This is a genomic window from Streptomyces sp. NPDC058664 (assembly GCF_042716635.1).
Lineage (GTDB): Bacteria > Actinomycetota > Actinomycetes > Streptomycetales > Streptomycetaceae > Streptomyces.
This window is the reverse complement of record NZ_JBHXRW010000001.1, coordinates 110718-341403: the sequence shown is the minus strand read 5'-3', so window position 1 is coordinate 341403 and position 230686 is coordinate 110718. Positions and strand designations below refer to the sequence as shown.

Genomic DNA, 230686 nt, shown 5'->3' with positions numbered 1-230686 from the left:
GCGACACCGTCCGGGAGGACCTCGCCGTCGACCTTGGCCTCGAGGTCGATGGTGACGACGTCGCCGTCCTGGGCGGCGCGCTCGACCGGGGAGGTCGACGCGAAGCGCTCGCGGAGCTGCTCCACGGACTTCTCGACGTCCTCGTCGGTGACCTCGACCGCGTCGACGGTGACCTCGATGCCGGAGTAGTCCGGGATCTCGATCGTCGGGCGGATGTCGACCTCGGCGGTGAAGGCCAGCAGCTCGCCGTCCTTCAGCTCGGTGATGTCGACCTCGGGCTGGCCGAGCGGGTTGACCGAGGCCTCGTTGACGGCCTCGGTGTAGAACTTCGGGAGCGCGTCGTTGACGGCCTCTTCCAGCACGGCGCCGCGGCCGAACCGCTGGTCGATCACGCGAGCAGGGATCTTGCCCTTACGGAAGCCCTTGACCGTGACCTGCTGGTTGATCTTCTTGTACGCCGCGTCGAGGCTGTCCTTGAGCTCCTCGAAGGGCACCTCGACAGTGAGCCGAACCCGAGTCGGGTTCAGGGTCTCCACGGCGCTCTTCACGGTTCGGTCTCCTTGTGGCTGATTCCTGGAATCCACCGGCACCGCGTGAGGCGGTTCCGGTGGGTCGGCCCGGTCAGAAAGACACACGGGCACACAGCTTGCATAGTAACCGCAAGCGGGATGACGCCCACAACGTGATCAAGAGCGCGTGAGTGGGCACGTGATCGTCATGGTCGGGGTGGCGGGATTTGAACCCACGGCCTTCCGCTCCCAAAGCGGACGCGCTACCAAGCTGCGCCACACCCCGTCGGTGCGACACGTAGGGTACATGGACGGGGACTGTACGGCGCCCTCAGTTTTACCGGTGTGCGCGAACGGCCTTCGAACCGCTACCATGCTCTTCGTGCCGCGGTCCCCGTGACCTGCGGCGCGACGCTGCGCGGGTGTAGCTCAATGGTAGAGCACTAGTCTTCCAAACTAGCTACGCGGGTTCGATTCCCGTCACCCGCTCCACAGGTCCACGGCCCGGTTCGCCTCGCGCGATCCGGGCCGTGGCCGTTTCCCGGCCGTGCGCCGGCTCCGACCCGCCGGTCCGCGTTAATCGCGCGCGCTCCCGCCCGGGCAGTGGCTACGTTCCCCCTTGTCGATCAACCGTTGACCGACGGATCCGGGGAGGGGACCTCATGGAGAAGAGAACGAGAAGATCCACCGTGGTGGCCGCGCTCGCGCTGGCCTGCGCGGCGGGGCTGCTGGGCGGGGGGACCGCGCTCGCGGCGGAGTTTCCGTACACGGTGGCCGAGCCGACGGCGCAGCCGGGCGGGTGCGTGACGGGCGGCGAGCTGCCCTGGGTGGGGAACACCGACGTCAGCCTGTCCGTCCGGACCGTGGGCGAGGAGCCCGACGGGAATTCCCTGGACGCCCGGTTCCGGGTCTGGAAGGAGGGCGCCGCGGAGACTCCCGTCGTCGACGTCGTCGTTCCCACGTCGCTCGGATCGGTGGCCACCCTGGTGGTTCCCAAGGACCGGATCCCGGCGGAGGGCCCGTACTGGTGGCAGGCCCGGGTGGAGCGCGCGGACGGCGCCTCCGCATGGACGGCGCCGTGCGGGTTCGGCACGGACCAGACCCGGCCCGCCGCTCCCACGGTCGAGTTCCTCGACACGGCGTCGTACCCGAACGGGGCACCTTCCGGGACCGTCCGGACGGTGCGCATCAGCCTGCCGGCGGGGACGGAGGCCGCGTACTTCTGCCTCGACCCGCTCGCCGCCACGGGCACCTACGGCTGCGCCGCCGACCGCCGCGTCCCGGTCGGCGCGGACGGCACCACCACCACGACGTTCGTGACCCCGGAGCGCACCGGGCCCGCGAGCGTGTGGGTGCGGGCCTTCGACCGGGCGGGCAACCTCTCCGACACCGCGAACGCCGACTACTGGGTCACCTACCCGTTCATCGAGCCGTTCGGCGACTACGACAGTGACGGCCGTCCCGATCTGCTCGGCGTCGACGCGGCGGGCCGGCTGACGCTGCTCGCGGGTCTGGAGGGCGGCGGTTTCACGTCCCCGGCCGTGGCCGACACCCGGGACTGGACGGGCACGCGGGTGGCACGGGCCGGCCGGCTGATCAACCGGTACGGGCCGCAGGAGGCGAACGACGTGCGCAACGACCTCGTGGCGCTGCGGAACGGCCGGCTGTACGCGTACCCGGGCGACGGCGAGGGCGGTTTCGGCGAGCCGGTGGAGATCACCGGGTTCGACTGGTCCGGTGTCACCCGGTTCGCGCTCGGCCGCCAGGACTACGGGACTCCGGGCCTGGTCGCCGTGAAGAACGGGCAGTTGCTCCACTTCGACGTGTACGCGAGCTGGAACGGCATCCGTGTCGCGGAGCCGACGGTTCTCGCCGCGAGCGGCTGGGACACCAAGGAGCTCGTCGCCTCGGACACGAACCCGGGCGCCGTCCCGGGGACGTTCTGGGCGCGTGACACCCGCAGCGGCACGCTGGAGTTCTTCGGCGTCGACTACGGGACGGAGGCCCCGTACACGCTGGTCGCGCCGGTGACGGTCGCCGCCTCCGGGTTCAGCGTCCGGCAGGTGCCGTCGCTGGTCGCCGTCGGGGATCTGACCGGGGACGAGCGCGGCGACCTGATCACCGCTGACCGGCAGGGCGGGCTCGCCCTGCGTCCGGTGCGGGCGGACGGGACTCCGGCCGCCCCTGAGACGGTCCAGGGCGCGGTGCCGGCCGGGACGCGGCTGTTCTGAGCCGACCGGTCCCACGCGAAGGGCCCCTGCCGGTCTCGGCGGGGCCCTTCGTCGTACGCGCGACGCGTCCGCTCAGAACTTGATCGACGCGACCGTCTGCGTTATCGAGTCCAGGAAGCGCTGGATGTCGTCCGCCATGCCGGTGGAGGCGAGGAAGAAGCCGAAGAGGACCGCGACCACCGCCGGGCCGCCCTTGAGGTTCCCCCCGCGGATCAGCACCACCAGGATGATTGCCAACAGCAACACCACAGACAGTGAAATGGCCACAACTGATCACACCCTCGGTCGGTCCCGCCTTGCCCACCAGGGAGCCCGTGTCCCGGAACACCCCCCGCTGCCTCCATGGTGCCACCAACCCCCCTGCCCTGGCTGCCGGGTGACGAATCGTCGCGAAGAAGATCACATCAGGACGGGGCCGTCGCGGGCGTTCAGGCGGGGCGGGAGATGAGCAGCAGGGCGCGGTCGTCGTTGACGTCCTTGGCGACGGCCTCGATCAGGTGCCAGGCGACGCCGTCGAAGCCTTCGGCGACGCAGCGGTCGGCCTCGCCGGTGAGGCGGTCGATGCCCTCGGCGATGTCCCGGTCCGCGGCCTCGACCAGGCCGTCGGTGAAGAGCATGAGGACGTCACCGGGGCGCAGGGAGCCCTTGACCGGGTGGAAGTCGGCGCCGTCGTAGACGCCGAGCAGCGGCCCTTCGGCGGCCTTCTCCTCCCAGCGGCCGCTGCCCGCGTGGAGCTGGAGGGCCGGGAGGTGGCCGGCGGAGAAGAGCTCGTAGTCCCCGGAGTCCAGGTCGAGGACGAGGTGGATGGAGGTGGCGAAGCCCTCGTCCCAGTTCTGGCGCAGCAGATAGCCGTTGGCCGCGGGCAGGAAGCCGTGCGGCGGGAGCGAGCCGAGGAGTCCGCCGAAGGCGCCGGAGAGCAGCAGGGAGCGGGAGGCGGCGTCCATGCCCTTGCCGGAGACGTCGGTGAGGACGACCTCCAGGGTGCGGCCGCCGTGGGTGCGGGCGGCGACGACGAAGTCGCCGGAGAAGGACTGGCCGCCGGCCGGGCGCAGCGCCATCTCACGGTGCCAGCCCTGCGGGAGGCGGGGCAGGGCGCTCTGGACGCGGATGCGTTCGCGGAGGTCGAAGAGCATGGTGCCGCCGCGCCGCCAGGGCACGCCGACCCGGGCCCTGAACTGGGCGATGAGCAGTCCGAAGAGGCCGCAGGCGGCGACGACGAGGACGGTGCCGGGGGTGACCCGGGCGGGGCCCTGGGTGTACGGGCCGAGGACGACGGACTCCACGATGAGGGCGCCCGCGGCGGTCGCGTACAGACCGAGCAGGCTGGCGGGGCGCAGCAGCAGGCCGCCGGCCACGATGGGCAGGACGAGCGCGGCCGGTGAGCACCAGACGGGGTCGAGGAGGGTTCCGACGGCGATGGCCGGAATCATCAGGAAGAGTCCGGCGAAGGCGAGCCAGTCGGAGCCGTCTCCCCGGAAGTAGTCGACGCCGGATCTGCGCAGCGCGGTGCGGGCCCGGCGGGCGCGCCTGCGCAGCCGGGCCGCGTACGTGTTCACTCCGGCGCGGTGTCCCATTGGCCTGGACCCTATCCATCCCGTCCGACATCGCGCAGGGGTACCCCGGTGACAATGTGCGTGAAATCGGGTCGCCCCGGGCGGGTGCCGCTGATATCGATGGCATATGACGACTGAACTGCGGGTCCTGGACCCGAGTGAGTGGGATCGCTGGTACGCGGTTCTCGAACTCGCCTTCGGGGGCGTGCCCGAGGCACCGGAGGAGCGACAGCTGTGGCGCGACCTGACCGAGTTCGACCGTTTCGTTGGCGTTTGGGACGGTGGCCTGTGCGTGGGGACGGCGGGCGCGTTCACGTTCCGGCTCACGGTGCCGGGCGGGGCGTCGGTCCCGGCCGGCGGCGTGACGATGGTGAGCGTGGCCGGCACGCACCGGCGGCGCGGGATCCTGACCTCGATGATGCGGCGGCAGCTCGACGATCTGCGGGCCGCGGGCGAGCCGCTCGCGGTGCTCACGGCATCGGAGCCGGAGATCTACGGGCGGTTCGGTTACGGCGTCGCCGCGTACGAGGCGCGGGCGACGATCGACACGACGCGGGTGCGGCTCTCGGTGCCGGAGGGCACGGACGGGGTGGCACTGCGGCAGGCCGGCCTGACGGAGTCCTCGGCGGTGTGCGAGGCCGTGTACGCGCGCCTCGTGCCGAAGCGGCCGGGGATGCCGGCCCGGCGGCCGGGGTGGGAGCGGCTGCCGCTGATCGATCCGCCGGGCGACCGGGAGGGCACCTCGCCCCGGTTGTGCGTGCTGGCGGAGCGGGACGGGGAGGCCGTGGGGTTCGCGCACTACGCGATCAAGCCGGACTGGTCGTCCACGGGGGCCGAAGGGGCGGTGCACGTGCACCAGCTGATGGGGCTCGACCCGGTGGCCGAGGCGGCGCTGTGGCGGTTCCTCTGCTCGGTGGACCTGGCCTCGGAGGTACAGGTCCGGAGCCGGCCGGTGGACGACGGCTGGCAGCACCTGGTGAGCGACGTGCGGCGGTGCGCGCCGACCTTGCGCGACGCGCTGCACGTACGGCTCGTGGAGGTGGGCGCGGCCCTGGAGGCGCGGACGTACCAGGCGCCGGTGGACGTGGTGTTCGAGGTGGAGGACGCGTTCTGTCCGTGGAACACGGGGCGGTGGCGGCTCACCGGGGACCAGAAGGGTGCGAACTGTGTCCGTACGGGGGACGCGCCGGATCTGGCGCTTTCCGTACGGGAGTTGGGGGCGGCGTACCTCGGGGGGATCTCGCTGGTGTCCCTGGCGGGGGCCGGGCGCGTGCGCGAGCTGCGGGAGGGGGCGCTGGTCGAGGCGTCGGTGGCGTTCGGGTCACCCGTGGCGCCCTGGTTGCCGCACCGGTTCTAGGCCGCCGCTAGGACCGCTGGCAGCGCGGGCACCAGAAGAGGTTGCGGTTGGCCAGGTCCGCCGTGCGGATCTCCGTGGCGCAGATGTGGCAGGGCTGGTTCGCGCGGCGGTAGACGTAGACCTCGCCGCCGTGGTCGTCGACGCGCGGCGGGCGGCCCATCGCCTCGGGGGTGTGCTCGGGGCGGACCGTGTCGATGCGGTTCAGGCGGACGCCCTCGCGCATCAGCGCCGCCAGGTCGGCCCAGATCGCGTCCCACTCCCCCGCCGTGAGGTCCCTGCCCGCGCGGTACGGGTCGATGCCGTGCCGGAAGAGGACCTCGGCGCGGTAGACGTTGCCGACGCCGGCGACGACCTTCTGGTCCATGAGCAGGGCGGCGACGGTGCTGCGGGACTTCGAGATCCGGGCCCAGGCCCTGCCGGGGTCGTCGCCGTCGCGGAGCGGGTCCGGACCCAGGCGCTCGTGTATCGCCCGCTTCTCCGCGCTCGTGATGTACGCGCAGGTGGTGGGGCCGCGGAGGTCGACGTACCCGTCCGTGTCGGCGATCCGCATGCGGACGGTGTCCGTGGGCGGCGGGACGGGCGCGCCGCCGAAGTTCACCTTGCCGAAGAGGCCGAGGTGGACGTGGACCCACTCCCTGTCCTCGAAGGCGAGGAAGAGGTGTTTGCCGTGGGCCTCGGCGGTCTCCAGGACGGCGCCGTCGAGCAGCGCCGCCGAGTCGGCGAACCTGCCCTGCGGGCTGGTCACCCGCACGGACCGGCCGCCGAACCGTTCCCGGTGGTCGGCGGCCAGTCGGTGGATCGTGTGCCCCTCGGGCATCAGGCGGTCGGCTCCTGCGGGTGGTGGGCCGGGATCGGGGGGAGCTCGCCGGTGGTCTCGTACGCGGTGAGCATGTCGATCCGGCGGGTGTGACGCTCGTCACCGGAGTACGGGGTGTTCAGGAAGATCTCGACGAACTTGGTCGCCTCTTCCCGGGTGTGCATCCGGCCGCCGACGGAGATCACGTTGGCGTTGTTGTGCTCGCGGCCGAGGGCGGCGGTCTGCTCGCTCCAGGCGAGGGCGGCGCGCACCCCCTTCACCTTGTTCGCGGCGATCTGCTCGCCGTTGCCGGAGCCGCCGATGACGATGCCCAGGGCGTCCGGGTCCGCGGCCGTCTTCTCGGCGGCGCGCAGGCAGAACGGCGGGTAGTCGTCCAGGGCGTCGTAGATGTGGGGACCGCAGTCGACGGGCTCGTGGCCGTGAGCGGTGAGCCACTCGACGAGGTGGTTCTTGAGTTCGTATCCGGCGTGGTCGGAACCGATGTAGACGCGCATGGTGCCGAGTGTGGCATGTCAGGGCCCGGGTAGCAGGCATCGGGGTCGGGACCTTCACCCGGTCCGGTACGGACCTTCGACTCTCGCGCGGTCGCCCGCACAACGATCCGGAATGAGGTCTTCCGTTCCTCCCCGTTCACAGTGTTCAATGCTCAGGCTCGCGACCCGAGCGCCCCCACACAGACACGAGGAAGCGTTCATGAACACGCAACCGACCCTGACGAAGGACGGCGAGGAGACCGGTAACCCCGGGACACCGCACTCCTCCGACGGCCTCAAGGCCGGACTCAAGAACCGTCACCTGTCGATGATCGCCATCGGCGGCGTCATCGGCGCCGGCCTGTTCGTCGGCTCCGGCTCCGGCATCGCCGCGGCCGGCCCCGCGATCCTGCTCTCGTACGCACTCGTCGGCACCATGGTCGTCTTCGTGATGCGGATGCTCGGCGAGATGGCCGCCGCCCGGCCCTCCTCCGGCTCCTTCTCCGCCTACGCCGACCAGGCCCTCGGCCGCTGGGCCGGTTTCAGCATCGGCTGGCTCTACTGGTTCTTCTGGGTCGTCGTCCTCGCCGTCGAGGCGACCGCCGGCGCGGTCATCCTGGAGAGCTGGATACCGGCCGTCCCGCAGTGGGCCTGGGCGCTCATCGTGATGGTGGTGCTCACCGCGACCAACCTCGGCTCCGTCGCCTCGTACGGCGAGTTCGAGTTCTGGTTCGCCGGCATCAAGGTCGTCGCCATCGGCGCCTTCGTCGTCATCGGCATGCTCGCGGTCTTCGGCGTGCTCCCCGGCTCCGACAACCCGGGCGCGGGATTCGCGCACCTCAGCGACACCGGGGGCTTCTTCCCGATGGGCGCGGGGGCGATCCTCACCGGTGTGCTGATGGTCGTCTTCTCCTTCATGGGCAGCGAGATCGTCACCCTCGCCGCCGGCGAGTCCGAGGACCCGCAGAAGGCGGTCACCAAGGCCACCAACAGCGTGATCTGGCGGATCGGCGTCTTCTACCTGGGCTCGATCTTCGTCGTCCTCACCCTGCTGCCGTGGAACGACAAGTCGATCGTCGACAAGGGCTCGTACGTCGCCGCCCTCGACTCCATCGGCATCCCGCACGCCGGCCAGGTCATGAACGTGATCGTCCTGACGGCCGTCCTTTCCTGCCTGAACTCGGGCCTCTACACGGCCTCCCGCATGGCCTTCTCGCTCGGCCGGCGCGGTGACGCGCCGAAGGCCTTCGCCAAGGTCAACAAGCGGGGCGTACCGGTGGCCGCGATCCTCGGCTCGGTCGTCTTCGGCTTCGTCGCGGTCTTCTTCAACTACAAGTGGCCGGACACCGTCTTCGCCTTCCTGCTGAACTCCTCCGGCGCGGTCGCGCTCTTCGTCTGGCTGGTCATCTGCGTGACCCAGCTGAGGATGCGCGGCATCATCCTGCGCGAGACGCCGGAGAAGCTCGTCGTGAGGATGTGGCTCTTCCCGTACCTGACCTGGGCGACGATCGCCATGATCGTCTTCGTCCTCGGCTACATGCTGTACGACGGCGGCAGCGCCCGTGAGCAGGTCGTGCTCTCGCTCCTGGTGGCCGCGCTCGTGATCGTGATCGCGCTGGTCAAGGAGCGCGTCACGAAGTCCGCCCGGCAGTAGACCCGGATGCGAGAGGGCCCGCCGTTCCCCGGGGAACGGCGGGCCCTCTCGCGCGTGTACGGGCGTACGGGGCTCAGCCCTTGCGTCCGACCAGCTTCCAGGCGGCCGGCAGGGCGCCCATGGCGAGGGCCGCCTTGAGGGCGTCACCGATGAGGAACGGGGTGAGACCGGCGGCGACGGCCTGGCCGAGGGTCATGCCGGTGGCGAGCGCCAGGTAGGGCACGCCGACCGCGTAGATGACCGCGGAGCCGAGCACCATCACGCCGGCCGTGCGGAGCACCGAGCGGTCGGCGCCGCGTCGGGCGAGGGCGCCGACGACGGTCGCGGCGAGCAGCATGCCGAGGATGTAGCCGAAGGACGGCATGCCGTAGCCGGAGGTGGCCTGGGCGAACCACGGGACGCCCGCCATGCCGGCCACCGCGTAGAGGGCCAGGGCGAGGAAGCCGCGGCGGGCGCCGAGCGCGGTGCCGACGAGGAGGGCGGCGAAGGTCTGGCCGGAGACCGGGACCGGGGAGCCCGGGACCGGGACGGAGAGCTGCGCGGCGAGGCCGGTGAGGGCGGCGCCGCCGACGACGAGGGCGATGTCGCGGGTGCGGCTCGCGGGGAGGAGGTCGGCGAGGACGGTGCCCGCACGGAGGGTACGGGCGGGGGCGGCGACGGTGCTCATCTGTACTCCGCGAGGGTGAGGGTGGGCGGGACAGGTTGACGGTATGCCAGGAGTGAACGCTCGATCACCGTCAGCCGTCGACAAAGCGTGAGCCGACTGCTTCATGGGGTTTCGACAAAGGAACGCTTCATGCCGGATTCCGTACGGCGCGCCACGTGACCCTTGTCACTGGCAGCTCTCCGGAAGAAGCCCCTTTTGCGCCGGAGGGAGGTCAGCGGAGAGACTGTGGGGTCTCCATAAAGTGTCAACTCCCCGAGAGCGCGAGTCCCCCACCATGCGCGACGCCCCGCCGTCCCCTCCGGCCACCGGCCCCCTCACCGAACCGGAGCCCCTCTCCCACGGTCTGAAGCAGCGTCACCTGACGATGCTGGGGCTCGGCGGCGTGATCGGCGCCGGACTCTTCGTCGGCTCGGGCGCGGGCATCGCCGTCGCCGGACCCGGCATCGTGGTCTCGTACCTGCTGGCGGGCACGCTCGCGATGCTGGTCATGCGGATGCTGGGCGAGATGTCGGCGGCCATGCCGGCCTCGGGGGCCTTCTCGGTCCACGCCGAGCGGGCGCTCGGCCGGTGGGCGGGCTTCTCGGTGGGCTGGCTGTACTGGTTCCTGCTCGTGGTCGTCCTCGCCGTGGAGGCGACGGGCGCGGCACGGATCGCGCACGGCTGGGTGCCGGAGGTCCCGCAGTGGGGCTGGGTGCTGATCTTCATGATCGTGTTCACCCTCGCCAACCTGGCGGCCGTGAAGAACTTCGGCGAGTTCGAGTTCTGGTTCGCGGCGCTCAAGGTCGGCGCGATCGTCCTCTTCCTGGTTCTCGGCACGCTCGCGATCGCCGGTTGGCTCCCGGACACGGACCCCGTGGGGCTCACGAACCTGACCGGGCAGGGCGGTTTCCTGCCGAACGGCTGGGCGGGTGTCGTCTCCGGCGTCCTCGCCGTCGTCTTCGCCTTCGGCGGCCTCGAAGTCGTCACGATCGCGGCGGCCGAGTCGGACGACCCGGCGCGGAACGTGGCGCGGGCGGTGCGCAGCGCGGTCTGGCGGATCCTCCTCTTCTACGTGGGCTCGATGCTGGTCATCGTGACGCTGCTGCCGTGGACCTCGATGAAGCCGGGCGAGTCGCCGTACGTGGCGGTCCTGGACTCGATCGGGGTGCCGGCGGCGGGACAGATCATGAACGTGGTGGTGTTCGTGGCGTTGCTTTCGGCGCTCAACGCCAATCTGTACGGCTCGTCCCGGATGGTGTTCTCGCTCGCCGAGCGCGGGGAGGCGCCGAAGGGGCTGCTGAAGGTGTCGGGCGGCGGAGTGCCGCGTCGGGCGGTGCTCGCCTCGGTGGCCTTCGGCTTCGTCTCCGTACTGCTCAATCTGAAGTGGCCGGATTCCGTCTTCCTCTACATGCTCAACGCGGTCGGCGCGGTGCTGCTCTTCGTCTGGGCGCTGATCGCGGTCTCGCAGCTGCGGCTGCGGCGCCGGATCGAGCGGGAGGCGCCCCAGACGCTGACGCTGCGGATGTGGGGCTTTCCGTGGCTGACCTGGGTGGCGCTCGCGGCGATGGGGGCGGTGCTCGTCCTGATGCTCGGGGACGACGCGGCGCGGCCGCAGGTGCTGTGGTCGGGGGCGGCGGCCGGGACGGTGCTCCTGGTGGCCTGGGTGCGGGAACTGCGCACGAACCGGAAGTAGTCCTTCACGATGTGTGAGGCTCGTGACCGTATAGCGGACTCCGGTTCCCCCTGAGCGGTGCGCCCGCCCAGACTGTGGGCTGCCTCCGTCTCAGCTAGTGAACAGGGTTCGCCCATGTCCCGGACCACCGCGCCCGCGCCGGCCGACCGCAAGGACGGCGCGACCGCACCTGCCGAGGGCCTCTCCCACGGTCTCAAGCAGCGCCATCTCTCGATGATCGCCCTCGGCGGTGTCATCGGTGCCGGTCTCTTCGTCGGTTCCGGCGCCGGCATCGCCGCCGCCGGTCCCTCGATCGTCATCGCCTACGCGATATCGGGCGTCCTCGTGATGCTCGTGATGCGCATGCTCGGCGAGATGTCCGCCGCGAACCCGGCCTCCGGCTCCTTCTCCGTCCACGCCGAGCGGGCCCTCGGCCCCTGGGCGGGCTTCACCGCCGGGTGGGCCTTCTGGTTCCTGCTCTGCGTCGCCGTCGGTCTCGAGGGGATCGGTGCCGCGAAGATCATGACCGGCTGGTTCCCGGGCAGTCCCGAATGGGCCTGGGTCGCGCTCTTCATGCTGGTCTTCTGCGCCACCAACCTGGCGGCCGTGAAGAACTTCGGCGAGTTCGAGTTCTGGTTCGCGGCGCTCAAGGTCGGCGCGATCGTCCTCTTCCTCGGGATCGGCGTGCTCGCGATCGTCGGCGTCCTGCCCGGCACGGACGCGCCCGGCACCGCGAACCTCACCGGCGAGGGCGGCTTCTTCCCGCACGGCTCCGAGGGCCTGATCGTCGGCCTGCTCGCCTCCGTCTTCGCGTACGGCGGTCTGGAGACGGTCACCATCGCCGCCGCCGAGTCGGAGCACCCGGTGCAGGGCGTCGCCAAGGCCGTGCGCACGGCCATGTGGCGGATCGCGCTCTTCTACATCGGCTCGATGGCGGTCATCGTCACGCTCGTCCCGTGGGGCGACGCGGCGGTCGTCGAGAAGGGCCCGTACGTGGCCACCCTCGACCACCTGGGCATCCCGGCGGCCGGCCAGATCATGAACGTGGTCGTGCTCGTCGCCCTGCTGTCGGCGATGAACGCCAACATCTACGGCGCCTCCCGGATGGCCGGTTCGCTGGTCTCGCGCGGTCAGGGCCCGAAGGCGCTCGGCCGCACCTTCGGCGGGGTCCCCCGCCCGGCGGTGCTCGTCTCCTCCGTCTTCGGCTTCGCCTGCGTGCTGCTCAGCTACTGGCGCCCCGACGACGTCTTCATCTGGCTGCTCAACACGATCGGCGCGATCATCCTCGTCGTCTGGTTCTTCATCGCCGCCTCCCAGCTGGTGCTGCGCCGCCGCACCGAACGCGAGGAGCCCGAGAAGCTGGTCGTGCGGATGTGGGCCTTCCCGGTGCTGACCTGGGTGGCGCTCGCCGGCATGGCGGCGATCTTCGTCCTGATGGCCCGCGAGGAGGGCACCCGGGTGCAGCTCTACTTCACGGGCGGTCTGACGCTGCTGCTCGCCGTCGCCGGTTTCGTGCGCCAGAAGGCCGCGGAGGACCGGACTTCCTGATCCCCGCCGTTCCCCGCCGTCTCCTCCGAAACCCCCGGACCGCCGCTCGGTCCGGGGGTTTCGCCGTGCCGGTCCCGTCGGCCCGCGGGACCTGGGACGAAGGACTGATCAACTGCGTACGCACCTGCTGCTAGCCTGCACTTGCATATAGTTTGCAATAAGCAGGAGCAGTCGAAGGGGCCGGGCACATGGCGATCTACACACTTCCGGAGCTGCCGTACGACTACGCGGCGCTGGAGCCGGTGATCAATCCGCAGATCATCGAGCTGCACCACGACAAGCACCACGCCGCGTACGTCAAGGGAGCCAACGACACCCTGGAGCAGCTGGAGGAGGCCCGCGACAAGGGCCAGTGGGGCGCGATCAACGGCCTGGAGAAGAACCTCGCCTTCCACCTCTCCGGCCACATCCTCCACTCCATCTACTGGAACAACATGGACAGCCCGAAGAACGGGGGCGGCGGCGAGCCGCTGGCCGCCGACGGCGTCGGCGACCTCGCGGACGCCCTCACCGAGTCCTTCGGCTCCTTCGCCAAGTTCAAGGCCCAGCTGACCAAGGCCTCCGCGACCACCCAGGGCTCCGGCTGGGGCGTCCTCGCGTACGAGCCGATCAGCGGCCGGCTCATCGTCGAGCAGGTCTACGACCACCAGGGCAACGTCGGCCAGGGCTCGGTCCCGATCCTGGTCTTCGACGCCTGGGAGCACGCCTTCTACCTGCAGTACAAGAACCAGAAGGTGGACTTCATCGAGGCCATGTGGCAGGTCGTCAACTGGCAGGACGTGAACAGGCGCTACCACGCCGCCAAGGCCTCGGTCCCGCTGATCTCCTTCTGACCGGCGGCGCCACCCCGTCGTCCTGCTCGTGATCGTCTTCTCCACCATCACCGGCGGGCGGAATGACGGAAGAACCCCCGTGATGACGTGAATCACGGGGGTTCTTCCGTACCTGCGGGCAGGGTCACTCGAAGCTGGGCGCCGCCGTCCGGGTGCGCTTGATCTCGTAGAAGCCCGGCGTCGACGCCACGAGCAGCGTGCCGTCCCACAGCCGGGCCGCCGCCTCGCCGCGCGGGGTCGGGGTGACCACGGGACCGAAGAAGGCGACCTCGTCGCCCTCGGGGCCCGGGACCGCGATGACCGGGGTGCCGACGTCCTGGCCGACCTTGTCGATGCCCTCCTTGTGGGAGGCGCGCAGCTCGGCGTCGTACGTGTCCTTGTCGGCGTAGTCCGCCAGGTCCCCGGGCAGGCCGACGTCCGTCAGGGCGCCGACGATCGCCTCGCGGGTGATGCCCTCGCCGTTGTTGTGGAAGCGGGTGCCGAGCGCGGTGTAGAGCTTGCCGACGACCTCGTCGCCGTGCAGCTGCTGGGCGGCTACGACGACCCGGACCGGACCCCACGCCTGGGTCTCCAGCATCTCCCGGTACTTGTCCGGGAGCTCGTCGAGCCGGTTCTCGTTCAGCACGGCCAGGCTCATGACCTTCCAGCTGACGTCCACCGGCCGCACCTTCTCGACCTCCAGCATCCAGCGGGACGTCATCCAGGCCCACGGGCACAGCGGGTCGAAGAAGAACTCGGCGGTGGTCCTGCTTTCGGACATGTCACTCCTCGGTACGGCCGTCGGGAAGGTGGTGCGCCGAAAGGAGGCAACACCACGGGCGGGCGACGGCATTCCCGTGCGCGGGGGTGACAGTGGCACATGGGAGGATCGGTGCTGTTTCGAACGCGCCACGAAGGAGTGACCGTGCCCGGTGAGAACCTGTCCCGCGACGAGGCCCACGAGCGGGCGGCCCTGCTGTCCGTCGACGGGTACGAGGTCGATCTCGACCTGAGGTCGGCGGTCGGCGACTGTGCCGAGGCGGTGCGCACCTTCCGCTCGCGGACGACGATCCGCTTCCGTCGCACCGGCGAGGGCACGAGCACGTTCGTGGACCTGATCGCCCCGTCCGTGTCCTCGGTCACGCTCAACGGACGCTCCCTCGACCCGGCGGTCGTCTTCGACGGCTCGCGGATCGCGCTCGACGGCCTCGCCGAGGAGAACACGCTCGTGGTGGACGCGCGGTGCGCCTACAGCAGGACCGGCGAGGGCATGCACCGCTTCGTCGACCCGGAGGACGGCGAGGTCTACCTCTACACGCAGTACGAGCCGGCCGACGCCCGCCGGGTGTACGCCAACTTCGAGCAGCCCGACCTCAAGGCCCCGTACCGCTTCTCGGTGACCGCGCCCGAGGACTGGACGGTCTGGTCGAACGGCGCGGGCGAGCGGGACGCCGAGGGCGTGTGGCGGTTCGCGGAGACGAAGCCGATCTCCACGTACATCACGTGTGTCGTCGCCGGCCCGTACCACTACGTCACCGACACGTACGAGCGGACGCTGGCCGACGGGACCGAGCTGGAGATCCCGCTCGGCGCGATGTGCCGCAAGGGGCTCGCCAAGCACTTCGACGCGGACGACGTCTTCCTGATCACCAAGCAGGGCTTCGACTTCTTCCACGACAACTTCGACTACCCGTACCCCTTCGGGAAGTACGACCAGGCCTTCGTCCCCGAGTACAACCTCGGCGCGATGGAGAACCCGGGCATGGTGACCTTCCGCGAGGAGCTCGTCTTCCGGGGCAAGGTCACGCAGGCCGCGTACGAGGCCCGGGCCAACGTCATCCTGCACGAGATGGCGCACATGTGGTTCGGCGACCTGGTCACCATGGTGTGGTGGGACGACCTGTGGCTGAAGGAGTCCTTCGCCGACTTCATGGGCTCCTTCGTGAACGCGGAGGCGACCCGCTTCGCCGACAGCTGGGTGACCTTCGCCAACAACCGCAAGTCCTGGGCGTACCGCGCGGACCAGCTGCCGTCCACGCACCCGATCACGGCCGACATCCGTGACCTGGAGGACGCCAAGCTCAACTTCGACGGCATCACGTACGCCAAGGGCGCGTCGGTGCTCAAGCAGCTCGTCGCGTACGCCGGCCGGGACGCGTTCCTGGAGGGTGCGCGCCGCTACTTCAAGCGCCACGCCTACGGGAACACCCGGCTCGCCGACCTCCTCACGATCCTGGAGGAGACCTCCGGCCGTGACATGAGGAGCTGGGCGAAGTCCTGGCTCCAGACCTCCGGCGTGAACACCCTGACGCCCGCCGTCACCTACGACGCGGAGGGCCGGATCACCGAGCTCGCCGTCGTCCAGGAGGGCGGCGAGCTGCGACCGCACCGGGCCGCCGTCGGCCTCTACCGGCTCACCGGCGGGGAGCTCGTCCGGTACGCGCGGGCCGAGACCGACCTCACCGGCGCCCGGACGGTCGTCACCGACCTGGCGGGCGCGGAGAAGCCCGACCTGGTCCTCGTCAACGACGACGACCTCACCTACTGCAAGATCCGCTTCGACGAGGGCTCCCTCGCCACCCTCCGGGCGCACCTCGGTGACATCACCGACCCCCTGGCCCGCGCCCTGTGCTGGTCGGCCCTGTGGAACCTGACCCGTGACGGGCTGATGCCCGCCCGCGACTTCGTCGCCGTCGCGCTCGCCTTCGCGGGCCGCGAGACCGGCATCGGCGTCCTCCAGATGGTGCACACCTGGGCGAAGTCGGCCGTCACCCTCTACGCGGCCCCCGAGTGGCGCGAGCGGGGCGGGCGGCTGCTCGCCGAGGGCGCGCTGCGCGAGCTGCGCGTGGCCGAGCCGGGCAGCGAACACCAGCTGACCTGGGCGCGGTTCCTCGCGGCGACGGCCTCCACCGAGGCCGACTTCCAGCTCCTCGAGGGGCTGCTCGACGGCACGGCGAAGATCGACGGGCTCGACGTCGACCAGGAGCTGCGCTGGGCGCTGCTCTCCCCGCTCGCCGCGCACGGCCGGGCGGACGAGGCCCGGATCGGCGAGGAGCTGGTCCGGGACGACACGGCGACGGGCAAGCGGCACCAGGTCCGGCTGCTCGCCTCGCGGCCCTCGGCCGCCGTCAAGGCGCAGGCCTGGGCGCAGGTCGTCGAGTCCGACACCCTGTCGAACGCGCTGGTGGAGGCGACGATCGCGGGCTTCGCCCAGCCCTCGCAGCGTGAGCTGATCGCGCCGTACGCGGAGAAGTACTTCGCGGCGATCGAGCGGGTGTGGGCCGAGCGGTCGATCCAGATCGGCATCCACGTGGTCCGGGGCCTGTTCCCGGGGCTCCAGGACGACGAGGCGACGCTGGCCGCGACGGACGCCTGGCTGTCGGCCCACGAGTCGGCGGCGCCGGCGCTGCGCCGCCTGGTCCTGGAGGCACGGGACGACCTGGCGCGGGCGCTGCGGGCGCAGGCCTGCGACGGACGCCTGACGGTCTAGCCGCGGTCGGTCTAGTCGGCCGGTCTAGTCGGCCGGTCTAGTCGGCCGGTCCCGAGGAGCGGCGCCCCGGAGAGGGCGCCGCTCCTCGGTGCGCCGGGCGACGGGCGCCGGGTGACGAGCGACGGACGCGGGAGACGGCGCCCGCCGTCGGGGCGTGGTGCCCACCACGCGGCAGCTCTCATCGGCACTCGAACGTGCGTACTTTAGGGCGAGCTTGTCCCTAATTGTCGACGAGCGTGTAACAGGGGTTAGGGGAGCCTTCGGGAGCGGAAGACCCCCGGCATGAACCACAACACCCCCATCACCCCCCGCCCCCTCCCCCTCGCCTCCCGCACCGGGCGCCCCGAACGTCTCGCCTCCGCCGCCGAGTTGAGGGCCCAGGGCCTTCCCGCCTCCGAGGTCGCCGCCCGCTGCCGGCCCGGCGGCTGGCAGCAGCTGCTGCCCGGCGTCTTCCTGCTCCACCCCGGGCCGCCCACCAGCGAGGACCGGCTGCGCGCCGCCCTCCTCTACGCCCGCGGGACCGGAGCCGTCCCCCCGCAGGGGCCCGAGGCGATGATCACCGGGCTCGCCGCGCTGACCCTGCACCGCTTCTCCGCCGCGCCCCCGCTCACCGCCCTGGACCGGATCGACATCCTGGTGCCCCGCACCCGGCGGCTGCGCTCGACCGGCTGGGTGCGGGTGGTGCGCGCCCCCGCGTCCCCCGAGCCGGTGGAGCTGACCGGGATCCCCGTCGCCCCCGTCGCCCGCGCCGTCGCCGACGCGGTGTCCGGGCTCTCGGACGCGGAGACGGTACGCCGGCTGCTCACCGAGGCGGTCAGCGGCGGCCACTGCGAACCCGGCGCGGTGGTGCGCGAGTTGAGCCGCGCCCGGCTGCTCACCCGGCCGCACGTGGTGGACGCGGTGGACGCGCTGCTCGCCGAGGGACGGTCGCTCTCCGAGCAGCGCCTGTACGAGATGGTGCGGGAGTTCGCGCTGCCGGACCCGCTGTGGAACGTGGACCTGCGGCTGCCGGGCGGACCGCACCTGGGCGGGGTGGACGCCTACTGGCCCGACCAGGCCGTCGCCGTCGAGCTCGACACCCGGGCGCCGCGGCAGGACGACGACGCGCTCTGGTCCGAGTACACCCGCAAGCGGGAGCACCTGGAGCGGCTCGGCATCACGGTCGTCCACCTCACCCCGCGCAAGCTGCGCGAGGCGATGGACCAGCAGGCCACCGTGGTGCGTACGGCCCTGATGGCCGCGCCCGACCGGCAGCCCGCCGCGTACGTCGTCGTCCTGCCGCGGTGAACGGCCGGAGGCGGGAGGTCAGTTCATGGGGACCAGGCCGGACAGGGTCGCCGCGGGCCTCGCGGACTTCGCGGACTCCCCGGACTTCGCGGTGAGGCCCTTGGGGTCGGCGCCCTTCGGGGTCGTACCGCAGAACTCGGCGTCGATGACGCTCTGGGTGTCGCCCGTCCAGTCCGCGTTGAAGTTGGCGGCGAGGGTGTGCCGCCCGTCACGGGTGGTGTACGCCTCCGAGATCGAGCCGTGGATGCCGCCGCCGTGGCCCCATATCTCCGTGCCGCAGCCCAGCTTCTGCCACGAGATCCCGAGGCCGTAACGGAACTGGGGGTACTCGGGGCTGACCGGCACCGTGGCGGTCAGCTCGCTCATCCCGGACTTCGGGAGCAGCCGGCCCTTCAGGAGGGCGCGGTAGAAGGTCTGGAGGTCCGCCGAGTCGGAGATCATCTCTCCCGCGGCGAGGGCGAGGGTGGGGTTGAGCTCGGTGACGTCGTGGACGGGGCCGCCCGGCACGTAGAGGGGGGAGTAAGCGCGGCTGCTGGGCTGCGGCACGGTCACCCGGGTGCCGGGGACGCTGGTGGCGCGCAGTTTCAGCGGCTTGATGATCCGGTTCTCGACGGCCTTGCCGTACGGGCGCCCGGTGACCTTCTCGATGACCATCCCGGCGAGGACGTAGTTGGTGTTGGAGTAGCTCCAGCCGGCGCCGGGGGCGAACTCCGGCTGATGGGTCATGGCGACGCCGACGAGCTGCCGGGGCGTCCAGGTGTCGTAGCGGTGCTCCAGGAAGCCGGGGCCGAACACCCGCTCCTGGAAGGCGGGGTCCTCGGTGTAGCTGTAGATGCCGCTGGTGTGGTTGAGCAGCTGGCGGACGGTGATGTTCCGGCCGTCGTGGCCGTTGCCCCTGACCACGCCGGGCAGCCACTTCTCGACCCGGTCGTCGAGGTCGAGACGGCCCTCCGCCTGGAGCTGGAGGAGGACGGTGGCGGCGAAGGTCTTGGTGATGGATCCGACGCGGTAGTGGTCGTCGCCCCCGCGGTCGCCCGCGGTGCCGGTCCACCGGTCGCCTCCCTCGCGGGCCTGGGCGACGGCACCGGGCACCCCTGCGTCGACCGCGGCCTGCAGCGCCTGCTGGGTGGCCGTGTGGTCGCGCCGCTCCGGCGCGGGTGCCGCGAGGGCGGGGGTGGCGAGCGCGGTGGCGGTGAGCCCCGCGACCAGGGCGGTGGCGAGGACGGTGCGGGTGGTGCGTACGGCTGACATGCAGGCTCCCCTGTGACTCTGCTGTGCGTGTGCTGCGGTCGGCGGGGAGGACCACGGGGTGGGCGGGACGGTTGAGCCGGGTGGCGATGGTTGAGCGTCTTTCAGCCTTTTGACAGAGGGGTCAGCCGTTCGCCGGATCGGTGAGCCGGGAGCGGCCGACCGGGGGCCGCTCGCGCCACAGGTCGAGGCCGATGTCGACGAGTTCGACCCGGGTCAGGCCGGGGACGGCGTCGAGCGGATGCCAGGCGGCGAGGTCGGTGGAGCCGCCGGTCTCGTTGCGCAGCGCACCGCCGGTGACCTGGGCCTCGTAGATGATCCGCAGCCCCTGGAAGTCACCGGGGCTCGCGAGGCGGCGCAGCCAACCGCGCCGGATGGAGTCGATCCCGAGGAGGGCCGTGGGCTCGGTGAGGTAGCCGGTCTCCTCCTCCACCTCGCGGACGACGGTCTGGACGGGCTCCTCGCCGTGGTCCATGCCGCCGCCCGGCAGGGTCCACCGCTTGGTGCCGTCCTTCGCCACCCACCGGGCGAGGAGCACCTCACCGTCCCGTACGCACACGGCGTAGGCCGCCACCCTCAACTCCTGCTTCATGAGCAGAGGTTAGAACCAGTAGACGGGATACGTCCGGCCCGAGACGCGGGCCGTCCCGAGGCCGACGGCGACCAGGAGGAGGGAGGCGAGGGCGAGAAGGCCGAGAAACGACCAGAACGGCGGGGCCTGGAGGGCGACGATCACGGCGGTGGCGGCGGCGGGCGAGTGCGGGGTACGGGCCGTCGTCATCACGCCGAGGGCGAGGCCGCCGGCGACGGCGGCGCCCCAGAGGCCGGGGCCCGCCACGGCCAGGACGGCGAAGCCGGTGAGGGCGGAGAACAGTTGACCGCCGACGACGGAACGCGGCTGGGACAGCGGGAGGTCGGGGGCGCCCGCCACGAGCGCCATGCTCGCCGCGAGCGGCGGGACGAGCAGGGGCTGGTCGAGCACGGTGCCGACGGCGACCAGGAGGAGGAGCGCGGCGACGCCGCCGGCGGTGGAGGCGAGCAGGATCCGGGGCCGGGGGCGCGGGGGCGGGCCGGGGCGGGCGGGGGCGGCCCGGGTCCTCGTCGGGGTGGTTCCGGCGGTCGCGGTTCCGTCGGCGGGCAGGGCGGCGTCGGGGGCCGGGGTGGTGGTCACGGGCGGTCCTCGGGTGTCGGTGGGCGGGACGGGGGCGCCCACGGGGATCAGGGCTCGGTCGGATTGGCCGGGGAGTACTCCGGGGGCGACCAGCGCAGGGGGCTGCCCGCCGGGGTCTCGACCGTGCGCTCGACACGGAAGCGGACGAACCGGCCGTCGGGCCCGTACTCCGTGTGCGCGCGGCCGCTGAGCTGGAGGGTGGTGCCGGTCTCCCAGTCGAGGAAGAGCAGACCGGCGCGGCCGTCGGCCTCCAGGTTGCCCAGGGTCAGGAACATGGCGTTGCCCGGGTAGTCGCGCCAGCCGAGTTCCCTGGGCGTGTCGGCCCGGACGAACCCGGGGGTCCCCCCGCGATGGCTGACGTCGACGCCGTCAGGAGCGGCGGTGGCCATGAAGAAGGTGTCCGCCGCCCGGACGTGGCGCATCTGGGCGGGGGTGAGCGCCTCGCCGTGCCGGACGGTTCCGGTCCCGGGGCGGTCGGGATCGGAGCCGTACCACTCTCTCTTCTGGAGGTACTTCGGGCAGTTGGAGAAGACCTGTTCGGCTTCGATCGTGAAGCCGCGCGCGCTGGGCCGGGCGGTGCCGTTGAGGCGCATGCGGCGGCGGGTGCGGGGGTCGAGGGCAATGGTGCCGACGGGCGTGCCGGCGGGGGTGACCGCGTCGGCGAGCGGGTCGCGGGCGGGGACGCCGCCGGCGACGGAGACGGTGTGCGGGCCGGTGGCGCGGGCGAAGCCGGGCGCGCCGGTGAGCAGGCTCGACCAGACGCGGCCCGCGCCGTCCGCCGCGCCGATCATCAGCATCGGCTGGGCTTCCAGGAAGGCGGCGGCGACGGGGCGGATGCCGGGGGTGATGGAGCGGGCCACGTGTTCTGCGAGGTCGCGGACGCCCACGCGGTTCTGGACGGCGAGGGAGCCGGGGTTGTACGGGTCCATGGCGGGCCTCACTGGGGTGCGGGGTCGTGGTGGTGCGGGTGCGGGTGCGGCCCTGGCGCGGGGACGCGTTCATGGCTGTGCCCACCCTCCCCCGGACTCCGTCCGGGGGGACCCCCACGCCCTGCGGAACGATTGCCCACAACCCGGCGGATCCGCTAGAAGAAACCGCAGGCCGGGGCCGTTTCCGAGGGGGCTTCCGCGCCTTCCGCGCCCTTCGGGACCGAGATTTCCAGGCGGGTGCCGTCCGGGTCGTGGAAGAAGATGCCGCCGGAGGCCGCGCCCTCGCGGTGGGCGACGACGCCCTCGTACGCGAAGGAGGTGCCGCGGGCGGTGAGCGCGGCCTCGGCGGCGCGGACGTGGTCGAGGGACTCGGCCTCGAAGGCGAGGTGGTGGAGGCCGGCCCGGCCGGGGGCGTAGGTGTCGTCGGCCTGCTGCCAGAGGGTGAGGACGAGGCGGCCGTCCTGGCCGAGGAAGGCGAAGCGGCTGCCTCCCTCCGCACCCGTGCCGAGGGTCTCGAAGCCGAGGACCTCTCCGTAGAAGGCGAGCGAGCGGTCGAGGTCGGTGACGTTGAGGCCGACGTGGTGGGTGGCGAGTGTGCCGATCGCGGTCATGGCGTAGCTCTCCCTCGGATGGTCGGCCAGCCTCTCGAGCTAACCTCTTAATTTGACTTTAGAGGTTAGAAATGAGCGGCGTCAACCGCTCACGTACCCTTGAGGGGTTAGCTCACCGAGGAGGGTGCCGCCATGACCGCCGTCGACCCCAGGCCGCTCACCGGCGAGCCCGTCTCCCTGGACCTCCTCAACACCCGCTGGAACGAGGAGGGCGTCCGCCAGGACCTGCTCACCGGGGTCGAGGGGCTCGCCGTCTGGCTCGCCGCCAACGGCCTCGACGGGCGGTTCGCCGCCGACGCCGACACCCTGCGCCACACCCTCGCCGCCAGGGACGCGCTCGCCGCGCTCGTCGACCACCCCGGCGACCCCGCCGCCACCGCCCACGTCGACGCCGTCCTCGACCACGGCCGCATCCGGGCCACGCTCACCGCCGAGGGCCCCGGCGAGCGGGCCGAGTTCGCCGACCCGGCCCGGGGCCCCGGCTGGACCGCCGCCCGCGACTACCTCGACCTCCTCCGCGCCGCGCCCGACCGCATCCGGGCCTGCGCCCACGAGGCCTGCATCCTGCACTTCTTCGACACCTCACGGAACGGCACCCGCCGCTGGTGCTCGATGGCGGCCTGCGGCAACCGGGCCAAGGCCTCGCGCCACTACGCGCGCACGAAGGACAACTGACACCCCGCCCACTCGTGACACCCCGCCCACTCGCCCCGGTTGAGGGTGATTCATCCCTGATGGCGTGTCGTCCGCAGTGGCGGATGTACGCCATCGACGCATTCCGCCACCTGCCAACCCTCCACAAATCCCTGTCGTTTACGAAAGGCTGAGCGGTCATCCGGTACCGAAATCCGGACCCTCTCTTTCACAACCAGGGATGTACATGACCCCCCAGAGCTCCATACCCGGGCGCTCGCCCTCCGGGAGACGCGCAGCCCGCATCGCGGCCGCCGCAGGACTCGTCGCCGCGCTCGTCGCGGCCGGTGCCGCCCCGGTCCTGGCCGTCGACGACCCGGCGGCCACTCCCCCGGTGAAGGCGACCAAGCCCTCCGACGAGACCGACAAGCTCGGTGCCACCGACGCCCAGCGCCTCACCGAGGCCGAGGTGAGCGGCGACAGGAACGTCACGATCCTCGTCGCCACCGCCCCCGGCGCCACCGAGCAGGTCGCCGACCAGCTCGACGCCGTCGCGGGCGCCTCCGTCGGCAAGCAGCAGGACGCGCTCGGCTACGTCCGCGCGACCCTGCCGACCGCCAAGGCCGAGGCGGCCATCAAGGCCGCGGCGAAGCTCTCCTCCGTCCAGTCGATCGACCTCCAGGCCGAGATCAAGCTGGACGACCCGACCCCGGACGCCGGCGCGACGACGGGCGCCGTCGAGGGCACGACCGTCACCACGACGTACCCGGCCCCGAGCCGGAACACCCCGGCGAAGAACCCGTACAACCCGTCCCACGAGACGGGCGCGGTCGAGTTCGTCGAGGACCACCCGCGGGCCGACGGCCGCGGCGTGACCATCGGCGTCCTCGACTCCGGTGTCGACCTGGGCCACCCGGCGCTGCGGAAGACCACCACCGGCGAGCGCAAGATCGTCGACTGGGTCACCGCCACCGACCCGCTGACCGAGGGCGACGCCACCTGGCGCGCCCAGATCACCCCGGTCACGGGCCCCGTCTTCACCGCGGCCACCCAGAGCTGGAAGGCGCCCGAGGGCTCCTACCAGTGGAGCCGCTTCAGCGAGTCGATCACCGCGGGCGGCGACCCGGCCGGTGACATCAACCGCGACGGCGACACCACCGACGTCTTCGGCATGCTGTACGACCCGGCCGCCGGGACCGTCCGCGTGGACACCGACCAGAACAACGACTTCACGGACAACGCGCCGATGAAGCCGTACAAGGACGGGTACCAGGTCGGCTACTTCGGTACCGACGACCCGGCCACCGAGGTCGTCGAGAAGACGCCGTTCGTCGTCGAGATCCGCAAGGACGTCGCGATGGACCCCCTGGGCGGGACCTGGGTCGGCCAGAAGCGCGACTTCGTCAACGTCGGCCTCGTCGAGTCCTCCCACGGCACCCACGTCGCCGGCATCACCGCCGCCCACGGCCTCTTCGGCGGCCGGATGAACGGCGCGGCGCCCGGCGCGAAGATCGTCTCCTCGCGCGCGTGCACCTGGACCGGCGGCTGCACCAACACCGCCCTCACCGAGGGCATGACGGACCTCGTCGTCAACCGCGGCGTCGACATCGTCAACATGTCGATCGGCGGTCTGCCCGCGCAGAACGACGGCGACAACGTCCGCTCGCGCCTCTACACCCGTCTGATCGACCAGTACGGCGTGCAGCTGATCATCTCGGCCGGCAACTCCGGCCCCGGCATCAACACGATCGGCGACCCCGGCCTGGCCGACAAGGTCGTCTCGGTCGGCGCGGCGATCTCGAAGTCGACCTGGGCCGCCAACTACGGCTCGGCCGTCACCAAGTCGTACGCCATGTTCCCCTTCTCCTCGCGCGGCCCGCGTGAGGACGGCGGCTTCACCCCGACCATCACCGGTCCGGGCTCGGCCGTGAACACCATCCCGACCTGGCTGGCCGGCGCCGGCGTCGCCGAGTCCGGCTACGCGCTGCCCGCCGGTTACGGGATGCTCAACGGCACCTCGATGTCCTCCCCGCAGGTCGCGGGCGCGAGCGCGCTGCTGCTCTCCGCCGCGAAGCAGAAGGGCATCGCGCTCTCCCCGCTCACCCTGCGCACCGCGCTCACCTCGACCGCCAAGCCGATCTACGGTGTCAAGGCGCACGAGCAGGGCTCGGGTCTGATCGACATCAACGACGCCTGGGACTCGATCAAGGACGGCGCGACCGCCCACGACTACAAGGTCGAGGCCCCGGTCGACACCGCGATCTTCCCGGCCCCGCACACCGGCACCGGTGTGTACGACCGTGAGGGCGGCCTCAAGGTCGGCCAGAAGAAGGTCTACGACGTCACCGTCACGCGCACGAGCGGCCCGGACCGTGCCATCGAGCACGAGCTGGACCTCAAGTACAACGACGGCACCTTCCGCATCCTCGGCGACGACGAGATCGACCTGCCGCTGAACAAGCCGGTCACCGTCAAGGTCCAGGCCCGGCCGACCACCGCCGGTGTGCACAGCGTGATCCTGGAGGCCGACGACGAGCGCACCGAGGGCGTGGACAAGCAGATCCTCGCCACCTCGGTCGTCGCGAGCGACCTGGTCGCGCCCGGCTACGGCTTCTCCGCCGCCGGCACCGTCCAGCGCAACAGCCACAAGTCGTACTTCGTGACCGTGCCGGAGGGCGCCAAGACCCTCGAGGTCGCCATCGGCGGTCTGAAGGAGAAGAGCCAGACCCGGTTCATCGCGATCCACCCGTACGGCGTGGCCATCGAGTCCACCGCGTCCACCGCGTGCTACCCGCACTACAACCCGGCGAACACCTGCCGTCCGGACCTGCGTTCGTACGCCGCCCCGACGCCGGGCGTCTGGGAGATCGAGGTCGAGTCGCGCCGCACCTCGCCCGACCTGGACAACCCGTTCACGCTGGACGCCAAGGTGCTCGGCGCCGACTTCGACCCGGCCGTCCAGACCGTGGCCGAGGCGAAGGTCGGCACCCCGGCCGCCGTCGAGTGGACCGTCACCAACAAGTTCGCCGGCATCGACGGCAAGCTGAAGGGCGGCTCGCTGGGCTCGCAGAAGGCCGAGACCCCGACCATCCAGCACCACGAGCAGCAGACGAAGACCGTCACCGTCGGTGAGGGCGTCGAGCGGCTCGACATCGCGATCGGCAACACGTCCGACAAGGCCGCCGACCTCGACCTCACCGTCCTCCTGAACGGCAAGCAGGTCGGCCAGGCGGCGGACGGCGACTCGGAGGAGTCCGTCTCCCTCCTGAAGCCGGCCGCGGGCACGTACACCGTCGTCATCGACGGCTACGCGGTCCACGCCGAGGGCGGCACGACCTACGACTACAAGGACGTGTACTACTCCGCCGCGCTCGGCAGCGTCCAGGTCGACGACGCCACGACCTACCCGCTGGCCCACGGTGCGAGCGCCAAGGTCACGGCCCAGGTCCTGGTCGCCGGCGCGGCCCCCGAGGGCCGCCAGTTCTTCGGCGAGGTCCAGCTGCTCAACGCCCGCGGCACCGTCGCGGGCTCCGGCAGCGTCCTGATCGGCAGCGTCACCCCGTAACACCGCGAGACAGTGGGGGGCGGGCACCGGAACCGGTGTCCGCCCCTCTCCCGTTCTCCCGCGTGCCGGTCAGCCGGGGTGCGGGCAGTCGACTCCGGCGGACCCCGGAAGCGCCTTCTCCACCCATGCGCGCCCGTACTCCAGATCGTCACGCACCGCTCCGACGTCCTCGCCGAGATCGCCGGGCGGGCGGTCCCCCTCCCGGTGGGTGATCGGCCCCTCTCCGGGGAACCGCGAGACGATGACGAGCATGCGCGTGCCCACCCGGAAGTAGGGATCGGCGGACTCCTCGGCGGGGACGTCCCCGGCCGTGAAGACGAGGCGGGGCTCGCCGGCCGCCGTCCCCGCCGTCCTGGCCTCCTTCTCGGCCCCCTCCTTCTCGGCCTCCTCCTTCTTGTACCTGCGCTCCACGCTCAGGGTGACGCGGACCCCCTGGTCCCCGCCCAGCCGCTCGACCCGGGTCACGGTTCCCTCGGCGATGTCCGTGGCGCACGCGACCAAGCCCTCGGCGGTGAGCTTCGCGTCCTCTGTTCCCCCGTCCAGCTCCCCGTTGTGAGCCACGAGGTACGCCCCTCCGGTCCCCAGAAGGCCCAGCGCGGCCACCGCCGCGACCGCGGCGAGCACCCGCCGCGGAGCACGCCGGCGGCGGGGGCGCGGCGCCGCGGGCGGGGGCGGGGACGCCTCGGGGGCGGGTCCTGCCACCGCCGTGGCGATGAGGGCCAGCTGCTCGCGCAGGGTCTCCACGTCGGCCAGCGCCGCCCGCACGTCGGGGTCCCCCTCGGCCCACTCGGGCAGCGGCCCGTCGGACACCGCCAGCCGTACCGGGTCCCGCTCGTCCCTCTCCACCCTCACACCACCTCGTCCGTGTGCAGCCGGGCGCGCAGCGCGCGCACGGCGGCGTGCAGTCGGCTCTTGACCGTCCCCTCGGGGATCTCCAGCGCCTCCGCGATCTCGGCCACCGGCAGATCGGCGTAGAAGCGCAGCACCACGACCTGCCGCTGCGGCAGGGGCAGCGCGTCGAGCCCCTGCGCGACCGACAGCGTCAGGACCCGGGCCTCCTCGACGCCCGGCTGCTCCGTGCCCCACGGCCGCAGCGCGGTCAGCCGCTCGTCGAGCCGCTCCCGGCGGCGCCGGTCCCGGTGCCAGTCCACCGCGATGTTCGAGGCCACCACCGCGCACCAGGCGGCGGTGGACCGCAGGGGCTCCCGTCCCCTCGCCCGGGACTCCAGGAGCTTCAGCCGCACCTGCTGCACGCCGTCCTGGAGCTCCGCGTGCGGCACCCCGCCCAGTGCCAGGACCGCCCTCACCCGGTCCACGAGGGCCGCGTCCAGCGGATCGTCCGCCGCATCGTCCGCCGCCGGGCGCCGGGCCTTCCTCACTACCGCCACCGTGCCTCCTTCCCTTCCGCGTCCCCCCCTGTGACGCGGAAGCGGCACGAAACGTTCGATCCGGCCCCCGGTCCCACGTCCCGACCTGTGGACAATGGATTGGACAAGGCGCCCCGGGACATACGCATCATGGACCGGCAGCACCCTGCACATACGTACGGAGGAGTCCCCGTGAAGGTCGGAATCGTCGGAGCCACCGGTCAGGTCGGCACAGTCATGCGCAGCATCCTGGCCGAGCGGAAGTTCCCCCTCGACGAGCTGCGGCTCTTCGCCTCCGCCCGTTCCGCCGGCACCGTCGTGGACGGCGTCACGGTCGAGGACGCCTCCACCGCCGACTACACGGGTCTGGACATCGTCCTGTTCTCCGCCGGTGGCGCCACCTCCAAGGCCCTCGCCGAGAAGGTCGCCTCCCAGGGCGCCGTCGTGATCGACAACTCCTCCGCCTGGCGCCGCGACCCCGAGGTCCCGCTGGTGGTCTCCGAGGTCAACCCGCACGCGATCAAGGACCGCCCCAAGGGCATCATCGCCAACCCGAACTGCACCACGATGGCCGCCATGCCGGTCCTCAAGCCGCTCCACCAGGAGGCCGGCCTCACCGCGCTCGTCGCGACCACCTACCAGGCCGTCTCCGGCTCGGGCGTGGCCGGTGTCGCCGAGCTGCGCACCCAGGCGTGTGCCGTGGCGGAGACCGCCGACCAGCTGGCGTTCGACGGCGAGGCCGTCGAGTTCCCCGAGCCCGCCGTCTACAAGCGTCCGATCGCGTTCAACGTGGTCCCGCTGGCCGGCTCGATCGTCGACGACGGCTCCTTCGAGACCGACGAGGAGCAGAAGCTCCGCAACGAGTCCCGCAAGATCCTGGAGATCCCCGGGCTCAAGGTCTCCGGCACCTGTGTGCGCGTGCCGGTCTTCTCCGGTCACTCCCTCCAGGTGAACGTCCGCTTCGAGCGTCCGATCAGCGTCGAGCGCGCCTACGAGCTGCTGAAGGACGCCGAGGGCGTCGTGCTCTCCGAGATCCCGACCCCGCTCCAGGCGGCCGGCAAGGACGCCTCGTACGTGGGTCGCATCCGCGTGGACGAGACCGTCGACAACGGTCTGGCGCTCTTCCTCTCCAACGACAACCTGCGCAAGGGCGCGGCGCTGAACGCCGTGCAGATCGCGGAGCTGGTCGCCGCCGAGCTCAAGGGCTGAGACCGGCCGGTCCGTACGACTCCCCGGAGGGGCGGCACCCGTTCGGGGTGCCGCCCCTCCGGCGTTCGGGCAGGCTGCGGAAATGTGCCGTGCGCCACTGAGGCGGCCCGTGGAAGGATGGGCCAAACGTCACGAAACCGAGGAGTTGACCGGGTGCCTGGCACGAACCTGACCCGTGAAGAGGCTCAGCAGCGGGCGGCGCTGCTGACCGTGGACGCGTACGAGGTCGAACTCGACCTCTCCGGTGCGCAGGAGGGCGGCACCTACCGGTCCGTCACCACCGTCCGCTTCGATTCCGCCGAGGCCGGTGCCTCGACCTTCATCGACCTCGTCGCGCCCGCCGTCCACGAGGTCGTCCTGAACGGCCGGTCGCTGGACGTCGCCGCCGTCTTCCGCGACTCGCGGATCGCGCTCGCCCATCTCGCCGAGGGCCGCAACGAGCTGAAGGTCGTCGCCGACTGCGCGTACACCAACACTGGTGAGGGCCTGCACCGCTTCGTCGACCCGGTCGACGACCAGGCCTATCTGTACACGCAGTTCGAGGTCCCGGACGCGCGCCGCGTCTTCGCCTCGTTCGAGCAGCCCGACCTGAAGGCGACCTTCCAGTTCACCGTGAAGGCGCCGAGCGGCTGGTCGGTGATCTCCAACTCGCCGACGCCCGAGACGCCGAAGGACGACATCTGGGTCTTCGAGCCGACCCCGCGGATCTCCACGTACATCACCGCGCTGATCGTCGGCCCGTACCACTCGGTGCACTCGACGTACGAGAAGGACGGGCAGTCGGTCCCGCTGGGCATCTACTGCCGTCCGTCGCTCGCCGAGTTCCTGGACGCGGACCACATCTTCGACGTCACGCGGCAGGGCTTCGACTGGTTCCAGGAGAAGTTCGCGTACGACTACCCGTTCGCGAAGTACGACCAGCTCTTCGTGCCGGAGTTCAACGCGGGCGCGATGGAGAACGCGGGCGCGGTCACCATCCGCGACCAGTACGTCTTCCGCTCGAAGGTGACGGACGCGGCGTACGAGCGGCGCGCCGAGACGATCCTGCACGAGCTCGCCCACATGTGGTTCGGCGACCTCGTCACCATGGAGTGGTGGAACGACCTGTGGCTGAACGAGTCGTTCGCCACCTACACCTCCGTCGCCTGCCAGGCCTCGGTGGCGGGCACCCGCTGGCCGAACGCCTGGACGACCTTCGCCAACGCGGAGAAGACCTGGGCCTACCGCCAGGACCAGCTGCCGTCGACGCACCCGATCATGGCCGAGATCAACGACCTGGAGGACGTGCTCGTCAACTTCGACGGGATCACGTACGCCAAGGGCGCGAGCGTCCTGAAGCAGCTCGTCGCCTACGTCGGCCAGGACGAGTTCTTCAAGGGCGTGCAGGCCTACTTCCAGGCGCACGCCTTCGGCAACACGCGCCTGTCCGACCTGCTCGGCGCCCTGGAGGAGACCTCCGGGCGTGACCTCAGGACCTGGTCGAAGGCGTGGCTGGAGACGGCCGGCATCAACGTCCTCCGCCCGGAGATCGAGACCGACGAGAACGGTGTCATCACCTCCTTCGCCGTCCGGCAGGAGGCCCCCGCGCTGCCCGCCGGCGCCAAGGGCGAGGCCGTCCTGCGTCCGCACCGGATCGCGATCGGCTTCTACGAGCTGAACGCGACCGGCAAGCTGGTCCGCACCGAGCGTCTCGAGCTCGACGTCGAGGCGGCCGGCCTGACCGCCGTACCGCAGCTCGCGGGCAAGGCCCGCCCCGCGGTCGTCCTGCTCAACGACGACGACCTGTCGTACGCGAAGGTCCGCCTCGACGAGGTGTCCCTGAAGAACGTCACCGCGCACCTCGGCGACTTCGCCGAGTCACTGCCGCGCGCCCTGTGCTGGGCCTCGGCCTGGGACATGACCCGCGACGGCGAACTGGCCACCCGCGACTACCTGGAGCTCGTGCTCTCCGGTATCGCCAAGGAGACCGACATCGGCGTGGTCCAGTCGCTCCAGGGCCAGGTCAAGGCGGCCCTCGACCTGTACGCGGCGCCGGAGTGGCGGGAGGCCGGGCTGACCCGCTGGACCGAGGCGACGCTCGCACACCTCCAGGCGTCCGAGCCGGGCAGCGACCACCAGCTGGCGTGGGCGCGCGCCTTCGCCGCGACCGCCCGCACGCCGCAGCAGCTCGACCTGCTCGCCGCGCTCCTGGAGGGCCGCGAGTCGATCGAGGGTCTGGCCGTCGACACCGAGCTGCGCTGGACGTTCGTCCAGCGGCTCGCGGCGACCGGTGTCTACGACGAGCCGGAGATCGCCGGCGAGCTCGAGCGCGACCGCACGGCGGCGGGCGAGCGGCACGCGGCGACCGCGCGCGCGGCCCGTCCGAGCGAGGCCGCGAAGGCGGAGGCCTGGGCCTCGGTCGTCGAGGACGACAAGCTGGCGAACGCCGTGCAGGAGGCCGTCATCGGCGGCTTCGTGCAGTCCGACCAGCGTGAGCTGCTCGCCCCGTACACGGCGAAGTACTTCGCGTCGATCAAGGGCGTCTCGGAGACCCGCAGCCACGAGATGATCCAGCAGATCGTGGTCGGCCTGTACCCGACGCTCCAGGTCTCACAGGAGACGCTCGACGCGACGGACGCGTGGATCGCCGAGAACGACCCGGCCCCGGCGCTGCGGCGACTGGTGACGGAGTGCCGCGCGGGCGTCGAGCGCGCGCTCAGGGCGCGGGCGGCGGACGCGGCGGCGGCCTGACCGTGCCTGAGAGGTGAGGAAGGGCCCCCGGACCGATGGTCCGGGGGCCCTTCCGGTGTGCGGGGGATCAGCCGAGGGAGTCGATCCACTGCCAGCCGCCGGTGCCGACGGTCGCGGCGGGCGCGAAGCCGGTGGACGTGCCCGGCAGGAACTCCAGGTTCTCCGCGGTGCCCGCGGTACGGGTCGACCACAGGTCGGGGACCTTGTCGCCGTTCGCGTCGCCGGCCGTCAGCAGCAGGCGGCGGTCGGCGACGGCCGCCGCTCCGGCGCCGCCGAGGACGGTCGGGGAGATGCCGAGGTACTGGGTTCCCCGGCTCGGGTACTGCTCGATCTCACCGGTCGCGCGGTCCCGGGCCCACACGTCGGCCTTCTTGTCGCCGTTGACGTCGCCCGGCGTCAGCACGTCGTAGCCGGCCCACTCCTCGTACCCGATCCGGACGGCGGCCCTGGGCGCGAAGGTGGGCTGCCCGGCCGTGGGCCCACCACCGCGGTGCAGCCACAGGCCGGTGACGCTGCGGACGAGGACGTCGGGCAGGCCGTCGCCGTCGACATCGCCCGCCGCGAGCGGCGTGAGACCGCTCCAGCCGGTGGGTCGGCCGCCCATGGCGACGCGCGGGCCGAGCTCGCCGCCGCCGGTATTGGGATAGACCCACAGGTCGTCGCCGATGCGGGCCAGCACGTCCGGATGGCCGTCGCCGGTCCAGTCGCCGCGGTGACTGACGACGGCGCCGGCCCAGCCGCCGGTGCCGATCAGACGCTGGCTGCCGAGGATGCCGTCGCCCGTGCCCGGGTACAGCCGCAGATTGCCGTCGTCCTTCACCGCGAGGAGGTCGGGGCGGCCGTCGCCGGTCAGATCGGTGTCGGCGCCGGAGCCCAGGCGGGCGGCGACGCGGAGCAGCTTGTGGTCGGAGAGCGGCTTGACGCCGGGCGACTCGGGTTCGAAGGCGTCGGCCCGCACGGTGTGGAAGTCGCGCGCGCTGAGGAAGACGTGGTCGAACTTCCTGCCGCTCGCGACGGTCGGCTCACCGGTGTGGCAGGAGGTGGCGCCGCTCGTGAGGCACGGCTCGGTGAAGAAGTCGCGGTCGTTCTCGTCGGCCTCGGCGAACGGTCCGGTGCCGGGCGTGCCGGTGCGGATCGGGTTCAGGGCGGGGTCGTAGACCGCTTCCGTGCCCGCGTTGAGGTCGGTACCGAGGATCACCGGGGCTCCGGCGGCCCAGGTGTCGATGTGCGCCATCACCTGCGCGGAGCCGTTGTCCGGCTTGATGTACTGGGCGAGGTGGGTGGTGCAGGCGAGCGTGGTGCGGCCGTCGACCGGGCCGCGCGCGCAGAGCACCGAGCGGGCCTCCTCGTTCGTCGGCACGGTCAGGTTCGCCGTGTACCGCTCCACGGCCGGTGCCTTGACGAAGACGCCGAGGCCGAACCGGGTGTCGGTCGCGGACCACTTGGCGCAGTCGGAGTCGGTCGTGGTGGAGGTCCACACGCCGCTGTAGCCGGGGAGGGCGCCGCGCAGGGCGGCCCACTGGCCGAAGCACAGCTCCTGGAGCATGAGGGCGTCGGTGTTCCAGGCCAGAGTCTGCTCGACGAGCTCGGCCGTCCAGGCCGTCAGGTCGAGGTCGGTCTGACAGGTGTGCGCGCCGCAGACGTTGTACGTGATCACGCGGACGGGCGGCGCGGTGGCCGGGTCGACGACGTCCTCGGCGAAGGCCGGGGCCATGAGGCCGGAGAGCAGCGCCGCGGCGAGGGCGAGCGCGGCCGCCGACCGGGCCACGCCTCTTCTCGCTGCCGAGCTCACCGCCGAACTCACCGCCGATCGGAAACGTTTCATCGGTCCCCCAGATGCTCGATGGTCGCGCCCAGCCGGATGATCTTCGCAGGCGTTCGACGCGACGACGAAGGGGCGCCCTCCCCCGCGGAGGTGCCCCTTCGCCGCGTCTGGAGTCCGCCCGGCGGGCGGGCGTCGGCGCGCTGCCGCTGCCGCCGGACGGAGGTTCTCGGGGTGTCAGCCGCCGAGCCGCGCGAACCGGGCGCGCAGATCGGCCGCGCCCTGCTCCGTGAGGGCGCCGTGCAGTCGCATCCGGGCGACGCCGCCGTCGGGGAAGGCGTCGAGGCGGACGTGGGTGACGACGGCCCGGGCGGGCAGTTTGAAGCGGTGGAGGGTGTCGGGCTGGAGCTTGGTCCGGGGGATGATCTCGAACCATTCGCCCGACTCGCCGTTGCGGCCCTGGAGGGCGATCCAGCCGGCCGAGTTGCCCTTGAGGTAGGCGGTGTCGATCTCGACGGCGCGGACGGCGCCCTGCGCGGCGAGCCGGAAGCGCACCCAGTCGTTGGTGCCGCGCACCCGGCGGCGGCGGTTCTCCCAGCCGTCGTCCATCTTGCGGGAGGTGCCGGGCAGGATGATCTGGGTGGGCGAGGAGTAGAACTTGTCCGAGGCGTCCTCGTACGACCCTCCGTTGAGTACGGAGATCAGGTCGAGGGTGCCGAGCAGCTCCAGCCACTCGGGGTCGGGCACGACCTCGCCGTGGACGCGGAGGCGGGCGATGCCGCCGTCGGGGTGCTGGCAGAGCCGGAGGTGGGTGAAGCGGCGCTCGGCGGTGATCGTGAAGCCGTTGGCGGCGTGGCCGCGGACGGGGGTCGGCGGGACGAGCTCCTCCCACTTGGCGTCGAGCAGTTCCTCGGGACCGGGCGTGCCCTCCACGGAGGTGGCCTGGATGCTCACCCGCTGCGGGTAGTTGCCCCGGAAGTGGGCGGTGTCGACGACGATCCCCCGGATGACGCCGGGGGCGCCGAGCCGGACGATCGCCCAGTCGTGGTCCTCGGGGGCGGGGAAGACGTTCTCCGCGTCGGCGCCACGGCGGCGGCGGGTCTCCCAGCCGTCCATGATCTTGCCCTTGTGGCCGAAGTGCTCCGGGTCGAAGACGGCCCGCTCGCGGACGAGGAGGTTCTCCCGCTCGGCGAAGAACTCGTCGTTGGCGGCGACGACGCCGGCGCCGAGGCGGCGGTCGGCGAGGTCGACGAGCTCGGTGAAGGGGAAGTCACCGGTGCGGTAGTCGGCGTACGGGTCTCCGCCGGAGTAGGGGGCGGCGTCGTTGGCGTGCGGGTCCTGGTGCGCGTCGAGGCTGCTCATGTCCCCGACTCTCCTCCCCCGCCGGTCCCCGGTCCATCGAATGTTTTCGACGGTCCTTTTCAGTTCTGCTGAAAGGTCGAGGGGGGCGGGTTCACTGAAAGGTCGAAGGAGTCGGGAAGGTTTCCCTGGCCGCGGCCGCCTGCCTCAGCGCGGCGAGCACCCGGGCCACCGCGGGACCTTCCTCCGCCCCGCGCCGCACCGCCGCGACGACATGGCGGCGCGGCTGGTCGGCGGAGAGGACGCGCATGACGACCCCGGCGCCGCCCCGGCGTTCCGCCGAGGCCATCCGGGGCACCAGGGCGATCCCCATCCCGGCCTCGACCATGGCGAGGATCGTCGTCCAGCCGGAGGCGCTGTGGGCCTGCTCCGGCACGAATCCGGCGGCCTCGCAGGCGGCGGTGGTGATCTCCGACCAGGGCCCTGAACCGCCGAAGATCCACGGCTCGGCCGCCAGGTCCGCGAGCCGCAGCCCGGGGGCGTCGGCGCACGGGTGCCCGGCGGGCAGGGCGACGTCGAGCGGATCGGCGAGCAGCGGCACCCGGCTGAACTTGGGGTCGCGGGCGGAGGGCGCGTGGGCGGCGAGCGAGAGGGCCAGATCGACCTCGCCGGCCGAGAGCAGCTCGTACGCCTCCGCCGCCTCGGCCTCCCGGACGCGGACGTCGAGTCCGGGGTGCGCGGTCCGCAACTGCCGTACGGCGGGCACGAGGAGCGCGGGCACGGAGGTCGAGAAGGCCGCCACCCGCACCTGTCCGGCCTCGCCCCGCAGATAGCCGTCGAGCTCGGCGTCGGCACGTTCCAGCTGCGCGAAGACCACCTCCGCGTGCCGCAGCACCAGATGGGCGGCGTCGGTGAGCCGGACCCGGCGGCCCTGCGACTCCAGGAGCCGTACGCCGAGCTGCTTGGCGAGGTTGGTGAGCTGCTGGGACACGGCCGAGGGGGTCATGAGCAGGGCCTCGGCGGTGGCGGTGACGGTGCCGCGGTCGCGGAGGGTGCGGAGGATCTGGAGCTTCTTGACGTCCCACTCGGTCATGGGGCGCAACCTACCGGGCCTTTCGCGTCCCGGTCGCGGAGGCCGGCGCCACCCCGCCGAGGATGAGCGCCATGCAGGCGCCCCCGAGGAGGCCGAGCCGCTCGCCGAGCAGCGCGTACGACAGGAGGGCGACGCAGACGGGCTGGAGGTAGTAGACGGCGCCCGCGCGTGCCGCGCCGATGAGGGCGATCGCCTTGTTCCAGGCGAAGAAGGCGACGGCGGAGGAGAAGACGCCGACGTACAGCAGGGGGCCGACGGTCGCGGCGCCGACGGTAAACCCGCCCTGGACGGCGAGGGAGACGGCGTAGGCGGGGGCGAGCATCAGGGCGCCGAGCAGGAAGGTGGTGAAGAGGAAGGCGAGTCCGTCGATCTCGGCGGGCTTGCGCTTGAGCAGGGCGCTGTACGAGGCGAAGGAGAGGGCCGCGGCGAACATCCACAGGTCGCCGGCGGTGAACTCCACGGCGAGCGAGCCCTTTCCGACGAGCAGGAGCACTCCGAGGGCGGCGGTCAGCATCCCGAGGACCCGCCTGGCGCCGAGGCGTTCGCCGCCGAGCCGGGCGTAGACCGCCATGATCACCGGGGAGGCGGCCATGATCATGCCCATGTTGGAGGCGGAGGTGGTCAGCCCGGCCTGGTGGACGAGGGTGTTGTAGAGGGCGACGCCGAACAGCGAGGCGAGGGTGACGAAGCCGAGGTGGCGGCGGATCGTCCGCCACTGGCGCAGGAACGGGCGGGCGGCGAACGGGGCGACGGCGGTCAGCGCGATGATCCAGCGCCAGAAGACGGCCTGGACGGGCGGGACGGTGTCGGCCATGTCCCGGGTGGCGACGAAGCTGCCGGACCAGACGGCGGTGGCGAGCAGGGCGAGGAGTACGCCGAGGCCGGCGCCCCGTGCGAGCTTCCTCGCGGGCGCCGGCCTCTCGGTGGCAAGGGTTTCGGTGGCAGGGGTTTCGGTGCCAGGGGTTTCGGTGACGGTCGGGTGGCGGGCGGCGATCAGGCTCATGCGGGCTACCGTCGCACCCCCGAAACCTCCAGGTCCATCGAATCTTTCCGACTATTCCGTTCAGTTGTGCTGAACGATTCGGTGTTGACCTGCGTGCCGGCCTTCGGCCCCTTGGAGGCACGGGGGCTCAACTGGCCCGCCAGGGTGGCGCCGAAGGCGATCGCCATGCCGAGCAGCTGCACCGGGCCGAGGGCCTGGCCGAGCGCCGCCCAGCCGATGATCGCGGCGGTGATCGGCGAGAGCGGACCGAGCAGGGTGACCGAGGAGGCGCTGAGCCGCTCGATGCCGCGGAACCAGAGGAAGTACGAGACCGCGGTGTTGCCGAGGGCGAGGTAGGCGTAACCGGCCAGGTGGGTGCCGGTGAGGGCGGGCGGGGCGCCCTCGACCAGGAAGGCGACCGGCAGGATGACCAGACCGCCCGCGGTGAGCTGCCAGCCGGTGAGCGCGAGGGCGCCGACGCCCTCGGGGCGGCCCCAGCGCTTGGTGAGGACGACACCCATCGACATCGAGAGGGCGGAGAGCAGTCCGGCGGCCACCCCGACGAGGTCGAGCGCGGCTCCGGCCTTGAGGACCACGAGACTGACGCCGAAGGCGGCGGCGACGGCGGTCAGCAGGGACTTCACGGTGGGCCTGTCGCCCAGGAAGAGGGCGGCGAGGCCGACGACGAAGAGCGGGCCGACGGAGCCGACGACGGCGGCGACACCGCCGGGGAGCCGGTAGGCGGCGAGGAAGAGCAGCGGGAAGAAGGCGCCGATGTTGAGCGCGCCGAGGACGGCGGACTTCCACCACCAGGCGCCCCGGGGGAGCTTGCGGGTGAGCGCCAGGAGCAGCAGTCCGGCGGGCAGGGCCCGCATGAGACCGGTGAAGAGCGGCCGGTCGGGCGGCAGGAACTCCGTGGTGACGAAGTAGGTGGAGCCCCAGGAGATCGGGGCGAGGGCGGTGAGCGCGACGACGGCGGCCTTGCGGGACATGACGGGTTCCCCCCTGCTGTGGAGCGGCGGCCGATGCGGACCACCGGACTGGCTTGGCATTAATTAACTTACCACTAAGCTACTTACTTGCAAGTGGGTTAGTCGGAAGTCGGTTAGTCGCAAGTGGCTTAGTTGCCATCGAAGAGGAGGGAGGGGAACACTGGGGCCATGAAGACGCAGCCCCCCGGACACGACGCCGTCGACGCCATCACCGACCAGTGGGCGGCCGTCCGCCCGGACCTGGACACCGTCCCCATGGCGGTCTTCGGGCGGATCTACCGGCTCGCCAACGCCATGCGCGGCAGGGTGGACAAGGCGTACGCGCCCTACGGCATGGCGCTCGGGGAGTTCGACGTGCTCGCGACGCTGCGCAGGTCCGGAGCGCCGTACACGCTCTCACCGCGCGAGCTGACCGCCACGCTGATGATCACCACCGGCGGGATGACAGGCCGGCTCGACAAGCTGGAGAAGGCCGGACTGCTCACCCGCAGCCCCGACCCGAACGACCGGCGCGCACTGCGGGTCACCCTCAGCGAACGCGGCAAGGAGCTGGTGGACCAGGCCGTCGGAGCCGGCCTGGGAGAGCAGCGGGCCGCCCTGGAGGCCGCGCTCACCGAGGAGGAGGCCGACCAGCTGGCCGGCCTGCTGCGCAAGCTCCTCGCCACCACGGTGTGACGCGCCACCGCCGTGCGAGGAGCGCCGACGCACGCGAGGGCGCCGCACGGTACGTCGTACCGTGCGGCGCCCTCGGCGAAGAAGGAGAAGGAGGCGGTCAGGCCTTCTTGGACTTGTCGAGCACCATCACCAGACCGGCGATCACCAGGAACAGCACCAGCGGTGCGGCCACGAACAGGCCGAGGGTCTCGACGACCTCCAGCTTGGGGGCCGGGTCGTCGCCGTCGTCGCGGGTGAGCGCGAGCGCGGGGGACGACATGAGCAGCATCATCAGCGTCGTACCGGCCGCGAGCGAGCCGGCGCGCAGAGCGTTCTTCTTGTCCACGGTGCAAACGTAGCGAACTCCTAAACCGGTCGCGCGCCCGGGGGTGCCGTACGGGCGCCGGCGGCCCCCGTGTCGCCCTCCGGGAGTGCCGTACGGGCGCGCAGCTCGCGCAGCAGCGCGTGCGCGCGGGGCGAGGCGGCCAGCTGCTCCAGGGTGAGCGGCTGCCCGTCCGGGCCGGCGAGCGGCAGCCGCCAGTTGGGGTACTGGTCCCAGGTGCCCGGCAGGTTCTGCGGTCTGCGGTCCCCCACCGCGTCCGGCAGCCACACCCCCACCATGCGGGCGGGGGTGCCGAGCAGGAACCGGTGGACGGCCCTGATCTCGGCCACCTCGTCACCCGGGCCCTCCGGCAGCAGCCCGAGCCGCTGGAACAGGCCGAGCCACTCGGCGGTCTCGGCCGCGTCCCCCGCCCGCTCGCGCTCCAGGTCGCCGGAGAGCAGGCCGAGGCGGTGCCGCAGGACGACGTGGTCGCCGGAGAGCCGGGCGGCCGTCGACGGCAGGTCGTGGGTGGTGGCCGTGGCCACGCACTCGGCGCGCCACCCGTCCTGCGGCAGCGGGCGGCCCGTGCCCGCCCAGTCCCGCTCGAACCAGAGCACGGAGGTGCCGAACACCCCGCGCCCGGCCAGCTCCTCCCGCACGCCGGGTTCGACCGTGCCGAGGTCCTCGCCGATCACCAGGGCCCCCGCGCGATGGGCTTCGAGGACGAGGACCGCGAGCATCGCCTCCGCGTCGTACCGGACGTACGTGCCCTCGGTGGGCTCACGCCCCTCCGGCACCCACCAGAGCCGGAACAGGCCCATCACATGGTCGATGCGCAGCGCGCCCGCGTGGCGCAGGAGTTCCCGGAGGAGCCCCCGGTACGGGGCGTAGCCCGCGGCGGCGAGGGCGTCGGGGCGCCACGGCGGCAGGCCCCAGTCCTGGCCCCGGGAGTTGAAGGCGTCGGGCGGCGCGCCGACCGACATGCCGGCCGCGAAGGCCTCCTGCTGCGCCCAGGCGTCCGAGCCCTCCGGGTGGACGCCGACCGCCAGGTCGTGGACGATCCCGACCTCCATCCCGGCCTCGCGGGCGGCCGCCGCGGCGGCGGCCAGCTGCCGGTCCGTCAGCCAGGCGAGACGGCAGTGGAAGTCGACCCGGGCGGCCAGGTCGGGGTCGTCGCTCACGACGGTCTCGGCGGCGCGCGGGTCGCGCAGCTCCTCGGGCCAGTCGCGCCAGTGGTGGCCGTACCGCTCGGCGAGGGCCTGGTAGGTGGCGTGGTCCTCCAGGGCGCGGCCCCGCGCGGCGAGGAAGTCGTGGAAGTCGGCGCGCCGTCCGGGGCCCAGCTCCACGCTCTCGACGACGAGTTCGAGGGCCCGCCGCTTGACCTCCCAGACCGCGTCCCGGTCGATCACCGCGCCCTTGCCGAGGACCCGCTCGCGCAGCTCGGCCGCCTCGGCGAGGATCCGGTCGAGCTCCTCGCGGCGCTCGGGGCCGATCAGGGCGTACTCGGGGACCTCTTCGATCCGCAGGTGGACGGGGTCGGGGAAGCGTCGCGAGGAGGGGCGGTACGGGGACGGGTCGCTGGGCGCCCCGGGCACGCCCGCGTGGAGCGGGTTGACCTGGACGAAACCGGCGCCGTGCGTGCGGCCCGCCCAGGTGGCGAGCTCCCGCAGGTCCCCGAGGTCGCCCATGCCCCAGGAGCGCTGGGAGAGCAGCGAGTAGAGCTGGACGAGGAGGCCGTACGAGCGCCGCCCGGGGCCGGGCACGCGCGCGGGGCTCACGATCAGGGTGCCGGTGGCCGTACGCCCGTCGGGGGCCTCGGCCTCCACCGTGTGGACGCCGAGGGGCAGCCCCTCCCAGTCCTGGCCAGTGACGACGGCGCCGTCCTCGGTGGTGACCCGGAGCCGGGTGCCGGCCGGCAGGCCGTCCGGCGGGCGCACGGGCTCCCCGTCCCGCCGCCGGACGAGCGTCGGGGGCAGCAGGCGCTCCCGGTCGGCCCGTTCCGCCGCGGCGAGGGCGGCGGTGACCGCCTCCGGCGTGGCGGCGTCGACGCCGAGGGCGCCGAGGACGGCCACCACGGTCGCCTCCGGCACGGGCACGGTGACACCTTCGGAGGGGCTGTAGGCGGTGGCGACGCCGTGACGGGCGGCGAGACGGGCCAGGGTCACTTCACACTCCGGGGGACTCCGTGCCGCCCGCGCTGCCGGGGGCGGTGGGTTCGCTGGTGAGGGGGGCCGCCTCGGTCAGGGGCGGTTCGCTGGTGAGGGGCTCGGCGTCGGGCAGCGGCGGTTCGCTGGTCAGCGGTTCGCCGATGCCGGCCGGCTGCTGCGGCAGCCGTATCCGTCCGATGTGCTGGGCGGTCGTGGTCACGGGGGTCTCCCGGTTTCGTTTCGACTGGTGGGACCAGGGGCAATGACTGAGCCCTACCCACCGCACCACGTTTTACCGGCGGAAAGTGGCGAAGTGACGTCACCTCGCCGACGGCTCGCCGGGCAAAGGCGACACATCGGCCACGTGCATTGACACTTCAGTGCGACGGGTGGTGGGCTCGTGACCCACTCGTGACCAACCGGCGGAGCGGCCGGCCCTTCCGAAGGGAGACCCCGTGCACCTCGGGCGCAGGAAGCGCACCGCGACGGCCGTGGCCGCCGCCGTCATCGGCGGCCTCCTCGGCGGCGTGGTGCCGGGCTCGGCACAGGCGATCCCGACGGCCCCGCGCTTCCCGGCGACACCGCTCGCCCCGACGGCCCCGCGCTTCCCCACGGCACCGCTCGCCCCGACCGCCCCGCTCTTCCCGGCGGCCCCTGCGACACCGGCGCCGCCCGCCGCTTCGTCGGCCACCTCGACCGGCTCCCCCGCGTCGGCCGCCTCCCTCCCCTCCGTCTGGCCCCGGCCGCAGTCCCTGACCGCCGCCGGTTCCTCCGTACGCCTCGGGGACGAGGTGACGCTGCTCGCGGACGACGACGCCGATCCGTACGCCCTCGCCGCCCTGCGTGAGCTGCTGCGGACCGCCGGGGTACGGACCGTCCACACCGGACTCCCTGGCCGGGGGCCCGTCCTGCGCGCCTCGGGCCCCTCCGGCGAGGCCGCGGAGGAGGCGCTGACCGCCCTGCGCGTGCCCGACCGTCTCGATCTGCCGCGCGGTGGCTACCGGCTCGCCACCGGCCGCCTCCAGGGGCGGGACACGGTCGTCCTGGATGGGGTGGGCGAGGACGGCCTGTTCCACGCCGTACAGACGCTGCGTCAGCTCGTCGGCGCCGGCGGGGAGATCCCGGGGGTCGTCGTGCGCGACTGGCCGGGCACGGCCGAGCGCGGGATCATCGAGGGCTTCTACGGCCGCCCCTGGAGCGCCGAGCAGCGGCTCGCCCAGATCGACTTCCTCGGCCGGACCAAGCAGAACCGCTATCTGTACGCGCCCGGCGACGACCCGTACCGGGGGGCGCAGTGGCGCGAGCCCTACCCGGCCGCGCAGCAGGACGAGTTCCGCGCGCTCGCCGAGCGGGCCCGCGCCAACCACGTGACGCTCGGCTGGGCCGTGGCGCCCGCCCAGTCCATGTGCCTGTCGTCGGCCGGCGACGTGGCGGCGCTGACCGGGAAGCTCGACGCGATGTGGGAGCTCGGGGTGCGCTCCTTCCAGCTCCAGTTCCAGGACGCCTCGTACGACGAGTGGCACTGCGACCGGGACGCCGACGCCTTCGGGCGCGGTCCCGGTTCCGCCGCCGCCGCCCACGCGCGCGTGGCGAACACGGTCGCCCGCCACCTCGCCGAACGGCACCCGGACGCCGAGCCGCTGACGGTGATGCCGACGGAGTACTACCAGGACGGCGCGACCGAGTACCGCACGAAGCTCGCCGAGGACCTCGACACGGACGTGCGGGTGGCGTGGACGGGCGTCGGGGTCGTACCGCGCACGATCACCGGCGGCGAACTGGCCGGGGCGCGCGGCGCCCTGCGCCACCCGCTGGTCACCATGGACAACTACCCGGTCAACGACTACGCGCAGGACCGGCTGTTCCTCGGTCCCGCCACCGGCCGGGAGCCGGCCGTGGCCGCCGGTTCCGCGGCCTTCCTCGCCCACGCCATGGAGCAGCCCGCGGCCTCCCGCGTCCCGCTCTTCACCACCGCCGACTACGCCTGGAACCCGCGCGGCTACCGGCCCCGGGAGTCCTGGCCCGCGGCCGTCGACGACCTCGCGGGACCGGAGCCCGCCGCCCGCGAGGCGCTGCGGGCGCTCGCGGGGAACGGCGCCTCCTCGATCCTCGACCCGGCGGGCGAGTCGGCCTATCTGAGGCCGCTCCTGGCGGCCTTCTGGGCCTCCCGCACGAGCGGTGACGGCGCGGGCCGGGAGAAGACGGCGCGCGAGCTGCGGGCCGCGTTCACCGTGATGCGCGAGGCCCCCGGGCGGCTCGCGGACACCGCGGGCGGCACCCTCGACGACGAGACCGGCCCCTGGCTGGAGCAGCTCTCCCGGTACGGCGAGGCGGGCGAGGCGGCGGTCGACATGCTGCTCGCCCAGGCGGCCGGTGACGGCGCGGCGGCCTGGAAGGCGCAGCTGCGCCTCGAAGCGCTGCGCGAGGAACTGAAGGCGAGCCGGGTGACGGTCGGCGCGGGGGTGCTCGACCCGTTCCTCACGCGCGCGGTGGACCGGGCGGCGGCCTGGACGGGCGCCGACCGGCCCCCGGTGGCCCCCGCCGACCGCGCCACCGGCTCGTACACCGTGCGGCTCGACCGGGCGCGGCCCGTGGAGGCCCTGACGGTGATGACCGATCCGGGCGCGACGGGTCCGGCGGGCGCCGGGAGCGCGGACGCGCGCGTGGAGGCGTACGTCCCGGGTGAGGGCTGGCGGCCGCTCGGCCCGCTGTCGGCGTCCGGCTGGACGCAGACCGAGCTCAAGGGGCTGCGGGCCGAGGCGCTGCGGGTCGTGTGGAACGGCGAGGGTCCTGCCCCCGAGGTGCGCTCCCTCGTGCCGTGGTTCGCGGACGGCCCCCGGGCGGGGCTCGACCTGGCCCGTACGGAGACGGACGCGGAGATCGGCGGCCCGGCCCAGCGGGTGGACGTGGAACTGTCGGGCCTGCGTGCCGGCGAGGTGCGCGGGCCGCTGACGGCGAAGGCCCCGAAGGGCGTCACGGTCCGGCTGCCGAAGCAGGCGGTGGTGGAGCGCGGCGCGCGGACGACCGTTCCCCTGGAGGTGTCGGTGGCGCCGGACGCCCCCGCGGGCGCGTACCGGGTGCCGGTGTCCTTCGCGGGCGAGGAGCGGGTCCTGACGGTGCGGGCGTTCCCGCGTACCGCGGGCCCGGACCTGGCGCGGACGGCGACGGCCTCCTCGTCGGGCGACGAGACGGCGGACTTCCCGGCGTCCTCGGCGGCGGACGGCGACCCGGCCACCCGCTGGTCGTCCCCTGCGGAGGACGGCGCCTGGTGGCAGGTGGAGCTGTCCGAGCCGGCCCGGATAGGGCAGGTGGTGCTGCACTGGCAGGACGCGTACGCCTCCCGCTACCGGGTCCAGGTGTCGGCCGACGGGCGTGTCTGGCGCACGGCGGCGACGGTCACGGACGGCCGGGGCGGCCGCGAGTCGGTCCGGATGGACGCGGCGGACACGCGCTTCCTGCGGGTGCAGGGGGAGACGCGGGCGACCCGGTACGGCTACTCGCTCTGGTCGGTGGAGACATACGCGGTGGCCCCGCAGGACCCGCCGAAGGAGCCGGAGACGCGGGAGCCGGGGACGCGGGAGCCGGGGACGCAGGCCGGGGGCACGCATGAAGGACCGGGGGCACCGACCGGGACACCGACCGGGGACACGCCGGAGGAGCGGCCCACCCCCTGACGGGTGCGCCGCTCCGTCACCGCAACCCCCCGCGTACGCAAAAGGCCCGGCTCAACCCGTCGTCAGCGCCCTCACGGGGGCGTCGGCGACGGCGTCGATCCGGGCCATCACGTCCTCGGCGCCGTACGGCTGGAGGTACGGCAGCCAGCGGGGGTCCCGGTGGCCGGTCCCGATGATCCGCCAGGCCAGGCCGGTCGGCGGGGCCGGTTGGTGGCGCAGCCGCCAGCCGATCTCGCGCAGGTGCCGGTCGGCCTTGACGTGGTTGCAGCGGCGGCAGGCCGCCACCACGTTCTCCCAGGCGTGCGTGCCCCCGCGGCTGCGGGGGACGACGTGGTCGACGCTGGTCGCGACGGCCCCGCAGTACATGCAGCGTCCGCCGTCACGGGCGAAGAGGGCTCTGCGGGTCAAGGGGACGGGCCCCCGGTAGGGGACCCGCACGAAGCGCTTCAGTCGCACCACGCTGGGCGCGGGGACGACTTGGGTCTCGCTGTGCAGGAAGGCGCCGGATTCCTCGAGGCAGAGAGCCTTGTTCTCCAGTACGAGGACGAGTGCGCGGCGGAGCGGTACGACGCCGAGTGGCTCGTACGACGCGTTGAGGACCAGGACATGCGGCACGGATGCCTCCTATGACGCCGGCGGCGCGTGGCTCGCGCCGGGACGAACTGCTCTCAGTTTCTCCTTATGCCTGGTCGGAACGCCACCACGTACCGGGATCGGGGTGACGGACCCGGCGTGTTCTCGACCACATCGGCATGTCTGTCTTCTCTTCTGTCTTCTTCTCTGCCCGGGTGAGGTCCGTCTCTCCCTCGAACAGGACAACAGGAGCATGCCCGGCACCCCGTTACTGTGGATGGCCTGCGTACGCGATGCCTGGAGGTCTTCCGTGTCCTGGTCCGCCCTGGCGGCTGCCACCGAGCCCGAACCCCTTCCGACGACCCTGGACGAGGCGGCGGAGAAGGCGACGAGCGCGGCGAGCTGGGTGGAGCAGAACTGGTCCACCTGGCTGAACACCGGGTTGCGCATCCTGCTGATCCTGGTCGTCGCGCTGCTTCTCCGGATGGCCGTCCGCCGTGCCCTGACGAAGCTGATCGAGCGGATGAACCGTTCGGCGCAGGCCGTGGAGGGCACGGCCCTCGGCGGTCTCCTCGTCAACACCGAGCGGCGGCGGCAGCGCTCGGAGGCGATCGGCTCGGTGCTGCGTTCGGTGGCGTCCTTCCTGATCCTGGGCACGGCCGGGCTGATGATCCTCGGCGCGTTCAAGATCGATCTCGCGCCGCTGCTCGCCTCGGCCGGTGTCGCCGGTGTGGCGATCGGTTTCGGTGCCCGGAACCTGGTGACGGACTTCCTGTCGGGCGTCTTCATGATCCTGGAGGACCAGTACGGCGTCGGTGACTCGGTCGACGCGGGCGTCGCCTCCGGCGAGGTCGTCGAGGTGGGTCTGCGGGTGACCAAGCTGCGCGGTGTGGACGGCGAGATCTGGTACGTGCGCAACGGCGAGATCAAGCGGATAGGGAACCTCAGCCAGGGCTGGGCGACGGCGGCCGTCGACGTGACGGTCCGGCCGACGGAGGACCTGGAGCGGGTGCGGTCCGTGATCACCGAGGCGGCGGAGTCCATGGCGAAGGACGAACCGTGGAACGAGCGCCTCTGGGGGCCGGTGGAGGTGCTCGGTCTGAACGAGGTGCTGCTCGACTCGATGACCGTGCGGGTCTCGGCGAAGACCATGCCGGGCAAGGCGCTGAGTGTGGAGCGCGAGCTGCGCTGGCGCATCAAGCAGGGCCTGGACGCGGCGGGCATCCGCATCGTGGGCGGGCTCCCGGCGCAGGCGGAGGAGGCGGCCGCCGATCCGACGGCGGGCATGGCGGCCCCGTCGGCGTTCGCCTCGGCGACCTCGCCGCAGTCGGCGGCGGCGACCCCGCTGCCGAGGTCGGACCTCAACAAGTAGGGGATCCGGAAGACGACGAGCAGGGCATCCGGAAGACAGGGACGACGCCCCCGCGGGTAACGCTTTGGTTGCCTTCGGGGGCGTCTCGCGTTCCCGGGTATTGACGGCCGCGTGACGGCCGCCTTATTTTCCTTCCACCGAATAGGAAACTTTCCTAACAGTGGACTCCCCGCAGCGCCACGGGGAACGGGCCGCCGCCAGGCAGCAGAATGGCCCGACCAGAGCGGAAGGGCAGGTGCGACCCATGGCCGGTACGACCCCGGGAACCCCCGGTACACCGCGCGTGCTGCGCGCCATGAACGACCGCGCCGCCCTGGACCTGCTCCTGGAGCACGGCCCGCTCTCGCGCACCCGGATCGGCAAGCTCACCGGCCTGTCCAAGCCGACCGCCTCCCAGCTGCTCGCCCGCCTCGAAGCGGCCGGGCTCGTCGTCGCCACCGGCACCACCGAAGGCCGGCCGGGACCCAACGCCCAGCTCTACGCGGTGAACGCGCGGGCCGCGTACGCCGCCGGACTCGACGTCAACCAGTTCCGCATCCACGCCGCCGTCGCCGACGTCACGGGCGGGATCGTCGGCGAGTACGAGCTCCGCACCCCCGGCCGCGGGGCCTCCGGCGTCGTCCGCCAGGTCACCGACGCCCTCGACGGGGCCGTCAAGGCGGCCGGCATCACCCACGAGGACGTCCGGCGCCTGGTCATCGGCACCCCCGGCGCCTTCGACCCGGCCACCGGGCGCCTGCGGTACGCCTCACACCTGCCCGGCTGGCACTCCCCCACGCTCCTGGAGGAGCTGGCCGCCGCCCTTCCCATGCCGTTCGAGTACGAGAACGACGTCAACCTGGTCGCCGTCGCCGAGCAGCGGGTGGGCGCCGCCCGCGGCCACGCGGACTTCGTGCTCCTGTGGAACGAGGCGGGCATGGGCGCCGCTCTCGTCCTCGGCGGCCGGCTGCACCGCGGATTCACCGGCGGCGCCGGTGAGGTCGGCTTCCTGCCCGTGCCCGGCACCCCGCTCGTACGGCAGGTCACCAAGGCCAACTCCGGCGGCTTCCAGGAACTCGCGGGCGTCCAGTCCGTGCCCCGGATCGCCCGCGCCGCCGGGATCGAGACACCCGAGCAGCCGTACGTCCCCGTCGCGTCCCGGCTGCTCGCCCACGCCGCCGAGGCGCACGGCGAGGACCCCCGGTACGCGGAGCTGCTCGACCGGTACGCCGAGCGCCTCGCCATCGGGCTCTCCTCGATCGTCGCCGTCCTCGACCCCGAACTGATCGTGCTGTCGGGAGACGCCCTCGTCTCCGGCGGCGAACCCCTCCGCGCGCGCGTGCAGTCCGAACTCGCCGACCTCGCCGCCTCCCGGCCCCGGCTCGTCCTCGCCGCCGTCCCCCGACACCCCGTGCTGCGCGGCGCCCTCGAAACCGCCCTCGCCACCACCCGCGACGAGGTCTTCGACACCTCGCGCTGACCCACCGACCCGCGACACCCTTCCCCTCCAGCCCTCGCCCCAGGGAGACACCGTCATGCCCGTACGCCCGCGCAGAGCAGCCGCCGCGCTCGCCGCCACCGCCTCGATCGCCCTCTTCGCCTCCGCCTGTACCGGCTCCGCGAACAACGCGGCCTCCGACGACCCCAAGGCAGAGACGACCATCACCTTCTGGCACGGCTGGTCGGCGCCCGCCGAGGTCAAGGCGATCAAGGACAACGTCGCCCGCTTCGAGAAGGCCCACCCGAACATCAAGGTGAAGCTCGTCGGCGACATCAACGACGCCAAGCTGGGGCAGGCGCTGCGCGCGGGCGGTTCGAACGGGCCGGACGTCGTCTCCTCCTTCACCACCTCGAACGTCGGCAAGTTCTGCGCCTCGGGCGCCCTCGCGGACCTCAAGCCCTTCATCGAGAAGGACAAGCTCGACCTCGACAAGACCTTTCCGAAGGTCCTCCAGGAGTACACGCAGTTCGAGGGCAAGCGCTGCGCCCTGCCGCTGCTCTCCGACGCGTACGGCCTCTACTACAACAAGGACGCCTTCGAGAAGGCCGGCGTCAAGGAGGCCCCGAAGACCTGGTCCGAGTTCACCGAGGTCGCCAAGAAGCTCACCAAGTCCAAGGGCGACTCGTACGAGCAGCTCGGCTTCATGCCGAACTACCTCGGCTACGAGACCGTCGTCGAGCACTACATGTCGCAGTGGGACCACACGTACTTCGACGAGAACGGGAAGTCGAACGTCGCCAAGGACCCGGCCTTCGCCGAGATGATGACCTACCAGAAGTCCCTGGTGGACGCCCTGGGCGGCTTCAAGAAGCTCGACAAGTACCGCACGACCTTCGGTGACGAGTGGGGCGCCAAACACCCCTTCCACACCGGCCAGGTCGCCATGCAGCTGGACGGCGAGTGGCGGCTGAACTTCCTCAAGGAGGCCAAGGTCGGCTTCGAGGTCGGCGTCGCGCCGCTGCCCGTCGCCGACGACGAGGTCGCCGAGTACGGCAAGGGCTACCTCTCCGGCACGATCATGGGCATCGCGCCGCAGAGCAAGAAGCAGAACGCGGCCTGGGAACTGGTCAAGTACATGACCACGGACACCGAGGCCGTGGTGAACTTCGCCAACGGCATCGGCAACGTCCCCTCCACCCTGGAGGCGCTGAAGTCGCCGAACCTGAAGCTCGACGACCGCTTCAAGGTCTTCCTGGGCATCGCCCAGCACCCCGAGTCCACCACCATGGCCGGCGCGGTGAACGGCGCCTCCTACCAGGAGACCCTCTCCGACCTCGCCCACAAGTACGAGAAGGGCCAGGTCACCGACCTGAAGAAGGGTCTCGCCGACACCGCGGCCCAGATCGACCGCGACATCGCCGCGGCGAAGTGACGGCCGGGACAACACACCCATGAGCACGGACACCCTGCCCGCGAAGGAGGCGACGGCCCCGGCCGCCGCCTCCCCGGAGGGACGGAACACCCTGCGGTCGAAGCGCCGGCGCAACGCGCTGCGCACCGCGCTGTTCATGTCGCCCTGGCTGATCGGATTCGGCTTCTTCTTCGTCTATCCGCTGATCTCCACGCTGTACTTCTCGTTCATGCGGTACGACGGCCTCAACGCGCCGACCTGGCGGGGCGTGGAGAACTGGACGTACGTCTTCTCCGACCTGCCGAAGTTCTGGCCGGCGATGCAGAACACCCTCTGGCTCGCCGTCGTGATGGTCTCCTGCCGGGTGCTCTTCGGCCTCGGCATCGGCCTCCTCATCACCAAGGTCAAGACGGGCGCCGGAGTCTTCCGCACCCTCTTCTACCTGCCGTACCTGGCGCCGCCGGTGGCCGCCACGCTCGCGTTCGTGTTCCTTCTCAACCCCGGGACCGGGCCGGTCAACTCGCTCCTGGAGGCGGTCGGCATCCCCGCGCCGTCCTGGTTCAACGACGCGGACTGGGCCAAGCCGGCCCTCACCGTCCTCGCCGTGTGGGGCGTCGGCGACCTCATGGTCATCTTCATGGCCGCGCTCCTCGACGTACCGAAGGAGCAGTACGAGGCGGCCGAGCTGGACGGCGCGTCCGGCTGGCAGCGGTTCCGGTACATCACCCTGCCGAACATCTCGCCGATCGTGCTCTTCGCGGTCGTCACCGGGATCATCGGCGCGATGCAGTACTACACCCAGCCGATCGTGGCCGCCAAGGTCGCCTCGGGGAAGATGGGCGGCTCCGGAGCGGCCTTCCAGCCCGGCTACCCGGACGACTCCACGCTCACCCTGCCGCAGCTCGTCTACAGCCTCGGCTTCAGCCAGTTCAACTACGGCGCGGCGTGCGTGGTGGCCCTCGTGCTCTTCGCCCTCTCCATGGCCTTCACCGCGCTCCTCATGCGCCGGCGCGGCGGCCTGATCGGCTCGGGTGACTGAACCATGACGACCACATCCGTACTCGACCGTCCCGCCGGGACCGCGCCGAGCCCCGCCGAGAAGACCGCCCGCCGCAAGGCGCTGCTGCACTGGATCGCCGTGCACTCGCTCGGCATCGCCGCGGCCCTCTTCTTCGTGCTGCCGTTCGTCTTCGTCCTCCTCACCTCCCTGATGAGCGACCAGCAGGCGCTCACCCGGGATCTGACCCCGAACTCCTGGCACTGGGACAACTACGTCGAGGTCTTCCGGACGGAGGGCTTCCTCACCTGGTGGCGGAACTCGCTGCTGTACGCGGGGCTCGGCACCGTCCTCGTCGTGGTGTCCTCGGTCCCCGTGGCGTACGCGCTGGCCAAGTTCCGCTTCCGCGGCCGGCACCTGTCGCTGCTGCTCGTGATCTCGATGATGATGCTGCCGCCGCAGGTCGTCATCATCCCGATGTACCTGTTCTGGGCGAAGCAGATGGACCTCTCCGGCACGCTGTGGCCGCTGATCATCCCGATGGCCTTCGGCGACGCCTTCGCGATCTTCCTGCTGCGCCAGTTCCTGCTGACCATCCCGAACGAGTACATCGAGTCCGCGCGGATCGACGGCTGCGGCGAGTTCCGCACCCTGATCCGGATCGTCCTCCCGATGGCGAAGCCCGGCATCGCCGCCGTGGCCCTGTTCCAGTTCTTCTACTGCTGGAACGACTACTTCGGGCCGCAGGTCTACGCCTCCGAGAACCCGGGCGCCTGGACGCTCAGTTACGGCCTGGAGTCCTTCAAGGGCGCGCACCACACCGACTGGAATCTGACCATGGCCGCGACCGTCCTGGTCATGGCCCCCGTGATCCTCGTGTTCTTCTTCGCCCAGAAGGCGTTCGTCGAGGGAGTCACACTGACCGGAGTGAAGGGCTGACTCGACCATGAAGCTCACTGTCGTGGGGGGCGGTTCCACCTACACCCCCGAACTCATCGACGGATTCGCGCGCCTGCGCGACACCCTGCCCATCACCGAGCTCGTCCTCGTCGACCCGGCCGCCGAGCGGCTCGAACTCGTCGGCGGGCTCGCCCGGCGCATCTTCGCCAAGCAGGACCACGCGGGGAGGATCGTCACCACCACCGACCTCGACGCCGGGGTCGAGGGCGCCGACGCCGTCCTGCTCCAGCTGCGGATCGGCGGACAGGCCGCCCGTCTGCAGGACGAGACCTGGCCGCTGGAGTGCGGCTGCGTCGGCCAGGAGACCACCGGCGCCGGCGGCCTCGCCAAGGCGCTGCGCACGGTCCCGGTGGTCCTGGACATCGCCGAGCGGGTCCGGCGCACCAACCCGGACGCCTGGATCATCGACTTCACCAACCCCGTCGGCATCGTCACGCGCGCGCTGCTCCAGGCCGGGCACAAGGCCGTCGGCCTGTGCAACGTCGCCATCGGCTTCCAGCGGAAGTTCGCGAAGCTCCTCGGCGTGGCCCCGTCCGAGGTCCACCTGGACCACGTCGGGCTCAACCACCTGACCTGGGAGCGGGCGGTACGGATCGGGGGCCCCGAGGGCGAGAACGTGCTGCCCCGGCTGCTCGCCGAGCACGGCGACGCCGTCGCCGACGACCTCCGTCTGCCGCGCCCGGTCCTGGACCGGCTCGGCGTCGTCCCCTCGTACTACCTGCGCTACTTCTACGCGCACGACGAAGTGGTGCGGGAGCTCGGCACGAAGCCCTCGCGGGCCGCCGAGGTCGCCGCGATGGAGAAGGAACTCCTGGAGATGTACGGGGACCCGGCGCTCGACGAGAAGCCGGCCCTGCTCGCCAAGCGCGGCGGCGCGTTCTACTCGGAGGCGGCCGTGGACCTGGCCGCTTCCCTGCTGGGCGGCGGGGGTTCGCCGTACCAGGTGGTGAACACGTACAACAACGGCACGCTGCCGTTCCTGCCGGACGACGCCGTGATCGAGACGCAGGCCGCGGTCGGCGCGCACGGCGCCTCCCCGCTGCCGGTCGCGCCGGTGGACCCGCTGTACGCCGGTCTGATCGCGAACGTCACGGCCTACGAGGACCTGGCCCTCGAAGCGGCGCTGCGCGGTGGCCGCGACCGGGTGTTCAAGGCGCTCCTCGCGCACCCGCTCGTGGGGCAGTACGCGTACGCCGACGGGCTCACCGACCGGCTGATCGCGCACAACCGGGAGCACCTCGCGTGGGCCTGACCGGAACCGTGCTCGCCGTCGACGCGGGCAACAGCAAGACCGACGTCGCCGTCCTCGGCGTGGACGGCACCGTCCTCGGCGCGGCGCGCGGCGGCGGGTTCCAGCCGCCCGTGGTGGGGGTGACGGCGGCGGTCGACGCGCTGGCGGAGATCGTCGGCCGGGCGTGCGACGAGGCGGGGGCGCCGGCCGCGTTCGCCCATGTCGCGGCCTGTCTCGCCAACGCCGACCTGCCCGTCGAGGAGACCGCGCTGCGGGCCGAACTCCTCGGCAGGGGCTGGAGCCGGTCGGTACGGGTCCACAACGACACCTTCGCGATACTGCGGGCCGGGCTCGACGAGCCGCGCGGTGTGGCGGTGGTGTGCGGGGCGGGGATCAACTGCGTCGGGATGACCCCGGACGGGCGGACCGCGCGTTTCCCCGCGATCGGGAAGATCTCCGGGGACTGGGGCGGCGGCAGCGGTCTCGCCGAGGAGGCGCTCTGGTTCGCGGCGCGCGCCGAGGACGGGCGCGGTGAGCCGACCGCGCTCGCGCACGCGCTGCCCGCGCACTTCGGTCTGGAGACGATGTACGCGCTGATCGAGGCGCTGCACCTGGGCCGGGTGCCGTTCGAGCGGCGGCACGAGCTGACGCCCGTGCTGTTCCGGGTGAGCGCGGCGGGCGACCCGGTCGCCCTGTCGCTCGTGCACCGGCTCGCCGAGGAGGTCGTCGCCCTGTCGGCGGTGGCCCTCGGGCGGCTCGGGCTCCTCGACGAGGAGGCTCCGGTGATGCTGGGCGGCAGCGTGCTCGCCGCCCGGCACCCGCAGCTGGAGGAGCGGATCCGCGCGCTCCTCGCCGAGCGGGCGCCGAAGGCCGTCGTCGGATTCGTGACGGCGCCGCCGGTCCTCGGGGCGGGGCTGCTCGCCCTGGACGCGGTGGCGGCGGACCCGGAGGCGGCGACCCGGCTGCGGGGGCACTACGGGGCCTGAACAGAGCCTGGACGGGCGGGTCGTGGGGCGTCTCCTCTCTTCGGAGGGACGCCCCGCGGCCATGTTCACCTGTTCGAGCGACACCCGCCACGGAACCGATCACCGCCCGCGGACGTATTCAGAGTGAGGGGGTTCGCCTGCGGATGTGCCGGAGGCATACGGCACGATAAGAACAAGATCGAGTCAATACCGGTGTGCGGACGGCCCCCTGCGGCCATACTGCTGGCCGGGTGGTCGTCCACCGGACCGGTGATCACCGGAGCGCCGGCCGGACGGACCGACGTCAGCGACCGAGGGGGAGGTCAAGTGACACACCCGCCGAACGCGCCCGCGGCCTCGGCGGCGCGGGGCACGGCACCCGCGCCCGCACGCCCGGCCGGCGTGCCCGCGCAGCCGTCGCCCGCGCCCGGCGCCGCCCCGCCCGCGGGACGCGGAGCCCTGGCCGTGGGCCGGGAGAAGCTGCGGGTCGCCACGACGACGGAGCCCGGCCGGCTCCAGATCCTCGGGGCCGTACTCGCGCTGCTCGTCGTCGCGTTCGGAGCCGTCACCGCCCTCCAGGTCGACGACCGGGTGACCGCCGCCGACGACGTCGTCAGCCGCAGCCAGCCGCTGTCCGCCGACGCCGCCGCGATCTACCGCTTCCTCGCCGACGCCGACACCACCGCCGCCAGCGGCTTCCTCGCGGGCACCCTGGAGCCCGCCGAGTCACGCGCGCGGTACGACCGGGACATCGCGACCGCCGCCCGGCTCCTCGTCAAGGCCGCCGCGAGCACCGGCGGTTCCAGCGAGTCGGCCCACGAGATCACCACCCTCAACCAGCAGCTCCCCCGCTACACGGGCCTGATCGAGCGGGCGCGGGCCGCCAACCGGCAGGGCCTTCCGCTGGGCGGCGCCTATCTGCGGTACGCCAACCAGCAGATGACCAGCACGCTGCTCCCCGCCGCCGAGCGGCTGTACGCGGCGGAGACGGCACGACTCCAGAAGGACGAGGAGTCGGCCCGCACCTGGCCGTTCCTCTCCCTCGGCCTCGGCCTGCTCGCCCTCGCCGTCCTCGTCTGGGCCCAGCGCCGCAACTACGCCAGGACGCACCGGGTCTTCAACCACGGGCTGCTGGCCGCCACCGCCGCCACCGTGACCGTCGTGCTCTGGCTCCTCGCCGCCCACACGGTCGCCCGCGCCGGGCTCGACAGCGCGCGGACCCACGGGCAGGAGTCCCTCCAGGTCCTCAACACCGCCCGGATCAGCTCGCTCACGGCCCGCGCCAACGAGAACCTGACCCTGATCGCCCGGGGCGCCGTCCTCACCGAGGACGGCAAGAACGACATGTACGAGGCCGAGTACGCGGCGAGCATGAGCGCCCTGACGACCGCGCTCGCCACGGCGCGCGAGCTGGCCGACGACGACGACGGCCGCACCCCGGTCGACGAGGCCGCCACCCGCACCGGCGAGTGGCAGAAGCGCCACAAGGACGCCCGTGCGAAGGACGAGGCCGGCGACTTCGACGGCGCCCTCGGCCGGATCGTCGGCCCGAAGGGGACGACCGGCCAGTCCTTCGACCAGGTCGACGGGGCCCTGGAGCAGGCCCTCGACTACGAGCAGGGCGAGTTCACCCGCTCCGCCGAGAACGCCAGGGACGCGCTGACGGCGCTGCCCCTGGGCGCGGCGGCCCTCGCGATCCTGGGCGCGGCGGGCGCCGTGCTCGGCATCAACCGCAGACTGTCGGAGTACCGGTGAGAGGGGGCGGGATGCCGAACGGCACGTACCCGCTGGTGCGGCGGACGGCTCGGCGGTTCCGGGGCTGGGGCGGGGTGGCCGCCATGGCCGTGGCCTGCGGGCTCACCGCCTCGCTCACCCTGCTTCCGCTGACCCACGACGGCGGCGACGCGGCGGCCACGCCCGGCGTGCCCGGCCCGGGACCCGGCGTCGGCACCGGCGTCCAGGTCAAGGCGGACACCTGCGAGAACCCGGAGGCGTCCCTGCGGCCCTCGACGGCCGACGGCCCGTCGATCCGGGCCATCAAGGACCGCGAGAAGCTGGTCGTCGGCGTCGACCAGTCCAGCTTCCGCTGGGGCTACCGGAACCCGGAGAAGGGCACCCTGGAGGGCTTCGACATCGATCTGGCGCGGGCGATAGCCAAGGACATCCTGGGCGACGAGAACGCCGTCATCTTCCGGGCGATCCCCACCAACCAGCGGATCCCCCTCCTGAACAGCGGCAAGATCGACCTCGTCGTGCGCACCATGACGATCAACTGCAAGCGGATCCAGCAGGCCGCCTTCTCCACCGCCTACTTCCAGGCCGGGCAGCAGGTCCTGGCGCCCAAGCGCGCCAAGGACATCACCGGTTACGACTCCTCGCTGCGCGGCAAGCGGGTCTGCACCGCCGAGGGCTCCACCGCCTACGAGGCCTTGGAGGAGAACTCCTTCGGCGCGCTCTTCAAGGACAAGGGCGACGGCACCAAGGACGACGAGGACCTGCTGACCGTCCCCAACCAGCTGGACTGTCTGGCCAGACTCCAGCTGGGCGAGGTCGACGCCGTCGTCACCGACAACGCCCTCGCGGCCGGGCAGGCCGCCCAGGACCCCGCGGTCGAGCTGAAGGGCCGGCCGTTCACCACCGAGTTCTACGGGGTGGCCGCGAAGCTCGGCAACGACGACCTGGTCCGCCGGGTCAACCAGGTCCTGGTGGAGTACCGGAAGAAACCGTGGCAGGACGCGTACGCGTACTGGCTCGAGGCGGACCTGCCCGGGATAACCGGGCCACCCGCCCCCCTGTACAAGTGACCCGGCCGGAGAAACCGGCATGCAGCCCCTGGACACGCGGCGGAAGAGGTGATCGATGGGCGTCACGGGACCCCCTGGGCCGGTGATGGACCGGGACGAGGTGGACCGTGCGCTGGGGCGGCTCGGCGCCGAGCACAAGGCGATCGAGGACTCGCTCCTCGCGCTCCAGGACCACGCGGGCCGCAGGCTGCTCGAAGGGGCCGAGCTGACCGGCACGACCCGGGACCGCTGGGCGGCGGCCGAGCGGACCATCACCCTGCTCTGGACCTGCTTCGACGTGTACACGGCCGCCCTGCGGGAGGCCCGCGAGCTGCGCGCCCGGCGCCGCTGGCCCGGCCGTGAGGAACTCGTGGAGCTGACCGACCGGCTGCGCGGCGAGAGCGTGCTCGTCGCGGGCGGGGCGGGCGAGCAGGGGCTGCTCTCCGAGCAGTTCACGCTCGAGGGCCTGGTCCGGCGGATGAACGAGCTGTACGCGTCCTCGCTCGACCTGGTGGTCACCGCCGACGCCGTCTGGTCGGCGCTGCCCGCCCGGATAGACCTGCTCGCCGCCGAGCTGGGCCGTACGCGCTCGCTCGCCCACTCCGTCGGCGTACGGCCAGGGGAGCACCCGGCCGGGGACGAGCTGGAGGCGATCACCGCCGAGCTGACGAGGCTGCGTTCCCAGGTGGTGACCGATCCGCTGGCGTTCTGGCGTCCCGCGGCGGGCAGTTCGGCGCCCGGCGGGGGCCGTCCCGACACCGGGCGGTACGACCGGGCGGCCCTGGCCCTCGAGGACGTCCGGCGCGAGATCGAGGCGGTGCTCGCGGTCCGGAAGGACTCCGAGGACCGTCTCCTCCGGCTGCGGGACGTGCTCTCGCGGGCGGACCGTACGCTCGCCGAGGCGCGGTCCGCGCGCGGCGAGGTCCTCGCGAAGATCGCCGCCTCCGAGGTGCCGGCCGTCAGCGGGCCGCCGACCGTGCTCCAGGAGCGGCTCGCCACCGCCGCCGAGTACCGCAGGCACGCCCAGTGGCACCGGCTCTCCCCGCTCCTGGAGTCCCTGGAGCGGGAGGCCGAGGACGAACTGCTGCGGGCCCGCGAGTCGCTGACCGCGGTCACGGCGCCGCTCGCGGTCCGGGCCGAGCTGCGCGGCCGGCTCGACGCGTACAAGGCGAAGGTGGCGCGCCTCGGCGCGGCGGAGGACCCGCTGCTCGTGGAGCGGTACGACGCGGCCCGCAGGATGCTGTGGAGCGCGCCCTGCGATCTGCGGGTGGCGGAACAGGCCGTGCTGCGCTACCAGCAGGCGGCGGCGGACGTACTGTCCGGCCCGAGAGACGCGGGAGGACGACAGTGGTGAGCGGGGAGACGGGCGTGGGGAGCTGTCAGCGTCCTTCGTGCGAGGGTTCGTACGAGGACATGGGGGGCGGTGAGCTGTACTGCGACACCTGTGGGCTCGCCCCGGTGGTGGCGCCCGGAGGGCTCATCGGCTCGACGCCGACGGGGATGGCCGTGCCCGGCAGGGGGGCCGGCGCGAGCGGTGTCGGCGGTCCGGACTCCAGCTCCTCGCGGAGCGGTTCGCGGGCGTCCTCGCGGGCCTCGTCGCGGTCGTCGACCTCCCGGCGTTCGGTCTCCGGGCGGCTCTCGCGTTCGCTCTCCGGGGCCTCCACGTCCCGCTCGGTCTCGGTGCGCAGCTCGGGTTCGTCGACCGGCCAGTCCGCCAGGAACCGGCTGGGCGCGGGTCTGGTGTCGATCCCGGAGGTGCCGCGCCCCGATCCGCGGGGCGCGGTGATGGAGAACCCCGAGGTTCCCGAGCGGAAGCGATTCTGCTCCCGCTCCGACTGCGGGGCGCCCGTGGGGCGTTCGCGGGGTGAGCGGCCGGGCCGTACGGAGGGCTTCTGCACCAAGTGCGGGCACCCGTACTCCTTCGTGCCGAAGCTGCGCGGCGGGGACATCGTCCACGGCCAGTACGAGGTCGCGGGCTGCCTCGCGCACGGCGGTCTCGGCTGGATCTACCTCGCCGTCGACCGGGCCGTCTCCGACCGGTGGGTCGTCCTCAAGGGCCTCCTCGACACCGGTGACCAGGACGCCATGGCCGCCGCGATCTCCGAGCGCCGCTTCCTCGCCGAGATCGAGCACTCCAACATCGTCCGCATCTACAACTTCGTCGAGCACCTCGACCAGCGCACCGGCTCCATGGACGGCTACATCGTCATGGAGTACGTCGGCGGCAAGTCGCTCAAGGAGATCGCCAACGACCGGCGCACCCCGGACGGCCGGCGCGACCCGCTGCCGGTCGAGCAGGCCTGCGCGTACGGCATCGAGGCCCTGGAGGCGCTCGGGCACCTGCACAGCCGGAACCTGCTGTACTGCGACTTCAAGGTCGACAACGCCATCCAGTCCGAGGACCAGCTGAAGCTCATCGACATGGGCGCGGTCCGGCGGATGGACGACGACGAGTCCGCGATCTACGGCACGGTCGGCTACCAGGCGCCGGAGGTGGCCGAGGTCGGCCCCTCGGTGGCGAGCGACCTGTACACGGTGGCGCGCACGCTCGCCGTGATGACCTTCGACTTCCAGGGCTACACGAACGTCTTCGTGGACTCGCTGCCCGACCCGGACAACATCGCGGTCTTCCGGACGTACGAGTCGTTCTACCGTTTCCTGGTCCGCGCCACCGACCCCGACCCGGCGCGCCGGTTCGCCTCCGCGCAGGAGATGGCCGAGCAGCTGACGGGTGTGCTGCGGGAGGTGGTGGCGCTCCAGTCGGGGCGACCGCGGCCGGCGCTCTCGACGCTGTTCGGCACGGAGGTCCGTGTCACGGACACGACGCTCTTCGCCGAGCTGACGGAGGACGTGTCGCTGCTCGGGGCGCGGAGGGGACGCAAGCAGCAGGCACCGGCGCTGCCCGGGGCCGCTCCGGGTGCGGTGCCGCCCGTCGCGCCCGGTGCGGTGCCGCCCGTCGCGCCGGGCGCCGGGCCGGGTGTCGCGCCCGGTGCCGGGCCGGGTGTCGGCGCGGCCGGGCTCGGGGAGTTGCTCGCGCCGCTCGACGCGCCCGCCACCGCGCTCGCGCTGCCCGTGCCGCGGGTCGACCCCGGCGACCCCAACGCCGGCTTCCTCGCCGGTCTGGCCGCCGCCGCTCCGGGCGAGCTGCTCGCCGCGCTCCACGCCGCGCCCGTGCCCTCCGCCGAGCTGTGGCTGCGCACCCTGCGGGCCCAGCTGGAGCTGGGCGACCTGCCCGCCGCCGTACGGACCCTCGCCGGGATCGAGGAGCGTGACCCGGACGACTGGCGGGTCGTCTGGTACCGGGGCGTCACCTCCCTGGTGACCGGGAGCCACGAGCACGCGGCGCTCGCCTTCGACGCGATCTACGACGCCTTCCCCGGGGAACCGGCACCGAAGCTGGCCCTCGGGATCTGCGCCGAGGTGCTCGGTCAGCTGGACAACGCGGCCGAGTACTACCGCCTGGTGTGGGCCACCGACCCCAGCTTCGTCAGCGCGGCCTTCGGGCTCGCCCGGGTGCGGCTCGCGGCGGGCGACCGTACCGGAGCCGTACAGGCCCTGGAATCCGTACCGGAGGCCTCCATCCACTACACGGCGGCCCGGGTGGCGACCGTGCGGGCGCGGCTGCGGCGGCGCCCGGCGTGGGAGCCGCTCGGCGCCGATCTGACGGCTGCGGCGGCGCAGGTCTCCGCGCTCCAGGGCTTCGGTCTGGACGCGGTGCGCCGGGAGCAGTTGTCGACGGAGGTCTTCGGAGCGGCCCTGGACTGGGTACTCTCCGGAAGTCCCGGTGCGGAACCGGGCGGCGGCACGCTGCTGCTCGGGAGTGAACTGGACGAGCGCGGACTGCGCTTCGGCCTCGAACGCTCGTACCGGGTGCTGGCCCGGCTCGCCCAGCGCGGCGAGGAGAGGATCGAACTGGTGGAGCGGGCCAACCGCTTCCGCCCCCGGACGTGGGTGTGAGGATGTCCCAGAAGCCGAAGCCGTCGCACGGACTCGTGGTCTGCCCGGACTGCGCGGAGCCGCTGGAGTCGGGTGACCGGTTCTGCGGGGCGTGCGGTCACGACCTGACGGCCGTGCCGGCCGCCGGGGTGGAGCCGGACCGCCCGACCGTGGTCATCGGCACCCCCGTGGCCTGGCCGGACGCCCCGCCCCGGGAGCCCGGTTCGCTGTCGACCATGACCCAGCACCCGGGCGACCTCCCGGGCACCGACTCCGGCGGCCGTGACCTGCCGACGATGCCGGTCCGCACGGACGGCCCGGTGCCGCCCGGCGGGAACACCACGGCGGGCACCGGGGACTTCGAACTGGCGGCGCCGGACCCGCGTACGGCGGTACGGGCGACCCCGGCCGCTCCTCCCCCGGCACCGGCCGCTCCCCCTGCGGCTCCGCCCCCTCCGGCACCGGCTCCGGCCGCTCCCGCCCACGCCGCTCCGGCGCCCGCCGCCCACGCCGCCGCCGTGTGCGTGGCCTGCCGGGCCGGGCGCGTGGACACCGACGGCTACTGCGAGAACTGCGGTCACGCGCAGCCACGCGAGCGCGACCACATGGAGCGGGAGCTGACCGGGGTCGCCGCCGTCAGCGACCGGGGGCTGCGCCACCACCGCAACGAGGACGCGTTCGCCGTCTCCGCGACCACGCTCCCCGACGGTTCCCCCGCCACCGTCGCGATCGTCTGCGACGGCGTGTCCTCCGCGACCCGGCCCGACGAGGCCTCCGCCGCCGCCGCGGAGGCGGCCGGCGCCTCGCTGCTCGCGGCGCTGCCCCGGGGCACCCACCCGCAGCAGGCGATGCACGAGGCGATCGTGGCCGCGTCCGAGGCCGTCAACTCCCTCGCGGAGGAGCCCGGCCAGGACGGGGCGGAGCACGACCCGCACCGCCACCGCAACGCGCCCGCCTGCACCATCGTGGGCTCGGTCGTCGCCGACGGCCTGCTCGTCGTGGGCTGGGTCGGCGACAGCCGCGTCTACTGGGTGCCGGACGACCGCGCCACCCCGCCCGCCCGGCTCACCGAGGACGACTCGTGGGCCGCCCAGATGGTCGCGGCGGGCCTGATGAACGAGGCCGAGGCGTACGCGGACGAGCGCGCCCACGCGATCACCGGCTGGCTCGGCGCCGACGCGTACGAACTGGAACCGCACACGGCCGCGTTCAAGCCGGACCGGTCCGGTGTGGTGGTGGTCTGCACGGACGGCCTGTGGAACTACGCGGAGGGCGCCGAGGACATGGCCCGGGTCGTCCCGGCCGACGCGGCGGACCGCCCGCTGCACAGTGCCCAGGTCCTCGTCGGCCACGCCCTGGACGGCGGAGGCCACGACAACATCACGGTCGCCCTCGTGCCGTTCACCGTCTCTCCCCCAGGGGCAGGATCCGCCTGAGCGGTCGCCGATCCCCTGCCCTGTCCCTGTTGTTGTCCGAGGAGCCGTAACCGATGGCGAACTTCTCCAAGCCGACCACGCCCCAGTTCTCGGTGGACGTCTACCAGAACGAGTTCCTGCCCGAGGGCGGCCGTGACGTCAGCGCGATCGTCACGGTCACGTCGACCGGGGGCGGCACGAGCGGGCAGCGGCTGTTCGACCCGGCCGGCGGCGGCACGGCCGGAGTCGTGATCATGGTCGACTGCTCCGGCTCGATGGACTACCCCGCGACCAAGATGCGCGGCGCCCGTGAGGCGACCGCCGCCGCCGTCGACACCCTGCGCGACGGCACGTCCTTCGCCGTCGTCGCCGGGACGCACGTGGCGAAGGAGGTCTACCCGGGGAACGGCGGCCTCGCCGTCGCCGACGCCAGGACCCGGGCCGAGGCCAAGGAGTCGCTGCGCCGGCTCAGCGCGGGCGGCGGCACGGCGATCGGCACCTGGTTGCGGCTCGCGGACCGGCTGCTCTCCTCCGCCGAGCTCACCATCCGGCACGGCATCCTGCTCACCGACGGCCGTAACGAGCACGAGTCGCCGGAGGAGCTGCGGGCCGCGCTCGACGCCTGCTCGGGCCGCTTCACCTGCGACGCGCGCGGGGTGGGCACCGACTGGGAGGTCAAGGAGGTCACCGGGATCGCCTCGGCGCTCCTCGGCACCGCCGACATCGTCGCCGACCCGTCCGCCCTCGCCGCCGACTTCACGGCGATGATGGAGCAGGCGATGGGCAAGGGCGTCGCGGACGTCGCGCTGCGGCTGTGGACACCGGTCGGGGTGGAGATCGCCTTCGTGAAGCAGGTGGCGCCGACGGTCGAGGACCTGACCGGGCGGCGTACGGAGGCCGGACCGCGCGCCGGGGACTATCCGACGGGCTCCTGGGGCGACGAGTCCCGCGACTACCACGTGAGCGTGCGGGTCCCGCGGGCCGCGGTCGGTCAGGAGATGCTCGCCGCCCGGGTCTCCCTGATCGCCCCGGACCCGGCGGGCGGCGATCCGCGCCCGTTGTCTCAAGGACTGGTACGGGCCGTGTGGACGGACGACCTGGCGATGTCGACGTCGATCAACCCGCAGGTCGCGCACTACACGGGCCAGGCCGAGCTGGCGGACGTCATCCAACAGGGTCTCGATGCCCGCAAATCGGGCGATCACGACGGCGCGACGGCCAAACTGGGCCGTGCCGTCCAGCTCGCGGCGGCCTCCGGGAACGCGGATACGGCGAAACTGCTTTCGAAGGTGGTCGACGTCGTCGACGCGGCGACCGGTACTGTGCGTTTGAAGGCGAAGGTCGCGGATGCGGACGAGATGACGCTCGAAACCCGCTCCACCAAGACCGTTCGCGTCAAGAGGTAGCCCGGCCACCGGGCCGGACGACGAGAGGGGGAAGCACCGACATGCCGACCTGCCCGAACGGACACCAGTCGGTCTCCGACGACTGGTGCGAGGTCTGCGGCCATCGCATGGCCGGGGCGGGTGCGCCGACGGGTGCCGTACCGCCGCCTCCCCCCGCGTACGGATATCCCGACCCCGGCGGCCCCGGCCGGCCCCCGATGGGTCCGCCGCCCGGCGCGCCCGGTGGCCCCGGCGCGCCCGGCCCCGGCGGTCATGGTGGTCCGGCCGCTCCCGGTGGCTTCGGCCCCGGTGGCGACCCGAACGCGACGGCCCAGGCGGAGCTCTGCCCGCAGTGCCGTACGCCGCGCGAGTACATGGCGCCGTTCTGCGAGGAGTGCCGCTGGAACTTCCTCACGAACACGGCGACCTCGTACACTCCGGTGGCCCCGCAGAACGCCCCGGCCCCGCCGCAGCAGCAGCCCGGGCCGCCGCCCGGCCTCAACCTGCCGCCGGGTTTCCAGTCCCCGCCGTCCGCGCCGCCGCAGCAGCAGCAGCCGCAGGACCCGTTCGGGTACCAGGGCTCGCGGCCCTCGCAGGTGAACCGCCCGGCCGAGCCGCTGGGGAGCGACCCCACGCACCACCAGGCCCCGCCGCAGCGCCCGCCGCAGCAGCAGCCGGCTCAGCAGCAGCCGCCTGCCCCGCCCGCGTACCTCCAGGCCCAGGCCCCGGCTCCGCCCGCGCCGCCGCAGCCGCGCGCGGACGACGACTGGGTCCTGTCCCCGCCGTCGCAGCACCAGGCCCCGCAGGCACCGCCGCACCAGGCACCGCCGCCGCCTCCGCAGCACCAGGCCCCGCAGGCACCGCCGCAGCACCAGGGCCCTCCGCGGCATCAGCCCCCTCAGGGACCGCCCCCGCACCAGGGCCCCCCGCAGCACCAGGGGCAGCACCAAGGACAGCAGCCCCCGCCGCATCAGGGGCAGCACCAGGGACAGCAGCCCCCGCAGCAGTTCCAGCCGCCGCGGCAGCCCCTGTCCTGGACCGCGGTCATCGGCCCGGACCGCGACTACTTCATGGCGATGATGCAGCGCAGCGGCCCGGAGGCCACGGGCCTGAACCTGCCCGCGTACTCCCCGGCCAAGCACCTGCCGCTGCAGGGCAACCAGATCTCCATCGGCCGCCGCCGGCACTCCACCGGCGAGTCCCCCGACATCGACCTGTCGGTGCCGCCGGAGGACCCGGGCGTCTCGCACCAGCACGCCGTGCTGGTGCAGCAGCCGGACGGCTCGTGGGCCGTGGTGGACCAGAACTCCACCAACGGCACCACGGTCAACGGCGGCGAGGAGCCGATCCAGCCCTACGTCCCCGTCCAGCTCCAGGACGGCGACCGGGTGCACGTCGGCGCCTGGACGACGATCACGATCCGCCTGGGCTGACCCGCGCGTTCACGCGTCCGGCAGGGGCCAGGCGTACGGCCCTCCGGGGTCGTCGAGCCAGGCCCACTGCCGGTCGCCGCTGACCGTCACCCCGAAGCGCTCCCGCTCCGGCCGCCGCTCGCGCAGCCAGAGCGAGAGCGCTTCGCGCCTGTCGAGGGTCCCGCCGACCAGCTGCCACAGGAAGCGGAAGCGCTCGTCCCCGGCCGGGTCGGGACGGGGGACGCGGCCGGCGGCGCCCCGGAGCGCCACGAAGTACGCGGAGGTCGCGAGGAACCGTCCCTCCGCGTGCGTCCCGTCGCGCACCCGCAGCAGGAGCAGGCCGGTGGAGAGCGGAGTGAGGACGAGGGCGCCGGGCCGGCACTGGGCGAGCCAGGGGTACGGGACCGAGGGCACCGCGCAGGTCGCGACGATCCGGTCGTAGGGGGCGCGCTCGGGACAGCCCCGGGCGCCGTCGACGGTGACCACCGCCGGGCGGTACCCGGCGGCGGCCAGATGGGTCCTGGCGGACTCGGTGATCTCCTCGTCCAGGTCGACGGTGGTGACGTGCTCCTCGCCGAGGCGGTGGCAGAGCAGGGCCGCGTGGTAGCCGGTCCCGGCGCCGATCTCCAGGACGTCGTTCCCGTCGCGTACGTCCAGGGCCTGGAGCATCAGCGCCATCAGGGAGGGCTGGCTGGCGGACGAGAGCAGTTCCCCGTCCCGCACCCGGGTGGCGATCGCCGTGTCCTCGTAGGCCCCGCTCAGCCAGCGGCCCTGCCGCTCGGGATCGGGGTCGCCGGACCAGAGCCGCTCGTAGCCGCCGGGCCCGGGGGCGTAGTAGTACGGGACGAAGAGGTGGCGCGGGACGTCGGCGAAGGCGGCCCGCCAGGCGGGGTCGGTCAGTACGCCCTCCGCCTCGATCTCCCGCACGAGCGCCCGTCGCGCCCGCGCGCCGGCCTCGGCGAACTCGTCCCGCCGTTCGTCCATGCCTCCACTCTCCCGCCGTCGGGGGTCCCCGGCGAGCGGTCCTGGGCCCCAAGTCCTAGGGCCGGGCATCTGAGACGATGGAACGGTGAACGAGATTCCCGGGGAAACGACGCAGGAGCAGACCTTCTACGAGCAGGTCGGCGGCGAGGAGACCTTCCGCCGCCTGGTCCGCCGCTTCTACGAGGGCGTCGCGGCGGACCCGCTGCTGCGCCCGATGTACCCCGAGGAGGACCTCGGCCCGGCGGAGGAGCGCCTCGTGCTCTTCCTGATGCAGTACTGGGGCGGCCCCCGCACCTACAGCGACCACCGCGGCCACCCCCGCCTCCGGATGCGGCACGCCCCGTTCACCGTGGACCAGGCGGCCCACGACGCCTGGCTCCGCCACATGCGCGCGGCCCTGGACGAGCTGTCCCTCGCCCCGGAACACGAGCGTGAGCTCTGGCGCTATCTGACCTACGCGGCGGCCTCGATGGTGAACACGGCCGGCTGACGCCCCCTCACCCGACCGTCCTCGCCCACCCGTCCTCGTCCCATCGGACACAACCCCTATCGCCGTCCCACCGGCCATGGACGGACACATTCCGGAGTCGGAACGCCGATTAACGGTCACGATCCCATCAAGGTCGGTCCGTAAGCGGTTTCCAGCGGCACATGCGCTCTGAAAGCATCCGGGGGAAGTTCCGGGAGCGTTCGGAAGATGTCCGGCGTGCGCACCGTGATCAGGGTGGCCAGGGGGATGGGTGACGGGGTTCGTATTTCTGCGTGTCAGGGCGCACCGGCTGCTGCTCTCCGCGGCGCTGCTCGCCGTGCTCCTGACCACCTCGGTGCTCGCCACCCTCGCCTCGTTCTCCGGGGCGATCGGGGACGCCGCGCTCCAGGCGGGGCTGCGCGGCCGGTCCGCGGCCGCCGCCTCGCTGCTCGTGAGGGGGCAGATACCGGCGGCCGAGCGGGCCGGTGCCGAGGAGGCCGTCCGGGAGGGGATGCGGAGGACCTTCGACGGGCTGCCCGTGACCGTACGGCGGCTCGAACGCTCCGGACCGTACGCGCTGCCCCGGAGTCTCCAGCCTCCGGCCGCCCGCAAGGGCGACCCCGACCTCACCCACTTCGCCGCGCTCGACCGCGCGAAGCTCTCCCTCGTCCGGGGCGCCTGGCCCTCGGCCGCCCGGACGGCCGGCGTGGTCGAGACGGCGCTGCCCGAGGAGGCGGCCCGGCGGCTGCGGGTCGGCCCCGGGACCGTGCTCGACCTGGGCGACCGGCTCGACGGCCGACGGGTGAAGACCCGGATCACCGGCGTCTACCGGCCCGTCGACACCGGTGACCTGTACTGGCAGCTCGACCACGCCGGCGGTCGGGGCGTGCGGACGGTCGCCTTCACGACGTACGGCCCGCTCCTCGTCGACCCGGCGGTCCTCGCCTCCGGGACGCTGAGCTCCGGCGACACGTCCTGGCTCGGCTCCGCCGACTTCACCGGCTTCACCACCGACCGCATCGACGCCCTGCGCGCCGCGGCGACCGAGGGCCCGAAGGCACTCGCCGAGGCCCCGGACCGGTTCGGCACGACGGTCTCCGCGTCCACCGCGCTCCCCACCGTCCTGGAGCAGACCCAGCGGTCCCTGCTCGTCTCCCGTTCCACCCTGCTGATCGTCGCCGTCCAGCTCGTGCTCCTCGCCGCCTACGCGCTGCTGCTCGTCGCCCGGCTGCTCAGCACCGAGCGCTCCGGCGAGACGGCGCTGCTGCGGGCCCGCGGCGGTTCGCGGCGCCGGATCGCCGGCCTCGCCGCCGTCGAGGCGCTGCTGCTCGCCCTGCCCGCGACGATCGCCGCCCCGCTCCTGTCGGGACCGCTGACCCGGCTCTTCGCCGAGCGGTCCGCGCTCTCCTCGCTCGGGGTGGAGCTCGACACGACCGCCTCGCTCCAGGTGTGGCTGGTCGCCGCCGCCGTGGCCCTGTGCTGCGCGGTGGCCGTCGTCGCCCCCGCGCTCGCCGCGGGGGACGGCTCCGTCGTCTCGCTGCGCAAGGCCCGCTCGGCTTCGCTGCCCGGTCCCGTACGGGCCGGGGCCGACCTCGCGCTCCTCGCCGTCGCCGCCGTCGCGTACTGGCAGTTGCAGCGCCCGGCGGCGGCGGGCGGCACCCTCGGCTCCGGGGACTCCGGCGGGGACTCCGTCGACCCGGTGCTCATCGCCGCGCCCGCCCTCGCCCTGCTCGCCGGCACCGTCCTGACCCTGCGTCTGCTGCCGCCCGCCGCCCGACTGGCCGAGCGGCGCGCGGCGGGCGGGCGCGGTCTCTCCGCGGCCCTGGCGGGCTGGCAGTTCAGCCGTCGGCCGCTGCGCGGCGCGGGTCCCGTCCTCCTCCTCGTCCTCGCCGTGGCGATGGGCATGCTCGCCATCGGGCAGAGCGGGTCGTGGGAGCGTTCGCAGCGCGACCAGGCAGACTTCCGCACCGGTACGGCCGTCCGGGTGTTGAGCGCCGGTCCCGGGGAGCCGACGCAGACCGAGCGGCTGGGTGCCGTGCCCGGTGTCCGCGCGGTGGCCCCGGTGCACCGCACCAGCATGGACGTGGCCGGGAAGAACGCGACCGTCCTCGCCGTCGACACCCGCAACGCCGCCGACGGTCTGCTGCTGCGCCCCGACCTCGCCGACGTTCCCGTCCGTTCCCTCCTCTCACCGCTCGCTCCCCGGGCGACCACCCGCCCCGGCCTGGCGCTGCCCGCCGGCACCCGGACGCTCACCGCCGACCTGCGGCTCGCAGGACCGACCGGTGCCACCCGGGTCACGGCCGTCCTGGAGGATCCGAGCGGCGTCCCGTACCGGCAGGCCATGGGATCGGTGCCCTCCGACGGCCGGACGCACCGGCTGACCCTGGACCTCGGCGGCCTGACCGCCGTACCGGGCACCGACGCGAACCGCGGCTCCGGCGGCCGGCTCACCCTGACCGGCCTGGAGTCCGCCGCCCCGATCGACGACGGCGTGAAGGACACGCAGACCCTGCGCGTCGAGCGGTTCGGCGTGGTCGGCGGCGACGGCGGCGAGCGGGTCCACGCCCCGGGGCAGGTCCTCGCCGCCTGGACACACCTCTACGAGCAGGCAGGGGAGGATACGAAGGGCGGCAGTCCCACGTCCGGCGTCCCCGGCGCCCCCGGCCCCGGGGGCCGGCCCGCCCCGTACGCCGTCTCCTTCGCGGTCACCGGCGCGGCCCCCGGGAAGGAGTACCGGGGGCCCGAGGAGTACCTCCTGCGGATGACCTCCCCCGGGCCCAGGGCGCCCGAACGGCTGTCGGCCGTGGCCACCGGGGCCTTCATGACGGCGACCGGAGCCGAGCCCGGCGAACCGGTCGAGGTCTCCATCGGCGGCCGCAGCGTCGACGTCACCGTCGACCACGTCGTCGAGGAGCTGCCCACCACCGGCCCCGGTGCCCGGGCGGCCTCCGCGACCAGTCCCGTCGCCACCCCCGAGGACGGCGGCGCGGTCCTCCTCGACCTGGCCTCGGTCAACCAGTACCTGTCCACCGGCGAGGCCTCGACCGTGCCGGCCACCGAGTGGTGGCTGACCGTCGCCCCCGGCCGGGCGGACGAGGTCGCCGCGGCCCTGCGCGCCCGGCCCGACGCGAACCCCGCCCAGGTGCTCGTACGCGACGAGATCGCCGCCGAGCTGCTCGGCGACCCGCTCGGCGCGGGCCCCAACGCCGCCCTGATGGCGGTCGCCGCCGCCGGGGCCGCGCTCGCCGCCGTCGGCTTCGCGGTCGGCTCGGCCGGCGCGATGCGGGAACGGTCCGCCGAGTTCGGGGTGCTGCGGGCGCTCGGCGCGCCGCGCCGCCGCCTGGCCCGGCTGATCGCCGCCGAACAGGGGCTGCTCATCGGCATCGGCCTGCTCGTCGGCATCGGCCTCGGCACCGTCCTGGCCCGGGCCGTCGTCCCGCTCGTCGTCCTCACCGGCCAGGCCGCCCGCCCCGTGCCCCCGGTCCTGGTCGAGCTGCCCGTCGGCCAGGTGGCGCTGCTGCTCGCCGGCGTCGCCGCGCTGCCGCTCGTCATGGTCGCCGTGATCGCCCTGCGCCCCACGGACCCGGTCGTGACCCTGCGCCACCAGGGGGAGAACTGATGGAGCCGACCACCCCGTACGACGGCGACGGCGGCGAGCACGGCCGCAACGGCCACAGCGACAACCATGGCGACCGCGGCGACCGCGGCGACCGCCGGGACAACCACCGCAACGGCCACAGCGGCGGCGACGGCCACCGCGAGGGCCGCGACAGCCACCGCGACGGCGACCACGACCGCACCGACATGCCCGCCGTACGCAGGAAGGCCTCCGACATGCCCCGGTCCCGGTCGTCCCGGTCCGACAAGCCCGCCCGCGCCGTGGCGCCCTGGGTGCGGACCCGGCTGCGGACCGCGCCCCTGGCCGCCGCCTCCCTCGCCCTCCTCGTCCTGGTCACCGCCTACCTCGCGGCCGCGCTGCCGCGCGCGGTGGACGCGTACGAGACGGAGGGCCTGCGGCACGACATCCGGACCGCCGCCCCCCGCAACGCCGTCCTCGAACTCACCGCCCCGCTCGGCGTGACCCCGGAGGAGTCGAGCCTGCGCCCGAAGGCCCTCCAGGAGCAGCACGACGCGGTGAGCGCCCTGTTCCCGGAACCGATCCGGACCGACCCGGGGCAGAACGTCCACGGGATCCGCACGGTCAAGCGCGCCGAGGGCCTCGATCCCTGGCTGCCCCGGCCCAACGGGATGTCCCCCGAGTTCGTGCTCTCCTCGCCGTCCGGTCTCACCGAACACGCGACGCTGCGGAAGGGCCGGCTCGCCGCGGGCACGGCCCGCGCGCCGGAAGCGGTCGTGACCGTGAAGACCGCCGCGGCCCTGCGCCTGAAGCCCGGCTCCGTCGTGCACGTGCCGAGCAAGGTCGGCACGGAGTCGCTCGCCGTGACGGTCACCGGGATCGTGGAGCCGCGCGGCCCGGAGTCGGCGTACTGGTCGGTGGAACCGCTGCTCCGCACCCCCGCGCTCGCCCCGCTGATCGCGAACGGCGAGGTGAAGTACTACTGGCAGGGCGCGCTGCTCCTCTCCCCCGCCTCGGCACCCGCCGTGGTCTCCGTCTTCGGTGACCAGGAGGTCTTCTTCCGGTTCATGCCCACGGTCGACCACCTCACCGGCCGGGACACCGACCGGCTCACCGCCGCGCTCGACTCGGCGGCCGGCGGCCCCGACCTGCTCAGGATGCGGAAGGTGGTGGGGCCCACCGGCGCGCTCACCACCGAACTCGACGCGATCGTGGACTCGTACCGTTCGATGCGCGACGCGATCGCCCCGGTCGTCGCCGTCGCCGTCTTCGGGATCGGCGCGGTCGCCGCGGTCGTCCTCGCCATGACCGGCGGTCTCTTCGTCGCCCGCCGGGACCGCGAACTGTCCCTGCTCCGCTCCCGTGGCGCCTCGCTCACCGGCATCGGCCTGCGGCTGCTCGGCGAGACCTCGGCGGTCGCCGTACCGGCCGCGGCGCTCGCCCTGGCCCTCGCGGTGGTGACCGTACGGGCACCCGGCGGGTCCGGCGGCATCCCCCTCGGGCCCTCCCTCCTCGCCGCCTCGGCCGTCGCCCTGCTCGCGTTGCTCGTCCTGCCGGTACGGGCGGTCGTCCTGCACCGGCGGCCACGCCTGCACGGCGGCCGGGACGACCTGCTCACCGCGCGCCCCTCCCGGCGCCGTACGGTCGTCGAGCTCACCGTGCTCGTCCTCGCCGTGGGCGCGGTCGCATCTCTGCGGCTGCGCGGCACCGGCGACTCGGGGGACCACCTGGTGAGCGCCGCCCCGGTGCTCGTCGGCCTGATCGCCGCCTCGGTCCTCGTACGGATCTATCCGCTGCCGCTGCGATGGCTCGGCCGGCCCGCCCGCCGGCTGCGCGGGGCGGTCGGCCCGCTGGCCCTGGCCCGCGCCGGACGCTCCTCCTCGGCCGGCACGCTCCCGCTGCTCGCGCTCGTCCTCGCGCTGACCACGGCCGCCTTCGGCGGCTCCGTCCTGGCCGGGGTCGCCGACGCCCGCGACCGGGCCGCCCTCCTGGCGACCGGCGCGGACGCCAGGATCGACGGCTCGGTGGAGTGGACCCCGCTGCCGGCCGGTCTCACCGAGTCGGTGCGCGGGACGGCGGGGGTACGGGACCTGGCGCCGCTGCAGATCGAGTACGGGGTGGCGCTGCCGTCCCGGCTCGGCACCTCCGCCCAGCCGATGAGCGGCACCCTCGTGGGCGTCGAACCGGGCTCGTACACCCGGCTCGCCCAGCGCACGGGCTTCGGCCCGTTCCCGGCGGGGCTGCTCGCGTCGACCGGCAAGGGCGGCAAGGAGGCCGCGGCCGACACCGAGCGGGTGCTGCCCGCGATCGCCTCGCCATCGGTCGCCGAACGGCTCGGCGACGCGCCGCAGGAGATCGTGTCGGCGGCCGGCGTGTTCCACGTCAGGGTGGTCGCCGTCCGGCCGGCCACCCCGGCCCTGCCCGGCGCCGACTTCCTCCTCGTCAACGCCGCCGACCTCACCCACCGGACCCCCACGGTGCTGCTCGTCACGGGCCCGAAGGACGGTGCCGCGCTGCGGGCCGTCGTGAAGGCGAAGACCGGCGCCCTCCTCGTGTCGACGCGCGCCGAGGCGCGGGCCGGCTACGTGGACTCGCCGCTCCAGTCGGGCGCCGAGCGGATCTACCTGGGGGCGATCGGCGTGGGCGCCGGCTTCGCCGTGGTGGCGGTGCTGCTCTCCCTGCTGCAGAACGCGCCGGAGCGGACGACGCTCCTCGCCCGGCTGCGGACGATGGGGCTGACCCGGAAGCAGGGGCGGCGGCTGCTCGGCCTCGAAGCGGTGCCGCAGGCGGTGCTCGCGGCGCTCGGCGGGACGCTGGTCGGCTGGGCGACGGTGCCGCTGCTCGCCCCCGGCATCGACCTGTTCCGGCTCGCGCTCGCGACGACACCGGGGCTCGCCCCGTCGGCCGGCGCGCCGCTGCGGGCGGACCCGTGGTCGCTGGTGGTGCCGGCGCTCGCGGTCGTCCTCCTGACGGCGACGGCGGCGGCAGGACAGGCGTGGTGGGCGGGACGCAAGGGCTCGATCAAGGAACTCAGGGCAGGAGACGCACGATGACGAAGACCGACATCGAGACCCGGGGCGCCGGTGCGACGGGCTCCGCCGCGGACCCCACCACCCTGGAGGAGCTGGAGCGGCGGGCGACCGCGCGGCGCGACCGGCCCTCGTACGGCCATGACGCGCTCATCGCCTGCGACCGGCTGGTCCGGATCTTCACCACCGACGGGGTGGAGGTGCAGGCCCTCCAGGGGCTCGACCTCCTCGTCAAGGAGGGCGAGCTGATGGCCCTGGTCGGCGCCTCCGGCTCCGGCAAGTCGACGCTCATGAACATCCTCGCGGGTCTGGACGTACCGACCGCGGGCGCCGCCCGGGTCGCCGGGTGCGACCTGCTCGCCATGGACGGCAAGGCGCGGCTGCGCTACCGCCGCGAGGTCGTCGGCTTCGTCTGGCAGCAGACCGCCCGCAACCTCCTGCCCTACCTGACGGCCGCCCAGAACGTGGCGCTGCCCATGCAGTTGCGGGGCCGGTCCGGGCAGAAGGCGCGGCGGGCCGAGGAACTCCTCGCGATGCTGGGCATCGCGGAGGCCCGGGACCGGCGGCCGCACCAGCTGTCCGGCGGCCAGCAGCAGCGGGTGGCCATCGCGGTCGCCCTCGCCAACAACCCGGCCGTGCTCCTCGCCGACGAGCCCACGGGCGAGCTGGACTCGGCCACCGGCGAGCAGGTCTTCGCGGCCTTCCGCCGCGCCAACGCCGAACTGGGCACGACGATCGTGATCGTCACCCACGACCAGGCGGTCGCCTCCGAGGTGCGCCGGACGGTCGCCATCCGCGACGGCCACACCTCCTCGGAGGTACTGCGGCGCACGGAGGTCGACGAGCAGGGCCAGGAGTCGCTGGTGGCACGGGAGTACGCGATGCTCGACCGCGCGGGCCGGCTCCAGCTCCCGGCGGAGTACACGCAGGCCCTCGGCATGGAGCACCGGGTGGCGCTCGAGCTCGAACAGGACCACATCGGGGTCTGGCCGGACGACGCGGAAGGCTGAGCGGGCGGAAGGCCGAGGAGACGGAGGCCTGAACGGGCGGAGGGCCGAGCGGGAGGGCCGAGGAAACCGGCGTCGGCCTGTGGAGCGTCCCTCCCTACGGGGGGTGATGTCCATGTCGTCGAGAAAGGCACGCCGGGCCCGCGCGGCCGTGTTCCTGCCCGCGGCCTGCGCGGTCGCGCTGGCCGTGTGGGCGGCCTGGTGCTTCGGGGGCGCGTCGGCGCCGTCCACGACGGTCGCCGTCTCGGTCGGCGGGGCCGCGATCCTCGTCGCGGGGGTCGCGTACTTCCTGCTGGTCACCGGGAACCCGGGGTTCTTCGGCGCGCTCGCGCTGGCCTGCGGGCTGCTCCTGACGGCGGCGGCCGTGGACCAGGCGGCCGCGCGCGGGGAGGTCGCCGAGTGCGTCGTCGTGAAGGTCACCGGGGAGCACCACGAGGCGATCGTCGACGGCGGTCTCGACACGACCCTCTACCACCACACCCTGCGCTGTCCCGGCGGCTATCCGTCGACGCTCGCGGAGGACCGCCGGGTCGCCCCGGACGGCGGGACGGTCCGGGTGGCCTTCGATCCGCGGCGGCGGGTGGACCCGGCGTTGGAGGGGTCGAACTCGCCGTGGCTCCCGGCGTTCCTGGCCGTGCTCGCGCTGGCCGCCGCGACGGCGGGGGCGAGGCACGTCAGCCGGTGGGAGAGCCGCCCGGACCCCCGGCCGAAAGGCCGGCCGGGCCGTACGACGGGCCGCCGAAGGCCTTGAGCCGGGCCGCCGAGGACCCGACGGGCCGACCCCGATGAGCCCCGATGAGCCCCGATGAGCCCCGATGAGAGGCATACCCGCCGGTCAGCGGGGGGCGACGGCCAGGGACATCGGTACGGTGCGCAGCGCGATCGAGCCGTACGGGGTACGCAGCCGCAGCCACGGCCCGGAGGCGAACAGCGCGACGGGCGCCTCCTCCGGCGTGGGCGGCAGGAAGCCAAGCGACTGGGCGGCGTGCACGGCCCGCAGGGGCAGACCGGTGGACCCGAGGGTCCTGGACCAGATCTCGCGGCCGATGCGGTCGCGCTCGGCCCTGGTCCGCCGCTCCTCCGGCAGCTCCTCGTCCCGCGCCCGGAACTCGGCGACGGCGGCGGCGACCGCGCCACGCATCTCCACGGCGCCCGGCAGCCCGGCGACCGGCGTCCAGCCGGTGCGCGGCGGGAGCACGCCCGCCCAGGACGGTCCGGTCACGGAGTCCGGGACGACCGCCTTGCCCGCCGCCTCCTCGATGCCTTCGAGGAGTTCACCGGCGGAGACGGTGACGTCGAGTTCCACGGCGTCGACGAGCCGGGCCGTACGGATCGCGAGCACCTCGAAGGACGCCGGACGGCCGAAGACGGCCAGCGCCCCGCCGCCTGCCTGGAGGCGGACGGCGGCGGCCCGGTCGTAGTGGACCAGCCGGCCCAGGAAGGCGGCGAGGGCCGCCGCCTCCCGGGCGTCGGCGAAGTGCAGCGGAGCGAGCACGGTCATGCGGCGGACGTCATCCCGTCGTCGACGTACTCCTGGAGGAACTCGCGCTCCTCGGAGGAGATCCGTCGCGGTCGCTGCGCCGCCAGGTCGAAGGGCACGACGACCGTGGACGCCCGTACGTACGTGACGTCGGGGTCCTTGATCTCGTACGCGATCGTCAGCGACGCCGCGCCTATCTTCGTGACCCAGGACTCGATGGTCACCGGCTCGTGCCGGTGGACCAGCGGCCGCACGTAGTCGATCTCGTGCCGGGCCACGACGGACCCGCCGGAGAACGAGGGGGAACCGTCCCCCGGCGCCAGCCGGAACATGAAGTCGATCCGCGCCTCTTCCAGGTACCGCAGGAAGACGACGTTGTTGACGTGCCCGAAGGCGTCCATGTCCGACCAGCGCAGGGGACAGCTGTAGATGTGCCTGGTCACTGACCTCAGCCTCGGGTCAGCTTCTTGTACGTGGCGCGGTGCGGACGGGCCGCGTCGGGGCCCAGGCGCTCGACCTTGTTCTTCTCGTACGACTCGAAGTTGCCCTCGAACCAGTACCACTTCGACTCACCCTCGTACGCGAGGATGTGCGTCGCGACCCTGTCCAGGAACCAACGGTCGTGGGAGATGACCACGGCCGCACCGGGGAACTCCAGGAGCGCGTTCTCGAGCGACGACAGGGTCTCGACGTCGAGGTCGTTGGTCGGCTCGTCGAGGAGCAGCAGGTTGCCGCCCTCCTTGAGCGTGAGCGCCAGGTTCAGGCGGTTGCGCTCACCGCCGGAGAGGACACCGGCGGGCTTCTGCTGGTCCGGTCCCTTGAAACCGAAGGCGCTGACGTACGCGCGCGACGGCATCTCGACCTGACCGACGTTGATGTAGTCCAGCTCGTCCGACACGACGGCCCAGAGGGTCTTCTTGGGGTCGATGTTGGAGCGGGTCTGGTCGACGTAGCTGATCTTGACCGTGTCGCCGATCTTGACCGTGCCCGAGTCCGGGGCCTCGAGGCCCTGGATCATCTTGAACAGCGTGGTCTTGCCGGCGCCGTTCGGGCCGATGATGCCGACGATGCCGTTGCGGGGCAGGGTGAAGGACAGGTCGTCGACGAGGACCTTGTCACCGAACGCCTTGGAGAGGTTGTTGACCTCGACGACGATGGAGCCCAGACGCGGGCCCGGCGGGATCTGGATCTCCTCGAAGTCCAGCTTCCGCATCTTGTCGGCCTCGGCCGCCATCTCCTCGTAGCGGGCGAGGCGCGCCTTGGACTTGGTCTGCCGGCCCTTGGCGTTGGAGCGGACCCACTCCAGCTCTTCCTTGAGGCGCTTGGCGCGCTTCTCGTCCTTGCGGCCCTCGACCTTGAGGCGGGTGGCCTTCTTCTCCAGGTACGTGGAGTAGTTGCCCTCGTAGGGGATCGCGCGGCCGCGGTCGAGCTCGAGGATCCACTCGGCGACGTTGTTCAGGAAGTACCGGTCGTGCGTGACGGCGACGACGGCGCCCGCGTACTTCGAGAGGTGCTGCTCCAGCCAGTTCACCGACTCGGCGTCGAGGTGGTTGGTGGGCTCGTCGAGGAGGAGCAGGTCCGGGGCCTCGATCAGCAGCTTGCAGAGCGCGACGCGGCGCTTCTCGCCACCGGAGAGGTTGGTGACCGGCCAGTCGCCGGGCGGGCAGCCCAGCGCGTCCATGGCCTGCTCCAGCTGCGCGTCGAGGTCCCAGGCGTTGGCGTGGTCCAGGTCCTCCTGGAGCTTGCCCATCTCGTCCATCAGCGCGTCCGAGTAGTCGGTCGCCATGAGCTCGGCGACCTCGTTGAAGCGCTTGAGCTTCCCCATGATCTCGGCGGCGCCGTCCTGGACGTTCTCCAGGACCGTCTTGGCCTCGTCCAGCTTCGGCTCCTGCATGAGGATGCCGACGCTGTAGCCGGGCGACAGGAAGGCGTCACCGTTGGACGGCTGCTCGAGGCCCGCCATGATCTTCAGAACGGTGGACTTACCGGCACCGTTCGGGCCGACCACACCGATCTTCGCACCCGGCAGGAAGCTCAGCGTCACGTCATCGAGGATGACCTTGTCGCCGTGCGCCTTGCGCGTCTTGCGCATCGTGTAGATGTACTCAGCCAAGAGAAACCGTCCGGCTAGGAGTGAGTGGGCAGATACACCCCATCTTGCCTGACCGCCACCCTCAGGCGGAAACCGGTAAGGCGGGAGCCGAGGACTCCGGGGGGACTCGCGGGGGCTTGCGGGGGCGTTCGGGGCGGGAGCGGGGCCCGGACGTGCGACGGCCCCGGGCGCGATGAGCGGTCCGGGGCCGTGCGGGGTTCACGGGGTGATTCCGATGTGACGCAGATCACTCCATGGGGTCAGGCTCCGTCCCGGTGCCGACGGGGCCGGCACCGGGGCCTGGGGTCAGTTGCCGGCGGTCTTCTTCTTGCGGAGGAAGAACACCGCGCCGCCGCCGATCACGACGAGCGCGGCGGCGATGCCCGCGATCATCGGGGTGGCGTTGGAGCTGCCGGTCTCGGCGAGGTCGCCGCCACCGGTCGTGGTGGTGGTGCCGGTGGAGCCGCCCGTGGTGTCACCGGTGGTGCCGGTGGAGGTGGACGGGGTGACCGACGGGGTGGGCTCGGCCGAGGGCTCCGTGGTGGGGGTCTCGGACGGCTTCGGGCCGGGGGTGGCCGTCTTGCAGTCCAGGACGCCCTCGAAGGTCTCCTCGAAGCCGTTCGGGCCGGTGATCGTGAACTTGTACGCCTCGTCCTCGGCGAGCGGGACCGCGATGGTCTTGCTCTCGCCCGGGGCGACCGTGTGCGAGGTGCCCTTCAGGTCGAAGGTCCAGGCCTCGTCGCCCTCGTTGGAGGCGATGACCTCGAGGCCGCCCTTGGCGCAGTCCTTGGCGACCGTGACGGCCGGGACGGCGCCCGTCTTCGCCCAGGTCGCGGAGGCCTTGCCGGTGACCGTGGACTCGCTGGAGCCGGCCAGGATCAGGGTCTGCGAGGGGCCGTCGACGGAGACGAAGGCGCGACCGAGGGAGACCTTGGTGGTGGCCTCGGCGGTCAGCTCGGCGGAACCGTCGGCGGTGCCGGCGGGAACGTCGAAGAAGAGCTCCGTCGTGCCCTTCGGAACCTCGGTGACGGCCTTGCCGTCCTTGCCGACGACCGTGACGCCCGCGGGGGCGCCCGGGGCGACAGAGATCTTGGCGGTCTCGGCGTTGGTGTCGACGGTGATCGGGCCGAGCTTCTCGCCGGCCTTGCCCGCGACGGAGGACGGCGAGACGCTCAGGGAGGCGGTCGGCTCGTCGAGCTGGACGGCCTTCTCGAGCAGGTACGCCGTCAGCTTCTCGGCGTCCGCGTCCTTCGGCGTCGCCTTGACGTCGTCGGAGAGGGTCCAGATCGCGGCCTGGGTGCCGGCCGCGGCCTCCTTCTTGTCGAGGTCGACGCCCACCTTGGCACCGAGGGCCTCGGCGGAGAACTTCGGGTAGGCGTTCTCCAGGATCCAGAGGATCTTGCCCGCGTTCTCGTTGTTGTGCAGCGAGGACTCCTCCCAGCCGACTTCCTTGTAGTTGAAGTCGGTCTTCGCACCGGTACGGAGGTCGATGCAGTAGGTGAAGAGAGTGCCCCCGTCGTCGACCTCCATCTTGAAGAGACCACCGTCGACCGACCACTTGTCACCGTTCTTCTCGGTGATCTCGACGTCGGCGATGTCCTCGGTCAGGCCGTTGAGCTTGGCCATGACACCGCCGGAACCCGAGGCGGGGTCATCGGCGAGCGCCGGACCGGCGGTCGCTATCGTCCCGACCGCGACGAGGCCGGAGACCAGGGTCGCGGCGGCAAGGCGGGCAGCGCCGCGCCCACGAACTGAAAACATTGCATTCCCCTCCGGGCGAGTCGCTCCGCAAACTTGGTCAATTCGCGTGGGGGGAGCGCACGCCAGCAGATTTACAGACCCGATGGGCTCATGTGCCACATGAGTACCCGGGAATCCTAGGGATGCGGAACCCCCCGGTGCCCTGCCATACGTTCAGATAACCATTCCGTCTCGAAATCGTTATCACGCACGGTGAGTTGGTCGACAAATCCCCACGACGCAAGGTCAGGGGACGGTCACCAGCCGCGTTGTCGCCTCCGCCGCGGCGTCCGCCGCCGCCTCCGCCCACGGGTCCCGCCCGGATAGCGGAACAAGTGATTCCGCCGGTTCCGGCCGCGCCGCGGGCTCCGTGTGCGGCGCGGAATCCGGCCGTACCGAGCGCCGGAAGGCCGCCGTGCCCCGCGTCAGATCGTGCCCCACGGCCAGTGCGGCCACGTCCACGAAGGTCTTGCGCTGCCCTTCGCGCTCGTCCTCACGGACCCTCAGGCGACCGTGCACCACGAGGGGTTCCCCGACGGACACCGAGGCCGCGAGGTTGGCCCCGAGCGACCGCCAGGCGGACACCGTGTAGAAACTGGTGTGCCCGTCGGCCCAGAGCCCCCGCTCCCGGTCCCAGCGGCGCGAGGTCACCGCGAAGCGGAACCTGGCTACCCCGCCCGTCGCCGTGTCCCGGTACTCCACAGCCGTCGCCACATTGCCGACGAGCGTCACGGTCGTGTCGTTCATGGTCCCGCCCCCAACCTCTGCGTTTCTCTTCTCCCGGTCGCCACCATGCTGGGGCGAACCGGGAGTTCCCGCCCGCGCCTGTGGACGGCCGAGCGGATGGGGGCAACTCCCTCACCCGGGAGGGGGAACGGAAGCCCGGACGGAAGGAGGCGGAAGCCCGGGTGAAGCGGGCGCCGCTATCTCCCCCGCACTCCCGCGCGCGTCGCGCCCAGCCGGGTCGTACCGGACCGGATCCCGCCGACGATCCGCGCGGAGGACCGTGTGCCCACGACGGTCGCGTACTGCTCGCGCACCTCCCGGTACCGCATCAGCTCCGCCGCCACCGGGTCGAGCACACGGGCCCGGCCGCAGGCCGCCGCCGCCTCGCGCAGGCGCCGTTCGGCCTCCTGCCCGTACCGCTTGGCCGGGCCCTTCACCGCGCCCTCGCAGGCCCATTCGACGAGCGGTCCGCCGATGATGCCGCCGAGCATCACGAGGACCGGCGGGAGCAGGCCCGGTTCCACGAGGCCCGCGATCTGACCCACCAGCCACAGCGCGCCGAAGACCTGCAGGAGCGTCATCACGACCTGGGCGAGGACGGCGGCGGGCCACCAGGCGGGCCGCGGCGGGCGGGCCGCCGGGTCGCCGAGGGTGACCGCCAGCTCGTCCAGGGCCTCGGGCAGCCCCTCCGCGCCACGGGCCGCCGCCTCGCGCACCGCCTGCGCCCAGGGCGTCGGAAGCCCGCGCGAGGCCTCACCGGCGACGATCCGTACCGCCTGCTCCACGCGCTGGCGTGCCGTCAGCTCCTCCTCGACCGGGGAGGAGAGGCGCGGGTCCGTGGAGCCGTGGGCGCGGATCCGCTCGTACCAGCGGTAGAGCCGCAGCCAGGGCGTGCCGCAGGCGCGGATGGCGCCCCGCCGCCAGACCCGCTCGGCGGCCTCGCCCGCGGCGTGGGCGCCGACGGCGGCCGCGAGCCGGTCCGTGAAGGCGTCCCTGGCCCGCTCGTCGAGGCCGGGCCGCCCGTCGGCGAGGTAGACGGGGCGCAGTTTGGCCGCGGCGGCGTCCACGTCGGCGGCGAGCCGGCGCTCCGGAGCCGTACGTTCCTGGACGAACCGGGCGATCGTCTCGCGCAGTTCGGGTACGCCGTCACCGGTCAGCGCGGAGACGGCGAGGACGGTGGCGCCGGGTTCGCCGTGCTCGCCGAGCGCCACGCCGTCCTCGTCGAGGAGCCGGCGCAGGTCGTCGAGGACGAGGTCGGCGGCCTCCGTACCGAGCCGGTCGATCTGGTTGAGGACGACGAAGGTGACCTCGGCGTGTCCGGCGAGCGGCCGGAGGTAGCGCTCGTGGAGGGCGGCGTCCGCGTACTTCTCGGGGTCGACGACCCAGACGACGGCGTCGACGAGGCCGAGGACCCGGTCGACCTGGTCGCGGTGGGCGGTGACCGCCGAGTCGTGGTCGGGCAGGTCGATGAGGACGAGCCCCTGGAGCTCGGTGTCGGCCGCGCCGCCCGCGAGGGGCCTGCGGCGCAGCCGGCCGGGGACGGCGAGCCGGTCGAGGAGTCCGGCGGCGCCGTCGGACCAGCTGAGCGCGATGGGCGCGGAGGTGGTGGGGCGGCGCAGACCGGTCTCCGAGACGGGCACGCCGGCGAGGGCGTTGAAGAGCGTGGACTTGCCGCTGCCGGTGGCGCCGGCGATCGCGATCACCGTGTGCCGGGAGGAGAGCCGCTGCCGGGCGGCGGCCTCGTCGAGCACGCGCCCGGCCTCGGCGAGGGCCTCGCCCTCGACCCGCGTACGGGAGAGCCCGACGAGTTCGTGGAGGGCGTCGAGGCGGGTGCGGAGGGGGCCGCCGTAGTTCCCGCCGAGGGGCGGAAGCGTGTCCTCCTCCCGCTGGGCCTTCTCCTGCGCCTCCTGGTCCCCGGGGCGGGCGGCGGCCGCCCGCTCGGCGGCGCGGCGGGCGATCAGCCCGTCGTCCCAGCGGCGGCGGTCGGAGTCGGAGTGGGGTTCGTGATTCCGGTGACGGTCGCGCTGCGGGTCACGCTGGTCTCCGTGGCCCCCGTGTTCCCGCCGGTCCCGGTCCCGTTCCCCGCCCGGCTCGTGGTCGTGGTCGTGGTTCCGGTGGTCGCGGTCGCGGTCGTCCGCCACGTCATTTCTCCTTCTGCAGTACGGAGAGCGCGGCGATCAGCTCCGCCTGCGGCTCGGGGGTCACGTCGAGCGCTTCGAGGGGCGCGAGGCGCCGGTCGCGTTCGGCGTGCAGGACACGGTCGACGTACGAGAGGACCAGTTCGCCGCCCTTGTCGCGCAGGCGCAGGGCGGCCTGGGCGCCGAGGAGTTCGGCGAGGCGTTCGCCCGCGGGCCGGGTGCGGCGGCCGCCGAGGAGGGCGGCGGCGAGGAGGGCGGCGACGGTGTCGGCCTCGGGGGCGGCCGTACGGGAGGTGGAGGGGCGCTCCACGCGCCGCGCCTCCTCCTCGGCGAGTTCTTCGAGCACTCGGCGCCAGCGCCGCACCTCTACGCCGATCCGCTCCCCCGCTTCACGGGTGCCGCCGGTCCGGAGCGGGCCGAGGGCGCCGGAGGCGGGTTCGCGGCGCCAGACGTCGCAGACGCGCTCCTCGGCGGCGGAGACGGCGCAGTGGAGGAGGGCGGCGAGGGATTCGGTGAGGGCGTCGAGGAGTTCGTCGGCGGTGCTGTCGCGGGGGTAGCCGCGCCAGCGGGTGCGGGCGTCCCCGGCGAGGACGGCGCCGCGGCCCAGCTGTTGGCGGACGCGTTTGCGCTGCTCGGCGTACGCGGCTCCGACGGCGTCGCCGAGGCGGACGGCGGCGGCGTACTGCGCGGCGACGGCGCCGGCCAGCTCGGGGAGCCGGGTGTCGAGGGAGTCGATGACGCCGGAGGCGGTCCGGTCCGCGGCCTGCTGCCGGGCGGCCGGGTCCTCGGCGCGGTGGGCGAGCCAGCCGCGCAGGGCGGCGACGGCGCTGTCGGGCAGGAGGCCGCTGCCGCCGTCGGCGGACTCGGGGAGCTCGGGAATGGTGAAACGGGGTACGCCGCCGAGGCCGGCCTTGTCGAGCAGGGCCTCGTACTGCCGGGAGACCTCGCCGATGACCTGGTGGGGGACGCGGTCGAGGACGGTGACGAGGGTGACGTCGTACTCCTTGGCGGTACGGAGCAGGTGCCAGGGCACGGCGTCGGCGTACCGGGAGGCGGTGGTGACCAGCACCCAGATGTCGGCGGCGCAGATCAACTCGGCGGCGAGGAGCCGGTTCTCTACGACGAGGGAGTCGATGTCGGGCGCGTCGAGGAGGGCGAGCCCCCGGGGTACGGAGGCGGCCGTCTCGACGCGGAGGGCGTTCTCCTCGGGGACGGCCTCGTCGGCGGGGTGGTCCTCGTCGGCCTGGGGCAGCCAGACGCGGGTGAGCTGCGGGAGGACCCGCATCCCGGCGAACCAGTGGTGGTCCTCGGGGTGGCAGACGAGCACGGGCGTCCGGGTGGTGGGTCTGAGCACGCCCGACTCGCTGACGCGCCTTCCGACAAGGGAGTTGACGAGCGTGGACTTCCCGGCCCCGGTGGACCCGCCGACGACGGCGAGGAGCGGGGCGTCGGGATCTTTCAGCCGGGGCACCAGATAGTCGTCGAGCTGGGCGAGCAGTTCTGCCCGGGTCTGCCGGGCGCGTGGCGTGTCGGGGAGAGGCAGGGGGAGACGCACGGCGGCGACACGGTCGCGCAGGGCGGAGAGTGCGTCGATCAGCTGAGGCCGTTCGTCCAAGGTCACCACATGCGAAGAATGCCCAATTTATGAGTGTTTTTGAAGCCTATTACGGCCCTGCGCGCCGAAGAGAAGGGTGGTGGCCGGAACCCCAGGCATAACGAGTGCACAACACCCGCCCCGAGCGACGCTAAAAGCGCTGCGCGAATCGCACCTGCCTGCGATTATCGTTCCGCTTCACCGAACCTCCACATCGTGCCACGCAGGTGAAGCAACCGGGCCAAGGCGATCGGAGCCCTATCCTTGTCCCGGCAGGCCACACCCCACCCACAAGGGGCTCCTGGCCACACGGCCACCACCCGGCCCCCGTAGCTCAGTGGATAGAGCAGGTGCCTTCTAAGCACTTGGCCGCAGGTTCGAGTCCTGCCGGGGGCGCAAGATCGGGACCCTCCTTCGGGAGGGTCCTTTTTGCTGGCCAGGGGTGGTTTTCGGCCGGGGGCGAGAATGCCGGGAGAGGGCTGCGGGTGGCTTGATCTATCCGGTTGAAACCGGCCAGGGGCGGCCTCTGGCGGCTGTTCTTCCCACAACTTCCCGAAGTTTTGGGACTGTCCTCCGCCCCGGCTCACCCGGGGCCCGCCCGCCCTTCCGTGTCGGTCGGTTCCCTGCGGCGCGCCGGCGCTGAAGCCGGCGCACCGGAAGCAAGGGGTGTCGATGGCGAGATCCGCCCACGTCTGCCGGCCGAACAGGCCGGGTCGCGGATCGCCGTCGAGGACGATCGGCGGGACCTCCTCCAGGGAGACGCCGGCGGAAAAGCCGGGGGCGGAGGCGGTGCCGGTGGCGCCAGGGCGATCGATGTCACGAATCCGGCCCTGCGCAGCGACCGCCACGAGGGCCGTCTCAGGTTCGCCCGAGCGGGAGGCGGGCTCGTGGCGCGCGCGGAGCACCGTCAGGAACTCGGTGAGTGCCGCGACGAGTCCTGCCGCCCCTTCCCGTCTCCCTGCGGCGAACCGGGACAACGGGACTACCCGTACCCCCCATATCCGTATCCCGTATCCCGTATCCCCGACCGTGCCCCCCTGACGGAACGCATACGGCATGATCGGCCGACGTGGAGCCTGAAGCGACAGCAGCTTGGACATCCGCCTTCGGCGCGCTCGGCGGCGTCGCCTTCGGCACCGATACCGCCATCGCCGGAGCCCGCGTCCGGGCGCGGCCGGCTCGTCGGGCAGCCGAAACAGCTCTCGCGGCGGGGGGTGGGTCATGCGGCACGTGGTGAAGACGGTGGCGATATGCCTGGCGGCGGCGCTGACTGCGGCAGTCGCGGTGCTGGCTTCACTCGCGGCCAACGCCGCGACCTCGCACGACCGTTGGCCGGGCGTCCTCGATGCTGTCCGGTCCGACCCCTGGCCTTGGGTGGGCTGGCTCGGGGCCGGGGCGGTGACATTGGCCGTGGTCGCGGTTCTGATCAGTGGCGGTCCCTCGGTGTCCGCCCAGGATCCGCCCCCACCCGGCGCGCCCGTCGTCCCCGCCTGGGTGGTGGACCGTGCGGAGATCCGCACGGCCGTGGCCGCCGTGTGCGGACGTAAGGCCGAGGCGGTGGGCATCACCACCGCTCTGGAAGGTGCGGGCGGCTTCGGCAAGACCACCCTCGCCACGCTCGTCTGCGCGCACCGGCGGGTGCGGCGCCGGTTCAGGGGACGGGTCTACACGATCACCATCGGCCGGGACGTAAGAGGCAGGTCGGCCATCGCCGCCAAGGTGGCGGAAGCGACAGCCTTCATCACCGGGGACACCACCGCCTTCGAGGATCCCGACCGGGCCGGTGAACACCTGGGGCGGCTGCTGGAACGGCGGCCACGGACCCTGATCGTGCTGGACGACGTATGGGAGCGGGAGCAGCTGGCGCCTTTCCTGCGAGGCGGCGAGAACTGCGTGCGGCTGGTGACCACACGGGTACCGGCCATCCTCCCGGAAGGAGCGGAGCGGCTCCAGGTGGATGAGATGTCCCCTGAGCAGGCCCGGTCGGTCCTCACCTGGGAGCTGCCCGAGCTGCCGGACGAGACCGTGGCCGGTCTGCTGCGGGCCACCGGCCGATGGGCGCTGCTGCTGCGGCTGACGAACCGCCTCATCGCCCGACAGGTCGCGACCGGAGCCGACGCGGCGGCAGCTGCCCAGGGGGCGTTGGAGGGACTGCGGGCAGGTGGCCCGGCCGCCGGGGAGGCCCCGCCCCAGCCACTGGACCTGGACGACCCCGCCCGCCGTTCCCGCGCCGTCCGGGCGACCATCGAGGCGAGCACCACCCTCCTCCCGGACGGCGGCGCCCGGCGTCTGGCCGAGCTGGCCGTGTTCGTGGAGGACGAGTCCATCCCCGTACCGATCGTCGTACACCTGTGGAGGGCCACGGGCGGCCTCACGGAGCCGCAGGCACGCGACCTGTGCGCCCAGCTGGACCGGTTCTCCCTCGTCGCCCTCAGCCCGGAGAACGGCGGGCGGCTCACGCTCCACGACGTACTCCGCGACTACCTGCGCGAGGAGCTGGGAGCGGCCGAGCTGCAACGCCTGAACGCCGTCCTGGTGGGCGCCGCCCTCCCGGCCGACTGGCCCGCGATCCAGGAGGGCTACCTGCTGGACCACGCGATCGAACATCTGCTGGCCGCGGGACAGACCGGCCGGGCCGAGCAGCTCGCGGGCGATATCCGCTGGGTCGAGACACGTCTCCATCAGCGCGGCCCCACCGCCCCCGTGAGCGACCTCGCCCGCATCCCGACGACCACGGCGGCCGCGCTGGCCCGCGACCTCACCCGTGTCTCCCATCTGCTCACCCCCATGGAATCCGACAGGATCCTGACCGCCGTCCTGCACAGCCGTCTGGCCGAACTCCCCCACTGGGACCGGCAGATCGCCGCCCGCCAGGCCGCGGACCCGGACCTCCGCCCACTGCTGGCCGGCCAGTGGCCGCTCCCCGACCTGCTGGACCCCGCACTGCTGCACACCCTCACCGCTCCGGACAGCGTGCTGTCGGTGGCGATCGGGCCGGACGGGGCGTGGGTGGCCACCGGCGACGCCAGTGGCGAAGTGGTGATCCGGGACCCCAGGACAGGCTCCGTGCTCGCGCGGGAGCGGCCTGGTACGGGAGGGATCCGGGCCATGACGCGCGGTCCTGACGGCAGTTCGCTGATCGTCGGCATCGGCCGCTCGGTCTTTCGCACCGACCCGCTCGGCGGACACCCGGCCGAGACGCTGTTCACCTCGCGCGACGAGATACGGAACCTGGCAACCGCACCGGACGGGAGCTGGTGCGCGGCGGCGGACAGGGCGTTCGCGCATTTCGTGCACGTGGAGAACGGCGCATCCGTCTCCCCCTCGGGCCGAGGGGGTGGCGACATCCACAGCGTGCGGGTCTCACTGCCTCCCACGCCTGGCGGTCGCCCGCCGGACGCCCGGGACGACCCGTGGAAATCGGCGGCTTCGCCACCGCTGGCCGTCGCACCCGACGGTCGCCGGCTGGCGGCCGCCGCGCCCGGCAAGCGGGTTCGCCTGTGGGACATGGCTTCGCGCGCAACGCCGGCGGAGACCCTCGACAGCCCGGTTGCCATCTGCGCCGTGGCCTTCTCCCCGGGCGGAAACTTCCTTCTCACCGCGGACGCCCAGGGCGACGTCCGCCGGTGGGACCTCGGTCACGAGCCGATGAGGACGAGACTCCAGGAGTCCTCCACGCTCCTCACCCGCAATCCCGGCTCCGTCACGGCGCTGGCCGTCGCGCCCTGCGGCACCTGGTACGCCGTGGGCGACGCGGACGGGCTCGTGCGCTTGTGGGACCTGTCCGACGGGCGCTGCCGTGCGGTGCTGACAGGGCACACGGACGCCGTCGTGGACGTCGTCGTCGCCCCGGACAGCTCCTGGCTGGCCACTACCGGTCTCGACGGCGTGGCAAGGGTGTGGGAGACCCCGCCCGAACCGCAGGCCGCGCCGATCGAATCCCGGACCCGGCCCGTGGTGGCCGTCGCGTACACCCCGGACGGATCGCACGTGGCCACGGTGGAAGAGGACGCCATGCGGTTCTACGAGGCGGAGGGCGGTGCCGCCTCACTGACGCTCGACAGCCCGTTGCGCACGGACTCCAGGTCGCCGAAGGGCGGGCAACTGCTGGCTTTCGCTCCCGACGGATCCTGGCTGGCCGGCCCGAGCTATGTCATTCGTGTCTGGGACCTCGTCACCCAGCGCGTCAAGGCCCAACCGGCCCACAGCGGACAGTTCATGAGCGTGATGGTGGCTGCTCCCGACGGATCCTGGCTGGCCGACGCGGGCTATCACGGCGTGATACGGCTCTGGGACCCCGAATCGGGAGAGCTGCGGGCCGCGCTGACGTGCGACGGCCCGGTGCGCTCAGTGGCGGTCTCCCCGGACACGACCTGGCTGGCGAGCGGCGGGAACGACGGCGTGGTAACCGTCTGGGACCTGGCCACCCACACCCGCACAACCCAGCTGACCGGCGGGAACGGCGCGGTCCTCGCACTGTCGGTCTCGCCGGACGGCGACTGCCTGTTCGGCGCGGGCGAAGACGGGACCCTACGCCTGTGGAACCTGCGGACCGGGGACCACCGGGGCCTGCGCACCGGCAGCGGCCAACCGCTGCACGCGGTGGCCGCCTCCCCGGACGGACGCTGGATCGCCACGGCGGGCGAGGACGCCACGGTACGGGTGTGGGACCGCGCCGGCGGAGAGGTGGTGGCCGCCCAGCGCACCGAGGGCGCCCTGCGGTCCTGCGGCTGGCGGCCGGACGGCAAGGCCCTCGCCGTCGGGGGCGACCGCGGTCTGTACGTCTACCTCTTCCGGTCCGCAGCCTCACACTGATCCAGGAGCCTGAGCACTTGGCCGCAGGTTCGAGTCCTGCGGGGCGCGCAGATCATGACCCTCCTTCGGGAGAGGATCTTGGGTGGCTTGACGTATCCGGCCGAAACTATCCAGAAGTGCCCGTTCGGCGCGAAAGCAGTCCGGAGTTCCGGGACGACCTCGCGAGAGAAGCGAGGGGAGTGAGCGGACAAATCGGCATTCGGGTTGAAGTCGCGATCACGTCCGGATCATCCTTGCTGCTGGCGCTTCCGCGCCGTCGGCCAAGGCCACGACCACGGCCTGGAGGCCCTCGTCCGTGGATACGGCGTCGACGTGAAGCAACCCTCGCCTCGCGCACGTGAGAGGAACGCCGGAGCGCGACCGGGCAGAGATCCGCCGGCCCGCGGAGGCGGGGGCCGCTCCCACCTGGTCGGCGGGAGTGGCGTCATCACCTGCCACCCGCAGCCGCGACCTCTGGTGGGGTGCCTACCGGCGGCTCGGCACCGGCTGGCTGGAGACACCCGGCAGGTTCCGCACGACCGGCGCGTCCGGCACCTGAGACACCGGGCGCCTTCCTCCGTCACTTCCTCCAAGCGGGCTCTCATCCGCCACGGACAGTCCCACAGACTTGTTGCAGATGAGAGCCGGATCGCCCTAGCGTGGCGCACATGCAGTCCTACACCATCGGTCAGGCCGCGCGTCTCCTCGGTGTCAGCCCCGACACCGCACGCCGCTGGGCGGACGCGGGCCGGGTCGCGACCCACCGCGACGAGAGCGGGCGCCGGCTCATCGAAGGCCGGGCCCTGGCCGCGTTCTCCGTGGAGCTCGCGCAGGGCGGCAACGCCGACGACGACACGCCGTACACCTCGGCGCGCAACGCCTTCCCGGGCATCGTCACCGCGATCAAGCTCGGCGACGTCGCCGCCCAGGTCGACATCCAGGCCGGGCCGCACCGCCTCGTGTCCCTCCTCACCAGGGAGGCCGTGGAGGAACTGGGACTGGAAGTCGGCATGCAGGCCACCGCCCGCGTGAAGTCGACCAGCGTGCACATCGACCGCACCTGAGCACGACCCTCATGCGGTACCGGGTGGGAGCGGCCGTCGGCGCGGCCGGCACCCCGTGCCACGCATCTTCCGTACGCCCCAAGGAGCCCGCACCCTCATGTCCCTCTCCCGTACCCCGCGTACCTCTCGTGCCCCTCGCATTCCGAACAGGCGCCGTACCGCCGCCGCCGTCCTCACCGTCGCCCTGCTCGCACCGCTCGCCGCCTGCGGCGACGACGGCGCGAGGAAGGACACCGGCGGGTCCCCGGCATCCGGCTCCTCCTCTGCCGGCGCCCCCGCGGCGGACCTCACCGTGCTCGCCGCCGCGTCCCTCACCGACGTCTTCAGGACGGCCGGGGCCGCGTACGAGAAGTCCCACCCCGGCACGAAGATCGCCTTCTCCTTCGCCGGCTCCCAGGAGCTCGTCGCCCAGGTCGCCCAGGGGTCCCCCGCCGACGCCCTGGTCACCGCCGACACCAAGAGCATGGACAAGGTGAGCGCCGACACCGGCACCCCGGCGGTCATCGCGAAGAACCGGCTCGTCATCGCCACCGGTGAGGGCAACCCGTACAAGGTCGACGAGCTCAAGGACCTCGCGGACACCAAGCTCAAGGTCGTGCTCGCCGCGCCCGAGGTCCCCGCCGGCAAGTACAGCCAGAAGATCCTCGACGCCCAGAAGATCACGGTGAAGCCGGTCTCCCAGGAGCCGAACGTCCGCGCCGTCCTCAGCAAGGTCGAACTCGGCGAGGCCGACGCCGGACTCGTCTACCGGACGGACGCCGAGAGCGCGAAGGGCAAGGTCGACGCCGTCGCGATCCCCGACGCCCAGAACGCGATCGCGTCCTACCCGGCCGCCACGCTCAAGCAGTCGAAGAACATCGAGGCCGCCGCCGCGTTCGTCGCCTGGCTCTCCTCGCCCGAGGCCCAGAAGATCCTCCGGGACGCCGGCTTCCAGAAGCCGTGAGCGACCCGGACCACCCAGCTCGCGAGGGGCTGCCCGGCCACGACGTCCAGGGGAACGGGCAGCCCCTCCCTCCCTCTCACCCACGCAGTCGGGATCAACCGTGAAACGAGCAGGCGTACGTACGCCCGGCGCCCGCGCGCCCCTCGCCCTGGCCGTCCCCGCCCTCCTGGGCATCGCCCTCCTGACACTGCCCCTGGTGGGCGTCCTCGTACGGACCGAGTGGGGCGACCTCGCCGGCCACCTCGGTTCCCCGGGCACGCTCCGCGCCCTGAAACTGTCCCTGGTCGTGTCCTTCTGGGCGCTCGGCATCTCCCTGCTCCTCGGCGTCCCCCTGGCCTGGCTGCTGGCCCGGGTCCCGTTCCGCGGCAAGGCGATCGTCCGCTCCCTGGTCCTGCTGCCCATGGTCCTGCCGCCCACGGTCGGCGGCGTCGCGCTGCTCCTCGCCTTCGGCCGGCGCGGTCTCCTCGGGCCCTGGCTGGAGGGCACCTTCGGCATCACGCTGCCCTTCCACACCTCGGGTGCCGTCCTCGCCGCGACCTTCGTCTCCATGCCCTTCCTCGTCATCAGCCTGGAAGGCGCGCTCGGCGGACTCCGGCCGCGGTACGAGGAGACCGCCGCCTCCCTGGGGGCCTCCCCCCTCCGGGTCTTCCTCACCGTCACCCTGCCGATGGTCGCCCCCGGCCTGATCGCGGGCGCGGCACTCACCTGGGCGCGGGCGCTCGGCGAGTTCGGCGCCACGATCACCTTCGCCGGCAACCTCCCCGGGACCACCCAGACCCTGCCGCTGCAGGTCTACCTCCTCCTCCAGGACGAGCCGGAGGCCGCCACCTCGGTCTCCCTGCTGCTGCTCGTCATCGCCATGGGCGTACTCATCGCCCTGCGCGGCCGCTGGACGGGGACACCGGCCGACCGCGCACGCCGGGCCGCCGCACCGGCGGAAACCGAGCGGTCCGAGAGCAGCCCGGTGGAAACCGCCCCGTCCGCGATCAGCCCAGCGGGAACCGCCCCGACGGAAACCGGCTCGTCCGCGACCGGCCCCGCGGAAACCGTCCCGGCGGAACGCCCCTCCCCGCTCCCCGGCGGCGCCCCGTCCGGCGACCGCTGGTCCCTGCGCGCCGAGGTCACCGGCTTCACCCGGCTCACCCTGGACGCCGGGCCGGGCACCACCATCGCCGTCGTCGGCCCCAACGGCGCCGGCAAGACCACCCTGCTGCGCGCCCTGCTCGGCCTCACCCACCGCGCCCACGCCACGCTCCGTCTCGGCGAGACCGAGGCCACCGGCCTCCCCCCGCACCGCCGCCGCGTCGCCTGGGTCCCCCAGGACGGTGCCCTGTTCCCGCACATGACGGCGCTCGCCAACACCGCGTACGGCCTCCGCGTCCAAGGCGTCCCCCGGGCGGAGGCCCGCCGCGCCGCGCAGGAATGGCTCGACCGGCTCGGCGTCGGCCGGCTCGCCCGGCGGCGCCCGGCCCAGCTGTCGGGCGGTCAGGCCCAACGGGTCGCCCTGGCGCGGGCGCTCGCCGCCCGGCCCCGGCTCCTCGTCCTCGACGAGCCGCTCGCCGCGCTCGACCAGACCACCCGCGCCCACGTCCGCCACACCCTGCGCACCCACCTCCAGGGCTTCGGCGGCGTCTGCCTCATCGTCACCCACGACCCCGTCGAGGCCGTCTCCCTCGCCGACCGCGTCCTCGTCCTCGACGAGGGCCGCGCGGTCCAGGACGACTCCCCCACCGAGGTCACCCGCCATCCGCGCTCCCCGTGGGTGGCCCGGATGCTCGGCCGCAACGCCTGGCCCGGCACCGCCACCGCCGACGGTCTCGCGCTCGCCGACGGGGGCACCCTCGTCACCGCCGACCCGCTTCCGCCGGGCACGGAGGCCCTCGCGGTCATCGCCCCCGAGGCCGTCTCCGTCCACCGCGAACGGCCGACCGGCAGCCCGCGCAACGTCTGGCCCGGCACCGTACGCGAGATCACCGCGAGCGGCAGTCGCCTGCGCGTCCTCGTCACCTCCGCGCACATGCTCGACCTCGTCGCCGAGATCACCCCGCAGGCCGCGGCCGAACTCGGCCTCGCGGACGGGGTGCCCGTCTGGACCAGCGTCAAGGCGACCGAGGCGACGATCGTGGCCTTGTGACCGGCATGCCGGGAGCCCGGCCCGGCGCGGTGGGTGACCGGGCGCCTTCCGGGTAGCCGCCCGGGGGACAGGGGGCGATGCCCTTCGGGCCCGTTCCCGCCACCGCGAGACGGCGAAGGAGCGTTCCGTGGACACCGCCGAGACGATCGACCGGCTGTTGCGGGAGTACGGGCGGACCTACGCCGACGAGGCCGGGATCGTCCTGCGGGACAAGCCCGCCCCGCTCTACCGGCTCCTGGTGCTCACCGTTCTCTGTTCCGTCCGGATCAAGGCGGACATCGCCACCGCCGCCGCCCGCGAACTCTTCGCCGCCGGGCTGCGGACGCCGCGGGCCATGGCCGGCTCCTCCTGGCAGGAGCGCGTGGACGCGCTCGGGCGGGCGCATTACGTCCGGTACGACGAGAGCACCGCGACCGCGCTGGGCGAGGGCGCGGAGCTGGTCCTCGACCGGTACCGCGGTGATCTGCGCCTCCTCCGCAAGCGGGCGGGCGGCACCGCGGAGGAGGTGGGACGGCTGTTGCGGGAGGTGCCCCGGATCGGCCCGGTGGGCGCCGGCATCTTCTGCCGGGAGGCCCAGGCCGTCTGGCCGGAGCTGCGGCCGTTCTTCGACGAGCGCTCCCGTGCGACCGCCGCCGCCCTCGGCCTCCCCGGCACCGCGGCCGGGCTCGCCCGGCACGTGCCGCCCGAGGACACGGCCCGGCTCGCCGCCGCCCTCGTGCGCGTCAGCCTGTCGAAGGACGCGGCGCGGGAGCTGCGGACCGCGTGAGACGGACCGCACCCTTCGGCTCACGGACCCGCGCCCTTCGGCTCACGGACCGCACCCCTCGGCTCAGCGGACCGGGTGCGGGAGCCGTACGCGGACCAGGGTGGTGTCCACGCCGCTGTCGACCAGGCGGCCGTTCGCGTCGAAGGCCTCCGGGCCGTCCGTCATGCCGAAGTCGTTGTCGTTGAGGAGGACGAGGGTCGAGGAGCCTTCGACGGCGATGCCCTCGATCTTGCCGGGGACGCCCTTGACGGTGTTCAGGTCGATCACGAGGCGCTTGCCGAGGACCGGTGCCCCGGCGGCCGCCTCGTCGTCGAGCTGCTCCAGGGTCGGGACGGCGGACGTGTCCCAGGGGGAGCCGAGGATGCCGGAGCCGCGCCGGAGGCGTACCTCGTACAGGCGGGAGGCCTTGTCGGTGCGTTCCTGGACGAGGAGGCGGTCGCCGCCGAGCGCGACCACGGAGGAGATCTTCAGCTCGGACGTCTTCGTCTGGCCGGGCTCGACGACACCGACCGGGTCGAAGCGGTACGCGTACTCCGCCGTGACCCGGTTCTGGCGGGTCGAGAAGCGCAGCAGCCTGGTCGTACGGGAGTTCTCGCCCGAGGCCTTGTCGGGGTGGAGCAGCGGGCTCTGCAGGGCCATGACCAGGTCGCCGTCGGGCAGCAGCGCGAGGCCCTCGAAGCCGCGGTTGGTCCTGCGCGTGAGGAAGACCGACGGCAGGGACTCGACCACGGGATAGTCGGCGCCGGTGAGGTCCAGGCCCTCGGGCACGTGCCGGACGAGGACGCGGCCCTTCGCGGAGACGTGCACGAGCGAGGGCCCGTACTCGTCGACCAGCCAGAAGCTGCCGTCCCGGTCGCGCACGAGGCCCTCGGTGTCGAGGCCGTTCGGGTCGTACGGGAGCGGGGTCGAGGCGTCGTAGGTGTACGGGGCCTCGTCGCGGCCCTCCTGGTTGGGCAGGCCGGTGACGGGGGCGCCGGAGGTGGTGGTGAGCGGGATGGACCTCAGGACCTCGATGCGACCGCCGACGGCGCGGACCTTGACGACGGCCGGGTCGAAGCCGGGCACGGGGAACGTGCGCCGCTTGTCCTTGCCGACGGATATCTGGCCGTTGGGACCGCGGTCGGTGACGGTCCAGTACTCGCCGCGCCGTTCGGCCGGGTACAGGTCGCTGCCGATGCCGCCGAGGTCGACGTCCCGGTCGTCGTCGACGCTGCCGGGCAGCAGGGCGTTGCTGAAGGCGGCCAGCGGGATGTCGGGCAGGGTCGAGGTGGAGACGACCCGGGCGGGCGCGCCGTGCCGCACGGGCTCCGCCTCGGCCGTGCCCATGACCACCGAGAGCGCGAGCGCGGTGGTCAGCGGCAGTACCACGACGGCGGGCCTGCGGAGCTTGTGCGGATTCATCCGGACTCCCTTGAACACACGGGACGAACACACGGGACGTCACCCGTGGAAGTGGCCTCATGGTCCTTTTCCGGCCACAACGGCGAGCGTCGTGCCCGCGACGCCGGGGCGAGCCCTGGGTGAACGCGGGGCTCCGGGCCAGGAGGAGAATCAGGTCATGGTGATCACCGCGCGCGCCCTCAACCGCTCCACCCTGGCACGGCAGTTGCTCCTCGACCGCGCTCCGATCGGCGTCGAGGAGGCCGTACGGCGGGTGGTGGCGCTCCAGGCGCAGCAACCGGGCTCGCCGTACGTCGCGTTGTGGAACCGGGTCGCGGGCTTCGACCCGGCGCGGCTCGACCGGGCCGTGGGCGGCTACGAGCTGGTCAGGTCGACCCTGATGCGGCTCACGCTGCACCTGGTGCACGTCGAGGACTGGCGGGCCTTCCGGGAGGGCATGGAGCCGACGCTGCGCGGTTCGCGGCTGGGCGATCCGCGGTTCAGGGCGGCGGGGTTCACGGCCGCCGACGCCGACGAACTGCTGCCGGACCTGCTGGCGTACGCCGGGGAGGCGCGGACCGGTGCCCAGCTGCGGTCCCGTCTCGAGCAGGCGCGGGGCGGGCCGGTGGAGGCCGTGGTCTGGCGGATGCTGCGCCAGTACGCGCCGCTGTGGCACGCGCCGACGGGGCCGCCGTGGTCGTTCGGGACGGCGCAGTCCTTCGTGACGGCGAGCACGCCGCCGGTGCTCGCCGACCCGGAGGCGGCGGCCGCGGGGCTCGCCACCCTGCTCCTGCGCTATCTGGAGGGCTTCGGCCCTGCGTCCGTACTCGACATGGCGCAGTTCACGATGGCCCCTCGGGGCAAGGTCCGCGAGGCGGTGCGGGCGCTTGACGGGCGGCTCGACCAGCTGGCGGGGCCCGACGGGACGGTGCTGTACGACGTGCCCGGCGCGCCCCGGCCCGCCGAGGACGTCCACGCGCCGCCCCGCCTCATGGCCATGTGGGACAGCGTCCTGCTGGCGTACGCGGACCGGGGCCGCGTCATCCCGCCCGCGTACCGCAAGCACGTGATCCGCGTGAACGGTGACACGCTGCCGACGCTCCTCGTCGACGGGTACGTCGCCGGGGTCTGGCGGCCGGTCGGCGGCGGCATCGAGGCCTCGGCCTTCCACCCGCTGCCCGCCGCCGTCTGGGAGGGCCTCGCGGCCGAGGCCGGGGCCCTCGGCGCCTTCCTCGCCGCCCGGGACCCGGGGGTCTACCGCCGCTACGACCACTGGTGGGCCAAGGGCCTGCCGGCCGTGGAGACCCGGGTGCTGCCGACCGCCTGACGACCACCGCTCAGTCGGAGGCCCCGGCCGGCGCGATCAGCTCCCTCAGCGCGACGTTCAGCCGGAGCACGTTCACACGCGGCTCGCCGACGAAGCCGAGGATACGGGCGTCCGTGTGGGTGGCGATCAGCTTGTCCACCTCCGCGACGGGCAGGTGGTTCCTCGCCGCGACCCGGTGGGCCTGGAGTTTCGCGTACTCCGGGGAGACGTGCGGGTCCAGGCCGGAGCCGGACGAGGTGATCGCGTCGGCGGGCACGTCCGAGGCGGTGACCGTGTGGCCGGGCACCGAGTTGTCCTTGACGACCGTCGCCTTGGCGTCCCTCACCCACTGGATCAGGTCGGCGTTGTCACCCGAGCGGTTGGTGGCGCCGGAGAGGATCAGCTCGTACCGGGTGTTGACGGTGTTGGCGCCGAGGCCGTGGGACGGGCGTGGCTGGAACCAGCGCTTGTCCTCGTAGGTCTGGCCGATGAGTTCGGAGCCGACGACCCGCCCGCTTCCGTCCTTGATCCCGGAGCCGTTCTCCCGGCCCGGGAAGGCCACTTGGGCGATGCCGGTCACGGCGAGCGGGTAGAGCACGCCGCACACGGCCGTCAGGACGAGGAGGGCACGCAGTCCCGCCCACAGCACTCGGCCCGTGTTCGCCGCTGAGTTGTTGGTCATGGTCAGCACGCTTTCTGAATCAGTGCGGCCCGGGGATCGTGGAGAGGAGCAGGTCGATGAGCTTGATGCCGACGAACGGGGCGATCAGGCCGCCGAGTCCGTAGATCGCGAGGTTCCGGCGGAGCATCGAGTCGGCGCTGGACGGCCGGTAGCGCACGCCCTTCAGGGCGAGCGGCACGAGGGCGACGATGATCAGCGCGTTGAAGACGACCGCGGAGAGGATCGCGGTCTCGGGCGAGGTCAGGCCCATGATGGTGAGCTTGTCCAGCGACGGGTGGGCGGCGGCGAACATCGCGGGGATGATCGCGAAGTACTTCGCGACGTCGTCGGCGATCGAGAAGGTCGTCAACGCGCCTCGGGTGATGAGGAGTTGCTTGCCGATTCCGACGATCTCGATGAGCTTGGTCGGGTCGGATTCGAGGTCGACCATGTTGCCGGCCTCCTTCGCGGCCGACGTCCCCGTGTTCATCGCCACGCCGACGTCCGCCTGGGCGAGCGCCGGGGCGTCGTTCGTGCCGTCGCCGGTCATGGCGACGAGCTTCCCGCCCGCCTGTTCCCGCTTGATGAGGGCCATCTCGTCCTCGGGGGGGGTGGCCTCGGCGAGGAAGTCGTCGACGCCGGCCTCCTCGGCGATGGCCTTCGCGGTCAGCGGGTTGTCGCCGGTGATCATGACCGTACGGATGCCCATGCGCCGCAGCTCGTCGAACCGCTGCCGCATGCCGTCCTTGACGACGTCCTTGAGGTGGACGACCCCGAGGACGCGCGCGCCCCTGTCGTCCTCCAGGGCCACGAGGGGCGGTGTGCCGCCCTCCAGGTCCTCTCGGGCCTGAAGGAGCTGACGGTGATGAACTCGACCAACTTCCGAGTTCCACGGCTTCGCCAAGGACCGGTACACGACGCTCAAGGAGGCGTACGACCGGATCCTCGCCACCAAGGTGACCGCCCGCTGGGCGAACTCCGCCCCGGCGGCGGCGGATCCGGAGCACGACTGGGACCGCTCGTACCAGAAGGTGCGCCGTCACATGCTGGAGGCGTTCGCGGAGACGTACAGCTACTCGCTCCAGCAGACGCTGCACGCGATGGCCGACCGGGTCCTGGACAACGTGTCCACGGTCAACGAGGTCCGGCTCAACCTGCCGAACAAGCACCACTTCCTGGTGGACCTGGAGCCCTTCGGCCTGAAGAGCGACAACGAGGTGTACTTCGCGGCCGACCGGATGTACGGCCTCATCGAGGGCACGGTCCACCGGGACGGCGTCCGGCCGGTCATCGCGACCAGCGACTGGATCACCGCCTGAGCCGTCTCCGGCTCACAGCGGCCCGGCCGTCCGGACTCCCAGCCAGACGGCTCCGAGTCCGGCGGCCAGGCTGCCGGCGACGTTGAGCACGGCGTACCCCCTCGCCCCGTCCTCGTACAGCTTCAGGGTCTCGTACGAGAAGGTGGAGTACGTGGTCAGCGCCCCGCACAGACCCGTGCCGAGCAGCAGGTACGCCCGGCCGGACGCGGCCCCGGTGAGCAGCCCGAGGACGAACGAGCCGACGACGTTCACCGTGAACGTGCCCCAGGGGAAGCCGGGGCCGAACCGGGCCCGTGCCGCACGGTCCGTGAGGTAGCGCAGGGGCGCGCCGACGGCGGCTCCCACGACGACGAGCAGCCAGTTCACGCGCGCCCCACCCGCCCCCGGCCGGTCCGCGCGCGTACGGCCCTGGCGGCGGTGACCCCGGCCAGGACGGCGGCGAGCGCGGTGACCACGGTCCCGCCCAGGTAGAGCAGACCCCGTGTCGGGTCACCCGCGCTCAACAGCCGCTCCGTCTCGAGGCCGTACGTCGAGAAGGTGGTGAACCCGCCGCAGAAACCGGTGCCGAGGAACGGGCGGAGAAGCGGGTGCGGGACGGCCGTCGACCACTCGGTCGACCGCTCCGTGAGAAGGACCATCAGCACACCGAGCAGTGCGCACCCGGCCACGTTCACCGTGAACGTCGTCCACGGGAAGGCGCCTGCCGGGGTCGGCAGGAGCAGCCCCGCGCCGTAGCGGGCGGTCGCGCCGAGGGCGCCGCCGGCGGCCACCACCCCGACGACCGGCAGTTCGACGCGCCATCGCATCCCCACAGATTACGAGGCGCGGACAAGGCGAGGCGCACGGACGCGGCTCCCGGCCTGGGGCATTAACCGGGGTCCGGCCCGTGCGGCCTCGCTCTGCGATGGTCCGGCCACTCGCTGCTACGGGTCAAAGCGGGGCCGGTGAGTCTGTCAGATCCCCCGGGGGGCGTTCCGGAGGGACGCGACCGGGGCCCGCACGAGAAGTGTGGAGAGGCCTGGAGACCCCTCCGACCTGCGACGACACGGCGGTAGGTGGTCCGGCCACCATCGGGCGGCCGATTCGGGTGCCGGGTACACCTCGTCCCGGGGGGCGGGGACGGGCGACGGTGGTGGGGCAGCGGGAGGGAGCTGCGCAACCTTCGGGCAGGAGTGTCGTGAGTACATCCGTCGCAATCAAGCGCAGGGCCGTCGCCGGGGCCGTTCCGCCGGCCGCTCCCCTGGGCGTCGTCAGTTCCGTCGGCGCGGCCGGCTCGCGCGATGACGTCTACGCCGAGCTGTGTGCCGCGCTGTTCTCCGGCTTCCCGCGCCGCGACCAGCGCCTGAAGGCCGAGCAGTACCTGCACGGCCTGCTGACCGCGCAGGGCCGCAAGTCCATCCGTAACATCGCCGCCCAGATAGGCGGGCCCGCGGCCGAGCAGAGCCTGCACCACTTCGTGTCCAGCTCGACCTGGGACTGGCAGCCCATGCGGGCCGCGCTCGCCCGGTTCCTGGAGCGGAACAGCTGCCCGCAGGCCTGGGTGGTGCGTCCCATGCCGATCCCGAAGGCCGGGGAGCACTCGGTGGGCGTGGACCGGCGCTTCGACCCGGAGCGCGGCCAGGTCTTCCACGGCCAGCAGGCGTTCGGGGTGTGGTTCGCGAGCGACGAGCTGAGCGTCCCCGTGAACTGGCGTCTGTTCCTGCCGGACCCCTGGGTCAACGACCGGACCCGGCGCGACCGCGCGGAGGTTCCCCAGGAGGCCGGCGAGGAGACCCTGGAGGAGTGCGCGGTCTCCGCGGCGCTCGACACCGCGCGCTGGCCCGACGTCACCCGCAAGCCGGTGCTGCTCGACATCCGGGGCGGCGCGGGGCGGGCGGCCCTCACCCGGCTCGCCGGGGCGGGAGTGCCGGTCGTGGGCCGGATCGGTCCGGGCTCCCGGCTCGCGATCGCCGACCGGTCGCTGCCCGGTTTCGGCGCGGGCCCGCTCTCGGCGGTGCAGATCCTGGAGTCGCTCAAGGGGCTGCGGAGGCCGGTGAGCTGGGTGGACACCGTGGCCGGCGCGCAGACCTCGCGTACGTCGCTCGCGACGGCCGTCCGGGTGGCGCTGCCCACGCCGGGCGGGGAACGGATGCGTCCCCTGGTGCTGCTCGGCGAGTGGGACGACCCGCGGCGGGCCCCGGCGCGGATGTGGGTCAGCGATATGACCGGGTCTCCGGTCGGCTCCCTGGTGCGGCTGACGAAGCTGGCCCGGCGGGTGGAGCGGGACTTCGCTGCGGTCGGGGAGGGGGCGGGGCTGCGGGACTTCGTGGGCCGCTCGTTCCGCGGCTGGCACCGGCACATCACGCTGGCCTCGGCGGCCCACGCGGCGACGGTCATGGCGGCCACCGACTGGTCGGCGGCCTACGCCTCCGGCTACGGGTCGGGACGCACGGCGAGCTGACGGACCGAACGGCCCCGGACGCGAGGGGAGCCGACGGGCCGGACGGGCCGTGTACGTGCGCGAGGAGCCGGCGGTCGAACCGCCCCGTACGCGAGGGGAGCCGACGGGCCGGACGGCCGTACGCGCGGGGGAGCCGACGGGTCCCCGCCCGTGGCGGGGCCGTCAGTTGCCCCGGTCCGGCGGGCCCGGCTGGCGGGCCGGGTCCGCCGTCGCGCGGCCGCGGGCCAGGACCTCCCGGGTGCGCTGGAGGCGCAGGGCCAGCTGGACCTCCAGGACCTGGCCCGGCTTCTGCCATTCGGGGCCGAGGAGTTCACCGATCCGTTCGAGCCGGCGGGAGACCGTGTTGGGGTGGACGTGCAGCGCCTCGGCCGCGTTGGTCGGGCTGCCGCCGGAGGCGAAGTACGCCTCCAGGGTGTGGGTGAGGTCGGTGAACCGCTCGGCGTCGTAGTCGAGTACGGGTCCGATCGCCGCCTCGACGAAGCCGTCGACGTCGTTGTCGTCGGAGAGCAGCAGCCCGAGAAACCCCAGGTCCTGCACGGAGGCCGCAGAGCCGATGCCTCCGAGGGCGCTCATCGCGTCGAGGCAGCGCCCGGCCTCCTGGTGCATCCGGACGACGCCGTCGGGGCTCATGGCGGGCCCGGCGGCGGCGACCGAGACGGGGTGGCCGAGCAGCGGGGACAGTTCCGCGGCGACGGCCTTGGCGGCGGCGGAGGCGTCGATGCCGGGGAGCAGCAGCACGATGCAGCCGCCCTGCACGGTCTTCAGGCCGGAGAGGCGGTACGCGTACGAGGACGCCCAGACGACCGCCCTGCCCTGTTCGCCGCCCTCGGGCCGCGCGAGCACCAGGACGTGCGGTTTGCGCAGGTCGACGCCGAGGCGGCGGGCCCGTTGGGCGATCTGCTGCGGGGCGTGCGGCGGGTCGGCGATGAGGTCGTCGAGGAGTTCGTCGCGGACGGGTCCTTCGGCGACGGCCGTGGAGCGGCGCATGAGGAGGAGGAAGGCGACGGACTGGGCGGCGAGTTCGAGGAGCCGTTCGTCCTCGCCGGTGAGTCCGCCGGCGGCGTGGACGACGAGGCCGCCGAGGTCCTCGGAGCCGGCGATGACGGGGGCGACCCAGGTGTCGTCGGCGGCGAGGACCGGGCGGCGGCGGGCGTGCGCGTCGAGCGAGGCCTTGGCGACGGCCTCCTCGTCGAGGCCGGGGAGGTCGCCCGCGGTGGCGAGGGAGCGGCCGCCCTGGTCGCGGATCATGACGGTCGCGTCGAGGGCGTCGGCGGCGGCCTTGGCGACGTTGTGCAGGTCGCCGCCCGCGAGGACGAGGTTCATGATGCGGCCGTGGGCCTCGCTGACGTGCCGCATGCGGGTGAGGCTGGTACGGATCCGGGAGCTGTCGCGTTCCAGTTCGGAGACCTCGGCGCGGGTGCGGTCGAGGAGCCCGGCCTTGTCGACGGCGAGGGCGGCGAGGTCGGCGAGCGCGGCGAGCAGCCCGATCTCCTCGGAGGTGTGGTGGCGGACGCGGCGGTCGGCGCCGTGGAGGGCGCCGATCACGGTGTCGCCGCTGCGCAGCGGCGCGGCCATGATCGCGTGCAGGTCCTCGGCGCGCAGGGCCGCTTCGGCGGCTTCGTCGAAGGCGGGCGCGTGGACGCCGGCGTCGAGGGAGCCGGAGGGGGCGAAGCGCTCGTCGGCGAGGTAGTCGGCGGTCCAGACGGGTTCGCCGTGGAGCTGGACGGCGCCGCCGAGCCCGTACCCCTCGGCGATCCGCAGTCCCGGAACGAGCCCGGGTCCTTCGGCGCGGCCGGCGCGGGAGCCCTCCGTCGTGTGGACGTAGCAGGCGCCGTGCGGGCCGCGGAGGGTCACGTACGCCAGGTCGAGGCCGAGCAGCCGGCGGGCGCGGCGGGTGATGACGCGCAGCAGGCTGTCGAGGTCGTAGGAGGAGGTCAGGTCGCGGGCGGTGTCGGTGAGGGCCGCGAGTCCGGCCTCGCGGCGCGCCTCGTGCTCGCGTCCGGCGCGGGCCTCGCCGGCGAGCGCGACGGCCCGTTCGAGGCGGTGGAGTTCCTCGCCGGCGAGTCCGGAGAGGCGGGCCTCGTCGAGGAGGGCGTCGAAGCGGGCGGGCGGGGCCTGTCGGGCGAGCAGTTCGAGGACCGTGAGCAGCGCGTCGGCACCACCGGCTCCGTCGGCGCCGTGCAAGGTCATGGTCCCGTCCCCCGTGGTCGAACGAAATCGGGCACCTGGGAGGAAACCCGTACTGCTCGCCGAAACTAATTCGGCTTCGGGAGTCGGTCAACGGTGAGTTGCCGCACTTCATTCCCCGTCACGGTCCCGGTGTGACGTCACGGTTCCCCCCGGTCGTCCGTATCGCGGGACCGCCGTCCCGCGGGGCGGTCAGCCGACGGAGCCGGCGGGGACGAGCCGGGGACGAGCCGGGCCGAACCGGTCGGGACCGAACTCGGCGGGGCCGAACCGGGTGGAACCGAACTGGGCGGAACCGAACTGGGCGGAACCGAACTGGGCGGGGACGCGGGGGCCGTACACGGGACGGGCCTCGGTGTGCCGTACGGCGAGGACCGAGCGCTGGAGCCGGCGGAGCCGCGCCGAGGGCTCCATGCCGGTCTCCTCCTTGAGCGCCGCCCGCAGCCGCTCGTAGACGGTGAGGGCCTCGTCGTGCTGGCCGCAGCGGAGCAGGGCGACCATGTAGTGGGCGTGGAGGGGCTCGTTGGTGCGGTAGCGGGCGACGAGTCCGGAGAGTTCGGAGACGAGTTCGGCGTGCCGGCCGAGGCCCAACTGCGCTTCCACCCACTGGTCGAGGACGCTCAGCCGGGAGGTTTCGAGACGCTCGATCTCCCTGCGGAGGCGGGGTCCCGCGGCGACGCCCGCGTAGGGTTCGCCGCGCCACAGGGCCAGTGCCTCGCCGAGGCGGAGCGCGGCGCGCGGGAGGTCGCCGGCCTCCATGGCGCGGTAGCCGGCGCCGGCCGCGCGCTCGAACTGCCAGACGTCGTGGGCGCCGCCGCCGGTGTCGAGCCGGTAGCCGCCTGGCTGGGAGACGAGGACCGCGTCGGCGGTGCGCCGCTCGGACCAGCCGGCCCCGGGTTCCGCCCGGTCGGCGCCGCGCAGCGCGCCCGCGATGAGCGCCCGCAGGTCGGCTATGTGGGACTGGAGTTCGCCGCGGGCGCCGCGGGGGGCGCCGGACGGCCACAGCTCCTCGGTCAGCACGGTCACGGGGACGACCTGGTCGGCGCTGGCCGTGAGCAGGGCGAGGAGCTGCCGGGGCGCGGCGGCCGTCGGGGTGATGGACACCCCGTGCTCACGTACCGACAGTCCCCCAGGATCCGGACGTCCACCTTGCCCCCTCAGTGTCTGTGCGGTGTCTACGCGCGGGTTGACTCTCGTTGATTAGAAAAGACCCCCGTAGGCATGTCAATAAGAAACCGGAGGGTACGGAATCACCGGCCGGGATATCGGGGTGATTCACCCCCTTTGTAGTGGTATTGGGGTGCAAGGTTTTTGCCATGGGCGGGGGTGAGCGCACCTCCGAAGGCTGTTTCCGGACTCGGAGGTACGCTTTCGCAGGGTCCTTGTGGATCCCGGAGTGGCCGACACGCACGAGTTCACGCCAGATCCAGACCGCTCGGTACGGTTCCGGAGCGGCCCTGGGGCGGGTCCGGCCGTGATCCGCCGGACCCGGCGGGAATGGTCGGAGAGGTCCTAGACCACGGCGGCGGCCGTCAGCAGGGCGAACGCGACGGTGATCAGAGCCGTACGGACGCGGTGGAAGCCGTTCCAGCGCTTCTCGAAGGCCGCCCGGACCGTCGCCGGGTCGTCGCCCGGCGCCTCCGAGGCGGCCAGCGCGTTGTTGAGCGGGATGTTGCCGCCGATGGTGACCGCGTGGTTGAGGACCGCGCACACGAGCCCCGCGAGGACCAGCCACTTCTGCGTGTCCGTGCGCCCGTCGACGGGGACGAGGAACGCGGCGGCGGGGAAGGCGACCACGCCGAGGAAGACGGTCAGGAACACGGCCTTCGGCACGTACTCGTTGATCCGGCGCATCGCCGTGACGAACTCGGCGTCCGTCAGCCGGGCGAGCGCGGGCATGATCCCGGTCTGGAAGACGAGCATGAAACCGGCGTAGAGGCCGGTGCATCCGACGGCGAGGGCGAGCAGCAGGGAGGCCATGGGGCCATTCTGGCCCGCTGCCCGCCGTGCGCGTCAGCTGTACGGGTCGCCCGACCTCAACTCACCCTCCCGCGAAGGGCCTTCACCGGACGCTCCGCCGTCGGGACCGAGCAGTCCCTCGGCCTGCCGTACGGCCTCCGCCAGCTCCCGGACCACCGCCGAACCCGACCGGCCGGCGATCGAGTCGGCGTGCTCCGCGAGCGCCGCGAGGCCGGGGGCCCCGGGCAGGCTCCCGCCCCGCAGGGCGTCCGCGAAGTAGGCGGTGACCGCCGTCAGCTTCAGGCTGTCGTGGCCCTCGCCCCAGATGTCCCCGGCGAGCGACAGGGAGCCCGTCCCGACCGCGCGGGAGCGCTCGTGCGGCGCCCGGGTGGCGGGGTCGAGCCAGCGGACGGTGGCGGTGGCGAGCGGACCGGCGGCTCCGGGACGGGTCTTGACCGCGTACAGCGCGGTGACGGTGTGACCGGCCCCCACCTCGCCGCCGTCGGCCCGGTCGTTCCGGAAGTCCTCGTCGGCGACCTCCCGGTTCTCGTAGCCGATCAGCCGGAACTTCTCGACGGTCCGCCGGTCGAAGGAGACCTGCGCCTTGGCGTCGCGGGCGCGCAGCTCGACATGGGAGGGCAGCTGGTCGACGAAGACCTTGCGGGCCTGCGCGGAGGTGGAGACGTACGTGGTCTGGCCGTCGCCCCGGTCGGCGAGCTGCTCCATGAACGTGTCGCCGAACTCGCTGCCCACGCCGACGCCGAAGAGGGTGATCCCGTACTCCCTCCGCTCCTGGTCGATGCGTTCGAGGATCGTCCCGGCCTCGGTGGCACCGGTGTTGGCGAGCGCGTCGGAGAGCAGCACGACCCGGTTGGTGGCGCCCTTCCTGTGGCCTTCGACGGCGACGTCGTATCCGGTGCGGACACCCGCCTCGACGTTGGTGGAGGCGCTCGTCGCGAGGGCGTCCACGACCTCGCGGATCCGGCCCCTGGCCTCCCCCACCCGGGTCATCGGCAGCCGCGTCTCGGCCTCGTCGCTGAAGGTGACGAGTGCGATCGAGTCGTCGTCGCGGAGCTGGTCGGCGAGCAGTCCGAGGGACTCCTTGACCAGGTCGAGCCGCCCGGGTTCGGCCATCGATCCGGAGACGTCGACGACGAAGGTGAGGGCGGCGGGCGGACGTTCGGCGCCCCGGTCCGCGCCCCGGGTGGCGAGCCCGACCCGGACGAGGGACCAGCCGTCCTGCCCGGTGCGGGCCCCGTCGAGGGTCACGCTGAAGCCGTTGTCCGCCGGGCGCGGGTAGTCGGGGCGGAAGCTGTTGACGAACTCCTCGGGGCGCACGGTCGCCGGGTCGGGCAGCCGGCCCTCGGCGAGGGTCCGCCGGGCGTAGCCGTAGGAGGCGGTGTCCACGTCCAGGGCGAAGGTGGACAGGTAGTCGGGGGCGGGCGCCCGGGAGTGCCCCTCGCCCTCCGTCCCCTCCTCGTACGCCCCGTCGGGACGGGCGCCGTCGGGTGCCGCCGTGGCGGTCCTGCCGCCCTTCGCACCCGACCGGTCGGCGGAGCTCTCACCGCCGTCCGCCGCGCAGCCGCCGACGGCGAGTCCGACCGCGAGCAGCCCCGCGAGCGTGGCCGAGAACCGGGCCCGGTGGCGTCCGGGCGTCCGGACGTCGTGTCGATCCATCTCATCTCCCCCTCTTCGTATGGCACTTGTGAATGTGACGAACGAGAGGCCCGCTGGGAGCCGTCGAGCGGGTTGCGGATGGATCTCGATGCGGCAACGGCGACCGGGACGGGAACGCGTGGCATGGATTCGCCAGACTTCTCAACAGGGGTTGTCACCGTGTGCAGTCGCATGCGTACATGGAGTGGACATCGATCGGGCGGGGGTGGTCAGCGGTGGCAGAGAGCGCGGGCTCCGTGGTGCTCGCCCGTTCGGCGATGAACCGGGCCACGACCGAGGGACAGCGGCCCGCGGGGCGGCCGGTCCGGGGCGCGCGGCGCATCAGCGCGGCGCTCGCGGGACTGGCCGCCTCCACCCGGTACGAACTGCTGACCTTCGACGACCCGGTCGCCTCGGCGGGCTGCGCGATCCCCGAGCCGTTCCTCCAGCTGGCGGGAGCGTGCATGCGCGCGGCGGCCGAGCGGGCCGCCGAGGTCAGACGGATCGTGCCGCGGCACGCCCTGGCCCGGCTCGAAGGCGGTCCGGCGCTCCCCGGCCGGGCCCGCCTCGCGGAGGCCATCCCGTTCAAGATGATCGTCGTCGACCGGACGGTGGCCGCGGTCCCGCTCGATCTGGAGCTGCTCTACAACGGGCTGCTGCTGATCCGCGACCCGGTGGTGGTGCAGGCCCTCGCACGGGTCCATCACGCCTGCTGGGCGGCGGCCGAGGACCTGACGTACGCGCCGTCGCCCCCGGCGCCGCCGTGCGATCTGCCGCCGCAGCTGCGTCCGGTGCTCGACGCCCTCCTGTCGGGGGTCACGGACGAGACGGCGGCGGCCCGGCTCGGCATGTCCGCGCGGACGTACAGCCGCCGGGTCGGCGAGCTGATGACGGCCCTCGGCACGACGAGCCGCTTCCGCGCGGGCGCGGAAGCGGCTCGGAGGGGGTGGCTGTGAGGAGACCGTAGGAGCTTCTACGACACGATGTCCTTGCGGGCGAAGCCCCGGAAGGCGAGCGCGAAGAGGACCAGGGCGTACGTCAGGGAGATCGCGGTCCCCTTCACCATGCCGCCCCACTCCAGCTGGGGCTGGAGCGCGTCGATCCAGGCGAACTGCCAGTGCGCCGGCAGGTACTCGCGCCAGTCGCCGAGCGCCGTGACGGCGTCCAGGACGTTGCCGACGATGGTCAGGCCGACGGCGCCGCCCACCGCGCCGAGCGGGGCGTCGGTGCGGGTCGACAGCCAGAAGGCGAGACCGGCGGTGACCAGCTGGGAGGCGAAGACGAACGCGACGGCGACGGCGATGCGGAGCAGCGCGTCCCCCGCGGGCACCGAGCCGCCGGTCGGCAGCTGGAGCGGGCCCCAGCCGTAGGCGACCGTGCCCACCGCCAGGGCCACGAGCGGAAGGAGGACCATCGCGGCCGCGCTGTAGCCGAGGGCGACCGCCAGCTTGGAGGCGAGGAGCCGCGACCTGGGCACCGGCGCGGCGAGCAGGTAGCGCAGCGAGGACCAGCTCGCCTCGGAGGCGACGGTGTCCCCGCAGAACAGCGCCACCGGGACGACGAGGAGGAAGCCGGCCGAGACGAAGAGGCAGGTCGCGGCGAAGTTGGCGCCCGAGGCGGTCGCCGTGTCCATCAGGGTGATCCGGCCGTTGCGGTCACCGTCCTCGCCGCCGATCGCGAAGGCGACGATCAGGATGAACGGCAGGGCGACCAGGATGCCGCCCATGATCAGGGTGCGGCGGCGCTTCCACTGGCGGAGGGCCTCGACGCGCAGCGGCAGGGTGCGTCCGGCGCGGTAGCCGGGGGCGGAGTCCACGGGGGCCGCGGGCGCCTCGGGCGCCGCGGGGGTGTCGAGCAGCGGGCTCATGCGGCTCCTCCTCCGATCAGGGTCAGGAACGCGTCTTCGAGGCGCCGGTGCGGTCCGACGCCGGTCAGCGGGACGTCCAGGCGTACGAGTTCGCCGATGAGGGTGGTGATGTCGGTGCCGTCGGTCCCGTCGAGACGGACCAGGAGTCCGCCGTCGGCGCGGGTGGCCGAGCCGACGCCGGGCAGGGCGCCGGCCTTCTCGACGAGCGCGTCGTCGATCTCCCGGGCCAGGGTCACGAGCAGGGTGTCGCCGGAGCCGGTGATCTCGGCGACGGGGCCGGCCTGCACGAGCTGTCCCCGGTCCATGACGACGAGGTGGGTGCAGGACTGCTCGACCTCCGCGAGGAGGTGGCTGGAGACGATGACGGTGCGGCCCCCGGCCGCGTACCGGATCATCACCTCCCGCATCTCGCGGATCTGCGGCGGGTCGAGTCCGTTGGTGGGCTCGTCCAGGATCAGCAGGTCCGGCAGGCCCAGCATGGCCTGGGCGAGGGCGAGTCGCTGCCGCATGCCCTGCGAGTAGGTGCGCACCGCGCGTTCCAGGGCGCCGCCCAGGTCGGCGATCCGCAGGGCCTCGTCGACATGGGCGTCCTCGGCGGGGCGGCCGGTGGCCTTCCAGTACAGGTCCAGGTTCTCCCGGCCGGAGAGGTGTGGCAGGAAGCCCGCGCCCTCGACGAAGGAGCCGACCCGGGAGAGGACGGGGGCGCCGGGCCGGATGGCCTGGCCGAAGACCCTGATCTCCCCTTCGTCCGGGGTGATGAGGCCCATCAGCATGCGCAGGGTGGTGGTCTTGCCCGCTCCGTTCGGCCCGAGGAGGCCGAGGACCTGTCCCTGTTCGACGCGGAAGGAGAGGTCCCGGACGCTGTACCGGTCGCCGCCCTTGTACTTCTTCGACAGGCCGGTGATCTGGAGCGGTACGGAGGCCAGTTCGGGGTCGGGCGCGGGAGCGGTGGTGCGGCGGCGGGCCGTGAGCAGCAGCGCGGCGGCGACGGCCAGGCCGAGGAGCGGCAGGCCCCAGACCCACCAGGGCAGGGTGGCGGCCTGGGTGTCGAGGCCGGGCGCGGTGGGGACGGCGAGCGGGCTCTCGACGGCGACGGTGTAGCCGGCGGGGACAACCGGGGAGGCGTAGCCGAGGTCGGTGGCGGCGACGACGAGCCGGAGCCGGTGGCCGGCCTCCACCTCGTGGTCGATCGCGGGCAGGGTGAGCGTGAGGCTCTTCCCGGCCTGTGCGCCGTCGACGCGGACGGGGGTGACGAGCTGGGCGGGCAGCACCTGCTGCCGGCCGTCGGGTCCGACGTCGTACACCTTGGCGAAGAGGACGGCGGAGCCGTCGGTGGCGGTCGAGGTGACCTTGACGCGGACGGTCGGGGTGCCGGTGATCCGGAGCGGCTCGGTCTGCGGCTTCGCGTCGAACCGGGCGTGCTGGCCGGGGAAGTCGAGGGAGATGCCGACGCCGAGCGAGGAGAGTCCGGCGACTCCCCCACCGAGGCCGGGGACGGCGGAGACGGCGGGGGGTGCGGCGCCGGCGGGATTGCCGAAGGACTGCGGGCGTCCGGCGAGCGGGATGTCCGTGGTGCCGGCGGTGAGCCCCGGGTAGCGGTCGGCGGTCGCGGCCCGCAGGGTGGCCTGTCCATCGGTGGAGTCGACGCCGCCGGTGCGGCTGACCCGGAAGGCGGGGCCGGTGTCGACGGACGTGTCCTTCTTCAGCCAGCGGTCGAACCAGGTGCTGATGCGCCGCTCGACGCGCTCGGTCTCGCGGTCGCCGCCGTCGTGGCCGCCGGAGATCCAGTCGACGGCGACGGGGGCGCCGTTGGCGGTGAGGGCCTTGGCCATGGCGTCGGACTGGGCGAGGGTGAAGAGGGAGTCGGTCTGGCCCTGGACGAGGAGGGCGGGCACCTTGACGCGGGAGCCGACGGCGGAGGGGCTGCGGGCCTCGAGGAGGGCGCGGGCGGCGGCGTCGGGCTTCCCCGAGACGGCGACGCGCTGGTAGAGGGCGCAGAGTTCGGGGGTGAAGCGCCCGCAGGCGTCGGCCTTCCCGGGCGCGACACCCGGTTCGGCGGCCGCTCGGGCACCCTGCCCGGTTCCTGTTCCGGCTTCCTGTCCGGCTCCGGCACTCGATCCGGCACTCGATCCGGCGTCCTGGCCTGCTCCCGCTCCGGCGCCCGGGCCCGCCGTCGTTCCCGCGGAGAAGAAGATGCCGGCCCACAGCTTCTTGAAGACGCCCTCGGGGAACAGCGCGTCGGCGAGGTTCCAGTAGGTGATCTGGGGGGCGATGGCGTCGACGCGCGGGTCGTGGCCGGCCGCGAGCAGGGAGATCGCGCCGCCGTAGGAGGCGCCGGTGACGCCGACGCGCGGGTCGCCGGGCTTGTCGAGGAGGACCTCGGGCCGGGCGGCGAGCCAGTCGATCAGCTTCCGGGCGTCCTTGACCTCGTGGTCGGGGTCGTTGAGGCCGATCTGCCCGGTGGAGGCGCCGAAGCCGCGGGCGGACCAGGTGAGGACGGCGTAACCGTCCTCGGCGAGCCGCTCGGCCTGGGCCCGGACGTCGTCCTTGGAGCCGCCGAAGCCGTGCCCGAGGAGGACGGCGGGCCTGCGCCCGTCGCCGTCGCCGGTGAAGTACGAGGTGTCGAGCCGTACCCCGTCGAGGTCGAGCATCCGGTCCGCGCGGTGCACGGGCGGCGGATCGTCCGAAGCGACGGCGGTCAGGGTGCCGGCACCCGCGAGAACGGCGAGGACGGCGGTGACCGCGGCCCACCGGGGAAGTCGGAGTCGCATGGGTCGAGCCTATGCGGGCCCGCTCGTGCGGCGCTGTGGCCCCGAGGGGGAGGCCCCCGACCTCCTGGAGTCGTACGGGACGCGGCGCCGTACACCAGACGCGGTATCCCGCGCCGCCCTACCGGGCGCGAGGCGCGGACGGCGGGGTGCGGACGCACGGGGACGGCCCCGGCACGGGCACGGGGACGGCCCCCGGGCACGGTGTCGCGCGCGCTCCGGGGGCCGTGCTCTCGTGCGGCGTGTCTCAGTGGTTGCGCGGGAAGCCCAGGTCCACGCCCGCCGGGGCCTCGGACGGGTCCGGCCAGCGGGTGGTGACGACCTTGCCGCGGGTGTAGAAGTGCACGCCGTCGTTGCCGTAGATGTGGTGGTCGCCGAAGAGCGAGTCCTTCCAGCCACCGAAGGAGTGGTAGCCCACCGGCACCGGGATCGGCACGTTCACGCCGACCATGCCGGCCTCGACCTCCAGCTGGAAGCGGCGGGCCGCGCCGCCGTCGCGGGTGAAGATCGCGGTGCCGTTGCCGAAGCGCGAGCCGTTGATGAGGGCGAGGCCCTCCTCGTACGTCTCGGCGCGGAGCACGCAGAGCACCGGGCCGAAGATCTCGTCCTGGTAGGCCTTGGCCGTGGTCGGCACGTGGTCCAGGAGGGAGAGGCCGATCCAGTGGCCGTTCTCGTGGCCCTCGACGGTGTACCCGGTGCCGTCGAGGACGACCTCGCAGCCCTCGGCCGCCGCGCCGTGGACGTAGGAGGCGACCTTGTCGCGGTGGACGGCCGTGATGAGCGGGCCCATCTCGGAGGTGGGGTCGTTGCCGGGGCCGATCTTGATCTTCTCGGCGCGCTCGCGGATCTTCTGCACCAGCTCGTCGCCGATGGCGCCGACGGCGACGACCGCCGAGATCGCCATGCAGCGCTCGCCGGCCGAGCCGTACGCCGCCGACACGGCCGCGTCGGCCGCCGCGTCGAGGTCGGCGTCGGGGAGGACCAGCATGTGGTTCTTGGCGCCGCCGAGCGCCTGGACGCGCTTGCCGTTGGCGGAGGCGGTGGTGTGGATGTGGCGGGCGATCGGCGTCGAGCCGACGAAGGAGATCGCGGACACGTCCGGGTGCTCCAGGAGGCGGTCCACGGCCACCTTGTCGCCGTGCAGGACGTTGAAGACACCGTCCGGGAGGCCCGCCTCCGCGAGCAGCTCGGCGATCTTCAGGGACGGCGACGGGTCCTTCTCGCTGGGCTTGAGGATGAACGTGTTGCCGGTCGCGATGGCGATCGGGAACATCCACATCGGCACCATGGCCGGGAAGTTGAAGGGCGTGATGCCGGCGACGACGCCGACGGGCTGGCGGATCGACGCCACGTCCACCCGGTTGGAGACCTGGGTGGAGAGCTCGCCCTTGAGCTGGGTGGTGATGCCGCAGGCCAGGTCGACGATCTCCAGGCCGCGGGCGACCTCGCCGAGCGCGTCCGAGTGGACCTTGCCGTGTTCGGCGACGATCAGCTCGGCGATGGCGTCACGGTTGGCGTCGAGCAGCGCGCGGAACTTGAAGAGGATCGTGGTGCGCTGGGCGAGCGAGGAGGTGCCCCAGGTGAGATACGCGTCCTTCGCGGCGGCGACGGCGGCGTCGACCTCGTCGACGGAGGCGAGCGCGACCTGGGTGGTGACGGCGCCGGTGGCCGGGTCGGTGACCGGGCCCCAGTTGCCCGACGTGCCCTCGACGGTCTTGCCACCGATCCAGTGGTGGACGGTCTTCGTCATGACGAGTTACTCCTTCAGAGATGGCGGCGTCGGGCGGTGACGTGCCGGTCGTACTCCTCGCGGGCCTTGACCGCCGACGGGCGGGTCGACGTCTCGGCCACGGGCACATCCCACCACGCCTGGGCCGGGGGCGGGCCCGACACTGTGTCTGCCGTTTCGGTCTCGACGTAGACACATGTGGGAACCGTCGCGGCCCGTGCGTCCGCGAGGGCTTCCCGCAGGTCACGGATGGTGCGGGGGCGCAGCACCCACATCCCGAGGGAGGCGGCGTTGGCGCCGAGGTCGACCGGGAGCGGGGGTCCGGTGAAGCCTCCGTCCGGGTCCCGGTGGCGGTAGTCGGTGCCGTACCGCTCGGCGCCGACCGCCTCCGAGAGGCCGCCGATGGAGGCGTAGCCGTGGTTCTGCAGGATGATCAGCCGCAGGGGCAGGCGCTCCTGCACGGCGGTGACGATTTCGGTGGGGTTCATCAGGTACGTGCCGTCGCCGACGAGCGCCCAGACGGGCCGGCCGGGCGCGGCGAGCAGGACGCCGACGGCGGCGGGGATCTCGTAGCCCATGCAGGAGTAGCCGTACTCGACGTGGTACTGGTCGGGCGAGCGGGTCCGCCAGAGCTTGTGGAGGTCGCCGGGGAGCGAGCCGGCGGCGTTGATCAGGATGTCGGTGTCGTCGACCAGAGTGTCGAGTACGCCGAGGACCTGCGCCTGGGTGGGGCGGGCGTCCTCGTCGGGGACGGCGTAGGCCGCGTCGACCCGCTCCTGCCAGTCCCGCTTGGAGAAGATCCACTGCGACATGGACTGGCGGTGGTCGCCGAGCGCCCCGGTGAGGGCGGTGAGCCCCTCGCGGGCGTCGGCGACGAGCGGCAGCGCGCCCTGCTTGTGGGCGTCGAAGCCGGTGATGTTGAGGTTGAGGAAGCGGGTGCCCTCGGGGAAGAGGGTGCCGGAGGCGGTGGTGAAGTCGGTGTAGCGGGTGCCGACGCCGATGACCAGGTCGGCGGTCGAGGCCAGGGCGTTCGCGGTGGAGCTTCCGGTGTGGCCGATGCCGCCGGCCTCGCAGGGGTGGTCGTACGGCAGGACGCCCTTGCCGGCCTGGGTGGTGACGACGGGCAGGTGGACGCGCTCGGCGAAAGCGCGCAGGGCGTCCTCGGCGCCGCTGAACCGCACCCCGCCGCCGGCGACGACCATCGGGCGCGCGGCGCTCCGCACGGCCCGTACGGCGGCGTCGAGTTCGGCGGCGTCGGGGCGGGGGCGGCGGATCCGCCAGACCCGGTCGGCGAAGAACTCCTCGGGCCAGTCGTACGCCTCCGCCTGCACGTCCTGCGGCAGGGCGAGGGTGACGGCGCCGGTCCCCGCGGGGTCGGCGAGGACCCGTGCGGCTTCGAGGGCGGCCGGGACCAGGGCCTCGGGCCTGGTGACCCGGTCGAAGTAGCGCGAGACGGGACGCAGGCAGTCGTTGACCGACACGTCGCCCGCGTACGGGACCTGGAGCTGCTGGAGCACGGGGTCGGCGGGGCGGCCGGCGAAGGTGTCGCCGGGGAGGAGCAGGACCGGCAGGTGGTTGACGGTGGCGAGGGCGGCGCCGGTGACGAGGTTGGTGGCGCCGGGGCCGATGGAGGTGGTGACGGCGTGCGCGGAGAGCCGGTTGCGCTGACGGGCGTAGCCGACGGCGGCGTGGACCATGGCCTGCTCGTTGCGGCCCTGGTGGAACGGCATGCGGGTCTCTTCGACGAGCGCCTGGCCGATCCCGGCGACGTTCCCGTGGCCGAAGATGCCCCAGGTGGCGGCGATCAGCCGGTGCCGGGCGCCGTCGCGCTCGGTGTACTGGGCGGCGAGGAAGCGCACGAGCGCCTGGGCGACGGTCAGCCGGATCGTCATGCGTACCCCTCCGTGTGGTCCGGGTGGAAGCAGATCTTCCACTCCCGTTCGGGCCCGGGACCCGCCATGACGTTGAGGTAGTGGAGGTCGTGACCCGGCTGGGCGATCGAGGGACCGTGCCAGCCGTCGGGCACGAGGACGGCGTCGCCGTCACGGACCTCGGCGAGGAGCTCGGCGCCGCCGGGCCGGGAGGGGGAGATCCGCTGGTAGGCGAGGCCGTGCGGGCCCTCGATCTCGTAGTAGTAGATCTCCTCCAGGACGGACTCGGCGCCGGGGCGGTGCTCGTCGTGCTTGTGCGGCGGGTAGGAGGACCAGTTGCCGCCGGGCGTGACGACCTCGACGGCGATGAGCCGGTCGCAGGCGAAGGCGTCCGCCGAGGCGAAGTTCCGCACCTGGCGGGCGCGGTTGCCGCTGCCCCGCGTCTCGACGGGTACCTCCGGCGCGGGGCCGTAGCGGGCGGGGAGTCGTCGCTCGCACTTCGCTCCTGCCAAAGCGAAGCGGCCTCCCGCACCGGAGGCGATCTGGGCGTGGGCGTCGCGCGGTACATAGGCGAAGTCGGTCACTCCCGCGAACACGCTCGCGCGGCCCAGGAGTTCGAGGACCTCGCCGTCGACGCGCACGCTACAGGCACCGGAGAGGGGAAGCACGACCCATTCGGAATCCCCGCTCCCGAAGGAGTGGATCTCCCCCGCTCCGAGGGTGAGGACCCGCAGGGCGGAGTACGTCCATCCGGCCAGGGCGGGGTCGATGTCGACCGCGTACGGGCCTCGGGCGGCGGTCCCTGCGGGCAGGTGGAGGGACGGGGATCGATCAGGGCTCATGCCGGATCCCTACCCGTTCTCCGGCGGAGTCCCCTGACCGGACCCTGGAAGGGCGCCGCCGCCGCTCTCGGGCGGGGAGGCGCCCGGCAGGGAGGCGCCCGGCAGGGAGGTGTTCGGCAGGGAGGTGTTCGGCAGGGAGGCACCTGGCAGGGAGGTGTCCGGCGGGGAGGCGCTCGCGGTCTCCGGCAGGGTTCCGCTGCCCGTGGCGAGGGCCTCGGCGATCTCCCGGGCGTACGGCATGGCGGACGAGCAGGCGAGGCGGCCCGCGACGATCGCGCCGGCGGCGTTGGCGTGCCGCAGGACCGTGGTGAGGTCCCAGCCGGCGAGCAGCCCGTGGACGAGCGCCCCGCCGAACGCGTCGCCCGCCCCCAGGCCGTTGACGACCTCCACCGGCAGCGGCGGCACCTCGGCGCACGTCCCGTCGGCGGCGAGCGCGAGGACGCCCCGGGGGCCCTGCTTGACCACGGCGAGCCGGAGGCCGTGCCCGCTGCCGGAGGCCAGCAGGGCGCGGGCCGCCGCGTACGGCTCGCGCTCCCCCGTCCCCACCTCGCACTCGTCGAGGTTGCCGACGGCGACGGTCGCGTGCCGCAGTGCCTCCGCGTAGTACGGGCGGGCCGCCGCCGGGTCCGTCCAGAACACGGGCCGCCAGTCCAGGTCGAGGACCGTCACCTCCCGGCCGGACCTGGCCCGCAGCGCCTCCAGGGTCGCGGCCCGGCTCGGCTCGGCGCTCAGGCCGGTGCCGGTCGCCCAGAAGACCCGGGCGGCGCGGATCGCGTCGAGGTCGAGCTCGTGCGGGTGGATCTCCAGGTCGGGGGCCTTGGGCCGGCGGTAGAAGGTGAGCGGGAAGTCGTCGGGCGGGAAGAGGGCGCAGAAGGTGACGGGCGTGGGGTGCTCCTCGACCTCGGCCACCCAGCGGTCGTCCACCCCGAAGCCCTTGAGCTCGCGGCGCAGATAGGTGCCGAAGGGGTCGGCGCCGGTGCGGGAGACGAGGGCGGTGCGGCGGCCGAGCCGGGCGGCGGCGACCGCCACGTTGGCCGGGGAGCCGCCGAGGAACTTGCCGAAGGTCTCGACCCGGTCGAGCCCGACGCCGGTCTGGAGCGGGTAGAGGTCCACGCCGAGGCGCCCCATGGTGATCAGGTCGTACGGCTCCGTCTCCACGTGCCACCTCTCGGCTCGGCCCCGCCCGGGTCTGCCCGCACCCAGGTCTAACCGGCCGCCCGGAGGCGTGTCAACGACATGTCCGGACATTCGGACGACCGGGTGGGACGGAGTGGCCTGCTTGACGCTGCTCGCCGGCCCCGGTCAAGGTGGCAGGCATGACGAAGCCGTCGCCGCAGCCGTCACCGCCCGCACGGACGTCCCGGGAGACCCCGGGGGCATCCCCGCGGCCGTCCCGGATCCGGGTCGGTTCCGCCCCGGACTCCTGGGGGGTGTGGTTCCCCGACGACCCCCGGCAGGTGCCCTGGTGGCGCTTCCTCGACGAGGTGTCCGGCGCGGGTTACGAGTGGATCGAGCTCGGTCCGTACGGCTATCTGCCCACCGACCCGGCCGTCCTCATGGAGGAGACCTCGCGGCGCGGTCTCCGGGTCTCGGCGGGGACGGTCTTCACCGGCCTCCATCGCGGCCCCGGGGTCTGGGACCGCACCTGGGCGCACGTCGCCGAGAACGCGGCCCTCGCGCAGGCCATGGGCGCGGACCATCTCGTCGTCATCCCGTCCTTCTGGCGGGACGACCGCACGGGCGAGGTCCTGGAGGAGCGGACGCTCACCTCCGGGCAGTGGCGGGACCTGACGCGCCTCACCGAGCGTCTGGGCCGGGAGGTGCGCGAGCGGTACGGGCTGCGGATCGTCGTCCATCCGCACGCCGACACCCATCTCGACGGCGAGAAGAGCGTCACCCGCTTCCTCGACGCCACCGACGCGGAGGCGGTCTCGCTCTGCCTGGACACCGGGCACTACGCGTACGCGGGCGGGGACAGCGTCAAGCTGATCGAGACGTACGGCGAGCGGATCGGCTACCTCCACCTCAAGCAGGTCGACCCGGAGGTCCTGGCCGGGGTGGTGGCCGAGGAGGTGCCGTTCGGGCCGGCGGTGGCGCGGGGCGTGATGTGCGAGCCGCCGTCCGGGGTGCCCGCCCTCGAACCCGTCCTGGCCGCCGCGGAGGCCCTGGACGTGGACCTGTTCGCGATCGTCGAGCAGGACATGTACCCGTGCGAGCCGGACGTCCCGTACCCCATCGCGGCGCGCACCCGTCGCTTCCTGCGCTCCTGCGGCGTGTGACCGGCGCATACCTCCCCGACCTGGGGTGACGTGCGGGGACACACCGGTCCGCTGATACATCTGTTTCGTCACACACATCCCTTCCGCGTCACGCATATCTCCGTTACGCGGGTTTTCCGTCACAGGCGCTCGACAGGCGTCCCCCTCCGGTCCGGAGCGGTCGTTGCAGGGGCACAGGCTCAGTGATCGCCAACGCCCGCCCGCAGCGCCCCCGAACGGCACCCCCGCCGCCGCTGCGCGGTGCGCAGGGAGGTACCAGGCATGACGGACAAGAGGCTCTGGTCGTACAAGGACATCGCCACACACATCCGGGTGCAGGCCGACACGGTCCGCTCCTACCGGAAGCACGGACTGCTACCGGCCCCCGACCACGTGGAATCGGGCAAGCCCTACTGGTACCCGGACACGATCCGCGCCTGGGTCGCCGCCCGCCCCGGCAACCGGGGCCGCCGCGGCTGACCCGAGGCAGCGGTCGCGGCGAGGCCGCCGGGCCCCGGAACGCTCCGGGGCCCGGCGGCCCGCTTTCTCATCTGCGCAGGGAAGCGGCCTCGCGCCGCCCGTCGAACCCCTCGGTCGCCTCGGTCACCTCGGTCGCGTCCGGCACCTCGGGCACCTCGGGCGTCCCTTCGGTCTCCGAGGGCCGCCCGGAGCCGCCCCCGTCCGACTCGCTGACGCCGAAGCGGTCGTGGAAGCGCCGCAGGGGGCCGGGGGCCCACCAGGTGAGGCGGCCGGTCAGTTTCATCACGGAGGGGACGAGGAGGCTGCGGACCACCATGGCGTCCATGAGGACGGCGAGGGCGACGCCGAGGCCGAGCATCTTGGTGTTGGTGACGCGGGAGGTGCCGATGGCGACCATGACGAGGGCGAGGATCACGGCGGCGGCGGTGATGAGCCCACCGGTGTGGCGCAGGCCGAAGCGGACGGAGTGCTCGTGGTCGCCGGTGGCGTCGTACTCCTCCTTGACGCGGGAGAGCAGGAACACCCCGTAGTCCATGGAGAGCCCGAAGGCCACGCAGAACATGAGGACGGGCAGGGTGGTCTCGATGTCCCCGGTGGGGGTGAAGCCGAGGAGGCCGGAGAGGTGGCCGTCCTGGAAGACCCAGACGACCGCACCGAACATCGCGGTGAGGCTGAGGGCGTTGAGGAGGACGGCCTGGACGGGGATGAGGACGCTGCCGGTGAGCAGGAAGACGAGCAGCAGCGTGACGAGGACGATGACGGCCGCCGCCCAGGGCAGCCGCTCGGCGAGGGCGTCCTTGGAGTCGACGAGGACGGCGGCCTGCCCGGTGACGGAGGTCCCGAACGGGGCGGGTGCGGCGCGCAGTTCGGTCACGGTCCGCCGGGCCTCCGCGCCGACGGCCTCGCCCTCGGGCACGACGGTGAAGTAGGCGTGGCCGCCGTCGGCGGAGGTCACCGGCCCGTCGGCCCGTGCGACGCCGTCGAGGAGGGTGATCCGCTCGCGGTAGGCCGCGTACTGCGCGGGGGTGGCAGGGCCCTCGGCGAGGACGGTGATCCCGCCGCCGGGGTCGCCGGGGAAGCCGTCCCGCAGCTGGTCCTGGACGACCCGGGAGGAGGCGGTGACGGGGAGCTGGCGGTCGTCGGCGGTACCGAACTCGACGCCGAGGAACGGCAGCCCGAGGAGCACGAGTCCGGCGGTGGTGAGGCCGGCGAAGACGGGTGCCCTGCGCATCACGAGCGCGGCGACCCGCGCCCAGCCCGCGCCTTCACCCCCTCCACGCGCGCCCGCGCCGCCGACCGTACCCGCGCCGTCGCCTTCACGCGCGCCCGCGCCGCTGTCGTCCCGTACGCCCGCGCCGCCGTCTTCACGCCGCGCACCCGCGCCGCCGAACCCGGCCGCGCTTCCCCGGGGAGTGCGGCCGCGGCGGAGGAGTCGCCGCAGGTCGAGCGCGTTGACCCGGTCGCCGAGCAGGACGAGGGCCGCCGGCAGCAGGGTGAGCGCCGCGGTCGCCGCGAGCAGGACCACGGCGATCCCGGCGTACGCGAAGGAGCGCAGGAAGTACTGCGGGAAGACCAGCATCGCGGCGAGCGAGACGGCGACGGTCAGGGCGGAGAAGAGCACGGTCCGCCCGGCGGTGCGCAGGGTGGTGCGCACCGCGGTGTACGTGTCGGCCCCGGCGGCGAGCTCCTCGCGGTAGCGGCGGACGACGAACAGGGCGTAGTCGATGGCGAGTCCGAGCCCGAGGGCGGTCGTCAGGTTCTGGGCGAAGACGGAGACGTCCGTGAACTCGGTGATGCCGCGCAGGACCGCGTTGGTGCCGAGGACGGCGACGATCCCGACGCCGAGCGGCAGCAGGGCGGCGACGGCGCTGCCGAAGACCATGACGAGGAGGACGAGGGTGAGGGGCAGGGCGATGAGCTCGGCCCTCAGCAGGTCCTCCTGGATGACCTGCTGCATCTCGTGGCGGACGGCGAGCCCGCCGCCGAGGGAGACCTCGACGGGGCCGTGCGCGCCCCGGTACTCGGGGGCGATCCGGTCGAGGACCGCGGCGGCGTCCTTCTCCTCGCCGGCGATACGGGCGGCGATCACGGCCTGCCCGCCGTCCTCGGAGCGGAGGGCGGGCGAGCCGGTGGACCAGTAGGAGCCGACGCCGTCGACGCCCGGCTCGGCGGCGAGCCGCCCGGCGAGCCCGCGGGCCTCGGCGGCGACCGCCGGGGCGTCGACGCCGGCCGGTCCGGCGTCCACGAGCAGGAGCAGATTGGGCTGGGAGCCGGGGAAGCGGTGCTCCAGGACCTTCGTCGCGTACGTGGACTCGGCGGCCGGGTCCTCCCAGCCGCCGCTGCCCATGCGGTCGGCGACCCCGCCGCCGGCGAGGACGGCGAGGGCGGTGAGGACGAGGGCCACGAGGAGCGTGAGGCGCGGCCGGGCGGTGACGAACCGCGTCCACCCTCCGGGGCCGCTCGGGGCCCCGCTCCCCCGCGCGGCCCCGCCGGACGCTGTTTTCTTGACTTCGGCCATGACGAGGTGTCCCCTTCACCTGACCCGTGTGCTCGCTTCCCGGCAGGTCACATGGGTCGCCCGTTGCCATAGACTGGCAAACACGAGTGATCACTCGCGTTTCTCAAGAATGCGAGCGACCTCTCGCATTTGTCAAACGCGTTGAGGAAAGCTGGGGACAGTCATGTCCGAAGACATGCCCGAAGACATGGCCGACGGCGTGCCCGGAACCGTGTCCGGGGACGTGTCCGACATCGCACCCGAAGAGCCCGAAGAGCCGAAGCCACGCCGCCGCCAGGCGCGCGGCGAGCGCCGCATCGCGCAGCTGCTCCAGGCCGCCGCGAACGTCTTCTGCGCGAACGGCTACACGGCGGCGAGCACCAACGCCATCGCGCGCGAGGCCCACGTCTCGCCCGGCACGCTCTACCAGTACTTCCCGAACAAGGAGGCCATCGCGATCGAGCTCGGCGAGCGCCTCCTGCACCAGATGCGCGAGGCCCACGGCCAGGCGTTCACCCCGGAGAACCTGGCGCTGCCGCTGCCCGAGCTGCTCGACGCCGTGGTCGACCCGATGATCGAGTTCAACTGCGCGAACCCGGCCTTCCTCGCCCTGATGCACGGCTCCGACGCGCCCGGCCGGATCGCCGAGGAGCACGACGCCCTGCACGTCTCCCTGCTCGCCCGGGTACAGGAGGTGATCGCCCACTACGCCCCCGGCGTACCCGCGCGCGACCGCGCCCGCGTCGCCGACATGACCTTCGCGACCTTCAAGGGCGGCCTGGACCTCGTGCTCGCCGCGCCCGAGGGTCCCGAGCGGGACGCCATGATCGCCGAGCTGAAGACCCTCCTGCTCCGCTACCTCACCCCGCTGACCGCCGGGCCGCTCGCCACGCCGTGACGGGCGCCGACTGGATTTCATACCCCCTAGGGGTATAATTCGGTGTGTACGGCCCGGAACCCACGAGGAGAACCGCCATGACCGCAGAGACGAAGACCGAACTCACCACCGTCTACCAGGTCAAGGGCATGACCTGCGGCCACTGCGAGGGCGCCGTCTCCGCCGAGATCTCCGAACTGCCCGGCGTCTCCTCGGTCACGGCCGTCGCCGCCACCGGGCAGGTGACCGTCGTCTCCACCGCCCCCCTCGACGAGGAGGCCGTGCGCGCCGCCGTCGACGAGGCCGGCTACGAGCTGGTCTGACCGCTCGCCCGCACCGCCCCGCAGGGCCGTACCTTTACCGGGTACGGCCCTGCTCCCTTTCCAGCACCTTCCGGAACGCACATGACCTCCACCCCCACCGTCACGGACCCCGCCGTCACCGAGCTGACGATCGGCGGGATGACCTGCGCCTCCTGCGCGGCCCGCGTCGAGAAGAAGCTCAACCGCATGGACGGGGTGACCGCGACCGTCAACTACGCCACGGAGAAGGCGCGGATCGAGCACCCGCCGGAGGTCGGTGTCGACGAGCTGATCGCCACCGTCGTGAAGACCGGCTACACCGCCGAGGAACCCCCGCCTCCGGAGCCGGAAGGAGAACCGGAGGCGCCGGAAGGAGAACCGGGGGCACCGGAACAGCCGGACCCCGGACTCGCCTCCCTCCGGCAGCGGCTCACCGTCTCCGCGCTCCTCGCCGCGCCCGTCGTCCTGCTCGCCATGGCCCCGGCCCTCCAGTTCGACAACTGGCAGTGGCTCTCGCTCACCCTCGCCGCCCCCGTCGTCGTCTGGGGCGGGCTGCCCTTCCACCGGGCCGCCTGGACCAACCTCCGGCACGGCGCCGCCACCATGGACACCCTCGTCTCCCTCGGCACCCTCGCCGCCTTCGGCTGGTCCCTCTGGGCCCTCTTCCTCGGCGACGCGGGCATGCCCGGCATGCGGCACGGCTTCGACCTGACCGTGGACCGCGCCGACGGCGCCTCCGCGATCTACCTGGAGGTCGCGGCCGGAGTCGTCACCTTCATCCTGCTCGGCCGCTACCTGGAGGCCCGCGCCAAGCGGAAGGCGGGCGCGGCGCTCCGGGCCCTGATGGAGCTCGGCGCCAAGGACGTGGCCGCCCTCCGGGAAGGCACGGAGGTACGGATCCCGGTCGCCGCGCTGCGGACCGGCGACCTCTTCGTCGTACGCCCGGGAGAGAAGATCGCCACCGACGGCACCGTCACCGACGGCGCGTCGGCGGTCGACGCCTCCCTGCTCACCGGCGAGTCCCTGCCGCTCGACGTCACCGAGGGCGACAGCGTCACCGGCGGCTGCGTCAACGTCTCCGGCCGGCTGGTCGTCCGGGCCACCCGGGTCGGCACCGAGACCCGGCTCGCCCGGATGGCGAAGCTCGTCGAGGACGCCCAGAACGGCAAGGCCGAGGTGCAGCGGCTCGCCGACCGGGTCTCCGCCGTGTTCGTCCCCGTGGTGCTCCTCATCGCGCTCGGCACCCTCGTCACCTGGCTGCTCGTGACCGACGACCCGACCGCCGCGTTCACCGCCGCCGTCGCCGTCCTGATCATCGCCTGCCCCTGCGCCCTGGGCCTCGCCACCCCGACCGCCCTCATGGTCGGCACAGGGCGCGGCGCCCAGCTCGGCATCCTCATCAAGGGCCCCGAGGTCCTGGAATCCACCCGCCGCGTCGACACGGTCGTCCTCGACAAGACGGGGACGGTCACCACCGGCCGGATGCGACTCGTGGGAGTGCGCGTGTACGGCGGGAAGTACGGCACCGACGCCACCGACGAGGCCCGGCTGCTGCGGCTCGCGGGCGCCCTGGAGCACTCCTCCGAGCACCCGGTGGCCCGCGCGGTCGCCGCCGGCGCCGCCGAGCGCTGCGGGGAGCTCCCCGTGCCGAAGACCTTCGAGAACGTCCCCGGGCTCGGCGTACGCGGCTCCGTCGACGGCCATCTGGTCCTCGTCGGCCGCGCCGCCCTGCTCGCGGCCGAGGGCGTCGAGGTCCCGGCGGGCGCGTCCGAGCCCGGCACCCTCCACGTCGCCTGGGACGGGGTGGCCCGGGGCACCCTGACCGTCGCCGACACCGTCAAGGACACCAGCGCCGAGGCGGTCGCCCGGCTGCGCGGCCTGGGGCTTCGGCCCGTGCTGCTCACCGGGGACCACCGGGCGGTGGCGGAGGCCGTGGCGGCCGAGGTCGGCATCGACGAGGTGATCGCGGAGGTGCTGCCCGAGGAGAAGGCCGAGGTGGTCCGGCGGCTCCAGGCGGAGGGCCGGACGGTCGCGATGGTGGGCGACGGGGTGAACGACGCCGCCGCGCTCGCCGCCGCGGATCTCGGTCTGGCGATGGGGACGGGGACGGACGCGGCCATCGAGGCGAGCGATCTGACCCTGGTCCGGGGCGATCTGCGGGTCGCGGCGGACGCCATCCGGCTCTCCCGCAGGACCCTGGCGACGATCAGGGGGAACCTGGGCTGGGCCTTCGGCTACAACGTGGCGGCGCTGCCCCTCGCGGCGGCCGGCCTCCTCGACCCGATGATCGCGGGTCTGGCCATGGCCTTTTCGTCCGTGTTCGTCGTATCGAACAGCCTGCGGCTGCGGCGCTTCGCGTGAATTCACCCACACGTGACGCACAGGACCTTCACAAGGAGATCTAGATCACAGATATTGGGGGGTAACCATCTGGGCTGTTCGCGAGTCTAAGTGGGCGATGCCGAGAACGTCTTGGGGGACGTTCATGGGGAAGTCTTGGGGGACGTCCCCATTGGCAAGCGTTGGCCGGGGCACGTGCACCGGGGAGCTTTGAGCGGCCCTCCCGTACGTACCCCGGCAGACCGCATGGCCGCCCGCGCAGCTCCTGCTGACGCGGCAGACGCCCGGCCCGGATCCCGTGGGGGGAATCCGCACCGGGATATGGGAAGCGCCCCGTCTACCGACCCGTGGGGGGATCGGTAGCGGGGCGCTTCTCGCACCTTTTAAGGCTCGGCTCGCCTCCGGGGCACCGACGCGCCCCTTCGGCTCGCTCGCCGGGGGCGCCGCCAGTCCAGGTGAACCTGCTAGCGCGCCTCGACCGGGACGAAGTCGCGGAGGACCTCGCCCGTGTAGATCTGGCGCGGGCGGCCGATGCGGGAGCCCGGCTCCTTGATCATCTCGTGCCACTGGGCGATCCAGCCGGGGAGCCGGCCGAGCGCGAAGAGCACGGTGAACATCTCGGTCGGGAAGCCCATGGCGCGGTAGATCAGGCCCGTGTAGAAGTCCACGTTCGGGTAGAGGTTGCGCGAGACGAAGTACTCGTCGGAGAGCGCGTGCTCCTCCAGCTTCAGCGCGATGTCGAGCAGCTCGTCGGACTTGCCGAGGGCCGAGAGGACATCGTGCGCCGCCGCCTTGATGATCTTGGCGCGCGGGTCGAAGGACTTGTACACCCGGTGGCCGAAGCCCATCAGGCGGACGCCGTCCTCCTTGTTCTTCACCTTGCGGATGAAGGAGTCGACGTCGCCGCCGTTGGCCTGGATGCCTTCCAGCATCTCCAGGACCGACTGGTTGGCGCCACCGTGCAGCGGACCCCAGAGGGCCGAGATGCCGGCGGAGATCGAGGCGAACATGTTCGCCTGCGAGGAGCCGACCAGACGCACGGTGGAGGTCGAACAGTTCTGCTCGTGGTCCGCGTGCAGGATCAGCAGCTTCTCGAGCGCGGCGACGACGACCGGGTCGAGGTCGTACTCCTGCGCCGGGACCGAGAAGGTCATGCGCAGGAAGTTCTCGACGTACCCGAGGTCGTTGCGCGGGTAGACGAAGGGGTGGCCGATCGACTTCTTGTACGCGTACGCCGCGATCGTCGGCAGCTTGGCGAGCAGCCGGATCGTGGAGAGGTGGCGCTGCTGCTCGTCGAACGGGTTGTGGCTGTCCTGGTAGAACGTGGACAGCGCGGAGACCACCGAGGACAGCATCGCCATCGGGTGGGCGTCGCGCGGGAAGCCGCGGAAGAAGTTCTTGACGTCCTCGTGGACCAGCGTGTGCTGCGTGATCTCGTTCTTGAAGGTCGCGAGTTCGTCGACCTTGGGAAGCTCACCGTTGATCAGCAGGTACGCCACCTCAAGGAAGGTGGAGCGCTCGGCCAGCTGCTCGATGGGGTAACCGCGGTACCGCAGGATCCCCTGCTCACCGTCGAGGTAGGTGATGGCGGATTTATAGGCGGCGGTGTTGCCGTATCCGCTGTCGAGGGTGACCAGACCGGTCTGGGCTCGGAGTTTCCCGATGTCGAAGCCCTTGTCGCCGACGGTGCTCTCGACCACCGGGTAGGTGTATTCACCGTCCGCGTACCGCAGTACTACAGAGTTGTCGCTCACGTCATCCCTCACCGACGTAGTGCCTCTTCTTCGAGGTGCCCTGACTGTCTCTACCATCCCCCATTTGGCTCAGGAGAGTGCACTCGGGGTCGACCATTGGGCCAATCGGCGGCACTCAGTGCCGCCAACCTTCATATCCTGCCCCCTTCGCCCCGGTTCCGGTAGCCCTCCGTGATCTTTCACACGACGGCACGACCTGTGAGCCGGAAGGCGAGTGCGGTAAAGCGCCGGCCCGCGGAGACCGTACGGACCGCCTGGGCGATCGCCCGGCGGGAGCCCACCAGGACGACGAGCTTCCGGGCGCGGGTCACGGCCGTGTAGAGCAGGTTCCGCTGGAGCATCATCCACGCACTCATGGTGACCGGGATCACCACCGCCGGATACTCGCTGCCCTGCGAACGGTGGATGGTGACCGCGTACGCGTGGGCCAGCTCGTCCAGCTCGTCGAAGTCGTACGGCACCTCCTCGTCCTCGTCCGTCCGCACGGTCAGCCGCTGTTCGACGGCGTCCAGGGCCGTGACGACGCCGACCGTGCCGTTGAAGACCCCGTTGGCCCCCTTGTCGTAATTGTTCCTGATCTGGGTGACCTTGTCGCCGACCCGGAAGACCCGGCCGCCGAACCGCTTCTCCGGCAGGTCGGGGCGGGCCGGGGTGATCGCCTGCTGGAGCAGTCCGTTGAGCGAGCCCGCGCCCGCCGGGCCCCGGTGCATGGGGGCGAGGACCTGGACGTCACGGCGCGGGTCGAGCCCGAACTTGGCCGGAATCCGCCGGGCCGCGACCTCCACGGCGACCCGGGCGGCGTCCTCGGTCTCCTCCTCCACGAAGAGGAAGAAGTCCGGCAGCCCCTCGGTCCTGGGCGGCACGCCCGCGTTGATCCGGTGCGCGTTGGTGACGACCCCGGACTCCTGGGCCTGCCGGAAGATCCGGGTCAGCCGGACCGCCGGTACGGGGCTGCCCGGGGCGAGCAGATCGCCGAGGACCTCGCCCGCGCCCACCGACGGAAGCTGGTCCACGTCGCCCACGAGCAGCAGATGGGCGCCCGGCGCCACCGCCTTGACCAGCTTGTTCGCCAGGAGGAGATCGAGCATGGAGGCCTCGTCGACCACGATCAGGTCGGCGTCGAGGGGCCGGTCCCGGTCGTAGGCCGCGTCACCGCCGGGCTTGAGCTCGAGGAGCCGGTGGACGGTGGAGGCCTCGGCGCCGGTCAGCTCGGCGAGCCGCTTGGCGGCCCGGCCGGTGGGGGCGGCGAGGACGACCTTGGCCTTCTTCGCGCGGGCCAGCTCCACGATGGAGCGGACCGTGAAGGACTTGCCGCAGCCCGGTCCGCCGGTGAGCACGGCGACCTTACGGGTGAGGGCGAGCCGCACGGCCTCCTCCTGCTCGGGCGCGAGCGTGGCCCCGGTCCGGTCCGCGAGCCAGGCCAGCGCCTTGTCCCAGGCCACGTCCCGGAAGCCGGGCATCCGGTCCTCGTCGGTGCCGAGGAGCCGGCGGAGCTGTCCGGCGAGCGACAGCTCGGCCCGGTGGAAGGGGATCAGGTACACGGCGGTGACGGGCGTCCCCTCGGGGCCCGGCACCACCTCCCGCACGACCCCCTCGGGGTCCTCGGCGAGCTCGGCCAGGCACTCGATGACGAGACCCGTGTCGACCTGGAGGAGCTTCACCGCGTCGGCGATCAGCCGCTCCTCGGGCAGGAAGCAGTGGCCCTGGTCGCTCGACTGCGACAGCGCGTACTGCAGTCCCGCCTTCACCCGGTCCGGACTGTCGTGCGGTATGCCCACGGACTGGGCGATCTTGTCGGCGGTGAGGAAGCCGATGCCCCAGACGTCGGCGGCGAGCCGGTAGGGCTGGTTCCGCACGACGGAGATCGAGGCGTCCCCGTACTTCTTGTAGATCCGGACCGCGATGGAGGTGGAGACGCCGACGCCCTGGAGGAAGACCATGACCTCCTTGATGGCCTTCTGCTCCTCCCAGGCCTCCGCGATCTTCTTCGTGCGCTTCGGGCCAAGCCCGGGAACCTCGATGAGACGGGTGGGTTCGTTCTCGATGATGTCGAGCGTGTCCAGGCCGAAGTGCTGGGTGATGCGGTCGGCGAAGACCGGGCCGATGCCCTTGACCAGGCCGGAGCCGAGATAGCGGCGGATGCCCTGGATGGTGGCGGGCAGGAGGGTCGTGTAGTTGTCGACGGTGAACTGCTTGCCGTACTGCGGGTGGGAGCCCCAGCGGCCCTCCATCCGCAGCGACTCCCCCGGCTGCGCCCCGAGCAGCGCGCCGACCACCGTGAGCAGGTCACCGGCGCCGCGGCCGGTGTCGACGCGGGCGACCGTGTACCCGCTCTCCTCGTTGGCATAGGTGATCCGCTCCAGGACCCCTTCGAGCACTGCCGGACCGCGACCCTCGTTGGACATGTTTCGAAGGTAGCGAAAGCCTCGGACACCGTGGGGCCGGGAGGCGCGCCTGTGGACGGCGTCCGACGGCCCGGAGCTCTCATGTATAAGACGTGGGCGCTCTTCCCGCATGACACACGTGGAGGGTGATCATGGGTGTGACCGACGTGGACGTGGACGACGACGTACTCGCCGAGGCCGCGAAACTGCTCGGTACGACCACGAAGAAGGACACGATCAACACGGCGCTCGAAGAAGTCATAAGGCGCCATCGCCGCAGGGCCGCGTACCAGCGCCTCGCGGAGCGGGGCGCACGAGGTGAACTGGAGCCCACACGCCGAGCATGGGAAGCCCGCAAGGCCGCCCAGCACGGCGAGGACGCCGAGTGATCACGTACCTCATCGACACCAGTGCGTACGTCCACCTCGGCATCGATCCCGCCGCGCACCGCCGTTGGGACGCCGAGATCGAAACGGGTGCCATCGGCATGTGCGAGGCCACCAGGGCGGAAATTCTTTTCACCGCCACCGGCCCGGACGACCGTGACGAGATCGACGAGACCCTCTCCGCCATGTTCGGAACCGTGCGCGTCCCCAAGGACGCATGGCGATGGGTGGAAACCGCCCAGTACAAGCTGACGCAGAAGGGCCGGCACCGCGCGGCGGGCGTCGTCGATCTCCTTCTCTGCGCCACGGCGGTCCACCACGGGTTGACCATCCTGCACCGGGACAACGACTTCGCCACGGTCGCCCGCGTTCTCAAGGGGGTCGAGCAGCACGACGTCCGGCACCTGGGCGGGTGACCGCTCACAGGCGGCGCGCCGCGCCCCGTACGCCCACGGCCGCCCGGCCCCGCACGGCCGGGCGGCCTCGCCTCGGCCCCTCCGCACCGGGGCCGGGCAGCTCGATGGAGCCGGTCAGACCGCCAGGAAGCGCTCCAGCGTCTCCTCGAGGACCTCCACGCCGTCCCGGACCCACAGGTCGTCGTTGAAGAGCTCCACCTCGACCGGGCCCGTGTAGCCCGCCTTCTCGACCAGGTCCACCCAGGCCCGGAGGTCGATGCAGCCGGTGCCCAGCTGGCCACGGCCGTTGAGGACTCCGGCCGGCAGCGGGGTGGTCCAGTCGGCGAGCTGGAAGGTGTGGATCCGGCCCTCCGCGCCCGCGCGTTCCACCGCCGCCGGGGCGCGGTCGTCCCACCACAGGTGGTACGTGTCGACGGTGACGCCCACCTGGGAGGCGGGGAAGCGCTCCGCGATGTCCAGCGCCTGGTCGAGGGTGGAGACCGCGCACCGGTCGGAGGCGTACATCGGGTGGAGGGGTTCGACGGCGAGGCGGACGCCGCGCTCCCCCGCGTAGGGGGCGAGCGCCCCGATCGCCTCCGCGATGCGGGCGCGGGCCGACGGCAGGTCGGGGCAGGCGGGGGTGAGGCCGCCGGAGACCAGGACGAGGGTGTCGGTGCCGAGCGTCACCGCCTCGTCGATCGCCGCGCGGTTGTCCTCCTCCCAGCCGTCCGAGGTGAAGAAGCCGCCCCGGCAGAGGGTGGTGACGGTGAGGTCCGCGTCCCGGACGAGAGCGGCGGCCGCCTCGACTCCGTACTTCTGGACGGGTTCCCGCCACAGGCCCACGCCCGGGATGCCGAGGCGGACGCAGTGGGCGACGAGGTCGGGCAGGGCGAGCTGCTTGACCGTCATCTGGTTGATGCCGAAGCGGTCCAGGTTCACTGCGGGACTCCGTACACCGTGAGGAGGGATCGCATCCGGGCCTCGGCGAGCGCCGGGTCGGGGAACAGGCCGAGGCCGTCGGCGAGTTCGTACGCGCGCGCGAGGTGCGGCAGCGAGCGGGCGGACTGCAGGCCGCCGACCATCGTGAAGTGGTCCTGGTGGCCGGCCAGCCAGGCGAGGAGGACGACGCCCGTCTTGTAGAAGCGGGTCGGGGTCTGGAAGAGGTGCCGGGAGAGGGCGACCGTCGGGTCGAGGGTCGCCCGGAAGCCGTCGACGTCGCCCGTGTCCAGGGTCCTGACCGCGTCCGCCGCCAGCGGGGCCAGCGGGTCGAAGATGCCGAGGAGGGCGTGGCTGAAGCCCTGTTCGTCTCCCGCGATGAGCTCCGGGTAGTGGAAGTCGTCGCCCGTGTAGCAGCGGACGCCTTCCGGGAGGCGGCGGCGCAGTTCGACCTCGCGGCGGGCCTCGAGGAGGGAGACCTTGATGCCGTCGACCTTGTCGGGGTGGGCCTTGATCACGTCGAGGAAGGTCTCGGTGGCGGCGTCGAGGTCGGCGGAGCCCCAGTAGCCCTCCAGCGCCGGGTCGAACATCGGGCCGAGCCAGTGCAGGATGACCGGCTCGCTCGCCTGGCGGAGGAGGTGGCCGTACAGGTCGAGGTAGTCCTCGGGGCCGGAAGCGGCGGCGGCCAGAGCGCGGGAGGCCATCAGGATGGCCTGGGAGCCGGTCTCCTCGACGAGCGCGAGCTGCTCCTCGTACGCCTTGCGGACCTCGGCCAGGCCGGCGGGTCCTGTGAGCTGGTCGGTGCCGACGCCGCAGGCGATCAGGCCGCCCACGCCGCGCGCCTCCGCCGCGCTGCGGCGGATCAGTTCGGCGGCCCCGGTCCAGTCGAGGCCCATGCCGCGCTGGGCGGTGTCCATGGCCTCGGCGACCCCTAGCCCCTGGGACCAGAGGTGGCGGCGGAAGGCGAGGGTGGCGTCCCAGTCGACGGCGGCCGGGGAGTCGGGGCTGGTGTCGGCGGAGGGGTCGGCGACGACGTGGGCGGCGGAGAAGACCGTACGGGAGGTCAGCGGGCCGGTCGCGGTGAGCGCGAGCGGCTCGGCGCGGGGGGCGTACTCCCGTACGCCGCCGTCGGGTTCGGGCAGGCGGATCACAGAGCGCCTCCAAGGATGCCCCGGCCTTCAGACCGGGGAGGAACCGGACCACTGTGGAGCAAGGAGGGAAGCGACGAATCACCGTCAGGATGGTTCGCCGCCCGGCTCAGCAGCGGCGCGCTCGACCTCCAGGCGGTACACGATCTCGGAATTGAGAGATCTGCGGGCGGACTTGGCCTGAGCGACCAGCCATTCATGGAGGTCGGCCGGAAGGCGGAGAGTGATGCGCGTTGTCTCATTCATGACTCCAGAATAGTGTCATTCTGACTGATAGGAGGCGATAGAGTGACACCATGGCGACGCAGCGGGGAGTCAGGAGTGCCGGGCATGCCCGGTTCACCTACCGGCTTCGCGTGTCGTCGGCCGCCCGCACCGGCTTGGAAGCCGAGTGGGCGCGGTGTCGGTGGATCTGGAACGAGTGCGTGGCCCGGTCGAAGAAGGCCCACGCCGAGAACGAGAAGTGCGGCCCGGCCGGACTGGACAGGATGCTGACCGAGGCTCGCGGCCGCACGCCGTGGCTGGCAGAAGGCTCCTCGGTGCCGCAGCAACAGCTGATCCGCGACTTCGGGAAGTCGCGCACCAAAGCGCTCAAGGACGTCAAGGGCCGGATGCCGGTGCACCGCCGGGCCGGGATGCCGAGGTACAAGAAGAAGCGCGAAGCTCTGCCGACGCTGAACTACACCAAGCGTGGGTTCCGTCTCAAGGACGGCCGGCTGTACTTGGCAGGCAGGATCGTCCTGACGGTGGTGTGGTCCCGCCATCTGCCTGCCGAGCCTTCTTCGGTGCGCGTGTACCGCGACAGCGTCGGCCACTGGTACGCCTCGTTCGTCGTCCCTGTCGAAGTCCAACCGCTCGCCGGGACCGGCCGCGTGCTCGGCGTCGACTGGGGGGTGAAAGAGACGGCCACCACGACCAGCGACGCGTACGACCTCCCCCACGCCGAACACGGTCGAAAGGCCCACGGCAGGCTGGCTCGGTACCAGCGGATGACGGCCAGACGCAAACCTGCCAAGGGGCAAGCCGGAACGAAGGGCTATCGCGAAGCGAAGAAGCACGTCGCCAAGCTGCACAAGAAAGCAGTCCGGCAACGGCAGGACACCGCCCGCAAGTGGGCCAAGCGTGTGGTGACCGACCACGACGCGATCGCCGTGGAGGACTTCCGCCCGAAGTTCCTCGCCAAGTCGACCATGGCGCGCAAGGCGGCGGATGCCGCCATCGGCGCCACCAAGCAGGCCCTGATCGAGATGGGCCGCAAGCACGGGCGCGACATCCGCCTGGTGCACCCCGCGCACACCACTATGGACCGCGCGTCGTGCGGAGCGAGAACCAAGCACGCACTTCCTCTTTCGGAACGTACCTACACCTGCACCACGTGCGGAGTTGCCTCTCCCAGGGATAAGAACTCCGCTCGCGTGATGCTCGTCCGGGCTGGTCTGAACCCGGCTGGTGTCGAGGGCGTAAGACTTCCTGGAGCGCCGCTCCAGGAAGCAGCCTGAGCCAGGAATCCCCACCCTTTCGGGGAGGGGAGCAGTCAAAGGGAGACCTCCGGGACGTCGAGGCGGCGGCCCTCGGCGGCGGACCTCAGGCCCAGCTCGGCGAGCTGGACGCCACGGGCGCCGGCGAGCAGGTCCCAGTGGTAGGGCTCGCCGAGGGTGACGTGCCGCAGGAACAGCTCCCACTGGGCCTTGAAGCCGTTGTCGAACTCGGCGTTGTCGGGGACCTCCTGCCACTGGTCGCGGAAGGACTCGGTGGCCGGGATGTCGGGGTTCCAGACGGGCTTCGGGGTGGCCGAGCGGTGCTGGACGCGGCAGCCGCGCAGTCCGGCGACGGCGGAGCCGTGGGTGCCGTCGACCTGGAACTCGACGAGTTCGTCGCGGTTGACGCGGACCGTCCAGGAGGAGTTGATCTGGGCGATGGCGCCGCCCTCCAGCTGGAAGATGCCGTACGCGGCGTCGTCGGCGGTGGCCTCGTACGGCTTGCCCTGCTCGTCCCAGCGGCGCGGGATGTGCGTCGCGACGTGCGCGCTGACGCTGGTGACCCGGCCGAAGAGCTCGTGGAGCACGTACTCCCAGTGCGGGAACATGTCGACGACGATGCCGCCGCCGTCCTCCGAGCGGTAGTTCCAGCTGGGGCGCTGGGCGTCCTGCCAGTCGCCCTCGAAGACCCAGTAGCCGAACTCCCCGCGTACGGAGAGGATCTCGCCGAAGAAGCCGCCGTCGATGAGGCGCTTGAGCTTGAGCAGGCCCGGCAGGAACAGCTTGTCCTGGACGACGCCGTGCTTGACGCCCTTGTCGAAGGCGCGTCCGGCGAGCTCCAGGGCGCCCGCCAGGTCCGCCGCCATCGGCTTCTCGGTGTAGATGTGCTTTCCGGCGTCGATGGCCTTGGTGAGCGCGTCGACGCGGGCGGAGGTGACCTGGGCGTCGAAGTAGATGTCGACGCTGTCGTCGGCGAGGACGGCGTCGAGGTCGGTGGACCACTCGGTGAGGCCGTGCTTCTCGGCGAGCGCGCGCAGGGCGTGCTCGCGGCGGCCGACGAGGACGGGCTCGGGCCAGAGGGTCTCGCCGTTGCCGAGGTCGAGGCCGCCCTGTTCGCGCAGGGCGAGGATCGAGCGGACGAGGTGCTGGCGGTAGCCCATGCGCCCGGTGACGCCGTTCATGGCGATACGTACGGTCCTGCGTGTCATGAAATGTTCCTCTCACCGGTGGTCCGCGTTCTTGAGGGAAGCGAAGATAGAAAGCGCTTTCCATCGAGGATGACGCTAGCCTGCCGACATCGCCGTCGACAAGGGCCCTGGAGGTACGCACACGATGACCGTCACCCTGGCGGACGTGGCCGCTCGCGCACGGGTCTCGCCCGCCACCGTCTCCCGCGTCCTCAACGGCAACTACCCGGTCGCCGAATCGACCCGCGAACGGGTCCTGCGGGCGGTGGACGAGCTGGACTACGTCCTCAACGGCCCCGCGAGCTCACTGGCCGCCGCCACCTCCGACCTGGTCGGCGTCCTCGTCAACGACATCGCCGACCCCTTCTTCGGGATCATGGCGAGCGCGGCGCAGAGCGCGATCGGGGAGGGCGCGTCGGGGCGCGGCGGCGGCGAGAAGCTGGCCGTCGTCTGCAACACCGGCGGCTCCCCCGCGCGCGAACTGACCTACCTCACCCTGCTCCAGCGGCAGCGGGCCGCCGCCGTGATCCTCATGGGCGGCTCCCTGGAGGACCCCGAGCACCTGGCGGCGACGGCCGGCAAGCTCACCAAACTGGCGGAGGCGGGGACCCGGGTCGTGCTGTGCGGACGCCCGCCGGTGCCGGGCGACGCGAACGCGGCCGCGCTCGTCTTCGACAACAGGACCGGCGCGCGGCGCCTCACCGAGCACCTGCTCGGCCTCGGCCACCGGCGCGTCGGTTACGCGGCGGGGCCCGCCGACCGGACGACGACCCGGCACCGCCTCGAAGGCCACCGGGAGGCGCTCGCGGCGGCGGGGATCGCGGAGGGTCCGACGGTCCACGGCGCGTACGACCGCCGGTCCGGCTACGAGGCGACGGCCGAACTCCTCTCCCGCGACCCGGACCTCACGGCGATCGTCGCCGCCAACGACACGGTGGCGCTCGGCGTCTGCGCGGCCCTGCGGGAACGGGGCCTGGACATTCCGGGCGACGTGTCCGTGGCGGGCTTCGACGACCTGCCGTTCTCCGTGGACGCGGTCCCGGCCCTGACGACCGTACGCCTGCCGCTGCACGAGGCGGGAGTCCGCGCGGGCCGCCTGGCGATGGGCACGGAGGAGCCCTTGGCGGGGGGCCTGGAGACGGTCCCGGGGGAGCTGGTGGTGCGGGGGTCGACGGCCCGGCCGCGGGGCTGAGCCGGGACGGCGGGACCGGGAACGGGGCCCGGTCGGGATCTGCCGGGATCCGGCCCACCCGGGGCGCGGCGGACCGTCACAGGACCCGGCCCACCCCGATCCGGGCGGTCCTGACGGAACCCGGTCGGCCTGGGAGCGTGCTTCCCGGGCCGACGGAACGGGCGGAGGTGCCGGCGGACCCCGGCCCCGGGGGCGGGATGCCGGCAGCCCCGGGCGCGCCCCGTGGGACGGGGCGGAGCCCCGCGACCCCGGGCGCCGGTCCCGTCGGACGCTGCCCTCGGGGCGTCAGTTCTTCTCCGCCGTCAGGCCCGTCGCCGTCAGGACCGCCTCCACCGTCTCCTCCACCGTCCGGTCCGCGTTGTCGATCCAGACGCCCTCGCCGGACAGTTCGGCGCGCATCGCCTCGTCCAGGAACGCCCAGTTCGTCGTCAGGCGCTTGTGGCGGGCGTTGTTGCGTTCCCAGGCCTTGTCCGGACCGGGGGCCAGGACCACCACGTGCAGCGGGCCCGCCTTCGCGTGGGCGCGGTAGAAGTCCAGGTGGGAGCGGCGTACGACCACGTCGTCGATGACCGGGAGGAAGCCGGCCGCCGTGAAGCTGTCCGCGAGGAGGCAGGCGTTGCGGGCGCGCAGCAGGATCTGCCGGTCCGCCTCCGGGTCGCCGTCCGGGGTGGGCCAGTGGCAGCCCTGGACGATCAGTTCCTGGAGGTGGTCGACCTCGATGTGCGCCGAACGGGCGAAGCGGGCCGCGAGGGCCGCGGCGACGGTCGACTTGCCGCTGCCGGGGATGCCGACGAGCAGGACGGCGCCGGGGCCGGGCTCGGGGGTGTCGACGGCGATGTGCTCGAAGGTCATACGGGCCTTTCCTCCTGGGCGGGACCGGTCGACGATACGGCCGTGGGAGACGGGGTCGCCAGGGGTTTCCCGGCGCGCCGGACGAGCGCGAGGGGCAGGCGCGAAGAGCAGACACGAAGGGCGGGCGCGAAGGGCCTCGGGCCGCTCCGCCGCACGCCATGTGGCGGACGGACGCGGCGCGGTGCCCGGCGATCCGGGCGGCGGTCCGTACGCTCCAGGGACTCCGGCCCGGGATCGTCGCCGTGGGCGATTCGTGCGCGGGTCCTTGACCTGGCAGTTACTTTCGGGCTATCCGTGACTCCTTGGAAGTTTCCTTCACTTCACTCTCGCACGGCCGGAAGGAGCATCAGTGCACCACCGCGCCCCCGTCCCCTCCCGACGCACCCTCCTCACGGTGACCGCCGCAGCCGCCGCGGCCGCCGTCACCGGAGTGAGCACCCCCGCCCACGCCGACCAGGACCACAAGCTCCGGCGGATCATCGACCGCATGTCGCTCGAGGAGAAGGTCGGCCAGCTCTTCGTGATGCGGGTGTACGGCCACTCCGCGACCGCCCCCGACCAGGCCGACATCGACGCCAACCTCAAGGAGATCGGCGTCCGTACGGCCGCCGAGCTGGTCGAGCGCTACCACGTGGGCGGGGTCATCTACTTCGCCTGGGCCCACAACACCCGCGACCCGCAGCAGATCGCCGAACTCTCCAACGGCATCCAGCAGGCCGCCCTCGCCCAGCGCACCCCGGTCCCGGTGCTCATCTCCACCGACCAGGAGCACGGCATCGTCTGCCGGGTGGGCGAGCCCGCCACCCTGGTGCCCGGGGCGATGGCCCTCGGCGCCGGCGGCTCGCACGCGGACGCCCGCAGGGCCGCGCGGATCGCGGGCGCGGAGCTCGCGGCGGTCGGCATCCGGCAGAACTACGCGCCGGTCGCGGACGTCAACGTCAACCCGGCGAACCCGGTCATCGGCGTCCGCTCCTTCGGCTCCGACCCGGCGGCGGTCGCCGGTATGGTCGCCGCGCAGGTCAAGGGGTACCAGCGGGCCGGGGTCGCGGCCACCTCCAAGCACTTCCCGGGGCACGGCGACACCGCCGTGGACAGCCACTACGGGCTGCCGACGATCACCCACACCCGGGCGCAGTGGGCGGAGCTCGACGCGCCGCCCTTCGAGTCGGCGATCGCCGCCGGGATCGACTCGATCATGACCGCGCACATCGTGGTCCCGGCGCTCGACCCCAGCGAGGACCCGGCGACCCTCTCCCGGCCCATCCTCACGGGCATCCTGCGCGAGCGGCTCGGCTACGACGGCGTGGTGGTCACCGACTCGCTCGGCATGGAGGGGGTGCGCACCAAGTACGGCGACGACCGCGTCGCGGTCCTCGCCCTGAAGGCCGGTGTGGACCAGCTGCTCAACCCGCCGAAGCTCGACGTGGCGTGGCACGCGGTCCTGAAGGCCGTCAGGGACGGCGAACTGACGGAGGCCCGGCTCGACGAATCGATCCTGCGGATCCTGCGGCTGAAGTCGAAGCTGGGCCTGTTCCGGAACGCGTACGTGAGCAGGGCCGGTGTCGAGCGGGTGGTCGGCACCGCCGCCCACCTGGCGCAGGCCGACCGGATCGCCGAGGCCACCACGACGCTGCTCCTCAACGAGGACGGCTTCCTGCCGCTGAGCCCGGCCTCGCACGGCTCGGTCCTCGTCGTCGGCGCCGACCCGGCCTCGCCGTCCGGGACCACCGGGCCGCCGACCACCACCCTGGCGACGGCGCTGACGGAGCTCGGGTTCACCGCGACCGCGCTCTCCACCGGGATCACCCCGACGGCAGCGAGGATCGAGGAGGCGGTGGCGGCGGCGGCCGGGAAGGACGTGGTCGTCGTCGGCACGTACAACGTCACCGCGGCCAGTCCGCAGCGCACGCTCGTGGCGCGGCTCGTCGCGACCGGGGTGCCCGTGGTGACGATCGCGATCCGCAACCCGTACGACATCGCCCGGATCGGCGGTCAGCGGGCGACGCTCGCGTCCTACTCCTGGACCGACGTCGAACTCCGGGCCGCCGTACGGGTCCTGGCGGGCCGGGCGCAGCCGAGGGGCCGGCTCCCGGTCCCGGTCCAGGACGCGGACGACCCGGCGAAGGTGCTCTATCCGGTGGGCCACGGTCTGTCGTACACGCGTTGAGCCTCCTGACCCGCACTACCAGTGGCGGCGCACTCGTGGTGCGGGTCAGGGCGCGAAAGTCCAGGCCCGGCAAGGGGCGCCGTCCGTTGTGCCCACCCGTTCCGCCCCAGCGGAACAGTTGCCCACGACGGACGGCGGGGAGTTACGGCCGCAGGCCGTGCTCCCGGGTCACGTCCTCGTCGACCGCCTTGTCGAGGCGGGCGTCGAAGCGTGCCAGCGGCTGCGCCGCCTGGACGGCCGGGGCGGGGACACCGGCCCAGGCCAGGATGCGGGCGGTGGCGTTCTCCCGCTCGGCGGGGACGAGCCCGGCCACGTTCGCGCCGTGGTTGGCGCCCGGCGCGGTGTAGACGTAGCTGTCACGCGCGCCCTTGCCGAGGCGGAACGGCTCGGCGCTCCACGGGTCGTTGCCGCCGTTGACGAACAGCATCTGGTGCGCGTTCTTGCGGACCCAGTCGTCGACGTCCCGCATGACCCACGGCTGGAACTTCATGGGGATCGAGCTCGGCACGAAGCTGCTGGCCGGCTGGTAGCCGTAGCGGCTCAGGCCGTCCAGGTGCGGCTGCTTGATGCTGGGCGAGCCGAGCTGGGTCGCCGCCTGGTAGTAGTACGGCGTGTAGTACTCCAGGCCCTGGTCGGCGTAGGCGCCCCAGCCGGAGTAGGCGTCGATCGTCTCGTAGACGGTGTCGTCGCTCGCGGTCCTCGCGTCCGGGATCTGGTCGCAGACGTCCTCGCCGTAGTACTGCCAGAAGCCCCACACGAAGTCGAGGACGACGGCCTCGTAGGCCTTGTCGAGCGTGCCGACCGTGTTGAAGGTGGCGCCCTCGGCCTCGGCCCACTCCTTGTACTTCTTCTGCAGCGGCTCGCGGCGGACGAGGGCCTCGCGCTGCATGGAGTTCAGGCGGTCGCGGCACTCCTTGGTGCCGACGTTCGCGAAGAACCGGTCGTAGGCCGAGTCCTCCTTGTTCACCACGTCGTTGGGGGCGACGTACGCGACGACGCCGTCCATGTCGCGCGGGTAGAAGCGCTCGTAGTAGGTGGCGGTCATGCCGCCCTTCGAGCCGCCGGTGGAGAGCCAGTTCTTGCCGTAGATCTTCTTCAGGGCGGTGAAGATCCGGTGCTGGTCGCTGGCCGCCTGCCAGATGTCGAGCTTGGACCAGTCGGCCGGCTGCGGACGCGACGGCGTGAAGAAGCGGTACTCCATGGAGATCTGGTTGCCGTCGACGATCCGGGTCGGCTCGGTCCGGCTCGGGGTGGTGCTCAGGCCGTAACCGCTGGTGCGGAAGACGGTGGGGCGGTCCGTGTCCTTGTGCAGGACGGAGATCCGCTGCTGGAACGTGCCCGCCCACGGGCGTCGGTGGTCGATCGGCTGTTCGTAGTTCAGAACGAGGAAGCGGTAGCCGGCGTACGGCTTCTCCTCGATCAGGCTCATCCCGGGGATCGCCAGGATGCGGTCCTTGATGTCCGTGCTCTGCGAGTCGGCGACGGACGTGGTGCTGTCGGCTTCCGTGTCCGCGGCGGTGGCCACGCCCGTGGAGCCGACGGTGCCTATGAGCACCGAGAGCGACACCAGCCATCTGAGCGACTTGCGCATTCGTCCTCCCCATGGTTCACAACGGTGTCGCGAACCTAGCGGGGGCAACGTGTGGACCGCCAGACCCAGTTGGTCCTTACCCTTGGACTTTCCTTCGCATCAGCACAGGATCCGACTCGTCAGCAGGCTCGTCAGCACAGGATCCAGCCCGTGGACGTGCCCCGTCCGGACACCGAACCGACCGCCCGGACACAGCGGTTGAGGGCGTGGACGGTGACGGGCCCGGCCTGCCGGCCGAACCGTCCGGCCTTGACGGCGGGACGGCCGCCGCGCGGCTGGAGCGAGACGCTCATCGGCCGGGCGGCTCCCGGGCGCTTGGCGACGGTGACGGCGCAGACGTAGTGACGGGTCCGGTAGAGGCGCAGCTCGCCGGTGGCGAAACGGTACGTCTTGGTCGGGCGGCCCTGGCAGACGGAGGCGGCGTCGGCGGTCCCGGCTCCGGGGCCAGGACCGGGGACCAGAAGCAGGGCGAGGGCCACGAGGAGCGGGGCGAGGGCACGGGCGGGCGGTCGTCGGCCACGTCGTCCGTTCTGCGTGTCCGTGGGCATGCGTCCCCTTCCGGGCGGGTCGCCGTACGAACGTACGGCCGTACGGCGGTTCAGGCGTACGGGCGTACGACGCGCGAGCCCTCGGAATGGTTGCCTCCGGCCGGCTACGCGAACGTCGTGAGGACGAACAGCAGGAAGACGGCCTCGGCGCCGAGCTGCGTCCACAGCGCCGCCCGGCGGACACCGGCGCGGGAGGTGCTCCCCACGGCCAGCACGGTCACGAAGGCCGCGGCGGCGATCACCAGGCTCGCGGCGTACAGGAAGCCGGGGGCGCCGCCGCAGCCCTCCCCGTAGGTGACGCAGCGGCCGGCGTCCTCGGTGCTGAGGGCGAGGACGCCGGCGAGCAGGGTCGCGGGGAGCAGCAGCCCGGCCCCGATCAGCGCCCGCTTCCGCAGGCGCGCGCCCTCCACGTCCGGCGGGGTGATCGGGACGGGCGAGGCGGCGTGGGCGCGGAGGTCGTGGCTCATGCCCCGATCCAAGCCCGCGGGGCGGTGGTCGGCCATCCGCCCGGATACTCATCCGGGCGGATCGGCCGTACTCAGACCCGCTCCGGCTGCTCCTCCTCGTCGACGGCCTCCCCGATGAACGTGCTCCACAGCGACGCGTACCGGCCGCCCAGGGCGAGGAGCTCCTCGTGGGTGCCGTCCTCCGCGACCCGGCCGTGGTCCATGACCACCACCCGGTCCGCGCGGGCCGCGGTGGTCAGCCGGTGGGCGACGACCAGGGTCGTGCGGCGTCCGGCGAGGCGGTCGGTGGCCTGGTTGACCTGGGCCTCGGTGGCCAGGTCCAGGGCCGCCGTGGCCTCGTCGAGGAGCAGGACGTCCGGGTCGACCAGCTCGGCGCGGGCGAGGGCGATGAGCTGGCGCTGTCCGGCGGAGAGGTTGCGGCCCCGCTCGGCGACCTCGTGGAGGTAGCCGCCGTCGAGGGTGGCGATCATGTCGTGGGCGCCGACCGCGCGGGCCGCCGCCTCCACCTCGGCGTCGGTCGCCCCGGGGCGGCCGTACGCGATGGCGTCGCGGACCGTCCCGGCGAAGAGGTACGCCTCCTGGGGGACGACGCCGAGCCGGTGGCGGTACGCGGTGAGGTCGAGGTCCCGCAGGTCGGTGCCGTCGGCGGTGACCCGGCCGCCCGTCGGGTCGTAGAACCGGGCGACCAGCTTGACCAGGGTGGACTTGCCCGCGCCCGTCTCGCCGACGAAGGCGACGGTCTGGCCGGCCGGGATCCGCAGGTCGATGCCGGTGAGGGCGGTCTCCTTCTTCGCGGTGCCGTCCTCTCCCCCGTACGCGAAGGAGACGTCCTCGAAGGCGATCTCGCCGCGCAGCGAGAGCACGTCCAGGGGTGCGTCGGCGGCGGCCGTCGACGTCGGCTCCTGGAGGAGTTCCTGCATCCGCTTCAGCGAGACGGCGGCCTGCTGGTAGCCGTCGAAGACCTGGGAGAGCTGCTGCACGGGGGCGAAGAACAGGTCGATGTAGAGGAGGTAGGCGACGAGCGCGCCGGTGGTGAGCGTGCCCGCCTCGATCCGGTTCGCGCCGACGATCATGACGGCGGCGGCGGCGACCGAGGACAGCAGCGTCACGAACGGGAAGTAGATCGAGATCAGCCACTGGCCCCGGACGCGCGCCTCGCGGTAGGAGTCGCTGCGCTCGGCGAACCGGGCCGCGCCCGACCGCTCGCGGCGGAAGGCCTGCACGATCCGCAGGCCGGAGACCGACTCCTGGAGGTCGCCGTTGACGACGCTGATCCGCTCGCGCGCCAGCTCGTACGCCTTCACGCTGGAGCGGCGGAAGAAGTACGTGGCGACGGCCAGGACCGGCAGGGTCGCGAAGACCACCAGGGCGAGCTGGAGGTCGAGGAAGACCAGCGCGACCATGATCCCGAAGAAGGTCACGACGGAGACGAAGGCGGTGACGAGACCCGTCTGGAGGAAGGTGGACAGGGCGTCCACGTCCGTCGTCATCCGGGTCATGATCCGGCCGGTGAGCTCGCGCTCGTAGTAGTCCAGGCCGAGCCGCTGGAGCTGGGCGAAGATCTTCAGGCGCAGCGCGTAGAGCACCCGCTCGCCGGTACGGCCGGTCATCCGGATCTCGGCGGTCTGCGCCACCCACTGCACGAGCACCGTGACCAGGGCGAACGCGGAGGCCGCCCAGACGGCGCCGATCGCCAGCCGGTTCACGCCCTCGTCGATGCCGTGCCGGATCAGGACGGGAAGCAGCAGGCCCGCGCCGGCGTCCAGGGCGACCAGGCCGAGGCTGATGAGCAGCGGGACGCCGAAGCCGCGCAGGAGCCGGCGCAGGCCGTACGCGTCCTCGGGCGACACCGCGCGGGCCTCGTCGACGTCGGGGATGTCGGTGGCCGGGGGCAGCGCCTCGACGGCGGCGAGCAGTTCGGGGGTGGCCCCGGGCGGGGCGCTCTCCCGGTCGGCGGCCTCGTCCCGTACCCACAGGGTCGGGGTGATGCCCCGCTCGGCGTCGAACTCCGCGTCGAGCTCGGCCCGCAGGGTGCGGTCCTCGGGGACCTCGGGCGGGGTGACGTGGCCGGGCGAGACGGCGCCCAGCTCCTCGGGGTCGGTGAGGAGGCGCCGGAAGAGCGGGGAGCGCTCCTCCAGCTCCGCGTGGGTGCCGATGTCGGCGAGCCGGCCGTCCTCCAGGACGACGATGCGGTCGGCCAGGTTGAGGGTGGAGCGGCGGTGCGCGATGAGCAGGGTGGTGCGGCCCGCCATCACCGACTTCAGGGCCTCGTGGATCTCGTGCTCGACCTTGGCGTCGACGGCCGAGGTGGCGTCGTCGAGGAGGAGCAGCCGGGGGTCGGTGAGGATCGCGCGGGCGAGCGCGACGCGCTGGCGCTGGCCGCCGGAGAGGGTGAGGCCGTGCTCGCCGACCTTGGTGTCGTAGCCCTCGGGCAGCTCGGCGATGAAACGGTCCGCCTGGGCGGCCCGTGCCGCGGCCTCGACCTGCTCCTGGGTGGCCTCCGGGAGGCCGTACGCGATGTTGGCGCGGACGGTGTCGGAGAAGAGGAAGGAGTCCTCGGGGACGAGCCCGACGGCGGCGCGCAGCGAGTCGAGGGTGAGCTCGCGGACGTCGTGGCCGCCGACGAGGACGGCGCCGTGGGAGACGTCGTAGAAGCGGGGCAGGAGGAGGGAGACGGTGGACTTGCCGGAGCCGGAGGCGCCGACGACGGCGACGGTCTCGCCGGGGCGGATCTCCAGGGAGAAGCCGTCGAGGACGGGGGTGCCGTCCTCGTACGCGAAGGACACGTCGTCGAACTCGACGGTGGCGGGCGCGTCGGCCGGGAGCTCCTTCGTCCCGTCCTTGATGACCGGCTCGGTGTCGATGAGTTCGAGGACCCGGTCGACGCCGGCGCGGGCCTGCTGGCCGACGGTGAGGACCATGGCGAGCATGCGGACCGGGCCGACGAGGGACGCCAGGTAGGCGGAGAAGGCGACGAAGGTGCCGAGGGTGATCTGGCCCTTGTAGGCGAGCCAGCCGCCGAGGGCGAGGACGGCGACCTGGCCGAGGGCGGGCACGGCCTGGAGGGCGGGGGTGTAGCGCGAGTTCAGCCGGATCGTCCGCAGCCGGCCGGCGAACAGCTTCCGCCCGGCTTCGCGGATCTTGCCGGTCTCCTGGTCCTCCTGGCCGAAGCCCTTGACGACCCGCACGCCGGTCACGGCCCCGTCGACGACCCCGGCGACGGCCCCGGCCTGCTGCTGCGCGTACCAGGTGGCGGGGTGGAGGCGGGTGCGGCTGCGCTTGGCGATGTACCAGAGGGCGGGGGCGACGGCGAGGGCGACGAGGGTGAGCGGGATCGACAGCCAGGCCATGACGGCGAGCGAGATGAGGAAGAGCAGGATGTTCCCGATGGTCATCGGGAGCATGAAGAGAAGACCCTGGATGAGCTGGAGGTCGCTGGTGGCCCGCCCGACGACCTGCCCGGTGGACAGCTCGTCCTGCCGCCGCCCGTCGAGCCGGGTGATGGTGGCGTACATGTCGGTGCGCAGGTCGTGCTGGACGTCGAGGGCGAGCCGTCCGCCGTAGTAGCGGCGGACGTAGGTGAGGACGTAGACGAGGACGGCGGCGCCGATGAGGAGGCCGGTCCAGACGCCGAGGTCCCGGGTCTTCGTCCCGATGACGTCGTCGATGATCACCTTGGTGACGAGCGGTACGAGGGCGAGGACGGCCATCCCGAGGAGGGAGGACCCGAGTGCGAGGATCACGTTCGCCCGGTACCGCCAGGCGTACCCGGTGAGTCTCCGGGCCCAGCCCTGCGGCCGGTCGACCGCCGGCTTCCCGTCCGCCGCCGGTTCCCCGTCCGCCACCTGTTTCTGCCCCACCGCCGCCACGAATGGCCTCCCGTCCGTCCTGCTCTACCGGAAGGCCCAACGCGGCCGACGTGCGATTTCATCCCGCCGCAACAAAGACGGGGCTTTGGTCCTAGGTCCTCACAGGCAGTCGCAGCCCGTTCCGTGGAGGAGGAGGAAGACGGCGGTCACGGCGACGACGGAGAAGACACCGCCCGTCACGGCGGCGAGCCGCCGCCTCCGGCGGGTCCCGGCCGGGCCCCGGAACTTCACCCACGTCCCGTGGACGAGGACGAGACTCAGCAGTCCGGCGCCCGCGACGGTCAGGCGGGGGCTGAAGGACCAGCTCAGATACGCGAGGAGGACGAGGCCCGCGAGCAGTGCGCAGGCGAGCAGGGTCAGGACGATCTCCGCGAGGACCTCCCCGACCGTCTCGACCAGGAACTCCCCGACGCCTTTCACCACCCTGCGAACCCGGCCCACCGGTGCCTCCCCGCCACGGCCCGTGCGGGCCACGGGGAGGAAGACCCGTACGGGCCCGGAAGGGTTGAGCTCGTAGGGGGCCCGTCCTGGGTAGGGATCTCGGACCGCCGAGGGAAGGGGAGGTCCGTGACACGGGTCGAGGACGGGAAGCCGTACGCGTGGGGGCGGCTGCACGCGGCGCTGTGGGCACTGAAGGGGCTCGCGGAAACCGGCAGGGTCGCGCCGCTGTCGGAGCGGGAGGTGAGCCGGGCGGCCGGCAATCCGTGGAACATCGCATGGCGCCTGCTGCTGAACGTGGGACGTCAGGTGTTCGTGGCCCGCGAGAAGGGCGGGGTCCGCGCCGAGGCCGCCGCGGTGGTCTTCGCCGACATCGGGAAGCTGGTCTTTCCGCAGCGCGTACCCCGGGACGGACTCGGGGAGACCGGGACGGAGGCGTTCCGGCAGGGGTACGAGGCGCAGCTCGCCGAGTACAGGAAGCAGTGGGAGGAGCTCGTCGACTGAGGACACCGCGAACGTCCGGCCCGCCCCGGGAGGGTGGGCCGGACGGTTCCCGGCTCACAGGTGCGTCGGTTCGAACATCCTCAGGAGGGCCGGCAGGACCACCACCGACGGGCCCGGGGTCGCGAGGGCCTTCGCGAGGTCCGTCGTCAGGGTCTCCGGGGTCGTCAGGGTCGCCGGGACGCCGAAGGACTCCGACAGGGCGACGAAGTCCGGGCGGGTGAGTTCGGTGGCCGTGGCCTCGCCGAACGCGCCCGTCATGTACTCGCGCAGGATGCCGTAGCCGCCGTCGTCGACGATCAGCCAGGTCACGTCGAGGCCGTACTGCTTCGCCGTCGCCAGCTCGGCGATCGAGTACATCGCGCCGCCGTCGCCGGAGACCGCGAGGACCGGCTGCGAGGGGTCCGCCGCCGCCGCGCCGAGCGCGGCAGGGAAGCCGTAGCCGAGGCCGCCGGCGCCCTGCGCGGAGTGCATCGTGTTCGGGTGCCGGGCGTCGAAGGCCGACCACGCCCAGTACGCGAGGATCGTCATGTCCCAGAAGCTCGGGGACCGGTCCGGGAGCGCCTCCCGTACGGCCGCGACGATCCGCTGCTCCAGGCCCAGGTCCTGCGCGGCGATCCGGTCCCGGACCTTGGTGAGAACGGCCGAGACCCGCTCGGGGGCCGCCGGGTCCCGCCGCTCGGGGACCGTCTCCAGGAGCGCCTGGAGGGCGAGGCGGGCGTCCGCGTGGATGCCGAGCGCCGGGTGGTTGGACTCCAGTTTCCCGGCGTCGGCCTCGATCTGGATCACCCGGCCGCGCGGGGCGAACGTGTGGTAGTTCGAGGACAGTTCGCCGAGGCCCGAGCCGACGACGAGGAGGACGTCGGCGTCCTCCAGGAAGTCGGTGGTGTGCCGGTCCTCCAGCCAGGACTGGAGCGAGAGCGGGTGCTCCCACGGGAAGGCGCCCTTGCCGCCGAAGGTCGTCACCACGGGGACGTCCAGGCGCTCCGCGAGCGCGAGGAGCTTGCCGGAGGCGTCGGAGCGTACGACTCCGCCGCCCGCGATGATCGCGGGGCGCTCGGCGTTCGCCAGGAGGTGGGCCGCGACCGCCGTCAGCTCGGGGCGCGGGACGACCTCCTCCGGCGTCGCGTCCATCGCCGTGACCACGGGCAGGATCGTTTCCGCGAGGAGCACGTCCTGCGGGATCTCGACCCATACCGGCCCGTGCGGAGCGGTGAGCGCCGACTCCCAGGCCGCCGCGATGGCGGAGGGGATCTGGGACTGCGTACGGACCGTGTGGACGGACTTGACCACGTCCCGGAACGAGGCCTGCTGGTCGCGCAGCTCGTGGAGGTAGCCGTGCCGGCCGCCGCCGAGGCCGGCCGCCGGGACCTGGCTGCCGATCGCGAGGACGGGCGCGGAGGCGGCGGCGGCCTCCTGGAGCGCGGCGAGCGACATGAGCGCGCCGGGTCCGGTGGAGAGCAGCAGCGGGGCCGCCTCGCCGGTGATCCGGCCGTACGCGTCGGCGGCGAAGCCCGCGTTGTTCTCGACGCGGAGGCCGACGTACCGCAGGGAGGAGCGGCGCAGCGCGTCGAACATGCCGAGGGCGTGCTGGCCGGGGAGGCCGAAGACGGTGGTGGCGCCGAGGCCGGTGAGGGTCTCGACGACGAGGTCGCCGCCGTTGCGCCCCGCGGGCGGGTTCAGGGCGGCCTCCGTCTGCGCGGCGGACGGGCGCAGGACCAGGTCGTGGTCGTGGGTCATGGACAGGTCCCCTTGGACGTGGCTCGGTCGGTCGGGTGCGGCCCGGTGGGCGGGTTGTGCCCACCCGTTCCGCCCTGCGGAACGACTGCCCACAACCCGCCGAGGTTACTTCGCGCCGGAGGCGCGGCCCGCCGCGATCTGGCGGGACATGATCGTCGTCAGCTCGTACGCCGTGTGCGACGCGGCGACCGCCGTGATCTCGGCGTGGTCGTACGCCGGGGCGACCTCGACGACGTCGGCGGAGACCAGGTTGCAGGAGGAGAGGCCGCGGAGGATCTCCAGGAGCTCGCGGGAGGTCATGCCGCCCGCCTCGGGGGTGCCGGTGCCGGGGGCGTGGGCCGGGTCGAGGCAGTCGATGTCGATGGAGATGTACAGCGGGCGGTTCCCGATGCGCTGGCGCAGCTGGTCGGCGACCTCGTCGGCGCCGCGGCGGTAGACGTCCGCCGAGGTGACGATGCCGAAGCCCATCTTCTCGTCGTCGGTGAGGTCCTGCTTGCCGTACAGCGGGCCGCGGATGCCGACGTGGGAGAGCGCCTCGGTGTCGAGGATGCCCTCCTCGACGGCCCGGCGGAACGGGGTGCCGTGGGTGTACTCGGCGCCGAAGTAGGTGTCCCAGGTGTCGAGGTGCGCGTCGAAGTGGAGCAGGGCGACGGGGCCGTGCTTCTTGGCGACGGAGCGGAGCAGCGGCAGCGCGATGGTGTGGTCGCCGCCGAGGGTCATCAGGCGGGCCCCGGTGCCGATCAGCTCGTCGGCGGCGGCCTCGACGGTCTCGACGGCCTCGTTGATGTTGAACGGGTTGGCGGCGATGTCACCGGCGTCCGCGACCTGGGCGAGGGCGAACGGGGAGGCGTCCTGCGCCGGGTTGTAGGGGCGGAGCAGGCGGGAGGCCTCGCGGATGGCGTTGCCGCCGAAGCGGGCGCCGGGGCGGTAGGAGACGCCGCTGTCGAAGGGGACGCCGACCACGGCGACGTCGGTGGTGCCGACCTCGTCGAGCCGCGGCAGCCGGGCGAACGTCGCGGGACCGGCGTACCGCGGGACGCGGGACGAGTCGATCGGGCCGCGCGGGGTGTTCTGGTCGCTGCTCATGGTCGGGTCCTCCTGGAGTGTGGCGGGGGTGGGTCTCGGCCCGCTGGACACCACGACGGTAGGCGGCGGGAAAGCGGTGCAGAAGTGTACGTTTCCTCCACTGTACGAGTCGATGCTGTACGAAGGATCCATGACGACCTCCCCTTCGGACACGGAGTCCCTCTCCACCCACCCCGCGCCGCCCGTCCCGCTCGCCGCGCTGCTCGCCCGCCGGGACCTCGGGCTCCGGCTGCTCGCGGGACCCGAGGACGTCCCGCTCCACTGGGTGCACACCTCGGAGATGGCCGACCCCTACCCGTACCTCCTCGGCGGAGAACTGCTCATGACGGCGGGCGTCCAGCTCACCGACCCGGCACGGTACGTGGAACGGGTGGTGGAGGCGGGGGCGGCGGCGCTCGCCTTCGGGGTGACGCCGGTGTACGACACGGTTCCGGCCGAGCTCGTCGAGGCCTGCGCGCGGCACGGCCTGCCGCTGGTCGAGGTGCCGCCGAGGACTCCGTTCACGGCGGTCGCGCGGGCGCTGTGGCGGCTGATGGCGGAGGCCAGGCTGTACGAGCTGCGCCGGGTGACGGAGGCGCAGCAGTCCCTGGCGGCGGCGGCCGCCCGGCCGGCCCCGGTCCCGGCGGTCCTCGGCGCGCTGGCCTCGCGCCTCGCGGGACGGGCGGTGCTCTTCGGCGCGGACGGTACGGAGTCGGTGGCGGCCGGCAGGCAGGTACCGGCGGACGCGGCCCGTGCGCTGCGGGAGCTCGCGGGGGTGATCGGGCCACGCCCCGGCGGCCCGGCCTCGGCGGGCGGGGAGGGCGGCGGGCTCCGGCTCGCCGCGTACGCCCTCGGGGGCGGTGACGGGCTGACGCTCGGGGTGGCGACGGAGCGGCGCGGCCCCGGCGACCACACGATCGCGGGCGTCGCGGTCGTCCTGCTGTCGCTCCTGACGGCCCCGCACCGGGGCGCGGACGTGACGGTACGGGACGGGGCACTGGTCCGGCTGCTGCTCGGCGCGCTCCCGGCGGAGGTCGCGGGCGCGCTCGGCCAGGGCCCGTGGACGGTGGTCCACGCGAGCGGCGGCGACGGCACCCCGTTCGCGGCGGCCTCCCTGGCGGCGGCGCTGGGGACACCGCTGGTGGACGGGGGCGGTACGGCTCCGGGGGCGGCGGGCTCGGGCCGTACGGCTCCCGGTGCGGCGGGCTCGGGCCGTACGACTGCGGGGGCCGCGCTCGGAGCCGTACGCCTGCTCCTGCCCGCCGCCTCCCCCGTCACCGCTCAGTCCGGCTGGACGCTGGGCGTGAGCGCCCCCGTCGAGGCGGGCGAACTCGCGGCGGCGGACGCGCAGGCGGCGCGCGCCCTGCGGCGGGCGGAGGCGACCGGGGCGGAGCTGGTGCGGCACCGCGCGGGCGGGATCGCCGCCCTGGTGGACCCGGACGAGGCCACCGCCCACGCGCGCGCCCTCCTCGCCCCGCTGTCCGAACCACTCGCCGAGACTCTGCGCGTCTGGCTCTCGCTGCACGGTGGCTGGGACCGGACGGCCGTCGCGCTGGACCTCCACCGCAACACCGTCCGCCAGCGGATCGCCCGCTGCGCCGGGCTCCTGGGACGGGACCTGGACGATCCGGACGTCCGCATGGAGCTGTGGTTCGCGCTCAAGTCCCTCTGATGAAGGGGGAGGCCGAGAACGCGACGGGCTTCCCCCGGCCCAGCGCGTGTTCGGCGCCGCGCGTCAGCCGGACCGGCTCGGCCCGGCTCAGCGGACACCCGCCGCCTGGGCGACGGCCAGTTCCTCGACCCGGCTGCGGTACGCCTCGGCCAGGCCGCCGCCGTCCGCACCGGGAAGTCCCTCCGGACCGACCCCGAGCGATTGCAGGACCGCGTCGGCACGGGACTGACGGTCCGCCAACGCGCCCGTGGTGTGCGGATACATCAGCTCGAGCCCGCGCTTGTCGCCGTCCGACAGGTTCTGCCCGTTACCGGTCGGCGCGCAGCTGCTGGGGGTGGACTTGTAGAAGAACGCCGGGAACCGGTACAGCATCACGGACTTCGGGTCGAAAGGCCCGGCGACGAGATCCGGGTCGTCCACGGTGCGCAGGTTGTGATCCACCTTCGCCCGCGGCCACTTGTTCGGCTTCCCCGCGAGGAACGTGTAGATGCCGGGGCGCCGGCCCTGGGCGTCCGCCACGAAGACACCACCCGGGTCCTGCGTGGGGACGTACCCGACTTCGTCCTCCCAGCGGAACTCGCCCTCGCAGGTGCCGCGCATGTTCTGGTGGGAGTGGTGGAATCCCAGCGCGTGCAGGAACTCGTGCCGCACGGTGCCCTCCCACTGGGCGGGCCTGTTCACCGCGAACCGCCCGAGGTTCAGGCTGCGCTGGCCGGGGTTGCCCCCGACCGGACCGCCTCCCGCGCCGATGGTGGGGTCCGTGCTGTCGGTGCCCACCAGGGAGAAGAAGCCGTCCAGGTCGAAGCTGACCCGGATCTCGGCGGCGAAGGCGGTATCGGCCGTGGTCCAGCGCCGGAACGTTCCGCCTCCGCCGTTCTGCCCGAAGTCGAGTGTCAGGTTGCAGGCGTCGGTGATCTGCTTCGTCGCTCCCGCGACGTCCGCGTGCAACTGGTCGTCCCCGTCGAGGAAGGCGACCCGCACCGTCGAACCCAACGGCCACCTCCCGATGTCGGTGATGAGGAACTCCAGGGCCCCGGCCGACGCGCGCCTCCAGCGGTCCCGCACTTCGATCTCCGCGACGATCTCGTCAGGCAGGGATTCGAGTTCCATGACGGGTTCCATGACGCATCCTTTCGCATCACATTCGAAACGGTCCCCCGACCGGTACCGGTCTCACGACGGATGGGCTGCTCGGCTCGACGCACGAGCGTGCCGACATGGGAATCCCACGTACCAGTATCACCCGAATAGAGCTGTTCTGCGACTTGACTGTCGCTCTGGGTAGTTCAGCATTCATCGAGTTGACGGCACATCAGGGCCAGAGCTTGTTCACCGCGACGCGGGTCGTCGTACGGAAGCCGGCGAGCGGGGCGTCCGCCAGGTCGCCCATCTGGCCCCAGCGGACGAGGGTGACGGTGCGGCCGTCGCGGCCGACGGAGAAGAGGTGGATGTCGGTGGTGCCGATCTGCGGGTCGGCGGTGTCCAGGCTGTAGACCCAGGCACCCTCCTCGACGGCGAGCTTGCCGTGGGAGGCGCTGACGGCGTGCAGGCCCGGGTTCTGCCGCTCCAGCAGGGGCCCGCAGCCGGCGAGGGCCTTGCGGAGGGTGTCGACCAGCTTCACGGCGTCGGCCTCGGTGCGGGCGACGGTGGTGATCTGGACGCCGTTGGTGTCGAGCTCGGTGTTGAACTCGCGGTAGCGGGTGTTCTGCGCCGGGATCTTGTACGGGGCGCAGAGGGCGCCGCCGTTCTCCGGGATGCCGGTGAAGACCTGGGTGGCGGTCCACGGCGTCGACGACGGCGGCATCTGGGAGGCGGCGAGGAAAGCGGGCTGGGCGGCGGCCTGCGCCGGGGCCGTGGCGAGGGCGGCGAGGCCCAGGGCGGCAGCGGCGGCGGTGGCGAGTGCGGTACGGAGCTTGTTCATGGTGGTGGATCCCCCGTCGGGTCGTTCGGTCAGTGCTCGACCAGCGTCGGGCCGGCGCCCGCCGCCTGCAACGGTGACGCGCCCACCATCCGTCCCGGAACCATTCCACCCCCGCTGACGTGCAAGGACGTGAAGGGTGGGACGCAGGGTCGAGGGGGATGGAATGCCGAAGGACGCCGCCGTCGAGGAGTTCGCGCGGCTCGTGCGCGCGCTGAAGGCGCGGGACGGGCGCAGTTACGAGGCGCTGGGCCGGCGCCTGAGCGTCAGCGCGTCCACCCTCCATCGCTACTGCTCGGGCGCGACCGTCCCGGAGGAGTTCGCCGTGGTCGACCGCCTCGCCCTGCTGTGCGGGGCGGACGAGGAGGAGCGGCGGGCCCTTGAGGGGGCCTGGAGCCGCGCGGACCGCACCCGTCGCCCTCCGGCGCCGGAGCCCGACGCGGAGCCCGAGCCCGGCCCGGAATCGAAGCCGGCGCCGGAGCCCGAGCCGACTCCGGAGCCTGCGCCGGAGCCCGAGTCGGCCCCGGAACCTGCGTCCGAGCCCGAGCTGGAACCCGTGCACGCGCGCGTGCCGGGCCTCCCGTCCGAGCGGCGGAGGCGCCGGTGGGGGTGGGTGGGCGTGGTCGGCGGGGCGCTGGCGGTCGTGGGGGCGGTGACGCTCGGAGCCGTACTCCTGCCCGGGAAGACCCGGGAGCGGGCCGCCGAGCCACCGGCGCCGCTGACGTGGACGGTCGCCTCGCACCTCTGGAAGAACGGGTGCGGGCACACCTACCTCGTGGAGCGGACGCCCCCTCCCCCGCCGGAGACGGCCGACGCGCGGAGCTGGGCGGCGGCGCGGGGGGCCGTGGACGGCGGGGAGACGCTGGTGCGGGTGTCGGTGCAGGGGAAGGGCGCGGCGGCGGTGGTGCTCCAGGCGCTGCACGTGCGGGTGGTGGAGCGGGGTGCGCCGCTGCCGTGGGCGGCGTACCGGATGGACGGCGGGTGCGGCGGGGCGGTGACGCCGCGCCGTTTCGAGGTGGACCTGGACCGGCCGCGGCCGGTGGCGCGGGCGCTGGACGGGTACGACGCCTCCGGGGAGGAGGGCCGGACGCTCCCGGCGGTCTCCCTCCCGTACGCGGTCAGCGCCGCCGAGCCGGAAGAACTGCTGGTCACCGCCCGGACGGCGGGGTGTGACTGCCGCTGGTACCTGGAGCTGGAGTGGAGCAGCGAGGGGCGTTCGGGGACGGTCCGGATCACCGACGGAGGCCGCCCCTTCCGTACGGCCTCCGTCGCGGGCGGGTCTTCGTTCGCGTACGACTCCGTGCACCGTCGCTGGACCGCCGTGGAGGCGCCGGCGCCCTGAGGGAACGTGACGTGGGCAACCATGGGCGCGCAGACCTGGACAGCGGCGCGAACCGATGGGTAACTTGACTGAGCAAGCGCTTAGGCATAGTGGGCCAGGCGCCCAGGACTCCGAGGAGGCGGCTCGTGCGCCGTACCGTATTCAACGAGGACCACGAGGCGTTCCGGGAGACCATCCGCGCCTTCATCGAGGCCGAGGTCGTCCCCGTCTACGACGAGTGGTTCGCGGCGGGCCAGGCGCCCCGCGACTTCTACGCCAAGCTCGGCGAGCTGGGCATCTTCGGCATCAACGTGCCCGAGGAGTTCGGCGGCGCGGGCCTGGACACCCACAAGTTCGAGGCCGTCCTCTACGAGGAGACCTCGCGCGCCGGCGTGCAGTTCGGCGGCTCCGGCGTGCACGTGCTGCTCGCCCTGCCGTACATCAAGATGCTCGCCACCGGCGACCAGAAGAAGCGCTACCTGCCGAAGTTCGTCAGCGGCGAGGAGATGTGGGCCCTCGCGATGACCGAGCCGGGCACCGGCTCCGACGTCGCGGGCATGAAGACCACCGCCAAGCTCTCCGAGGACGGCACCCACTACGTCCTCAACGGCTCCAAGACCTTCATCACCGGTGGCGTCCACGCCGACCGCGTGATCGTCTGCGCCCGCACCTCCGCCCCCACGGCCGAGGACCGCCGCTTCGGCATCTCCCTGTTCGCCGTGGACACCAAGTCCGAGGGCTACTCCATCGGCCGCAAGCTGGACAAGCTGGGCCTGCGCACCTCCGACACGGCCGAGCTGGCCTTCGTCGACGTCAAGGTGCCCGTCGAGGACCTGCTCGGCGAGGAGGGCAAGGGCTTCTCCTACCTCGGCCACAACCTGGCCTCCGAGCGCTGGGGCATCGCCTTCGGCGCGTACGCGCAGGCCAAGGCCGCCGTCCGGTTCGCGCAGCAGTACGTGACCGACCGCACCGTCTTCGGCAAGCCGGTCGCGCACTTCCAGAACACCAAGTTCGAACTGGCCGCCTGCCAGGCCGAGGTGGACGCCGCCGAGGCCGTCGCCGACCGCGCCCTGGAGGCCCTGGACGCGGGCGAGCTGACCCCGGCCGAGGCCGCGAGCGCCAAGCTCTTCTGCACCGAGGTCGCGCACCGCGTCATCGACCGCTGCCTCCAGCTGCACGGCGGCTACGGCTACATGAACGAGTACCCGATCGCCCGCCTGTACGCCGACAACCGCGTCAACCGCATCTACGGCGGCACCAGCGAGATCATGAAGTCGATCATCGCCAAGTCGATGGGTCTGTAGTCCAGGTGCCCGACCCGCACGACGCACTCGATGCCCTGCTCGATCTGCTCGACCTGGAGCGGATCGAGCGGGACATCTTCCGGGGTGAGTCCCGCTCCGCGCTCGTCCCCCGCGTCTTCGGCGGCCAGGTGGCCGCCCAGGCGCTGGTGGCGGCGGGCCGGACCGTGCCCGAGGACCGTCTCGCGCACTCCCTCCACGCGTACTTCCTGCGGCCGGGCGACCCGGGCGCGCCGATCGTCTACACGGTCGACCGCATCCGCGACGGCCGGTCCTTCACCACCCGCCGGGTCGTCGCCGTCCAGCACGGCCAGCCGGTCTTCCACCTCTCCGCCTCCTTCCAGGCGTACGAGGAGGGGCTCGACCACCAGGCGGACATGCCGGCCGCGCCCGACCCGGAGTCGCTGCCGACGGCCGCCGAGATGCTCCCCCGGCACCTGCCGGAGGAGATCGCGACCCGGCTCGTCGAGGCGCGCGCGGCCGTGGACCTGCGGTACGCCGACACCCCGCCCTGGGGCTCCGTCGGCGAGCCGCGCGAACCCCGCTCACAGGTGTGGTTCCGCACCAACGGCAAGCTGGCCGACGACCATCTGCTGCACGTCTGCCTGGCGACGTACGTCTCCGACATGACGCTGCTCGACTCCGTGCTGCTCGCGCACGGGCGCGGCGGCTGGGCCCTCGGGGACGTGGTCGGGGCGTCCCTCGACCACGCGATGTGGTTCCACCGGCCGTTCCGGGCCGACGAATGGCTCCTGTACGACCAGGAGTCGCCCTCCGCCTCCGCCGGGCGCGGCCTCGGCCAGGCCAGGATCTGGACGCGGGACGGGAAGCTCGCGATCTCCGTCATCCAGGAGGGTGTCGTTCGCGTCCCCCGCTGACGCCCGGACATACCGTCCGATGTCATGACCAAGGACTCGGGGAACGGCGAGAGCACCTTCACCGTGATCGTGGCGGCGGTGGCGAACCTGGGGATCGCCGCCGCCAAGGCCGTCGCGGGTGTCGTCAGCGGGTCGAGCGCGATGCTCTCCGAGGCGGCCCACTCGCTCGCCGACACGGTCACCGAGGTCATGCTGCTCACCGCGCTCAAGCGGAGCGGGAAACCGGCCGACGAGGACCACCCGATCGGCCACGCCGCCGAACTGTACGTCTGGGCGATGCTGGCGGCCGTCGCCACCTTCGTCGGCGGCGCGGTCTTCTCCGTCTACGACGGGATCCACACCCTCACCCACGGCGAGGAACTCGGCGACCCGACGATCTCGTACATCGTCCTCGGCATCGCCTTCGTCCTGGAGGGCTTCTCGCTGCGGACCGGAATCAGGCAGGTCAAGGCCGAGGCGGAGCGGATGAGGGCCCCGTTCGCCCGCTATCTGCGACTCACCCCCGACACCACCGTCAAGGCGGTCGTCCTGGAGGACTCCGCCGCCCTCGCCGGCCTCATGCTGGCGGCCGGCGGCCTCCTCGGCGGGCAGATCACCGGCTCGGGCGTCTGGGACGGCGTCGCCTCGATCCTCATCGGCGTACTGCTCGTGTACGTGGCCTGGGTGCTCGGCCGGTCCAACGCCGACCTGCTCGTCGGCCGGCCGCTGCCGCGCGAGATGCGGGACGCGGTACGGGAGGAGCTCCTCTCCGTCCCGCACCTCGTGGACGTCCTCGACCTGACGACGCTCATCCAGGGGCCCGGGGAGGTCCTGATCGCGGCGAAGGTCGACTTCCGGGACGTGTCGTCGGCGGCGCAGGTCGAGTGGGCGTGCGAGGACGCGGAGTCCCGACTCCGGGAACGCTTCCCGTCGATCCGCCGGGTGTACCTGGACCCGACGCCGGGCGTGGAGCAGCGCCGGGACCGGCGACCCGCCGATCCGGGCCCGACCGATCCGGGCCCGACCTGAGGGATTCGATCTTCCTTCCGGGTGTCGTACAACCTTGCACGGCTGTCGCGGGTCCTGTGGTTGTGGCGTAGGGACGCCACCACCACAGCCCGGAGGAAGCCCCTTGAAGCACCTCAGCCCGGCCGGCCGGAACCTCGCCGTCGCGGTCACCGTCGCCCTCGCCGTGACAGCCGGGACGGCCCTGGCCGCCACCCCCGCCCTCGCCGCCCCACGAGCGGTCACCGTCGCCTCGGCGGAGCAGCAGGCGGGTCCCTTCGCCCTCGGCTTCAACGAGCAGCTGCACGGCGGCGGCTCCACCGGCTTCCTGACCTGGGCCGGTTCCAGCGACGGCGTGACCACCAGCTGGCAGTGGCGCCGGGCCGCGGACGGGGCCGTGACCACCCTGCCCAAGGGTGCCCCCGACTACGTCAACCCCACGGCGGCGACGAACAGCGACCTCGTCGCGGTGCAGACGGGGGGAAGCGGCTACCGGCTCCTGGACATGGCGGGCGGCGAGCCCGTCGACATCGACACCAGCTCCGTGGGCGAGGGGGCGGAACTCTGGCAGGTCGCGCGTGACACCCTCGTCATGGTCCGCGCCGGCAACAGCCTCCACCTCGTCTCCAAGCCCGGGGACGCGGTCGTGCACCGCCCGGTGCAGGGCCTTCCCGCCGACGCGTACATCCGGGACCTCACGTACTCCCCCTCCGGCGCCCTCGCCGTCCGGTACGAGGTCTCGGACGTGGAGCACCTCGCCGTCGTCGACCTCGCCGCGGCGAAGGTCGTCGAGGACCTGGCCGTGCCCCGCCTCTACCACGCCTCCGAGATCGCTGTCTCGGCCACGCACCTGGCCTGGTCCGAGAGCAACCCCGACGGCTCCGTGACCCTGGTGACGGCCCTCCGGGGTGCGGCGGGGACGACGCGGCACACCACCTTCGAGACCCACGGCGGCTCCTACGTTCCGGTCTCCCTGATCGGGGACTGGGTCGTGTCCGGTGTGTCCGACCACGAGCTCTCGGCCGTCTCCCTCAAGGACGGCACGACCGCCGGCCTCCTCGGCGACCTGGGGGTCGTGTCGGGATCCGGCGACGACCTGCTGGCGCAGGGCACCACTCCGGAGCACGGCGACGGCCTGTACCGGATCGCCCTCGGCCCGGACGGCCGGCCCTCCGTCACCCAGGTGGCGACCAACGGCGCGAGGACTCCGGTCTCGGTCGTGGACGAGCAGGTGCCCGCCACCACCGGTTTCGGCACGGCCGGGTCCAAGGCGGTGCTGCGGTGGAACCTCAGCCGGGGCGACGTGAGGGTGAGCCTGCGGCTGACGCACACGGCGACGGGGAAGACCTGGACGGCCGACAAGGAGCTTCTGGGGACGAGCACCGAGGCCGCCTTCGCGTGGGACGGGACCTTCTCGAACGGGACCGCCGCGTACAACGGCGCCTACGCGTGGCAGGTCACCGCCACCCCGCTCAACGGCGTCGGCGGGCAGATCGAGCGGACCGGCACCCTCCAGGTCGCGAGCGGCACCGCCCCGCACGACTACTCGGACAGCGGCTCCCCCGACCTGCTCGTCCGCGACAGCTCGGGCCACCTCGCCTCGTACGACGTCCGGCAGTTCGTCGCGCAGTCGGAGAAGCCGTGGGAGCGGACCGAGCGGGGCGGCGGCTGGTTCGCGTACGACCGGCTGCTGTCCGCCGGGAACCTCGACGCGACCCCGTACGCGGACGTCGTCGCCCGCGACAAGCAGGGCGTGCTGTGGCTCTACTCGGGCACCGGCCACTCGCTTTCGCCGCGGGTCAGGATCGGCTCCGGCTGGGGCGTGTACAAGACGTTCGCGGCGGGCTCCGACCTGACCGGGGACGGCCGCCCCGACCTCGTCGCCACCGACACGACGGGCGTCCTGTGGCTGTACAAGGCCACCGGCGACGCCGCCAAGCCGTTCGCGCCGCGCGTCCGCGTCGGCGGCGGGTGGAACACGTACGACCTGCTCACCGCCCCGGGCGACATCGGCGGCGCGAAGACCGGCGACCTCCTGGCCCGCGACCGGAACGGCGACCTGTGGCTGTACCTCGGAAAGGGGGACGGCACGTTCGCGCCGCGCACCAAGGCCGGCCGCGGGTGGAGCCAGTTCCGGCACATCGTCAACATCGGCGATGTGGACCGGGACGGCCGGGCGGACCTGATCGCGGAGAGCGGACCCCCGCAGTCCTCGCTGCTCCACGTCTACAAGGGCACCGGTGACTGGAAGACCCCGTTCAGGCGCGGAACGCACCTCGACGTCGTCTCGCCGTACAGCTCCGCGTACGACACCCCCGACCCCGTCGTCTTCTGATCCCCTCACCGCAAGGGGGAGGCGCCCCGACACGGACGCCCCGCGCCGAGGCGGCGCGGGGCGTTCCCGTCTTCCGGTCCCGCGCCCCGGTCCGGGGGCGCTGGGCCCGTCAGGCGAGGCCCGCCGCGTTCAGGGTGTACGCCGTCAGCGGCTCGTAGAAGCGGGGGTCCAGGACGTGGTCGTCGAGGGGGATCGTCACCTGCATGGTGCCCTCCGCCTCGCCGAGGAAGAGCGCCGGGTCGTTGCAGTCCGCGTACCCGACGGAGTCGATCCCCCGCTGGCCCGCCCGGCCCGCCCAGCCGTGGTCCGCGATCACCAGGTCGGGCCGGCCGTCCTCGCCGAGCGCGTCGAGGATCGCGTTCATCGGCTCAGGGGAGTGGGTGTGCCAGAGGCTCGCCCCGCGTTCGAAGACGGCGACGTCCGCGAACTGCACGACGTACCCCTCGTCGGCGACGAGCCCGCCGGGGATGCGGACGATGTCGCAGCCCTGGGCGCGCAGCGCGGCGGCGACCCGGCTGTGCACGTCGATCAGCGCGCCGGGGTGACCGGTCGCGAAGAGGACCCGCTCCTTGCCGGCGGCGGCCTTGCGGAGCCGGGCGGCCATCCGGTCGAGGCCGTCCACGGTGAGCTCGGGGTCGATGGTGTCCTGGCCGGTCCGGTGGGCCGGGTCGTCGATGACTCCGCAGCGCTCGGCCATCACGGCGAGCACGTCCTGCTCGTCGGTCCAGCGGTCACCGAGGTCGATGCCGAGCCAGTAGTGCCGGTCGCCGTTGGCGAGCTTGCGGTAGTGGGAGAGGTTGTTGTCGCGCGGTGTGGCCACGTCTCCCGCGATCCGGGTGCGGACGAGGTGCTCGACGAGGGCGGGGCGGCTGAGTATCGGCATGGGGCACATTCTGCCGGGCCCCGCCCCCGGGCGTCCCGGATGATCGGACACCGGGACGCCCGGGGGCTCCGAGGGCTGGACGGTGATCGTGTGCGTACACGTCGAAGGAAACCCCGGGCAGTCGTGCGGCCGAGCGACCGGGCGGCTACGCGCCGGATCGGTCCGCCGGGGCGCCGAGCACCCCGCGCACCTCGGGGCTCGCGTCGGAGAGCTCGTGCAGCAGCTCCTTCCTCGCCAGCCTGTACTTCCAGCAGGTCCACGGGATGAGCGCCTTCGCCACCGGCCTCTCGCTGCTGCCCATGGGCCTCGCGGCCCTCGCCGTCGCCCTGGCCGCCCCGGTGCTCGCCGGCGCGCTGGGGCTCGGCGGGATGTACGCGGCGGGCGCCGCGCTCCAGCTCGTCGGTACGGGCGCCCTCGCCACCGGCACCGGCTCGGTCGGGCTGACCGTCGTGGCGCTCGCCGTCGTCGGCGCGGGTCTGCCGGCCTGCTTCGTCCCGCTGTTCGGCATCGGCACCTCGCACGTCGGGGTGGAGGAGTCGGGCGTCGGTTCCGGCCTGCTGAACACCTTCAACGAGAGCGGCGCCGCCCTGGGCATCGCCGTGGTCGGCACCCTCCTCGCGACCTCCGTCGACGGGCGTCTGGAGGAGGGCGCCTCCGTCTCGGCCGCGACCGCCTCCGGCGTCGCCGACGGCTTCCTCGCCCTCGCGGTCTGCGCCGCGGCCGCCCTCGTCATCGCCCTCGCGCTGCGCCGCCTGACCCGCGACGAGCGGCCGGCCGCCGCGTAGTCCGGAAGCACCCACCGCGTCCGGGCCCTCACGCCCGTGCGGGCCCGGACGTCGGCGTTTCGGGCTTTCAGGCCGTCAGTGCCCCGAGGGCGCCGTGTGCCAGGTTCCTGAGCAGGCGTTCCATCTCGGCGCGGCCCAGCGGGGCGCCCAGGTGCGGGGTCGAGTTCAGGAGGCCGAAGACCGCGTGGACCGCGGCCCGCGCCTCCGGCTCGCCGGCGTCCGGGTACAGCTCCCGCACCACGGTCACCCACAGTTCGACGTACTGCCGCTGGAGCTGCCGCACCCGCTTGCGGTCCTCGTCCTTGAGCCGGTCGAGCTCCCGGTCGTGCAGGGTGATCAGCGGCCGGTCGTCGAGGGCGAAGTCGATGTGCCCGTCGATGAGGGCGCCGAGGAGCGCCCCGGGGTCGCCGGCGGTCTCGCCGACGCGCAGCCGTCCGCCGTCGAGGAGCCGCTCGCTGATCCCCACGAGCAGCTCGGCGAGCATCGCGTCCTTGCCGGGGAAGTGGCGGTAGAGGCCGGGTCCGCTGATGCCGACGGCCGCTCCTATCTCGTCCACGCCCACGCCGTGGAAGCCGCGCTCGGCGAAGAGGCGGGCGGCCTCTTTGAGGATCTGCTCGCGTCGCGTCGGGGCGTCCGTGCGGGTAGGGCTTGTGGTCATGGGTCCAATCCTAGACAACCCCGTTAGCGGTCGTTAACCTGAGCGGCATACGTTAACGCTCATTAACCGAGCAAGGGAGCTCGAGGGATGCAGCAGGCACCTGTGCTGACGAGTGCGGCGGATCCCGCCTCGCCGGCCTGGCAGGCGAACGAGGCGGCGCACCACGAGCTGGCCGCGACCCTGCGCGCCAAGCTCGCGGCGGCCGCGCTGGGCGGGGGTGAGAAGTCCCGGGCCCGGCACACCGCGCGCGGCAAGCTGCTGCCCAGGGACCGGGTGGACACCCTCCTCGACCCGGGTTCGCCCTTCCTGGAGCTGGCTCCGCTGGCGGCGCACGGCATGTACGGCGACCAGGCCCCGGCGGCCGGGGTCATCGCCGGTATCGGGCGGGTCTCGGGCCGCGAGTGCGTGATCGTCGCGAACGACGCGACCGTCAAGGGCGGCACGTACTACCCGATGACGGTGAAGAAGCACCTCCGCGCCCAGGAGGTGGCCCTGGAGAATCGTCTCCCCTGCCTCTACCTGGTCGACTCGGGCGGCGCCTTCCTGCCGATGCAGGACGAGGTCTTCCCGGACCGTGAGCACTTCGGCCGGATCTTCTACAACCAGGCCCGCATGTCCGGCGCGGGCATCCCGCAGATCGCGGCGGTCCTCGGCTCCTGCACGGCGGGCGGCGCGTACGTCCCGGCGATGAGCGACGAGGCCGTGATCGTACGGAACCAGGGGACCATCTTCCTGGGCGGACCGCCCCTCGTGAAGGCGGCGACCGGCGAGGTCGTCACGGCGGAGGAGCTGGGCGGCGGCGAGGTCCACTCCCGGATCTCCGGCGTCACCGACCACCTGGCCGAGGACGACGCCCACGCCCTGCGGATCGTGCGGAACATCGTGGCCACGCTCCCGGAGCGCGGTGCGCTGCCGTGGTCGGTGGAGCCGGTCGAGGAACCGAAGGTCGACCCGTACGGCCTGTACGGTGCGGTGCCGGTGGACTCCCGCACCCCGTACGACGTGCGCGAGGTGATCGCCCGGGTCGTGGACGGCTCGCGCTTCCAGGAGTTCAAGTCCGAGTACGGGCAGACGCTCATCACCGGCTTCGCCCGGATCCACGGGCACCCGGTCGGCATCGTCGCCAACAACGGCATCCTGTTCGCCGAGTCCGCCCAGAAGGGCGCGCACTTCATCGAGCTGTGCGACCAGCGCGGGATCCCGCTCGTCTTCCTGCAGAACATCACGGGCTTCATGGTCGGCAAGGCGTACGAGCACGGCGGCATCGCCAAGCACGGCGCCAAGATGGTCACGGCCGTCGCCACCACCCGGGTGCCGAAGCTGACGGTCGTCGTCGGCGGTTCGTACGGCGCGGGCAACTACTCGATGTGCGGCCGGGCGTACTCGCCCCGCTTCCTGTGGATGTGGCCGAACGCCAAGATCTCGGTCATGGGCGGCGAGCAGGCCGCGTCCGTCCTCGCGACGGTCAAGCGCGACCAGCTCGGCGACGGGTGGAGCGCGGACGAGGAAGAGGCCTTCAAGGCCCCGATCCGCGAGCAGTACGAGTCCCAGGGCAACGCCTACTACGCGACCGCCCGGCTCTGGGACGACGGGGTCATCGACCCGCTGGAGACCCGGCAGGTCCTCGGCCTCGCCCTGACCGCCTGTGCCAACGCGCCCCTGGGTGACCCCCAGTTCGGCGTCTTCCGGATGTGAGGGGCTCCCAGGAGATGCGCAGCTTGTTCCAGCACAGCATGTTCGACACAGTGCTCGTCGCCAATCGCGGCGAGATCGCGGTCCGGGTCATCCGCACCCTGCGGGCGATGGGCGTGCGCTCGGTGGCCGTGTACAGCGACGCGGACGCCGACGCCCGGCACGTACGGGAGGCGGACACGGCGGTACGGATCGGCCCGCCGCCGGCCGCCGAGTCGTACCTGTCCGTCCCGGCGCTGCTCGACGCGGCCCGGCGCACCGGTGCGCAGGCCGTCCACCCCGGCTACGGCTTCCTCGCGGAGAACGCCGGCTTCGCGCAGGCGTGCGCGGACGCGGGCCTCGTCTTCATCGGTCCTCCGGCCTCCGCCATCTCCCTGATGGGCGACAAGATCAGGGCGAAGGACACCGTGAAGGCGGCGGGCGTGCCCGTCGTCCCCGGCGCCGCCGACCCCGAACTGGCCGAGGCCGCCCGCGAGCTGGGCGCGCCCGTGCTGCTCAAGCCGAGCGCGGGCGGCGGCGGCAAGGGCATGCGGCTCGTCCGGGACCTGGCGGTCCTGGAGGACGAGATCGCGGCGGCCCGCCGCGAGGCCCGCTCCTCGTTCGGTGACGACACGCTGCTCGTGGAGCGGTGGATCGACCGGCCCCGGCACATCGAGATCCAGGTCCTCGCCGACGCCCACGGGAACGTGGTGCACCTCGGTGAGCGCGAGTGCTCGCTCCAGCGGCGCCACCAGAAGATCATCGAGGAGGCGCCGAGCGTCCTGCTGACCCCGGAGATCCGGGCGGCGATGGGCGCGGCGGCGGTCGAGGCGGCACGGTCCTGCGGGTATGTCGGCGCGGGTACGGTCGAGTTCATCGTGCCGGGCGGCGACCCGGCCTCGTACTACTTCATGGAGATGAACACCCGGCTCCAGGTCGAGCACCCGGTGACCGAGCTGATCACCGGGGTGGACCTGGTGGAGTGGCAGCTGCGGGTGGCGGCGGGCGAGCCGCTCGACTTCACGCAGGACGACGTCCGGCTCGACGGCTGGGCGATCGAGGCCCGCATCTGCGCGGAAGACCCGTCGAGGGGCTTCCTCCCGTCGGGCGGCACGGTCCTGGCCCTGAACGAACCGCAGGGCGACGGAGTCCGCACGGACTCGGGCCTCTCCCGGGGCACGGAGGTCTCCTCCCTCTACGACCCGATGCTGTCGAAGGTCATCGTCCACGCGAAGGACCGCCCCACGGCCCTCCGCAAGCTGCGCGCGGCCCTGGCGGACACGGTCACCCTGGGCGTCCCGACGAACGCGGGCTTCCTGCGCGGGCTCCTCGCCCACCCGGACGTCGTCTCCGGCGCCCTGGACACGGGCCTGGTCGAGCGGGACGCGGAGAGCCTGGTCCCGGAGGGCGTACCGGCGGAGGTGTACGCGGCGGCGGCGGCCGTCCGGCTCGCGGGGCTGGCCCCGGTGGCGCGGGACGGCTGGACGGACCCGTTCTCGGCGCCGAGCGGCTGGCGGCTCGGCGGCCGTCCGGCTCCGCTGCCCTTCTCCGTACGCGTATCGGGACGCGAACCCGTCACCGTCGAGGCCCCGGGCGGCGCCCGGGTCACCACCGACTCGGTGACCGTGACGGTGGACGGGGTCGTCCACCGCTTCCACCGCGCGGGGAACTGGCTCGGCCGGGACGGCGACTCCTGGCACGTCCTCGACCACGACCCCGTCGAGGCCGCGCTCAGCGGGGCGAGGCACGGTGGGGCGGACACGCTCGCCGCGCCGATGCCCGGGACCGTCACCGTCGTCAAGGTGGCCGTCGGGGACGAGGTCGAGGCGGGGCAGAGTCTGCTCGTCGTCGAGGCGATGAAGATGGAGCACGTCATCTCCGCCCCGCACGCCGGCACCGTCACCGAGCTGGACGTCACGCCCGGCAGCACCGTCGCCATGGACCAGGTCCTGGCCGTCGTCGCCCCCCGGGAGGAATCATGACCACCGGACTGCCCATGACGGTGCGCGACCCCTCGCTCCCCGCCCGGGTCCGGATCCACGAGGTCGGCGCCCGGGACGGGCTGCAGAACGAGAAGGCGCTCGTCCCGACCGGGGTGAAGGCGGAGTTCGTCCGGAGGCTCGCCGCCGCCGGGCTCTCCACCGTCGAGGCGACCAGCTTCGTGCACCCGAAGTGGGTGCCCCAACTGGCGGACGCGGAGGAGCTGTTCCCGCTCGTCCGCGACCTGCCGGTCCGGCTGCCGGTGCTCGTGCCGAACGAGCGGGGCCTCGACCGGGCGCTCGCCCTCGGCGTCCGCGAGATCGCCGTGTTCGCCTCCGCCACCGAGTCGTTCGCGAAGGCCAATCTCAACCGGACCGTCGACGAGGCCCTCGCGCTGTTCGCCCCGACGGTCGTCCGGGCGATAGAGGCGGGCCTCAAGGTCCGTGGCTACCTGTCGATGTGCTTCGGCGACCCCTGGGAGGGCGCCGTCCCGGTCGAGCAGGTCGTGCGGGTCACGAAGGCGCTGGCCGAGATGGGCTGCGACGAGCTGAGCCTCGGGGACACCATCGGGGTCGCCACCCCGGGGCACGTCCAGGAGCTGCTCACCGCGCTGAACGAGGCCGGCGTCCCCACCTCCCGTATCGCCGTGCACTTCCACGACACGTACGGGCAGGCCCTCTCCAACACCCTGGCCGCCCTGCGCCACGGAGTGACCACCGTCGACGCCTCCGCCGGCGGCCTCGGCGGCTGCCCGTACGCGAAGAGCGCGACCGGCAATCTCGCCACCGAGGACCTCGTGTGGATGCTCGACGGTCTCGGCATCGAGACCGGGGTCGATCTGGCCGCCCTCACCGCCACGAGCGTGTGGATGGCCGACCAACTGGGCCGACCCAGCCCTTCCCGTACCGTCCGTGCCCTCTCCCACCAGGAGTGACGAACACCATGTCCCTCGACCACCGCCTCACCGCCGAGCACGAGGAACTCCGCCGTACCGTCGAGGCGTTCGCCCACGACGTGGTGGCGCCGAAGATCGGCGACTACTACGAGCGGCACGAGTTCCCGTACGAGATCGTCCGCGAGATGGGCCGTATGGGCCTGTTCGGGCTGCCGTTCCCCGAGGAGTACGGCGGCATGGGCGGCGACTACCTGGCGCTCGGCATCGCCCTGGAGGAGCTGGCCCGGGTCGACTCCTCCGTGGCGATCACCCTGGAGGCCGGCGTCTCGCTCGGCGCGATGCCGCTGCACCTCTTCGGTACGGAGGAGCAGAAGCGGGAGTGGCTGCCGAGGCTCTGCGCCGGTGAGCTGCTCGGCGCGTTCGGTCTGACCGAGCCGGGCGCCGGCTCGGACGCGGGCGGCACCCGCACCACCGCCGTCCGCGACGGCGACGAGTGGGTGATCAACGGGTCGAAGTGCTTCATCACCAACTCCGGCACGGACATCACGGGTCTGGTGACGGTCACGGCGGTCACCGGCCGCAAGCCGGACGGGCGTCCGCTGATCTCCTCGATCATCGTCCCCTCCGGCACGCCCGGTTTCACGGTCGCCGCCCCCTACTCGAAGGTCGGCTGGAACGCCTCGGACACCCGTGAGCTGTCCTTCGACGACGTCCGGGTCCCGGTGGGGAACCTGCTCGGCGAGGAGGGGCGTGGGTACGCGCAGTTCCTGCGGATCCTGGACGAGGGCCGGGTCGCCATCGCGGCGCTCGCGACGGGGCTCGCGCAGGGCTGTGTGGACGAGTCGGTGAAGTACGCGAAGGAACGTCACGCCTTCGGCCGGCCGATCGGCGACAACCAGGCCATCCAGTTCAAGATCGCCGACATGGAGATGCGGGCGCACATGGCCCGGATCGGCTGGCGGGACGCGGCCTCGCGCCTCGTCCTCGGCGAGCCGTTCAAGAAGGAGGCGGCGATCGCGAAGCTGTACTCCTCCACGGTGGCGGTGGACAACGCCCGTGAGGCGACCCAGATCCACGGCGGCTACGGCTTCATGAACGAGTACCCGGTGGCCCGGATGTGGCGCGACTCGAAGATCCTGGAGATCGGCGAGGGCACGAGCGAGGTCCAGCGGATGCTGATCGCACGGGAGTTGGGCCTTCAGGCCTGAGCCGACCGGTCCGGTGAGGAGGGCCCGCCGCCCCGAGGGGGTGGCGGGCCCTCCCCCGTACAGATCCTTATGAGGTTAGGCTAACCTATGTTTTCATGACGAACTCCGAGACCGCCCCCTTCCAGTTCTTCCACCTCCAGGTGGACCGGACCCGGCGGCTCGGCCCGTCCCTGGTCCGGGTCACCTTCACCGGGGACGACCTGAAGGGCTTCGCCGCCGGTGGCCGCGACCAGTCGCTCTCCCTCTTCCTGCCGCACCCCGGCCAGGAGGCGCCCGCCCTGCCGCCTCTGGACAACCCGGACATGTACGCCATCCTGGGCGCCTGGCGGGCGATGCCGGACGACGAGCGGGCCGTGATGCGCTCGTACACCGTCCGCGAGCAGCGCACCGAGCCGGCGGACGAGGTCGACATCGACTTCGCCCTGCACGAGGACGGCGGGCCCGCCTGCCGCTGGGCCGCCCAGGCCAAGCCCGGTGACCGGGTGGTCGTCCTCGGCCCGGCGGTCGCCGAGAACACCGGTGTCCGCTTCCGGCTGCCCGAGGACGCCGACTCCGTCCTGATCTGGGCGGACGAGACGGCCCTCCCGGCCGCCTCGGCGATCCTGGAGTGGTTGCCGGCCGAGACCCGCGCCCAGGTGTTCCTCGAAGTCCCGCACTCGGGCGACCGCATGGAGCTCGCGACGCAGGCCGACGCCACCGTCACCTGGCTCGTACGGGAGGAGGGGGCGCCGTCCGCCGTGGACGCGGTGCGCGGCGCCGAGCTGCCCGGAGAGGCCCCGTACGTCTGGATCGCGGGCGAGTCCGGCGCGGTGAAGGCGCTGCGCCGGCACTTCGTGCGGGAGCGCGGTCTCGACCGGCGCCGGGTGACGTTCGTCGGTTACTGGCGCAAGGGTCTTTCCGAGGACGCGCTGCGCGAGGTCCCGGACGAGACCCAGGAAGACGTGTAGGCGCACGCACGTCAACTCCCGCTCCCCCGGTGCGACCTGAGAGGGGCGAGGGGACGTTGCGACGCTTCGTTAGGTTAGGCTAACCTAACCAGGCATCGCCGCTCCCTCGTCCCTCGCCGCTGTTCCGGAGGCCCCCCACATGCGCTCGCACCTGCTCAACGACGCCACGGCGGAGAGCTACCGCCGCTCCGTCACCGAAGGAGTCGAGCGCGTGGCGGCGAAACTCGCCTCGACGCGGGGCCCGTTCACCGGTGTGACGCCCGCCGAGCTCGCGCCCGTCATCGACGCCGTCGACCTCGACCGGCCGCTCGGCGACTCCTCCGCCGCCCTCGACGAGCTGGAGAGCGTCTACCTCCGCGACGCCGTCTACTTCCACCACCCCCGCTACCTGGGCCACCTCAACTGCCCGGTGGTCATCCCCGCCGTCCTCGGCGAGGCCGTCCTCTCGGCGGTCAACTCCTCGCTCGACACCTGGGACCAGAGCGCCGGCGGCACCCTCATCGAGCGCAAGCTGATCGACTGGACCACCGGCCGCATCGGCCTCGGCCCGGCCGCCGACGGCGTGTTCACCAGCGGTGGCACGCAGTCCAACCTCCAGGCCCTGCTCCTCGCCCGCGAGGAGGCCAAGACGGACGACCTGTCCCGGCTCCGCGTCTTCTCCTCCGAGTGCAGCCACTTCAGCGTCCAGAAGTCGGCCACCCTCCTCGGCCTCGGCCACGACGCCGTCGTCTCGATCCCGGTCGACCGGAACAAGCGGATGCAGTCCGTCGTCCTCGCCGCCGAGCTGGAGGCCTGCCGCGCCGAGGGCCTCGTCCCGATGGCGATCGTCGCCACCGCCGGTACCACCGACTTCGGCTCCATCGACCCGCTGCCCGAGATCGCCGCCCTGGCCGACGAGTACGGCGCCTGGATGCACGTGGACGCGGCCTACGGCTGCGGGCTGCTCGCCTCCCCGACCCGCCGCCACCTCCTGGACGGCATCGAGCGGGCCGCCTCGGTCACCGTCGACTTCCACAAGTCCTTCTTCCAGCCGGTCAGCTCCTCGGCCGTCCTGGTCCGCGACGGCGCCACCCTGCGCCACGCGACCTACCACGCGGACTACCTGAACCCGCGCCGCACCATCGCGGAGCAGATACCGAACCAGGTCGACAAGTCGCTCCAGACCACCCGCCGCTTCGACGCGCTCAAGCTGTGGATGACCCTGCGCGTGATGGGCGCCGACGGCGTCGGTCAGCTCTTCGACGAGGTCTGCGACCTGGCCGCCGAGGGCTTCGCGCTGCTCGCCGCCGACCCGCGCTACGACGTCGTGGTCGAGCCGCAGCTCTCCACGCTCGTCTACCGCTACATCCCGGAGGCCGTCACCTCCCCCGAGGACGTCGACCGGGCCAACCTGCACGCCCGGAAGGCCCTGTTCGCCTCCGGCGAGGCCGTCGTCGCCGGGACCAAGGTCGACGGCCGCCAGTACCTCAAGTTCACCTTGCTCAACCCCGAGACCACCGTGGCGGACATCGCCGCCGTCCTCGATCTGATCGCCGGCCACGCCGAGCAGTACCTGGGAGAGAACCTTGTCCACGCCTGAGACCCCTGAGAACTCCGGGATCCACGACTTCATCGGCATCGGGCTCGGTCCGTTCAACCTCGGGCTCGCCTGCCTGACCGAGCCGATCGACGAGCTGAACGGCCTCTTCCTGGAGTCGAAGCCGGACTTCGAGTGGCACTCGGGGATGTTCCTCGAAGGCGCCCACCTCCAGACCCCGTTCATGTCGGACCTGGTCACGATGGCCGACCCGACCTCGCCGTACTCCTTCCTGAACTACCTGAAGGAGAAGGGCCGGCTCTACTCGTTCTACATCCGGGAGAACTTCTACCCGCTGCGGACCGAGTACAACGACTACTGCCGCTGGGCCGCCGGGAAACTCTCCTCGGTCCGCTTCTCGACGACCGTCGCCTCCGTGGCCTTCGACGAGACCGCCGAGGTGTACGTGGTGACCACCGAGGCCGGAGAAACGTTCCGCTCGCGGAAGCTCGTCCTCGGCACCGGCACCCCGGCGTACGTCCCCGAGACCTGCCAGGACCTCGGCGGCGACCTGATCCACAACTCGCGCTACCTCCCGAACAAGGCGGAGCTGCAGAAGAAGAAGTCGATCACCCTGGTCGGCAGCGGCCAGAGCGCCGCCGAGATCTACTACGACCTCCTGAGCGAGATCGACGCCCACGGCTACCAGCTGAACTGGGTGACCCGCTCCCCGCGCTTCTTCCCGCTCGAGTACACCAAGCTCACCCTGGAGATGACCTCCCCGGAGTACGTGGACTACTTCCACGCGCTGCCCGAGCAGACCCGCTACCGCCTGGAGACCCAGCAGAAGGGCCTCTTCAAGGGCATCGACGGCGAGCTGATCGACGCCATCTTCGACCTGCTCTACCAGAAGAACCTCAACGGCCCCGTGCCCACCAGGCTCCTCACCAACTCGGCCCTGCACTCCGCCGCGTACGACGCGGAGACGGGCACGTACACCCTCGGCTTCCGCCAGGAGGAGCAGGAGAAGGACTTCACCCTGGAGACCGAGGGCCTGATCCTCGCCACCGGGTACAAGTACGCCGTCCCCGCGTTCCTGGAGCCGGTCCGCGACCGCCTCAACTGGGACGGCCAGGGCCGCTTCGACGTGGCCCGCAACTACGCGATCGACACGACCGGCCGCGGGGTCTTCCTGCAGAACGCCGGTGTGCACACGCACTCGATCACCTCGCCCGACCTCGGCATGGGGGCGTACCGCAACGCGTACATCATCGGGGCGATGCTGGGATACGACTACTACCCCGTCGAGAAGACCATCGCTTTCCAGGAGTTCGCGGTATGACCGTATCGATACGTCCCTTCGACCCGTCGAAGGACGCCCGGCTGATCCACCCGTGGGTCACCCATCCCAAAGCCGCCTTCTGGATGATGCAGGGCGCCACCCTCCAGGACGTCGAGCGCGAGTACACGGCGATCACCGCCCATCCGCACCACGACGCCTTCATCGGCCTGGTCGACGGCGAGCCCGCCTTCCTGATGGAGCGGTACGACCCGTCGAAGCTGGAACTGGTCGGCCTGTACGACCCGCGGCCGGGTGACGTCGGCATGCACTTCCTCGTCGCGCCCACCGACACCCCCGTGCACGGCTTCACCCGGACCGTGATCACCGCCGTCATGGCGGAGCTGTTCGCCGACCCGGCGACCGCGCGTGTGGTCGTCGAGCCGGACGTGTCCAACAAGGCCGTCCACGCGCTCAACGAGGCCGTCGGCTTCGTGCCCGAGCGGGAGATCCAGAAGCCGGAGAAGAAGGCCCTGCTGAGCTTCTGCACCCGCGAGCAGTTCGAGGCGGCAGTGGGTGTGACCGTATGACCATCACCGATCCCGTCGCGCACCTCACCCCGGAGCGCTGGGCGGACGCCAACCGCGCCCTGATCCGCAAGGGCCTCGCCGAGTTCGCCCACGAGCGGCTCCTCGACCCGCGCGAGCTGGGCGAGAGCCGCTACGCGGTCCTCGCCGACGACGGCGTGACCGAGTACCGCTTCACCGCGGACCGGTTCGCCCTCGACCACTGGCAGGTCTACCCCGAGTCGATCAGCCGGCACCGCGGCGACGAGCAGCTCCCGCTCGACGCGCTGCAGTTCATCACCGAACTGCGCGGCGCCCTCGGCCTGAGCGACGAGGTCCTGCCGGTCTACCTGGAGGAGATCTCCTCCACCCTCGCCGGCACGGCCTACAAGGCGACCAAGCCGAAGGTGACCTCCGCCGAGCTGGCCCACGCCGGCTTCCAGGCCATCGAGACCGGCATGACCGAGGGCCACCCCTGCTTCGTCGCCAACAACGGCCGGCTCGGCTTCGGCGTCGACGAGTTCCGCGCGTACGCCCCCGAGGCCGCGAGCGACATCCACCTGATCTGGCTGGCGGCGCACCGCGACCGCACCACGTTCACGGCGGGCGCGGACATCGAGTACGAGACCTTCGTCCGCGCGGAGCTCGGCGATGCCACGGTGGACGGCTTCGCGGCGACGCTGGCCGCCCGGGGCCTGGACCCGGCCGACTACCTCCTCATGCCCTGCCACCCCTGGCAGTGGTGGAACAAGCTGTCGGTCACCTTCGCGGCCGAGGTGGCGCAGCAGCGTCTCGTCTACCTGGGCGAGGGCGACGACACGTACCTGGCGCAGCAGTCGATCCGTACGTTCTTCAACACCTCGGACCCGTCGAAGCACTACGTGAAGACGGCCCTGTCGGTCCTCAACATGGGCTTCATGCGGGGTCTGTCGGCCGCGTACATGGAGGCCACCCCGGCCATCAACGACTGGCTGCACCAGCTCATCGAGTCGGACTCCGTCTTCGCGGCGGCCCGGTTCTCGATCATCCGCGAGCGGGCGGCCGTCGGCTACCGGCACCTGGAGTACGAGGCCGCGACCGACCGCTACTCGCCGTACCGCAAGATGCTGGCGGCGCTCTGGCGCGAGTCCCCGGTGCCGACCCTCGCCGAGGGCGAGCGCCTGGCGACGATGGCCTCGCTCCTCCACGTGGACCACGCGGGCGCGTCCTTCGCGGGCGCGCTGATCAAGGAATCGGGCCAGGAGGCGACGGTCTGGCTCCGCCAGTACCTGGACGCGTACCTCCTCCCGGTCCTGCACAGCTTCTACGCGTACGACCTGGCGTTCATGCCGCACGGCGAGAACGTGATCCTGGTCCTCGACGAGCAGGGCACGGTCTCCCGCGCGATCTTCAAGGACATCGCCGAGGAGATCGTCGTCATGGACCCGACGGCGGTCCTGCCGCCGGCCGTGGAGCGCGTCCGCGCCGAGATCCCGGAGGACATGAAGCTCCTCTCGGTCTTCACGGACGTCTTCGACTGCTTCTTCCGCTTCCTGGGCGCGACCCTGGCGGCGGAGGGCGTCCTCGCGGAGGACGACTTCTGGCGCACGGTGGCGGAGTGCGTCCGCGCCTACGAGAAGTCGAAGCCGGAACTGGCGGACCGCTTCGCCCAGTACGACATGTTCGCGGAGACGTTCGCCCTGTCGGCCCTCAACCGCCTCCAGCTGCGCAACAACAAGCAGATGGTCGACCTGTCGGACCCGTCGGCGGCCCTCCAGCTGGTCGGCGACCTGGTGAACCCGATCGCCCGCTTCGCCTGACGCTGATAGCCCTCATACCGATGTGAGCCCCGCCGGAGTACGGTCCTCCGCCGGGGCTCACATCTTCTCCCTCCTCCACGCCGGTGCGGCGCCGAGCCGGGTGGAGCCCGGTCGGGGGGAAAGGCCGTTCAGGCGCCCTCGTCGAAGCGGCCCGCCTCCACCTGGAGGGCGAGGGTCTGCAGCACCTCGGCCGAGGAGACGTCGGTCCGCCCCTCGTCGTGCGCCACGGCGAGACTCGTGAAGGCCAGGGTGAACCCGGAGACCATGGTGTACAGCGCGGGACCGAGAGCCGTGGCGAGGAGGTGGGTCACCTCTTGCGGAGTGGCGTCGGCCGGCACCCTGATGTGGGGCAGCATCTCGTTCAGCATCTGCGTGATCACCCGTGGTTCGATCTCCGACGCCGACTCGAGAGCCTCCTCGTCCCCGTCCTCCACCGCCCGCCGGATCTCCTGAGCCTCCGTCAGGATGCCGATCACTCGCCTCAGAACCTCAGCTCGCTCCATCCACGGAGCTTAGCCCCGGCCCGGCACGTGCGGTCCGTCCGGCCGCCCGCCCCACGGCCGTGACCGCTACCGCGTGGAGCCGCACGCGGAACCCCCGGCACTCGTCACCGGGGCGACGTACTCGACCGTCACGGCGAAGGTGTCGTGCCCGGTCGTGACGGCGTGCGCCAGGCATTGCATGCAGTCGTCGAACCGCCGCGCCGGATACGCGCACGGCGCGCACCCCGGGACGGGCTCGGGCCGGGGTCGAAGCCCGTGGTCGGCGGAGAGCACGAGCACGGGGGGTACGGGGGTGATGAGGACACGGATGCTCGACCACTCCCCCTCGGTCGGCGCCCGCAGGTCCTCGGGCGAGGCGGCCCACTCGGCACCGGCGGCGGAGAACCTCCAGTTCCAGGTCCGCCTCCTCGCCGCCGACGCCCCGCTCGTGGCGCTCGCCGTGTCGGCCTTCGACGCCGTCACTCCTCTGCGTACGGCGTCGACGCGTGCCGAACTCGCCGATCGCGAGCAGGACCTGCTGGACGCCCTCGACGCCTTCGTCGTCGCGGCCACGCCTCACGTCCGCTGGGGAGCCAGGCGGCAGGGAGCGCAGGGGCCCTTGAGCGAGGGGTGTTCGCGGCGCGGCGGCACCGCCGCACAGGCCGTGCCGCGGGGCTCTGCGCGGGTCAGCGGTGGAGGGAGCGGTTGAGCTCCACCACCTCGTCCAGCGTCGGCATGGCGGTGAGCGTGGCGAAGCGGCTCATCTGGCGGTCCCGGTTACGGGGCGCCTCGTCGCGGTCGGCGGCGGCGAGGGCCGGCTCCAGGTCCGCGAGGCTCAGCTCGGTGCAATAGGCGGGCGTCATCGGCTGCTGGCGCCAGGAGTCGGCCAGTACGCCCGCGTCGTAGGGGTCGAAGCCGCTCTCGTCCACCAGGCGCATGCCGATCCGCCGCGCCTCGTCGGAGTCGGCGGCGACCGGCAGCGCGATGCGGCCCGGGGCTCCCGCCGGCATGCCCCTGGTCTGCAAGGTGCCCGCCAGGGCCGCGTTCCACGCCTTCACCACGGGCCGTCCCAGCTGCTCGGCCACCCACAGGCTCTCCGCCTGGCCGCCCGCCACCGCGTCGATGGGGCCGCCCAGGTGGGGGAAGTAGTTGGAGGTGTCGATGACCACGGTCTCGGTCGGCACGGAGGCGAAGAGCCCAGCCACATCCGGGATGCGCGCGAAGGGGACGGACAGGATGACGACGTCCTTGCCCAGAACGGCCTCCTCCGCGGTCACCGCGTGCGCCCCGAACTCCAGCACCGCGGCGTCCACGGTGTGCGGGCCCCGGGAATTCGCCACCTGGACGTCATGACCGCCGGCGCTGAACGTGCGCGCCAGCGATGTCCCGACCGGGCCTGTTCCGATGACAGCAAGTTTCATGATGTGTCCTCCTGGAGGGTGCGTCGCTCCTCGCGTGGAGGGGCGCGAGGGGCGACCGGGTCGGCAGGGCGCGGGCGCGCCCGCGGGGATCCCGGTCCGGTGGGCTACTCCGTGGCGCCGGGCCGGTGGTATCCGCTTTCGACGAGGTCGCGCAGGCGGCCGAGCGCCTCCTCGTCGGTGGCGCCGGTGCCCATCAGCCAGGCGATGGAACAAGCGGCGAGGAACAGGTCGAATCCCGTCACCGAGGGCCGCGCGCGCCCCGCGCGCTGGGCGGCCTTCACGTACTCGTCCGTCGTGGCGACGAGGATGTCGCAGGGCAGGGTCAGGGGATTGTCCGGCTCCTGCGCCTTGGCCGCGGCCATGAGCGGTTCCGGCAGCCCGCTGAAGGCGCTGAAGTACTGCTCCATCGCCCGCAGCCACTGCCGCAGCCCCTCGGCCGCGTCACCGACCCGGGCGATCTCCGCCCGGCGGGCGAGCAGCTCGTCCGACCGCGTTTGCAGCACCGCCGCCAGCAGCGCCTCCCGGGTCGGGAAGTGCCGGTACAGCGTCGCGGGCCCGACCCCGGCCTCCTTGGCGACCGCTTCCAGCGATGTGCCCACCCCGTACCGCAGGAAATGGCGCTGGGCCGCTTCCAGGAGGGCGGTCCGGTTGCGCATGACATCCGCACGCGGCTTGCGCCCGTGCCGGTCGTCGACACCCATGCGCACTCCCGTTCGCCGCGGCCCAGAAAAACGAATGCTGCCTCCGTTTTGATGTCAGCGTAAAACGGAGGCAGCATCCGGTCAATTCGGCCACGCCCCGGGTCCGCGGTTGGACGACTACCTCGCCGGCCAGGGCACCTGCGGCGAGCGGTAGTAGTCGATGCCCAGCGCGTCGAAGCGCGGGGCCTGTTCCGCGAGCCGGACCTTGTACGTGTCCCAGTCGTGTGTCTCCGCCGGGGACCAGCCCAGTTCGGCCACGCCCGGCAGGCGCGGGAAGACCATGACGTCGAGGTCGTCCGTGGTGGCGAGGGTCTCCGTCCACAGCGGCGCCTCGACGCCCCGGACGGCGCTCTGCGGGGCTCCCGGCAGATAGGTGGCCGGGTTCCAGTCGTACGAGTCCCGCACCTCGACGTGTCCGGCCCAGGCGAGGCCCAGGGGGGTGTCCTCGGTGTACTTCATGTCGAGGTAGGTGCGGTCGGCCGGGGAGAGGATGAGGCCGGTGCCGTTGCGCGCGGCCTCGGCGACCCGTTCCTTCTCGGCGGCGGGGGTGCGGTCGAGGCCCCAGTACTGGACGAGGGCGCCCTTCGCGGGGGTGGTGCCGGTCAGCTGGTGCCAGCCGACGACCTTCTTGCCGTACTTCGCGACGACCGGCTGCACGCGGTCCATGAAGGCCACGTAGTCGGCGTGGCTGGTGGAGTGCGCCTCGTCGCCGCCGATGTGGAGGTAGCGGCCGGGGGTGAGGGCGGCGATCTCCCGGATGACGTCGTCGACGAAGTCGTACGTGATCTCCTTCGGCACGCACAGGGAGCTGAGGCCGACCTTGATGCCGGTGTAGAGGGGCGGCGCGATGCCGTCGCAGTTGAGTTCGGCGTAGGAGGAGAGGGCCGCGAAGGTGTGGCCCGGCATGTCGATCTCGGGGATGACCTCCTGGTAGCGGGAGGCGGCGTACCGGACGATCTCCTGGTACTGGGCCTTGGTGTAGAAGCCGCCGGGGCCGCCGCCGACCCCGGTGGAGCCGCCGTGGCTGGTGAGCCGGGGCCAGGAGTCGACGGCGATGCGCCAGCCCTGGTCGTCGGTGAGGTGCAGATGGAGGGTGTTGATCTTGTAGAGGGCGAGCTGGTCGATGTACCGCTTCACCTCGTCGACGGTGAAGAAGTGGCGGGCGACGTCGAGCATGGCGCCCCGGTAGGCGTAGCGCGGGGCGTCGGTGATCGTGCCGCCGGCGATCTTCCAGGGGCCGGGCTGGACGGAGTCCCGCTCGACGGCGGAGGGCAGCTGCTGGCGCAGGGTCTGGACGCCGCGGAAGAGGCCGGCGGGTTCGCGGGCGGTGAGGGTGAGGCCGTCGGGCGCGGAGCGGAGCCGGTAGCCCTCCTCGCCGAGTTCGGTGGCGTCGGGGCTGAGCCGGAGCAGGATGCCGCCACGGGCGGCGGCCTCGTCGACGACGGGCAGCGGGAAGCCGGTGGCGGGGCGGAGCAGTCCGGCGAGGTAGCGGCCGATGGCCTTGGTCTCGCGGGAGGTCTCGTCCACGCCGATGCGGGTGGCGGGGGTGAGGGCGTACGGCTCGCCCTCGGGGGCGATGGTGGCGGGCACGGGCACGATGCGGCCGAGGGGGCGGACCTCGGGTTCGGCGGCGGCCGCCTTTCCGTCGCCCCTTCCGGTGTCGGCGGCGCTCTCGCCGCAGCCCACTCCGGCGGTCGCGACGAGGAGCAGGGTTCCGATCAGGCGAGGAATCCTTCGGCTCTGTCTCACAGGCATGGTCCCCTTCGGGTGATCAGTACGTCCGTCGTCCTGTCGTTACGTATATCCGGTCGGCGCCCTCCGTGTGCGTCAGCGCCCCCGCCACGGGTCAAGGTCTGGACCAAGAGCCATGATCATCGCGCTGATCATGCCCACCCTGCCCGATTCCGGGCAGGATTCTTGCGAAAGTGCGCGACTACCCCTCAATATTCACGGGTGCTCGAACGCCGCCCGTCCCACGACGACCTCGTCGACCATCTGGTCCGCAGCACCGCGCTCCAGCGCGGTGAGGCCGCCCGGGTGGTGCTCGACGTGCTGGCGTACTTCGACGAGACGACCGAGGATTTCGTCCGCCGCCGCCACCGCGAACTGCAGTCCGGCGGAGCGGTGAACGCCGAGATCTTCGAACGGATCGCCGCCGAGCTGCCACACCGGGCCGTGGCACCGCCGGAGCTCTCGCTCCGGCAGCTGCGCCGCATCGTCTACGGCTGAGTCACGGGCCGGAGCAGCGGGCCGAGCAGCATCATCGTCAACCTGGAGGGGTTTCACCTTTATGTGCGGAATTGTCGGTTACATCGGAAAGCGCGACGTCGCGCCGCTGCTGCTCGAAGGCCTGGCACGCCTGGAGTACCGGGGTTACGACTCCGCCGGCATGGTCGTCACCAGCCCGAAGGCCTCCGGCCTGAAGATGGTCAAGGCGAAGGGCCGGGTCCGCGACCTGGAAGCCCGCGTCCCCAAGCGCTTCACCGGCACCACCGGCATCGCCCACACCCGCTGGGCCACCCACGGCGCGCCGAGCGACGTCAACTCGCACCCGCACCTGGACCCCGAGAACAAGGTCGCCGTCGTCCACAACGGCATCGTCGACAACGCCCAGGAGCTCCGCGCCAAGCTGGAGGCCGACGGCGTCGTCTTCGCCTCCGAGACGGACACCGAGGTCATCACCCACCTCATCGCCCGCTCCCAGGCCACCACGCTCGAGGAGAAGGTCCGCGAGGCGCTCAAGGTCATCGAGGGCACCTACGGCATCGCCGTGATGCACGCCGACTTCAACGACCGCATCGTCGTCGCCCGCAACGGCTCCCCGGTCATCCTCGGCATCGGCGAGAAGGAGATGCTCGTCGCCTCCGACGTCGCCGCCCTGATCGCCCACACCCGCCAGGTCGTCACCCTCGACGACGGCGAGATGGCCACCCTCAAGGCCGACGACTTCCGCACGTACACCACCTCCGGCGCCACCACCACCGCCACCCCGGAGACCGTCGAGTGGGAGGCCGCCTCCTACGACATGGGCGGCCACGACACCTTCATGCACAAGGAGATCTCCGAGCAGCCCGACGCGGTCGACCGCGTGCTGCGCGGCCGGATCGACGACCGCTTCTCCACCGTGCACCTCGGCGGCCTGAACCTCGACGCCCGCGAGGCCCGCACCATCCGCCGCATCAAGATCCTCGGCTGCGGCACCTCGTACCACGCCGGCCTCATCGGCGCCGGGCTCATCGAGTCCCTGGCCCGCATCCCCGCCGACGCCGAGCCGGCCTCGGAGTTCCGCTACCGCAACCCGGTCGTGGACCCCGACACCCTCTACATCGCCGTCTCGCAGTCCGGTGAGACCTACGACGTGCTCGCCGCCGTCCAGGAGCTCAAGCGCAAGGGCGCCCGCGTCCTCGGCGTGGTCAACGTGGTCGGCTCCGCCATCGCCCGCGAGGCCGACGGCGGCGTGTACGTCCACGCGGGCCCCGAGGTCTGCGTCGTCTCCACCAAGTGCTTCACCAACACGGTCACCGCCTTCGCGCTGCTCGCCCTGCACCTGGGCCGCATCCGCGACCTGTCCGTCACCGACGGCAAGCGGATCATCGAGGGCCTGCGCAAGCTGCCCGCGCAGATCAGCGAGATCCTCGAGACCGAGGACGAGATCAAGAAGATCGCCGCGGAGTACGCGGGCGCCCAGTCGATGATGTTCATCGGCCGTGTGCGCGGCTACCCGGTCGCCCTCGAGGCCTCCCTGAAGCTCAAGGAGATCTCCTACATCCACGCCGAGGCGTACCCGGCCTCCGAGCTGAAGCACGGCCCGCTCGCCCTCATCGAGCCGGCCCTGCCGACGGTCGCGATCGTCCCCGACGACGACCTCCTGGAGAAGAACCGCGCCGCCCTGGAGGAGATCAAGGCCCGCAGCGGCCGCATCCTCGCGGTCGCGCACCAGCCGCAGGCGAAGGCCGACCACACCATCGTCGTGCCGAAGAACGAGGACGAGCTGGACCCGATCCTGATGGGCATCCCGCTGCAGCTCCTCGCCTACCACACGGCGCTCGCCATGGGCCGCGACATCGACAAGCCGCGCAACCTGGCCAAGTCCGTCACGGTCGAGTAGCAGCGACCTCGGGGCCTGTCCCCCCGAGCCGCTCCGCCGGGCCTGTCCCCCGGCGGATCGACCGGACACGAGAGCGGTCCCCGTGCACACCCAGGTGCACGGGGACCGCTCTTCCTTCACCGCTGTGCGGTCAGCTCGCCGTGGCCGCGCCGCGGTTCGCCCTGCCCAGGGCCGTCGGCCAGCCGGCGACGGCCGCCGTGGCGCCGTACCAGGCGACGAGGCCCGCGACCGCCGCCACCCAGCCGCCCGCCTTCGCGAGCCCGCCGTTGTCGGCGAGCGCCCCGATGCCGAGCAGCAGGAGCGCGACGAACAGCAGCCCGTACACCCCCTGCCCGAACAGTCCGCTGCCCGAGGCGGCCAGCGTCAGCGTGAGCGCCAGGAGCGCCCACAGGAGCAGGAAGACGCCGACGGCGTCGGCCGAGGCGCCGCCGCCGACCGCGGTCCCCCAGGTGAACCAGAAGGCGCCGAGCGCCGCGTACGCCGTGCCCTCCCCCTTGTCGCCCGCGCGGAGGGCGAGCAGGCCGACGAGGAAGAGCGTCACCCCGCCGACCCAGGTGGCGAGGCCCGCGGCATCCGTTGCCGCGACGTTGTCGATGACACCGGTGCCGCCCAGGCCGAAGGCCAGCAGGGTCAGTCCGAGTGCGAGGTGGCCGAGAGTGGAAGCGGTGTTTCCCGCGGCGACGTCTTTGTCCACGGCGGGCTCCCTTCAGGTGCGCAGGTGTCCTGCGTGAGCTGCTGTGTTCCGTGGCTTTTATGTACCCTTCACAAGCGCACAATTCACCTGAGGAAGGCCGAATTTATGGCCGAATCAAGGAAGTTGGGGATCGGTGCCGCGGGGCGGGGCTCCCGCGAGGGCCCTGCGAAGGCCTCTACGGGATGACGATCACGGGCCGCTGGGCGCGGCGGGCGAGGCGTCCGGCCACCGAGCCGAAGATCCGCCCGACGATCCCGTGCGTGGAGCCGACCACGATCGCGTCGGCCGAGTACTCGCGGCCGACCTCCTCCAGCTCGTGGCAGATGTCCCCGCCGCGCTCGACCAGGATCCAGGGCACCTCGGAGAGGTGCTCGGCGCAGGCGAGCTCGAGACCGAGGACCTCGGTGCGGTGGTCGGGCACGTCGACGAAGACGGGCGGCTCACAGCCGGCCCACACCGTGGTGGGCAGCCGGTTGGCCACGTGCACGATGATCAGGCCCGATCCGGAGCGGCGGGCCATGCCGATGGCGTACGCGAGGGCGCGCTCACTGGACGTGGAGCCGTCGAAGCCGACGACCACCCCGTGCCGGAAGGCCGGGTCGCAGGCGTGACGGGGCTGTTCGACCGCGAGGGGGTCGACCGTGGAGTCGGCGACGCGCTTGCGGTCCGCGGGTTCGGAGAATTCGTGACCGGCCATCGGTGTCTCGGCGAAGAGGGTCCTCGTGGGAAGGGACGGGGAACGGAGAGGAGCGGAGGGGACGGAACAAGGGTGGCGGCGGAGCTGTGTGTCCGGGAATCATCTTCCCAACCCCATACCCCCAAGGGTACGGCGACACTCCTCTCCTGCCCAGAGCCCGCCGTGCCACTCCCGGCGTGCCCGCCGTTCGCGCACGGCGTTCCAGGGAGCATGCCCGAGCGGCTCGCGATCTGGCAATGCCGGTTGTGTCCTACAGGCGTCCGTACGGGGGCCAAACGGACGTCGCCCAGAGTGACCGGAACGTTCCGTTCCTCGTTGCCACAGGTCCAGCCCACCGTCGCAGGGAGACCGCCCGTGCCCGCACCACCGACCGCCGCCGGCCAGACCCCCACCGTGTCCGTCCCCGTGCTCGCCGCGCCCCGCGGCCACCGTCGGGCCCCCGTCCTCTCCTCCCCCTCCCCGGCCGCCGCGGCGGACCGGGATCCGGGAGCGGCACCGGGGGCGCCGGGGCCGGCGACGGGGGCGGCGGACCAGGCCGGTGACGTCGTCCGCTGGGCGGTCTTCTGCTGCGTGCTGGTCCCGGTGGTCCTGGTCGTCTACGGCACCTCGCTCGGCGGGGCCACCGGGGCCGCGCTGGGGCTCCTCTCGGTGACGGCCGTCTGCCGGGTGCTGCTGCGCCGCTCGGAGCGCGGGCTGCGCGACGAGGGCGTCCGGGGCGACAGCGTCTCCGGCGGGCGGCGCGGCGGGGGCGAAACCGGGTCGAATCGGAGCTCCCGGCGGACCGGCCCCTCTTCGAGTTGACAGGTTCGCACACCCGAACCCATATGTTTTCAGCCAACTTCCATCTGTCGGCGAGTCCTTGGCGGAACGATTGCCCAACCCCGACGCCGACACCCGAGAATGCCCTGCCCCAAGGGCCCGCACCCCCCGCGTACGGGGACGTTCGCCGTACCGCCCCTTCCCCCGGCGGCCGCCGGACGGAAGACTTCGCGATCGATCGCTTCGCGCCAAGTGGCCTTGTCGACAATCCACCGGATGGAGAACTTGTCACGCCGGCGCCACGGGACACAGTAGATTCGATCATGGGTACCGAAGACTGGGGTCTCGTGCAAAACCGAGGGGAAACGTGCAGGAGCGACACGACCAGGGAGACGCGAACACCGAGGGGGGCTTAGCGTCATGAGCCAGGACTCCGCCGCACCGGAGGCCGCACGGAAACTGACCGGGCGCCGCCGTCGCGAAGTCGTCGCGGTGCTGCTGTTCAGTGGCGGCCCCATCTTCGAGAGCTCCATCCCGCTCTCCGTGTTCGGCATCGACCGGCAGGACGCCGGGGTGCCCCGGTACCGGCTGCTCGTCTGCTCGGGCGAGGACGGACCGCTGCGGACCACCGGTGGACTCGAACTGACCGCGCCGTACGGCCTGGAGGCCATCGGCCGCGCGGGCACCGTCGTCGTCCCGGCCTGGCGGTCGATCACCTCGCCGCCGCCGCCGGAGGCGCTCGAAGCGCTGCGCCGGGCCCATGAGGAGGGCGCCAGGATCGTCGGTCTGTGCACCGGCGCCTTCGTCCTCGCCGCGGCCGGGTTGCTCGACGGCCGACCGGCGACCACGCACTGGATGTACGCGCCGACGCTCGCCAAGCGCTACCCGTCGGTCCATGTGGACCCCCGGGAGCTCTTCGTCGACGACGGGGACGTGCTGACCTCCGCCGGCACCGCGGCCGGAATCGATCTGTGTCTGCACATCGTGCGGACCGACCACGGCACGGAGGCCGCGGGCGCCCTGGCGCGCCGGCTGGTCGTCCCGCCGCGGCGCAGCGGCGGTCAGGAGCGCTACCTCGACAGGTCTTTACCGGAGGAGATCGGCGCCGACCCGCTGGCCGAGGTCGTCGCCTGGGCGCTGGAGCACCTCCACGAGCAGTTCGACGTGGAGACCCTGGCCGCCCGCGCGTACATGTCACGGCGGACCTTCGACCGCCGGTTCCGCTCGCTGACCGGTTCGGCCCCCCTCCAGTGGCTGATCACCCAGCGGGTGCTGCAGGCACAGCGGCTGCTCGAGACCTCCGACTACTCGGTCGACGAGGTGGCGGGCAGGTGCGGCTTCCGCTCGCCGGTGGCGCTGCGCGGCCACTTCCGGCGGCAGCTCGGCTCCTCGCCGGCCGCCTACCGGGCGGCGTACCGCGCGCGGCGTCCGCAGGGCGAGGCCGGCACGACGGTGCTCGACGTGGTCGTGCCCGCCCAGGTCCCGGCGGGCATCCGGCGTCCGGCGTCCCCGCTGGAGCCGGGCAAGCCGCAGTCCGACGCCTACGCCCCCGGGCGCGCGACGCTGCCGGGCCAGCGCAGCGCGCCGTAGCACCGACCCGCGCGGCCACGAGCGGCGCGCCGCAGGACCGACGGGCGCCCGGGGAGACCTCCCCCGGGCGCCCGTCGGCCTGACCGGCGAGACACGCCGACACGCCCTACGCCCTAAGGTAGGACGCATGAACGATCGCATGGTGTGGATCGACTGCGAGATGACCGGGCTCTCGTTGACGGACGACGCACTCATCGAGGTGGCCGCACTGGTCACCGACTCGGAACTGAACGTGCTCGGCGACGGGGTGGACATCGTGATCCGCCCGCCGGACGCGGCCCTGGAGACCATGCCGGAGATCGTGCGCCAGATGCACACGGCCTCGGGACTGCTCGACGCGCTGCCCGGCGGCACCACGCTCGCCGACGCCGAGGCCCAGGTCCTCGCGTACGTCCGCGAGCACGTCAAGGAACCCGGCAAGGCGCCCCTGTGCGGGAACTCGGTCTCCACGGACCGCGGCTTCCTCGCCCGGGACATGCCGGCCCTGGAGGGCCACCTGCACTACCGGATCGTCGATGTCTCCTCGGTCAAGGAACTGGCCCGCCGCTGGTACCCGAGGGCGTACTTCAACAGTCCGGAGAAGAACGGCAACCACCGGGCGCTCGCCGACATCCGCGAATCCATCGCGGAGCTGCGCTACTACCGGGAGGCGGTCTTCGTCCCGCAGCCCGGCCCCGACTCGGAGACCGCGAAGCAGATCGCGGCCCGTCACGTCCTGCCCGCGGAATGACCGGGGAATGATCGCGGAGTGACCGCGGAATGACCGCCCGCTCGCGCCCTCGAAAGCCCCTTCGGAAAACGCGGGCGCGAGCACCCTCCGGGACCCTGTAGACTTCTTCTCGGCCGGTCAGGGAAACCTTCGGGAAAACCGACGCCGGTCATGGTGGGTATAGCTCAGCTGGCAGAGCACCTGGTTGTGGTCCAGGATGTCGCGGGTTCAAGTCCCGTTACTCACCCTGAAGACTCAGGCCCCGGTTCGGAAGAACCGGGGCCTGAGTCGTTTCTCCGTTCCCTGCTACGCGCAGGTGAGGGCCGTCGGGGGCGGGTTGGAGCCCGTCCAGGTGCCGTTGAAGCCGAAGGCGGTCGAGCCGCCGGGCGGGACCGTCGCGTTGTACGAGAGGTGCGAGGCCGTCACCTCGGGGCCGGTCTGGGTCACCGTCGCGTTCCAGGCCTGGGTGACCCGCTGGCCGGCGGGCTGGGTCCAGCGGACGGTCCAGCCGTTCAGCGGGGCCGTACCCGTGTTCCGCAGGGTGACCTGGGCGGTGAAGCCCCCCGTCCACTGGCTGGTGACCGCGTAGGTGACGGAGCACACACCGGGGGCGGGCGGGGTCACCGGGGCGAGCGCCCCGGCGATCCCGGCGTACGCGGGCTTCGGGTTCAGGTTCTCGTCGTACGGGGTCGCCGCGCCCTCGCCGGGGAAGAAGTCCGGGATCCAGGAGTCGGAGTCCGTGAAGCCCCAGACGGTGACGCCCGCGCAGCGGGTGACGGCCAGGCAGGCGCGGAGGACGGAGGCGTAGTCGGCCTTCTGCCGGTCGAGTTTCCCGGCCGTCGCGGGCAGGGTCATCCGGATGTCGAGTTCGGTGATCGCCACGTCCACGCCGAGGTCGGCGAAGCGGCGCAGGTTGGCCTCCATGGAGGCGGGGACCTGGCCGAGGATCAGGTGCGCCTGGAAGCCGACGCCGTCGATCGGGACGCCCTGCGCGAGGAGCCGTTTCACCAGGGCGTACATGCCGTCGCTCTTCGCGCCGACGCCGTCGGTGGAGTAGTCGTTGATGTACAGCTTCGCGGCCGGGTCGGCGGCGCGGGCGGCGCGGAAGGCGTCGGCGATGTACGACTCGCCGAGGGTGGCACCGAAGACCGACCGGCGCAGGGTGCCGTCCTCGTCGAGGGGTTCGTTGACGACGTCCCAGTGGTCGATCCGGCCCTTGTAGCGGCTCACCTCGGTGGTGACGTGGTCGGTCATGACGGTGCGCAGGGTGTCGGCGGTCCAGGTGCCGTTGTTCACCCAGGACGGCAGCTGGCTGTGCCAGACGAGGGTGTGGCCGCGCACCTGCTGGCCGTGGGCCTCGGCGAAGGCGACGACCCGGTCCGCTCCGGCCCAGTCGAACTGCCCCCGGGTGGGCTCGACGGCGTCCCACTTCATCTCGTTGCCGGGGGTGATCGAGTCGAACTGGGCGGCGGCCGTGTCCGCGTACGCTCCGGTGAGCTTCCCGCCGGTGACGGCGGTGCCGAGGTGGACGCCCCGGGCCCCGGCGAGGTCCCGCAGCGGGGCGTCGGCGGAGGAGGAGGCGCTCGCGGGTGTGGTGGTCAGGGCGGCGGCCAGGAGCGCCGCCGCGGCGATCAGGCGACGGAGCACGTCGCACCTCCGAGGGTGAAGGAGGCGGGTACGGGGTTGGTGCCGGTCCAGCTGCCGGTGAAGCCGAAGGAGGCGGAGGCCCCGGCGGCCACGGCGCCGTTCCAGCCGACGTTCCTGGCGGTGACGGCGGTGCCGGTCTGCGCCGGGGTGGCGTTCCACATCTGGCCGATCCGCTGCCCCGCCGGGTAGTCCCAGCCGAGCTGCCAGCCGGTCCAGGCGGTGGTGGAGGTGTTGGTCAGGGTGACGTCGGCCTGGAAGCCGCCCTGCCACTGGTTGGTCACCTTGTACGCGACCTTGCAGGCGCCGGAGGGTGTGCCGGGGTCGCCGCCGTTGTCGCCGCCGCCGGTCTCGGCCGTGTCGCCGTAGATGATGCCGCGGCCGTTGGTGGAGACGTACACCCGGCCGTAGACCCGGGGGTCGCCGGTGATGGCGCCGCCGGTCCAGCCCCACTGGTGGGCGTCGTCGTTGATCCGGACCCAGCTCGCGCCCGCGTCGGTGGAGCGGAAGATCCCGCGTACGCCGCCGATCTTCGCGCTCGTGTAGAGGGTGGGGTACGAGGCCCCCGGGGCGGCCTTGCCGAAGCCGATGGTGTCGGCCTGCTCGACGCCGGCGACCCGGGCGAAGGTGGCGCCGCCGTCGGTGGAGTGCCAGAGGCCGTACGTCGAGTCGGGGGCTCCGCCCGCGAACCAGATGTCGCCCTTCTTGCCGGGGACGGCCTTGAAGCGGACGTTGCCCTTGGCGGGGAGGCCGGTGGCCCTGGCGGTGAAGGTCGCGCCGCCGTCCGTGCTGGCGTAGAAGGTGCCGGCCGCGAAGCCGTAGAAGGTGAGCGGGTCGACGCGGTCGGACTCGACGGTCGCGCCGGCCGGGATGCCGGTGGCGGCCGTCCAGGCGCCCCCGGTGCCGGTGTGGACCCCGGCGCCTTCGGGGCTCCAGACGAAGCGGGTGCCGGCGGCGCCCGCCGCGACCGTGCCGCCGCCTGTGACGCCCGGGGGCTCCTGTCCCGCGGTCCAGTGGGCGCCGTTGTCGGTGGAGAAGGCGACGCGCGGGCCGCCGTCGAGGTGCCCGGCGCGTACGACGGTGTCGGGCTTCGTCTCGGCGAAGTCGACGCTGGTGGTGGAGGTGAAGTCGGGGCCGGTGAACATCATCGACGGGACCTTGGTGAGGTCCGTGTGCCGGAAGCCTCCGACGTCGCCGAGGGCGCTGATCAGCGGGGCCCCGGAGGGCGGCGAGGCCAGGTCGAGGACGGCGGTCTCCTCGAGACCCTGGACCATCGGCCTGATGGTGAAGTTCGTCCCGGTGTCCCACTTGGTGAGCTCGGTGGTGCCGTAGATCGTGGCGCCGGTGCCGTACATCATGCGGTTCGAGTCGAAGGGGTCGATCTCCAGGGCCTCGGTCATCCAGCCGAGCTTCGGGGTCTGCTCGGGCGGGGCGGGGTTGCCTCCCCAGGTCAGCCACGGCGAGGAGGAGACGTCCATCGTGTAGCGGTTGGCGCGGGTCGGGTACGAGCTGTAGTCCCAGGCCCTGGTCCACGTACCGCCGCTGTCGGTGGAGCGGAAGATCTGGGTGTCCGGCCACCAGGAGCTGTAGGCGGAGACCATGACCGTGCCGGGCCTCTGCCGGTCGACGGTGAGGCCGCTGAAACCGTGGAAGGTGTCGGCCTCGGCGACGGGGCTGATGTCCGTCCACGCGCCGGTGGCGGTGGCGTACCGCCAGACCCGGCCCTTGCCGCCGTCGTAGGGGCCCGCCGTGTCGCTGTACGCGAGGTAGAGGTAGCCGTTCTCGGCGTCGAGGACGCCCTTGTGGGCGAGGTACCCGGTGGGCTGGCCGGGCAGCCGGGTCCAGGTGGCGCCCGCGTCGGTCGAGCGGTAGACGGCGTTCTCCTTGTCGCCCACGCCGACGTAGATCGTGCTCGTGGCGCTGCCCGCGGTGCCGGTGGACTCGTCGAAGGTGACCCAGACGATGCCCTGCTCGTCGGAGTTGTAGCCGCTGGTGTCGGTGGGGTCCTGCTGGTGATTGCCGGGGTTGGTGAAGGAGGTGACCTTCGACCAGGTGGCGCCGGAGTCGGTGGAGCGCCAGAGGCCGTTGCCGCTGGGGGCGCCGAGGTAGAGGACGCTGTTCTTGTGCGGGTCGATCGCGAGGCGTTCGCCCATGCCCCGGCCGGGCATGTTGCCGCCGAGCTTGAAGGGGAGGTCGGCGCGCCGCCAGGTGGCGCCCCGGTCGGCGGAGCGGAGGACGGCGCCGTTGCCCGGGTCCCAGTCGTTGGTGTAGGTGCCGACGGCGGCGTAGACGCGGTCCGGGTCGACGGAGTCGGTGGCGAGGCCGACGACCCCGGTGTGGCCCCAGTCGTCCCAGCCGATGTGGTCGAGGAGCGGGGTCCAGGTGGAGGCGGCCTGGTTCCAGCGGTAGGCGCCGCCGATGTCGGTGCGGGCGTAGACGAGGTTCTTCTCGCTCCGGTTGAAGACGATGCCGGGGACGAAGCCGCCGCCGTCGATCCGGGCGTTCTTCCAGGTGTAGGAGGGTGCCGCCGCCGGGGCGGGATCGGCGGCGGTGGCCGGCGCCGCTCCTGCGAGGAGGCCGGCGGTCAGGGCGAGCCCCGCCAGGAGGTGCCGTGTTCTGCGCATGGGGGTCCTGTCGACGAGGGGGTGGGAGCGCTCCCACTATTGGGTGACTGTCAGAACACGGTCAAGGTCCGTGAACCGTCGAAGACGTTCGACGGCGCTCGGCCGTACGGGTGGCGGGGCCGGGCGGGTCCCCTCCCCCGGGCGGCCCGCGCACTACGGTCGGGATCATGAGGTGGAGGAGGACGCGGCCCGGCGCCGCCGTGCGCGGGCCCCTCGTACGCACCCCCGCCGTCACCCTCGCCCTCGTCCTTCTCCTGGGGGCCGCGCTCTGTGCCGGGTGCGCCACCGATCCGCCGGAACCGTCCCCCGTGCCCGCCCGCGAGCGCGTCGACGGCGCCGGGCGGCCGATCACCCTGACCGTCGGCGTCTTCGGCGAGTTCGGCTACCAGGAGGCCGGGCTCTACGACACGTACATGCGGCTCCGCCCGGACGTCGCCGTCCGGCAGACCTCGCTCGCCCGCAACGACGTCTACTACCCGCAGCTGCTCACCCACCTCACCGCCGGCTCCGGCCTCGCCGACGTCCAGGCCGTCGAGGTCGGCAACATCGCCGAGGTCGTCGCCACCCAGGCCGGACGGCTCGACGACCTCGGCTCCGCGCCCGGCGTCGACGAGAAGGCCTTCCTGCCGTGGAAGTGGGCCCAGGCCACCACCCCCGACGGCCGGACCCTCGGGCTCGGCACGGACATCGGTCCGCTGGCCCTCTGCTACCGCAAGGACCACTTCGCGGCGGCCGGGCTGCCCACCGACCGGGAGACCGTCGGACGGCTGTGGGCCGGGGACTGGCGGAAGTACGAGGAGGTCGGACGGCACTTCGCCGAACGGGCCCCCGAGGGCGTGGCGTTCACCGACTCCGCCTCCGGGGTGCTCGCCGCGGCCGTCTCCGGCGCTCCGCTGCGCTCCTACGACGCGCGCGGCGAGCTCGTGGTGGGGAGCAACCCGTACGTACGGGCCGCCTGGGACCTCGCCGCCGACTTCGCCCGGCAGGGACTGACCGCCGGGCTCCAGCAGTTCACGCCCGACTGGGACCAGGCGTTCGCCCGCGGGGACTTCGCCACGATCGCCTGCCCGGCCTGGATGCTCGCCTACATCCAGGACAAGTCGGGACCGGCCGCGCGCGGCCGGTGGGACGTGACGGTGGCGCCCCGGCCCGGCAACTGGGGCGGCTCCTTCCTCGTCGTGCCGTCCGCCGGGCGGCAGCGGGCCGAGGCCGCCCGGCTCGCGGCCTGGCTGACCGCGCCCGAGCAGCAGGCCCGGCTGTTCGCCCGGCGCGGCGCCTTCCCGAGCGCCTCCGCCGCGTACCGGCTGCCGGAGGTGGCGGACGCCCGGCACCCCTACTTCGGGGACGCGCCGACCGGCCCGCTCTACGCGGCGGCGGCGCGGGGGGTGCCGCCGGCCCCGGTCGGGCCGAAGGACGGGCTCGTCAACCAGATCCTCTCCGACACCGGGATGCTCCAGGTCGACCAGACCGGGCGGTCGTCCGAATCGGCCTGGCGGGCGGCGATGAAGGCGATCGACAACGCGCTGGACCGGTGAGCGCGCGTGACCGAGACGAAGGACCCCGTGGATCCGTTCCTGCCGCCCTCCGGCGCGCCCGTCCCGCCACCCGCCGCCGCGCCCCCGCGGACGGAACCGGGCCCGGAGCGGCGGCGGGAACGTCTCGGCCGGCTGCGGTCGCGCTCCGCGCCGTACGCGCTCGTCGCCCCGTTCTTCCTGCTGTTCGGGGCGTTCGGGCTCTTCCCGCTGGTCGCCACCGCCTGGACCTCGCTGTTCCGGGTGGAGCTGACCTCGCCGGAGGCCCGGGAGTGGGTGGGGCTCCACAACTACGCCCGGCTGCTGCACGACGAGTTCTTCTGGAACGCCCTGTCCAACACCGTCGCCATCGGTGTCCTCGCCACCGTCCCGCAGCTGCTTCTCGCCCTCGGCGTGGCGCACCTGCTCGACGTACGGCTGCGCGGACGCCTCGCCTTCCGGGTGGTGGCCCTCGCCCCGTACGCGACCTCGGTGGCGGCGGCGACGCTCGTCTTCGCGCTGCTCTTCGGCCGGGACCAGGGGATGGTCAACTGGGCGCTCGGGCTTGTCGGGATCGCCTCGGTGGACTGGCAGAACGGCCCGTGGGCGTCCAAGGTCGCCGTCTCGTCGATCGTGATCTGGCGCTGGACCGGCTACAACGCGCTCATCTACCTGGCGGCGATGCAGACGGTCCCGCGCGAGCTGTACGAGGCGGCGGCGCTCGACGGGGCCTCGCGGTGGCGGCAGTTCCTGCACGTGACGCTGCCGGGGCTGCGGCCCGCGCTGCTCTTCACGGTGCTCGTGTCGACGATCGGCGCGACCCAGCTGTTCGGCGAGCCGCTGCTGTTCAACAGCGGGGCGGGCGCCTCGGGCGGGGCGGACCACCAGTACCAGACGCTGGGGCTCTACCTGTACGAGCAGGGCTGGGTGAACCTGCACCTCGGGCGGGCGGCGGCAATCGCCTGGGCGATGCTGCTGATCCTGGTGGTGGTGTTCGGGGCGGCGCGGCTGCTGCGGTCGGTGCTGCGCGGGAGGGGCGCCTGATGCGGGCGGTGTCCCTGTGGCACAGGAGGGCGGTCTGATGCGGGTACGGAGGGCGGCCTGATGCGGACGGCGCGGGCGGGCTGGGGCACGTACACGCTGCTCGGTCTCTTCTCGGTGGTCTCCCTCTTCCCCCTGGTGTGGACGGCGGTGGCGGCCTCGCGGACGAGTACCCGGCTCGCGTCGGCGCCGCCGCCGTTCCGGTTCGGCCGGAACCTGCCGCGGAACCTGGGGATCGCCTGGGCGGAGGGCGGGCTCGGCGAGGCGCTCGCCAACACCACGCTGGTCGCGGGCGCGGTGGCGGCGGGCACGGTCCTCTTCTCGACGCTCGCCGGGTTCGCCTTCGCCCGGCTGCGCTTCCGGTTCCGGGGCGCGCTGCTGCTGCTCGTGGGCGCGACGATGCTGATCCCGCCCCAGCTGGGCGTCGTCCCGCTCTATCTGCTCGTCGCGCGGCTGCGGTGGACGGACGATCTGCAGGCGGTGGTCCTGCCCGCGCTCGTCTCGGCCTTCGGGGTGTTCTTCATGCGCCAGCACCTGCTGCGGGCGCTGCCCGCGGAGCTCCTGGAGGCGGCGCGGGTCGACGGGGCGGGGACGCTACGGGTGGTGTGGCACCTGGTGTTCCCGGCGGCGCGGCCGGCGATGGCGGTGCTCGGGATGCTGTCGTTCGTGGCGGCGTGGAACGACTTCTTCTGGCCGGTGCTCGTGCTGACGCAGACCGGGAACCCGACGGTGCAGGTGGCGCTCACGGGGCTGGGGCGGGGGCATGTGCCGGACACGTCGGTGGTGATGGCGGGGGCGCTGCTCGGGACGCTGCCGCTCCTCGTCGTGCTCGCGCTGTTCGGGCGGCACATCGTGGGCGGGGTGATGCGGGGCGCGGTGAAGGGCTGAGCCCCCGAGCGCTTTCTCGCTCACTCGTTCGGGGGAAAGGATGATCCACTTCCCCTTCCCTCCCTGCTAGCGTCCCCTCATGTCCAATATCCTCATATATGACCCTTCTTGGGTGCGGTGAGGGCGGATGGGGATCCTGCGTGATCATCCCGAACTCGCCCTCTTCCTGTGCCTCGCGGCCGGCTACCTCGTCGGCAAACTCCGGGTCGGCCCCATCACGCTCGGCGGCATCTGCGGCACCCTCATCGTCTCGCTGCTCGTCGGCGCCTGGACGAAGGTCACCATCTCCGACGACGTGAAGACGATCTTCTTCGCGCTCTTCATCTTCTCGCTCGGCTACATGGCGGGACCCCAGTTCTTCGCCAACCTCAACAGGAAGAGCCTGCGCTTCTTCACCCTCTGCCTCATCGAGGTCGTCAGCGTCGTCGGCATCGCCCTCGGCCTCGCCGAGGCGTTCGACCTCGACGTCGGCACCGCCGCCGGCATCCTCGCCGGCGCCGCCACCGAGTCGGCGGTCGTCGGTACGGCCACCGAGGCCATCGGCAAGCTCTCCGGCCTGACGCAGGAACAGATCACCCAGTACCAGGGGCACGTGGCCACCGCGTACACGGTCTGCTACCTCTTCGGCCTCATCACCATCGTCATCTACACCAGCCAGATCATGCCGATGATGCTGCGGATCAACCTCCGCGACGCCTCCCGCCAGCTGTGGGAGAAGACGCGCGGCTCCGGCGGCACCCTGGAGGACGACGAGCGCGAGGCACTCCCGGGCATGGTCGGCCGGACCTTCCTGGTCACCCACGCCGACGGCGCCAGGGTCGGCGACCTGGAGCGCTCGCTCGGCGGCCGGGTCACCGTCGAGGCGGTGAAGCGGGGCAGCAAGGTCCTCACCCCTCCCCCGCCCGGCTTCGAGCTGACGCTCTCCGACCTGGTGCTCACCGTCGGCCGGCGGGCCAACATCATCGAGGCCGGGCGGGTCATCGGCCCCGAGACCCCGGCCGTCCCCGGCCTCGACACCCCGCTCGCCACCACCCAGATCTCGCTGACCGACAAGGGCGCCGTCGGCAAGACCCTGGACACCCTGTCCAGGGAGCACCCGGAGTTCTCCTCCGGCGGGGTGTACGTGACGGACGTGCTGCGCAACGAGCAGCACCTGCCGGCGACCCCGGAGACCGTGGTGAGCCGGGGCGACGTCCTCACCCTGGTCGGCGCCCGCTCGGGCCTCGGCAAGCTGGCGTCCAAGGTCGGCGCGGTCGTGAAGAACGACTCCACGGACTTCATCTACCTGGGGTTCGGCATCGTCGCCGGTTCGCGCCTCGGGCAGGTCGTGGTGAAGTTCGGCGACGTCCCGATGTCGCTCGGCACGGGCGGCGGCTGTCTGATCTCCGGACTGCTCTTCGGCTGGTTCCGCTCCCGTACGCAGACCTTCGGCGCCTTCCCCCCGCAGGCCGCCTCCACCCTCAAGGACATGGGCCTGGCGATCTTCATCGCCTGCACGGGCCTGGTGTCGGGCCCGCAGGCCTGGCCGCTGCTCAAGGAGTACGGGGCGCTGCTGCCGTTCGCGGGGATCGCGATGGTCCTGGTGCCCGCGACGATCTCGCTGGTCGTCGGCACCAAGCTGCTGAAGATCGAGAAACCGCTGCTCATCGGCGCCATCGCGGGCCAGCAGTGCTCGACCCCGGCGATCACCTCGATCACCCAGGTGGCCCAGAGCTCGGTCCCGATGCTGGGTTACACGATCACGTACACGCTCTCGAACTTCCTGCTCCCGCTGACCGGCCCGCTCCTCGTCGGCATCCTCGGGGCGTGAGGACACACGACCTGATGATCGACTTCCTCCACCGGAACGTCTTCCAGTCCCACCCCGAGCTGCTCGGCTTCCTCAACCACCAAGGACGCCCCGTGCCCAAGACCACCTTCACCCGTGAGCAGATCCAGTCCTTCGCGCAGCTCTCGCCGTTCGAGCTGAAGGACAAGTTCATCCAGATCGCGCAGGCCGCGCAGGCCGACAAGCCCGGTCAGAAGGACAAGTCGCAGACCCAGATGCTCAACGCGGGCCGCGGCAACCCGAACTGGGTGGCCACCGGACCCCGCGAGGCGTTCCACGCGCTCGGCTACTTCGCGCTGTCGGAGTCCCGCCGGGTCTGGACCGCCGACAACCTCGGCGGCATGCCCGAACTCCCCGGCTCGGGGGCCCGCTTCGACACCTTCGTACGCCGGCACCCCGACCTGCCGGGGATCGAACTGCTCCAGGACTGCGTGGAGTACGCGGTCGAGCGCTTCGGCTTCGACAAGGACGCCTTCGTGCACGAGCTGACCGACAGCTCGATCGGCGACAACTACCCCGTACCGGACCGGATCCTGACCCACACCGAGCAGATCGTGCGCGGCTACGTCCACGACGAGATGTTCGACAAGCGGCCGCCGGCCGGGAACCTGTCGCTCTTCGCGACCGAGGGCGGCACGGCCGCCATGTGCTACATCTTCGACTCCCTGATGAAGAACGGGATCCTGAGGAAGGGCGACCGGATCGCCCTGATGGTGCCGGTCTTCACCCCGTACATCGAGATCCCCGAGCTCGACACGTACGAGTTCGACGTCGTCACCGTCAACGCGAGCCTCTTCACGGAGACCGGCGTGCGCGAGTGGCGCTACCCGGCCGAGGAGGTCGAGAAGCTGGCCGACCCGTCGGTCAAGCTGGTCTGCGTCGTCAACCCGTCCAACCCGCCGTCACTCGCGATGAGCGAGCGGGTGACGAACCAGATCAAGGACATCGTCGCCGGCCCCAACCCGAACCTGCTGATCGTCACGGACGACGTGTACGGCACCTTCGTCGAGGGCTTCCGCTCGCTCGCCGCCGACCTCCCGCGCAACACGCTCCTCGTGTACTCGTACTCCAAGCACTACGGCTGCACCGGCCACCGGCTCGGCGTCATCGGCCTCCACGACGACAACGTCATCGACGAGATGCTCGCGAACCTGCCGCGGGCCGAGAAGGACCGCCTCGACAAGCGGTACGGCACGCTGAGCCTGGAGCCGGAGAGGATCCGGTTCATCGACCGGCTCGTGGCCGACTCCCGGCAGGTCGCCCTCAACCACACGGCCGGGCTCTCGCTCCCCCAGCAGGTCATGATGGCGCTGTTCTCCCTCTTCGACATGCTGGAGGAGGGCCAGGCGTACAAGCACAGGATCCGGGCCGTCGTGCGGCAGCGCCTGGACCTGCTCCTCGAAGGCGCCCGGATGAAGATCGCCGACGACCCGAAGCGGGCCGGGTACTACATCGAGCTCGACCTGATCGCGGAGGCCGAGCGGGTGCACGGGAAGGGCTTCGCGGACTTCCTGGAGAAGAACTACGAACCGGTCGACCCGCTGTTCCGCCTCGCCGAGCAGACCGGCGTCGTCCTCCTCAACGGCGGCGGCTTCGACGGCCCCGAGTGGTCGGTCCGGGTGTCGCTCGCCAACCTGGACGACCTGGACTACCTGAAGATCGGCCACCACCTGCGGGCGATCTTCAACGACTACGCGGAGGAGTGGAAGGCCTCGAAGGCCTGACGGGCGGTACGGGAAGGGGTGCGCGCCCCGGTCGGCGGTGGGGTGGTTCCGACCGGGGCGCGCGGTGTGGGGGGCTCGGGGGCCATGCCTACTTGTAGGCGGCGAAGGCCTTCGTGAAGGCCAGGGGCTGCTGGAGGATCGAGGAGCAGGTGGCGTCGGCGTGGTTCACGGCGCCGGCGGCGCACTGCTTGTCCCGGGTCGAGGACCACATCGAGAGCCAGCCGATGCCCTTCGACCTCGCGAAGTCGACGAGCTGGGTGGCGTCGTCGACCTTGAAGATCTCGCTGGTCACGTCGTTCACGCCGATCATCGGAGTGACGGCGACGGCCTTCCAGGCGGCCGCGTCGGAGAGCCCGAGGACGCCCTTGATCTGCGCCTGGGTCGCGGTCGCGGCCTGGGTCGCGTACGTGCCCATGTCGGCGCTGTACGCCGGGCCGTAGTCCATCGCCATGATGTTGACGGCGTCGACGCGGACCCCGTTCCGCTTCGCGTCGGCGAGCAGGTCGACGCCCGGCTGGGTCAGGCCCTCGGGCATGACGGGCAGGGTGAAGGAGACGTCCAGGCCGGGGTGTGACTTCTGGAGCTGCGCGATGGCCTGCGAGCGGCGGGTGTTGGCGGCGGTGTCCGGCAGGGCCGCGCCCTCGACGTCGAAGTCGACCTTGGTCAGCCTGTACTGGTCGATGACCTTGCCGTACGCGGCGGCGAGCGCCGTGGCCGACGAGCAGTTCAGGGCCAGCTCGTGCCCGGCGGCGCCGCCGAAGGAGACCCGGACGTCACCGCCCTTGGCGCGCAGGGCGCCTATCTGGGCGGCCACCTTGTCGTCTCCGAGGCCGGTGACCCCTCCCCACAGCGGGGCGCAGGAGCCGCCGGAGGTGATGAAGGCGAGGTTGAACTCCTTCACGCCGGTGGCGTCGGCGGTCGCGAGCAGGTCGTACGCCGGGTAGAGCGAGGTGTCGACGTAGGGGGCGTACTTCGCGGCGGAGGAGGGGGCGCCGGTCGCGGTGGGCGTCGGGGTGGGTGCCGTGGTCGTCGGGGTGGGTGCCGGTGCCGTGGTCGTCGCGGTGGCGGTCGGCTTCGGTCCTGTGGTGGCCGTGGCGGTCGGCCGCGGGGTCGCGGTCGCCGACGGGGAGGCGGTCGCGGTGGGCTGCTCGGTGGGGCGGCCGCTGGGCGTGGGGGCGGTGCCTCCGGCGGAGCAGGCGGCCTTGTCGATGAGGCAGCCGGTGGGGTCACCGGCCTGTCCCGCGGCGGAGGTGACGAAGCCGACGGTGACCGACTGGCCCGGGGCCAGCTGCTTGTTCCAGCTCGCGGGCTTCACGGTGACGTGCCGCCCGGAGACGGTGTGCTCGCCGTTCCACAGGGACCCGATGGTCGTGCCGGCCGGGAGGTCGAACTCCAGGGTCCAGTCGGACCGGGCGGTGGAGGTCTCGTTGGTGACGACGTACTGGCCGGTGTAGCCGCCGGTCCAGGAGCTGGTCCTGGTGTACGCGGCGCCGACGGCGGCGGCCTGGGCCGTACCGGTGAACGCGAAGACGGCGCCGCCGACGACCGCCGCGGCGACGACCGCGCCGACGGCCTTGCTCCTGGTGCTCGCCCTGCGCCGGTGCGAACTGGTGCCCATCGCGTGCCTGCCTCTGCGTGCTGGGGGGTGGGGAGGGGGTGCGGCAGCACGCTAGCGACTGGAGAACGGACAAATCCCCATGAGCCGGCCCGGGCGAGGATCCTTAGGCTCCGCTTAAGGAAGGCATCGGAACCACGAAAGGTTCGCCTCCCCGCGGCTCACGCGCCGACGGCCCTGCGGATGCCCTTGCCCCCGCGTCGGCGGCGGGCGGGGCGTCGGTCCCGGCGTCCCGTCGCGCCGCCCGTGCGGCGCCCGTCGAGGCCGATCCAGACCCGGACCTCCGTACCGCCGAGGACCGAGTGGCCGATGCGGACGTCGCCGCCGGTGGTCTCCGCCATCCGCCGCACGATGTCGAGGCCGAGGCCCGTGGAGCCGTCCCGGCCGCCGCTGTTGCCGCGGGCCAGGGCGGCGGCCGGGTCGGCGATGCCGGGGCCCGCGTCGGAGACCAGGACGATGACGGCGTCGTCGCCGTTGTGGAGGTCGATCGAGAAGGCGGTGCCCTCGGGGGTGTGCCGGAAGACGTTGCCGAGCAGGGCGTCGAGCGCGGCGACGAGTTCGGGGCGGGCGACCGGGATGCGGACCGGGCGCTCGACGCCCGCGACCCGTACCCGGCGGTCCTCGTCCTCGGCGAGCGCCGACCAGAACCCCATCCGCTCGCGGACCACTTCGGCGGCGTCGCAGCCGGCGCCGGGGCCTGTCGCCTGGGTCTGCGGCTTCGCGTCGCGGGCCGTGCGGATGATGATGTCGACCTCGCGCTCCAGCTGCTCGACGGCGGCGCGGGTCTGTTCGGCGGCCGGGCCCGAGCCGAGCGAGGCCGCGTTGAGCCGGAGCACGGTGAGCGGGGTGCGCAGCCGGTGGGAGAGGTCGGCGGCCAGTTCCCGCTCGTTGGCGAGCAGTTGCACGACCTGATCGGCCATGGAGTTGAACGCGACGGCCGCCGACTTGAGTTCGGGCGGCCCCTCCTCGGGGACACGCGCGCCGAGCCTGCCCTCGCCGAGGTCGTGGGCGGCGCCCGCGAGCCGCTGGGCGGGCCGGACCATCCGGACGCCGAGCCGGTCGGCGACGGCGACGGAGCCGACGATCAGGGCGATGCCGACTCCGGCGAGGACCAGCCAGGCGGTGGCGACGCCGTTGGACACCTCGCCCTCGGGGACGAAGAGTTCGACGACGGCGACCTGGCCGCTGCTGAGGGCGGTGGGCTGGAGCAGCGCGAAGCCGCCGGGGACCTCGGCGATGGAGGCCCGGCCGAGCCGGCGGGTGGTCGCGAGGTCCTCCTCGCCGGCCCGCCGGGTGCCGATCTCCACGGCGGTGGCGCCGGGTTCGCCGGCGGGCACGTGGACGGCGAGCCGGCCGGCGGCCCCGTCCTCGGTGGTGGCGACGGCCTTGTCGAGTTCGTCGCGGTCGGTGGTGATGGCGAGGACGGGGGCGAGCCCGGCGGCCCGCCGTTCGGCGTTGGAGAAGGCCCGGTCGCGGGCCATCTCCTTGACGACGAGCCCGAGGGGGACGGCGAAGGCGACGACGACCATGGCGGTGACGGCGAGCGACACCTTGACGAGCGCCCATCTCACGGCCGCGGCTCCGACGGCCGCTCCGGCGCCGCTTCGGGCTCCCGGGGCGGTTCCAGCTTCACGCCGACACCGCGCAGGGTGTGGAGGTAGCGGGGACTGGCGGCCTTTTCACCCAATTTACGCCGGAGCCATGACAAATGTACGTCGATGGTCTGGTCGTCCCCGTAGGACTGCTGCCACACCTCGGCGAGCAGCTCCTTGCGCGGGACGACGACGCCGGGCCGCCCGGCGAGGAAGGCGAGGAGGTCGAACTCGCGCCGGGTCAGGTCGAGGGGCGCCCCGTCGAGCTCCGCCTGACGGCGCAGCGGGTCGACGGTGAGCCCGCCGACCCGGATCACCCGGGACGGCGGCAGTTCGCCCGCGGCGGCCCGCGCCCTGCGCAGGACGGCGGCCATCCGGGCCGAGAGGTGGTCGACCGAGAAGGGCTTCACGAGGTAGTCGTCGGCCCCGGCGTGGAGGAGCCGTACGATCTCGGCCTCGTCGTCCCGGGCGGTCGCGATGATCACCGGTACGTCGGTGATCCCGCGCAGCATCTTGAGCGCCTCGGACCCGTCCAGGTCGGGCAGTCCGAGGTCGAGGATGACCACGTCGAAACGGAAATGGGCGACCTCGCGCAACGCCTCAAGAGCCGTTCCGACGCTCCGTACCGTGTGGGAGGCCTCGGACAGCTGCCGGATGAGGGCGGAGCGCACGAACTGGTCGTCCTCGACCACGAGCACACTTGCCATGGGCGGCACCGTACGCCATTCGGGTGGTCGCAGGTATGGACCACCCTCCGGTACGGGCCCGCCGGGGGTGGTGCAGTATGGCCCCGATGCGAAGAGGACTCGTTCACGCCCTGGCCTGGTCGCTCGCCACCGGCGCGGCGGTCACCCTGTCCTGGTGGGGAGTGCACACGGTGCTGTCCGGCACGGTGTACGACCCTCCTCGCGCGCTGCCCCTCCCGGCCGGGAGCAGCGGCGAAGCGGTCTCCGCCGGCAGCGATCCGCTGACCTCCTCGACCCGGTGGCCCGGCACCACCGAGCCCTCCACGCCCTCCGCGCCCGCGACGACGGCGAAGCCCACGCCGAGCGGTGGCCGCACGACCCCGGCCCCGCCCGCGGCGACCCCCTCCCGGACGGCGAGGCCCACCACGGCGGCACCCCCGGCCGCCACCCCGCCCGGCTCCGGCTCGGACAGCTCGCGTGTGAAGACCTACACGGTCGACGGCGGCCGGGTCACCTTCGACCTCGGGGAGACCTCGGCCGAACTGGTCTCGGCGACGCCCGCCTCCGGCTGGCAGATGCAGGTGTGGAAGCAGCCGGCCTGGATCCGGGTCACCTTCACCGCGGACGGCCGCGAACTGTCCGTCTTCTGCGTCTGGCACGACACGGCGCCCCGCGTCGAGATCGAGGACCGGCAGGCGTAGGCGGCGTCCGGGATCCGGCGTCCGGGATCCGGGGTCCTGGGTCCGGGGCCCTCAGCGGAAGGCGGACGCGGGCGGCGCGGGCGAGGGCTTGGCGCTCGCGTCGGTGACCGGCACCGCTCCCCCGGTGAAGTCGGCGAGCGCCCGCCCGTGTTCGACGCGTCCCGGGTGCGGGTCGGTGGCGACCCGGCGGGTCAGCTCGGCCACCGGCAGCTCCCGGTCCGAGGCGAGCAGCACCGCGTTGCCGAAGCGGCGGCCGCGCAGCACCGTCGGGTCGGCGGTCAGCGCGAGCTCGGGGAAGACGGCGGCGGCCGTGGCGATCTGGCCGCGCAGATGGGTCAGTGGCGGTCCGTCGGCGAGGTTGGCCGCGTAGAAGCCGCCGGGCCGCAGCACCCGGCGCACCTCGGCGAGGAACTCGGTGCTGGTCAGATGGGCCGGAGTGCGGGCCCCGCCGAACACGTCGGCGATGACCAGGTCGGCCCAGCCGTCCTGGACCTTGGCGAGGCCTTCGCGGGCGTCGGTGGAGCGGACCCGGACGCGGGCCCCGGCGTCCAGCGGCAGTTCCCTGCGGACGAGCTGGACGAGGCGGGCGTCGAGTTCCACGATCTGCTGGGTGGAACGGGGCCGGGTCGCGGCGACGTACCGGGCGAGGGTGAAGGCGCCGCCGCCGAGGTGGACGACCTGGAGCGGCCGGTTCGGCGGGGCGGCGAGGTCGGCGATGTGGCCGAGGCGCCGCTGGTACTCGAAGGAGAGGTGGGCCGGGTCGTCGAGGTCCACGTGGGACTGCGGGGCGCCGTCGATGAGGAGCGTCCAGGCGCGGGGGCGTTCCCGGTCGGGTATGAGTTCGGCGAGTCCGCCGTCGACGGTCTCGGCGACGGGGGCGGCGGCCGCCGCCCGCTCGCGCTGCTTGTTCCTGGCCACGGGCCCATTATCCGGGCAGTCGCGGCGGCACCGCCCGCGCGTGGGCCCGGCGGGGGCTCAGTGGCAGCCGTCGGCCGCCTCGATGAGCCTGGCCGCCTCGCCGAGCGCCTCCCGGAGGACGACGGGGTCGGTGACGGGATCGGTGTCCCCCGGCGGCAGCAGCCAGCCGGCCGGGCGGGGCGCGTCGCCCGCCGGTTCGGGCAGTTCCGGCAGCTCGGGGAGGCGCAGGCCGCGCCCCGAGGTCCGCGTACAGGCGCTGCCCGGCATGTCCCAGGCGGCGGCGGTCCCCGGCGGCACCAGGAAGCCGAGGGTGTCGCAGGCGCCGTCGTGCACCACGGACCCGACGGCGGGGGCGGCGCCGCGCCGCAGGATGTCGACGGCCTCCAGGCCCTGCCGGACGGGGACGGTCACCAGGTCCCAGGGTCCGGCGGCAGGCTTGGGGCCGTCGGTGTCCGGGGCGGGCGCGTTCCACGCAACCGACTGCGATCCGATCTCCGACATGGGGACCCCTCCTCGCTCCTGAGGAGACACGTTCCGTCTCTCCCTTACGGTTCAACGCCCGTGCGCGTCAACGGCTACGGCGCCATGCCGCCGCAAAGGATGGCAGTTCATGGCAGATCGCAGGCGAGATATCCGATTTGTAGCCAAACTCTGCGTACGCGTCCGGTCACAGCAGGTACGTTCCTGTGCTGCCGGACCACCACCCGGCAGCACAGGAGAGGGCTCGGCCATGGCGACGTCACGGGCAGTTCCCAATCTCGCCTTCCGCCGGCTCCGCGGACAGCATTCACCGGCGGAGTTCGCCGCGGCGGTCCGCCGGGCGGCGCGGGAGATCGGCGAACAGGTCGCGTGCGACGCCCGCTACATCGGACGCGTGGAGGCGGGCGAGATCCGCTGCCCCAACTACGCGTACGAGCGGGTCTTCCTGCACATGTTCCCCGGCCTCGGCCTCGCCGACCTGGGGTTCTCCGCGCGGGAGACGGTGCGCGGCCGGCGGCAGGCCGTCCCGGCCGGGACAGCGCCTCCCGCCGCCATCACCACCCGGAACGATGAGGAGAGCGACGTGCTGCGTCGCGCATTCATGACGAGCGGCTCCGCCACCCTGGCGGCCGCCTCGCTGGGACTCGGCGGCCCCGCCGTCGCGATCCCCGCCCCCCGCGGCACCCACCGCGTCGGCGACGCCGAGGTGCGGGCCGTCGAGGACGCCGTACGACAGATCCGTCTGCTCGACGACCGGCACGGCGCCGACGGGCTCTACAAGGTCGCCGCCCAGCCGCTGCGTGCCGCGTACGCGCTGCTCGACACGGGCACCATGACCCGCCGCTCCACCGAGGACCGGCTGCACGCGGGCGCGGGCGAGCTCTCCCTCTCCGTCGGCTGGCTGGCCCACGACTCGGGCCGGCACGAGGACGCGCGCTCGCACTACGCCGAGGCCCTCGCCACCGCGCGCGTGTCGGGGAACGCGGCCCTGGAGGCGCACGCCTTCTGCAACACGTCCTTCCTGGCCCGGGACACCGGCCGGTACCGCGAGGCGGTGCGGGCGGCGCAGGCGGGACTGCGGGCCGCGCAGCCGCTGGACTCGGCCCGGCTGCTCTCGCTGCTCTCGCTGCGGGAGGCGGGCGCGTGGGCGGGGCTCGGCGACCGCTCCGCCTGTGAGCAGGCGCTCGGCCGCGCCCACGGCTTCTTCGACCGGGGCCCGGCCGACGGCGACCCCGAGTGGATGTCGTTCTTCGGGGAGCCGGAGCGGGAGGCCCTGGAGGCCCAGTGCTGGTCGGCCCTCGGCGACTGGGGCCGGGCCGCCCGGCACGCCCACCGGGCCACGGTCCTGCAGAACCCGCACTTCGCCAGGAACCTGGCGCTCTACCGCGCCCACCTCGCCAAGGACCTGGCGCACGCCGGACGCCCGGACGAGGCGGCTGCGGAGGCCAAGCGGGTGGTGGGCTCCCTGGACGGCATCGCCTCGGCCCGGATCCGCGGAATGCTCTCCGAGACCCGCCGGGTGCTCGCCGCGTACTGAGGCCCCCCGGCCGTCACTGCTCCAGGTGGCCGGTGTCGTTCCAGCGTTCGAACGCCGGGGCGCCGTACGCCCAGCCGAGGACGGAGAGGCTCGTCGGGTCGAGGCGGATGCGGGAGGCGAAGGAGACGTCCTCACCGAGCCAGCGGGCGCCGATCGAACGCAGGATGTGCCCGTGGGCGAAGACCAGCACGTCACGGTCGGCGGAGCGGGCCCAGTTCACGATCTCGTCGGCGCGGTCGGACAGCTGTGCCAGGGTCTCCCCGTCGGGGACGCCGTCGCGCCAGATGAACCAGCCCGGCTGGACGGCCTGGATCTCGGGCGGGGTCATCCCCTCGTACGCCCCGTAGTCCCACTCCATGAGCGCGTCCCAGGGTTCGGCCCGGTCGCCGAAGCCGGCCAGGTCGCAGGTCTCGCTCGCGCGGACCAGCGGGCTGGTGCGCACCTCCACGCCGGGCAGTCCCTGCCAGGGGCCGCGGTGGAGGCGCTCGCCGAGCAGCTTCGCGCCGCGCCGCCCCTCGTCGAGCAGCGGGATGTCGGTCCTGCCGGTGTGCCGGCCGAGCAGGGACCACTCGGTCTGGCCGTGACGGGCGAGCAGGATGCGCGGTGCCATGGGAAGGACGCTCCAGAGGTTCACGGTGCGGACGTGCCTCTCCCATCATCGCCCACGTGGATTCGGGGTGACGTCCGGGCAACCCCCCGGCGGCGCCCGGCGTCCACTCCCCGGGGCGATGACCGTCTGGGGGACCTTCTCGACCCGGTCCACGGCTTCACGGACACGAGGGCGCACTTCGGCGCGTACGGCCGGTGGGGCGGCGAGGCCGGCGCGCCGCGCGGGCTCGGCGGTCCGACGAACCAGTAGGCGGCCATGCCCGGCCCGCGCGTCGGCCGGGCGCTGTGGTGCGCGGGGTGATGCTGTGGCGGTACGGGCGGACACCGGTCACGAAGGCGCTCGGGGTGGCGTATCCGCTGCTCACCAGGGTCGTCGTGGTGGGACCGCCCACCACTGTCCGCTCGACGCGGTCGCCGGCGCGGCGGTGATGGGCGCCGGTCTGCTGCCGGCCCCGCACGTGCCGCGGCTCACCGGCCGGCGGCGCGGAACGACGGAAGCGCCTCCGGTTGTCAGTGGCGGATGGGAGACTTCCGCGGGTGAGCGCATCCCTGGACAGCGGTCTGTCACCCACACCGCGGACGACACGTCGACTGCTCGCTGAGCTACGCGGACCGGCCATTCCTCCGCGTCCGCTGGACGCGCGGGCGCTCGCGGCGCTCGCGGCCAACCCCGGCTGCCGGCGGCGGGCCCTCCTCGACGGCGCCGGGGTCGACAAGTCCGTGCTCGCCGCGAGGCTCGGCTCGCCGGCCCCGTTCGGGCAGTCGCAGTTCGCGATCGTGCGGGGCAACTCCTTCGAGGCGAAGGTCAAGGCGGACGGTGGCCGTGAACTGCTGCGCCTGATCGGGGTCGAGGAGCCGGGCACGGTGTCCGTGCCCGATCTGGCGGCGGCCGGACCGGAGGGCCGGGTGGCGCGCACGGCGCTCGCGCTGCGGGAGGCGACCGGGGCCGGGACCTGGGCGCTGCTCGACCATCCCCTGCTCGCCCTGGAGGTGGCGGGCTCGCCGGTGTACCTGGAGCCGGACGCGGTGGTGGTCCGTCCCGACGGCGGCTGGACGGTCGTCGAGATCAAGTCGTTCCCGATGGTCGACGGCGCGGCCGACGCGTCGAAGGTGGGCGCGGCGGCCCGCCAGGCCGCGGTGTACGTCCTTGCCCTGGAGCGGGTGGCGGCCCTCACGGAGGGCGCCCGGGTCGCGCACTCGGTGCTGCTCGTCTGCCCGAAGGACTTCTCGAACATGCCGACGGCGTCGGTCGTCGACGTGCGCAAGCAGCGGTCGGTGACCCGGCGGCAGCTCGCCCGGCTGACCCGCGTCGACGAGATCGCGGAGGCCCTGCCGGAGGGCACGAGCTTCGACGTGGCGGAGCGGTCGGCGGAGGAGCTGACGGCGGCCGTGGAGTCCGTCCCCCATCAGTACGCGCCGGAGTGCCTGGCCGCCTGCGAGCTGGCCTTCCACTGCCGGGGCCGGTCCCGGGAGGCGGGCGCGGTGGAGACCCTGGGTCGTTCGGTACGGGGCGAGTTGGGCGGCCTGACGACGGTCGGCGCGGTCCTCGCGGCGGCGCGCGGCGAGGAGGGCGACCCGGAGGACCCGGCGGTGGCGGCGCTGCGCAGGGCGCGGACGCTGCGCGCGGAGGCGCTGTCCGAGGCCGCGGGGGTGTCGGCATGTCGCTGATCTCCACCCTGGCCCGGATGGAGGCCGTCGAGTCGGGCCGGGCACAGCCCCTGGCGACCGTCCGCCACCGGCGGGTCTCCGAGCGGCCGCTCGTCCTCGTCCCGCTGACGACGGCCGGTGAGGCGGGTGCCCCGCTCGGCGCGCTGGTCGGCACCGACCGCGAGGCGCCCCGGCTCCTGGTGGTGCCCCAACCCCGCGACCGTGACCTGCGGTTCACGTTCCTCGCCGATCTGGCCGAGGAGATCCTGCCGTACGTCGACTCGTTCACGGACGTCGTCGAGGCGGCGGAGAAGAGCGAGGTCGATCCCGAGACCGGCAAGAAGGTGAGGGTCGAGGTCGAACTGTGCGCGGACGCGCCGCAGCTGATCGTGCCGAGCCGGGCCGGCGTCGAGTACGTACGGCTGCTCGGACGCTCCACGCGGTTCCGGCGGACGGCCGAGCAGGATCCGGAGACGCCGTTCCCCGCGCCGCCGCGCGTGCCGCTGCTCGGACGCTGGCTGACGCACTTCGGCGACCGGGCCCGGGTGCCCGGCTCCTCGCTGCTGCTCGCGGCGACCGACCTGCTCAACCGGCACTGGGCGACGGGCCAGTCCTCCCTGGAGGACCAGCACCTGGGCGCGCTGCTCGCCTGGATCGACCCCCACGACGGGGAGCCGGGCGCGGCGGGGGCGCTGCGGGCCGAGACGGGCCGGGACTCCCAGGGGCAGCTGCTCTGCCCGCCGGCCGGCCCGGCCACCGATCCCGCCTTCGACAACAAGCTGCTCGCGCCCGCGATCGAGCGGTACGACCGGGCCCGGCAGGCCTTCGGCGCGGCCGAGGACGGCGAGGCGGCCGACGTCGCACTCGGCGAACTGCACCGGGCCGAGCGGGAGTTGCGCCGCCTCGTCGACTCCCAGCTGAGGCCGACCTGGGACGCGGTCTGGCGGGCGGTCGGCCTGCTGCGGGAGCTGCCGGAGGGCGCCAGGGTCGAGGACCGCTGGACCCGGGACCGCTGGTCCTTCACCGCTCACCGCGACCGGGTCGCGGCCGGCGAGCCGCCGCAGCCGCGCCGGGACGACGCGGTGACGGCGGCCCGCAAGCTCGCGGCCCGCGAGCAGGCCCAGGGTCAGCTGGAGGCGCAGGAGGCCCTCGACGATCCGCTGGTGTTCGCCGGACGGCGGCTCGCGGGCGAGGCGTTCACGGCCGAGGTGGCCGAGGTGACGATGGCGTGGACGGAGTCGAAGCGGCCCGCGCCGCGCCCGCTCCTCACGGTCCGCACGGAGGACCGGCCGCATCTGGCCGAGAAGACGCGGGTGTACCGCTCGCTCGACGGGAAGCCGCAGACGGCGGAGTTCGTGCGGTACGAGGAGGACGGCTCGCTGCTCCTTCGGCTCCTCGACAGGATGGGCCGGTCCAAGGAGCCCGCGGAGGGTTCGGTGCCGGAGAAGGGCGAGGGGATCGCCTGGACGCTGTTCGAGCACGACCAGCGGGTCGGGCCGCAGCTGCCGGACCCGGAGGAGACGCCCTGGACGCACGGCGGTCCGCCCCGGACGGACACCGTGGAACTGCCCGACGCCGTGACCCCCGAGGACGTGCTGTGACCGTGTTCGATCCTTCCGCGGAGGCCGGGCGGGCGACGGACGCCATCCTGGCGGACACCCTGCACGGCACCTCGCGGGGTGTCGTCGTCGACTCCCCGCCCGGTGCCGGGAAGTCGACCCTTGTGGTGCGGGCCGCGCTCGAACTGGCCGCCGCCGGACGCCCCCTCATGGTGGTGGCCCAGACGAACGCGCAGGTCGACGACCTGGTGCTGCGGCTCGCCGAGAAGGAACCCGGGCTCGAGGTGGGCCGGCTGCACTCGAGCGACAGCGACCCGTACGACAAGGCGCTCGACGACCTGGAGAACGTACGGAAGTCCGCGAAGGCCGGTGAGCTGGCCGGGCTTCCGGTGGTGATCTCCACGGCCGCCAAGTGGGGGCACGTGAAGAACGTCGAGCCGTGGGCGCACGCGATCGTCGACGAGGCGTACCAGATGCGCTCGGACGCGCTGCTCGCCGTCGCGGGGCTCTTCGAGCGGGCGCTGTTCGTGGGCGACCCCGGGCAGCTGGACCCGTTCTCGGTGGTGGGCGCGGAGCAGTGGGCCGGACTCTCGTACGACCCGTCGGCGAGCGCGGTCTCCACCCTGCTCGCGCACAACCCGGAACTGCCGCAGCACCGGCTTCCGGTGTCCTGGCGGCTGCCCGCGTCGGCGGCGCCGCTGGTGTCGGACGCCTTCTACCCGTTCACGCCGTTCCGCAGCGGCACCGGACACGGGGACCGGAAGCTGTCCTTCGGTGTGCCGTCGGACGGTTCGGGCCCCGACCGGGTCCTCGACGAGGCGGCGGAGTCGGGCTGGGGCCTGCTCGAACTGCCGGCCCGGCACACCCCGCGCACCGACCCCGAGGCCGTCGGCGCGGTCGCCCTGGTGGTGCGCCGGCTCCTGGACCGGGGCGGGGCGGCGGTCTCGGAGCGCTCGGAGACCCCCGTGCCCCTGACCCCGGACCGGGTCGCCGTCGGCACCGCCCACCGCGACCAGGCGGCGGCGGTCAGGGCGGCGCTCGCGGAGCTCGGCGTGACGGGCGTGACGGTGGACACCGCGAACCGGCTCCAGGGGCGGGAGTACGACGTGACGGTCGTCCTCCACCCGCTGTCCGGACGCCCGGACGCGACGGCCTTCCATCTGGAGACGGGCCGGCTGTGCGTGCTCGCCTCCCGGCACCGGCACGCGTGCGTGGTGGTCTGCCGGGCCGGGGTGGCGGAGCTCCTCGACGAGCATCCGTCGACGGAGCCGGTCCAGCTGGGGGTCGCGGTGTCGTTCCCGGACGGCTGGGAGGCGAACCACGCGGTCCTCTCCCACCTGGAGGAACACCGGGTGAGCTGGAAGCCGTCGTAACCGGGGGCCGGACCGCCGCCTCGACCGGGACCGGACGCCGCCTTGCCCGGACCGGACGCCGTCGTGGCCCGGTCGACGGGCCGTCCGGGCAGCCGGCGGGCCGTCCGGGCAGCCGACCGGCCCGAGTCGTGCCGCGGCCCTCGCCGCCATCGACCGCGAAGGGCTCTCCGCCCTCTCCATGCGCGTCGTCGCCAAGGAACTCGGCATGAGCCCCATGGGGCTCTACCGCTACGTGACCGACCGGGAGGAACTGGAAGGGCTCGTGGCCGAACGCGTCCTCGGCTCCGTCGACACCACCCCGCCGGACACGGACGCCCCCTGGCGCGAGCGGATCGAGGTCATGGCCGGCCGGCTGCGCGACGGCGTCGCCGAGCACCCGGAGGCCATCCCCCTCACGCTCGCCCACCGGCACCGCGCGACCGGCGGTCTCCGCTGGTCGGAGACCGTGCTGGGAATCCTGACCGAGGCGGGAGTCGGCGGCGAGCAGCGCGTCGTCGCCCTGCGCGCGCTCCACGGCTACATCACCGGAGCGATCCAGCTCGAACACCTGGGACCGCTCGCCGGCGCGGGCACGGCGGTCATCGCCGCGCTCCCGGAGGACCGCTTCCCCCATCTGACCGAGACCGCGCGCGACGCCCGCGGGGTGCCCCGGGACCAGGAGTTCTTCGGCGGCCTCCGCCTGCTCCTGCGCGGTCTCGACGGCTGACGCCAGGGCCGGCCGGGGGGCGGGGAAGCTCTACGGGGGCGCGCGGCAGAAGCGACGCGCTCTTGCGCGACGCGGGACAATGAAAGAGACGGCCCGGGGCTCCGGGCCGTGCCTGTGCGAGGAGGAGACGAACGATGGCGGAACCCGCGGAACGGAGCGGACAGCGGCGGCTCAGGCCGGCTCCGCTGATCTTCGAGCCTGCCGAGGCGACCGCCGATCCGGAGCACTTCTTCGACCTGGAGTCGATAGAGGACCCGCGCGAGCTGCTGACCCGCGCGACGGAGCTGACGCTCGCGTTCCGCGCGGCGACGGACCGGGCGACCGAGTTCCAGGCGATCGCGGCGGCGCAGCTCGCGGATCCGCGCCGGTTCGACCGGCTGACGGCGGCGGACGTCGCGGAGCGGGCGCAGTGGACCGAGGACTACGCCCGGAAGATGATCGAGTTCGGCCGCGGCCTGATCCGGACGGACGGACGCCCGGCGGAGGAGTAGACCGGGAGCGGCGGACCGGGAGCGAGGGGCCGGGAGTCGCGGACCGGGCGGCGACGGCGGGCGCGGCGACGGGCAGCGGCGGCCGGCGCGGCGGTGAGGCAGGGGCCTGCGGCGCGGCGGTGGGCAGCGGCCGCCGACCTGCCGCCTGGCATATGCGGGCCGCACGATACTCCTCACCCGCCCCTCTTGTCCGGGATTCGCGAACCCTCGGCGCTCGTCGCGTCACTCCCGGTAGACCTGAAGTCATGACGACGACGTGGCTGCGCGAAGAGACCTCTCACGAGACCTCGCACGACATCTCGCACGACATCTTCCGGTTCCTCCGGGAGGGTGACGAGGGTCGGCACCAGACGGCCCGGGTGACCGCCGACGGGGCCGCCTGGCTCGCCTCGGCCGCCGGGGGCCGCGGGACCGCCCTCACCCGCTGGGAGTCCCGGCCGGCCTCACCCGCCGTACTGCCCTGCGGGACGGTCTTCGACGTCGTCAACGTGGACCCGGTCTTCGGGCGGCGGATGCTGGACCGTCTGTGGACGGAGGGCCCGGGGTCGGGGCCCGTCGCCGTGCACCGGGGCCGGATGATGCTGTTCGCCGCGCCCGGCACGGCTCAGCGGCTGCCGGCCCTGCTCGACTGGGAGGAATGGGGAGAGGCGGTTCCCCGGCCGCTCTGTCACGGGGTCGGGGACGCGGTGACCGTGCCGCCGCTGGCGCCTTCCGGCCCCTCCGGCCCCCACTGGCTGGTGGCCCCCGACACCCGGCACCCCTGGCTGCCGGGACCCGAGGTCATGCTCTGGGCCTGCGTGCGGGCCGTCCGGACGCTCTCCGCCGCCGACGTGCGGGTATCGATTTTTCCTCCCGCCGATCCGGGTGCTAATGTCTACGACGTCAGCAGGCGCCGCTAGCTCAGTTGGTTAGAGCAGCTGACTCTTAATCAGCGGGTCCGGGGTTCGAGTCCCTGGCGGCGCACAGACGGAAGAAGCCCCTCGCGGAAGCGAGGGGCTTCTTCGTGCTCAAGGCCCTTTCCGGGCCTTTCCGGGCTTCTTCCGGTCAGTCGACGGCGGGCGGAGTGATCCTGACCGTCCAGCCGTCCGTCTCGGTGCGGTCCATGACCTCGACCCGGATCCCGGTCCCCGGCACCGTGAGGGTCTCGCCCTCCTCCAGCGGGGCGTCCGCGAGCGGCGGGTAGACGGAGCGCTCCCAGCAGGCGTCGGTGCGCGGGTGCGCGTCGACGACCTCGACCGGGCCGTCACCGGAGGCGGCGGTGGCCCGCACCCGGTAGATCAGCACGCCCTCGGTGCAGGTGTCGGCGTTGTTGCCCGCGTCGGTCCTGGCCTCGACGGCCAGGACGCTGTCGGGGCCGGTGCGGACCACCGCGAGCCGGGTGCCGAGCGTGCCGCCCGCCGTCGGCGGCGGGGCGTCGGTCGGCTCAAGACCGACCACCCGGGGGGCGGCGCCCTGGACGCAGGTCACCTGGGCGGCGGAGAGCCATCCGAGCTTCCACTTGTGCCAGCCGAAGAGGTCCGGGGAGAGTCCGAACTGGCTGCCCATGACGTCCCAGTCACCCACATGGGTGTCCCAGTCGCCCTTGCCGTCCTCCGGCCGGTGGTAGAGGTCCGGCAGGTCGAAGACATGGCCGGTCTCGTGGGCGAGCACGTTGCGGTCGGGCGGATGCCGCTCGAAGACGGTGACGACCCGCTTGATCTCGGTGCCGTCGACCTCCAGAGGGCGTTCGAGGTTGACCACCTTGGTCGCGTCGGAGTCCACGCCGGGCGCGTCCGGGTCGGCGACCAGGTAGACGATGTCGTACCGGGAGAAGTCGACGCTCGCGTCGGCGGCCGCGACCGCGTCCCGGAGGTAGGTGGCGCGCTGGCCGGCGTCCCAGTCACGCCGTATGTCGTACGCGCTCGACTCCCGGGGCATCGGGGTCCAGACGCGCTGGAGGTGCGGGCGCAGGGTGAAGCGCCCGTAGGAGGCGCGCGAGAAGTACTCGCTGGTGGCGGGGAAGTGGTCGGCCGCGAGTTCGGCCGGTGCGGTGAGCGGCTCGGAGTCCGGGAAGGACAGGAAGATCATGACCGCGTCGAGGGTGCGGTCGGGGCGCGGGTACGACCTGTTCCAGGTGTCGAGGCCGAGCGAGTGATGGACCGCGCTGCGGGGCAGGGCGCAGGGGCTCTCCGAGGGCGCGCCGACGGCGGGCCCTGCGACGAGCCCGGTGGCGGCCAGGGCGGCGAGCGAGGTGAAGGCCGCCGCGCCGGCACGCAGCCGCGAGCGTTCCACTCCCCCGGGTGGCTGCTGACCCCTCACGTGGACCTCCGGATCGGGAATGCGGGACACGCCACCCACCTTGTGATGATTTGCGGCATTTCGCATGTTTCCGCTGCCCCGGTCGGGTGAGGGCCCGCCACGGGGGCGACGCGACACGAGCGCGCTTCAGCTCACGGAAAGTCACATTCGGTCACGATGCCATCGACCCGTGTCAGACCCGCACAGAAACGATCGTGCAGGGTGCGTCGGTGGGCAGCCTCACAGTGCCGGAGGCTCCCCGGAGGCGCCCCGGAGCTGGAAGGCTCCCCCGCGCTGGCTCTATGATCGGCTCACTCTTCCTCGGCCGACCGTCCCGACCACATGCGACCGGCCCGACTGCACTACGGGAGCGAGCGGTGAGCGGAACCCCCGAAGGACCGGTGCACCCAGAGCCGCCGGAGAAGCACGCGGCGGAGACCGCTCTCACGGAGCGTCACGCCGCCGCACTCCGCGACTACCGTGCCGCTTTCCGGATCGCCCAGCTCGCCATGGCCGTCGTCGACCAGGACGGGATCGTCGTCGCGGCCAACGACTCCTTCTGCACCCTCCTCGGCACCGAGGCCGGTGCGCTCCGCGAGCAGGTCGCCTCCGACCTCGTCGACCTCGCGTCCGACGGGCGCACCTGGCACGCGTACCGCGAGGTGCTGCGCGGCCGCCGCTCCCGCTTCCGCTGCACGCGCCGCCTCAAGCACCCCGACGGGCGCTCGCTGTGGGCCGAGGTCACCGTCGCCCCCGTGCCCGACAGCCGGCGCGTCCTGCTGTCGATCGCGGACATCAGCGACCGCCGCGAGCTCCAGGCGCGGCTCCGCCACCTCCAGATGCACGACCCGGTGACCCGGCTGCCCAACCGCGCGCTGTTCTTCGAGCGCCTCTCCGCCGCCCTGGAGGCCTCGGCCCAGGACGCCGAGGACGCCATGGACACCCAGGACTCCATGGGCGCTGCGGGTGCCGTGGGTGCCACGGCGGCCGTGGGCGCCGAGAAGCCGGAGGAGGCCGGGAGTGCCGGGAGCACCGGCCGCGCGGGCGACGCCGGAACGAAAGATGCGGTCAGCTCTTCGTACGAGTCCTACGGGTATGGCAGAACAGGGCGGATCGGTCTCTGCTACCTCGACCTCGACGGGTTCAAGGCGGTCAACGACACCCTCGGCCACCGCGTCGGCGACCGGCTCCTCGCCGCCGTCGCCGGACGTCTGACGGAGTGCGCGGACAGCGACGGCCACACCCGCGGCGGCGGCCATCTGGTGGCGCGGCTCGGCGGGGACGAGTTCGCGATCCTGGTCGAGGACTCCACCGGCACGGAGCAACTCGCCGACCTGGCGCGCTCGGTGCTCGACGCGCTCCAGGACCCCTTCGACCTGGCCGGCCAGCGGCTCTCGGTCTCCGCCTCGATCGGCGTGGTCGAGCGCTCCGGGAACGGGACGACCGCGACGGCCCTGATGCAGGCCGCGGACACCACGCTGTACTGGGCGAAGGCGGACGGCAAGGCCCGCTGGACCCTCTTCGACCCCGAGCGCAACGCGCACCGGATGACCCGGCAGGCGCTCTCCTCCACCCTGCGGCCCGCCGTGGAGCGCGGGGAGTTCGGCCTGGAGTACCAGCCGCTCGTGGACCTCGCGGACGGGGCCGTGCGCGGGGTGGAGGCGCTGGTGCGCTGGAACCACCCGCAGTTCGGCCCACTGGCGCCGAATCGGTTCATCGGAATCGCCGAGGAGGACGGCTCCATCGTGGAGCTGGGGCGGTGGGTGCTGCGCACCGCCTGCCGACAGGCCCGTCAGTGGCAGCAGGACCATCCGTGCGAACGCCCGATCTTCGTGAGCGTCAACGTGGCGGTCCGCCAGGTCTGGGACTCCGACCTGGTCGCGGACGTGGCCGGCATCCTCGCCGAGACCGGGCTCGCCCCGCACCTGCTCCAGCTGGAGCTGACGGAGTCCGCCGTGATGGGCTCGGCCGGCCGGCCGCTCCAGGCGCTCCAGGCGCTGAGCGACATGGGGGTGCGGATCGCGATCGACGACTTCGGCACCGGCTACTCGAACCTGGCCTATCTGAGCCGGCTGCCGGTCTCGGTGCTCAAGCTGGACGGATCGTTCGTGCGCGGCTTCCAGGACGAGGAGCACGCCAACCCGGCGGACGAGCTGATCGTCGAGGCGCTCGTCCAGCTCGCGCACCGGCTCGGTCTCACGGTCACCGCGGAGTGCGTCGAGACCTCGGGGCAGGCGAGCCGGCTGCGCCGGATCGGCTGCGACACGGGGCAGGGCTGGCTGTACTCGCGGGCGGTGGCCCCGGACCGCATCGCCGAGCTGATCGGCGCGGAGCCGCTGCGGGTGTGACTTCGCGGGGAGGGTCCGGAGGAAGGGTTCACGGGGGCGGTCCACGGATCTCACGGGCATGGAACTGCCCCCGGCCGGGGGGACGTCCCGGGCGGGGGCAGCGGTTCATGCGGGGTTCAGCGGTTCATCCGGAGTTTCGCGGGTCAGGCCCTCAGCAGGCGCCGAGGTCCTTCCAGACGCCCCACTCGCCGGTCGTGCCCGGCGTCTCGTTCTGGGTCCACCACTGGGCCTTGTACTTGCGGCCGTTGTGGGAGACCTCGTTGCCCGCGTTGTAGACCGTGCCGGCCACGTACGCCGGGACCGAGCCGCAGCCCGTGGCCGGCGGCGTCGTCGGAGGCGTGGTCGGAGGAGTCGTCGGCGGGGTGGTGGGCGGCGTCGTGGGCGGGGTGGTGGTGGCGCCGAGTGCCGTGTTGATCTGGGTCAGCAGGGTGGCGCTGTTGTCCAGGCCGAGGAGCGAGTACATCATCGCGCCGGCCAGACCGCGCTGCTTGCCGTAGTCCACCCGGGCCTGGATGGACTTCTGGTTCAGGCCGGTGAAGAACTCGCCGTCCTTGTAGAAGTACGAGGACTTGGACTGGTCGTCCCAGAAGGTGGTCGCGGCGTTGTCGACGATGCCGCCGAGCTCCTTGTAGTGCGCGATGCCGGCCTGCTGGCTGAGCGGGCGGGCGTTGGAGCCGCCGGTGGCGGTCTGCGCGAGGCCGTTGGTCGTTCCGGCCGGGACGCCCTTCCAGCCGCGGTAGTAGAACTCGTAGCCCAGGGTCAGCTTGTTCGCGGGGAAGCCGCCCGCGATGCCGTACGCCGGGTTGCCGTCGATCCAGGAGTCGATGGCCGCGTCGATGCTGTACTTCTCGGTGCCCGGCGCGATCGGGTCGGTCGGGTCGTTCGTGGAGGGGAACAGCGGGGACTGGTGGTACGTCGGCCCGTCGCCGTCCCAGGCGCCGTGCATGTCGTACGTCATGATGTTGGCGTAGTCCAAGTACTGGCCGATCTTGTCGGTCTCGATGTACTTGATCTTGTCCTGGCCGGCCGGGAGGGCCGAGGTCAGCAGGTACTTCTTGCCGCCGTTGGCCGCGCCGTGCGCGTCGAGCTGCTTGCGGAACTCGGCGAGGAGCAGGGTGAAGTTCTGCTTGTCCTCGGGTCCGTAGTGGTTGCCCAGGTGGCCGCCGGAGGAGCCGGGGTACTCCCAGTCGATGTCGATGCCGTCGAAGATGCCGGCCGCCGTGCCCGCGCCGCCGAAGCCGCCCTCGACCGGCAGGTTGCCCTTGATGTACTGGTCGATGCAGGAGGAGACGAGCTTCTTGCGGCTCGCGTCCGTCTTCGCCGCGTCGTGGAAGTACTTGGAGTACGTCCAGCCGCCGAGCGAGATGTTGATCTTCAGGTGGGGGTACTTCGCCTTCAGCTCCTTGAACTGGTTGAAGACGCCCACGATCGGCTGGTCCCACTTGTCGGCGACGCCGTCGACGCTGTCCGCCGCGGAGAAGGACTTCTGGTAGTCGGCGTACGAGTCGCCGGCACCGTCACCCGCGTTGGGGTTGTTGTCGTCACCCGCGGCCTTGTTGGCCATGAAACAGGTGAGGTTGGTGGGGTGGATGTTGCCGAACGAGTAGTTGATGACGTCCAGCTGGCTCGCGATGCCCCGGGTGTCGAGGTGCTTGGGGTAGAACGCGTTGCCGTAGACGCTCCACTGGTCGTAGTACGCGATGCGCACGTTGCCCGCAGAGGCAGTGGCCGTCGTGTCGGCCGCCTGGGCGGAGCCGAGGCCGACGGTCGCCGCGAGGGCGCCGCCGACGAGGGCCGAGCTGAGGAGCGCGGCGATCAATGGCTTACGGGGGTGCACGTGCGGCCTCCATCAAGGGGGGTGTGGGGGTGGTGCCGTACTGGGGTTGGAGCAGTGATAACCGGCACGTGAACAGTGCGTCAATGGTCTGAACCAGATTGAGGACTAGACCAATTCGCGAGAGAAAGGCCTTGTCAGAGGGGCGCAGCACAAAACGGAACCGCCCGCCACCATCGGTGACGAGCGGTTTAAGGTTCACTTAGGGGTGGTGTGAGAGGGACGGGCGAACGAACCAGCCGACCTCGGAGATCAGGGATTTCACCGGGCCGCCCCCGGCCCGGAACACCCCGGCGCGCGTACCGCGCCTTCGGACCGCACCTCCGGGCTACGCCTCCGGGACCTCGGGCAGCTCCTCCGGGGCCTCCGGCAGCTCCGGGAGTCCGTACGCGTCCGCGATGAGCTCGTAGCTCCGCAGCCGCGCCTCCCCGCCGTGCGCGTTCGCCGTGATCATCAGCTCGTCCGCGCCCGTCCGCTTCCGCAGGTCGTCCAGACCCGTGCGGACCTCGTCCGGGGTGCCGTACACGACGTTCGCCAGCCAGCCGTCCACGAACTCCCGCTCGGCGGGGCTGAATCCGTACGCCGCCGCCTCCTCCGGCGTCGGGATGAGCCCCGGCCGGCCGGTGCGCAGCCGCAGCATCGACAGCGCGCCCGTGAGGACCTGGCGGCGGGCCTGCTCCGCCTCCTCGGCGGCGAGGGCCGAGACGCCGATCATCGCGTAGGGGGCGTCGAGGTGCTCCGAGGGGCGGAAGGAGTCCCGGTAGAGGTCGAGCGCCGGGATGGTGTTCCTGGCCGAGAAGTGGTGGGCGAAGGCGAAGGGCAGCCCGAGCAGACCGGCGAGGCGGGCGCTGAAGCCGGAGGAGCCGAGCAGCCAGATCGGCGGACGCCCCTTCGGACCCTGCACCGGCCCGGGGACGGCGTGGATCCGGGCGTACCGGTGGCCGTCCGGGAAGTCGTCGTCGAGGAAGCGGGTCAGCTCGGCGAGCTGCTCCGGGAAGTCGTCGGCGCCCTCGTTCAGGGTGTCGCTGCGCCGCAGGGCGGCGGCCGTGGCCCCGTCGGTGCCGGGCGCGCGGCCGAGGCCGAGGTCGATCCGGCCCGGGGCGAAGGCCTCCAGGGTGCCGAACTGCTCGGCGATGACGAGCGGGGCGTGGTTGGGCAGCATGACGCCGCCCGAGCCGAGGCGGATGCGCCGGGTGTGGGCGGCGAGGTGGGCGAGGATCACCGCCGGCGAGGAGGAGGCGACACCGGGCATGGAGTGGTGTTCGGCCACCCAGTGCCGGTGGAAGCCGCGCCGCTCGGCGAGCCGGCTGAGCTCGACGCTGGTGGCCAGCGCCTGGGTCGCGGTCCTTCCGCTGCCGACGGTCACCAGGTCCAGTACGGACAGCGGTACGGGCGCGGCCCCCCGCGCCTCTCCTCGAATAGCGTCGGTCACCTTCGGGACTCTCCTCGGCACGCGTGCGGGCATATCGTCAGCGGCATAACAGGAGGCTGTCTCCGTTTATTCCGATGGTTCTCGGCCACCGACCGGGCCTCCCGCGCGCGCCTGTCCGGGAAATCCCCCGTTCCCCGAAGATCCCCCGGAGGTTCTCCAGGGGCCTTCCCGGGGTCGAACGCCCGGGCGAACACCCTCGCACACGGCCCTGACCTCAGACTCTCGCGAACACTCATGACCATGGCATATGCCAGAGTGGCGCGCCCCAGCACAGAGCCCGGATGCCCCGCATCATTCTCGCCAACAGCCGCCCCGCAAACGGCGCTTGGCGGCTATCGTGGTACGAAAGCTTGCGGTCACAACCTGGTAGGGGGAAACCGTGGCGCTGAAGCCCGAGCCCACCGCGCCGTTCCACTCGGTGCAATACGCCCTGCGCGTCCTCGAGACGATCTCGCGGCACGGTGGCGGAGTGACAGACGTCCAGATCGCGCGCGAGGCCGGCCTGCCCGCCGCCCACCTCTCCTCGCTGCTCCTCATGCTCCGCCGCGAGGGGTACGTCGAACAGGTCGCCGACGGCGCGTACGTGATCGGGGACTCCCTCGTCCTCCTCGGCTCCGGCATGACCCGCCGCGAGGCCCTGGAGGCCAAGCTCCAGGAGACCCTCACCGAGCTCCGCGACTCCGTCGGCGCGGCGGTCTACATCAGCCGGTACATCGACGGCGAGGTGAAGATCACCCAGTTCGCCGACGGCCCGCGCACGCCCAAGGTCAACGAATGGGTGGACTTCCGCTCGGCGGCGCACGCCAGCGCGGTCGGCAAGTGCCTGCTCACCCAGCTCGACCAGAACGGACGGCGGGACCACCTCTCCCGGCACAAGATCGCCCGGCTGACCTCCCGGACGATCACCAGCGAGCGGATCCTCTTCTCCAAGCTCGACAGCCAGCCGCCGACCGTCCCCGTGCTCGACCTCCAGGAGTACGCGGTGGGCACGGTCTGCGCCGCCGTCCCGCTGACGGCGGGCTCCGCCGTCGGCTGCCTGGCCCTCTCCCTGCCGATCGAGCACGCCCACCGGCTGCGCTCGGCGGCCGACACGCTGAACCGCGGGGCCGCGCCCGTGGTGCTCTCACTGGCGATCTGAGACCGGTCCGGCGGCGTGGCCGGGGACATCCCGGGGAATCCGCGACCGGTCCGGCGCCCTGGTCAGGACCACTCCACGGAATCCGCGGCCGGTCCGACGGCGTGGTCAGAAGCACCCCGCGGGACCAGGTAGTATTTTCTCTGTCAGCAGGCGCCGCTAGCTCAGTTGGTTAGAGCAGCTGACTCTTAATCAGCGGGTCCGGGGTTCGAGTCCCTGGCGGCGCACAGACGGAAGAAGCCCCTCGCGGAAGCGGGGGGCTTCTTCGTGTCCCCGTCCTCATGCCCTGAGGTAGGTGAGGACGGCGAGGACCCGGCGGTGGGTGTCGTCGGCCGGGGGCAGGTCCAGCTTCGCCAGGATGTTGCCGATGTGCTTGCCGACGGCCGCCTCGGTCACGACCAGGTGGCGGGCGATCGCCCCGTTCGAACGGCCCTCCGCGACGAGCCCGAGCACCTCGCGCTCGCGCGGGGTCAGCGCCTCCAGTGGATCGCGGTGCCGGCGAAGGAGCTGCCGTACGACCTCGGGGTCGACGACCGTCCCGCCGTCCGCGACCCGGGCCAGGGCGTCCAGGAACTCCTCCACCTGCCCCACCCGGTCCTTGAGCAGATAGCCGACGCCGGTGCCGTCGCCCGCGTCGAGCAGGTCGGCGGCGTAGCTGCGCTGCACGTACTGGCTGAGCACGAGGACCGGCAGGGAGGGCCGCCCGGCGCGGAGCGCCACCGCCGCGCGCAGCCCCTCGTCCTGGAAACCGGGCGGCATCCGGACATCGGTGACGACGATGTCCGGATCATGGGCGGCGACCGCCTCGCGCAGGGCCTCGGCGTCACCGACGGCCGCGACGACCTCGTGCCCGAAACGGGCCAGGAGCCCGATCAGCCCCTCCCGGAGGAGGACGCTGTCCTCGGCGAGGACGACGCGGAGCTTTCGGTCGGTACGGGACACGGGATCTCCACTCGCAGGAGGGTCGGCCCGCCCTTCGGGCTCATGATCGTCAGTGTGCCATCGAGGACGGCGAGCCGGTCGGCGAGGCCCGTCAGACCACTGCCCCCGGCCGGGTCCGCCGCGCCCCGCCCGTCGTCCTCGACGTCGAGCCGCAGGACGCCGTCCGTGTGCCGGGCGGTGATCCGCGCCCGGCGGGCGCCGCTGTGCTTGCCGATGTTGGCGAGGGCCTCGCAGCCGGCGAAGTAACCCGCGCTCTCGACGGACGCCGGAAGCCGGGGCAGCTCGATGTCGGTGGCGACGGGTACGGCGGACCGGTCGGCGGCGTCGACCAGGGCCGGACCGAGCCCGTAGTCCGCGAGGACCTGCGGGTGGATGCCGTGGATGAGCTCGCGCAGCTCGGTCAGGACCTGGCCGGCCTCCGTGTGCGCCTTCGCCAGCTGCTCGGCGAGCGGGCCCGGCGGGGCGTCGAGCCGGGCCAGGCCGAGGGTCATGGTGAGGGCGACCAGGCGTTGCTGGGCGCCGTCGTGCAGATCGCGCTCGATCCGTCGCCGCTCGGCCTCGAAGGCGTCGACGAGACGGGCCCGGGAGGCGATGACCTCACCGATCCCGCCGTCCCGCGCCTCCGTGTCGCGCGGGGCGAGCAGGGCGCGGGCGAGGGCGGCGCGGGCCCCGGCGACGGCGGCGAGGGGGTGGACGAGCGCGACGAGGAGGAGGGCGCCGAGGAGGGCGGCGCCGAAGGCCTCCGGATAGGAGGTGACCAGGTACGCCTTGACGACCTTGGCCTCCTGGCCGTCCACCGCCAGCTGGAGCGGGGTGCCGAGGAGCGCGAGCGGCAGGCCGACGCCGACGGCGAGCGCGAGGAGGTCGAGCGGCCACAGGACGGTGGCGAGGAGCAGGGCGTACGCGAGCTCCCGCCAGGTCGCCTGCTCCCCCGCCCGCAGCCGGAGCCAGGCGGCGAGACCGGGCGAGGCGGGGACGCGGTGCGGGTCGGGGGCGGGGTCCAGGTCGACGAGCCGGAGCCGCAGCCGCTCGATGCCGCCGACGGCGGGCCCGGAGAGCAGGAGCAACGGCAGCCCGACGAGGAACAGCGAGAACACGCCGAGCACGAGGAACACGAGGCAGGCGACACCCCCGAGGACTCCGCCGGTGGCGAGGAACCCGACGGTCCGCCACGGCCAGGAGCTGCGGAGGAAGCGGGGGCGGGTGAGTGCCTGCCAGGGGTTACGGGGGTCCATGAGCGCCCACGGTAGGCGGGGCGGAGCGGCGGGGCCATGGGGCTGGGGGGCGGGGCGGGGGTGGGGCGGGAACTACCTCGGCGGGGAGTGCGGGGCTACCTCGGCGGGGAAGGCAGGGGGGATCTCGGCGGGAGGGGCGGGGCTACTGGCCGGGTGAAGGCGGAGCGCGGCCGGAGGAAGCCGGGGCGCGGCCGGAGGAAGGCGCGGCCGCGGGGCGCGCGGTGCCCGCCCACGCCCCCGAGGGACGGCTCAGGGCGAGCTCCGGGGCGGCTCGGGGTGATCACCGATGATCAAGGGGCGGTGTGGGGGCGAAAGTTGGGTCAGCGCCAGTACCGCGCCGACCCGAGCCGCACGCACCGTTCCCAGGAGGCCACGATGACCACTCGCCCCCGTACCGCCCGCCGTGTCACCGTCACCGGCATGGCACTGGCGGCGCTCGCCACCGGTCTGGCCGCCGCCCCCGCGGCCACGGCCGCGCCCAGCGCGTTCGCCGCCCATGACTCACCCGGCACCCACGATCCGGCCGCGGTGAGGGCGCTCCTGTCCACCCTGCCCGACGAGGTGACGGACGCGGCCCTGGTGCGGGTGGCCGACCGGGGCACGCGCACCCCGGACACCGGGACGGCCGGGCCGGTGGAGGCGGGCGCGCGCTTCCCCGTGGGCAGCGTGACCAAGGTCTTCACCGACGCCGTGGTGCTCCAGCTGGTCGCCGAGCGCCGGATCGACATCGACGAGCCCGTACGCCGCCACCTGCCCGAGCTGATCCCGGCCGCTTACGACGGTGTGACGGTACGCCAGCTCCTGGACCACACCAGCGACCTGCCCCGCCCGGCCCGGGTTCCGCTCGACCCGCGGGGGGTGGTGGCCGCCTCCTTCGAAGCGGACGCCGTCGGCCGCCCCGGCCGCGTCCCGGCTCCCGGAACCGTCCAGCAGTACAACGGGCTGAACAGCTTCGTCGCCGGGCTGCTCGTGGAGCGGGTCACCGGCCGCACCTTCGCCCGGGAGCTCGACCGGCGGATCGTCCGGCCGCTGGGCCTGCGTCACACCGCGCTCTCCGAGGACCCGGCGATCGCCTGGGCCTGGTCGGAGGGAGGGCTGACGTCCACCGCGGCCGACCTCGACGCGTTCCTGAAGGCCCTGCTGGGCGGGCGGCTCCTTCCTCCGGTCCAGCAGCGGCACCTCTTCGAGGTGCCCCATGTGCCCGGCGCCCACGAGAACACCAGCTGCCCCACGGCGGCGGCCTGTTTCAGTGCCGGCGGGCTGATGGGAATCGAGCTGAACGGAACCATGATCTGGGGCAAGACCGGTTCCAGCGGCGGCTGGACCAGCGGCGTCTTCGCACGCACCGAGCACCACCGGCGGACGGTCTACACCCTGCGGCCCCGCTCTCTGGCCACCCCGCAACAGCAGCGCGCCCGTGTCGAGGCGGTGGTCGGGGCGGCTCTCATACCTTAGGGAACGCGTTTCCGGATCTTGGATGCCGTCGGCGTGGACCGCTCGGCCGGTCCGCGTGACCGGCCCGGCGTTACGGGAAAGGGGTGCGGCCGTGATGGGTGTACGCGGCTCGAAGGGCCGTGGTGGCCGCCGGGGTGAGGGGTTCGTACGGGGCGGCCGGGGTGGGGCGCCACCAGATCGGGTCGGGGCAGAGGAAGGACTCCCGGCGGAGGGCCACGCGCTGGATCTTGTTCGTGGCCGTGAGGGGCAGCTCCGCCATCACCCGTACGAAGCGCGGCGGCATCTTCGTGCCCAGGTCCGCCTGCGCGGCGAGGAAGGCCCCGAACTCCACCGGGTCGAAGACGGTTCCCTCGCGGAGGGCGAGCGCCGCCATCACCTGGTCCCCTGCCACCGGGTCCGGGATCGCGTAGACCGCGACTCCCGCCGCCCGGTCCCAGCGGGCGAGGATGTGCTCGATCATCGCCGCCGCCAGGTTCTCGCTGTCGACCCGCAGCCGGTCGTCCGTGCGGCCCGCGAAGTAGAGGAAGCCGTCCGCGTCCCGGTAGAAGAGGTCGCCCGTCCAGTACCAGCCGTCGCGCAGCCTGGCCGCCTCCGCCTCCGGGTTGCGCCAGTAGCCCTCGAAGGGCGAGCGCCCCCGGTTGACGAGTTCACCGACCGCTTCGGAGGCGTTGAGGAGCCGGCCGGTGGGCGAGAAGCCGGCCGGGGCGCATTCCCGGCCGGTCTCGGGGTCGATGACCGCCAGGTCGTCACCCGGTGCGGGCCGGCCGATCGCCCCCTCCGGGGTGTCCGGGGTCCGCCGGATCGCGGCGCCGCCCTCGGAGGAGCCGTACCCCTCGACGAGCGGCACCCCGAAGCGTTCCCGAAAGCGGGCGGCGTCCACGGCCCCCGCCTCCGTACCGAAGCCGAGGCGCAGCGGGTGCGCGCGGTCGTCGGGTCCCGGCGGGGTGGCCAGCAGGTACTGCACTGCCCGGCCCACGTAGGTGAAGTAGGTGGCGCCGAAGCGGCGTACGTCCGGCAGGAAGCGGGAGGCGGAGAAGCGGGCCCGTAGGGCCACCCCCGCCCCGGCGGTGAGCGCGGGCGCCCAGTCGGCGATCACGGCGTTGCCGTGGAACATCGGCATGCAGATGTAGTGGACGTCGTCCGGGCGGACGGAGAAGTGGGCGGCGAGCGAGGCTCCGGCGGCGGCGAGGCGTCCCTGGCTGCAGAGCGCGGCCTTCGGGGCCCCCGTCGAGCCGGAGGTGAAGGAGAGCAGGAAGCAGCTGTCGGGGCGTGCGGGACGGAGGGTGGCGTCACCCGGGCGGGCGCTCCCGTACGGGAGGAGGAGGTCCCGGTAGGCGTCGGTGTCGGTGACCAGGAGGCGGACGCCGGGCAGCGGCAGGCCGTCGAGGAGGGGGAGGTGGGCGCGCTGGGTGACCAGGACCCGGCATGCGGTGTGCTGGATGTCCCGGGCGAGTTCGGCGCCGCGCCGGGTCGGGTTGATCCCGGCGACGGCGGCCCCCGCGAGGGCCGCCGCGCCGAGCCAGAGCGGGTACTCCGGCGTGTTGTCGAGCAGGATGCCGAGGTGCGGCTCGCCCCCCGGCAGGGGTGGCAACAGGTCCACGAGCAGTGCGGCCCGCGCGGCGGCGCCGGCGGCGACCTGGTGGTGGGTGAGGGTGTGGTGCTCGTCCCTCAGGCCGATCCGATGGTCGCCCCATTGGCGTCGTACGAGCTCCGCGACGGTGTCCGCACCCCTCATGGGCCGGACTGTAGCTGACGTATCGTCAGAACTGAACGGCCGGGATCGGCCGTCCGGTCAGAACGTGACGTCCGAGCAGGCGTAGAACGCGTTCGCGGTGTCCGCGACCGTCCACACCGCCAGGATCAGGTGACGGCCGGTCTTGCCCGCCGGGATCGTCCCGGAGTGCGAGAGGGTCGCCGGCGGCTGCTGGTTGTTGTAGGGGACGGTCAGGAACGGCTGGGGGTCGAGCGCGGCCCGGGTCAGCTTCTGACTCGGGTCCCAGCCGTTCCTGGTGATGTAGTACCTGAAGTCGGTGGTGCGGTGCCTGGCCGTGAACTGCCAGCGGAAGCTGTGGCTCTGCCCCGCCGTGAGCCGGGTGGCGGGCCACGCGCCGCCCCTGGGGTCGTCGAGCTGGGCGAACTGCGTGAGCCCGGCGGAACAGATCCTGCCGTCGGCGGGGCCGGCGGCGGGGAAGCCCTTGAGGCCCTCGACCGACTGCGGCTCCCACTGGATGGAGCCGCAGTTGGTCACGGTGCCGTTGGCGCAGAGCTTCTGGCGGCTGATCGGCGAGTCGGTGTAGCCGTGGCTGCCGGCACTACCGGTGGCGAGGAGGGTGGCGCCGGCGACGCCGAGCGCCACCACCGCCGCCCCGACTGACTTTTTGCGCATGCTGTCGCTCCAGGAGAACGTGGGGGAGTTCCGTTGGGCCGTGCGCGCACGCGTGCGGATCTTGCGGGTCTGTCATTTTGGTCTGGACCAAGTCCCAAGGTAGGGACGGACGTTGCACATGTCCATCCCCTCACGCCCCCTCCGCAGGACCCGTCCGGCCCGTGTAGAACGCCACCGTCAGGTCCTTGACCAGCGTCTTGCGCTCGTAGTCGTCCAGCTCCACCAGACCACGACTGGTCAGCCGGTGGACCACGTCGTCCACCGCGTCCACCACCGAGGTCAGCACGCTGTCCCGGTGCTTCGCGTCGATCGCCGCGATCCGGCGCCGGCGCATCGCCGCCGCCACCTCCGGCGCGTACTCGATCCGCGTCGGCTGCGCCGAGAACACGTCCACCCCGACCGGGGCGCACTCCGCCGACAGCATCCGCGTCAGGGCCGCGCCGACCGCCTCCGCGTCCCGGAGCGTCGGGGCGTCCTCGTGGAAGGCGTCCGCCGGAAGCTGCGAAAGGACCCGGGCCATCGCCGCCTCCACCTGCTCCCGCAGGTAGTCCTCGTGCCCGTCGACCCCGAGCGCCGCCCGGACCGTGTCCCGCACCCGCCACACCACGAGCACGACGACGTCCAGGGCCGTCCCCTTGGCGTCCACCGACGGCAGCGGCTCACTGCGCCAGTGCCGGAGCCGTACGTCGACCCGGCGGCGCAGCAGGAGCGGGCTGATCCAGAGCAGTCCCGTACGGCGGACCGTGCCGCGGTAGTCGCCGAACAGGGTCAGCACCAAGGCGTAGCCGGCCCGGCCCCGGCCGAGACCGCCGAGCGCGAAGAGGGTGAGCGCCACACCGAGCGCGAGGAGCGCCCACTGGCCGAGATGGATGCCGTGGTACGGGCGTTCCGGGAGCCGCAGCATCCGCGCCGCCTCCGCCGGAACCGCTCCGACCCACCACACGACCGCCGCGCACCCCGCGAGGGCGAGGGCCCCGCCGACCGCCCCGACCCACCCGGGCAGCACCGGCCCCGGCCGCTCGACGAGCCCGGGGTCGGCGGTGGGGGCGGGACGGGGGGCGAGGGCAGGGGCCTGCGCCTTGCCCTGTGTCTTCCCCTGCGCCTTGGAAGCGGGCTTGGTCTTGGACCTGGACGCGGGTTCGGACACGGTCTTGGTCACGGTCCCGGTCTGGGCCTGGACCTTCGACGGGGCCGGGATGCCGGGCGGGCGGCCCTTCACCGGCAGGGCGGGCGCGGCCATGGCGACGGTGGCGGGGCCCCCGTCGTCCTCCGCCGCCAGGGGGGCGGCGGCTCCCGGCTCGTCCCGGAAGAGCAGGTGCACGGGGATGGAGCCGGTGGTCTCGGCCCCGATCACGTTCTTCCGCCGCGTCACCCGCACGACGCCGGCGACGGGCACCGCGACGGTGCCGACGCGCGCGTCGGCGATCCGCCCGAAGTCGGACACCGGGTCGCCGCGCTCGGCCGACGGGTCCGGGGGTCCGGAAGGAAGGGCGACCTCGACGACCGGGCGGGCCGTGGACGTACCGCCGGGAGCGACCCCTGGTGGGACCGTCCCCGTGGTCGTACCGGAGACGGATCCGGCCGGCCGAGTCGGCGACGCGCCGGGAACGGCCCCGTCCGGGCGGACCAGCGACACGCCGGGGGCTCCGCTCGACAGGGCGGGTGACGCGCCGTCAGCGGCCACGGCCGCCCGGACCTGTGAAGCCCCCGAAGCCCCGGAAACCCCCGTCGGAATGACCACCGACAGGCCGGAGTCCCCCGTCGGCCGACCTGGCGCCGCACCGGAAAGTCCCGCCGTACCGGCAGGTGCCGCGCCGGCCGGGGCCGTACCGGCGGGTCCCGTCCCGACCGGGGCCGCACCCGTCGGAGCCGTACGGACCGGAGCCACACCAGCCGGTGTCGCACCGGCCGGAGCCGTCCCCGCTGGTGCCGTACCGGTCGAAGCCGTACCGGCCGGTCCCGTCTCCGCCGGAGTCGTGGGGGCGGGCGCCGTCCGCACCGGTGCCGTCCCCGCCGGTCCGGTCGAGTCCTCCGGTGAGCGACCCGGTCGCGTACCGGCGGAGGCGGAGACGGAGACGCCGTCGCCGTTCGCGTCCGGTGCGGGCGGTGCCGGCTCCCGGTCCCGCGGGGGCGCGGCCTCCGTACCCCGGGAGGGCACGGGGTCCGCGTCCGGCGAGGACACCACGGCTCCACCCGCGTCCGGAGCCCGCACGCCGCCCGGGGCAGCAGCGGACGCACGGCTCCCGACGGGAGCCGTGGGAGCCCCCACACCGCTCCCGGCGGGAGCCGCCGCGCCATCCTGTGCCGGGGCCGGAGCCTGCGCGCCGCCCTCGCCGAGCGGCGCCGTGCCACCCGGAGCAGGCGTCCGCACGCCTCCTGCCGAAGGAACCGTCACATCGCCCACGCCCGGGGCCACCGCTCCGTCCCCGGCGGGCGGCTCCGTGGGGCTGCCGGCCGGAGTCGGCGTGGTGGCCGGGGGCGGCGTGGTGGCCGGGGGCGGCGTCGCCGCGACGGCCCCGGTGGACGGCGGTGTCTCCTCCCGTTCCGTCGGTGTTCGTGTCGGCGGGGTGCCCGGGGGTGAGTCCTGGGGAGGGCTCGTACGGGGGAGCGTGCCGTCCGTCAGGCGTCTGGCCGTGCGGGCCGCGTCTCGGGAGGCCGCCGCGCCGGAGTCCGCGGGGTTCGGGGTCGATGCCGTCATTCGGGGTGTCCACCTCATGCTCTCGGGGTCATCGGAACAAGCGCCGCCAGGTCTCCGGGCCCGGGTAGCCGTCGGCAGCCGCGCCGCGCCAGCCCTGTGCCCGCTGGAACGCCTCGACGTTGCGGCGGTCCGCCTCCGTCCAGCGCGGACCGGGTCCCGACAGGTAGTGCTTGCCGAAGCCCCGCTTCACCAGTTGTTTGCCCAGCTTCTCCACATATGCGTTGGATTGGCCCGGACGGAAGGAGCCACGCCCGGGAAACCCCGTCGCATTCGCGCTCGACCCGCCCGAACCACTCGAACCGCCGATGTCCCTGCCCTTGCCGGTGACGAGCAGCTTCCACGTGTCCGGGCCGGGCAGGCCGTCCGCCTCCTTGCCCTTCCAGCCCTGCGCGAGCTGGAACGCCTGGGTCGCGCGCCGGTCCGCGTTGCCCCATTTCGGGCCGGGACCCTTGCTGTAGTACTTCTTGCCGCCGCGTTCGACGAGGAGCCTGCCGAGCTGGGTGACGTAGGCGTTGTCGGCACCCGGGCCGAACATCGCCGCCCCGGGGTACGGCGTCGCCGTGGGCGTCGCCCCGCCGCCGGTCCCGCCGCCGCTGACGACGCCCTTGTAGCGGTAGGCCACGTACCGGCCGGAGTTCTCCCAGTACGCCAGGGGCGTCGCCTGCTTCCGCGTGCGCGGCTTGGTCTGCTCGTACGCGACGTAGGAGGTGTGGGTGTAGTCGGTCCAGCCGCCGAAGACCGTGACGTGCGAACCGCGCGTCGGGTTCGCCGGGTTGTGGAAGAGCAGGATGTCGCCGGGCTGGAGTTCCGTGCGGTCGATCCGGTCGGCGAAGCGGTCGAGGCTGCCGGTCCATTCGTTGCTGCGCAGGTTCCAGGCCATCGAGATGTAGCCGGAGCAGTCCTGACGGTAACCGTCCGACCAGTACTTCTCCATGGAGTACGGGACCTGGGCGGCGACCCACAGCTTGGCGCGGTTGATGATCTCGGCCCGGGTGGTCCGCCGCAGGGTGCCGGTGGCGATCTGACCGGTCGTCGGATTCGCGATCGGCGAGGGCTGGGAGCCGGGCCCCGGCGCGCCGTACAGTGGCCCCCGTCCGCCCTGCGGCGTGTCGGTCCCCGCGTCGGCCGGGGTCCGCGCCGACCCGTCCGTCAGGTCCGCCGGGGCGAACGGTCCCGTCGGCGGCGGGAGGGCCGTCGCCACCGCGGCACCGCCCCCGCCCAGGACCACGCCGGCCGCCGTCACCAGGACCAGGGCGCGGCGGGCGCCGCGGGCCGCGGGGTGGCCGCCCACCCGGACGGGCAGGCCAAGCGCGAGGTCACGCCGCTGCCGGGCGCACCCCGGGCAGCCGCAGTCGGCCGCGGGTTCGAACTCCTCGAAGACCGGCACGCTCATGCGATTCCCCTCCACACTCGTCAAGATCTTTTGACCCTTGGTTTTGGGCGTCAGTGTCTCAACTGTCTGGACATATCGCATTTTGACGGATTGAAGGCTCTATACGACCATCCGACAGGCCGGTGATGGCCGTAATTGGTCGGGAGCACACCCGCACGTCAGGTAGAGTTCTCTCTGTCAGCAGGCGCCGCTAGCTCAGTTGGTTAGAGCAGCTGACTCTTAATCAGCGGGTCCGGGGTTCGAGTCCCTGGCGGCGCACGCAGAGTCAAGACCCCCTCACCACCGGTGAGGGGGTCTTGGTCGTTTTCCGGCCTCGTCCGATCGACCTTGCTGATCGACCTTGCTGATCAGCCTTGTCCGATCGGACTATCCCGTCAGGTACGCCGAGACGACCACGTTCGCCGTGTACGTGCCGGTCGCCCGGTCGAAGGTGCCGCCGCAGGTGATCAGACGGAGTTCGGCGCGGTGCGGTTCGCGGGCGCCGTAGACCTTCCGGGCGTCGAAGTGTTCCCGCGGATGGACCTGGACGTCGTCGACGGTGAACTCGGCGACCGATCCGTCCGTACGGGTGACGCGGACCTTGGCGCCGGGCCGGACCGCGCTCAGGCCGTAGAAGACGGCCGGCCGGCTGTCGGTGTCGACGTGGCCGACGAGGAGGGCCGGGCCCGCCGCGCCCGGCCGGGTGCCGGAGCCGAACCAGCCGACCGTGTGCGGCAGCTCGTAGGGCGGCGGGTCGATCGCGCCCGTGCCGTCGAGGCCGCGCGCCACGACGGGCGCGCTGATGCCGAGGGAGGGAATCTCGATCCACCGGGGCGCCACGGGGGCGAGCGGATCGCGGGCCGGGGGCGGCGCCGCGCCGAGCGGGCGGCCGACCGCGGCGATGTCGCCGGTGATCGGCGCGGAGCTGCCCCCGGGGGCCTCGCGGCCCCAGAGCCAGAGCCCGGACACCAGCAGCGCCCAGGTCACGCCGGTGACGAGTCGCCCGGTGCCCGTCGGGCGGGATCCGGACGACACGGTCACCCCTGATCCGTACCGGAGCCCGTGGCGCGGCGGCGTGAGCTGCGGAAGGCGACCGCGACGGCGGCGACGGCGGCCATGCCGAGGCCGAGCAGGGTGTACGGGGTGCCGAGGCCGCTCTCGCTGGTGGTCTGGGCGACGCCGGGGGCGGCCGGCGCGGCGAACGCGGCGGCGCCGCCGCCGCCCGCGCGGACCGGGGCGACCGGACTCGCGTGGCCGGTCGGCCGGTCGGCCGGCTTGCCAGTGGGCCGGTCGGTCGGCTTGCCAGTGGGCCGGTCGGTCGGCCGGTCGGTCGGCCTGCCCGTCGGCCTGCCCGTCGGCCTGCCCGTCGGGTCGTGGGTGGGCTTCCGGTGCCCCACGTGCACGGTGCCGACGTCCGGGTGGTCGTGGCCGTCGCAGGTCACGCTGACCTTGTAGGCGCCGGCCTTGAGACCCGACTTGACCGTGGTGTCGCCGAACAGCGGCTTGCCCCCGCCGTCCCGGCCGGTGAGCTGCACGTCGGCGACGAACGCCTGGGACTTCGCGTCACCCGTCGCACCCTCGCAGCCCTGGACGCGGACGTCGATGTCGGCGCCGGGCGCGGCGGCGGACGGGGTGACGGTGACCTTCACCCCGTCGTGGGCGTACGCGCCACCGGCCGCGGGCGCGAGCACGAGCACCGCGGCCGCCCCTGCGGCACGGAGAGCAATGGAACCTGAACGCATCGTGACCTCCTGGTACTGGCAGGTTCACCCGGATCCGCGCTGATCGCATCCGCAGGGGACGGGAACGGGGGCGGGTACGGAAGCCCCTTACACCCGGTCGACGATGTCCGCGATCGACGGGACGATCTTCGACGGGCGGAACGGGAAGCGGTCGATCTCCGCCTGCGTCGTCAGACCGGTCAGCACCAGGAAGGTCTGCATGCCCGCCTCGAGACCGGCCAGGATGTCCGTGTCCATCCGGTCGCCGATCATGGCGCTGGACTCGGAGTGGGCGCCGATCGCGTTGAGGCCGGTGCGCATCATGAGCGGGTTCGGCTTGCCGGCGAAGTACGGCTCCTTGCCGGTGGCCTTCGTGATGAGCGCGGCGACGGAGCCGGTGGCCGGCAGCGGGCCCTCCAGGGAGGGGCCGGTCTCGTCCGGGTTGGTGCAGATGAAGCGGGCGCCGGCGTTGATGAGGCGGACGGCCTTGGTCATCGCCTCGAAGGAGTACGTACGGGTCTCGCCGAGCACCACGTAGTCCGGGGCGTGGTCGGTGAGGACGTAGCCGATGTCGTGCAGCGCGGTGGTGAGACCGGCCTCGCCGATGACGTACGCGGTGCCGCCGGGGCGCTGGTCGTCGAGGAACTTGGCGGTGGCGAGGGCCGAGGTCCAGATGTTCTCGACGGGGACCTCCAGGCCCATCCGGGCGAGGCGGGCGTGCAGGTCGCGGGCCGTGTACATCGAGTTGTTGGTGAGGACCAGGAAGGGCTTCCCGGTCTCCCGCAGCTTCTTGATGAACGCGTCGGCGCCGGGGATCGGAACGCCCTCGTGGATGAGGACGCCGTCCATGTCGGTCAGCCAGGATTCGATCGGCTTGCGCTCTGCCATGGGTGCGGGACTCCTGCCGTACAAAACGTGCGGGGTACTGGGGGCGCCGCGACAGCGCTGTGGCGACGCCCCCAAGACTAATCAGGATGTCCTGATCGTGACCCCGCCGTTCAGGATGCGGTGACCTTGACCCCGTCGATCGTCCAGTACCAGTTGTTGGCCCCGGTGTAGCGGAAGCGGAAGCTCACGCTGGAGGCACCGGCGGGGACGGCGACCGTGAGGGACTGCGGCTTGGAGATCACGTCGGCCGTGTAGCTCTTGACCGCGACCGGCGTGCCGCCGTTGAAGCTCGCCAGGACCTGGGCGGACTGCGCGCCCTCCTGACGGTAGAACGTGGTGAAGTCGAGGGTCACGGAGG

183 protein-coding genes, 7 tRNA genes and 3 pseudogenes (2 of these 193 only partly in view) are annotated in these 230686 nt (G+C 72.8%); 99 read left to right on the top strand and 94 right to left on the bottom strand.

Annotated elements, in window-relative coordinates:
* Both tig and ACFWUY_RS01490 read right to left on the bottom strand, forming a co-directional pair.
* Window positions 1–548, bottom strand: partial view of a trigger factor gene (gene tig / locus ACFWUY_RS01495; RefSeq protein ID WP_384100726.1) — the 5' end (the start) only. Its footprint begins 838 nt before the window's first position; 548 of the gene's 1386 nt are visible here — the first part of the coding sequence; it begins with the start codon at window positions 546–548; the stop codon falls past the left edge of the window.
* A 170-nt stretch (window positions 549–718) separates the two neighbouring features.
* Window positions 719–795, bottom strand: a tRNA-Pro gene (locus ACFWUY_RS01490).
* A gap of 132 nt (window positions 796–927) precedes the next feature.
* Here ACFWUY_RS01490 and ACFWUY_RS01485 point away from each other — a divergent pair.
* Window positions 928–1001 (top strand) — tRNA-Gly (locus tag ACFWUY_RS01485).
* Window positions 1002–1171: 170 nt separating this feature from the next.
* On the top strand, window positions 1172–2740 hold the full coding sequence (locus ACFWUY_RS01480) for a hypothetical protein (protein WP_384100724.1): 1569 nt from the start codon (window positions 1172–1174) through the stop codon (window positions 2738–2740).
* Between the two features lie 72 nt (window positions 2741–2812).
* Here the strand turns inward: ACFWUY_RS01480 and ACFWUY_RS01475 are convergent, their stop codons facing one another.
* Window positions 2813–3007: a hypothetical protein gene (locus tag ACFWUY_RS01475; RefSeq protein ID WP_015033610.1), complete on the bottom strand. Its 195-nt coding sequence runs from the start codon at window positions 3005–3007 to the stop codon at window positions 2813–2815.
* 161 nt (window positions 3008–3168) lie between these two features.
* A complete protein-coding gene (locus ACFWUY_RS01470) occupies window positions 3169–4314 on the bottom strand; it encodes a PP2C family protein-serine/threonine phosphatase (protein WP_384100722.1) in 1146 nt (381 codons plus the stop codon).
* 106 nt (window positions 4315–4420) lie between these two features.
* Here ACFWUY_RS01470 and ACFWUY_RS01465 point away from each other — a divergent pair, with 106 nt between their 5' ends.
* Complete coding sequence (locus tag ACFWUY_RS01465; protein ID WP_384100720.1) at window positions 4421–5650, top strand: GNAT family N-acetyltransferase; 1230 nt, start codon at window positions 4421–4423, stop codon at window positions 5648–5650.
* Between the two features lie 7 nt (window positions 5651–5657).
* Here ACFWUY_RS01465 and ACFWUY_RS01460 read toward each other — a convergent pair whose 3' ends face one another.
* Window positions 5658–6467 (bottom strand): Fpg/Nei family DNA glycosylase, encoded by an 810-nt coding sequence (locus ACFWUY_RS01460; protein ID WP_384100718.1) that lies wholly within the window; start codon window positions 6465–6467, stop codon window positions 5658–5660.
* On the bottom strand, window positions 6467–6961 hold the full coding sequence (locus tag ACFWUY_RS01455) for a ribose-5-phosphate isomerase (RefSeq protein WP_030222594.1): 495 nt from the start codon (window positions 6959–6961) through the stop codon (window positions 6467–6469). The genes ACFWUY_RS01460 and ACFWUY_RS01455 overlap by 1 nt, the downstream gene beginning before the upstream one ends.
* 199 nt (window positions 6962–7160) lie before the next feature.
* On the opposite strand from ACFWUY_RS01455, the gene ACFWUY_RS01450 reads away from it, so the two are divergent.
* Window positions 7161–8594: an amino acid permease gene (locus ACFWUY_RS01450; RefSeq protein ID WP_384100716.1), complete on the top strand. Its 1434-nt coding sequence runs from the start codon at window positions 7161–7163 to the stop codon at window positions 8592–8594.
* Between the two features lie 73 nt (window positions 8595–8667).
* Here ACFWUY_RS01450 and ACFWUY_RS01445 read toward each other — a convergent pair whose 3' ends face one another.
* Window positions 8668–9261, bottom strand: a complete 594-nt coding sequence (locus ACFWUY_RS01445; protein ID WP_384100714.1) for a biotin transporter BioY — start codon at window positions 9259–9261, stop codon at window positions 8668–8670.
* Between the two features lie 274 nt (window positions 9262–9535).
* Between ACFWUY_RS01445 and ACFWUY_RS01440 the strand changes: the two genes are divergently transcribed.
* From ACFWUY_RS01440 to ACFWUY_RS01430, 3 genes are all read left to right on the top strand, one after another.
* Window positions 9536–10933: an amino acid permease gene (locus ACFWUY_RS01440; protein ID WP_384100833.1), complete on the top strand. Its 1398-nt coding sequence runs from the start codon at window positions 9536–9538 to the stop codon at window positions 10931–10933.
* Between the two features lie 114 nt (window positions 10934–11047).
* Window positions 11048–12460: an amino acid permease gene (locus tag ACFWUY_RS01435; RefSeq protein WP_384100712.1), complete on the top strand. Its 1413-nt coding sequence runs from the start codon at window positions 11048–11050 to the stop codon at window positions 12458–12460.
* A gap of 188 nt (window positions 12461–12648) precedes the next feature.
* The gene (locus tag ACFWUY_RS01430) at window positions 12649–13293 is read left to right on the top strand and encodes a superoxide dismutase (RefSeq protein ID WP_384100710.1); all 645 of its coding nucleotides are present in this window, start codon (window positions 12649–12651) and stop codon (window positions 13291–13293) included.
* Window positions 13294–13417: 124 nt separating this feature from the next.
* On the opposite strand, the gene ACFWUY_RS01425 is transcribed toward ACFWUY_RS01430, so the two are convergent.
* Window positions 13418–14053 (bottom strand): DsbA family protein, encoded by a 636-nt coding sequence (locus ACFWUY_RS01425; protein WP_384100708.1) that lies wholly within the window; start codon window positions 14051–14053, stop codon window positions 13418–13420.
* A 144-nt stretch (window positions 14054–14197) separates the two neighbouring features.
* Between ACFWUY_RS01425 and pepN (ACFWUY_RS01420) the strand changes: the two genes are divergently transcribed.
* Complete coding sequence (pepN, locus tag ACFWUY_RS01420) at window positions 14198–16762, top strand: aminopeptidase N (RefSeq protein ID WP_384100706.1); 2565 nt, start codon at window positions 14198–14200, stop codon at window positions 16760–16762.
* A 282-nt stretch (window positions 16763–17044) separates the two neighbouring features.
* Window positions 17045–18049, top strand: coding sequence for a hypothetical protein (locus ACFWUY_RS01415; protein WP_384100704.1), 1005 nt, complete (start codon window positions 17045–17047; stop codon window positions 18047–18049).
* Between the two features lie 18 nt (window positions 18050–18067).
* Here the strand turns inward: ACFWUY_RS01415 and ACFWUY_RS01410 are convergent, their stop codons facing one another.
* The 5 genes from ACFWUY_RS01410 to ACFWUY_RS01390 all read right to left on the bottom strand — a co-directional run bounded on the left by ACFWUY_RS01410 (window position 18068) and on the right by ACFWUY_RS01390 (window position 22008).
* On the bottom strand, window positions 18068–19300 hold the full coding sequence (locus tag ACFWUY_RS01410; RefSeq protein WP_384100702.1) for a serine hydrolase domain-containing protein: 1233 nt from the start codon (window positions 19298–19300) through the stop codon (window positions 18068–18070).
* 121 nt (window positions 19301–19421) lie between these two features.
* Window positions 19422–19889 (bottom strand): NUDIX hydrolase, encoded by a 468-nt coding sequence (locus tag ACFWUY_RS01405; protein WP_384100700.1) that lies wholly within the window; start codon window positions 19887–19889, stop codon window positions 19422–19424.
* Window positions 19890–19898: 9 nt separating this feature from the next.
* Window positions 19899–20468: an HPP family protein gene (locus ACFWUY_RS01400; protein ID WP_384100698.1), complete on the bottom strand. Its 570-nt coding sequence runs from the start codon at window positions 20466–20468 to the stop codon at window positions 19899–19901.
* A gap of 47 nt (window positions 20469–20515) precedes the next feature.
* Window positions 20516–21397 carry a pyridoxamine 5'-phosphate oxidase family protein gene (locus tag ACFWUY_RS01395; RefSeq protein ID WP_384100696.1) on the bottom strand — a complete coding sequence of 294 codons (882 nt, stop codon included), beginning with the start codon at window positions 21395–21397 and terminating at the stop codon, window positions 20516–20518.
* Window positions 21398–21552: 155 nt separating this feature from the next.
* Window positions 21553–22008 (bottom strand): VOC family protein, encoded by a 456-nt coding sequence (locus ACFWUY_RS01390; RefSeq protein ID WP_384100694.1) that lies wholly within the window; start codon window positions 22006–22008, stop codon window positions 21553–21555.
* Between the two features lie 132 nt (window positions 22009–22140).
* On the opposite strand from ACFWUY_RS01390, the gene ACFWUY_RS01385 reads away from it, so the two are divergent.
* Window positions 22141–22683: a CGNR zinc finger domain-containing protein gene (locus tag ACFWUY_RS01385; protein WP_384100692.1), complete on the top strand. Its 543-nt coding sequence runs from the start codon at window positions 22141–22143 to the stop codon at window positions 22681–22683.
* Between the two features lie 199 nt (window positions 22684–22882).
* On the top strand, window positions 22883–26206 hold the full coding sequence (locus ACFWUY_RS01380; protein WP_384100690.1) for a S8 family serine peptidase: 3324 nt from the start codon (window positions 22883–22885) through the stop codon (window positions 26204–26206).
* A 69-nt stretch (window positions 26207–26275) separates the two neighbouring features.
* Here the strand turns inward: ACFWUY_RS01380 and ACFWUY_RS01375 are convergent, their stop codons facing one another.
* Window positions 26276–27052 carry a hypothetical protein gene (locus ACFWUY_RS01375; protein ID WP_384100688.1) on the bottom strand — a complete coding sequence of 259 codons (777 nt, stop codon included), beginning with the start codon at window positions 27050–27052 and terminating at the stop codon, window positions 26276–26278.
* 2 nt (window positions 27053–27054) lie between these two features.
* The gene (locus ACFWUY_RS01370) at window positions 27055–27594 is read right to left on the bottom strand and encodes an RNA polymerase sigma factor (protein ID WP_384100686.1); all 540 of its coding nucleotides are present in this window, start codon (window positions 27592–27594) and stop codon (window positions 27055–27057) included.
* Between the two features lie 171 nt (window positions 27595–27765).
* On the opposite strand from ACFWUY_RS01370, the gene ACFWUY_RS01365 reads away from it, so the two are divergent.
* Both ACFWUY_RS01365 and pepN (ACFWUY_RS01360) read left to right on the top strand, forming a co-directional pair.
* Entirely contained in the window at window positions 27766–28782 is a 1017-nt protein-coding gene (locus tag ACFWUY_RS01365; protein ID WP_384100684.1) for an aspartate-semialdehyde dehydrogenase, read from the top strand.
* A gap of 153 nt (window positions 28783–28935) precedes the next feature.
* Window positions 28936–31512, top strand: coding sequence for an aminopeptidase N (gene pepN / locus ACFWUY_RS01360; RefSeq protein ID WP_384100682.1), 2577 nt, complete (start codon window positions 28936–28938; stop codon window positions 31510–31512).
* Window positions 31513–31579: 67 nt separating this feature from the next.
* Here the strand turns inward: pepN (ACFWUY_RS01360) and ACFWUY_RS01355 are convergent, their stop codons facing one another.
* The 5 genes from ACFWUY_RS01355 to ACFWUY_RS01335 form a co-directional block, all read right to left on the bottom strand.
* A complete protein-coding gene (locus ACFWUY_RS01355) occupies window positions 31580–33280 on the bottom strand; it encodes an FG-GAP-like repeat-containing protein (RefSeq protein ID WP_384100680.1) in 1701 nt (566 codons plus the stop codon).
* Window positions 33281–33511: 231 nt separating this feature from the next.
* Window positions 33512–34636, bottom strand: coding sequence for an allantoicase (alc, locus tag ACFWUY_RS01350; RefSeq protein ID WP_384100678.1), 1125 nt, complete (start codon window positions 34634–34636; stop codon window positions 33512–33514).
* A 91-nt stretch (window positions 34637–34727) separates the two neighbouring features.
* Window positions 34728–35666: a LysR family transcriptional regulator gene (locus ACFWUY_RS01345; RefSeq protein ID WP_384100676.1), complete on the bottom strand. Its 939-nt coding sequence runs from the start codon at window positions 35664–35666 to the stop codon at window positions 34728–34730.
* Window positions 35667–35676: 10 nt separating this feature from the next.
* On the bottom strand, window positions 35677–36669 hold the full coding sequence (locus ACFWUY_RS01340) for a DMT family transporter (protein ID WP_384100674.1): 993 nt from the start codon (window positions 36667–36669) through the stop codon (window positions 35677–35679).
* A gap of 5 nt (window positions 36670–36674) precedes the next feature.
* Window positions 36675–37640 (bottom strand): EamA family transporter, encoded by a 966-nt coding sequence (locus ACFWUY_RS01335; RefSeq protein ID WP_384100672.1) that lies wholly within the window; start codon window positions 37638–37640, stop codon window positions 36675–36677.
* Between the two features lie 168 nt (window positions 37641–37808).
* Here ACFWUY_RS01335 and ACFWUY_RS01330 point away from each other — a divergent pair, with 168 nt between their 5' ends.
* Window positions 37809–38315, top strand: a complete 507-nt coding sequence (locus ACFWUY_RS01330) for a MarR family winged helix-turn-helix transcriptional regulator (RefSeq protein ID WP_384100670.1) — start codon at window positions 37809–37811, stop codon at window positions 38313–38315.
* A 97-nt stretch (window positions 38316–38412) separates the two neighbouring features.
* Here ACFWUY_RS01330 and ACFWUY_RS01325 read toward each other — a convergent pair whose 3' ends face one another.
* Genes ACFWUY_RS01325 through ACFWUY_RS01315 form a run of 3 tightly spaced genes read right to left on the bottom strand, consistent with a single transcriptional unit; the run spans window position 38413 to window position 41049 of the window.
* On the bottom strand, window positions 38413–38640 hold the full coding sequence (locus ACFWUY_RS01325) for a hypothetical protein (RefSeq protein ID WP_384100669.1): 228 nt from the start codon (window positions 38638–38640) through the stop codon (window positions 38413–38415).
* A gap of 20 nt (window positions 38641–38660) precedes the next feature.
* A complete protein-coding gene (malQ, locus tag ACFWUY_RS01320) occupies window positions 38661–40781 on the bottom strand; it encodes a 4-alpha-glucanotransferase (RefSeq protein WP_384100667.1) in 2121 nt (706 codons plus the stop codon).
* 1 nt (window position 40782) lies between these two features.
* Window positions 40783–41049, bottom strand: a complete 267-nt coding sequence (locus ACFWUY_RS01315; protein ID WP_384100831.1) for a hypothetical protein — start codon at window positions 41047–41049, stop codon at window positions 40783–40785.
* Between the two features lie 169 nt (window positions 41050–41218).
* On the opposite strand from ACFWUY_RS01315, the gene ACFWUY_RS01310 reads away from it, so the two are divergent.
* On the top strand, window positions 41219–44437 hold the full coding sequence (locus tag ACFWUY_RS01310; protein WP_384100665.1) for a beta-N-acetylglucosaminidase domain-containing protein: 3219 nt from the start codon (window positions 41219–41221) through the stop codon (window positions 44435–44437).
* A 51-nt stretch (window positions 44438–44488) separates the two neighbouring features.
* Here the strand turns inward: ACFWUY_RS01310 and ACFWUY_RS01305 are convergent, their stop codons facing one another.
* Complete coding sequence (locus ACFWUY_RS01305) at window positions 44489–45052, bottom strand: HNH endonuclease (protein ID WP_384100662.1); 564 nt, start codon at window positions 45050–45052, stop codon at window positions 44489–44491.
* A 268-nt stretch (window positions 45053–45320) separates the two neighbouring features.
* Here ACFWUY_RS01305 and ACFWUY_RS01300 point away from each other — a divergent pair, with 268 nt between their 5' ends.
* From ACFWUY_RS01300 to ACFWUY_RS01235, 14 genes are all read left to right on the top strand, one after another.
* The gene (locus tag ACFWUY_RS01300; RefSeq protein WP_384100660.1) at window positions 45321–46382 is read left to right on the top strand and encodes a mechanosensitive ion channel family protein; all 1062 of its coding nucleotides are present in this window, start codon (window positions 45321–45323) and stop codon (window positions 46380–46382) included.
* Window positions 46383–46626: 244 nt separating this feature from the next.
* Entirely contained in the window at window positions 46627–47841 is a 1215-nt protein-coding gene (locus ACFWUY_RS01295; protein ID WP_384100657.1) for an ROK family protein, read from the top strand.
* A gap of 55 nt (window positions 47842–47896) precedes the next feature.
* A complete protein-coding gene (locus ACFWUY_RS01290; protein WP_384100655.1) occupies window positions 47897–49234 on the top strand; it encodes an ABC transporter substrate-binding protein in 1338 nt (445 codons plus the stop codon).
* A gap of 19 nt (window positions 49235–49253) precedes the next feature.
* Window positions 49254–50252 (top strand): carbohydrate ABC transporter permease, encoded by a 999-nt coding sequence (locus ACFWUY_RS01285; RefSeq protein WP_384100653.1) that lies wholly within the window; start codon window positions 49254–49256, stop codon window positions 50250–50252.
* Between the two features lie 3 nt (window positions 50253–50255).
* Window positions 50256–51149 carry a carbohydrate ABC transporter permease gene (locus ACFWUY_RS01280; RefSeq protein WP_384100651.1) on the top strand — a complete coding sequence of 298 codons (894 nt, stop codon included), beginning with the start codon at window positions 50256–50258 and terminating at the stop codon, window positions 51147–51149.
* Window positions 51150–51156: 7 nt separating this feature from the next.
* Complete coding sequence (locus ACFWUY_RS01275; protein WP_384100649.1) at window positions 51157–52422, top strand: 6-phospho-beta-glucosidase; 1266 nt, start codon at window positions 51157–51159, stop codon at window positions 52420–52422.
* A complete protein-coding gene (locus ACFWUY_RS01270) occupies window positions 52413–53387 on the top strand; it encodes an N-acetylglucosamine kinase (RefSeq protein WP_384100647.1) in 975 nt (324 codons plus the stop codon). Before ACFWUY_RS01275 ends, ACFWUY_RS01270 begins: the two co-directional genes overlap by 10 nt.
* Window positions 53388–53693: 306 nt before the next feature.
* On the top strand, window positions 53694–55121 hold the full coding sequence (locus tag ACFWUY_RS01265; RefSeq protein ID WP_384100645.1) for a hypothetical protein: 1428 nt from the start codon (window positions 53694–53696) through the stop codon (window positions 55119–55121).
* Window positions 55122–55132: 11 nt separating this feature from the next.
* Window positions 55133–56170 carry a glutamate ABC transporter substrate-binding protein gene (locus ACFWUY_RS01260; RefSeq protein ID WP_384100643.1) on the top strand — a complete coding sequence of 346 codons (1038 nt, stop codon included), beginning with the start codon at window positions 55133–55135 and terminating at the stop codon, window positions 56168–56170.
* Window positions 56171–56225: 55 nt separating this feature from the next.
* On the top strand, window positions 56226–57503 hold the full coding sequence (locus ACFWUY_RS01255; protein ID WP_384100640.1) for a hypothetical protein: 1278 nt from the start codon (window positions 56226–56228) through the stop codon (window positions 57501–57503).
* 59 nt (window positions 57504–57562) lie between these two features.
* A complete protein-coding gene (locus ACFWUY_RS01250) occupies window positions 57563–60106 on the top strand; it encodes a tetratricopeptide repeat protein (protein ID WP_384100829.1) in 2544 nt (847 codons plus the stop codon).
* The gene (locus ACFWUY_RS01245) at window positions 60103–61521 is read left to right on the top strand and encodes a PP2C family serine/threonine-protein phosphatase (RefSeq protein ID WP_384100638.1); all 1419 of its coding nucleotides are present in this window, start codon (window positions 60103–60105) and stop codon (window positions 61519–61521) included. Before ACFWUY_RS01250 ends, ACFWUY_RS01245 begins: the two co-directional genes overlap by 4 nt.
* A gap of 53 nt (window positions 61522–61574) precedes the next feature.
* Window positions 61575–62906, top strand: a complete 1332-nt coding sequence (locus ACFWUY_RS01240) for a VWA domain-containing protein (protein WP_384100636.1) — start codon at window positions 61575–61577, stop codon at window positions 62904–62906.
* A gap of 41 nt (window positions 62907–62947) precedes the next feature.
* Window positions 62948–64318 (top strand): FHA domain-containing protein, encoded by a 1371-nt coding sequence (locus ACFWUY_RS01235; RefSeq protein ID WP_384100634.1) that lies wholly within the window; start codon window positions 62948–62950, stop codon window positions 64316–64318.
* Between the two features lie 9 nt (window positions 64319–64327).
* On the opposite strand, the gene ACFWUY_RS01230 is transcribed toward ACFWUY_RS01235, so the two are convergent.
* Complete coding sequence (locus tag ACFWUY_RS01230) at window positions 64328–65281, bottom strand: methyltransferase domain-containing protein (RefSeq protein ID WP_384100632.1); 954 nt, start codon at window positions 65279–65281, stop codon at window positions 64328–64330.
* A gap of 85 nt (window positions 65282–65366) precedes the next feature.
* On the opposite strand from ACFWUY_RS01230, the gene ACFWUY_RS01225 reads away from it, so the two are divergent.
* The 5 genes from ACFWUY_RS01225 to ACFWUY_RS01205 all read left to right on the top strand — a co-directional run bounded on the left by ACFWUY_RS01225 (window position 65367) and on the right by ACFWUY_RS01205 (window position 74117).
* Entirely contained in the window at window positions 65367–65771 is a 405-nt protein-coding gene (locus ACFWUY_RS01225) for a globin (RefSeq protein WP_384100630.1), read from the top strand.
* 250 nt (window positions 65772–66021) lie between these two features.
* On the top strand, window positions 66022–69372 hold the full coding sequence (locus tag ACFWUY_RS01220; protein WP_384100628.1) for an FtsX-like permease family protein: 3351 nt from the start codon (window positions 66022–66024) through the stop codon (window positions 69370–69372).
* Between the two features lie 215 nt (window positions 69373–69587).
* On the top strand, window positions 69588–72383 hold the full coding sequence (locus ACFWUY_RS01215; RefSeq protein ID WP_384100827.1) for an FtsX-like permease family protein: 2796 nt from the start codon (window positions 69588–69590) through the stop codon (window positions 72381–72383).
* On the top strand, window positions 72380–73369 hold the full coding sequence (locus tag ACFWUY_RS01210; protein WP_384100626.1) for an ABC transporter ATP-binding protein: 990 nt from the start codon (window positions 72380–72382) through the stop codon (window positions 73367–73369). Before ACFWUY_RS01215 ends, ACFWUY_RS01210 begins: the two co-directional genes overlap by 4 nt.
* Window positions 73370–73481: 112 nt before the next feature.
* Entirely contained in the window at window positions 73482–74117 is a 636-nt protein-coding gene (locus tag ACFWUY_RS01205; protein WP_384100624.1) for a hypothetical protein, read from the top strand.
* Between the two features lie 84 nt (window positions 74118–74201).
* Here the strand turns inward: ACFWUY_RS01205 and ACFWUY_RS01200 are convergent, their stop codons facing one another.
* The 7 genes from ACFWUY_RS01200 to ACFWUY_RS01170 all read right to left on the bottom strand — a co-directional run bounded on the left by ACFWUY_RS01200 (window position 74202) and on the right by ACFWUY_RS01170 (window position 83157).
* Window positions 74202–74867, bottom strand: coding sequence for a hypothetical protein (locus tag ACFWUY_RS01200; protein ID WP_384100622.1), 666 nt, complete (start codon window positions 74865–74867; stop codon window positions 74202–74204).
* Entirely contained in the window at window positions 74864–75289 is a 426-nt protein-coding gene (locus ACFWUY_RS01195; RefSeq protein ID WP_384100620.1) for an acyl-CoA thioesterase, read from the bottom strand. Before ACFWUY_RS01195 ends, ACFWUY_RS01200 begins: the two co-directional genes overlap by 4 nt.
* A gap of 5 nt (window positions 75290–75294) precedes the next feature.
* Window positions 75295–76959 (bottom strand): energy-dependent translational throttle protein EttA, encoded by a 1665-nt coding sequence (gene ettA / locus ACFWUY_RS01190; protein WP_384100618.1) that lies wholly within the window; start codon window positions 76957–76959, stop codon window positions 75295–75297.
* A gap of 285 nt (window positions 76960–77244) precedes the next feature.
* Complete coding sequence (locus ACFWUY_RS01185; protein WP_384100616.1) at window positions 77245–78699, bottom strand: LAETG motif-containing sortase-dependent surface protein; 1455 nt, start codon at window positions 78697–78699, stop codon at window positions 77245–77247.
* Window positions 78700–78924: 225 nt separating this feature from the next.
* Entirely contained in the window at window positions 78925–79425 is a 501-nt protein-coding gene (locus ACFWUY_RS01180) for a single-stranded DNA-binding protein (protein WP_384100614.1), read from the bottom strand.
* Between the two features lie 176 nt (window positions 79426–79601).
* Window positions 79602–81545: a GTPase gene (locus ACFWUY_RS01175; RefSeq protein WP_384100611.1), complete on the bottom strand. Its 1944-nt coding sequence runs from the start codon at window positions 81543–81545 to the stop codon at window positions 79602–79604.
* A 1-nt stretch (window position 81546) separates the two neighbouring features.
* On the bottom strand, window positions 81547–83157 hold the full coding sequence (locus tag ACFWUY_RS01170) for a dynamin family protein (RefSeq protein WP_384100609.1): 1611 nt from the start codon (window positions 83155–83157) through the stop codon (window positions 81547–81549).
* 302 nt (window positions 83158–83459) lie between these two features.
* Between ACFWUY_RS01170 and ACFWUY_RS01165 the strand changes: the two genes are divergently transcribed.
* The 7 genes from ACFWUY_RS01165 (at window position 83460) to ACFWUY_RS01135 (ending at window position 92837) form a co-directional block, all read left to right on the top strand.
* Window positions 83460–83532 (top strand) — tRNA-Arg (locus ACFWUY_RS01165).
* 825 nt (window positions 83533–84357) lie between these two features.
* A complete protein-coding gene (locus ACFWUY_RS01160; protein ID WP_384100607.1) occupies window positions 84358–87951 on the top strand; it encodes an NB-ARC domain-containing protein in 3594 nt (1197 codons plus the stop codon).
* Between the two features lie 337 nt (window positions 87952–88288).
* The gene (locus tag ACFWUY_RS01155; RefSeq protein WP_384100605.1) at window positions 88289–88489 is read left to right on the top strand and encodes a hypothetical protein; all 201 of its coding nucleotides are present in this window, start codon (window positions 88289–88291) and stop codon (window positions 88487–88489) included.
* A gap of 100 nt (window positions 88490–88589) precedes the next feature.
* Window positions 88590–88994, top strand: a complete 405-nt coding sequence (locus tag ACFWUY_RS01150) for a molybdopterin-binding protein (RefSeq protein ID WP_384100603.1) — start codon at window positions 88590–88592, stop codon at window positions 88992–88994.
* 97 nt (window positions 88995–89091) lie between these two features.
* Window positions 89092–89937, top strand: a complete 846-nt coding sequence (modA, locus tag ACFWUY_RS01145; RefSeq protein WP_384100601.1) for a molybdate ABC transporter substrate-binding protein — start codon at window positions 89092–89094, stop codon at window positions 89935–89937.
* Between the two features lie 100 nt (window positions 89938–90037).
* Window positions 90038–92071 carry an ABC transporter permease gene (locus ACFWUY_RS01140; RefSeq protein ID WP_384100599.1) on the top strand — a complete coding sequence of 678 codons (2034 nt, stop codon included), beginning with the start codon at window positions 90038–90040 and terminating at the stop codon, window positions 92069–92071.
* Window positions 92072–92198: 127 nt separating this feature from the next.
* On the top strand, window positions 92199–92837 hold the full coding sequence (locus ACFWUY_RS01135; protein WP_384100597.1) for an endonuclease: 639 nt from the start codon (window positions 92199–92201) through the stop codon (window positions 92835–92837).
* A 63-nt stretch (window positions 92838–92900) separates the two neighbouring features.
* Here ACFWUY_RS01135 and ACFWUY_RS01130 read toward each other — a convergent pair whose 3' ends face one another.
* The gene (locus tag ACFWUY_RS01130; RefSeq protein ID WP_384100595.1) at window positions 92901–94238 is read right to left on the bottom strand and encodes an esterase-like activity of phytase family protein; all 1338 of its coding nucleotides are present in this window, start codon (window positions 94236–94238) and stop codon (window positions 92901–92903) included.
* 157 nt (window positions 94239–94395) lie between these two features.
* Here ACFWUY_RS01130 and ACFWUY_RS01125 point away from each other — a divergent pair, with 157 nt between their 5' ends.
* Window positions 94396–95544 carry a winged helix DNA-binding domain-containing protein gene (locus ACFWUY_RS01125; protein WP_384100593.1) on the top strand — a complete coding sequence of 383 codons (1149 nt, stop codon included), beginning with the start codon at window positions 94396–94398 and terminating at the stop codon, window positions 95542–95544.
* 10 nt (window positions 95545–95554) lie between these two features.
* On the opposite strand, the gene kdpC is transcribed toward ACFWUY_RS01125, so the two are convergent.
* Together kdpC and ACFWUY_RS01115 are read right to left on the bottom strand one after the other, a co-directional pair.
* On the bottom strand, window positions 95555–96205 hold the full coding sequence (gene kdpC, locus ACFWUY_RS01120; RefSeq protein ID WP_384100591.1) for a potassium-transporting ATPase subunit KdpC: 651 nt from the start codon (window positions 96203–96205) through the stop codon (window positions 95555–95557).
* A 19-nt stretch (window positions 96206–96224) separates the two neighbouring features.
* Window positions 96225–97019: pseudogene (locus ACFWUY_RS01115) on the bottom strand (HAD-IC family P-type ATPase); the annotation flags it as partial.
* Between ACFWUY_RS01115 and pucL the strand changes: the two are divergent.
* Window positions 97017–97503, top strand: a pseudogene (pucL, locus tag ACFWUY_RS01110) (factor-independent urate hydroxylase); the annotation flags it as partial. The pseudogenes ACFWUY_RS01115 and pucL overlap by 3 nt on opposite strands.
* A gap of 12 nt (window positions 97504–97515) precedes the next feature.
* Here pucL and crcB (ACFWUY_RS01105) read toward each other — a convergent pair.
* Both crcB (ACFWUY_RS01105) and crcB (ACFWUY_RS01100) read right to left on the bottom strand, forming a co-directional pair.
* Complete coding sequence (gene crcB / locus ACFWUY_RS01105) at window positions 97516–97869, bottom strand: fluoride efflux transporter CrcB (RefSeq protein WP_384100588.1); 354 nt, start codon at window positions 97867–97869, stop codon at window positions 97516–97518.
* A complete protein-coding gene (crcB, locus tag ACFWUY_RS01100) occupies window positions 97866–98309 on the bottom strand; it encodes a fluoride efflux transporter CrcB (RefSeq protein ID WP_384100584.1) in 444 nt (147 codons plus the stop codon). Before crcB (ACFWUY_RS01100) ends, crcB (ACFWUY_RS01105) begins: the two co-directional genes overlap by 4 nt.
* Before the next feature lie 371 nt (window positions 98310–98680).
* On the opposite strand from crcB (ACFWUY_RS01100), the gene ACFWUY_RS01095 reads away from it, so the two are divergent.
* On the top strand, window positions 98681–99943 hold the full coding sequence (locus ACFWUY_RS01095) for an IS701 family transposase (RefSeq protein WP_384100582.1): 1263 nt from the start codon (window positions 98681–98683) through the stop codon (window positions 99941–99943).
* A 162-nt stretch (window positions 99944–100105) separates the two neighbouring features.
* Here ACFWUY_RS01095 and ACFWUY_RS01090 read toward each other — a convergent pair whose 3' ends face one another.
* The 4 genes from ACFWUY_RS01090 to ACFWUY_RS01075 all read right to left on the bottom strand — a co-directional run bounded on the left by ACFWUY_RS01090 (window position 100106) and on the right by ACFWUY_RS01075 (window position 105766).
* On the bottom strand, window positions 100106–102133 hold the full coding sequence (locus tag ACFWUY_RS01090) for a helix-turn-helix domain-containing protein (RefSeq protein WP_384100580.1): 2028 nt from the start codon (window positions 102131–102133) through the stop codon (window positions 100106–100108).
* Window positions 102134–102322: 189 nt separating this feature from the next.
* Complete coding sequence (locus ACFWUY_RS01085; protein WP_384100578.1) at window positions 102323–103234, bottom strand: BTAD domain-containing putative transcriptional regulator; 912 nt, start codon at window positions 103232–103234, stop codon at window positions 102323–102325.
* A 408-nt stretch (window positions 103235–103642) separates the two neighbouring features.
* A complete protein-coding gene (locus ACFWUY_RS01080; protein ID WP_384100576.1) occupies window positions 103643–104110 on the bottom strand; it encodes a DUF1772 domain-containing protein in 468 nt (155 codons plus the stop codon).
* Between the two features lie 33 nt (window positions 104111–104143).
* Window positions 104144–105766: a von Willebrand factor type A domain-containing protein gene (locus tag ACFWUY_RS01075; RefSeq protein WP_384100574.1), complete on the bottom strand. Its 1623-nt coding sequence runs from the start codon at window positions 105764–105766 to the stop codon at window positions 104144–104146.
* A gap of 215 nt (window positions 105767–105981) precedes the next feature.
* Here ACFWUY_RS01075 and ACFWUY_RS01070 point away from each other — a divergent pair, with 215 nt between their 5' ends.
* Complete coding sequence (locus tag ACFWUY_RS01070; RefSeq protein WP_384100572.1) at window positions 105982–106701, top strand: DNA-binding response regulator; 720 nt, start codon at window positions 105982–105984, stop codon at window positions 106699–106701.
* A 17-nt stretch (window positions 106702–106718) separates the two neighbouring features.
* Here the strand turns inward: ACFWUY_RS01070 and ACFWUY_RS01065 are convergent, their stop codons facing one another.
* From ACFWUY_RS01065 to iolC, 6 genes are all read right to left on the bottom strand, one after another.
* Window positions 106719–107612, bottom strand: a complete 894-nt coding sequence (locus ACFWUY_RS01065; RefSeq protein ID WP_384100569.1) for an ABC transporter permease — start codon at window positions 107610–107612, stop codon at window positions 106719–106721.
* A complete protein-coding gene (locus ACFWUY_RS01060; RefSeq protein WP_384100567.1) occupies window positions 107609–110383 on the bottom strand; it encodes a CocE/NonD family hydrolase in 2775 nt (924 codons plus the stop codon). The genes ACFWUY_RS01065 and ACFWUY_RS01060 overlap by 4 nt, the downstream gene beginning before the upstream one ends.
* Window positions 110384–110627: 244 nt before the next feature.
* Entirely contained in the window at window positions 110628–112130 is a 1503-nt protein-coding gene (mmsA, locus tag ACFWUY_RS01055) for a CoA-acylating methylmalonate-semialdehyde dehydrogenase (RefSeq protein ID WP_384100565.1), read from the bottom strand.
* 14 nt (window positions 112131–112144) lie between these two features.
* Window positions 112145–114001, bottom strand: a complete 1857-nt coding sequence (gene iolD, locus ACFWUY_RS01050; RefSeq protein ID WP_384100563.1) for a 3D-(3,5/4)-trihydroxycyclohexane-1,2-dione acylhydrolase (decyclizing) — start codon at window positions 113999–114001, stop codon at window positions 112145–112147.
* Window positions 113998–114822, bottom strand: a complete 825-nt coding sequence (gene iolB / locus ACFWUY_RS01045; RefSeq protein ID WP_384100560.1) for a 5-deoxy-glucuronate isomerase — start codon at window positions 114820–114822, stop codon at window positions 113998–114000. The genes iolD and iolB overlap by 4 nt, the downstream gene beginning before the upstream one ends.
* A gap of 9 nt (window positions 114823–114831) precedes the next feature.
* Window positions 114832–115980, bottom strand: a complete 1149-nt coding sequence (gene iolC / locus ACFWUY_RS01040; RefSeq protein WP_384100558.1) for a 5-dehydro-2-deoxygluconokinase — start codon at window positions 115978–115980, stop codon at window positions 114832–114834.
* 158 nt (window positions 115981–116138) lie between these two features.
* Here iolC and ACFWUY_RS01035 point away from each other — a divergent pair, with 158 nt between their 5' ends.
* Entirely contained in the window at window positions 116139–117101 is a 963-nt protein-coding gene (locus tag ACFWUY_RS01035; protein WP_384100554.1) for a sugar phosphate isomerase/epimerase family protein, read from the top strand.
* Window positions 117102–117362: 261 nt separating this feature from the next.
* Window positions 117363–117560, top strand: coding sequence for a helix-turn-helix transcriptional regulator (locus tag ACFWUY_RS01030; protein WP_384100552.1), 198 nt, complete (start codon window positions 117363–117365; stop codon window positions 117558–117560).
* A 67-nt stretch (window positions 117561–117627) separates the two neighbouring features.
* Here the strand turns inward: ACFWUY_RS01030 and ACFWUY_RS01025 are convergent, their stop codons facing one another.
* Window positions 117628–120078 carry an MMPL family transporter gene (locus ACFWUY_RS01025; protein ID WP_384100551.1) on the bottom strand — a complete coding sequence of 817 codons (2451 nt, stop codon included), beginning with the start codon at window positions 120076–120078 and terminating at the stop codon, window positions 117628–117630.
* 187 nt (window positions 120079–120265) lie between these two features.
* Here ACFWUY_RS01025 and ACFWUY_RS01020 point away from each other — a divergent pair, with 187 nt between their 5' ends.
* The 3 genes from ACFWUY_RS01020 to ACFWUY_RS01010 all read left to right on the top strand — a co-directional run bounded on the left by ACFWUY_RS01020 (window position 120266) and on the right by ACFWUY_RS01010 (window position 123597).
* Window positions 120266–120955, top strand: a complete 690-nt coding sequence (locus tag ACFWUY_RS01020) for a TetR/AcrR family transcriptional regulator (RefSeq protein ID WP_384100824.1) — start codon at window positions 120266–120268, stop codon at window positions 120953–120955.
* A gap of 77 nt (window positions 120956–121032) precedes the next feature.
* Window positions 121033–121257 carry a heavy-metal-associated domain-containing protein gene (locus ACFWUY_RS01015; protein WP_384100549.1) on the top strand — a complete coding sequence of 75 codons (225 nt, stop codon included), beginning with the start codon at window positions 121033–121035 and terminating at the stop codon, window positions 121255–121257.
* A gap of 81 nt (window positions 121258–121338) precedes the next feature.
* Window positions 121339–123597: a heavy metal translocating P-type ATPase gene (locus tag ACFWUY_RS01010; RefSeq protein ID WP_384100547.1), complete on the top strand. Its 2259-nt coding sequence runs from the start codon at window positions 121339–121341 to the stop codon at window positions 123595–123597.
* 443 nt (window positions 123598–124040) lie between these two features.
* Here ACFWUY_RS01010 and ACFWUY_RS01005 read toward each other — a convergent pair whose 3' ends face one another.
* Both ACFWUY_RS01005 and ACFWUY_RS01000 read right to left on the bottom strand, forming a co-directional pair.
* Window positions 124041–125330: a citrate synthase gene (locus ACFWUY_RS01005; RefSeq protein WP_384100545.1), complete on the bottom strand. Its 1290-nt coding sequence runs from the start codon at window positions 125328–125330 to the stop codon at window positions 124041–124043.
* Between the two features lie 179 nt (window positions 125331–125509).
* Window positions 125510–127735 (bottom strand): ATP-dependent RecD-like DNA helicase, encoded by a 2226-nt coding sequence (locus ACFWUY_RS01000; RefSeq protein WP_384100543.1) that lies wholly within the window; start codon window positions 127733–127735, stop codon window positions 125510–125512.
* A 131-nt stretch (window positions 127736–127866) separates the two neighbouring features.
* Between ACFWUY_RS01000 and ACFWUY_RS00995 the strand changes: the two genes are divergently transcribed.
* Together ACFWUY_RS00995 and ACFWUY_RS00990 are read left to right on the top strand one after the other, a co-directional pair.
* Entirely contained in the window at window positions 127867–128103 is a 237-nt protein-coding gene (locus tag ACFWUY_RS00995; protein ID WP_384100541.1) for a type II toxin-antitoxin system VapB family antitoxin, read from the top strand.
* Complete coding sequence (locus ACFWUY_RS00990) at window positions 128100–128516, top strand: PIN domain nuclease (RefSeq protein ID WP_384100538.1); 417 nt, start codon at window positions 128100–128102, stop codon at window positions 128514–128516. Before ACFWUY_RS00995 ends, ACFWUY_RS00990 begins: the two co-directional genes overlap by 4 nt.
* Window positions 128517–128630: 114 nt before the next feature.
* On the opposite strand, the gene ACFWUY_RS00985 is transcribed toward ACFWUY_RS00990, so the two are convergent.
* From ACFWUY_RS00985 to ACFWUY_RS00975, 3 genes are all read right to left on the bottom strand, one after another.
* Window positions 128631–129404: a sugar phosphate isomerase/epimerase family protein gene (locus ACFWUY_RS00985; RefSeq protein ID WP_384100822.1), complete on the bottom strand. Its 774-nt coding sequence runs from the start codon at window positions 129402–129404 to the stop codon at window positions 128631–128633.
* Between the two features lie 26 nt (window positions 129405–129430).
* Window positions 129431–130582 carry a dihydrodipicolinate synthase family protein gene (locus ACFWUY_RS00980; protein WP_384100536.1) on the bottom strand — a complete coding sequence of 384 codons (1152 nt, stop codon included), beginning with the start codon at window positions 130580–130582 and terminating at the stop codon, window positions 129431–129433.
* Window positions 130583–130666: 84 nt separating this feature from the next.
* Window positions 130667–130825 carry an Arc family DNA-binding protein gene (locus ACFWUY_RS00975; RefSeq protein WP_384100534.1) on the bottom strand — a complete coding sequence of 53 codons (159 nt, stop codon included), beginning with the start codon at window positions 130823–130825 and terminating at the stop codon, window positions 130667–130669.
* 50 nt (window positions 130826–130875) lie between these two features.
* On the opposite strand from ACFWUY_RS00975, the gene ACFWUY_RS00970 reads away from it, so the two are divergent.
* Entirely contained in the window at window positions 130876–132078 is a 1203-nt protein-coding gene (locus tag ACFWUY_RS00970) for an RNA-guided endonuclease InsQ/TnpB family protein (RefSeq protein WP_384100532.1), read from the top strand.
* Window positions 132079–132113: 35 nt separating this feature from the next.
* On the opposite strand, the gene ACFWUY_RS00965 is transcribed toward ACFWUY_RS00970, so the two are convergent.
* The gene (locus ACFWUY_RS00965; protein WP_384100530.1) at window positions 132114–133265 is read right to left on the bottom strand and encodes a Gfo/Idh/MocA family protein; all 1152 of its coding nucleotides are present in this window, start codon (window positions 133263–133265) and stop codon (window positions 132114–132116) included.
* Window positions 133266–133389: 124 nt separating this feature from the next.
* On the opposite strand from ACFWUY_RS00965, the gene ACFWUY_RS00960 reads away from it, so the two are divergent.
* Complete coding sequence (locus ACFWUY_RS00960) at window positions 133390–134436, top strand: LacI family DNA-binding transcriptional regulator (protein ID WP_384100528.1); 1047 nt, start codon at window positions 133390–133392, stop codon at window positions 134434–134436.
* A gap of 285 nt (window positions 134437–134721) precedes the next feature.
* On the opposite strand, the gene ACFWUY_RS00955 is transcribed toward ACFWUY_RS00960, so the two are convergent.
* Entirely contained in the window at window positions 134722–135288 is a 567-nt protein-coding gene (locus tag ACFWUY_RS00955; protein ID WP_384100526.1) for an AAA family ATPase, read from the bottom strand.
* Between the two features lie 349 nt (window positions 135289–135637).
* Here ACFWUY_RS00955 and ACFWUY_RS00950 point away from each other — a divergent pair, with 349 nt between their 5' ends.
* Complete coding sequence (locus ACFWUY_RS00950) at window positions 135638–137455, top strand: glycoside hydrolase family 3 protein (protein ID WP_384100524.1); 1818 nt, start codon at window positions 135638–135640, stop codon at window positions 137453–137455.
* Between the two features lie 142 nt (window positions 137456–137597).
* On the opposite strand, the gene ACFWUY_RS00945 is transcribed toward ACFWUY_RS00950, so the two are convergent.
* The 5 genes from ACFWUY_RS00945 to ACFWUY_RS00925 all read right to left on the bottom strand — a co-directional run bounded on the left by ACFWUY_RS00945 (window position 137598) and on the right by ACFWUY_RS00925 (window position 144353).
* Window positions 137598–139046, bottom strand: a complete 1449-nt coding sequence (locus ACFWUY_RS00945; RefSeq protein ID WP_384100522.1) for an aminopeptidase — start codon at window positions 139044–139046, stop codon at window positions 137598–137600.
* Window positions 139047–139177: 131 nt separating this feature from the next.
* Window positions 139178–139594 (bottom strand): hypothetical protein, encoded by a 417-nt coding sequence (locus ACFWUY_RS00940; RefSeq protein WP_384100520.1) that lies wholly within the window; start codon window positions 139592–139594, stop codon window positions 139178–139180.
* 104 nt (window positions 139595–139698) lie between these two features.
* Window positions 139699–140061, bottom strand: coding sequence for a hypothetical protein (locus ACFWUY_RS00935; RefSeq protein ID WP_384100518.1), 363 nt, complete (start codon window positions 140059–140061; stop codon window positions 139699–139701).
* 71 nt (window positions 140062–140132) lie between these two features.
* Window positions 140133–143906: an ABC transporter ATP-binding protein gene (locus ACFWUY_RS00930; RefSeq protein ID WP_384100820.1), complete on the bottom strand. Its 3774-nt coding sequence runs from the start codon at window positions 143904–143906 to the stop codon at window positions 140133–140135.
* 123 nt (window positions 143907–144029) lie between these two features.
* Window positions 144030–144353: a lysine transporter LysE gene (locus ACFWUY_RS00925; protein WP_384100516.1), complete on the bottom strand. Its 324-nt coding sequence runs from the start codon at window positions 144351–144353 to the stop codon at window positions 144030–144032.
* A gap of 144 nt (window positions 144354–144497) precedes the next feature.
* On the opposite strand from ACFWUY_RS00925, the gene ACFWUY_RS00920 reads away from it, so the two are divergent.
* Window positions 144498–144872 (top strand): hypothetical protein, encoded by a 375-nt coding sequence (locus ACFWUY_RS00920; protein WP_384100514.1) that lies wholly within the window; start codon window positions 144498–144500, stop codon window positions 144870–144872.
* Between the two features lie 54 nt (window positions 144873–144926).
* On the opposite strand, the gene ACFWUY_RS00915 is transcribed toward ACFWUY_RS00920, so the two are convergent.
* Both ACFWUY_RS00915 and speB read right to left on the bottom strand, forming a co-directional pair.
* Complete coding sequence (locus tag ACFWUY_RS00915) at window positions 144927–146609, bottom strand: thiamine pyrophosphate-binding protein (RefSeq protein WP_384100512.1); 1683 nt, start codon at window positions 146607–146609, stop codon at window positions 144927–144929.
* A 105-nt stretch (window positions 146610–146714) separates the two neighbouring features.
* Entirely contained in the window at window positions 146715–147695 is a 981-nt protein-coding gene (gene speB, locus ACFWUY_RS00910; RefSeq protein WP_384100510.1) for an agmatinase, read from the bottom strand.
* A 130-nt stretch (window positions 147696–147825) separates the two neighbouring features.
* Here speB and ACFWUY_RS00905 point away from each other — a divergent pair, with 130 nt between their 5' ends.
* A complete protein-coding gene (locus ACFWUY_RS00905; protein WP_384100508.1) occupies window positions 147826–149346 on the top strand; it encodes a PucR family transcriptional regulator in 1521 nt (506 codons plus the stop codon).
* An 87-nt stretch (window positions 149347–149433) separates the two neighbouring features.
* Here ACFWUY_RS00905 and ACFWUY_RS00900 read toward each other — a convergent pair whose 3' ends face one another.
* Together ACFWUY_RS00900 and ACFWUY_RS00895 are read right to left on the bottom strand one after the other, a co-directional pair.
* Window positions 149434–150468, bottom strand: a complete 1035-nt coding sequence (locus ACFWUY_RS00900) for a hypothetical protein (protein WP_384100506.1) — start codon at window positions 150466–150468, stop codon at window positions 149434–149436.
* Window positions 150469–150658: 190 nt separating this feature from the next.
* Complete coding sequence (locus ACFWUY_RS00895) at window positions 150659–151267, bottom strand: hypothetical protein (protein WP_384100504.1); 609 nt, start codon at window positions 151265–151267, stop codon at window positions 150659–150661.
* A gap of 163 nt (window positions 151268–151430) precedes the next feature.
* Between ACFWUY_RS00895 and ACFWUY_RS00890 the strand changes: the two genes are divergently transcribed.
* The 5 genes from ACFWUY_RS00890 to ACFWUY_RS00870 all read left to right on the top strand — a co-directional run bounded on the left by ACFWUY_RS00890 (window position 151431) and on the right by ACFWUY_RS00870 (window position 158083).
* A complete protein-coding gene (locus tag ACFWUY_RS00890) occupies window positions 151431–152606 on the top strand; it encodes a helix-turn-helix domain-containing protein (protein ID WP_384100502.1) in 1176 nt (391 codons plus the stop codon).
* A gap of 125 nt (window positions 152607–152731) precedes the next feature.
* Window positions 152732–153889, top strand: a complete 1158-nt coding sequence (locus ACFWUY_RS00885; protein ID WP_384100500.1) for an acyl-CoA dehydrogenase family protein — start codon at window positions 152732–152734, stop codon at window positions 153887–153889.
* Window positions 153890–153894: 5 nt separating this feature from the next.
* A complete protein-coding gene (gene tesB, locus ACFWUY_RS00880) occupies window positions 153895–154764 on the top strand; it encodes an acyl-CoA thioesterase II (RefSeq protein ID WP_384100498.1) in 870 nt (289 codons plus the stop codon).
* Window positions 154765–154788: 24 nt separating this feature from the next.
* Window positions 154789–155772, top strand: coding sequence for a cation diffusion facilitator family transporter (locus tag ACFWUY_RS00875; RefSeq protein WP_384100496.1), 984 nt, complete (start codon window positions 154789–154791; stop codon window positions 155770–155772).
* A 103-nt stretch (window positions 155773–155875) separates the two neighbouring features.
* Window positions 155876–158083 (top strand): FG-GAP repeat domain-containing protein, encoded by a 2208-nt coding sequence (locus ACFWUY_RS00870; RefSeq protein WP_384100493.1) that lies wholly within the window; start codon window positions 155876–155878, stop codon window positions 158081–158083.
* Window positions 158084–158192: 109 nt separating this feature from the next.
* Here the strand turns inward: ACFWUY_RS00870 and ACFWUY_RS00865 are convergent, their stop codons facing one another.
* Window positions 158193–158966 carry a phosphatase gene (locus tag ACFWUY_RS00865; RefSeq protein WP_384100491.1) on the bottom strand — a complete coding sequence of 258 codons (774 nt, stop codon included), beginning with the start codon at window positions 158964–158966 and terminating at the stop codon, window positions 158193–158195.
* Between the two features lie 145 nt (window positions 158967–159111).
* Window positions 159112–159246 carry a hypothetical protein gene (locus tag ACFWUY_RS00860; protein WP_384100489.1) on the bottom strand — a complete coding sequence of 45 codons (135 nt, stop codon included), beginning with the start codon at window positions 159244–159246 and terminating at the stop codon, window positions 159112–159114.
* Here ACFWUY_RS00860 and ACFWUY_RS00855 point away from each other — a divergent pair.
* Complete coding sequence (locus ACFWUY_RS00855; protein ID WP_384100487.1) at window positions 159230–159751, top strand: hypothetical protein; 522 nt, start codon at window positions 159230–159232, stop codon at window positions 159749–159751. The two genes, ACFWUY_RS00860 and ACFWUY_RS00855, sit on opposite strands and share 17 nt — an antisense overlap.
* 67 nt (window positions 159752–159818) lie before the next feature.
* Here the strand turns inward: ACFWUY_RS00855 and ACFWUY_RS00850 are convergent, their stop codons facing one another.
* On the bottom strand, window positions 159819–160409 hold the full coding sequence (locus tag ACFWUY_RS00850) for a TetR/AcrR family transcriptional regulator (protein WP_384100485.1): 591 nt from the start codon (window positions 160407–160409) through the stop codon (window positions 159819–159821).
* A gap of 87 nt (window positions 160410–160496) precedes the next feature.
* On the opposite strand from ACFWUY_RS00850, the gene ACFWUY_RS00845 reads away from it, so the two are divergent.
* The 9 genes from ACFWUY_RS00845 to ACFWUY_RS00805 all read left to right on the top strand — a co-directional run bounded on the left by ACFWUY_RS00845 (window position 160497) and on the right by ACFWUY_RS00805 (window position 172270).
* Window positions 160497–162104, top strand: coding sequence for a carboxyl transferase domain-containing protein (locus ACFWUY_RS00845; protein ID WP_384100483.1), 1608 nt, complete (start codon window positions 160497–160499; stop codon window positions 162102–162104).
* A 14-nt stretch (window positions 162105–162118) separates the two neighbouring features.
* Window positions 162119–164062: an acetyl/propionyl/methylcrotonyl-CoA carboxylase subunit alpha gene (locus ACFWUY_RS00840; RefSeq protein WP_384100481.1), complete on the top strand. Its 1944-nt coding sequence runs from the start codon at window positions 162119–162121 to the stop codon at window positions 164060–164062.
* A complete protein-coding gene (locus ACFWUY_RS00835; protein ID WP_384100479.1) occupies window positions 164059–164994 on the top strand; it encodes a hydroxymethylglutaryl-CoA lyase in 936 nt (311 codons plus the stop codon). The genes ACFWUY_RS00840 and ACFWUY_RS00835 overlap by 4 nt, the downstream gene beginning before the upstream one ends.
* A gap of 8 nt (window positions 164995–165002) precedes the next feature.
* Complete coding sequence (locus ACFWUY_RS00830; protein ID WP_384100477.1) at window positions 165003–166163, top strand: acyl-CoA dehydrogenase family protein; 1161 nt, start codon at window positions 165003–165005, stop codon at window positions 166161–166163.
* Window positions 166164–166258: 95 nt separating this feature from the next.
* Window positions 166259–167110 (top strand): siderophore-interacting protein, encoded by an 852-nt coding sequence (locus ACFWUY_RS00825; protein WP_384100475.1) that lies wholly within the window; start codon window positions 166259–166261, stop codon window positions 167108–167110.
* Between the two features lie 139 nt (window positions 167111–167249).
* Window positions 167250–168689 (top strand): pyridoxal phosphate-dependent decarboxylase family protein, encoded by a 1440-nt coding sequence (locus ACFWUY_RS00820; RefSeq protein WP_384100473.1) that lies wholly within the window; start codon window positions 167250–167252, stop codon window positions 168687–168689.
* Entirely contained in the window at window positions 168676–169968 is a 1293-nt protein-coding gene (locus tag ACFWUY_RS00815; RefSeq protein ID WP_384100471.1) for a lysine N(6)-hydroxylase/L-ornithine N(5)-oxygenase family protein, read from the top strand. The genes ACFWUY_RS00820 and ACFWUY_RS00815 overlap by 14 nt, the downstream gene beginning before the upstream one ends.
* Window positions 169965–170495, top strand: coding sequence for a GNAT family N-acetyltransferase (locus ACFWUY_RS00810; RefSeq protein ID WP_384100469.1), 531 nt, complete (start codon window positions 169965–169967; stop codon window positions 170493–170495). The genes ACFWUY_RS00815 and ACFWUY_RS00810 overlap by 4 nt, the downstream gene beginning before the upstream one ends.
* Window positions 170492–172270: an IucA/IucC family protein gene (locus tag ACFWUY_RS00805; RefSeq protein WP_384100467.1), complete on the top strand. Its 1779-nt coding sequence runs from the start codon at window positions 170492–170494 to the stop codon at window positions 172268–172270. Before ACFWUY_RS00810 ends, ACFWUY_RS00805 begins: the two co-directional genes overlap by 4 nt.
* A 128-nt stretch (window positions 172271–172398) precedes the next feature.
* Here the strand turns inward: ACFWUY_RS00805 and ACFWUY_RS00800 are convergent, their stop codons facing one another.
* A complete protein-coding gene (locus ACFWUY_RS00800) occupies window positions 172399–172773 on the bottom strand; it encodes a hypothetical protein (protein ID WP_384100465.1) in 375 nt (124 codons plus the stop codon).
* 307 nt (window positions 172774–173080) lie between these two features.
* Between ACFWUY_RS00800 and ACFWUY_RS00795 the strand changes: the two genes are divergently transcribed.
* Window positions 173081–173461, top strand: a complete 381-nt coding sequence (locus ACFWUY_RS00795) for a hypothetical protein (RefSeq protein ID WP_384100463.1) — start codon at window positions 173081–173083, stop codon at window positions 173459–173461.
* On the opposite strand, the gene ACFWUY_RS00790 is transcribed toward ACFWUY_RS00795, so the two are convergent.
* From ACFWUY_RS00790 to ACFWUY_RS00780, 3 genes are all read right to left on the bottom strand, one after another.
* On the bottom strand, window positions 173439–174173 hold the full coding sequence (locus ACFWUY_RS00790) for an NADPH-dependent F420 reductase (protein ID WP_384100461.1): 735 nt from the start codon (window positions 174171–174173) through the stop codon (window positions 173439–173441). The two genes, ACFWUY_RS00795 and ACFWUY_RS00790, sit on opposite strands and share 23 nt — an antisense overlap.
* A gap of 104 nt (window positions 174174–174277) precedes the next feature.
* Window positions 174278–174874 (bottom strand): TetR/AcrR family transcriptional regulator, encoded by a 597-nt coding sequence (locus ACFWUY_RS00785; RefSeq protein ID WP_384100459.1) that lies wholly within the window; start codon window positions 174872–174874, stop codon window positions 174278–174280.
* A gap of 117 nt (window positions 174875–174991) precedes the next feature.
* The gene (locus ACFWUY_RS00780) at window positions 174992–176623 is read right to left on the bottom strand and encodes a beta-N-acetylhexosaminidase (RefSeq protein ID WP_384100457.1); all 1632 of its coding nucleotides are present in this window, start codon (window positions 176621–176623) and stop codon (window positions 174992–174994) included.
* Between the two features lie 204 nt (window positions 176624–176827).
* Between ACFWUY_RS00780 and ACFWUY_RS00775 the strand changes: the two genes are divergently transcribed.
* Both ACFWUY_RS00775 and glmS read left to right on the top strand, forming a co-directional pair.
* Window positions 176828–177103 (top strand): hypothetical protein, encoded by a 276-nt coding sequence (locus tag ACFWUY_RS00775; protein WP_384100455.1) that lies wholly within the window; start codon window positions 176828–176830, stop codon window positions 177101–177103.
* 61 nt (window positions 177104–177164) lie between these two features.
* Entirely contained in the window at window positions 177165–178982 is a 1818-nt protein-coding gene (glmS, locus tag ACFWUY_RS00770; protein WP_384100453.1) for a glutamine--fructose-6-phosphate transaminase (isomerizing), read from the top strand.
* A 130-nt stretch (window positions 178983–179112) separates the two neighbouring features.
* On the opposite strand, the gene ACFWUY_RS00765 is transcribed toward glmS, so the two are convergent.
* Window positions 179113–179676, bottom strand: coding sequence for a GPR1/FUN34/YaaH family transporter (locus tag ACFWUY_RS00765; RefSeq protein WP_384100451.1), 564 nt, complete (start codon window positions 179674–179676; stop codon window positions 179113–179115).
* Between the two features lie 175 nt (window positions 179677–179851).
* On the bottom strand, window positions 179852–180373 hold the full coding sequence (locus ACFWUY_RS00760; RefSeq protein ID WP_073807719.1) for a universal stress protein: 522 nt from the start codon (window positions 180371–180373) through the stop codon (window positions 179852–179854).
* A gap of 354 nt (window positions 180374–180727) precedes the next feature.
* Here ACFWUY_RS00760 and ACFWUY_RS00755 point away from each other — a divergent pair, with 354 nt between their 5' ends.
* From ACFWUY_RS00755 to ACFWUY_RS00740, 4 genes are all read left to right on the top strand, one after another.
* Window positions 180728–181174 (top strand): hypothetical protein, encoded by a 447-nt coding sequence (locus ACFWUY_RS00755; RefSeq protein ID WP_384100449.1) that lies wholly within the window; start codon window positions 180728–180730, stop codon window positions 181172–181174.
* Window positions 181175–181552: 378 nt separating this feature from the next.
* The gene (locus tag ACFWUY_RS00750) at window positions 181553–182722 is read left to right on the top strand and encodes a helix-turn-helix domain-containing protein (RefSeq protein ID WP_384100447.1); all 1170 of its coding nucleotides are present in this window, start codon (window positions 181553–181555) and stop codon (window positions 182720–182722) included.
* 127 nt (window positions 182723–182849) lie between these two features.
* Window positions 182850–183452 (top strand): oligoribonuclease, encoded by a 603-nt coding sequence (gene orn / locus ACFWUY_RS00745; RefSeq protein WP_384100446.1) that lies wholly within the window; start codon window positions 182850–182852, stop codon window positions 183450–183452.
* Between the two features lie 153 nt (window positions 183453–183605).
* Window positions 183606–183678: transfer RNA gene (locus ACFWUY_RS00740), tRNA-His, on the top strand.
* A gap of 59 nt (window positions 183679–183737) precedes the next feature.
* Here the strand turns inward: ACFWUY_RS00740 and ACFWUY_RS00735 are convergent.
* Window positions 183738–185078 carry an endo-1,4-beta-xylanase gene (locus ACFWUY_RS00735; RefSeq protein ID WP_384100445.1) on the bottom strand — a complete coding sequence of 447 codons (1341 nt, stop codon included), beginning with the start codon at window positions 185076–185078 and terminating at the stop codon, window positions 183738–183740.
* Window positions 185063–187699 carry a cellulose binding domain-containing protein gene (locus ACFWUY_RS00730; protein WP_384100444.1) on the bottom strand — a complete coding sequence of 879 codons (2637 nt, stop codon included), beginning with the start codon at window positions 187697–187699 and terminating at the stop codon, window positions 185063–185065. Before ACFWUY_RS00730 ends, ACFWUY_RS00735 begins: the two co-directional genes overlap by 16 nt.
* A gap of 167 nt (window positions 187700–187866) precedes the next feature.
* Between ACFWUY_RS00730 and ACFWUY_RS00725 the strand changes: the two genes are divergently transcribed.
* From ACFWUY_RS00725 to ACFWUY_RS00705, 5 genes are all read left to right on the top strand, one after another.
* Window positions 187867–189234, top strand: a complete 1368-nt coding sequence (locus ACFWUY_RS00725; protein ID WP_384100443.1) for an ABC transporter substrate-binding protein — start codon at window positions 187867–187869, stop codon at window positions 189232–189234.
* Between the two features lie 6 nt (window positions 189235–189240).
* Window positions 189241–190254, top strand: a complete 1014-nt coding sequence (locus ACFWUY_RS00720; protein ID WP_384100441.1) for a carbohydrate ABC transporter permease — start codon at window positions 189241–189243, stop codon at window positions 190252–190254.
* Window positions 190255–190314: 60 nt separating this feature from the next.
* On the top strand, window positions 190315–191139 hold the full coding sequence (locus tag ACFWUY_RS00715) for a carbohydrate ABC transporter permease (RefSeq protein ID WP_384100439.1): 825 nt from the start codon (window positions 190315–190317) through the stop codon (window positions 191137–191139).
* Window positions 191140–191266: 127 nt separating this feature from the next.
* The gene (gene aspT / locus ACFWUY_RS00710) at window positions 191267–192949 is read left to right on the top strand and encodes an aspartate-alanine antiporter (protein WP_384100437.1); all 1683 of its coding nucleotides are present in this window, start codon (window positions 191267–191269) and stop codon (window positions 192947–192949) included.
* A 92-nt stretch (window positions 192950–193041) separates the two neighbouring features.
* Complete coding sequence (locus ACFWUY_RS00705; protein ID WP_384100818.1) at window positions 193042–194691, top strand: bifunctional aspartate transaminase/aspartate 4-decarboxylase; 1650 nt, start codon at window positions 193042–193044, stop codon at window positions 194689–194691.
* A gap of 88 nt (window positions 194692–194779) precedes the next feature.
* On the opposite strand, the gene ACFWUY_RS00700 is transcribed toward ACFWUY_RS00705, so the two are convergent.
* The 3 genes from ACFWUY_RS00700 to ACFWUY_RS00690 form a co-directional block, all read right to left on the bottom strand.
* Complete coding sequence (locus tag ACFWUY_RS00700; protein ID WP_384100435.1) at window positions 194780–196309, bottom strand: cellulose binding domain-containing protein; 1530 nt, start codon at window positions 196307–196309, stop codon at window positions 194780–194782.
* Window positions 196310–196467: 158 nt separating this feature from the next.
* The gene (locus ACFWUY_RS00695) at window positions 196468–197877 is read right to left on the bottom strand and encodes an ATP-binding protein (RefSeq protein ID WP_384100433.1); all 1410 of its coding nucleotides are present in this window, start codon (window positions 197875–197877) and stop codon (window positions 196468–196470) included.
* Window positions 197874–198605 carry a response regulator transcription factor gene (locus ACFWUY_RS00690; protein ID WP_384100431.1) on the bottom strand — a complete coding sequence of 244 codons (732 nt, stop codon included), beginning with the start codon at window positions 198603–198605 and terminating at the stop codon, window positions 197874–197876. The genes ACFWUY_RS00695 and ACFWUY_RS00690 overlap by 4 nt, the downstream gene beginning before the upstream one ends.
* Window positions 198606–198682: 77 nt before the next feature.
* Between ACFWUY_RS00690 and ACFWUY_RS00685 the strand changes: the two genes are divergently transcribed.
* Window positions 198683–199285, top strand: coding sequence for a hypothetical protein (locus ACFWUY_RS00685; protein WP_384100429.1), 603 nt, complete (start codon window positions 198683–198685; stop codon window positions 199283–199285).
* Window positions 199286–199336: 51 nt separating this feature from the next.
* Here the strand turns inward: ACFWUY_RS00685 and ACFWUY_RS00680 are convergent, their stop codons facing one another.
* Both ACFWUY_RS00680 and ACFWUY_RS00675 read right to left on the bottom strand, forming a co-directional pair.
* Window positions 199337–200203: a spermidine synthase gene (locus tag ACFWUY_RS00680; RefSeq protein ID WP_384100428.1), complete on the bottom strand. Its 867-nt coding sequence runs from the start codon at window positions 200201–200203 to the stop codon at window positions 199337–199339.
* A 57-nt stretch (window positions 200204–200260) separates the two neighbouring features.
* A complete protein-coding gene (locus ACFWUY_RS00675) occupies window positions 200261–200704 on the bottom strand; it encodes a hypothetical protein (protein ID WP_384100426.1) in 444 nt (147 codons plus the stop codon).
* 229 nt (window positions 200705–200933) lie between these two features.
* On the opposite strand from ACFWUY_RS00675, the gene ACFWUY_RS00670 reads away from it, so the two are divergent.
* On the top strand, window positions 200934–202220 hold the full coding sequence (locus tag ACFWUY_RS00670) for a tetratricopeptide repeat protein (RefSeq protein ID WP_384100424.1): 1287 nt from the start codon (window positions 200934–200936) through the stop codon (window positions 202218–202220).
* Between the two features lie 13 nt (window positions 202221–202233).
* Here the strand turns inward: ACFWUY_RS00670 and ACFWUY_RS00665 are convergent, their stop codons facing one another.
* The gene (locus tag ACFWUY_RS00665; protein WP_384100422.1) at window positions 202234–202830 is read right to left on the bottom strand and encodes a histidine phosphatase family protein; all 597 of its coding nucleotides are present in this window, start codon (window positions 202828–202830) and stop codon (window positions 202234–202236) included.
* 135 nt (window positions 202831–202965) lie between these two features.
* Here ACFWUY_RS00665 and ACFWUY_RS00660 point away from each other — a divergent pair.
* The 8 genes and pseudogenes from ACFWUY_RS00660 to ACFWUY_RS00625 form a co-directional block, all read left to right on the top strand.
* Window positions 202966–203431 (top strand): annotated as a pseudogene (locus ACFWUY_RS00660) (phosphatase PAP2 family protein); the annotation flags it as partial.
* Window positions 203367–204497: a hypothetical protein gene (locus ACFWUY_RS00655; protein ID WP_384100420.1), complete on the top strand. Its 1131-nt coding sequence runs from the start codon at window positions 203367–203369 to the stop codon at window positions 204495–204497. The pseudogene ACFWUY_RS00660 and the gene ACFWUY_RS00655, both read left to right, overlap by 65 nt.
* Window positions 204488–206077: a hypothetical protein gene (locus ACFWUY_RS00650; protein WP_384100418.1), complete on the top strand. Its 1590-nt coding sequence runs from the start codon at window positions 204488–204490 to the stop codon at window positions 206075–206077. Before ACFWUY_RS00655 ends, ACFWUY_RS00650 begins: the two co-directional genes overlap by 10 nt.
* Complete coding sequence (locus ACFWUY_RS00645) at window positions 206074–207408, top strand: AAA family ATPase (RefSeq protein WP_384100416.1); 1335 nt, start codon at window positions 206074–206076, stop codon at window positions 207406–207408. The genes ACFWUY_RS00650 and ACFWUY_RS00645 overlap by 4 nt, the downstream gene beginning before the upstream one ends.
* Before the next feature lie 178 nt (window positions 207409–207586).
* A complete protein-coding gene (locus ACFWUY_RS00640) occupies window positions 207587–208114 on the top strand; it encodes a TetR/AcrR family transcriptional regulator C-terminal domain-containing protein (protein WP_384100414.1) in 528 nt (175 codons plus the stop codon).
* A gap of 134 nt (window positions 208115–208248) precedes the next feature.
* Window positions 208249–208605, top strand: a complete 357-nt coding sequence (locus ACFWUY_RS00635; protein ID WP_384100412.1) for a hypothetical protein — start codon at window positions 208249–208251, stop codon at window positions 208603–208605.
* Between the two features lie 245 nt (window positions 208606–208850).
* Window positions 208851–209504 (top strand): hypothetical protein, encoded by a 654-nt coding sequence (locus ACFWUY_RS00630; protein ID WP_384100410.1) that lies wholly within the window; start codon window positions 208851–208853, stop codon window positions 209502–209504.
* Window positions 209495–209568: transfer RNA gene (locus ACFWUY_RS00625), tRNA-Lys, on the top strand. The genes ACFWUY_RS00630 and ACFWUY_RS00625 overlap by 10 nt, the downstream gene beginning before the upstream one ends.
* An 81-nt stretch (window positions 209569–209649) precedes the next feature.
* Here ACFWUY_RS00625 and ACFWUY_RS00620 read toward each other — a convergent pair.
* A complete protein-coding gene (locus ACFWUY_RS00620) occupies window positions 209650–210933 on the bottom strand; it encodes a M6 family metalloprotease domain-containing protein (protein WP_384100408.1) in 1284 nt (427 codons plus the stop codon).
* Window positions 210934–211259: 326 nt separating this feature from the next.
* On the opposite strand from ACFWUY_RS00620, the gene ACFWUY_RS00615 reads away from it, so the two are divergent.
* Window positions 211260–213230, top strand: coding sequence for a putative bifunctional diguanylate cyclase/phosphodiesterase (locus tag ACFWUY_RS00615; RefSeq protein WP_384100407.1), 1971 nt, complete (start codon window positions 211260–211262; stop codon window positions 213228–213230).
* Window positions 213231–213381: 151 nt separating this feature from the next.
* Here ACFWUY_RS00615 and ACFWUY_RS00610 read toward each other — a convergent pair whose 3' ends face one another.
* Both ACFWUY_RS00610 and ACFWUY_RS00605 read right to left on the bottom strand, forming a co-directional pair.
* Window positions 213382–215067 (bottom strand): glycosyl hydrolase family 18 protein, encoded by a 1686-nt coding sequence (locus ACFWUY_RS00610; RefSeq protein WP_384100405.1) that lies wholly within the window; start codon window positions 215065–215067, stop codon window positions 213382–213384.
* A gap of 325 nt (window positions 215068–215392) precedes the next feature.
* A complete protein-coding gene (locus tag ACFWUY_RS00605) occupies window positions 215393–216496 on the bottom strand; it encodes an LLM class flavin-dependent oxidoreductase (protein ID WP_384100403.1) in 1104 nt (367 codons plus the stop codon).
* A gap of 379 nt (window positions 216497–216875) precedes the next feature.
* On the opposite strand from ACFWUY_RS00605, the gene ACFWUY_RS00600 reads away from it, so the two are divergent.
* Both ACFWUY_RS00600 and ACFWUY_RS00595 read left to right on the top strand, forming a co-directional pair.
* On the top strand, window positions 216876–217634 hold the full coding sequence (locus ACFWUY_RS00600; protein WP_384100401.1) for an IclR family transcriptional regulator: 759 nt from the start codon (window positions 216876–216878) through the stop codon (window positions 217632–217634).
* Between the two features lie 150 nt (window positions 217635–217784).
* Window positions 217785–217858, top strand: a tRNA-Lys gene (locus ACFWUY_RS00595).
* 52 nt (window positions 217859–217910) lie between these two features.
* Here the strand turns inward: ACFWUY_RS00595 and ACFWUY_RS00590 are convergent.
* Window positions 217911–218573, bottom strand: a complete 663-nt coding sequence (locus ACFWUY_RS00590) for a response regulator (protein ID WP_384100399.1) — start codon at window positions 218571–218573, stop codon at window positions 217911–217913.
* Window positions 218504–219808: a sensor domain-containing protein gene (locus ACFWUY_RS00585; protein WP_384100397.1), complete on the bottom strand. Its 1305-nt coding sequence runs from the start codon at window positions 219806–219808 to the stop codon at window positions 218504–218506. Before ACFWUY_RS00585 ends, ACFWUY_RS00590 begins: the two co-directional genes overlap by 70 nt.
* A gap of 375 nt (window positions 219809–220183) precedes the next feature.
* On the opposite strand from ACFWUY_RS00585, the gene ACFWUY_RS00580 reads away from it, so the two are divergent.
* Entirely contained in the window at window positions 220184–221263 is a 1080-nt protein-coding gene (locus tag ACFWUY_RS00580) for a serine hydrolase domain-containing protein (protein WP_384100395.1), read from the top strand.
* A gap of 70 nt (window positions 221264–221333) precedes the next feature.
* Here ACFWUY_RS00580 and ACFWUY_RS00575 read toward each other — a convergent pair whose 3' ends face one another.
* The 4 genes from ACFWUY_RS00575 to ACFWUY_RS00560 all read right to left on the bottom strand — a co-directional run bounded on the left by ACFWUY_RS00575 (window position 221334) and on the right by ACFWUY_RS00560 (window position 227740).
* Window positions 221334–222998 (bottom strand): AMP-binding protein, encoded by a 1665-nt coding sequence (locus ACFWUY_RS00575; protein WP_384100393.1) that lies wholly within the window; start codon window positions 222996–222998, stop codon window positions 221334–221336.
* 57 nt (window positions 222999–223055) lie between these two features.
* On the bottom strand, window positions 223056–223649 hold the full coding sequence (locus ACFWUY_RS00570) for a lytic polysaccharide monooxygenase (RefSeq protein ID WP_384100391.1): 594 nt from the start codon (window positions 223647–223649) through the stop codon (window positions 223056–223058).
* Window positions 223650–223779: 130 nt separating this feature from the next.
* Window positions 223780–225285 (bottom strand): SPFH domain-containing protein, encoded by a 1506-nt coding sequence (locus ACFWUY_RS00565; protein WP_384100389.1) that lies wholly within the window; start codon window positions 225283–225285, stop codon window positions 223780–223782.
* 1090 nt (window positions 225286–226375) lie between these two features.
* The gene (locus ACFWUY_RS00560; protein ID WP_384100387.1) at window positions 226376–227740 is read right to left on the bottom strand and encodes a peptidoglycan-binding protein; all 1365 of its coding nucleotides are present in this window, start codon (window positions 227738–227740) and stop codon (window positions 226376–226378) included.
* A gap of 184 nt (window positions 227741–227924) precedes the next feature.
* On the opposite strand from ACFWUY_RS00560, the gene ACFWUY_RS00555 reads away from it, so the two are divergent.
* Window positions 227925–227998, top strand: a tRNA-Lys gene (locus tag ACFWUY_RS00555).
* Between the two features lie 108 nt (window positions 227999–228106).
* Here ACFWUY_RS00555 and ACFWUY_RS00550 read toward each other — a convergent pair.
* From ACFWUY_RS00550 to ACFWUY_RS00535, 4 genes are all read right to left on the bottom strand, one after another.
* Window positions 228107–228754, bottom strand: a complete 648-nt coding sequence (locus ACFWUY_RS00550) for a class F sortase (protein WP_384100385.1) — start codon at window positions 228752–228754, stop codon at window positions 228107–228109.
* Window positions 228755–228756: 2 nt separating this feature from the next.
* Complete coding sequence (locus ACFWUY_RS00545) at window positions 228757–229461, bottom strand: PT domain-containing protein (RefSeq protein ID WP_384100383.1); 705 nt, start codon at window positions 229459–229461, stop codon at window positions 228757–228759.
* An 87-nt stretch (window positions 229462–229548) separates the two neighbouring features.
* Complete coding sequence (locus ACFWUY_RS00540; protein WP_351209622.1) at window positions 229549–230328, bottom strand: HAD-IIA family hydrolase; 780 nt, start codon at window positions 230326–230328, stop codon at window positions 229549–229551.
* 110 nt (window positions 230329–230438) lie between these two features.
* On the bottom strand, window positions 230439–230686 hold the final stretch of the coding sequence (locus tag ACFWUY_RS00535; RefSeq protein WP_384100381.1) for an alkaline phosphatase family protein. Its footprint extends 1291 nt past the window's final position; only the last 248 of its 1539 coding nucleotides appear in the window; the start codon falls outside the window, past its right edge; the stop codon is at window positions 230439–230441.

Coding starts and splice junctions, on each gene's coding strand:
- ACFWUY_RS01480 (WP_384100724.1), top strand. CDS start 1,172: ATGGAGAAGAGAACGAGAAGATCCACCGTGGTGGCCGCGCTCGCGCTG.
- ACFWUY_RS01470 (WP_384100722.1), bottom strand. CDS start 4,314: ATGGGACACCGCGCCGGAGTGAACACGTACGCGGCCCGGCTGCGCAGG.
- ACFWUY_RS01465 (WP_384100720.1), top strand. CDS start 4,421: ATGACGACTGAACTGCGGGTCCTGGACCCGAGTGAGTGGGATCGCTGG.
- ACFWUY_RS01460 (WP_384100718.1), bottom strand. CDS start 6,467: ATGCCCGAGGGGCACACGATCCACCGACTGGCCGCCGACCACCGGGAA.
- ACFWUY_RS01455 (WP_030222594.1), bottom strand. CDS start 6,961: ATGCGCGTCTACATCGGTTCCGACCACGCCGGATACGAACTCAAGAAC.
- ACFWUY_RS01450 (WP_384100716.1), top strand. CDS start 7,161: ATGAACACGCAACCGACCCTGACGAAGGACGGCGAGGAGACCGGTAAC.
- ACFWUY_RS01445 (WP_384100714.1), bottom strand. CDS start 9,261: ATGAGCACCGTCGCCGCCCCCGCCCGTACCCTCCGTGCGGGCACCGTC.
- ACFWUY_RS01440 (WP_384100833.1), top strand. CDS start 9,536: ATGCGCGACGCCCCGCCGTCCCCTCCGGCCACCGGCCCCCTCACCGAA.
- ACFWUY_RS01435 (WP_384100712.1), top strand. CDS start 11,048: ATGTCCCGGACCACCGCGCCCGCGCCGGCCGACCGCAAGGACGGCGCG.
- ACFWUY_RS01430 (WP_384100710.1), top strand. CDS start 12,649: ATGGCGATCTACACACTTCCGGAGCTGCCGTACGACTACGCGGCGCTG.
- ACFWUY_RS01425 (WP_384100708.1), bottom strand. CDS start 14,053: ATGTCCGAAAGCAGGACCACCGCCGAGTTCTTCTTCGACCCGCTGTGC.
- ACFWUY_RS01415 (WP_384100704.1), top strand. CDS start 17,045: ATGAACCACAACACCCCCATCACCCCCCGCCCCCTCCCCCTCGCCTCC.
- ACFWUY_RS01410 (WP_384100702.1), bottom strand. CDS start 19,300: ATGTCAGCCGTACGCACCACCCGCACCGTCCTCGCCACCGCCCTGGTC.
- ACFWUY_RS01405 (WP_384100700.1), bottom strand. CDS start 19,889: ATGAAGCAGGAGTTGAGGGTGGCGGCCTACGCCGTGTGCGTACGGGAC.
- ACFWUY_RS01395 (WP_384100696.1), bottom strand. CDS start 21,397: ATGGACCCGTACAACCCCGGCTCCCTCGCCGTCCAGAACCGCGTGGGC.
- ACFWUY_RS01390 (WP_384100694.1), bottom strand. CDS start 22,008: ATGACCGCGATCGGCACACTCGCCACCCACCACGTCGGCCTCAACGTC.
- ACFWUY_RS01385 (WP_384100692.1), top strand. CDS start 22,141: ATGACCGCCGTCGACCCCAGGCCGCTCACCGGCGAGCCCGTCTCCCTG.
- ACFWUY_RS01380 (WP_384100690.1), top strand. CDS start 22,883: ATGTACATGACCCCCCAGAGCTCCATACCCGGGCGCTCGCCCTCCGGG.
- alc (WP_384100678.1), bottom strand. CDS start 34,636: ATGAGCAGCCTCGACGCGCACCAGGACCCGCACGCCAACGACGCCGCC.
- ACFWUY_RS01345 (WP_384100676.1), bottom strand. CDS start 35,666: ATGACCGAGTGGGACGTCAAGAAGCTCCAGATCCTCCGCACCCTCCGC.
- ACFWUY_RS01340 (WP_384100674.1), bottom strand. CDS start 36,669: ATGAGCCTGATCGCCGCCCGCCACCCGACCGTCACCGAAACCCCTGGC.
- ACFWUY_RS01335 (WP_384100672.1), bottom strand. CDS start 37,640: ATGTCCCGCAAGGCCGCCGTCGTCGCGCTCACCGCCCTCGCCCCGATC.
- ACFWUY_RS01330 (WP_384100670.1), top strand. CDS start 37,809: ATGAAGACGCAGCCCCCCGGACACGACGCCGTCGACGCCATCACCGAC.
- ACFWUY_RS01295 (WP_384100657.1), top strand. CDS start 46,627: ATGGCCGGTACGACCCCGGGAACCCCCGGTACACCGCGCGTGCTGCGC.
- ACFWUY_RS01290 (WP_384100655.1), top strand. CDS start 47,897: ATGCCCGTACGCCCGCGCAGAGCAGCCGCCGCGCTCGCCGCCACCGCC.
- ACFWUY_RS01285 (WP_384100653.1), top strand. CDS start 49,254: ATGAGCACGGACACCCTGCCCGCGAAGGAGGCGACGGCCCCGGCCGCC.
- ACFWUY_RS01280 (WP_384100651.1), top strand. CDS start 50,256: ATGACGACCACATCCGTACTCGACCGTCCCGCCGGGACCGCGCCGAGC.
- ACFWUY_RS01275 (WP_384100649.1), top strand. CDS start 51,157: ATGAAGCTCACTGTCGTGGGGGGCGGTTCCACCTACACCCCCGAACTC.
- ACFWUY_RS01260 (WP_384100643.1), top strand. CDS start 55,133: ATGCCGAACGGCACGTACCCGCTGGTGCGGCGGACGGCTCGGCGGTTC.
- ACFWUY_RS01255 (WP_384100640.1), top strand. CDS start 56,226: ATGGGCGTCACGGGACCCCCTGGGCCGGTGATGGACCGGGACGAGGTG.
- ACFWUY_RS01250 (WP_384100829.1), top strand. CDS start 57,563: ATGGGGGGCGGTGAGCTGTACTGCGACACCTGTGGGCTCGCCCCGGTG.
- ACFWUY_RS01240 (WP_384100636.1), top strand. CDS start 61,575: ATGGCGAACTTCTCCAAGCCGACCACGCCCCAGTTCTCGGTGGACGTC.
- ACFWUY_RS01235 (WP_384100634.1), top strand. CDS start 62,948: ATGCCGACCTGCCCGAACGGACACCAGTCGGTCTCCGACGACTGGTGC.
- ACFWUY_RS01230 (WP_384100632.1), bottom strand. CDS start 65,281: ATGGACGAACGGCGGGACGAGTTCGCCGAGGCCGGCGCGCGGGCGCGA.
- ACFWUY_RS01215 (WP_384100827.1), top strand. CDS start 69,588: ATGCCCCGGTCCCGGTCGTCCCGGTCCGACAAGCCCGCCCGCGCCGTG.
- ACFWUY_RS01210 (WP_384100626.1), top strand. CDS start 72,380: ATGACGAAGACCGACATCGAGACCCGGGGCGCCGGTGCGACGGGCTCC.
- ACFWUY_RS01205 (WP_384100624.1), top strand. CDS start 73,482: ATGTCGTCGAGAAAGGCACGCCGGGCCCGCGCGGCCGTGTTCCTGCCC.
- ACFWUY_RS01200 (WP_384100622.1), bottom strand. CDS start 74,867: ATGACCGTGCTCGCTCCGCTGCACTTCGCCGACGCCCGGGAGGCGGCG.
- ACFWUY_RS01185 (WP_384100616.1), bottom strand. CDS start 78,699: ATGTTTTCAGTTCGTGGGCGCGGCGCTGCCCGCCTTGCCGCCGCGACC.
- ACFWUY_RS01180 (WP_384100614.1), bottom strand. CDS start 79,425: ATGAACGACACGACCGTGACGCTCGTCGGCAATGTGGCGACGGCTGTG.
- ACFWUY_RS01160 (WP_384100607.1), top strand. CDS start 84,358: ATGCGGCACGTGGTGAAGACGGTGGCGATATGCCTGGCGGCGGCGCTG.
- modA (WP_384100601.1), top strand. CDS start 89,092: ATGTCCCTCTCCCGTACCCCGCGTACCTCTCGTGCCCCTCGCATTCCG.
- ACFWUY_RS01130 (WP_384100595.1), bottom strand. CDS start 94,238: ATGAATCCGCACAAGCTCCGCAGGCCCGCCGTCGTGGTACTGCCGCTG.
- ACFWUY_RS01125 (WP_384100593.1), top strand. CDS start 94,396: ATGGTGATCACCGCGCGCGCCCTCAACCGCTCCACCCTGGCACGGCAG.
- kdpC (WP_384100591.1), bottom strand. CDS start 96,205: ATGACCAACAACTCAGCGGCGAACACGGGCCGAGTGCTGTGGGCGGGA.
- crcB (WP_384100584.1), bottom strand. CDS start 98,309: ATGCGATGGCGCGTCGAACTGCCGGTCGTCGGGGTGGTGGCCGCCGGC.
- ACFWUY_RS01090 (WP_384100580.1), bottom strand. CDS start 102,133: ATGACCTTGCACGGCGCCGACGGAGCCGGTGGTGCCGACGCGCTGCTC.
- ACFWUY_RS01080 (WP_384100576.1), bottom strand. CDS start 104,110: ATGGCCTCCCTGCTGCTCGCCCTCGCCGTCGGATGCACCGGCCTCTAC.
- ACFWUY_RS01075 (WP_384100574.1), bottom strand. CDS start 105,766: ATGGATCGACACGACGTCCGGACGCCCGGACGCCACCGGGCCCGGTTC.
- ACFWUY_RS01065 (WP_384100569.1), bottom strand. CDS start 107,612: ATGAGCCCGCTGCTCGACACCCCCGCGGCGCCCGAGGCGCCCGCGGCC.
- ACFWUY_RS01060 (WP_384100567.1), bottom strand. CDS start 110,383: ATGCGACTCCGACTTCCCCGGTGGGCCGCGGTCACCGCCGTCCTCGCC.
- mmsA (WP_384100565.1), bottom strand. CDS start 112,130: ATGACGAAGACCGTCCACCACTGGATCGGTGGCAAGACCGTCGAGGGC.
- iolD (WP_384100563.1), bottom strand. CDS start 114,001: ATGACGATCCGGCTGACCGTCGCCCAGGCGCTCGTGCGCTTCCTCGCC.
- iolB (WP_384100560.1), bottom strand. CDS start 114,822: ATGAGCCCTGATCGATCCCCGTCCCTCCACCTGCCCGCAGGGACCGCC.
- ACFWUY_RS01035 (WP_384100554.1), top strand. CDS start 116,139: ATGACGAAGCCGTCGCCGCAGCCGTCACCGCCCGCACGGACGTCCCGG.
- ACFWUY_RS01030 (WP_384100552.1), top strand. CDS start 117,363: ATGACGGACAAGAGGCTCTGGTCGTACAAGGACATCGCCACACACATC.
- ACFWUY_RS01025 (WP_384100551.1), bottom strand. CDS start 120,078: ATGGCCGAAGTCAAGAAAACAGCGTCCGGCGGGGCCGCGCGGGGGAGC.
- ACFWUY_RS01020 (WP_384100824.1), top strand. CDS start 120,266: ATGGCCGACGGCGTGCCCGGAACCGTGTCCGGGGACGTGTCCGACATC.
- ACFWUY_RS01015 (WP_384100549.1), top strand. CDS start 121,033: ATGACCGCAGAGACGAAGACCGAACTCACCACCGTCTACCAGGTCAAG.
- ACFWUY_RS01010 (WP_384100547.1), top strand. CDS start 121,339: ATGACCTCCACCCCCACCGTCACGGACCCCGCCGTCACCGAGCTGACG.
- ACFWUY_RS01000 (WP_384100543.1), bottom strand. CDS start 127,735: ATGTCCAACGAGGGTCGCGGTCCGGCAGTGCTCGAAGGGGTCCTGGAG.
- ACFWUY_RS00995 (WP_384100541.1), top strand. CDS start 127,867: ATGGGTGTGACCGACGTGGACGTGGACGACGACGTACTCGCCGAGGCC.
- ACFWUY_RS00985 (WP_384100822.1), bottom strand. CDS start 129,404: ATGACGGTCAAGCAGCTCGCCCTGCCCGACCTCGTCGCCCACTGCGTC.
- ACFWUY_RS00975 (WP_384100534.1), bottom strand. CDS start 130,825: ATGAATGAGACAACGCGCATCACTCTCCGCCTTCCGGCCGACCTCCAT.
- ACFWUY_RS00970 (WP_384100532.1), top strand. CDS start 130,876: ATGGCGACGCAGCGGGGAGTCAGGAGTGCCGGGCATGCCCGGTTCACC.
- ACFWUY_RS00965 (WP_384100530.1), bottom strand. CDS start 133,265: ATGACACGCAGGACCGTACGTATCGCCATGAACGGCGTCACCGGGCGC.
- ACFWUY_RS00960 (WP_384100528.1), top strand. CDS start 133,390: ATGACCGTCACCCTGGCGGACGTGGCCGCTCGCGCACGGGTCTCGCCC.
- ACFWUY_RS00955 (WP_384100526.1), bottom strand. CDS start 135,288: ATGACCTTCGAGCACATCGCCGTCGACACCCCCGAGCCCGGCCCCGGC.
- ACFWUY_RS00945 (WP_384100522.1), bottom strand. CDS start 139,046: ATGCGCAAGTCGCTCAGATGGCTGGTGTCGCTCTCGGTGCTCATAGGC.
- ACFWUY_RS00940 (WP_384100520.1), bottom strand. CDS start 139,594: ATGCCCACGGACACGCAGAACGGACGACGTGGCCGACGACCGCCCGCC.
- ACFWUY_RS00935 (WP_384100518.1), bottom strand. CDS start 140,061: ATGAGCCACGACCTCCGCGCCCACGCCGCCTCGCCCGTCCCGATCACC.
- ACFWUY_RS00915 (WP_384100512.1), bottom strand. CDS start 146,609: ATGACCCACGACCACGACCTGGTCCTGCGCCCGTCCGCCGCGCAGACG.
- speB (WP_384100510.1), bottom strand. CDS start 147,695: ATGAGCAGCGACCAGAACACCCCGCGCGGCCCGATCGACTCGTCCCGC.
- ACFWUY_RS00905 (WP_384100508.1), top strand. CDS start 147,826: ATGACGACCTCCCCTTCGGACACGGAGTCCCTCTCCACCCACCCCGCG.
- ACFWUY_RS00900 (WP_384100506.1), bottom strand. CDS start 150,468: ATGGAACCCGTCATGGAACTCGAATCCCTGCCTGACGAGATCGTCGCG.
- ACFWUY_RS00895 (WP_384100504.1), bottom strand. CDS start 151,267: ATGAACAAGCTCCGTACCGCACTCGCCACCGCCGCCGCTGCCGCCCTG.
- ACFWUY_RS00890 (WP_384100502.1), top strand. CDS start 151,431: ATGCCGAAGGACGCCGCCGTCGAGGAGTTCGCGCGGCTCGTGCGCGCG.
- ACFWUY_RS00875 (WP_384100496.1), top strand. CDS start 154,789: ATGACCAAGGACTCGGGGAACGGCGAGAGCACCTTCACCGTGATCGTG.
- ACFWUY_RS00865 (WP_384100491.1), bottom strand. CDS start 158,966: ATGCCGATACTCAGCCGCCCCGCCCTCGTCGAGCACCTCGTCCGCACC.
- ACFWUY_RS00855 (WP_384100487.1), top strand. CDS start 159,230: ATGAGCGCCTTCGCCACCGGCCTCTCGCTGCTGCCCATGGGCCTCGCG.
- ACFWUY_RS00850 (WP_384100485.1), bottom strand. CDS start 160,409: ATGACCACAAGCCCTACCCGCACGGACGCCCCGACGCGACGCGAGCAG.
- ACFWUY_RS00845 (WP_384100483.1), top strand. CDS start 160,497: ATGCAGCAGGCACCTGTGCTGACGAGTGCGGCGGATCCCGCCTCGCCG.
- ACFWUY_RS00840 (WP_384100481.1), top strand. CDS start 162,119: ATGCGCAGCTTGTTCCAGCACAGCATGTTCGACACAGTGCTCGTCGCC.
- ACFWUY_RS00835 (WP_384100479.1), top strand. CDS start 164,059: ATGACCACCGGACTGCCCATGACGGTGCGCGACCCCTCGCTCCCCGCC.
- ACFWUY_RS00830 (WP_384100477.1), top strand. CDS start 165,003: ATGTCCCTCGACCACCGCCTCACCGCCGAGCACGAGGAACTCCGCCGT.
- ACFWUY_RS00825 (WP_384100475.1), top strand. CDS start 166,259: ATGACGAACTCCGAGACCGCCCCCTTCCAGTTCTTCCACCTCCAGGTG.
- ACFWUY_RS00820 (WP_384100473.1), top strand. CDS start 167,250: ATGCGCTCGCACCTGCTCAACGACGCCACGGCGGAGAGCTACCGCCGC.
- ACFWUY_RS00810 (WP_384100469.1), top strand. CDS start 169,965: ATGACCGTATCGATACGTCCCTTCGACCCGTCGAAGGACGCCCGGCTG.
- ACFWUY_RS00805 (WP_384100467.1), top strand. CDS start 170,492: ATGACCATCACCGATCCCGTCGCGCACCTCACCCCGGAGCGCTGGGCG.
- ACFWUY_RS00800 (WP_384100465.1), bottom strand. CDS start 172,773: ATGGAGCGAGCTGAGGTTCTGAGGCGAGTGATCGGCATCCTGACGGAG.
- ACFWUY_RS00795 (WP_384100463.1), top strand. CDS start 173,081: ATGCTCGACCACTCCCCCTCGGTCGGCGCCCGCAGGTCCTCGGGCGAG.
- ACFWUY_RS00790 (WP_384100461.1), bottom strand. CDS start 174,173: ATGAAACTTGCTGTCATCGGAACAGGCCCGGTCGGGACATCGCTGGCG.
- ACFWUY_RS00785 (WP_384100459.1), bottom strand. CDS start 174,874: ATGGGTGTCGACGACCGGCACGGGCGCAAGCCGCGTGCGGATGTCATG.
- glmS (WP_384100453.1), top strand. CDS start 177,165: ATGTGCGGAATTGTCGGTTACATCGGAAAGCGCGACGTCGCGCCGCTG.
- ACFWUY_RS00760 (WP_073807719.1), bottom strand. CDS start 180,373: ATGGCCGGTCACGAATTCTCCGAACCCGCGGACCGCAAGCGCGTCGCC.
- ACFWUY_RS00750 (WP_384100447.1), top strand. CDS start 181,553: ATGAGCCAGGACTCCGCCGCACCGGAGGCCGCACGGAAACTGACCGGG.
- orn (WP_384100446.1), top strand. CDS start 182,850: ATGAACGATCGCATGGTGTGGATCGACTGCGAGATGACCGGGCTCTCG.
- ACFWUY_RS00730 (WP_384100444.1), bottom strand. CDS start 187,699: ATGCGCAGAACACGGCACCTCCTGGCGGGGCTCGCCCTGACCGCCGGC.
- ACFWUY_RS00725 (WP_384100443.1), top strand. CDS start 187,867: ATGAGGTGGAGGAGGACGCGGCCCGGCGCCGCCGTGCGCGGGCCCCTC.
- ACFWUY_RS00715 (WP_384100439.1), top strand. CDS start 190,315: ATGCGGACGGCGCGGGCGGGCTGGGGCACGTACACGCTGCTCGGTCTC.
- aspT (WP_384100437.1), top strand. CDS start 191,267: ATGGGGATCCTGCGTGATCATCCCGAACTCGCCCTCTTCCTGTGCCTC.
- ACFWUY_RS00700 (WP_384100435.1), bottom strand. CDS start 196,309: ATGGGCACCAGTTCGCACCGGCGCAGGGCGAGCACCAGGAGCAAGGCC.
- ACFWUY_RS00690 (WP_384100431.1), bottom strand. CDS start 198,605: ATGGCAAGTGTGCTCGTGGTCGAGGACGACCAGTTCGTGCGCTCCGCC.
- ACFWUY_RS00685 (WP_384100429.1), top strand. CDS start 198,683: ATGGCCCCGATGCGAAGAGGACTCGTTCACGCCCTGGCCTGGTCGCTC.
- ACFWUY_RS00675 (WP_384100426.1), bottom strand. CDS start 200,704: ATGTCGGAGATCGGATCGCAGTCGGTTGCGTGGAACGCGCCCGCCCCG.
- ACFWUY_RS00670 (WP_384100424.1), top strand. CDS start 200,934: ATGGCGACGTCACGGGCAGTTCCCAATCTCGCCTTCCGCCGGCTCCGC.
- ACFWUY_RS00665 (WP_384100422.1), bottom strand. CDS start 202,830: ATGGCACCGCGCATCCTGCTCGCCCGTCACGGCCAGACCGAGTGGTCC.
- ACFWUY_RS00650 (WP_384100418.1), top strand. CDS start 204,488: ATGTCGCTGATCTCCACCCTGGCCCGGATGGAGGCCGTCGAGTCGGGC.
- ACFWUY_RS00640 (WP_384100414.1), top strand. CDS start 207,587: ATGCGCGTCGTCGCCAAGGAACTCGGCATGAGCCCCATGGGGCTCTAC.
- ACFWUY_RS00635 (WP_384100412.1), top strand. CDS start 208,249: ATGGCGGAACCCGCGGAACGGAGCGGACAGCGGCGGCTCAGGCCGGCT.
- ACFWUY_RS00630 (WP_384100410.1), top strand. CDS start 208,851: ATGACGACGACGTGGCTGCGCGAAGAGACCTCTCACGAGACCTCGCAC.
- ACFWUY_RS00585 (WP_384100397.1), bottom strand. CDS start 219,808: ATGGACCCCCGTAACCCCTGGCAGGCACTCACCCGCCCCCGCTTCCTC.
- ACFWUY_RS00580 (WP_384100395.1), top strand. CDS start 220,184: ATGACCACTCGCCCCCGTACCGCCCGCCGTGTCACCGTCACCGGCATG.
- ACFWUY_RS00575 (WP_384100393.1), bottom strand. CDS start 222,998: ATGAGGGGTGCGGACACCGTCGCGGAGCTCGTACGACGCCAATGGGGC.
- ACFWUY_RS00570 (WP_384100391.1), bottom strand. CDS start 223,649: ATGCGCAAAAAGTCAGTCGGGGCGGCGGTGGTGGCGCTCGGCGTCGCC.
- ACFWUY_RS00560 (WP_384100387.1), bottom strand. CDS start 227,740: ATGAGCGTGCCGGTCTTCGAGGAGTTCGAACCCGCGGCCGACTGCGGC.
- ACFWUY_RS00545 (WP_384100383.1), bottom strand. CDS start 229,461: ATGCGTTCAGGTTCCATTGCTCTCCGTGCCGCAGGGGCGGCCGCGGTG.
- ACFWUY_RS00540 (WP_351209622.1), bottom strand. CDS start 230,328: ATGGCAGAGCGCAAGCCGATCGAATCCTGGCTGACCGACATGGACGGC.